Origin of the sequence: Streptomyces sp. NPDC048182 (genome assembly GCF_043202555.1) — a bacterium.
In the GTDB taxonomy this organism is placed as follows: Bacteria; Actinomycetota; Actinomycetes; order Streptomycetales; family Streptomycetaceae; genus Streptomyces.
Map to the genome: position 1 here is coordinate 1 of NZ_JBIDAQ010000003.1, position 223,874 is coordinate 223,874.

Genomic DNA, 223,874 nt, shown 5'->3' on the forward strand with positions numbered 1-223,874 from the left:
GTTGATAGGCCAGATATGGAAGCCTGGTAACGGGTGGAGTTGACTGGTACTAATAGGCCGAGGGCTTGTCCTCAGTTGCTCGCGTCCACTGTGTTGGTTCTGAAACCACGAACAACCGTGCTGAGTGTTGTGCACTCCGGTTGTGTTTCATAGTGTTTCGGTGGTCATAGCGTAGGGGAAACGCCCGGTTACATTCCGAACCCGGAAGCTAAGCCTTACAGCGCCGATGGTACTGCAGGGGGGACCCTGTGGGAGAGTAGGACGCCGCCGAACAATCATTAGGGGAAGGCCCCGCACCGTTTATGGTGCGGGGCCTTTCTGCGTTTAGGGTCGGTTCCATGCGCTACGACCTGGTCATCTTCGACAACGACGGCGTCCTCGTGGACAGTGAGCCGCTCTCCAACCGGCTGCTCGCCGCCTACCTCACCGAGCTGGGGCACCCGACGACCTACGAGGACTCCCTGCGCGACTACATGGGCGCCGCCATGCACCGCGTCCACGACCTGGTGCTGGAGCGGACCGGGCAGCGACTGCCGGCGGACTTCGACGACACCTTCCACCAGCGAGTCTTCGCCGCCTTCCGGCAGGACCTCGTGGCCGTGCCCGGCGCGGTGGGGGTGCTGGAGAAGCTGGCCGCCGATGGGGTGGCGTACTGCGTGGCCTCGTCCGGGAGCCATGAGCGGATCCGGGTCGGGCATCGGAAGACCGGGCTCGACCGGTGGTTCGGGGACGAGCGGATCTTCAGCTCGGAGGACGTGGGGCGGGGGAAGCCGGCGCCGGACCTGTTCCTGTACGCCGCCGAGCGGATGGGTGTCGCGCCCGGGCGGTGCGTGGTCGTGGAGGACTCCCCGCTGGGCGTCCAGGCCGCCGTCGCGGCCGGGATGGACGTGTACGGGTTCACCGCGATGACCCCGGCCGAGCGGCTCACGGGGGTGACCGGACTCTTCGGGGACATGGGGGAGTTGGGCGACCTGCTGGTGTGACCCGGGGGCCGGTGACGGCCTGACAATTGTCATGCGCAGCCCCGGACGGTTGTTCCTACCGGGCGACCGGGCCCGGTCGCGATGCTGTACCCATGACGAAGACAACGGGGAACACGGGGAACACGGCAAGCACGGGCAACGAGCGGGCCGCCTTCCGGACGCTGCTGGTGGATGTGGGGGTGCCGGTCGCGTCGTACTACCTGCTGAAGAGCGCCGCAGGCCTGAGCACCGTCGCGGCGCTCGGGTGGAGCAGCGTCGTGCCGGTGCTGCGGCTGGTGTGGGGCATGCGGCGGCAGCGGGAGGTCAACGCGCTGCCCCTGCTGATCCTGGCGGCCAACCTGCTCGGGGTGCTGGTCGGCTTCGGCACCGGCGACGCCCGGCTGATGCTCGTCAAGGACAGCGCGATCGGTAGCCTCGTCGGCATCGCGATGCTCGGGTCGGTGCTGCTGGGCCGGCCGTTGATGTCGGGGGCCGTCAAGCCCTTCCTGGTGAAGGGGGACCCGGGCCGGGAGGCTGCGTGGGAGCGGCTGCGGCGGGAGTCGGGGGCGTTCAGGCGGGTGGAGCTGCGGTTCTCGGCGGTGTGGGGGTCGGCGTTCGTCGTGGAGTGCGGGCTGCGCATCGTGGGGGCGTACACCGTCCCGGTCGACACGATGGTGTGGCTCGGCACGGTCGTCATGCTGGCCGTCATGGGGATGGCCTTCCTCGTCAGCGGTGCCGTGGGCGCCGTGCCGATGGCCCAGCTGCTGGGTGCTCCTGCTCCGCTTCCCGCGGTCCGCATGGCCGAAGGTGAGCGGGATTCATCTTTGGCGGGATCTACCCACCGGTAAGCCGGGGCCCTACGCTCGCCGCCATGACTGATGTGCTGCGGCGCGGTAGGGCCTCGCTGGCGTTCGCCTTCTTCGCGCAAGGCGTCGCCTTCGCGCTGCTCGTGACGCGTATCCCCGCCATCCAGGACCGGTACGGCATGTCCGACGCCGTGCTCCCCGTCTTCCTGGCCGCCGTGCCCATCCTGGCCGGGGTGGGCAGCGTGGCCACCGAGCGGCTGGTGCGCCGGATACCCGCCGGGCGGGTGCTGCGCTGGTCCCAGCCGGTCGCCCTGCTGACGCTGCTCGGCGTGGGCGCCGGGGACTCGCTGGCGGAACTGGCTGTCGCGCTCGGTGTGTTCGGGGTCGCCGTCGGTGCGCTGGACGCGTCGATGAACATGCTCGGAGTCAGCCTGCAGCGGGCGTACGGGCGCAGCATCATGCTCGGCTTCCACGCGGCGTACAGCCTGGGCGGCATCCTCGGGGCGTCGCTGGCGTGGGTGGGGGCGCACTGGGATCTCGCGCTGTGGGTGTCGTACCTGCCGGTCGTGGCGGTGCTGCTGCCGGCGGTGCTGGTGGGGAGCCGCTGGTACGTCGAGGGGGGCGCGGCGGGCGAGTCCGCGGCCGGGCCGATGGGGCAGGGCCAGGGCGGCCAGGTCGTCTTCCGGGCGCTGCTGCCGCTCTGCCTGGTGATGACCTTCGCGTACATCGGGGACTCGACGGTCTCCAACTGGAGCGCCAAGTACCTCCAGGACGTGCTGGGCGGGTCCGAGCAGCTGTCGACGGTGCCGTACAACGTGTACATGGTGACCACGCTGGTGGGCCGGGCCGTCGGGGACCTCGGGGTGCGGCGGTTCGGGGCGGTGGCCGTGGTGCGGGGCGGTGCGGTCGTGGCGGCGGGCGGGTTCGCGGTGGTGGCGGCGGCGCCGGGGGCGTGGACCGGGATGCTGGGGTTCACGCTGCTGGGGCTCGGGCTGTGCGTCCTGGTGCCGCAGACCTTCGCTGCCGCGGGGCGGATGTTCCCCGGGGACTCCGATGCCGCCGTGGCCCGGCTGAACGTCTTCAACTACGTCGGGTTCCTGGTCGGTTCGCCGCTGGTCGGGGCGCTCGGCGACGCCTGGAGCTATCGCGGGGCGATGCTGGTGCCGATGGTTCTGGTGCTGGTGACGCTGGTGTACGCCCGGTCGTTCGCGGCGCGGCCCGACCGATACGGTGGCGGGCATGAGCGGGCGCGCGCGGTTGATGTGGGACGAGGCGGTGACGGGGTATGACTTCGGGCCCCAGCACCCGATGGATCCGGTCCGGCTCGCCCTGACCCGGAGTCTGGTCGGCGCCCTCGGGGTCGACCGGGAGCTGGAGGTGGTGGCGGCCCGGGCGGCGGGGGAGTCGACGCTGCGGCTGGTGCACCGTGAGGACTACATCGACGCGGTGAAGGCCGCGTCCGCCGACCCGGCGTCGGCGCAGGGGGAGTACGGGCTGGGCACGCTGGACGATCCGGCGTTCGCGGGGATGCACGAGGTGTCGGCGCTGATCGCCGGGCAGTCGGTGGGCGCGGCGGAGGCGGTGTGGCGCGGGGAGGCGCTGCACGCGGTGAACTTCGCGGGCGGCCTGCACCACGCGATGCCGGGCGCGGCCTCCGGGTTCTGCGTGTACAACGACGCGGCGCTGGCGATCGCGCGGCTGCTCGAGCTGGGCGCCGAGCGGGTCGCGTACGTGGACGTGGACGTGCACCACGGGGACGGCGTGCAGGCGGCGTTCTGGGAGGACCCGCGGGTGCTGACGGTCTCCCTGCACGAGCACCCCCGCACCCTGTTCCCGCAGACCGGCTGGCCGGAGGAGACCGGCGCGGACCGCGCGGAGGGGTCGGCGGTGAACGTGGCGCTGCCGGCCGGGACCGGCGACGCGGGCTGGGTGCGGGCCTTCCACGCGGTGGTGCCGGAGCTGCTGGCCGACTTCCGGCCCGAGGTGCTGGTCACCCAGCACGGCGCCGACACCCACTTCGAGGACCCCCTCGCACACCTGGCGGTGTCGCTGGACGCGCAGCGGGCGGTGCAGGTCGCCTGCCACGACCTGGCGCACGAGTACGCCGACGGGCGCTGGGTCGCGCTGGGCGGTGGCGGGTACGCCGTGGTGGACGTGGTGCCCCGGTCGTGGACGCACCTGGTCGCGATCGCGGCGGGGCGTCCGGTGGCGCCGGAGACGGTGATCCCGGAGAGCTGGCGGCAGGAGGTGTACGCCCGGACGCGGCAGCCGGGCCCGCAGCGGATGACCGACGGGCGGTGGCCGGTGTCGTGGGCGGACTGGGAGGCGGGGTACGACCCGGCCGACCGGCTCGACCAGGCGGTGCTCGCGGCCCGGCGGGCGGCGTTCCCGCTGCGCGGGCTGCTCGCCTGACGGGGCGGTCCCGACCGGCCGGTGCGCTCCCCCGACCGTGGGGAGTTCGGGGATTTCCCGTACCGGCGTGCCCCGGGTCGGCCAGCATCACCGGCATGCCGACGCCGACGCCGACGCCGTCCCCGACGCGCGACGCCCTGCGGGCCCACCTGCTCGACGCGCGGCTCGCCGGGGTGGTGGCCACCTCCCGGGAGGCCAGCCTGCGCAGCTACCGGCTGTTCGCCGCCCGCGACCCCCGGGTGCTGCTCGGCCTGGACCCGGTGGGGGAGTGGGGGCCGGGGGAGGTGATGCGGCTGATGGCGGAGCGGTGCGGGGTCTCCGCCGACCCCCGCCGCACCACGGGCCCCGACGTCATCGACCCGGAGCGGACGCTGGCGGCGCTCGACGCCTTCGCCGACCGCGTCGGGGCGGTAGCTCAGCGTGGCGGTCCGGTGCTCCTCGGCACCGGGCATCCGCACCGGCTGCTCGGCTTCTACGCCGCCTTGTCCGACGCGCTGTCGGCGGCGGGATGTGCCGTCCTCACCCCGGCGCAGGGTCGCTGTGTCGACATAGTGACCCGGTTCGGTCTACGCACGCACCGCCTCGACTACGTCCGGGGCGTCGCCCTGGTACGGGAGTGCGGCGGCGCTCGCGCCGGTGGTGAGCCCGGCGCACACACCCACTCGCCGCTGCCGGTGCGGACCGCGCTCGCGGCGGCGGCCGAGGCCGGCGGGCCGCTCCCGGAGCTGGTGATCGGCGATCACGGCTGGGTCTGCGGGGCAGGTCAGCTGGGGTTCGCGGCGATCGGGCCGGCCGACACCGACGATCCGGCGCCCTTCGTGGGCGAGGCGGAGGGCGCGGTGTCCGTCGTCGTGCCGGTCGACGACGCGGTGCCCGCCGCCTGCTACCGGCCGCTCACCCGCTACGTGCTCAATCGGGCATGTCTGTCACGGTAGGGAAGCGATGGGTGCACCTCTTCCCCATTCGCATCACCCGCCCCTAGTCTGGGGAGTGAGCACGCAACGACGAAGAGTCACCGGAAGGGGAAGCCGGTGGCCGTCGAGTGCGGAAGGTTCGGGTGTGTCATGGCTGAAGCTGGCGAAAGGCCTCTGAACGAGGTTCAGTTCCTTACCGTGGCGGAGGTAGCCGCGGTGATGCGCGTCTCCAAGATGACCGTGTACCGGCTGGTGCACAGCGGTCATCTGCCCGCGATCCGGGTCGGTCGGTCCTTCCGCGTCCCGGAGCAAGCGGTGCACGACTATCTCCGCGGCAGTTATGTGGGGGTGGAAACGGCCTGACCTGGGTCCCGGGGGCCCGCCGGCCCCCGGAATCACCTCGATTACGACCTCAGCGCTCGGACGGGTAGGCTAGCCCCTCGTAGGTCGTGTGGGCCCATGGCGCCCAACGCCGAGTAATGAGAAGTGAGCGAGGGTAGTCGTGGGCTCTGTTATCAAGAAGCGGCGCAAGCGGATGGCCAAGAAGAAGCACCGCAAGCTGCTCAAGCGCACGCGCGTTCAGCGTCGCAACAAGAAGTAGGCAGTTGCGACGCTGCGCCGTCAGCGTGTCCTGTGGCCCCCCACCGAGTCCGGTGGGGGGCCACAGCCGTCCCCGGCGGGCTAAGTTGGCCCCGGTACAGGGAAACGGCAGGGTACGAGCAGGCGACCGGACGAGAGGGAAGGCGCGGATCTTGGGCAAGGTCGTGCTGGTGACCGGAGTGGCCCGTCAGCTGGGGGGCCGGTTCGTCCGGCGCGTCCTGCGCGACCCCGACGTGGAGCGTGTCGTCGCCGTGGACTCGGTGGTGCCCGAGCACGACCTGGGCGGCGCCGACTTCGTCCAGGCCGACATCCGGCAGCCGACCATCGGGCGGGTCCTCGCCGAGTCCGGCGCCGACACGGTCGTCCACATGGACGTCACCGGCATGTCCCCGCTGGACGGCTCCAGCCGCACGTCGGTCAAGGAGACCAACGTCATCGGCACCATGCAGCTGCTCGGCGCCTGCCAGAAGTCCCCCACCCTGCGGCGCCTGGTGGTCAAGTCCAGCACCACCGTCTACGGCTCGGCGCCCCGCGACCCGGCCGTGTGCACCGAGACCACCGCCCCCAAGTCCCTGCCCAGCGGCGGCTTCGCCAAGGACGCCGTCGAGGTCGAGGGGTACGTACGGGGCTTCGCGCGCCGGCGCCCCGACGTCGCCGTGTGCGTGCTGCGGTTCGCCAACATCCTGGGCCCGGGCGCCGGGACGCCGCTCGCCTCGTACTTCTCGCTGCCGGTGCTGCCCACCGTGTTCGGCTACGACCCGCGGCTGCAGTTCGTGCACGAGGACGACGTCATCGACGTCCTGCGCATCGCGGCCGACGAGCCGCGGCGCGCCACCCTCAACAGCGGCACCTTCAACATCGCCGGCGACGGTGTCCTGCTGCTCTCGCAGTGCGCGCGCCGGCTCGGCCGGCCCACCGTGCCGCTGCTGCTGCCGGCGCTGGCCTGGGCGGGCTCGCTGGTGCGTACGCTGGGGATGACGGACTTCTCCCCGGAACAGCTCCGGCTGCTCACCCACGGGCGGGTGGTGGACACCACGCAGATGCGCGAGACCCTGGGGTTCCGGCCGCGCCGCTCGACGGCCGAGACGTTCGCGGACTTCGCGGCCGGCCGGGGGCCCGGTCTGCTGCCGCCCGAGGCCCTCGCCGGGGCCGTCGACCGGATCGCGGCGCTGTCCTCGCGGGGCAGCGGCCACGTTCCTTCGCAGAGCGCCAATTGAGGAGCGCAGCAACGATGGCGGACGCCAAGGTCATTCCGTTCGACGACGACCGGTCGCGGGGCGGCGCGGGGAGCGGCGGCGCGGGCCGGCGCCGGGGCTCGGGCGGGCGCCGCAAGGAGGCCGGCGAGGCGGTGCCGGTGCGCGAGGTGCAGCCGCTGCCGGTGCCGGCGGAGGAGCCCGAGCCGGACCCGGCCCCGCGGCCGGCCGACCTCGGTGGCCTGGAGCGGCGGCTCGCCGGCGGCCTGGCCTTCCTGCGCCGCCGCCTCACCGGGGACTACGAGGTCGACGACTTCGGCTACGACGCCGAGCTGACCGACCAGGTGCTGATGTCGCTGCTGCGGCCGGTGTACGAGAAGTACTTCCGCGTCGAGGTGAAGGGCGTGGAGAACATCCCCGCCGAGGGCGGCGCGCTGATCGTCGCCAACCACTCCGGGACGCTGCCGCTCGACGGCCTGATGATGCAGGTCGCCGTGCACGACCACCATCCGGCCGGGCGGCATCTGCGGCTGCTCGCGGCGGACCTGGTCTTCGTGCTGCCGGTCGTCAACGAGCTGGCCCGCAAGCTGGGCCACACCCTGGCCTGCGCGGAGGACGCCGAGCGGCTGCTCGGCGAGGGCGAGCTGGTCGGGGTGATGCCGGAGGGCTTCAAGGGGATCGGCAAGCCGTTCAGCGAGCGGTACAAGCTGCAGCGCTTCGGGCGGGGCGGCTTCGTCTCCACCGCGCTGCGGCAGGGCACGCCGATCGTGCCGTGCTCGATCGTCGGGGCGGAGGAGATCTACCCGATGATCGGCAACTCCAGGACGCTGGCACGGCTGCTGGGCTTCCCGTACTTCCCGCTGACGCCGACCTTCCCGTGGCTCGGCCCGCTGGGCGCGGTACCGCTGCCGACGAAGTGGACGATCCAGTTCGGCGAGCCCATCCCGACGGACGGCTACCCGCCGGAGGCGGCGGAGGATCCGATGCTGATGTTCAACCTGACGGACCAGGTGCGGGAGCAGATCCAGCACACGTTGTACAAGTTGCTGGTGCAGCGGCGGTCGGTGTTCTTCTGAGGGGGCCGCGGTCCCTCGGGACCGCGGCCCCTCGGTCAGTCGTCGTCCTCGCCCTCGATGCCCAGGCCCGGCAGCAGGCCGGGGAGCAGGGGCGGGAGGGTGACGTCCGGCTCGGCGGGTGGGGTGGTGCCGCCGGTGGACGGGGAGGCGCTGCCGGTGCCGCGCGGCGGGTCGAGCAGGCCGCCGGTGTTGCCGCCGAGCAGGCCGTCGTCCTCGCGGGAGTCGGCCGACTCGCTGGGTCGGCCGCTGTGGTCGGTCCGGCCGCGCTCGGGGGTACCGCCCTTGCTGGTGCCGGGGGCGGTGGAGCGGCCGGTGCCGGGGGCCTTGGAGGTGGTCGGGCCGGAGCCGGAGCCGGAGCCGGAGCCGCGGCCGTCGTCCTTCGTGCCGCCCGTGCTGCGGGGCGGCACGGGGAGTCTGGACTTCAGCGGCGCCACGTCGTCCTCTATGGCGTCGAAGACCGAGGTCACCTCGTCGCCGACATCCCCGAGCTGCACCGGGAGGCGGTCGCGCAGGGCGCCCCAGGTCGCGCGGTGGGAGCTGGAGAAGGCGGAGAGGGCCTGCATGGGCGCGAGCGAGTCGGGGTCGCGGGCATAGACCGCGCTGAGCAGGCGGTGGCCCTCGGACGCGTCGTACCGCATGCCGGAGAGGGCGCGGCGGACCTCGCCGAGCGCCTCGTGGTCCAGGCTGCCGCCGCGACCGCGCTCCAGCAGCCGGCGGGCCTCGCCGAGCCGGGTCGACGCCTGGTCGAGATAGGCCCGGCCGCGCTCGTCGTCGCTGTCGGCGAGGCCGAGCCGGAAGTCCTCGATGCCGCGCTTGAGTCCGTAGAGCGAGTCGCCGGGCAGGGCGTCGGAGCTGGCGGCGGCGACCCCGCCGAAGGCCCCGGCGGCCACGCCGACGCTCAGCCCGCCCGCGGTGAGGCCCTTGGCCAGCCGCGAGCGGGGACGGAGCTTGTGCAGCGGGGCCGCCCGGTGGGCGCCGCGGGCCTTGCGCTGCCCGGGCACCGAGCTGCCCGGGGTGCCGTCGCCCGCGGTGCCCTCCTGGAGCATGGCCTCGAACGCGGCCACCAGCTGGGCCCGCTGGACGACCTTGACCTCGGGGTCCAGCTCGGGCTTGGGCAGCCGCTCCAGACCGCCGGCCAGGGCCGTGAGCCGGCCCTGCTCGTCGTCCTGTTCCGCGGCCGCCGCGTCGGGGGCGGACTGCTCCTCAAGAGCCTGGGCGAAGGCGCTGGCCCGCCGGTGTGCCGATACGTTCGCGATCACTGGCGGCACCTCCTCTCGTCATGACGGTCGACTCCAGAGGGAGCCTGCATCCCGCACAACGAGCGGCACGGCACTTGGGTTACGGACGGCGGACGAACGAACCGCGGACTCAACTGGCTCTCACAGACAGTGACTTGAGGGAAGCGGAGGGTGGTGGATGCGCGACGGCCCGAGGGCTAGCGCACGTCGTCGGGCAGCAGTCGGGCCAGGGTGCGCACGGCGCGGTACTGGAGCGTCTTGATCGCGCCCTCGTTCTTCCCCATGACCCGGGCGGTCTCGGCGACCGACAGGCCCTGGAGGAAGCGCAGGGTGACGCACTCCTGCTGCTGCGGGTTGAGCCGCCGTACGGCGTCGAGCAGGGCGGCGTTGGACAGGTGCTCGAGGACGGAGTCCTCCGGGGAGCGCGCCACCTCGTTGGCGTCGAGCATCTCGCCGGTGGTGACCTCCAGGCGGAAGCGGCTGGACTTGAAGTGGTCGGCGACCAGGTTGCGGGCGATCGTCACCAGCCAGGCGCCGAAGTCGCGGCCCTGCCAGGTGAAGGTGCCGATGCGGCGCAGCGCCCGCAGGAAGGTCTCGCTGGTGAGGTCCTCGGCGGTGGCCTTCCCGTTCACCCGGTAGTAGATGTACCGGTAGACGGTGTCGCTGTACTGGTCGTAGAGGCGCCCGAAGGCGTCGGCCTCGCCGGCCTGGGCGCGTTCGACCAGGTCCATCATGCGGGCGTGGTCGCTGTTGGCGGCCGGCCTGCGGTGGGTCGTGGCGCCGGAGGACGACGACGCCGACCGCGCGCGTCTGCCGACGACGGCGCCCGACTCGGCCAGCGCGTAGCAGGGGCCGGCGGGGGCGGTGGCCGCGGCGAGGGCGGGGACGGGGACCAGTCCGCGCAACAGATCTCGTGCTGATTCGACCGTTGCGCGCAGCGTAGCCAGGCCCGAGGCGTCAACCCCGACGTGTGGGTACACGGGACTCCCAGAGGCAGAGCTTGCATCACGTGCAGTACGGAACCGTTCACCGTTCGTGGCGCTGGTGGGGTGCCGGAATGCGTCTGAGGAGAATAACGCTTCGTGCAGGGGCTGCTACGCCCAGTTGCTCAAATCACCGATTAGGTCGCTGGCTTGTCCGGTTCATGCGCGTTCGGGTGCCGCAAGGTGATCGCTCGGTGATCGGAAAGGTTCGGGTTCCTGCTCGCTCCGGGCCGATGGGCGTCAACCCGGGTCGACCCGCGTCAGCGGCGTCGGCGGTGCAGCGCGATGGCCGCCGCGGTGCCGCCCGCCACCGCGCCGACGCCGGCGGCGGCGGGGATGCCGACCTTGGCCGCCTTGCGGCCGGTGCGGTAGTCGCGCAGCCGCCACTCCAGGTGGCGGGCGTGCTTGCGCAGCTTGGAGTCCGGGTTGATGGCGTAGGGGTGGCCGACCAGCGACAGCATCGGGATGTCGTTGTGCGAGTCGCTGTACGCGGCACAGCGGGTGAGGTCCAGGTCCTCCGCCGCCGCCAGAGCCCGCACCGCCTCGGCCTTCGCGGGGCCGTGCAGCGGCTCGCCGACCAGCCGGCCGGTGTAGACGCCCTCCAGCGACTCGGCGACCGTGCCGAGGGCGCCGGTCAGGCCGAGGCGGCGGGCGATGACCTGGGCGATCTCCACCGGCGCCGCCGTCACCAGCCAGACCCGCTGCCCGGCGTCCAGGTGGGCCTGGGCCAGCGCGCGGGTGCCCGGCCAGATCCGCTCGGCCATGTACTCGTCGTAGATCTCCTCGCCGATGATGCGCAGTTCGGAGACGCGGTGGCCCTGGACGATGGAGAGGGCGGAGTCGCGGGCCTCCTGCATGTGCTCGGGGTCCTCGGAGCCGGCGAGGCGGAACCACGCCTGCTGCCAGGCGAACCGGGCGAGGTCGCGGGTCTCGAAGAACTTCCGCTTGTACAGGCCGCGCCCGAAGTGGAAGAGGGCCGCGCCCTGCATGACGGTGTTGTCCAGGTCGAAGAAGGCGGCCGCCCGCTCGTCGCCGTGCACCGGGAAGTCCGGTTCGCCGGACGGGGCCGGGGCGGGGGCCTCCTGCGTGGACTTGCGGGCGGCCTCCGCCGAGGCCTCGCCTGCCAGTACGCTCCGCGCCGTGGCGGAGCGCCTACGGGGGGTGAGCCATCCGAGTACCGCCATGTCCGTGAGCATAGCCAGTCGGCCCGGAGCTTCCGGAGCCGTCGGGTTGGGAGGCTGTGAACACCGGACGACGGCCGTGTGACACGCCTCGCCGCCCCCGGCGGGAGAATGGGCGCCATGAGTCCCCTCTTCCGCCGGAAGGCCGCGCAGCCGTCCCGGACGCCCCGGGCGCCGCAGACCGCGCAGGCTTCGCAGGACCCGCAGGCTCCCCAGGAGCATCTCGTCACCCTCGTCCGCAAACCCGGCTGCCATCTGTGCGATGACGCACAACGCGTCGTCGAGAAGGTGTGCGGGGACCTCGGCGTCCCCTGGGAGGGGAGGGACATCACCGAGGACCGGCACCTCCACGACCAGTACTGGGAGCAGATCCCGGTCGTGCTGGTCGACGGCCGGCAGCACACCTTCTGGCGTGTGAACGAGGAGCGGCTGCGCAGGGCACTGACCGACGAGTCCAAGTAGTCCGGATGGTCGCTTAGGATCGATGGCGACGGGATCTCGGGGGCGTTGATCGTGAGGAGCGTGGGCGGCTTTGCCCCCGAGGAGTGAGGAACGCGGGCGCGTGTGCGCCGGTTCCCGGGGTGTGCGCCGGGGGCGCGTGACCCCGGTCACGTTGGCCGGGCAAATCGGACACCATCTTTGTGCACGCGTTCACAAAGACATAGCCTTCTTTCGACGGGGCGGTCACGTAGGGACGTATGACCGCCTACAGCCCCGCTCTACCCGCAGGAGCACCGTGGCAACTGGCCGAACACACCGACCGGCGACCCGCAGCCGAGGAATTCCCGAGGCCACCGTCGCCAGGCTTCCGCTGTACCTCCGAGCCCTGACCGCGCTGTCGGAGCGCTCGGTGCCCACGGTCTCCTCCGAGGAGCTGGCCGCCGCCGCGGGGGTCAACTCCGCGAAGCTGCGCAAGGACTTCTCCTACCTCGGCTCCTACGGGACCCGGGGCGTGGGCTACGACGTCGAGTACCTCGTCTACCAGATCTCCCGCGAGCTGGGCCTGACCCAGGACTGGCCCGTCGTCATCGTCGGTATCGGCAACCTCGGCGCCGCGCTCGCCAACTACGGGGGGTTCGCCTCCCGCGGGTTCCGGGTCGCCGCGCTGATAGACGCCGACCCGCAGATGGCCGGCAAGCCGGTCGCCGGGATCCCGGTGCAGCACACCGACGAACTGGAGAAGATCGTCCATGACGACGGCGTCTCCATCGGCGTCATCGCCACCCCCGCCGGCGCCGCCCAGCAGGTCTGCGACCGGCTGGTGGCCGCCGGGGTGACCTCCATCCTGAACTTCGCGCCGACCGTGCTGAACGTCCCCGAGGGCGTCGACGTGCGCAAGGTCGACCTCTCCATCGAGCTGCAGATCCTTGCCTTCCACGAGCAGCGCAAGGCCGGCGAGGAGGCCGCCGCCGACGGCGCGCTGCCCCGCCGGGCCGCCCGCAGGACCGCCGCCGCCCCCGACCAGGGACCCGACGGGGACATGCCCGCCGTGATGCCCGCATGAGCCTCCTCGTCGTCGGGCTGAGCCACCGCAGCGCCCCGGTCAGCGTCCTGGAGCGGGCCTCGCTGAACGCGGACGCGCAGGACAAGCTGCTGCAGGACACGGTCGCCGCCGAACCGGCCGCCGAGGCCGCGGTCCTTGCCACCTGCAACCGCATCGAGCTCTACGCCGACGTGGACAAGTTCCACGCCGGGGTCGCCGAGCTGTCCACGCTGCTCGCCCAGCACAGCGGGGTGGGCCTGGAGGAGCTGACGCCCTACCTGTACGTGCACTACGAGGACCGGGCCGTGCACCACCTGTTCTCGGTGGCCTGCGGCCTGGACTCGATGGTGGTCGGCGAGGGCCAGATCCTCGGCCAGATCAAGGACGCGCTGGCCCGCGCGCAGGACCTGCACACCGCGGGCCGGCTGCTCAACGACCTCTTCCAGCAGGCCCTCAGGGTCGGCAAGCGCGCCCACTCCGAGACCGGCATCGACCGGGCCGGGCAGTCCCTGGTCACCTTCGGCCTGGAGCAGCTCGCCGCGGGCGCCGACGTGGGGACCTGGGCGCGCGGGCGCACCGCCCTCGTCATCGGCGCCGGCTCGATGTCCTCCCTCGCCGCCGCGACGCTGGCCCGGGCCGGGGTCGCCGAGGTGGTGGTCGCCAACCGCACCTTCGAGCGCGCCGAGCGCCTCGCGCGGATCCTCGCCGAGGGCGACGACACGGACGTGGTGGCCCGCGCGGTACCGATGGACGCGGTGCCGGCCGAGCTGACACGTGCCGACGTCGCCGTCTCCTGCACCGGCGCGACGGGCCTGGTCCTGACCGCCGACGCGGTGGCCGCGACGGTGGAGACGCGGACCGGGGCGCCCGCCGTGGTCTGGGATGCCGTGGACGTACGGGAGGCGCCCCTCGCCGGTGCCGCCTCCGACGAGAACTGCCCGCTCGACCTCGCCGCCGTGCCCGCCGGCCTGCCCGGGATGGGCGAGGGGGCCGTGGCCGGGATGGACGCCGCCACGCTGGAGCAGCACGCGGCGTGGGTCGCGGGCGGCACCGCCGTGGACCGGCCGCGCGAGAGCGGCCGTGTCGAGACCGACGCCGAGCTGATCACCGCGCTCGCCGCCACCGCCGCGACCGTCGGCCGGATCCCCGAGCGGCGCCGCCCGGCGCCCGTCGTGGAGATTCCGCGGCCCGAGCCGGTGCTCTTCCTGCTCGACCTCGCCATGCCGCGCGACATCGACGCCGCCGCGCACCGGCTCGGCGGGGTCCGCCTGGTGGACATCGAGTCGCTCGCGGAAGCCTCCGCGGACGCGCCGATGGCCGCCGACGTCGACCAGGTGCGCCGGATCGTCGCCGACGAGGTCGCCGCCTTCGGGGCGGCGCAGCGGGCCGCGCACATCACGCCGACCGTGGTGGCGCTGCGCAGCATGGCCGCCGACGTGGTGGCCGGCGAGATCGCCCGCCTGGAGGGCCGGCTGCCGGCGCTGGACGCCAAGCACCGCGCCGAGATCACCCAGACCGTGCGCCGGGTGGTCGACAAGCTGCTGCACGCGCCGACGGTACGGGTCAAGCAACTGGCCGCCGAACCGGGCGGCGCCGGGTACGCGGACGCGCTGCGCACCCTGTTCGACCTCGACCCCGAGACGGTGGCCTCCGTCTCCCGCGCCGAGGACAGCACCGAGAAGAACCGAGGGCCGGCATGACTGAGAAGGCACTGAGGCTCGGGACCAGGCGGAGCAAGCTCGCCATGGCCCAGTCCGGGCAGGTGGCGGACGCCGTGAGCCAGGTGACCGGACGGCCCGTCGAGCTGGTCGAGATCACCACGTACGGCGACGTCTCGCGCGAGCACCTCGCGCAGATCGGCGGCACGGGTGTGTTCGTGGCGGCGCTGCGCGAGGCGCTGCTGCGGGGCGAGGTCGACTTCGCGGTTCACTCGCTGAAGGACCTGCCCACCGCGCAGCCCGACGAGCTGGTCCTGGCGGCCGTACCCCGGCGCGAGGACCCGCGCGACGTGATCGTCGCCCGGGACGCGCTGAAGTTCACCGACCTGCCCCGCGGGGCGCGCATCGGCACCGGCGCCCCGCGGCGCATGGCGCAGCTGAACGCGTACGCCCGCGCGCACGGCCTGGAGATCGAGACGGTCCCGATCCGGGGCAACGTCGACACCCGCATCGGGTACGTCCGCAAGGGCGAGCTCGACGCGGTGGTGCTGGCCGCCGCCGGACTCAACCGGATCGGCCGGACCGACGAGGTGACCGACTTCCTGTCGGTCGACACGGTCCTGCCCGCCCCCGGCCAGGGGGCCCTGGCGATCGAGTGCGCCGCCGACCGGGCGGACCTCATCGCGGCGCTCGGCGCACTCGACGACCCGCACACCCGGGCCGCCGTGACCGCCGAGCGGTCCCTGCTCGCCGCCCTGGAGGCCGGCTGCAGCGCACCCGTGGGCGCGCTGGCCGACCTCCTGGCCGACGGGCGCAATGTCAAGGAGATGCGCCTGCGCGGGATCGTCGGTACCACCGACGGCTCGACGCTGGTGCAGCTGTCCACCACCGGTCCCGTGCCCGAGACGCACGAGCAGGCGCTGGCGCTCGGTCGCGAACTCGCCACCGAGATGCTCGCGCAGGGCGCGGCCGGTCTGATGGGGGAGCGAGCACGATGAGCCCCACCGCCTTTCCCGCCGCTCCGGAACACGGGCACGTCACCTTCCTCGGTGCCGGACCCGGGGATCCGGGACTGCTCACTCTGCGCGCCGTGGAGGCGCTGGCGCACGCGGACGTCCTCGTCGCCGAGCACGAGGTGCTCGACGTCGTGCGCACGCACGCCCGCCAGGGCGTCGCCGAGGTGCACACGGACGACGCGGGCGCGTCGGATCCGGGCACAGGCGCGCCTCAGCTGACGGTAGTTGACGGTGCGTCAACGACCGTGGCGGCCCCCGCCGCGCGGGATGCCGCACATCTTGTCATGGAGGCCGCGCGGGGCGGCAGGCGGGTGGTGCGTGCGGTCACCGGCGACCCCGGCCTGGACGCGAACGCCGCCGAGGAGATGCTGGCCTGCGCCGCCGCCGGGGTGCCCTTCGAGGTGGTCCCCGGCATCGCGACCGCCGTCGGCGTGCCCGCGTACGCCGGTGTGCCGCTGCGCGACGCCGAGGGCGCGGACGTCCGGTTCGTGGACGCCCGCACCGCCTCGGACCGGTGCTGGACCGAGGTCGGCGCCTCGGACGGCACGGTCGTCGTCTCCACCACGCTGGACTCGGTCGCCGCGGCGGCCGGGGAGCTGGTGTCGGCGGGCCGCAAGCCGGACACCCCGCTGACGGTGACCGTGGCCGGCACGACGACGCGGCAGCGGACCTGGACGGCGACGCTCGGCACGGTCGCGCAGACGCTGAAGCAGGCCAAGGTGCTGCCCTCGCCGGAGGGCGGGCGTCCGGTGATAGCCGTGGTCGGGGAGCGTTCCACCGCCGCCCGGCGCGACGAGCTGTCGTGGTTCGAGTCCAAGCCGCTGTTCGGCTGGAAGGTCCTCGTGCCCCGCACCAAGGAGCAGGCGGCCTCCCTCTCCGACCAGCTGACGTCCTACGGGGCGGTGCCGCACGAGGTGCCGACCATCGCCGTCGAGCCGCCGCGCACGCCCCAGCAGATGGAGCGCGCGGTCAAGGGCCTGGTGACGGGCCGGTACGAGTGGATCGCCTTCACGTCCGTCAACGCGGTCAAGGCGGTCCGGGAGAAGTTCGAGGAGTACGGGCTCGACGCGCGGGCCTTCGCCGGGATCAAGGTCGCGGCGGTGGGCGAGCAGACCGCGAAGGCGCTGATCGCCTTTGGCGTGAAGCCGGACCTGGTGCCGAGCGGCGAGCAGTCCGCGGCCGGGCTCCTGGAGGACTGGCCGCCCTACGACCCGGTCTTCGACCCGATCGACCGTGTCTTCCTGCCGCGTGCCGACATCGCCACGGAGACGCTGGTCGCCGGGCTGATCGAGCTGGGCTGGGAGGTCGACGACGTCACCGCCTACCGGACGGTGCGCGCCTCGCCGCCGCCGGCCGAGACGCGGGAGGCGATCAAGGGCGGCGGCTTCGACGCGGTGCTCTTCACCTCGTCGTCCACGGTGCGGAACCTGGTCGGCATCGCCGGCAAGCCGCACAACGTGACGGTGATCGCCTGCATCGGCCCGGCGACGGCCAAGACGGCCGAGGAGCACGGGCTTCGGGTCGACGTGATGGCCCCGGAGCCGTCGGTGCTGAAGCTGGCCGAGGCGCTGGCCGACTTCGGGCTGCGCCGGCGGGCGTCCGCCCTGGAGGCGGGTGACCCGGTGACGCGGCCGAGCGAGCGGCGGCCGGGGGCGCGGCGGAGGCGGTCCTCCACCTGAGGTGTGGCGTGCGGTGCGGGGGCGTTCCCTTCGGGGGACGCCCCCGTTCGCGCGTCCTAGCGGTGGGCGGCGGCCCGCTCCGCGAGGTGGTCCTCGAAGGTGGCCCTGCCCACGGCGTGCGCCTCGGCGAGGTGGCCGCCCTCGCGGAAGGCGCGGAAGGTGCTGCCGGGCAGCCGCAGGGCGACGACCTTGCGGCTGCGGCCCCGCGCCCGGAGGTAGGCGCGGGCCATCTCGGTGGCCTCGCGCACCTCGGGGCCGCCCATGTCGGCCACCCGCCCGGCGGGCGCGGCAACGGCCAGTTCGGCCAGCCGGTCGGCCACCTCGGCGGCCGAGACGGTCTGGTACCGGAAACCGGGCGCGAGCATCAGCGGCAGCTTGGAGGTGCCGTCGAAGAGGGCCCGCACGAAGTCGTGGAACTGCGTGGCCCGCAGGATCGTGTACGGGATCCCGCTCTCCTCGAACAGCTTCTCGGAGGCGGCCTTGCCCTTGAAGTAGCCGAGGGGCACCTGGTCGCAGCCGACGATGGAGATGTACACCAGGTGCTCGGTGCCGGCCTCCCGGGCCGCCGTCAGCAGCTTGCGCAGGGCGGCGAGGTCCTTCTTGCCGTTGCTGGACGTCGCCGCGTGCACGACCGTGCCCGCGTCGCGCAGCGCCGCGCCGATCCCCGCGCCCGACGACAGGTCGCCGACCGCCCACTCACGCCCGGCCGGGGCGGTGCCGGCGGGCTCCGCGCGCCGGCTGAGCACCCGTACCGCGGCCCCCGCCTCGAGCAGCCGGCCGACCACGAGCCGGCCGAGCGTGCCGGTCCCGCCGGTCACCAGAATCGGTGCGTTCATGCGATGTCCCCTCCCCAGTGCCCGGTGATCGCCGAGCACTGGGGAGTCTGACAGGTCATGGGACGGACGTGCGTCGCAGGCCGGCGGCCGACGGCGTCAGGCGGCCGGGCCGCGTAGTGCCGTGCCCAGTCGGTGCAGGCCCTCGGTGATCTCGTCGGGGGTGTGGGTGACGAAGCACAGGCGCAGGGTGGCCGGGTCGGGGGCGGTGGCGTGGAAGGGGGCGCCGGGGACGTAGGCCACGTCGTGCCGGAGCACCTCGGGGAGCAGGGCCGTGGTGTCGTGCCCGTCGGGGAGACGGGCCCACAGGAACATGCCGCCCTCGGGGCGGGTCCAGCGCGAGCCCGCCGGCAGGACGTCCGGGAGGGCGGCCAGCATGGCGTCCCGGCGGGCGCCGTAGGCGGTGGCGACCCGGGCGACGTGGGTGTCCAGGTCGCGGTCGGCGAGGTAGCGGGCGGCGGCGAGCTGGTTGACGGTCGGGGTGTGCAGGTCGGCGGCCTGCTTGGCCACCGCGCAGGCCCGGCGCAGCGCGGCGGGGGCCCGCAGCCAGCCGATCCGGAGGCCGGGCGCCATGACCTTGGAGAAGGAGCCGAGCAGCACGGTGCGGTCCCGGGCCGGCTCGTGGGAGGCGATCCACGGCACCCGGGCGCCCTCGAAGCGCAGCTCGCCGTACGGGTCGTCCTCGACGATCCACACCCCGCGCCGGGCGGCGGCCTCGGCGACGGCGGCGCGGCGGTCGGCGGGCAGGGTGCGGCCGGTGGGGTTCTGGAAGGTGGGCACCGTGTAGAAGAGCTTGGGGCGCTCGCGGGCCACCAGGTCGTCGAGGGCGCCGGGGTCCACACCGTCCTCGTCGCCGGGCACGGCCACGATCCGGGCGCCGGCCAGCGTGAACGCCTGGAGGGCGGCCAGGTAGCAGGGGTTCTCCACCAGGACCGTGTCGCCGGGCTCCAGGAGCGCGGTGGCGAGCAGGGAGAGGGCCTGCTGGGAGCCGGTGGTGACGAGCAGGTCGTCGGGGACGGTGGGCAGGCCGCGCGCGCCGGTGCGGGCGGCGAGCGCGGCGCGCAGGGCGGGCTCGCCCTCGGTGGTGGAGTACTGCAGCGCCCGGTCGGGGGTCTCGGTGAGCACCGCCTGGTACGCGGCGGCCACGCCCTCGGCGTCGAACAGCTCGGGGGCCGGCAGCCCGCCCGCGAAGTTGATCACCTCGGGGCGGGCGGTGACGGCCAGGATGTCCCGCACGACCGACCCGCCGGCCGACCGGACGCGGGCGGCGAGCGGGGGCGGGGCGGCCGGGGCGTGCTCGGTGGCGGTGGCGGTCATGCGGGTCCCCCTCGGGCGGCGGGCGGTCTGGTGCCCGCAGCCTAGGGAGACGCGTGCCTCATACACGAAGCTTTCCGCCATGCGGACGGGTCCGGCCGGGTCAGGACTTGACGCCGAGCCCGCCGTAGATGTTGATGTCCGCGTCCGTCACGTCGTTGATGTCCCGGTAGCGGACCTTCTCGATGTCCTCCAGGCCCGCCAGGTAGGACTCCTCCGGCTGCTCGGGAACCGGCGCCGCGTGGTCCTGGCGCCAGTGGTGGACGGGCACGACGCCCGGCGCGGCGACCGCCAGGCCGTTCTCCGTGAAGAAGCGCTCGACGTCCTTGTGCGAGCGCAGCACGAAGGTGAAGCCCCGCTCGGTGTACGTGCGCTGCACCGCGCGGACGTTCTCCGGGTTCAGGTCGTCGGTGACGTGGCTGAGGACCAGGCGGCTGCCGGCCGGCAGGGCGTCGATCAGCTCGCGCACCACCGGGTATGCCTCCTCGTCCGGCACGAAGTGCAGGATCGCCACCAGGCAGAGGGCGATCGGCCGGTCGAAGTCCAGCGTCCGCGCGGCCTGTTCGAGGATCCGGTCGGCACTGCGCAGGTCCGCGTCGATGTAGTCGGTGCGGCCCTCGGGGCCGCTGGTGAGCAGGGCGCGGGCGTGGGCGAGGACGACCGGGTCGTTGTCGACGTAGACGACGCGGGAGTCCGGGGCGGTGCGCTGGGCGATCTGGTGGACGTTCTCCGCGGTGGGCAGGCCGGTGCCGATGTCGAGGAACTGGCGGATGCCGTCCTCCTCGGCGAGGGCGGTCACCGCGCGGCGCAGGAAGTCGCGGTTGTGCCGGACGTCCAGGTAGCCGCGCGGGTTGGCGGCGAGCCCGGCGGCGGCCGCGTTCCGGTCGGCGGGGTAGTGGTCCTTGCCGCCGAGGAAGACGTCGTAGACGCGGGCCGGGTGCGCCCTGCTGCTGTCGATCCGCCTCCGCAGCTCGGCGGGGTCCTGTCTGAGGGCGTCACCGGACATGGGCGCGTCTCCCTGGGGGGCGTCGAGGTGATGTCGATGTGGTGGGCATCAACCTAGCGCCTCCCAGGGGAGGTTGGTCACCTGATCAGGTCGCGGGCGGCCTCGACGGCCCAGTAGGTGAGGATGTTGCGCGCACCGGCCCGCTTGATGCCGGTCAGCGACTCCAGGATGGCCTGCTCGCGGTTGATCCAGCCCTTCTCCGCGGCGGCCTCGATCATCGCGTACTCGCCGGAGATCTGGTACGCGGCGACCGGCACGTCCGAGGTGTCCGCGACGCGGGCCAGGATGTCCAGGTAGGGCCCGGCCGGCTTGACCATCACCATGTCGGCGCCCTCCGCCAGGTCGAGCGCCAGCTCGCGCAGCGCGTCCCCGACGTTGGCGGCGTCCTGCTGGTAGGTCTTGCGGTCGCCCTTGAGGGAGGAGCCGACGGCCTCGCGGAAGGGGCCGAAGAAGGCGGAGGCGTACTTCACCGTGTAGGCGAGGACCGCGACGTCCTCCCGGCCGATCTGGTCGAGGGCGTCGCGGATGACGCCGACCTGCCCGTCCATCATGCCGCTGGGCCCCACGACGTGGGCGCCGGCGTCGGCCTGGACCTGGGCCATCTCGGCGTACCGCTCCAGGGTGGCGTCGTTGTCGACGCGGCCCTCGGTGTCCAGGACGCCGCAGTGGCCGTGGTCGGTGAACTCGTCCAGGCACAGGTCGGACATGACGAGCAGCTCGTCGCCGACCTCGGCGCGCACGTCGCGCAGGGCGACCTGGAGGATGCCGTCCGGGTCGGTGCCCGCGGTGCCGGCGGCGTCCTTCTTGCCCTCCTCGGGCACGCCGAACAGCATGATCCCGGAGATCCCGGCCTCCACCGCCTCGGCGGCGGCCTTCTTCAGGGTGTCCCGGGTGTGCTGCACCACCCCGGGCATCGCCCCGATCGGCACCGGCTCGGTGATGCCCTCCCGCACGAAGGCGGGGAGGATCAGGTCGGCCGGGTGCAGCCGGGTCTCCGCGACCATCCGCCGCATGACGGGGGTGGTGCGCAGCCGCCGGGGCCGGGTGCCGGGGAAGGATCCGTACGTCGACATGGTCTCCACGCTACGCCCGCCCCGCCGGTGCCTTTGCCGACGGGGAGTCGGGCGCCGCGTCAGAGCCGCTCGGGCGTGCGGATGCCCAGCAGGTCCATGCCCCGGTGCAGGGTGCGGGCGGTGACGTCGCACAGGAAGAGGCGGTTCTCCACCTGCTCCGGCGTCTCGGCCTTCAGCACCGGGCACTTGTCGTAGAAGGTCGTGTACAGGGAGGCCAGCTGGTAGAGGTACGCCGTCAGCTTGTGCGGGGCGTACTCGCGGGCCGCCTCCGTGACCGTCTCCGCGAAGGCGTCCGCGTGCAGGCCGAGGGCCCGCTCGGCGGGGGCCAGCGCCAGCTCCGGGTGGGCGGCGGGGCGGACCTCGCCGGCCTTGCGCAGGATCGACCGGATGCGGGCGTAGGCGTACTGGAGGTAGACGGAGGTGTCGCCGTTGAGCGAGACCATCTGGTCCAGGTCGAACTTGTAGTCCCGGTTCGCCGAGGTCGACAGGTCCGCGTACTTCACCGCGCCGATGCCCACCTGGGTGCCCCGCTCGGCGATCTCCGCCTCGGAGAGGTCCTGCGCCTTCTCCCGGACCACGGCCGACGCCCGGTCGATCGCCTCGTCGAGGAGGTCGACCAGCCGGACCGTCTCGCCCTCGCGGGTCTTGAACGGCTTGCCGTCCTTGCCGAGCACCGTGCCGAAGGCGAGCTGGTGGGCCTTGACGTCCTCGTTGAGCCAGCCGGCCTTGCGGGCCGTCTCGAAGACCATCTTGAAGTGCAGCGACTGCCGGGCGTCCACCACGTACAGCAGGGTGTCCGCCTTCAGGTGGAAGACGCGGTCGCGGATCGCGGACAGGTCGGTGGCCGCGTAGCCGTAGCCGCCGTCCGACTTCTGCACGATCAGCGGCACCGGGTTGCCGTCCGGGCCCTTGATGTCGTCGAAGAAGACGCAGAGCGCGCCCTCGGAGCGGACCGCGACGCCCGACTCCTCCAGGAGCCGGCAGGTCTCGGCGAGCATGTCGTTGTAGCCGGACTCGCCGACGATGTCCGCGTCCCGGACCTCCATGTCCAGCTTCTCGAAGACGGAGAAGAAGTAGATCTTCGACTCGTCGACGAACTTCTGCCACACGGCGAGCGTGTGCGGGTCGCCGGCCTGGAGGTCGACCACCCGGCGCCGGGCCCGCGTCTTGAACTCCTCGTCGGAGTCGAAGAGCTTCCTGGCCGTCTTGTAGAGGCGGTCCAGGTTGGACATCGCCTCCTCGCCGGACGCCTGGGTGTCGGCGGAGTCCTGGGCGTCCTTGTGGTCCAGCTCGTGCGGGTGCTCGTCCAGATACTGGATGAGCATGCCGAACTGGGTGCCCCAGTCGCCGATGTGGTGCCGGCGCACCACGCTCTCGCCGGTGAACTCCAGCATCTGGACCACCGCGTCGCCGATCACCGCGGAGCGCAGGTGGCCGACGTGCATCTCCTTCGCCACGTTCGGCTGGGCGTAGTCGATGACCGTCGTGCCCGGGTGCGCGGCGTGCGGGACGCCGAGCCGGCCGGTGTCGTCCGCGTACCGCGCGGCGAGGTTCTCGGTGATGGCCCGGTCGCTGACCGTGATGTTCAGGAAGCCGGGCCCGGAGACCTCGACGTCCGCGATCAGATCGCCGGTCGTCACCTGGGCGACGACCTCGCCGGCCAGCTCCCGCGGGTTGGCCTTCGCCTTCTTGGCCAGCGCGAGGATGCCGTTGGCCTGGTAGTCCGCCCGGTCGCTGCGTCGCAGCAGCGGGTCCGCGCCGGCGGCCTCCGGCCGGACGGCCGAGAGCGCGGACGCGAGGTGCTGCTGGACGGAGTCGCTGAGGGACGTGACCGAGGCCATGGAGTGGCTGCCGTTCTGCTCGGGTTCGGGAGTACCAGGGAACCGAGTATCCCACGGGGGCAAAAGCGGTTTTCGCGGATGCGGGGCGTGCTGGGAGAATGGAGCGGTCAGCCGTGCGGCCGTGCCGGCTGCCCGAGAGGAAGAAGGACGTGCCGATCGTGGCTCAGAGCACAGAGACCACCGACTGGGTCTCCCGTTTCGCGGACGAGGTCATCGCCGAGTCGGAGCGCCGTGCCCCGGGCAAACCGGTCGTCGTCGCGTCCGGACTGTCCCCGTCGGGCCCCATCCACCTGGGCAACCTCCGCGAGGTCATGACCCCGCACCTGGTCGCCGACGAGGTGCGCCGCCGGGGCCACCAGGTCCGGCACCTGATCTCCTGGGACGACTACGACCGCTACCGCAAGGTGCCGGCCGGCATCGACGGCGTGGACGACACCTGGCACGAGCACATCGGCAAGCCCCTCACCTCCGTGCCCGCCCCCAAGGGCTCCGCGTTCCCGAACTGGGCGGAGCACTTCAAGGCCGCGATGACCGAGGCGCTGGCCGAGCTGGGCGTGGAGTTCGACGGGATCAGCCAGACCGCGCAGTACACCGCCGGCGTCTACCGCGACCAGGTCCTGCACGCCGTGCGGCACCGGGCGGACATCGACGCGATCCTCGGCCAGTACCGCACCAAGAAGCCGGCCGCCGCGGCGAAGAAGTCGCAGAAGCCCCTCGACGAGGCCGAGCTGGAGGCCGCCGAGGGCTCCGGCGCCGCCGCCGAGGACGACGGCAGCTCCGGCACCGTCGGGTACTTCCCGTACAAGCCGTACTGCGGCAACTGCGAGAAGGACCTGACCACCGTCACGGCCTACGACGACGACAGCACCGAGCTGACCTACGCCTGCACCGCCTGCGGCTACTCCGAGACCGTCCGGCTCAGCGAGTTCGACCGGGGCAAGCTGGTCTGGAAGGTCGACTGGCCGATGCGCTGGGCCTACGAGGGCGTGGTCTTCGAGCCGAGCGGCGTCGACCACTCCTCGCCCGGCTCCTCCTTCCAGGTCGGCGGCCAGATCGTCGGCATCTTCGGCGGCGAGCAGCCGATCGGCCCGATGTACGCCTTCGTCGGGATCAGCGGCATGGCCAAGATGTCGTCCTCGCGGGGCGGCGTGCCCACCCCGGCCGACGCGCTGAAGATCATGGAGCCGCAGCTCCTGCGCTGGCTGTACGCCCGCCGCCGCCCCAACCAGTCCTTCAAGATCGCCTTCGACCAGGAGATCCAGCGGCTCTACGACGAGTGGGACCGCCTGGACGCCAAGGTCGCCGACGGCAGCGCGCTGCCCGGCGACCTCGCCGCGCACTCCCGCGCGGTGCGCACCGCCTCCGGCGCGCTGCCGGGCACCCCGCGCCCGCTGCCCTACCGCACGCTGGCCTCGGTCGCCGACATCACCGCCGGGCACGAGGACCAGGCCCTGCGCATCCTCAGCGAGCTGGACCCGGCCGACCCGCTGACCTCGCTCGCCGAGGCCCGGCCGCGGTACGACAAGGCCGAGGCGTGGATCAACACCCAGGTCCCGGCCGACCAGCGCACCATCGTCCGCGCCACTCCCGACGCGGAGCTGCTCGGCTCCCTCGACGAGGAGGGGCGCGCCTCGCTGCGGCTCCTCGCGGACGGGCTGGCCGAGCACTGGTCCCTGGACGGGCTGACCCACCTCGTGTACGGGGTGCCCAAGGTGCGGGCCGGGTTCGCGGCGGACGCGACGCCCAAGGAGCTGCCGCCGGAGATCAAGACCGCCCAGCGGACCTTCTTCGCCCTGCTCTACCACCTGCTCGTCGGCCGCGACACCGGCCCGCGCCTGCCCACGCTGCTGCTCGCGGTGGGGCAGGAGCGGGTGCGGGCCCTGCTCGGGGAGTAGGCCCGGGAAGCCCCCCGCGTCACGCGCGGGGGGCCTCAGGCGATGTGCTCGTCCTGCATCTCCTGGGAGTGCCGCTCGGCGAAGGCCCGCACCAGCCGCTCGGCCTCCCGGGACGCCAGCGTGAGGCCGAAGGTGGCCCGCACGTCCTCCCGGAACTGCGCCCCCGTCGGGTAGCTGCCGTCGATGGACTTGCGGAACACCAGATAGAGGTCGTCCTGCGTCGGCTCCGCCTCCGCCGTGCCGCCGCCCTCGCCCATCTCGCGGGTACGGGACTGACTCACCGGGATCGGGAAGCCGCCCGTCTCCTCCGGCGACGGCTCCTGCGCCGGCGGCTCGTCGGGGAACAGCTGGGCGTACTGCTCCGCCTCCCAGCGGGCGTCGTGCTCGTCCGGGTCGTAGTCGGGGTCGTAGCCGCCCCGGTAGTCGGCCTGCTGGGGCATGCCGCGGAACCAGGGGCTCTCGTCCGGCTCGGCCGGGACGGGGTGCTGCTGCGCCGCCTCCTCGGGGGCCGGGGCGGGGGCTTGCCGCGGCGGGGCGGTGAGTTCCGGGCGCGGCTCGGGCGGGGCCGGCGGCAGCAGCGCCGGTTCGATGCCGGCGGCGGCCAGGCCCGCCGGGGCGGTCTCGGCCAGCGGGACGCCGTAGCGGGCCAGGCGCAGCGGCATCAGGGACTCCACCGGGGCCTTGCGGCGCCAGGAGCGGCCGAAGCGGGAGCGCAGCCGGGCCTGGTAGACCAGGCGCTCCTGCTCCAACTTGATGACCTGGTCGTAGGAGCGCAGCTCCCACAGCTTCATCCGCCGCCACAGCAGGAAGGTCGGCAGCGGGGAGAGCAGCCAGCGGGTGAGGCGGACGCCCTCCATGTGCTTGTCGGCCGTGATGTCGGCGATCCGCCCGATGGCGTGCCGGGCGGCCTCCACGGCGACCACGAACAGCACCGGGATCACCGCGTGCATGCCCGTGCCGAGCGGGTCCGGCCAGGCCGCCGCGCCGTTGAAGGCGATGGTCGCCGCCGTCAGCAGCCACGCCGTCTGGCGCAGCAGCGGGAACGGGATGCGGATCCAGGTCAGCAGCAGGTCCAGCGCGAGCAGCACGCAGATGCCCGCGTCGATGCCGATCGGGAAGACGTACGCGAAGTTCCCGAAGCCCTTCTCCAGGGCCAGTTCGCGCACGGCCGCGTACGACCCGGCGAAGCCGATCCCGGCGATGACCAGGGCGCCGAAGACGACCATGCCGATGAGAACGCGATGCGTCCGGGTCAGCTGTAGTGGCGCGGCCACCCGTACTCCCCTCCCAGTGCGTGTTGTTGCGCGCAACAGGGTGGCACATGTGTGCGGGGAACGGGTGGCCGGTACGGACGGCCGGGGTCGGGAGACCTACGCGGAGGTCTTCGCGGAGGTCTTCGCCGAGGGCGACTTCGCGGACGGGGCCTTGGCGGACGGTGAGCCGCTCGGCGAACCCTTGCCGTCCGCACCGCCGTTGGCGGTCTTCACCGCGGTGATCGCCTCCGTGGCCGCCGTGCGGGCCGCCTTGGCGAGGGCGTCGGCGTCCGGGGCCTTGTCGCCGGCCAGGCCGGCGCCGTTGTAGTCGACGCTGACGACGACGTTCTCCGCGCGGGCGACGACCGTCTGCTGCTTGAAGGCGCCCTCCTTCTTCTTCAGGTCGTAGCGCACCAGCGTCGCCTCGTCGCCGGTGCCGGTGAACGGCTCGGCCTTCAGGGCCTTGGCGCCCTCGGTGGCCTTGGTGTCCGCCACCTGCTTCAGGTACCGCTCGTGCGCCCGCTTGTCGCCGGCGCCGCGCGAGGTGTCGGAGTCGAAGCGCAGCATCGACACGTTCAGCCAGCGGTACTGCGAGCCCTTGACGCCGTTGTCGTCCAGGCTGTCCCAGGAGCAGCTCGCCCGCACCGCGGTGTCGTCGGAGGTGCCCTCCTTGCCCGACTCGCCCCCGGGCACCAGGTCCTTCAGCGTCTTCTTCGGCAGCGTCGCGCACGACTTGGGCAGCGTGCGGTAGGCCGCCGGCTCGACCGTCGGGGTCGGGCTCGCGGAGGTCGGCGCGGAGGTCTCGGCCGCCTTCTTGCCGGCGTCGTCGGAGGAGCCGGAGTCCGAGGAGCAGCCGGCCGCCGCCAGCATCGCGGGGACGGCCGCCGCGCAGACAAGGAGACGGGTCAGTCGCTGCGCTCGCGGGGCTCGCTGGTCACGCTGGGCTCGTCGCTGCATGGTTCCTTCACTCGTGGCTCTCGGGATGGGCACGGGCCACGGTACGCGGTGGCGGACCGGCCGGGTCGGGGCCGCCCCGGCCCGCGAGGGGGGTCCCGGACGGCTCAGCCGCTCAGCGAGTCGTCCAGCCGGGAGGCCAGTTCCCGCGCCCTGTCCTGCATTTCCTCGCTGTCCGGCACGACGCCGAGCGTCGCCGACTGCTCGGCGTACTCGACGGTCACCATCACGTTCGACGTGCGGAACGCCACAGTCACCGTGCGCCCCTGGCCGTTCGATCCGGCGCCGGTCGTCCGGTCGTCCAGGAACGCCTCGTCGCCGAGGTCGTCGAGGAGCCGGGGCTGCAGCTCGGCGGCGGGGTCGGCGGGGTCGGCGGAGTCCGAGGGGGAGCCGGCGGGGGAGGAGGGCGGCGACGAGGGCGCGCCCGGGCCCTTTCCGCCGGACGGCGCGCCGGAGGGGGTGCCGCTCGGGGCGGGTGTGCCGGAGGGGGACGGGGAGCCGGAGCCCGAGTCCGAGCCTGAGTCCGAGCCCGAGTCGGATTCGGTGACCGCCGGTTCCGGCAGGTGGGCCGCGTCGATCCGCTTGCCGAAGAGCTGTTGGGCCTGGTTGTCGTCGCTGACGGCGCCGTCGTAGGAGACGACGCGCTCGAAGTCCACGAAGAGGTGGTCGGTGGCGTCCGGCGCGTCCACCTTCCAACGGCAGCCCACCTTGCGGTCGGTGTCGTAGGTGAGCGTCGGCTCGCCCGCGTACGCCTTCGTGCGCTGCTCCTCGTCGGTGATGTTCTCGATGCCGGGCAGCAGCGCGTCCAGCGTCTTGCGGTCCACCGCGCGGCAGGGCTCGGGGATGGTGCGGTACTTGCCGGGCTGCGCCGCCTGGGCCGTGGTGCCCGGCTCCCCGGGCTTGCCGTCGTCCGGGCCGCCGCCGTCGTCCGAACCGCCGGTGCAGCCGGCGAGGAGCACGGCCAGCAGGGCCGCGGCGCCGGGTACGTAGACCTTCCGCTGCACGGGTGGGCTCCTCTCGGACGATGACCGGGACAGCGTGTTCCAGTGTCCCCGCTGCTTATTCGCTTGCCGCACGGGGGCGCCCCCGGCAGACAATGTGTACCGCACGCGCCGCCGTGAACGCCGGTGGACCGACCGGTTCGACCCGTTGCGGGTCCGTTCGGAGCGCTTCGTAGCCTGTGCGCGTTTATTTGCCATTTCCGGGGGATCGAGGACGTCATGTCGTACGTGGAACTACCGGGCGCGAAGGTGCCGATCCGCATGTGGGCCGATCCGGCGGCGGTCGAGGAGGGCGCGCTCCAGCAGTTGCGCAACGTCGCGACGCTGCCGTGGATCAAGGGCCTCGCGGTCATGCCGGACGTGCACTACGGCAAGGGCGCGACGGTCGGCTCGGTCATCGCGATGCGGGGCGCGGTGTGCCCGGCGGCGGTGGGCGTGGACATCGGCTGCGGCATGTCCGCGGTGCGCACGTCCCTGACGGCGAACGACCTGCCCGGCGACCTCTCTCGCCTGCGCTCCAAGATCGAGCAGGCCATTCCGGTGGGCCGCGGCATGCACGAGGACGCGGTCGACCCGGGTCGGCTGCACGGGTTCGCCACGGCGGGGTGGGACGACTTCTGGGGCCGGTTCGACGGGGTCGCGGAGGCGGTGCGGTTCCGGCAGGGGCGGGCCGGGAAGCAGATGGGGACGCTGGGCAGCGGCAACCACTATATCGAACTTTTGTTCGATGAAGAGGGTGTTGTGTGGCTGACGTTGCATTCCGGGTCCCGCAACATCGGCAAGGAGCTGGCCGAGCACCACATCGGCGTGGCCCAGAAGCTGCCGCACAACCAGGGCCTGGTCGACCGCGACCTCGCGGTGTTCGTCGCGGACACCCCGCAGATGGCGGCGTACCGCAACGACCTGTTCTGGGCGCAGGAGTACGCGAAGTACAACCGCTCGATCATGATGGCGCTCCTGAAGGACGTGGTCCGCAAGGAGTTCAAGAAGGCCAGGCCGCTCTTCGAGGAGGAGATCTCCTGCCACCACAACTACGTGGCGGAGGAGCGGTACGAGGGCATGGACCTGCTGGTCACCCGCAAGGGCGCGATCCGCGCCGGCTCGGGCGACTACGGGATCATCCCCGGTTCCATGGGGACGAGTTCGTACATCGTCAAGGGGCTGGGGAACGAGAAGGCGTTCAACTCCGCCTCGCACGGCGCGGGACGGCGGATGAGCCGCAGCGCGGCCAAGCGGCGGTTCAGCACCAAGGACCTGGAGGACCAGACCCGGGGCGTGGAGTGCCGAAAGGACTCCGGGGTGGTGGACGAGATCCCGGGCGCCTACAAGAACATCGACCAGGTGATGCGACAGCAGCAGGACCTCGTCCAGGTGGTGGCCAAGTTGAAGCAGTTCGTGTGTGTGAAGGGATGAGGGTCGACCGCGCTTGGCTCCGGCGAGACAGGCGCGGTCACGCTCCTCACGTACTGCTCGGCTCCGGGGTTTGACCGCTGCGGAGCCGCCACAGTCGCAGACTGCAACTCTGGACGGTCCTGCCGAGTGCCTCCGAGGCCGCTGCTGGGCTGCCCAGCTTGAGCAGGATGCGGTCCTCGCAGGGAGTCCAGCGGCGCCGGGTGTGCACGGCCCTCATGGTGGCGGGGCGTTTCCAGTCGCCGAGTGAAATGGCGGCCCTCCGCTTGCGTTCGAGAGCGAGGCACCCTCGGTAGTAGAGGTGAGACGCCAGGCTCTGGGCGCCCTCCATCATGTAGAGGACGTTGTAGACGGCGTCGCGGGCATTGCGCTTGGAGCTTCGCTCCAGTCCCGTGACCTCTTGTCCGTACTGGCAGAAGAACGCGGCCAGCTCCGTACTGGCGGTGGTGAGGGACACGAAGGGGTATCCCTTGCTGGTGAGGCCCACGGAGCCGTCGGCGTCGACGACGCCGCGCAGATAGTCGCGAGGCGAGAAACCGCTGCTCGGCGGCGCGATGCCGTCCGACTTGCGTCCGTACGGCAGACCCAGGCCGTTCAGCAAGGTCCTGGCCTCCAGGGAGCACAAGGTCCAGATGGCCGCGAAGTTGGTGGACCGGGATCGTTCGCGAACGCTGCTGTAATACGGCGTCAGTCTCTGGAACTCGCGGAGGAGGTGGACATCGCGGGCGTTGATCTCGACGCTGAGACGGCCCTTCTTGCCCGTTCCTGGTGTCAGGTGTCCGTCCGCCTGCAGGAAGCCGAACATGTAGGAGTACTCGGGGACCGAGAGGTCCATGAACTGACGGCCGCTAGCCTGGCTTTCAGCCACAGGGAAGCTCCACTTCCTTGTCGGTCAGGTCCTCGGCCAGGACCGGCATCCCCGCCGAGGACCGTCAAGTCGAACGCTGTGGCTGGAGCCTAGGTCGCTGATTCGAGTGCCGTTCGGGTGATCGGAACGGTTCACTCCTGTGAGTTACCTGCGCATGGCGACGGGATCACGACTCCCGGTGCACCTTCGTGTTGGACGCCTGGGCGCGGGGGCGGACCACCAGGAGGTCGATGTTGACGTGGGCGGGGCGGGTGACCGCCCAGGTGATGGTGTCGGCGACGTCGTCGGCGGAGAGCGGCTCGGCCACGCCCTGGTAGACCTTGGCGGCCTTCTCCGGGTCGCCGCCGAAGCGGGTGAGGGCGAACTCGTCGGTCTTCACCATGCCCGGCGCGACCTCGATCACCCGGACCGGGCGGCCGACGATCTCCAGGCGCAGCGTCTCGGCGAGGACGTGCTCGCCGTGCTTGGCGGCGACGTAGCCCCCGCCGCCCTCGTAGGTGCCGAAGCCCGCGGTGGAGGAGAGGACGACGACCGTGCCGTCGCCGCTGGCCTCCAGCTTGGGGAGCAGGGCCTGGGTGACGTGGAGGGTGCCGATGACGTTCGTCTCGTACATCCGGCGCCAGTCCTCCGGGTCGCCGGTGGCCACCGGGTCGGCGCCGAGCGCGCCGCCCGCGTTGTTGACGAGCACGCCGACGGTCTTGAACGCGCTCGCGAACTCGTCCACCGCGGCGCGGTCGGTGACGTCCAGCGGGTACGCGGTCGCCGAGTGGCCGGCCGCCGTCAGCTCCTCCGCCAGCGCCTCGATGCGGTCCTTGCGGCGGGCGGTGAGGACGACCCGGTAGCCGGCCTCGGCGAGCTGCCGGGCCGTCGCGGCACCGATGCCGCTGCTCGCGCCGGTGACGACGGCGATGCGGGAGGCGGCGGACGGGGCGGTGCTGCTGGCCATGGGCTGACGCTCCTCGTTCGTACGGCTGCTCGTCGCCCAGGGTAGGCCAGCCCCCGGTCAGGCCCCGCCCCGCGGGGCCCACATGATCAGCGCCATCCCGGCCAGGCAGACCAGCGCGCCCGCCGCGTCCCAGCGGTCGGGGCGGTAGCCGTCGGCGACCACGCCCCACAGGATCGAGCCGGCCACGAAGACGCCGCCGTACCCGGCGAGGACGCGGCCGAAGTGGGCGTCGGGCTGGAAGGTGGCGACGAAGCCGTACGCGCCGAGCGCGAGCACGCCGCCGGCCGCCCACAGCCAGCCGCGCTGCTCGCGCACGCCCTGCCAGACCAGCCAGGCGCCGCCGATCTCGAAGAGGGCGGCGACGAGGAAGAGGGCGGCGGAGCGGACGACGAGCATGCGGGCAGCATCCCACGCGCTGTCACCTGGGGGTGGGCCCGGTGGGGGATACATCGGCCGACTCGGCGGACGCGGGCGGCCAGGGCTTGGGAGGCACGGGTGCTGAGGCCGACCTCGCCTACCACGGTGCCGCGGTCCTGACCGACGTACGCCCATGACCGGGGACGCGTACCACTTCTGAACGCCTCAGGGAGTGCTCCGGGCGTCGTAGCGGCCCCGGGCCTCGTGGACCTCGTCGAAGTGCGTCTCGGCCCAGTCCTTCACCGCGCCGAGCAGCAGGCTCAGGCCGGCGCCGAGCGCGGTCAGCTCGTAGTCGACGCGGACCGGCACGGACGGGGTGAGGGTCCGGGTCAGGATGCCGTCGCGCTCCAGGGCCCGCAGGGTCTGCGTGAGCATCTTCGGGCTGACCCCGGCGATCTTGCAAGACGTACGCCCCGGACGACGCGGCGACGGCGCACGCGCGGCTGGCGGCGGGCGGGGTGCGGGGGCGGCTGGTGCTGGTGCCCTGAGCAGGGTCTTGAGCAGCGCCTTGAGCAGCGCTTCGAGCAGCGCGAAGGCAGGTCGTCTCCTGGCCCCCGGCGGGCGGAATAACGCCGGGGGCCGGACCGTTCGAAGGGTATAGTTGAATGGTCAACAAGATGGAGGTCGATCGGCCATGCAGTTCGGTATCTTCACCGTCGGCGACGTCACCCCGGACCCGACCACGGGCCGGACGCCGACCGAGCGTGAGCGCATCAAGGCCATGGTCGCGATCGCGCTGAAGGCCGAGGAGGTCGGCCTGGACGTCTTCGCGACCGGCGAGCACCACAACCCGCCGTTCGTGCCGTCGTCCCCGACCACGATGCTCGGCTACATAGCCGCCCGCACCGAGCGCCTGGTCCTCTCCACCTCGACCACCCTCATCACCACCAACGACCCGGTGAAGATCGCGGAGGACTTCGCGATGCTCCAGCACCTGGCCGACGGCCGCGTCGACCTGATGCTGGGCCGCGGCAACACCGGCCCGGTCTACCCCTGGTTCGGCAAGGACATCCGCGACGGCATCGATCTCACCGTGGAGAACTACGCCCTGCTGCACCGCCTGTGGCGCGAGGACGTCGTCGACTGGCAGGGCCGCTTCCGCACCCCGCTGCAGGGCTTCACCGCCACGCCGCGCCCGCTGGACGGCGTGCCGCCCTTCGTCTGGCACGGCTCCATCCGCTCCCCGGAGATCGCCGAGCAGGCCGCGTACTACGGCGACGGCTTCTTCCACAACAACATCTTCTGGCCCGCCGAGCACACCAAGCGCATGGTCGAGCTGTACCGCGCCCGGTACGCGCACTACGGGCACGGCACGGCCGAGCAGGCGATCGTCGGCCTCGGCGGCCAGGTGTTCATGCGCCGCAACTCCCAGGACGCGGTGCGCGAGTTCCGCCCGTACTTCGACGACGCGCCGGTCTACGGCCACGGCCCGTCGCTCGAGGAGTTCACCGAGCAGACGCCGCTGACCGTCGGCTCGCCGCAGCAGGTCATCGAGAAGACGCTGGCCTTCCGCGACTACGCCGGCGACTACCAGCGCCAGCTGTTCCTGATGGACCACGCGGGGCTGCCGCTGAAGACCGTCCTGGAGCAGCTCGACCTGCTCGGCGAGGAGGTCGTGCCGGTGCTGCGCGAGGAGTTCGCGAAGCGCCGCCCGGCGGGTGTCCCCGATGCCCCGACGCACGCGTCCCTGCTGGCCACCACCCAGGACGTGAAGGACGTGACGGAGGTGACCGCGCGATGAAGCGCTTCGTCGTGGTGTCGGCGGGGCTGTCCGTCCCGTCCTCCACCCGGCTGCTCGGCGACCGGCTGGCCGCCCGCGCGGCGGAGGCGGCCGGCGCGGGGACCGAGGTCGAGGTGATCGAGCTGCGCGACCTCGCCGTACCGATCGCGCACGCCTTCACCAGCGGCTTCCCCGACCGCGCGCTGTCCGCCGCGTTCGGCGCGGTGACCCGGGCGGACGGCCTGATCGTGGTCACGCCGGTGTTCTCGGCGTCGTACAGCGGGCTGTTCAAGTCCTTCTTCGACGCCCTGAGCGCGAGCGACGCGGAGGCGCTGGCCGGCAAGCCGGTGCTGGTCGCGGCGACGGGCGGCTCGGCCCGGCACTCGCTGGTCCTGGACCACGCGCTGCGCCCGCTCTTCGCGTACCTGAAGGCCGTCGTCGTCCCCACCGGGGTGTACGCCGCCTCGGAGGACTGGGGCGCGCCGGGGCTCGACGCGCGGATCGACCGGGCGGCCGGGGAACTGGCCGCGCTGGCGACGGGCCTGGGCGGGGACCGTCCCGCCGTGCCCGAGGTGGTGCCGTTCGAGCAGCGCCTCGCCGCGCTGCGGCCCGCCGGGTGAGGGAACGCCGGTGGCGGGGCCTTGGCAGACTGGAGGGGTGTCCCGCACCGTGCTGCTCGCCGAAGACGACCGCGCCATCCGGCACGCCCTGGAGCGTGCGCTGACCCTGGAGGGCTACGAGGTCACCGCGGTCGCCGACGGCGTCGAGGCGCTGGCCGAGGCCCGCCGCGCCCGGCCCGACGTCCTGCTCCTCGACGTGATGATGCCGGGCGCCGACGGCCTGGAGGTGTGCCGGACGCTGCGCGCCGAGGGCGACGGCACCCCGATCCTCATGCTCACCGCGCTGGTGGAGACCGCCGACCGCATCGCGGGCCTGGACGCCGGCGCCGACGACTACGTGGTCAAGCCCTTCGACGTCGAGGAGGTCTTCGCCCGCCTGCGCGCGCTGCTGCGCCGCACCGAGCGGGCCGCCGAAGCCGAGGGCGGCCCGTATCTGGAGGCCGCCGGCCTCCGCGTGGACCCGCGGGCCCGCCGCGCCTGGCGGTCCGGACGCGAACTGGAGCTGACCCGAACCGAGTTCGAGCTGCTCGAGCTCCTCGTCCGGCACGCCGGCACCGTCCTCGACCACGCCACCGTCTACGAGCGCATCTGGGGCTACGACTTCGGCCCCGGCTCCAAGAACCTCGCCGTCTACGTCGGCTACCTGCGCCGCAAGCTCGACCAGCCGGGCGCCCCGCAGCCGATCCAGACGGTGCGCGGGGTGGGTTACGTGCTGCGGGAGGACTGAGTGCCCCGTTCCTTGCGAGTGCCCCGTTCCCCGCGAGTGCCCCATTCCCCGAGAGTGCTTCGGCCCGCGCCCCGGCCGGCGCCGCCGCTGCTGTCGCTGCGCACCACGTTCGCGGTGTCCTTCGCGACGCTCACCGCCGTCGTCACCGTGCTGGTCGGCGTGCTCTCCTACAACGCCGCCGCCCGCCTGGTGCGGGTCGACCAGGAGTCGGTCTTCGACCGGGTCGTCGCCGACCTGCGCGCCGAGGTGCGCGAGCGGCGGATGGCGCCGGAGGACTTCTCCTCGACCGCGCCGGGCCACGACATCGTGCGCCCCGCCCGCACCGACGTGCAGGTGCTGGGCCCGGACGGCGCGGTCACCGACCCGGCCGCGCCGCCGCTGCCGGTCACCGCGGCCGACCGGCGCACGGCGTCCGCCGCGGGCGCCGGGCGGCTGGTGCAGCGGGCGGGCGTCGGGGTCGGCGACGACGTCTACCGGGTGGCGACGGTGGCGCTCGGCGGCGGCCGGGGCGCGGTGCAGGTGGCGCAGGAGTTCAGCGGCACCGAGGACCTGCTGCGGGCGCTGCAGCGCCGGACGCTGCTCCTGATGGCCGCCGTGGTCACCGCCGCCGGGCTCTTCGGCTGGTGGCTGGCCCGGCGCATCACCCGCCGCCTGATCGCCCTCACCGCCGCCGCCGAGGACGTGGCCCGCACCCGCCGGCTCGGCATCCAGGTGCCGGTCACCGGCCTGGACGAGGTCGGCCGGCTCGGCCGCGCCTTCGACCGGATGCTGGGGCGCCTCGCGCGCTCGGAGGAGGACCAGCGCCGGCTGGTGCAGGACGCGGGCCACGAGCTGCGCACCCCGCTGACCTCGCTGCGTACCAACATCTCGCTGCTGCGCCGTATCGACGAGCTGCCGCCCGCCGCCCGCGAGGAACTGGTCGCCGACCTCGGCCAGGAGGCCCGGGAGCTGACCGACCTGGTCAACGAGCTGGTCGAGCTGGCGGCCGGCCAGTCCGGCACCGAGCCGCCGCGCCGGGTCGACCTGGCCGGCCTCGCCGAGGAGGTGGCGGTGCTGGCCCGGCGCCGTGCCGGACGGGAGGTCGAGGTGCGGGCGTGCGGCGACACGACGGCGTACGGCCGCCCCGGGCTGCTGACCCGCGCGCTCACCAACCTGGTGGACAACGCGGCCAAGTTCGACCGGGGCGGTACGGCGCCCATCGAGGTCTCCGTGGCCGGTCCGGCCCGCCCCGGTGCCGTCCGGGTCGAGGTCCGCGACCGGGGGCCCGGCATCGCGGACGCCGACCTGGCCCACGTCTTCGACCGCTTCTACCGCGCCGCCGACGCGCGTTCCCGGCCCGGCTCGGGGCTCGGCCTGTCCATCGTGCGGGAGGTGGCGCTGGAGCACGGGGGCGACACGTTCGCCTCGCGGCGGGCGGGGGGCGGGTCGGTGATCGGGTTCACGGTGGGGGCGGGTGGGGTCGAAAGCGCTGGCCTCGATACCCCCTAGGGGTATACAGTGAGCCGTGGCGGCGCCGGGAGTGTGCCGTCGGCACCACCGATGACTTCGGTTCGGGAGGAACGCCATGGATCACGCCACGCACGAGTCGGGCCACGGACACGACCACGGCGCCGGTCACGGACCGGCCTCATGGGGGATGGCCGCACGGGCGACCCTGCACTGCCTCACCGGGTGCGCCGTCGGCGAGATCCTCGGCATGGTGATCGGCACGGCCCTGGCCTGGGGCAACGCGCCGACCATGGTCCTGGCGATCGCGCTGGCGTTCCTGTTCGGCTACTCGTTCACGCTGTACGGCGTGCTCCGCGCCGGCCTGGACCTCAGGTCGGCCGTCAAGGTCGCCCTGGCCGCCGACACGGTCTCCATCGCCGTGATGGAACTGGTCGACAACGGCATCATCGCCCTGGTCCCCGGCGCGATGGACGCCCACCTCTCGGAGACCCTGTTCTGGACCACCCTGGCGGGCAGCCTGGCCGTGGCCTTCGTGCTGACCACGCCGGTGAACAAGTGGATGATCGGCAGGGGGAAGGGACACGCGGTGGTGCACGCCTACCACTGAGCCGTCGGGGCGTTTCAGCGGCGCAGCCTCAGCGCCTCCCGCCCCGCGTACCGCGCCTGCGCGCCCAACTGCTCCTCGATCCGCATCAGTTGGTTGTACTTGGCGGTGCGGTCGGCACGGGAGAGCGAACCGGTCTTGATCTGGCCGCAGCCGGTGGCGACGGCCAGGTCGGCGATGGTGGTGTCCTCGGTCTCGCCGGAGCGGTGGGACATCACGACGGTGTAGCCGGCGCGGTGCGCGGTGGCGACGGTGGTGAGGGTCTCGGTGAGGGTGCCGATCTGGTTGACCTTCACCAGGACGGAGTTGGCGACGCCGTCGCGGATGCCGGCGCGCAGCAGGGTCTCGCTGGTGCAGAAGACGTCGTCGCCGGTGAGCTGGACGCGGTCGCCGAGCCGGGCGGTCAGCTCGCGCCAGCCGGCGTGGTCGTCCTCGCCCATCGGGTCCTCGATGGAGGCGACGGGGTAGCGCTCGACCAGGTCGGCGAGGACCGCGGCACGGCGCCCCCGCGCCCCCGGCACAGAGCGCCGCCGACTTCCTCGACCGCTCCCCGTCGGCCCGGGCGAAGGCCCTGCTGGGCCGCCAGAGCCGGCACCTGCCCGATCCGGCTGAGCGCGAGGCGGCCTTCACCGACGCCATGTCCCGCATCGAGGCGGACCCGACCCTGGTCACTCCCGATCGGACCCTCTACACCCTCACCCCCACGGAGACGGAGTTCTGGCAGGCGACCAGGGACCGCCTGCACCGCCGGGTGCGCTACGAACGTCCTGCGGGGTCGGGCACCTGGGAGCGCCACCTGCTCTGGCCGTAGCCTGAGAAGGTGACCTCGCCCCCGGACGACCCGCAGGCCCTGCTCGCCGAACCCGACCGCGAACAGGCCGTGCGCCGCCTCCAACGGGCCTACGCCGACGAGCACATCTCCCACGAGGAGATGGACGCACGCCTGGAGCGGGCCCTCACCGCCAGGACCCGGGCCGACCTGGCCCCGGTCCTGGCCGCCCTCCCGCCGGAGCCCGCGCCCACGACCTCCACCATCCCGGCGGCGGCCGGCCGCATCCGCCGCCGGGGCCCCTGGCGGGTCCCCCGCACCCTGAAGATCGAGTCCGCGTACGGAAAGCTCCGCCTGGACCTCTCCCGCGCGCTCATCGACCACCCCGTCACCGACATCGAGCTGCAACTCGGCACGGGCGGCGCGAAGATCACGGTCCCGCGCAACGCGACGGTCGACACGGAGGGCGTCTCGACCACCTGGAAGGACCTCCGCTACCGCCCCCGCGCCCGGCCCACCCGGCCCGACGATCCGCATCACCGGCACCCTGGGCTTCGGCCGCCTGAGGATCCGCCACGCCCGGCGTTGAGGTCCCGGGGAGCGTGCCCGTGTCAGAGGGCGGTCCAGGCCAGTCAGCCGGCCCGCGGATCCGCCAGTAGTACTACGCGGTCGGCCGCCGGATCGAACCCCAGAACCGGGTGGGCAGGGTCCGTCTCCGGAGTCAGCGTGACCGGCTTGCCGAGCCGGCGTCCGATCGCCCGCAGCAGACGGCACAGCAGGTCGACGCCGTTCTGGCCCCGCAACTCCCGCAGGTCGACGTCGAAGTCGATCGAGTCGGCCTCGTACGGTCGAAAGATCACTTGGAACCCGGCGACGGGCCAGACCCTCAACAGCGCGTCTGCCTTCTCGGCGCGGGCCAGCATGTCCGCAGCCCGCGGCACCCGAATCGCGGCACCGCCCTCGGAGTACGCGCACGACCACCCCTGCGACCGCACGAGATCGAGCACCGCTTGCCAGTCCTCCACCGAGGTGCGCGCGACACGCACATCCGGCAGCGCCCCCATCAGGTCAGGGTCGAAGAACTCCCAGACGTCGTCCCACAGCAGATCCGGCATCCCGCCATCCTGCACGGTCACGTCACTCGAGTGCGGTCCGCGAGGACGGTCAGTCTCCCTGAAGGCGGGCGTGGAGATGCATGTCGTGCCAGCCGTCGGCGTGGAGCAGCGCCCGACGCCTCACGCCCTCCAGGGCGAAGCCGGTCTTCTCGGCGACACGGCATGATGCGACGTTCGCCGCGGCATGGCCGAGTTCCAGCCGGTTGAACCCGACCTCCTCCAGTGCCCAGCTCGATACGCGGGCCACAGCCCGGGAGCAGACGTCTCTGCCACGGGCCTCCGGGGAAGTCCAGTAGGAGACCTCCGCCTGACCGCCGATCATGATGATGGCCTGGAGGGAGACTCGCCCAAGGACCCTGTCGCCGTCGGCGTCGGCCACGGCCCAGTGGCAGGCGCTCTCGCTCTCCCAGCCGTCGCGCCACTGCCTGATCCACTCTCGGGCCTCGTCCTCGGAGTCCGCCGCGCGCAGGTGCCACTGCTGGATGCCGGGGTCGCGGAAGACCCGCGCGACAGCGGCTGCGTCGGAAGGCAGCCAGGGCCGCAGCATCAAGCCCCCGTCGATCGGCAGCCTGGGTTGGCCGGCGGCGTTGAGGGTGCCTGGAGGCAGGACGGGGGTGACCAGGGCGGGCATGAGCGCCATCATGGCAAGCCGGTCTCCGGCTGCCGCTGTCGGGCCTCGGCGGGCTACTCGGTGGCCGGAAGGGCGCAGGTAAGCCAATCGCCGAGAGCTGTGCGGCGCAGGACATCCGCCGCCCGGCCGTACGCGAACGGGTCGCCGACATGGCGGCCCGCGACCGTCGCCGGGCACTGCCCGAACTGCACCACTTCAGCCGCCAACTCGGCAGGCTGATCACCGCAGCACAGGAACGGCATTGGGAGGTCGGCGTCATCGCCACCCCGCAAGGGCTCGGCTTCCTCGACGCGGAAGCGGTCGAGTCTCAGACCGGTCGCCCCATCCGCTCGGCCTGGCGGTCACCGGGTGAACCGCGCCCGACCCGGCCCGGCGGATGCCATCGCGGTCGCCCCGGCCAGCTTCAACACCGTCAACAACTGGGCCGCCGGAATCTTCGACAATCTCGCCCTGGGCGTCCCGGTCGCAGTGCTGCCGTACCTGAACTCGGCACAGGCCGCCCACCCCGCCTACCACCAGAGTCTGGGACGGCTACGCGAGATGGGCGTCCTGATCGGCTCGTACGAACCGCACCGGCCGAAGGCCGGCGGCGGGGCCGACCGCTATCGCTGGGAGGAAGCCCTGGAGCTTCTCGCGCCCAAGCTGTCCGCACCGACCTGATCAGCGCCGCCGTGTCGGTGCCCCGGGCGGCCTGGGCCCAAGGCCGGGGACGCGGCGCTCGCCGAGGCGGCGGATACGCCAGGTCGGCGCGCGGGCGGCCCGTCCGCCGCTCAGGGGCACATCCACGCCCCAAGCGAAGTCAATCTGTCCCGGCCGCTCTCTGGCACCAAAAGAGCGAGGCCCGAAAACCCCGCCCGCCCCTCACGAAACCCCAGCTCAGGGCCACACCAAGCAGTACGGCTGATGCCCCGCCTCATGCAGCCGGTGGCTGAAGTCCTGCCACTCGTGGAGCAGCTGGTAGACGTTGAACGCGTCCCGCGGCCCGCCCCGGTCCGGGACCGTCGACCAGATGAAGGCCGCCGCGCCTACCGCCTCCTCGCCGATGCCCCGCAAAGGGTCGACGACTGTCATCGGGAGTTTGACGACCGCGTAGTCGGGGTGGAGGACGACCAGTTCGAGTGGGGGGACGCGGTGGAGGGGGACGCCCTCGATGCCGGTGAGGACCATCGCGGCCATCGTCTCCGGCTTGATCTTGGTGAACATGCCGTTCATGCCCAGCTCGTCGCCGCCCAGCTCCTCGGGGCGCATCGAGATGGGGACGCGGGCGGCCGTCGCGCCGTCGGGCGCGCCGAAGTACTTGTACGTCACCCCCACCCGACCACCCTTCCCGCTCCCCGCTCCTGGTCCCGTCCCGGGCCGGTCGGCGCGCCGTCGGCCGAGTCGGTCGGGCTCGCCCTGGGCGCCGTGTGCCTGTCGTGTCCCGGGCGCTTCCTCCGCCTCGCGCCGGTGCCTTCCCCGCCGGGACCGTCGGGGACCCAGGTCGTCGGTCCCCTCGCCCAGTCCGCCACCGCGATGCATATCTCCACCCGACTGCTTTTCTAGGACGCGTGGCCCCCGCCGCGCAACCCGATCATCGTGTCAGTGACCTCCCCCACGGCCGCGCGCCGAAAACGTGCGGTGGAACATGTGTCCGCAGGACGCCGACGGCCCCGGCCCACGCGCCACCCGGGTGAGCTGCGTGGACGGTCTCCCGAAGCTGCCTCCAGTCTGGCAGACGACACCACGTGCGGGAGGGTTGTCTACCCTGGACGAGGTCACCCAGGGCAATCGGAGAAGGTCGGAGACGTCGCACGGCATGAGTGATGGCATGAGTGAGCTGGCATACCCATACGAAGCACCCGCCTCGCAGGCGCTCTTCGACCGCGCCGCGGCCGTCACACCGGGCGGCGTGAACTCCCCGGTGCGCGCCTTCCGCGCGGTCGGCGGCACCCCCCGGTTCATGGTGTCCGGCACCGGTCCGTACCTGACGGACGCCGACGGGCGCGAGTACGTCGACCTGGTCTGCTCCTGGGGGCCGATGATCCTCGGGCACGCCCACCCCGAGGTGGTCGCCGCCGTGCAGGAGGCCGTCGCGCGCGGCACCTCCTTCGGCACGCCCGCCGAGGGCGAGGTCGCGCTCGCCGAGGCGATGGTGGCCCGCGTCGCGCCGCTGGAGCAGGTGCGCCTGGTCAGCAGCGGGACCGAGGCGACCATGTCCGCCATCCGGCTCGCCCGCGGGTTCACGCGGCGGACCAAGGTCGTCAAGTTCGCCGGGTGTTACCACGGTCACGTCGACTCCCTGCTCGCCGCCGCCGGGTCCGGGCTCGCCACCTTCGCGCTGCCCGACACCCCGGGCGTCACCGGCGCGCAGGCGAGTGACACCATCGTCCTGCCCTACAACGACCTCGACGCCGTGCACGCCGCCTTCGCCGCCCACCCCGGCGAGATCGCCTGCGTGATCACCGAGGCGTCCCCGGGCAACATGGGCGTCGTCCCGCCGCTGCCCGGCTTCAACCAGGGCCTCAAGGACGCCTGCGCCGCGAACGGCGCCCTGTTCGTGTCCGACGAGGTCATGACCGGGTTCCGGACGAGTCGCGCCGGGTGGTTCGGGGTCGAGGGCGTCGTCCCGGACCTGATGACCTTCGGGAAGGTGATGGGGGGCGGCTTCCCCGCCGCCGCCTTCGGGGGGCGCGCGGACGTCATGGCGTACCTCGCGCCGGCCGGGCCCGTCTACCAGGCCGGCACCCTCTCCGGAAACCCCGTCGCCACCGCCGCCGGGCTCGCCCAGCTGCGGCTCCTCGACGACGCGGCGTACGAGACCGTCGACGCCGTGTCCGCCCAGGTCCAGGGGCTCGTCACCGAGGCGCTGGCCAAGGAGGGGGTGGCCCATCGGGTCCAGACCGCCTCCAACATGTTCTCCGTGTTCTTCACCGAGAACGAGGTGCGGAACTACGAGGAGGCCAAGGCGCAGGAGTCCTTCCGCTACACCGCCTTCTTCCACGCCCTCCTGGAGCGCGGCGTCTACCTGCCGCCGTCCTCCTTCGAGTCCTGGTTCGTGTCCACCGCGCACGACGACCGTGCCGTCCAGCGCATCGCCGACGCCCTCCCGGCGGCGGCCCGAGCGGCCGCGGAGGCCACCCAGTGAGCCCAGTGAGCAGCGAGAAGGACCTCACCGTCGTCCACGTCATGCGGCACGGCGAGGTCGAGAACCCCACCGGCGTGCTCTACGGCCGCCTGCCCGGCTACCACCTCTCCGAGCTGGGCCGCCGCATGGCCGACCGGGTCGCCGAGCACCTCGCCGACCGCGATGTGACGTACGTCGTCGCCTCCCCGCTGGAGCGGGCCCAGGAGACGGCGACGCCGGTCGCCAAGGCGCACGGCCTCGACCTCGACACCGACGCCCGGCTGCTCGAGGCGGAGAACGTCTTCCAGGGCAAGACCTTCGGCATCGGCGACGGCGCCCTGCGCCGCCCCGCCAACTGGAAGCACGTCGTCAACCCGTTCCGGCCGAGCTGGGGCGAGCCGTACGTCGACCAGGTCGTGCGCATGAAGGGCGCCCTGGACGCGGCGAAGGAGCGGGCCCGCGGGCACGAGGCCGTGGTCGTCAGCCACCAGTTGCCGATCTGGATCCTGCGCTCCTACGTCGAGCGCCGCCGGCTCTGGCACGACCCGCGCAAGCGGCAGTGCACCCTCGCCTCGCTGACCACCTTCACGTACCTGGGCGACCGGATCGTCTCCGTCGGCTACACCGAGCCGGCCCGGGACCTGGTCCCCGCCCACCTGCTGGCCGGCGCCAAGCCGGTGAAGGGCGCGAAGGGTCAGGGCAAGGCCTTCGGGGCCTGACACTCGGACCCCCTCGCGCACGCGACCGTCGTCACGGGTTCCGCACAAACATGCGGAACCCGTACGTATGTCTCGTCACTCTTACCTGGTGACCACCAGAGGACGTGACGAACGAAGGTTGCGATGCGCACTCCCACCCGCACGCTCACCCGCCGGGGCATGCTCGGACTCGGCGCCGGTGCCGCGGCTGCCGCCGGACTGGCGGGCTGCGGCACCGGATCCCACCACGACGACGCCGCCCAGGCCGGCGGTGGCAGCGGCTCCCCGTCGCCGTCGTCCCCCTCCGGCAGCCCCACCCCCACCGCCCGCCCCATCGGCGACGGCTCCACCTCCTACACCGGCAAGCAGCCCCACCAGCCGGACGCCCCCGTGCCGCTGGAGCCGGGTCAGACGCCGCCGCAGTTCGTCGTGTTCTCCTGGGACGGCGCCGGCGAGGTCGGCAACGGGCTCTTCCCGCGCTTCCTCGACCTCGCCAAGGACCACGGCGTCCACATGACCTTCTTCCTCTCCGGGCTCTACCTGCTGCCCGAGGCGAAGAAGCGCCTCTACGACCCGCCGAACAACCCGCGCGGCGCCTCCGACATCGGCTACCTCACCGACGAGCACCTCAAGGCCACCCTCACCAACGTCCGCCGGGCCTGGCTGGAGGGCCACGAGATAGGCACCCACTTCAACGGGCACTTCTGCGGCGGCAGCGGCAGCGTCGGCAACTGGACCCCGCAGCAGTGGCGCAGCGAGATCGACCAGGCGAAGTCGTTCGTGAAGGAGTGGCGGACCAACACCGGCTGGCACGACCTGCCGTCGCTGCCCTTCGACTACGACAAGGAACTCGTCGGCGGCCGCACCCCCTGCCTGCTCGGCCAGGACCGCCTGCTGCCCACCGCCCGCGAGCTGGGCTGGCGCTACGACGCCTCCTCGCCCGGCGGCCGGCAGGTCTGGCCGGCCAAGAAGAACGGCGTCTGGGACCTGCCCCTGCAGCAGATACCGTTCCCCGGCCACTCCTTCGAGGTGCTCTCGATGGACTACAACATGCTGGCCAACCAGTCGGTGAACTCCACCAACGCGCCCGCGCACAACTACCCGCACTGGCGCGAGCAGTCCGCGCAGTCCTACATAGCGGGCTTCAAGCGGGCATACGAGACGAACCGGGCGCCCTTCTTCGTCGGCAACCACTTCGAGCAGTGGAACGGCGGCATCTACATGGACTCCGTCGAGGAGGCCCTCAAGCACATCGCGCAGGAGAAGGAGAAGGGCGGCGACATCCGCCTCGTCTCCTTCCGCCAGTTCACCGACTGGCTGGACGTCCAGCGGCCCGAGGTGCTGGAGAAGCTGCGCACCGTCGAGGTCGGTCAGCGGCCGGCCGGCGGCTGGAAGGCCCTCCTGGCGGACACCCCGTCCGGCACACCCACCGGAAACGCCGCTTGAAATGCGGGTCTTCCGCCCGTGAGGGGGGTGTGCAAGATCCCCGGAACGGACATGCGAAACTTTTCACATGAGTGCCGCCCGCGCGACCCGCACCCCCGCCCGCGCCCGTGCCCGCCGCGCCGCCCTGACCGCGGCCGGCGCCGCCGCGTGCGCGCTGCTCGCCTCCGCGTGCACCTCGGGCGGCACCTCGGGCGGCGGCGGCCAGACCGGGTTCATCACCGGCTCGGACGGCATCGCCACCGCGGAGAAGGGCGACCGCGCCGACGTCCCCGACCTGTCCGGCGAGACCGTCGACGGGGGCAAGGCCGACGTCGCGGCGTACAAGGGCAAGGTCGTCGTCGTCAACGTCTGGGGCTCCTGGTGCCCGCCCTGCCGGGCCGAGGCGAAGAACTTCGAGAAGGTCTTCCAGGACACCAAGGCCCAGGGCGTGCAGTTCGTCGGCATCAACACCCGCGACACCTCCACCGGACCGGCCCGCGCCTTCGAGGAGGCGTACGGCGTCAGCTACCCGAGCCTGTACGACCCGTCCGGCAAGCTGATGCTGCGCTTCAAGAAGGGCACGCTCAACCCGCAGGCCGTCCCGTCCACGCTGGTCATCGACCGGGACGGGAAGATCGCCGCCCGCTCCCTGCAGGCGCTCAGCGAGGAGAAGCTGCGCAAGATGCTCGCCCCGGTCCTGGCGGAGAAGTGACGTGAGCGCCCTGTCCACGCTCGCGGCGGCGGGCGACCCCAACGGCACGGTGCTCAACGGCGCCCTCCTGGTGGCCCTGCCCATCGCCCTGCTCGGCGGCCTCGTCTCCTTCTTCTCGCCCTGCGTGCTGCCCCTCGTCCCCGGCTACCTCTCTTATGTGACCGGCGTCACCGGCGCCGACCTGCAAGAGGCCCGGCGCGGGCGGATGGTGGCCGGCGCCTCGCTGTTCGTGGCCGGCTTCACGGCCGTCTTCGTCTCCAGCGGCGCGCTGTTCGGCTACTTCGGCGCCAACCTCCAGGAGGAGCGCGGCGTCCTGACCAAGGTGCTCGGCGTCCTCATGGTCCTCATGGGCGTCTTCTTCATGGGCCTGATGCCCTGGCTGACGCAGCGCGAGTTCCGCTTCCACCGCAGGCCGGTCAGCGGCCTGGCCGGCGCCCCGCTCCTCGGCGCGCTGTTCGGCATCGGCTGGACGCCCTGCATCGGCCCGACCCTCGCCTCCGTCATCGCGCTCTCCGCCGACCAGGGCACCGCGGGGCGCGGCGCCATACTGACCGTGGCCTACTGCGCCGGCCTCGGCGTCCCCTTCGTGCTCGCCGCGGTCGCCTTCCGCAAGGCGCTCGGCGCCTTCGCCTGGGTCAAGCGGCACTATGTCTGGGTGATGCGGATCGGCGGCGTCATGATGATCGCGACCGGGCTGCTGCTGCTGACCGGCGCGTGGGACAGCATCGTGCAGTCGATGCAGACCTGGTCCAACGGCTTCACCCCGGGAGTCTGACCCGTGCGTAACACCACCTCCCCGACCACCGGTGACGAGCCGAAGACCGGTGACGAGCCGAAGACCGGCGACGACCAGGACCTCGGCGCCGCCGGCTCCCAGCTCTCCACCGCCCCGCGCGAGGACGCCCCGAACCTCCCCGCCCTCGGCGTGCTCGGCTGGGTCCGCTGGTTCTGGCGGCAGCTCACCTCCATGCGGGTCGCGCTGCTGCTGCTCCTGCTGCTCTCCCTCGGCGCCATCCCCGGCTCGCTGATCCCGCAGACCGGCGTCGACGCGATGAAGGTCGCCGAGTTCCGCAAGGAGCACGACGTCCTGTCGCCGCTCTACGACAAGCTGGGCCTCTTCCACGTCTACGGCTCGGTGTGGTTCTCCGCGATCTACATCCTGCTGTTCGTCTCCCTCATCGGCTGCATCGTGCCCCGCACCTGGCAGTTCGTGGGCCAGCTGCGCGGCCGGCCGCCGGGCGCCCCCCGGCGCCTGACCCGGCTGCCCGCCCACACCACCTGGCGCACCGAGGCCGAGCCCGAGCAGGTCCGCGCGCTCGCGCTCGCCCTGCTGAAGAAGCGCCGCTTCCGCGCGCACACCGTCGGGGACGCGGTCGCCGCCGAGAAGGGGTATCTGCGCGAGGCCGGCAACCTCGCCTTCCACATCGCGCTGATCGTGCTGCTGGTCGCCTTCGCCTGGGGCCAGCTGTTCAAGTACGAGGGCAACAAGCTGATCCTGGAGGGCGACGGCTTCGCCAACACCCTCACCCAGTACGACGACTTCAAGTCCGGCAACCTCTTCACCCAGGACGACCTCGCCCCGTTCAGCTTCTCCCTGAAGGACTTCGAGGGGACGTACGAGACGAGCGGCCCCAACAAGGGCACCCCGCGCACCTACCAGGCGAAGATCGTCTACAGCGAGGGCGCCTACGGCAAGGACAGGCCGGCCACCATCAAGGTGAACGAGCCGCTGGACGTGGACGGCTCCAAGGTGTACCTGGTCAGCCACGGCTACGCCCCCGTCCTCACCGTCCGCGACCCGCGCGGCAAGGTCGTCATGGACCACGAGGCGACCCCGCTGCTCCCGCAGGACGGCAACGTCACCTCCTCCGGCGCCGTGACCGTCCGCGACGGCTACCGCGACGCCCAGGGCCGGCGCGACCAGCTCGGCTTCTCCGCGGTCTTCGTGCCGACCTTCGCCGGCGAGGGGCAGGGCACGATGTTCTCCCAGTTCCCCGACCTGGTGAACCCCCGGCTCGCGCTCAACGCCTACCACGGCGACCTGGGCGTCGACGCGGGCATCCCGCAGAGCGTGTACCAGCTCAACACCCGCAAGCTCACCCAGTTCAAGAAGCCGGACGGCGCCCCGTTCGCCCAGCGCCTCGCCATCGGCGAGACCATGACCCTCCCGAACGGCGCCGGCACCGTCACCTTCGACGGCGTCAAGGAGTGGGCCGGCTTCCAGGTCACCCGGCAGCCCGCCGGCGGCTGGGCGCTCACCGGCGCCGTCGTCGCCATCCTCGGCCTCGCCGGGTCGCTGTTCATCCAGCGCCGCCGGGTGTGGGTGCGGGCGGTGCGCGGCGCCGACGGCGTGACGGTGGTGGAGCTGGCCGGCCTCGGCCGCAGCGAGTCCGCGAAGGTCCCGGAGGAGCTGGGTCAGCTGGCGGACGCGCTGTACGCGAAGGCCCCGGGCGCCCCGGAAACCCCCGACCCCGCCGAATCTCCCGAACCCCCCGACTCCCGAGCCGTACCTGCCGAAGGGGCTGAGAAGTGACTCTCGCCGCCGCGACCAACGAGCACCTCGCGAACCTCAGTAACACGCTGATCTACTCCGCGATGGCGGTCTACACCCTGGCCTTCTTCGCCTACATCGCCGAGTGGCTCTTCGGCAGCCGCAGCAAGGTGGGCCGCACGGCCGCCGCGCTGACCTCGGACGGCGCGGCGAAGCAGGCCAAGGGCGCCCCGGCCGTCACCGTCAACACGGCGGGCGGCACGGCGGTCCTGGAGCGCCCGAAGGTCGTCGTCCGCTCCGCCACCGGCTCCCGGGACGTCCCCGACGGCCCCGGCGCGCACGGCGGCACCGTCCAGGGAGACCTGTACGGGCGGATCGCGATCTCCCTCACCGTGCTCGCCTTCGCGATCGAGTTCGGCGGCGTCCTCACCCGCGCCCTCTCGGTGCGGCGGGCGCCGTGGGGCAACATGTACGAGTTCAACCTGACCTTCTCCACGGTCGCCGTCGGCGTGTACCTCGTGCTGCTGGCCCTGAGGAAGAACATCCGCTGGCTCGGCCTGCCCCTGATCACCACGGTCCTGCTCGACCTCGGCCTCGCGGTCACCGTCCTGTACACCGCCAGCGACCAGCTGGTGCCCGCCCTGCACTCGTACTGGCTGTACATCCACGTCTCCACCGCGATCTTCTGCGGCGCGGTCTTCTACGTCGGCGCGGTCACCACGATCCTGTACCTGTTCAAGGACGCCTACGAGAGCAAGCTGGCCGGCGGCGGCACCCCCGGCCGCTTCGCCGACTCCGTCCTGGACCGCCTGCCCTCGGCCGCCTCGCTCGACAAGTTCGCCTACCGGGTCAACGCGGCCGTCTTCCCGCTGTGGACGTTCACGATCATCGCGGGCGCGATCTGGGCGGGCGACGCCTGGGGCCGCTACTGGGGCTGGGACCCCAAGGAGACCTGGTCCTTCATCACCTGGGTCGCCTACGCCTGCTACCTGCACGCCCGCGCCACCGCGGGGTGGAAGGGCCGCAAGGCCGCCTATCTGGCCCTGGGCGCCTTCGCGTGCTGGCTGTTCAACTACTACGGCGTGAACATCTTCGTCTCCGGCAAGCACTCCTACGCCGACGTCGGCCTGGGCGTGCTCCAGTCGGCCGGCTTCTGAGCCGCTACCGGCCCGCCCGCCCGCGGGCGACGCCCGTCACCACGTCGCGCAGCCGCTCCACGTACAGCCGCAGGTTCTTGTGCGCGACGTCGGTGTCCGGGTGCCGGGCGGCGAACCACAGGCCGTCCGGCAGCCGGGTGACCCAGGCGCACACCTGGTCGCCGTAGGAGACCCGCAGCAGCGCGTACGCGCTCAGCCCGGCCCAGTCGGCGGCGCCGGGGACATCGCGGGCGTCGACGTAGGACAGGATCGAGTACAGGTCGGGCGAGGTGGGCCGGAAGTCGGTGCCCAGCAGGCGCAGTACGCGGTCGATGGGCAGCCGGGAGAGCGGCCGGGCGGCGCGCAGCTGGGCCCGGGCGGCGGACAGGGCGGCGTCGAAGCCGGCCGCCCCCTCCACGTCGATCTCGACGGGCGCGCCGCCGACGTACCACCCCACGGAGTCGGACCACCGGGACCGCGACCGGGTGTGGAACGGCACCACCGTCCGGTACACCGGCTGTCCGCCGATCTCGTGGACGGCGAGCGCGGTCGCCGCGAGCACGCCGGTCAGGGTGCCGCCGTACGGGCGGCAGTGCGCCTCGAAGGCGGCGGCGTCGGCGGCGTCCACCAACGGCTCGCGCAGCAGCCGCTGTTCGGGCAGCGGCCCGCCCGGCTCCAGGCCGAGGTCGACGGGGAAGGACGGCAGCCGCCCGTCGCAGCGCCGGATGAACTCCCGCCAGCGCACGACGACTTCGTGCGTGCCGTCGATGCGGTCGGCGTCGGCGCGCTCGGCCTCGCAGAAGTCGACGTAGCTGCCGACGCGTTGGCGGGGCAGGAGCCGCCCGGTGGTCTCGGCGGCGTACAGCTCGTGGATCTCGGCGGGGATGCGGTAGATCGAGTAGGCGTCGACGTTGCTGTGGTCGAAGGCCATGTAGACGCTGACGCCGCCGCCTGGGTGGACGACGGCGGCGTAGACCAGGTTCGGCCAGTGCAGGGCGTCGGCGACGTCGTCGAAGCGGGCCTGGAGGTGCCGGGCCAGCGCGTCCCCGTCGGCGAACTCCCCGCACTCCGCCCGCCGCAGCCGCACGGCCTCGGCGCCGAGCGTGAAGCGGCCCATCCGCTCCCCGCTCCACCGGAAGCCGCTGCGCAGCGTCTCGTGCCGCAGCGTCCACTGGGACAGCGCCCGCTCCAGCGCGTCCAGGTCGACGGGGCCCGGGATGTCGAAGGCCGCGCCGAGCCAGGCGGGCACGCGCAGGCCGTCCTCGCGCAGCGAGCGGGCGGTCCTGAGGTGCGACTCCTGGATGTACGCCGGCGGCCGGGCGTCCTCCGGCAGGGCCGCCGCGGCGGCGACGGTCGCCGGACTGAGCGTCCACTCGACCAGCCGGCCGGGCCGGACCTCGCAGCGCTGGATGTCGGTCATTCGCACGGGGGCGTCTCCGTTCGCAGGGTGCACAGACCCGACCAAGACAATGCCGCCCGCCCCTCCGGGGACCCGGCATGTCGAGGTTCTTCAGCTCAACGGATCACAGGTCGAACGCCGATGCGGTCCTGTTGCCTTGCTGGGCTCAGGAGGCGAGGTCCGCGTAGAGGACGATCTGGAGGCCGAGGACGCAGACGGCCACGGCCTCCAGGACCGTGATGGCGACCAGCATGCCGGTCAGGGGGCCAGAGAGCAGGTAGGCGGTGATCGCTGCGGCCGGGGTCACAGTGAACGCTGTGAGGTCTGCGGCGAGTTGCAGTCTCTTCCGCCACACCCTGCGGGTGTCCGAGCGATGCGCCGTCTCCCAGCCGAAGACCTCTTCCTCGGTCCCGGCCGTCGACGCGAGACGGGGAGCCAGCGTGTTCCGGATGTACTCTCCCATCGCCGATATCTTCTGGTCGTTGACGAGGTAGGTCCAACCGAGGAGGAGTGACACCGGAGGGAGGATCAGCAGGAATCCGGCCTCGAAGCCGGACCGCAGGGCGGCGGCGAGAACTGCCGCTGCGGAGGCCAGCATGGCGTAGATCAGGTTGTCGCGAAACGCGATGCGGCCACGCTGCTCGTCCTTGAGCCGGTCGTACTCGGTGAGAAGGAGGACACCCAAGGTCACTCCCGAACCAGCCGTCATGATCCCCCCGGGCCCTCCGTGTTCCGCCGCGTCAAAGCTCTTCCCCCGCAGCCCGAGGCGCGACACCTCTCCCCTGGGCAAGTGGCTCGCGGTCAAGTACGTTCCCCTGTCCGGGCTTCGGTGCAAGGCTCGATCAAAGGGGGCGCCTATGACCATGCGCGACGCGGGGGCGTGGACGGACGTACTGGTCATCGGTGCCGGACCCGCGGGCATGGCTGTGGCCGCCGGACTGCGGAACACGGGGCTGGACTGTCTCGTCGTCGAGCAGGGCCCGGCGGCTCACGAGCGGGACTCCGAGCAACCGGCCCACCTGGTGACGGGGGTGGGAGGAGCCGGATTGTTCTCGGACGGCAAGTTCTCCTTCTATCCCTCCGCCACCGGACTGTGGGCCCTGCACCCGGCTGACGACTTGCGGTTGGCCTACGACGCCATGGCCAAGCTGCTGGTGCCCTCCGGCATGTCCGTACCGTCGTTCCCCCGGCGATTACCGGCTGCCCCGGGGATCGGGGACTTCCATACGAAGCACTACCCCTCTTTCTACGTGTCCGTGGAGGAGCGGGCCAAGCTGACCGACCGGCTCGCCGACATGGCCGGACCTGACCGGCTGCTCACCGGCACCAGGGCGTTCCGCATAGACGAGGGGCCGCGACGCAGCCTCGCGGTCAGGCTGCGGCCGACCGAGGCCAAGGGGGCCGGCAGGCAGGACACGTTCGTGAGGTGCGGGGCCGTGGTCCTCGCCGGTGGCAGATTCGGGCCACTTTCCTGCGCGGTCCGGTTGAAAGGTGTTCGTCCCACCTTTCGGCGGCTGGAAATAGGTGTGCGACTGGAACAACCTGCGGACGGTTTCTTTCTCCGTGATCAGCGTGCTCTCGACCCGAAGCTGATGTGGGAGGACAAGTCCGGCCGGTACAGTTGGCGTACCTTCTGCTGCTGTCGCGACGGACGTGTCGTGGCTACCGATTTCAACGGTTGGACAACCCTGTCGGGGCGGGCTGATTGCCCGCCCACGGGCAGGTCGAACGTGGGCTTCAACCTGAGGGTGTCCGATGAGAGGGAGGCGGAACTTCTGTGGCGGGGAGCAGCACTGATCGGCGAGGGAACACCGCCCGCGCCGTGGTTACCGCTGGTGGATCTTCTCTCCGGGCGCGTGCCGTCGGCCGAGGGGACACTGCGGCAGCGCTTCGGTGAGCGGGGCACGGCCCTGCTCACCGACGGCCTCAGCCGCCTCGCCGCCAGAATTGGACCCGGCCGACTGGCCGACGCATCGGTCTCCGGCCCCACGCTTGAGGGCGTCGGCAACTACCCCAGCACGGGTACGGGGTTGATGCTCGCCGGGTACCCGGTCTGGGCCGTCGGCGACACGGCCGGGCGGTTCCGCGGTATCACGGCCGCGCTGGTCAGCGGATTCTTCGTTGCTCGACGGATAGATGAATATGTCAGGAGACGATCATGACGCTTACGCAGTCCCTTCCCGTCGTCTATACGGCACAGTCGAAGCACAACTTCTTCTGTCGCGACGTCATCTGTGAATTCGTGCTCCGCCGACAGGCGGTGCCGCTCAACCCGTTCCGGATCTTCGACTACTTCCTCGGTGACCGGGTCGACCGCGACCTGATCCGTCGGGCCAACAACAACTGCGTGCGTGTGGCCGACGAGATCTGGGTATTCGGAGAGATCTCCGACGGAGTTTTCCATGAGATCAGGTATGCGCTCGACCTGGGCAAACCGGTCCGGTACTTCAATCTCTCCACGCGTGTCGAGGGAATCAGCGAGGTCCGTCCACACGAGACCTCTCTGGAGGACGAGGTGGAGAGCAGCGTCGGGTTGTCGGAGGAGCGACTGAGGAAAGTCATCGTGTCCGCGGCACGGTGAACACCCCCAGGGGGTTGCGTGTACGACGAGCAACGACCGGTCTATCTGCACTTCCTGGACCGAGAGCTGGGCGCGTCCGTGGACTTCTCGCTTTCGGCGGTCCTGGCGGAGCGACTGCTCAAGCTGCTGGCACTGACGTCCTCCGCCAGCTTCTACTGCGGCATCTCCGTCATCTGGGAGAACCCGGCACTGGACACGGACGGCCGCAGGTTCCTGGCGTTGCTGAGCGAGACCGACGTGCTGGGAGCGGTGAGCTACAACGGGACCGTGGAGGAGTTCTACGACTCCCGACAGCGGCTGTACGCCCATGACGCCGAGAGGTATCCGCTCTACTTCGTCGCGGGCCCGGACGGGCTGCGTACGATCCGCGCCACTCTGCACAAGAGGCAGGACACGACCAGCGCTCTCCTCGGCGACCTGGCGAACTGGGCTGCCGGGCCACGCCCGCACACCGACGGCGCTGATGCCACCGCGACCGCGTTACGGGTGACCGAGGAGGGCCTGCGGATCAGAGAGAACGAAGCGATCACCTACAGCTTCTTCCGCCCGCTCCTGCTGCGGGCGGGTGGTACCCCGCCCGACGCGGGGGCGATCCGCAGGCAGATATCCCTGGCGTACTCACGGCACTACCTCGACTTCGCCGACGGCGACATCGTCACCGGTGTCAAAGGACTGTCCTACTTCGACGAGCAGCTCTCCAGAGGCTTCCCGCTGTACGACGTGCCGTTGCTGAACCTCCTGCTCGGCTTCGCGGGGCTCGCGCCGCTGGTCGAGCAGCCGTGGCAGCTGCTCCGATCGTTCTGGGACCCGTTCTTGTCCGGGCTCCGGGACGAAGAAGGGTGCGACATCGGCACGACGGTGCGGTCGATTCTCGAGGTCGCCCACGCCAGACTGCCGCCGGCGGTCCTGGGATCGCAGTACGCGACGCGGATGCGGATCGCCGGCCTCATTCGGCAGGCCGGTCACGAAGTCCGAGCGCTGCCTTCCTGGCAACGGCGTAGTGACGACTCGGCGCCACTCGCCGCGGATGCCCTGCTGGCGGCCGCGCGGGTCTCGCTGGAAGCGATGGAGGCCCTGCTGAAGTGCGGGCCGGGCGACGCCCCGCACGGTCCTGGCCGGCACGCGACAAGGGGGGATCAGTCGATGCCCGACCTCTTCGTGCCCGAGGCCGGGCGTCCGCACCGGACGGCACGCGAGCGGCCGCGACTGCTGCTGCTCACCGCCACCCAGGTGGAGACCAGGTGCGTCCTCGACGTCTTCGCGCAGGTCCTCGGCCCGCGGGGAGACACCCTGTTCGGGGATCACACGACCTACTTCAGGCTGGGCGAAGCACGCGGCTGTGACGTCTTTCTCGCCCAGTCGGACGTCGGATCCGGGGGGCCTGGGGGCAGCGCGCTCACTGCCTACGACGCCGTGCACTTCCTGGATCCCGAATTCGTCGTCATGGTGGGGATGGCCTTCGGCACCAAACCGGATGAGCAGCACGTCGGCGACGTCCTCGTGTCGCGGCAGGTAGTGGCTTACGAGAGCCAGCGCGTCGGCGGGCCCGGGACGCCCTACCGTCTGGTCCAGCGCGGAGACCGGGTGAGTGCCTCACCACGGCTGCTGGACCGCTGCCGGACCGTTGACGTCGACTGGAAGCTCTCCACCGTGCACTTCGGCCTGATGCTCTCCGGGGAAAAGCTCATCGACAGTGCCGACTACCGCGGTCAGATGACGGGCCAGTTCGGCCACGAGGCGATCGGTGGCGAGATGGAGGGTGCGGGGCTCTATGCGGCCGCTTACCGGGAACGCAAGGACTGGGTCGTCGTGAAGGCGATCAGCGACTGGGCTGACGGGAAGAAGCACGAGAGCAAAGCGGAACGGCAGAAGCTCGCGGCGACCAGGGCGGCGGAGTTCGCAGCCGCCTTGGTCACCAGTGGTGGCCTGGCACCCGGTAGTGCTCAGACCGGTGCCAGCGGGTGGCGGGACGGCGTGCGGTCGGCCTCGGCGGGGGCTGGCGCGGCCGGTCCCGCCACCGCCGATCCGGACAAGGCCAGCTCGTAGGCATCCCAGAGGTCACGGCCGGTATAGCCGGCCGAGGCGAGAGGCAGCACATGCGCGTCACCGTTGACCGCGATGGACACCGGTGCCATCGCGAACAGGTGGCGGTCGGACAGGGAGTCGCCGTACGCCACGACCTGGCTGCGGTGGATGCCGTACCGCGTGCACATGGCCATGGCGAGCAGGGGCTTGTCGTCCGGTCGGAGAATCGTCGTGACATCGATGTCCGACCGCGCCGAGACGGGAAAGACCGAGCCGTGCACCTCGTCGAAGCCGTACTCCTCGAAGTGGGCGGCGAAGCACAGGGGTGACATGGTGATGACGCAAGAGTGGTGCCCGCGCGCCCGGATGTCCGCGACGACCTCTCGGATGCGATGCATCTTGGGACTCGCGCCGAACGCGGTACGTACCCGGTCGGGATCCATGGGCCCCCAGAGTTCGAAGATCGACCGGGCGAACTGCCGGGTGTCGATGCGCCCGGCAGCGAAATCCCTCTCCAGAGTTTCGATCTCCGACGCGTGCCCGAGGAATGTGGCCATCTCACGTGTCGCGGACGTACCCGGCAGGAGGGTTCCGTCCATGTCGAAAACATGCAGCATGGCCGGATGCTATCGGCCGGCGGGGTGAAGGCTGCGCACGACCGGTCGGCGTCGCTCAGTCCCCCTTGGGGTCCTCGTCCCGGTCCTTGCGCAGGGACTTCAGGAACTCCGGGTTGTCGTCCGGGGCGACCCAGCCGCCCCGGACGCCGGAGGCGGGGGTGCGCTTCTTGCCGGCGATCAGCCACGACAGGGAGCCGACCATCGGGAAGAGCAGGACGAGGATCGCCCACAGCGGCTTCGGCATGTGCCGGATGTCGGTGTCCTTGGTGCTGATGCAGTCGATGAACGCGTAGACGCTCAGTGCCAGCGGCACGAGGAACATCAGCACCCGGAGCATGCGGCCTCTCCAGTGAAAGCGGGGAAAGCGGTGGGCGGTACCGGGCCAGCGTAGCCGCTCGGGGATACTGGACCCCATGGCTTACGACGATCTTCGCTCCCTGCTCAGGGCGCTGGAGCGCGAGGGCGACCTCAAGCGCATCAAGGCCGAGGTGGACCCGTACCTGGAGGTCGGGGAGATCGTCGACCGGGTGAACAAGGCGGGTGGTCCGGCGCTGCTCTTCGAGAACGTCAAGGGGTCCGCGATGCCCCTGGCCATGAACGTCTTCGGGACCGACCGGCGGCTGCTCAAGGCCCTCGGGCTGAAGTCGTACGGCGACATCTCCGAGAAGATCGGCGGGCTGCTGCGCCCCGAGCTGCCGCAGGGCTTCGTCGGGATGCGGGAGGCGTTCGGGAAGCTCGGCGCGATGGCGCACGTGCCGCCGAAGAAGGTCAAGGACGCGCCCGTGCAGGAGGTCGTGCTCCAGGGGGAGGATGTGGACCTCGACCGGCTCCCGGCCCTGTTCACCTGGCCCGACGACGGCGGGTCCTTCTTCAACCTCGGGCTCACCCACACCAAGGACCCGGAGAGCGGGGTCCGCAACCTCGGGCTCTACCGCCTCCAGCGGCATGACAAGCGCACCATCGGCATGCACTGGCAGATCCACAAGGACAGCCGCAACCACTACCAGGTCGCGGCCCGGCGCGGCGAGCGGCTGCCCGTCGCCATCGCCTTCGGGTGCCCGCCCGCCGTCACGTACGCCTCCACCGCGCCGCTGCCCGGCGACATCGACGAGTACCTGTTCGCCGGCTTCGTGCAGGGCAAGCGGATCGAGATGGTCGACTGCAAGACGGTGCCGTTGCAGGTGCCGGCGCAGGCCGAGGTCGTCCTTGAAGGGTGGCTGGAGCCGGGGGAGACGCTGCCCGAGGGGCCGTTCGGCGACCACACCGGCTTCTACACGCCGCAGGAGCCCTTCCCCGCCCTCACCATCGACTGCGTGACGACGCGCAAGCGCCCGCTGCTCCAGTCGATCGTCGTGGGCCGCCCCCCGACGGAGGACGGGCCGCTGGGCCGGGCCACGGAGCGCTTCTTCCTGCCGCTGCTGAAGATCATCATCCCGGACATCGTGGACTACCACCTCCCCGAGGCGGGCGGCTTCCACAACTGCGCGATCGTCTCGATCGACAAGAAGTACCCGAAGCACGCGCAGAAGGTCATGCACGCCATCTGGGGCGCGCACATGATGTCCCTCACCAAGCTGATCGTGGTCGTGGACGCCGACTGCGACGTGCACGACCTGCACGAGGTGGCCTGGCGCGCGCTGGGCAACACGGACTACGGCCGTGACCTGACCGTCGTCGAGGGGCCGGTCGACCATCTCGACCACGCCTCCTACCAGCAGTTCTGGGGCGGCAAGGCGGGCATCGACGCGACGCGGAAGCTGCCGCAGGAGGGGTACACGCGGGACGGGGGGTGGCCGGACATGGTGCTGTCCGACCCGGATACGGCGGCGACGGTCGACCGCCGCTGGAAGGAGTACGGACTGTGACGTCGGCACCCGCGGCCCTGCCGCACCAGCCGGGCCGCACCAGGGCCTTCCTGCGCCTGGTGATGATCGAACACTCGGTCTTCGCGCTCCCCTTCGCCTACATCGCCGCGCTGACCGCGATGTACGAGCGAGACGGCAACATCCACTGGGGCCGGCTGCTCCTGGTCACCGTCTGCATGGTCGGCCTGCGCACCTTCGCGATGGCCGTCAACCGGATCATCGACCGCGAGATCGACGCCCGCAATCCCCGCACCGCCCACCGCGAACTGGTCACCGGCGCGATGTCGGTCCGGCACGCCTGGACCGGCGCGCTCGTCGCGCTCGCCGTCTTCCTCGGCTCGGCGGCCCTGCTCAACCCGCTCTGCCTCGCCCTCGCCCCGGTCGCGGTGGTGCCGATGGTGGTCTACCCCTACGGCAAGCGGTTCACGAACTTCCCCCAGGCCATCCTCGGCCTCGCCCAGGCGATGGGCCCGATCGGCGGCTGGCTGGCGATCAGCGGCACCTGGTCCTGGGACGCGGTGATCCTCGGCCTCGCGGTGGGCGTCTGGATCGGCGGCTTCGACCTCATCTACGCCTGCCAGGACGTGCAGACGGACCGCGAGGTCGGCGTGAAGTCGGTCCCGGCCCGCTTCGGCATCCCCGCCGCGATCTGGGGCGCCCGCGCCTGCCACACCGTCACGACGGCCCTGTTCGCCTGGTACGCCGTCGCCACCGACGCGGGCCCGTTCTTCTGGCTGGGCCTCCTGATCGTCGCGGGCGCCTTCGTCTACGAACACACCATCGTCCGCCCCCACGACCTGACCCGCCTGAACCGGGCGTTCTTCCAGGTCAACGGTTTCATCGGAATCGCCTTGTTCGTATGCGCCCTCCTGGACCTCCTGGTACGGGGCCTGACCGTCTGAGCCCCGTCGCCCCCGGTAGGCTCAAGATGTGAACGCAGGAGAATCGCGGCGCGAGCCTTGGATCGTGGGGGTGTCCGGAGCTTCCGGGACGCCCTACGCGGCTGCCGTGCTGCGGGCGCTGCTCGGGGCCGGGGAGAGCGTCGACCTCGTGGTCAGCCGGGCCTCGCGGCTCACGCTCCTCGACGAGACCGGGATCTCCTTCCGGGACGCCCACTGGCGGGACGACCTGCGGGAGTGGCTGGCCAGGGGGGCCGACGGGAAGCCCGGGGCGTACGCCGTGGAGCAGCTCGACGCCGTGCGGTACTGGAGCGCCGGGGATCTTGCCGCCGGGCCGTCGTCCGGGTCGTATCCCGCCAAGGGGATGCTCATCGTGCCCGCCTCGACCGCCTGCGTGGCCGGGGTCGCGCTGGGCCTGTCGAAGGACCTCCTTCAGCGGGCGGCGAGCGTGACGCTCAAGGAGGGGCGGACGCTGGTCGTGGCCGTGCGGGAGAGCCCGCTCGACGGGCGGACCCTGCGGCACCTGGTCGCCCTCGACGACGCCGGCGCGCACGTCGTGCCCGCCTCGCCCGCCTTCTACGCCGGCGCGACGCACATCCAGGACCTGGTCGACTTCGTCGCCGGACGCGTCCTCGACGCGGCGGGCGTCGGGCACGACCTGTACCGCCGGTGGCGCGGTGAGCTGCGCGGCGGTCACCCCGACGCCTGAGCGGCACCCCCCCCGAAACAGACCGACCTCAACCTCTTCAGTGGAAGGCCCGATCGCATGGACGCGGTGGACAGGCAGCTCATCCAGGCCCTGAGGGAGAACGGCCGGGCCTCCTACGCCGAGCTGGGACGCCTCGTCGGACTCTCGGGGCCCAGCGTCACCGACCGCATCAACCGCCTGGAGGCGGCCGGCGTCATCACCGGCTACCGGGCCACCGTGGACTCGGCCTCCCTCGGCCTCGGCGTCATCGCCCTGATCGGCATCTCGCTCTCCGACGCCGCCGACCACGAGGACGTGGCGCAGCGGCTGAAGGACCTGACCGAGATCGAGGACTGCTGGTTCATCGCCGGCGACGACAGCTACATGCTGAAGGTGCGGGCCACCGACGTGGACGGCCTGGAGCGGATCATCCGCCGGCTCAGCGGCACGCAGGGCGTCTCCCGCACCCGTACCACCATCGTGCTGTCCACCAAGTGGGAGAACCGGGTCGGAGAGCTGCCGGAAGAGATGTAGGGATACCGTGGTCGAGGCTGTCGCAGGGAAAGGTGTTGCCATGGACGTGGGGCTCAAGCGCGAGCTGGAGGAGAAGGTACGGACGGGCGTCCGCCTGACCCGCGAGGACGGCATCGCCCTCTACGCGTCGGACGACCTGGCCTGGCTCGGCGGTCTCGCGCACGAGGTGCGGACGCGCAAGAACGGCGACGTCGTCCACTTCAACGTCAACCGGCACCTCAACATGACCAACGTGTGCACGGCGTCCTGCGCCTACTGCTCCTTCCAGCGCAAGCCGGGCGAGAAGGACGCGTACACGATGCGCATCGAGGAGGCGGTGAGGCTCGCCAAGGAGATGGAGGGCGAGAACCTCACCGAGCTGCACATCGTCAACGGCCTGCACCCGAACCTGCCGTGGCGGTACTACCCGCGCTCCCTGCGGGAGCTGAAGGCCGCCCTGCCGGACGTGTCGTTGAAGGCGTTCACCGCCACCGAGATCCACCACTTCGAGACGATCAGCGGGCTGTCCGCCTCGGAGATCCTCGACGAGCTGATCGACGCGGGCCTGGAGTCCCTCACCGGCGGCGGCGCCGAGATCTTCGACTGGGAGGTCCGCCAGCACATCGTGGACCACCGCACCCACTGGGAGGACTGGTCCCGCATCCACCGCCTGGCGCACGAGAAGGGTCTGAAGACCCCGTGCACCATGCTGTACGGGCACATCGAGGAGCCCCGCCACCGCGTGGACCACGTTCTGCGGCTGCGTGAGCTGCAGGACGAGACGAACGGCTTCCAGGTCTTCATCCCGCTGCGCTACCAGCACGACTTCGTGGACATGAAGGACGGCAAGGTCCGCAACCGCCTCCAGGCCCGCACCCAGATGGCGACGGGCGCCGAGGCGCTGAAGACCTTCGCGGTCTCCCGGCTGCTCTTCGACAACGTCCCGCACGTCAAGGTCTTCTGGGTCATGCACGGCGTGCAGACCGCCCAGCTCGCCCTCCAGCACGGCGCCGACGACATGGACGGCTCGGTGGTCGAGTACAAGATCACCCACGACGCCGACGACTACGGCACCCCGAACAAGCTCACCCGCGACGACCTCCTCGACCTGATCCGCGACGCCGGCTTCCGCCCGGTGGAGCGCAACACGCGCTACGAGATCATCCGCGAGTTCGACGGCCCGGACCCGGCCCGCCGCGAGGCCCCGCAGCCGATGCGGGTGTGAGCCGACTCTCCCCGACTCTCCTCGGACGGCGCGCGGTAATGGTTACTATTGCTGCGTGCCTCTTACCTTCACTCTCGACCCGGCCGTCGGCCCCGACCTGCGCGACGGCATCCTCGACCTCTGGAGCGACGTCTCCAACGCGGGCGGCTCTGTGGGGTTCGTGCCGCCGGTGACCCGGCGGGACGTCCGGCCCGAGCTGGTCCGGCACCTGGTGGCCATGGCCGAGGGGCGCACCCGGCTGCTCGTCGGGCACGACGAGGACGGACGGGTGGCCGCCACCGCGTTCCTCACCCTGAACACCCACCGCCTGATGACCCACTGGCTGTGGCTGTACACGGTGATGGTCCACCCCCGCCACCAGGGCCGGGGCTACGGCCGCGACCTGATGGCCGCCGCCGCGGACGCGGCCCGCACCGTCGAGGGCGTCCAGGCGATCCGGCTGACCTGCCGGGGCGGCGGCGGCCTGGAGCGGTTCTACGAGTCCTGCGGCTACAAGGAGGTCGGCCGGGTGCCCGGCGCGATCCGCGTCGCCCCGGACGACGACCGCGACGACGTCACCCTGCTGCTCCCTTTGTCCTAGTGCCGTGCTTCACTGGATGACGCCCCGCCCCATACGGAAGAGTGGATTGAGATGTTCCGCTACACGCTGATGCGCCTCGGGATCTTCGTGGCCTGCCTCGTGGCCGTCTGGGGTCTGGTCTACGCCGGCGTCTTCCCGCGCGGCCTCGGCGACTCCAACGGCATGTGGATGGTGCTGCTCGCGCTGCTGGTCTCCGCCCCGATCAGCTTCGTCGTGCTGCGCCGCGAGCGCGACCGCGCCTCCGTCCACGTCGTCCAGCGGGTCGACCGCATGAAGGCCAACATCGAGGCGAGCCGCGGCGCGGAGGACCTCGCCGACGACGCCGCCCGCTCGCAGCGCCAGGCGTCGTAGCGCCACAGAACCCCTCGTAAGCCCCGGTTTCCGACCTGTCTCGGATACCGGGGCACTTTGCGTTCTATGGGTCACACATCACATCGGCCTGTCAAAGAAAGGCTTTGGGTATCCCAAAGGGCCGGTGTTACAGTCCCATGTATGAAGCATGCAGTCGCGCACCCCGCCCCGCCGAGCCTCGGGCTCGTCGCGCGCCTGCACGTGGACCACTGCCGGTGCGCGTCCGCGATCTGTCGCCCCTGACGTAACCCCCCTCCACCGCCCTCCACGTCAGCCCCACGCGTCCGTTCCCCGCGTCCCGTCCCCTTACGGAGTCCGTCCGTGTCCACGAACACGAAGTCGCCCTCGAAGTTGCCGAAGGTGCCCTTCTGGGTGCAGATCATCGCCGGTCTCGTCCTGGGCGCCCTGCTCGGCTGGCTCGCCCGCAGCCAGGACGTCTCCTGGCTGGTCACGACGTTGGAGAAGGTCGGCGACATCTTCATCGGCCTGCTGAAGCTGGCCGTCGCGCCGCTCGTCTTCTTCGCCATCCTCATATCGATCACGAACCTGCGGAAGGTCAACAACGCGGCCCGCCTCGCGTCCCGCACCCTCCTCTGGTTCATGATCACCTCGCTGATCGCGGTCGCCATCGGCCTCGTCATCGGCCTGGTCACCAACCCCGGCTCCGGTACCGGGCTCACCCCGCAAGACGGCGCCAAGCCCAAGCACACCGGCTCCTGGATCGACTTCCTGACCGGCATCGTGCCCGAGAACGTGATCACGCCGTTCACCGACCTGAACGTGCTCCAGATCGTCTTCATGGCCGCCGTCGCCGGCATCGCAGCCCTCCAGCTCGGCGAGAAGGCCAAGCCGATCCTCACCCTGAGCGAGGCCGTCCTGGAGCTGCTCCAGAAGGCCCTGTGGTGGGTCATCCGGCTCGCCCCGCTCGGCACCGTCGGCCTGATCGGCTACGCCATCGCCACCTACGGCTGGGACCTGATCGGCAAGTACGCCACCTTCACCGCCGACATCTACGTCGGCTGCGCCATCGTGCTGTTCGGCGTCTACCCGGCGCTGCTCGCCGGCGTCGCCAAGGCGAACCCGGTGCAGTTCTTCAAGGGCGCCTGGCCCGCCATCCAGCTGGCCTTCGTCTCCCGCTCCTCGGTCGGCACCATGCCGGTGACCCAGCGGGTCACCGAGCGCCTCGGCGTGCCGAAGGAGTACGCGTCCTTCGCCGTGCCGTTCGGCGCCACCACCAAGATGGACGGCTGCGCCGCGATCTACCCGGCCATCGCCTCGATCTTCGTCGCCCAGATCTTCGACATCCACCTCGGCGTCGGCGACTACCTGCTGATCGCCTTCGTGTCGGTGGTCGGCTCCGCCGCCACGGCCGGCCTCACCGGCGCGACCGTCATGCTGACGCTGACCCTGTCCACCCTTGGCCTGCCCATGGAGGGTGTCGGCCTGCTCCTCGCGATCGACCCGATCCTGGACATGATGCGCACCGCCACCAACGTGGCCGGCCAGGCGCTGATCCCGGTGATCGTCGCCGCCCGCGAGAACCTGCTGGACCGCACCGCCTACGACTCCGCGCACAGCTCGCCGCTGTACGAGGAGGACGCCGAGCCGGAGCAGGCCGAGGACACCCGCGAGCGGGTGCCCGCCGCCGCCTGACCTCCACCCACGGTGCCCGGGACGCCCGCACGGCGTCCCGGGCACCGTCGTGCGGACCGTACGCTGAAGCGCATGGGTGCCGGGAAGACCACCAAGCGGATGCCGCGTGCGGTCCGCGAGCAGCAGATGCTGGACGCCGCCGTGCGGACCTTCGGGCAGCGCGGGTACATGGCCGCGTCCATGGACGAGATCGCCGAACTCGCGGGCGTCTCCAAGCCGTTGGTCTACCTCTACCTGAACTCCAAGGAAGACCTCTTCACCGCCTGCATCCGCCGCGAGGCCCGCGCCCTGACCGAGGCGGTACGGGCGGGGGTGCGGCCGGAGCTGCCCCCGGACGGCCAACTCTGGTCCGGGCTGCGGGCGTTCTTCGCGCACACCTCCATGAACCCCGACGCCTGGACGGTGCTGCACCTCCAGGCCCGCACCCACGGCGAGCCGTTCGCCGCCGAGGTCGCCGCGATGCGGGCGGAGATCGTGGCCTTCGTCACCCAGCTGATCGCCGCCGCCGCGCGGGACGCCCACCGCGACCCGCACCTGCCCGAGGGCGAGGTCGCCGGGCTCGCCGAGGCCCTGGTCGGCGCCGCCGAGTCGCTGGCCGACTGGGCCAACGCCACCGAGGGCGTCACCGACCGGCAGGCGGCGGCGACGCTGATGAACTTCGCCTGGGCGGGGCTGGGCGAGCTGATGACGGGGCGGGTGTGGACGCCGCCGGGGGAGCCGGCCGCCGTGCCGTCCGTGGCTCAGGCCGGGTAGGGCTCCACCACGCCGGACAGGTGCAGCCGGTCCCGGGCCTCGTCCCGGCCGCCCCGCAGCTCGAAGCGACCGTCGCCGTCGGCCCCGTACGCCACCGTCGCCGGCAGCAGCACCGGCGCCCGGAACGCCGCCCGCACCGCGACCGCGTCCGGCGTGCCGTGCTCGGCGAGGCACCGGGCGACCGTCCACATGCCGTGCGCGATGGCGCGCGGGAAGCCGAAGAGGCGGGCGGTGAGGGGGTGCAGGTGGATGGGGTTGCGGTCGCCGGAGGCGGCGCCGTAGCGGCGTCCGATGTCGCCGCCGAGCCGCCATTCGGCGCGTACGGGGAGGGTTTCCGGTTCTTGACGGGCCGCTGTCCCCGACTCCTCGCCCGGCGTCCCGTGCCGGGCCAGATACGTGCTGCGCGACTCCCACACGACCGCGCCCGACGCGTCCCGCAGCTCCGTCGCCACCGTCGCCTCCGTGCCGCGCCGGTGCGGGGCCAGTCCGGCGACGTGCACGGCGACGTCGTACGCCGCCCCGACCGGCAGGGCGGTGTGCCGGGTCAGCTCGATCGAGGTGTGGACGAGGCCGAGCAGCGGCAGCGGGAAGGCGCGGGCGCTCATCAGCCGCATGGCGAGCGGGAAGCCCAGCAGGTGCGGGTAGGTCACGGGGAGGGTGTCCGCGCCGGTCGAGAAGCCGCAGACCCGCTCGTACGCCGCCAGCCGGGGCAGGTCCGCCCGCGCCCCCGGCAGCAGCAGCCGGGTGCGCGGGAAGCCGGCGTCCGGGTGGGGCCGCTTGGCGGGGGACAGCAGGGCGCCGCGCGCGAGGAGCGGTGGGAGGGCGGGGGCGCGGGTCAGGGTGAGGTCGGTGGGGCCGTTCGTGGAGGGACGCATCGTCACGCCCCCAGCAGGCTCTGGCCGCAGACCCGTACGACCTGGCCGTTGACCGCGCCCGAGGCGGGGTGCGCGAGCCAGGCGGTGGTCTCGGCGACGTCGACCGGGAGGCCGCCCTGGGCCAGGGAGTTCATCCGGCGGCCGGCCTCGCGGACGAGGAGGGGGACCGCCGCCGTCATCCGCGTCTCGATGAACCCGGGCGCCACCGCGTTCACGGTCACGCCGTGCGCGGCCAGCGCGCGCGGGGCGAGGGAGCGGACCAGACCGGCGATCCCGGCCTTGCTGGCGCCGTAGTTGGTCTGCCCGGCGTTGCCGGCGAGCCCGGCGATGGAGGCGGTGGCGACGATCCGGCCGCCGGGGCGCAGCGTGCCGGCCGCGAGCAGGGCGTCCGTGGTGCGCAGTACGCTGGCGAGGTTGACGTCGAGGACCGAACTCCAGCGCTCGGCGGGCATGTTGACCAGCCGCCGGTCCCTGGTGATTCCGGCGTTGTGGACGAGGACGTCGAGCCCGCCCCGCTCGGAGAGCGCTTCGGCGATCCGCTCGCCCGCGTCGGCTGCCGTGATGTCCAGCGCCAGCGCGTCGCCCCCGAGCCGCCCGGCGAGCGCCCGCGCCGCGTCGGCGGCCTGCGGCACGTCGAGGACGACGACCCGCGCGCCCCGTCCGGCCAGCGTCTCGGCGACCGCCGCGCCGATGCCCCGGGCGCCGCCGGTGATCAGCGCGGTGCGCCCGGCGAGCGGCCGGTCCCAGTCGTCCGGCGCGGTGACCTCGCCCGCGCCGACGCCGATCACCTGGCCGCTGACGTAGGCGGAGGCGGGGGAGAGGAGGAAGCGCAGGGTGGACTCGGCGGCGGCCGGGTCGGTGAGGCGGACCAGGTTGACGGTCCTGCCGCGGCCGATCTCCTTGCCGAGCGATCGCGTGAACCCCTCCAACGCCTGCTGCACGGCGGCCTGGTGGTGGTCGTCCGGGTCCGGCGGGGCGCCGAGCACCACCACCCGGCCGCCGGCCGCGACGGCCCCGACGACCGGGCGCAGGGCGGCGTGCACCTCGGCGAGGGCGGTGACGTCGCGCACGCCGGTGGCGTCCAGGAGGACGGCGGCGGCCTCCGGGTCGGGGTCCTTCAGTCCCGTACGGTCCAGCACGGCGGCCAGCCGGAGGGCGTCGAGCGCCGACTCGCCCGCCGTCAGCCGCAGCAGCCCGCCCGGCAGCGTGGCCGGCCCGTCCGCGCTCCTGACCAGCGGCGCGGGCCGGGGCAGCCCGAGGCGCCGGGTCAGGAAGCGGCCGGGCGGAGTGCCGGTGAAACGGAGGTATCGGTCGGCCATGCCCTGTCTCCTCTTGCTTACTCTGAAGTAAGGTTACCGATGGTAAGCCGCCAGTGTCCCCGCTGCCTACGCCACGACGTCCACGCCACGGTGAGGAGCACGCCGAGATGAGCCCCCTGGGCGAGATGAGCCCCCTGGAACCGCCGCGCCCCCGCCGGGTCGCCGTCATCGGCGGCAGCCGCATCCCCTTCGCCCGTTCCGACGGCCCCTACGCCACCGCCTCCAACCAGGAGATGCTCACCGCCGCCCTGGACGCGCTGGCCACCCGCTTCGGGCTCGACGCGCCCGGCGCGGTGGGGGAGTTCGTCGCCGGGGCGGTCCTCAAGCACAGCCGCGACTTCAACCTGGCCCGCGAGACCGTCCTCGGCTCGGTCCTCGACCCGCGCACCCCGGCCTACGACGTCCAACAGGCGTGCGGCACCGGCCTCCAGGCGGTGATCGCCGCCGCCAACAAGATCGCCCTCGGCCAGACCGAGTCGGCGGTCGCGGGCGGCGCGGACACCGCGAGCGACGCGCCGCTCGGTGTGAACGACGCCCTGGGCCGCATCCTGCTGGCGGCCCGCCGCGCCAAGACCCTCGGCGGCCGGGCCCGGGCGCTGGCGAGGCTCCGCCCGGGTCACCTCGTCCCCGACATCCCGCGCAACGCCGAGCCGCGCACCGGCCTGTCGATGGGCGAGCACGCCGCCGTCACCGCCCGCGCCTGGGGCGTGGCACGTGCCGCGCAGGACGAGTTGGCCGCGGCGAGCCACCAGCGTCTCGCGGCGGCCTACGAACGCGGCTTCTTCCAGGACCTGGTGGTCCCCTTCCGCGGCCTGGCCCGCGACCAGAACCTCCGGCCGGGCTCGACACCGGAGCAACTGGCCCGGCTGAAACCGGTCTTCGGCCTCGACCGGCGCGAACCCACCATGACGGCCGGCAACTCCACCCCGCTGACCGACGGCGCGGCGACGGTGCTGCTGGCGAGCGAGGAGTGGGCGGCGGCGCGGGGGCTGACCCCGCTGGCGTACCTGACGGCGTACGAGACGGCGGCGGTGGACTTCGTGGGCGGCGATGTGTCCGGCGGTGAGGACGGGCTGCTGATGGCCCCGGCGTACGCCGTCCCGCGCATGCTGGAGCGGGCCGGGCTCGGCATCGAGGACTTCGACCTGGTCGAGATCCACGAGGCGTTCGCCTCGCAGGTCCTCGCCACCCTGGCGGCCTGGGAGAAGCGGGGCCTGGCCCCCGTCGACCGGGCCCGGCTCAATGTCGCCGGCTCCTCCCTCGCCACCGGCCACCCCTTCGCCGCGACCGGCGCCCGGATCGTGGCGACCCTGGCCGCGCTGCTCGCCGAGCGGGGCGGTCCGGGGCGCGGGCTGGTCTCCGTCTGCGCGGCGGGCGGGCAGGGCGTGACGGCCGTACTGGAGCGAACCTGACCCAGCCAGTACGTACCGGCAGGTAACTCCCAGGGCTGCACAGACCCGGCCCCGGACCACCCCGGAACCCGCACCAACCCCCCACCCCCGCCCCGTACGATCACCGCCCTGACCATGCCCGACCGCCGGTAACACCCCCCTCGTCACCCGGGGCCCGGTCTGCGGGGCCCGTACGTCACGCGTGGCGCCGACGCCGCCGCCGCACGCCCAGGAGCCGCCCGTGTCCACCCCGCTTCCCTCCCACGCCGCCTCCGCCGCGTACGCCGACGCGCCCGGCCCCGTCCTGGTGCCGCCGGAGACGCGGCGCCTGGACGGCGCGGTGCGGGAGGCGTACGTGCCGCCGCTGGCGCCCCCGGTGCACCACGGCTCGCTCGCCGACCTGCCCTTCGAGAACGCCGCCGCGGCCCCGGGCCAGGTGGTGCTCAGCCGCCGGTCGGCCGACGGGGAGTGGAGCGACGTGACGGCGGCCGAGTTCGCCGCGCAGGTGCTCGCGGTGGCCAAGGGGATGATCGCGGAGGGGCTGGTGCCAGGGGACCGCGTCGCGATCATGGCCCGGACGACCTACGAGTGGACGCTGCTGGACTTCGCCGCGTGGGCGGCGGGCCTGGTCACGGTGCCGGTCTACCCGACCTCCTCGCTCTTCCAGACCCGATTCATCCTCCAGGACTCCGGCGCGGTCACCCTGATCACCGAGACCGCCGCGCAGGCCGCCGCCCTCGGGCCCGAGCTGGATCGGCTGCCCGACCTGCGGCACCTGTGGATCCTGGAGAAGGGCCACGTGGAGCGGCTCGCGGAGCTTGGCGCGCGGGTGCCGGACGCCGAGGTGGACGTACGCCGCGGCATGCTCGGCCCCACCACCCTCGCCACCCTCATCCACACCTCCGGCACCACCGGCCGCCCCAAGGGCTGCGCGCTGACCCACGGCAACTTCTTCGCCGAGGTCGACAATGCCATCGAGCTGCTCTACCCGGTCTTCAAGGACAAGTCCGGCGACGACACCTCGGTGCTGCTCTTCCTGCCGATGTCGCACGTCTTCGGCCGGATGGTCGCCGTCGCCTGCGTGCGCGCCCGGGTCCGCCTCGGCCACGCCCCGAGCCTGGCCCCCGCCGAGCTGCTGCCCGACCTGGCCGCCTTCCGGCCGACCTGCCTGCTGACCATCCCGTACATGCTGGAGAAGGTCTTCAACGCCGCCCGCGCCAAGGCCGAGGCGGGCGGCCGGGCGGGCATCTTCGACCGGGCCGTCTCGGTCGCCGAGCGCTACGGCGAGGCCCTGGAGGCCGGCCAGCACGGCACCGGCGGCGGTCCCGGGCGCGCCCTGCGCACCGCCCGCGCCTGCTACGACCCGCTGGTCTACCGCAAGATCCGCAGCGCGATGGGCGGCCGGGTCCGGCACGCCATCTGCGGCGGCTCCCCGCTCGGCCGCCGCCTGGCCGCCTTCTACGCGGGCGCCGGCATCGAGATCTACGAGGGCTACGGCCTGACCGAGACCACCGCGGCGGCCACCGTGACGCCGCCGCTGAAGCCGCGCCTGGGCACCGTGGGCTGGCCGCTGCCCGGCACCCGGGTCCGGATCGCCGCGGACGGCGAGATCCTCCTGGCCGGCGGGCAGATCCTGCACGGCTACTGGGACCCGGGGGCCGGCGGCGTCACCCCCGCCGCACCCGACGGCTGGTTCCCCACCGGCGACCTGGGCTCCCTGGACGACGAGGGCTATCTGACCATCACCGGCCGCAAGAAGGAGCTGCTCATCACGGCCGGCGGCAAGAGCGTGGCCCCGGCCCCGCTGGAGAACTGGCTGCGTTCGCACCCCCTGGTCTCCCAGTGCCTGATCCTCGGCGACCGGCGCCCCTACGTCTCCGCCCTGTTCACCCTCGACCCCGACGGCGTCGGCCACTGGCGCCGCATGCAGGGCAAGCACCCGGTGCCGCCGGAGCTGCTGGTGGACGACGAGGAGGTGCGGGCGGTGTTGCAACGGGCGGTCGACGAGGCCAACAAGCTGGTCTCGCGCCCGGAGTCCATCCGCCGCTTCGCGGTCCTGCCCCGGGACTTCACGGAGGAGGACGGCCATCTGACCCCGTCGATGAAGCTGCGCCGGGAGGCGATCATGCGGGACTTCGCGGGGGCGGTGGCGGGGCTGTACGACGTACGCGGCTGAGAAGGGCAGGAGCCCCGTCGCCGTGGCACGGCGCGGGGCTCCTTGGGTACTGCTGTCGGTCAGACAGGAGTGACGTTCTCCGCCTGCGGACCCTTCGGGCCCTGCGTGACGTCGAAGTTCACCTGCTGGTTCTCCTCGAGGGACCGGAAGCCGGTCGAGTTGATCGCGGAGTAGTGGACGAAGACGTCGGGGCCGCCGCCTTCCTGGGCGATGAAACCAAAGCCCTTTTCGGCGTTGAACCACTTCACGGTTCCGGTAGCCATAAGCCCTCCTTGGGCCCAAAGGGTTGCCCTGCTCCAGAACCAGCAAGTGTGAAGACCGATCCGCACAACTGCATACGTCTGAGAACGACGAGAGCCTGCGGTCACATGCTCCGCAGGCTCTGTACTGCAAGGAAACCAAACTGCAACTTGCCGTGAGCTTAGCACGGGGGCGCCCTCGCGCAACAGGTCCCAAGATCATTCCACCCGGACGAGGGAACGCCCCCGGCGTCCGGCGGACACCGGGGGAGGGCTAGCCTCGCGATGTGGACATTCCTCGCACCCGGCCGCGCGTCGGCCACATCCAGTTCCTGAACTGCCTGCCCCTCTACTGGGGGCTCGCGAGAACGGGCACGCTGCTCGACTTCGAGCTGACGAAGGACACCCCTGAGAAGCTCAGCGAGCGCCTGATCCGGGGCGACCTCGACGTCGCCCCGGTCACCCTGGTCGAATTCCTCCGCCACGCCGACGAACTCGTGGCCCTCCCCGACATCGCGGTCGGCTGCGACGGCCCCGTGATGTCCTGCGTGATCGTCTCCCAGGTCCCCCTGGACCGCCTGGACGGCGCCCGCGTCGCCCTCGGCTCGACCTCCCGCACCTCGGTCCGCCTGGCCCAGCTGCTCCTCGCCGAGCGGTACGGCGTCCGGCCCGACTACTACACCTGCCCGCCCGACCTGAGCCTGATGATGCAGGAGGCCGACGCGGCCGTCCTGATCGGCGACGCCGCGCTGCGCGCCAACATGCTCGACGGCCCGCGCTACGGCCTGGACGTGCACGACCTGGGCGCGATGTGGAAGGAGTGGACGGGCCTGCCCTTCGTCTTCGCCGTCTGGGCGGCCCGCCGCGACTACCTGGCGCGCGAGCCCGTCATCACCCGCAAGGTCCACGAGGCGTTCCTCGCCTCCCGCGACCTGTCCATGGCGGAGGTCGGCAAGGTCGCCGAGCAGGCGGCGCGCTGGGAGGCGTTCGACGAGCAGACGCTGGAGCGGTACTTCACCACCCTCGACTTCCGCTTCGGCGCGCCGCAGCTCGCCGCGGTGGCGGAGTTCGCGCGCCGGGTCGGCCCGACGACGGGATTCCCGGCGGACGTGAAGGTGGAGCTGCTGGCGCCCTGACGGCGCGGGGCCTCTTCGGAGGGGCGGTCGGATTACCCTGCTGGTGGGTGTCCGCGCACGGGGGAGGCGCGCACCCGGAGGGGTGGACCGTGGACGCTGTGCGCCCGCTCGACGCCGACGAGCCCACCGCCGTGGGCCCCTACCGCCTGCTGGGCCGACTGGGCTCCGGCGGCATGGGCCGCGTCTACCTGGGACGCAACGCCGGGGGCCGCACGGTCGCCGTGAAGATCGTGCACCCGCACTTCGCCCTGGACGAGGAGTTCCGCGCCCGCTTCCGCCGCGAGGTGGCCGCGGCGCGCAGGGTGGGCGGTGCCTGGACCGCCCCCGTCCTGGACGCCGACCCCGATGCCCGCGTGCCCTGGGTGGCCACGGCCTACGCGGCGGGCCCGTCCCTGACGGCGGCCGTCACGGAGGGCGGCGGTTCCCTCCCCGAGCACACCGTACGGACGCTGGGCGCGGGCCTCGGCGAGGCGCTGGCGGCGGTGCACGCGCTGGGCCTGGTCCACCGGGACGTCAAGCCCTCGAACGTCCTCCTGACCCTGGACGGCCCCCTCCTCATCGACTTCGGCATCGCCCGCGCCACCGACGGCACCGCGTCCCTGACCTCGACCGGCGTCTCCATCGGCTCGCCCGGCTACATGGCGCCGGAGCAGATCCTCGGCAAGGGCGTCACGGGAGCGGCCGACGTCTTCTCCCTGGGCGCGGTCCTGGCCTACGCGGCGACCGGCACCCCGCCCTTCCCCGGCGACTCCTCGGCGGCCCTGCTCTACAAGGTCGTCCACGAGGAGCCGCGGCTCGACGCGGTGCCCGCCGCCCTGCACGACCTGGTCGCCGCCTGCCTGGCCAAGGACCCGGCCCGCCGCCCGACCCCCGCCGAGCTGGCCGCCCGCCTGGCGCCGTCCGGCGCGGCCCGGCTGGTCGCGGGCGGCTGGCTGCCGGGGGCGCTGGTGGAGCGGGTCAGCCGGGGGGCGGTGCGGCTGCTGAACCTGGAGGGGGAGGCGGCGGCCTCCGGCCCGGTGGCGTTCAGCCGGCCGTCGGTGGGCGCGGCGTGGTCGACGACCGGCTCGGGCAGCCCGACCGACTCGGTCGGCGTGTTCGGTCCGGCACCGGTGATGCCGACGCCCACGCAGCCGAACCGCGCCCCGACCCCGGGCAGGCTCTCCGTCTCCCTCGCGGCCACCTCCGCCCCGGCGGACGGTGGCCGCCGTGGCCGCCGGCTCAGCTGCACGGTCGCCCTGGCGGTGGCCGGGGCGCTGGCGGCGGTGACGGTGGGCACGGTGTTCGTCCTGGACCTGCTCCCCGGGCACGGCGACCAGGGTGACGCGGCCGGCGACCGGGCCCCGTCGGCCACCGCCCCGACCACCCTCCCCGCCCGCTACCTCGGCACCTGGGAGGGCCAGGCCACCGCCGTCGAGGGCAACCTCCCCCTGGGCACCTTCCGCCTGACCGTCGGCAAGGCGGCGGTGGGCCAGCGCCTGGGCACCCTGCGCCACACGGACATCTTCGGCGGCACCTGCGACGACGTCCTCACCGTCCGCCGGATCACCGACCAGCAGGTCGTGACGGAGGCGGCCGGCGTGCCGGGCAACCGGAGCGTCTGCACCACGGACCGGCACACGGTCCGCCTCACCCCGGTCGGCGACGACCTCCAGTACGACTCCGACAGCGAGGACTCGGGCCGGCCGAAGGCGCGGCTGTCGCGGGTGGGGTAGCCGGCGGGGCGGTGGTGGGGTGGCCGGCCGGCGGGGGTGGCCGGCGGCGCTCAGCCCGGGACGACGACCGTGCGCAGCTCCCCGTCCCCGAGGTGCAGCAGGCCCTTGCCCGGCGCGACCGGGCCGCCGACCATCCCGCGCGAGATCCGCAGGCCGATCAGGTCGCCGCTGGAGGACTCCTGCGGGGAGAGCAGGATGCCGCGGCGGGCCTTCTTGGCGTCCACCTGCCAGCCGGAGAAGCCGCTGCACACGTCCTCCTCGTCGCCGGCGATGACGAGGGCGAGACCGCGTTCGGCGCCCCGCGAGACGAGCTTCTTCAACTGCCCCTCGGCGTCGCAGTCCTCCAGGATCTCGCCGTCGTCCACCAGCACCGCGACGGGCTCCTCCGGCGAGGCCCGGTCGATCAGCTCCTCGAACTCGTCCTCGTCGACGTCGTCGCCGGTGAACACCTTCAGCACGCCCTCCGCGCCGTCGAGCCCGCGCAGCGGCGACTGCCGGGGGGCGGCCACGACCAGCCGGGTGCCCCGGGCGAGGAAGGACTGCGCCATGTTCATCAGCACCGTCGAGCGGCCGGACTTCGCCGGCCCGGCGATCACGAACGCCGGTACGCCCTGGGCCAGGTCGGGGCCGAAGCCGACGATCTCGTCGCCGCCGATGCCGGCCAGCGCCCACAGCGGGGAGCCGGAGGTCTCCGGGTCGCGCATCTCCCACGCCTCGGTGAAGGACACCCGGCTGGGCAGGCTGTCGACGCGGAACGGGCGCCGCGCGCGGGGCACCCCCGCGTCCCGGGCCGTCGCGGCCTCGCCGATGGCGGTGAGCGCGGCGGCCTGGCCCTGCCCGGTGGTGTCCTCGGCGAGCAGCGCGAACTGCGTCTCCGTACCGGACTCGTTGCGGAAGGCGCGGCCCGGCGGGATCTCCTCGGGGACCTTGCGGGTCGGGATGCCGAGCGAGGAGAAGTCGCTGCGGTCGGCGAGCCGCAGGCCGTACTTGTCCTCGGTGAGGGTCGCGACCCGGCCGACCAGCAGGGTCCGGTCGCCGGTGAGGACGAGATGGACGCCGACGCTGGCGCCCTCGCGCATCATCGTCTGCAACTCGTCGGTGAGCGAGCCGTGGTCGACCTCGCCGAGGGTGGGCACCCAGCCCTCCCAGCGGTCCAGGAGCACCACGATGTGCGGCAGCCGCTCGTCCTCGGCGACGGCGGCGGCCCGCTGCTCGCCGATGTCCGCGAACCCCTTGTCGGCCAACAGGTCCTGGCGCCGCGAGAGTTCACCCTTGAGCCGGCCGACCAGGCGGACCACCCGCTCGGTCTGGTTGCGCCCCACCACCGCGCCGCAGTGCGGCAGCCGGGTCAGCGCGTTGAGCGCGCCGTTGCCGCAGTCGATGCCGTACAGGTGGACGTCGGCGGTGGAGTGCGTACGGGCCAGCGAGCCGGCGATGGTGCGCAGCACCTGGGAGCGGCCGCTGCGCGGGGCGCCGCCGATCATCAGGTGCCCGAAGGTCGCGAAGTCGACGACGACGGGGCGGCGGGCCTGGTCGGCGGGGAGGTCCTCGACGCCGTACGGGGCGGGCGGCAGCACGCCCGGGGCGGTCGCGGGACGCGCCGGGACCTCGATCTCGTCCAGGAGCAGCGTGTCGGCGAGCGCCGGCAGCCAGGGGCTGTGCTGGGCGGGGATGCCGAGCGCCCGGTTGGCGTCGCGGACGGCGTCGACCAGCACCTTGAGGTCGGTGATCTCGTCGTCCTCGCGGGCCTCGGAGCGGGGCTTGGCGAGCGCCGCCCGGCCCAGGTCCTCCCAGCCGAGCGCGCCGACCCAGGGCGCGAGGGCGGCGGGGTCGGCGGCGCCGGGACGCCGGCCGCCGACCCGCCCCGACTGGAAGGGGACGAGGGAGGCGTGGCCGAGGCGGGCGTAGGCGCGGCCCGGGGTGCTCTTGGCGATCTGGCCGGCCTCGGGCGAGTCGATGACGTCGCTCGACTCACTGGCGTCCGTCACGCGCAGCGCGATGCGCAGGTTGGTGTTGGCGCGGATCTCGGGGGAGACGACGCCGCTGGGCCGCTGGGTGGCGAGCAGCAGGTGGATGCCGAGGGACCGGCCGCGCTGGGCGATGTTGACCAGGCCGGTCACGAAGTCCGGCAGGTCGCGCACCATGGAGGCGAACTCGTCGATGACGATGAGCAGTCGGGGCACCGGCGGGTGCGAGGGGTCGCGGCGCACCAGGTCCTGGTAGTCCTCGATGTCCTTGGCGTCGGCGGCGGCGAGGATGTGCTCGCGCCGCTTCAGCTCGGCGCCCAGCGACTCCAGGGCCCGCTCCACGAGGTGCGCGTCGAGGTCGGTGACCATGCCGACGGTGTGCGGCAGCTTCACGCAGTCCTTGAACGCCGAGCCGCCCTTGTAGTCGACCAGCACGAACGTCATGTTCTCGGGGGTGTTGGCGACGGCCAGCGCGGCGACGATGGTCTGCAGCAGCTCGGACTTGCCGGAACCGGTGGTGCCGGCGATGAGTCCGTGCGGGCCGTCCTTGCGCATGTCGATGCCGAAGGGGCCGTCGTAGGACTCGCCGATGACGGCCAGCGTCGACTGGCCGCCCATCCGCCAGTGCGCGCCGACCGCGTCGGCCGTCGGCGGCTCCAGCTGGAGCACGTCGAGCAGCCGGCTGGCGCCGGGCAGCGCGGAGTCCTCGCTCTCGCCGCTGATGTCCCGCAGCGCCGACAGCGCCCGGGCCAGCCGCAGGCACCAGGCCGGGGTGACGAAGTCCGGCCGTACGTCGGCGATCCGCTCCGCGCCCGCCTCCTCGACCCGCAGCCGCAGCTTCTCGGCCCGGGGACGCCGCTCGCCCTCGGCCGGGGCACCGGCGTGCCAGGCGTGGAACGACGGGAACCCGCCGACGGCCTGCCGGGGCGCCTCGGCCGCCGCTTCCCGGGCCCGCCCGTCGGCCCTGGGCTCGGCGACGACGAACGCCTGGCACTCGCCGGGCAGGAACCGCTCCTCGGCGTCGAGGCAGAGCGCGAAGATGGACACTGCGGGCCCCTCGCGCAGCAGCCGCACCACACCGGGCAGCGAGCGCAGCCGCCGCGAGCCGTCCCACACCACGACGATGTCCGGGTCGCTGAAGGTCGCGCTCGGCCCGCCGCCCCGGTTCTGCTCGGCGGCCTTCTTGCGGGCGTCGAGGATCTGCGTCAGCTCGCCGACGCGGGCGCCGACGGTCTCGGCGTCGGTGCCGATGAGCACGTTGACGTCCTGGCCGCCGGCCGGCCGGGCGTGCGGCAGCCAGCGGGCCCAGTCCCAGTCGGCCTGGGCGGAGTTCTCGCTGAGCAGGTAGAACTGCACGTCCATCGGGCTGTGCAGCGCGGCGCTCTGCGCGACGGCCCACCGCCCCAGCGCCCGCGCCGAGTCGTCGGGCCCGGCGACACCGATCACCCCGAGCGACCGCAACGACAGGGCCACGGGCGCGTCCGCGATCTCCCACGTCACCTGCCGCCGGTGGTCGTCCTTCTCGGGGTCGTCGAGCACCACCTCGGAGGGCAGCCGCCCGGTCCCGAACCGCAGCAGCAGATGGTCGCGGTCCGTCCGCCGCCGCTCCCACAGCCGGGTCCGCGGCCCCGTCCCCACGGACAGCACGGCCGCCGGGTCGGGCACGGCGCGCCGCCGGTCGTCGCGCTCGGCGACCAGCGCGTCCTGGGCGTCCTTCTCGATCCGGGCCTTCTGCTCCTCGTACTCCTTGACCTGCTTGGCGTGCGACTTGCGTCCGTGCTTCTTGTCGTTGAAGTAGTTGGCGAAGAGCAGCAGGGGACTCAGCCCCGCCATGATCAGGTAGTACCAGCGCTGGAAGATCAGCACGGAGACGACGGCGCCGACCAGCGGGGTCAGCGCCATCAGCCAGGGCAGCGGACGGGCCTCGTAGTCACGCGGCGGCGACGGCAGCCGGAAGGTGGTCTGCCGGTCCGCCGGGCGCAGTCGCGGCGGCCGGTTGTAGTCGAGCCCGACGCCGTCCTCGGACCACTTCAGCGCGGCGTCGGGCGGGGTGTAACGGGCCAGCTCCAGCAGGGAGTTGCCCATCCCGACCTGCGCGCCGAGCGGCCAGCCGTCCCCCTCCCGGCCGGCGAGGTCCGCGCCGTCGAGCGTCACACCCGCCTTGTCCCCGTGCACGGCGAACTTGCAGGTGCCGTCGGAGGCGACGGAGAGGGTGAGGGCGCGGGCGTCCAACTCGGGGTCGTCGACGCGGACGTAGGCCGCGGGCCCGCTGCCGACGTCGTACCGCCCGACGCCGAGCCGGTGCACGAACCCGGCGCCGGGCCCGCCGACCACGCGCAGCTCGACCAGCCCGGTCGGCTCGCCGGGCAGGCAGCCGGCGGGATCCTGGAGGCTCACCACCGCGCCCTCGCGCAGCGGCGACCCGACGACGGTGGCGGACGGATCGACGGCGTACCCGTCGACGTAGACGAGCGGCGCGCTCCCGCCCCCGCCCCCGCTCCCGTACGCCCCCTGCCGCTGATGCCCGATGGGAATGACCTGGGCCCCCGAGACCCCGACCTGTTTGGCCAGCTCGGCGGCTATGTCCCCCACGGTGGACTCGGGGTCGGCGTCCAGCACGACGTCGGCGGTGCCGCCGCCGAACGGGTCGACGACGGTCAGAGTCAAACGCACGCTGGTCCTCCCGATGCCCCCGCGGTCCCGCCCGACGATATCCGCTGGGTGCGGGGGCGGGGCAACGGGGCTGAGGGCGGCTTCCCGCCAGCAACGTCCCGCACGCGTCGGGCACGGCACCCGCACCGTGCGTCCACAGACCGTGCCGGGTCGGCCCGGGGGGCCTCGGCGGGGGCTGCGGCACCTGGAGTCACACCCGTAAGCTGCTGCCGCGAGAACGGGCGACGATCACATGGTCGTTCAATACGCAAACAAGGAGCCACGGGGGCTGGCCCTGCGGCGTCGTGAGAGGAAGCGGCTTCATGGCCAAGGACCTTGACATCACATATCAGGACATGCGTGATGCGGCGAAGCACGTCGTGAAGGAGAAGGAGAAGCTCCAGGAGAAGCTCGACGGCCTGCGCAAGTACATCGCCAACCTGGTCGAGTCGGGCTACGTCACGAAGAGCTCCTCCAAGGCCTTCGACGAGAACTTCGACGAGTTCGTCCGCGGCACGAAGGACGCCCTCGACGGCCTCGACGGCATGGGCGACTACCTGACCATGGCGGCGGACAAGTTCGAGCAGATCGACGACGAGCTGGCGAAGGCGGCACGGAGCAAGTGAACGCAGCCTGACCGCGGTTCAGCCGAAGGGCGGCGACACGTCGTCCTTCGGCTCACCTCGTCCCACTCTCTGCCAGGGGAAGCATGTCGGACCAGACTGCCGATATCGGAAGAATCAAGGAGAGCGCCAAGGCGATGTCCAAGATTCACCGTGAGTTCGAAGGCAACGCCAATCCGGCCGAAGGGCTGGACGTGAACACTCTGGGTGACAAGGGGTTGGTCGATGTCTTCGACGACTTCGGCAGCAACTGGAGAATCCATCGTGAACGGCTGACGGACGAATTGGAGAAGCTGGCGCAGTTGCTGTCCACCGTCACGAAGACGTACGAAGACATCGACCATCAGCTCGCCGAAGCCCTGCGCCGTACCGACAACCAGTAGTTGGGCACACGGGAGGTTCGAAGTGACACGTCCACGCGCCGATGAGTGGTCGGCGATCGGCGAGTCGGCCGATCCGGTCCCCGGAGAAGCCGAGGAGGTTGCCAAGCTCGGTCGGGACCTCCGTAAGACTGCCAAGGCCATTCAGAAGCAGGCCGACGAGATCAAGGCGCTGGCCTCCGTGGACGAGTGGAAGAGCAAGACGGCCGCGGAATTTCGCAAGGAGGCGGGCGAAGCCGAGGGCAAGCTCCGAAAGGCGTTGCGGCGCTACGACACGGCCTCGGACGCGCTCGGGGAGAAGGTGGTCGAGGGGGCAAAAGATTACGCTTCCGAACTCCACCGAGCCCAGACGATGGCGGACAAGGCTCTGCGAGAGGCCCAGGACGCGCAGGACGAGCACAAAACAAGTAGTACCGGCATCGACAAACTACCCAAGGGTACGTCCGGGGACGATCCTGCCCGAAAGAAGCTGGAGAAGCGGCAGGAAGCCGCGAACACGGCGTTGGAACGGGCGAAGCGTGACTTGGAGAACGCCAAGGACGTCCGTGACGCGGCGGCCAAGAGGGCCCGTGAGGCCATCAGGCATGCCATCGATCACGATGGGCTGAAAGACGGCACCTGGGACAAGTTCAAGGATTGGGTGCACGATAACGCGGGCTGGATGAAGACCGTCCTGGACTACGCGGGCTGGGTGGCGACGATCTGCGGAACCCTCTCCCTGATGGTCGGATGGATTCCCATTGTCGGTCAAGCGCTAGCCGGCGTACTGGGCACCATCGCGCTTGCCGCCACCCTGGTCTCCCTGGTGGGACATACACTGCTCGCTCTGGCCGGAGAGGGTAGCTGGTTCGACGTGGCGCTGGACGTCGTGGGACTGGCCACCTTGGGTGTGGGCCGTGGAGCCTTGGCCGGCGCCAAGGGTGCCACGCAGGCTGCTCAGAGTGTCGGCCGATCGACCGCGGCCAGAACTCTCCGACAGGGCATCAAGGCGAAGCCCGGTACGGCGGCGTACAACAGAGCGGTCAATAAGGCGTGGAGGAAGGCGAACGCGCTCAGCGGCGGTGCTCCCCGCGGCAGAGCCGGAGCGGAAGCCGTCACCAAGGCACCCAAAGGCTGGTTCCCCGGTTTGCAGCGAGTTTCCGACGCCTTCAACCCGCGCCTGATCTACCAGGAGTCCAAAGACAGCGTCAAGGCTTTGAAGGACTTGCGTCCCAGTAACTTGCAGAGGCTCGGGCAGGCCGACAGTTGGTCGGGGGTGCGGCCGCGGCTGGGCGACACCGGTATCGCCGACCTGGAGAAGAGCCTCGGTCGGATGTCCGAGTCACTCAAGGCCGACAGCGTGGTCCAGGGCACGATGGACGTCTACCGGACCCAGACCCGGATCTGGGCGGGTTCGACCGCCATTGCCTCGTCCACCGACGCACTCGACAAGGGAGACATCACCGGCAGGATCGGTGATGTCGCAGGCATTCCGGGTCTTGGCGACGGAGTCTGGTCAGCGACCGGCATCAAGGATGCCACGACGACGAGCAACGGTTGAGAAGGAGAAATGGAGTGGAGCGGGACGCATGAGTACCGACGGGCGGGAAGAGTGCGGGCCGCTGGACAGAAACGCGGCGGTCATCGTATTGCCGCGAGGCATGTACCCGCGCCGTGCTCACGTTGTCCACCGAGCCCGGATGTACGTCGATGGACCGGACCTGGTCGTGCGCGATCACCGCGCCGCACCGCGCCGTTTCCGGGTCGGTGGCAGTGGTATCCGTGGAGCCCAGTTTCAGCCACCACAGGGTGACTTGTGGGACATCGTGCGGAATCGACCCGCGGACAGATGGGGTGTGTTGACCTTCTGGGGGGCGGACGGGGCGGACGTCTTGCGGGTGCCTCTTGCCGAATGGCTTCCCGAATCGGCTTCCCTGGGAGTTGTCGAACTGTCTCCTGCCGAGTGTCTGGGCCGGACAGGGCTCGACGACTTGGTCAAAGCTCTCGGTCTGCCGCTAGGAAGGCCGCCCGGACGCGATGCCACGCGGGAAGGGCGGAGGAGGCCGCCCGAGGGCCGACCAGCCCGGGTAGTCCAGTCCGACGTTCCTGGCTGGCACAGCCGCGCCCGCGGGCTGGGGATGCTCGTGTGGTTGGCCGCTCTTGTGGCCGTCTTCTTCCTCGACTCCGATGCGGCCATGGTGGTTGCGTCGGGAGCGCTCCTCTTGCTCCCGGCGTCCGACCTGCTGTTGCGCGTTCAGGCGGCCTATCACCGTCGTGAGGACAGCCGGATCCCCGGTGCCGCGGTGATCTCCCCCTGCCCGGCGCCAGACGCACGGACGACGCGCAGATTCCTCCGGACGACGGCGATTCGGGTAATGCGCGACGAGGTCGTCCTGACCGACGCGGCGGGGCGGGTGCGCGGTCTGGCACTGTCCGGTACCCACGGGGTCGGCCAGTTGGCACGTCTCCATGATCCGCGCACCGGACGGGTGCTGGGTATCGAACTCCGTGATCGAGGGGGCCGGGCGCGAGCCCTCCTGCCCCACCGGTACTGGTTCGCCGGATCGGAAGGTCCGTACCGCTGGAACCAACTGGTCGAGGCACTGAACGCCGAGGTCGTGGACGAGAGTCTGCGCTCTGGCGCCGACTCTTGGTGGCAGGGCCACCTCCTGTCAGCGGACGTACGCGCCATGGCACCCATGGAAGCCGGGGACGTCCGCGCAGCGTCCGGCGGCAACCGGTCGGCCGTGGCCGGCGGCGAACTCGCTCTCGTCCCACTCTTCGCCGCTCTCCTGTTGCCGGGCGTCCTGGCATCCGGCGCCGAAGCGTTCACGGCGGGCCTGCTGTCCGCACTCACCATCGTCGCAGTGTGGGGCCCTCTCGTGGGCGACGTACTTGTCAGTCGCCTCCATGCCGATAAGTTCAAGGTGGGCGATGGGGGCTTCAGGCGCCCAGGCCTCGACGCGTCGAACTCTCGGGAGACATCTTGACCTTGTCGGCACACGGTGAGACAGAACCGCCCTCCGACTACCGGCTGCTCCTTCCGAACGGGTGGTTTCGTGTCCGCATCGAACCGGCGAAGCGTGAGCGGTCAGTCGATGCCCTGATCAACCGCGAGTTCGAAGGCAACGACAATGTCCCACACCTGAAACGAAGACTGCGCGACGATCTGCTGGCCCAGGCAGCCGCTGCTTACCGCGAAGGCGGTATCGAGCTGTACCTCAGCTTGCAGCGCGCAGGAGGGCTGACTATCCCTGCGTCCCTACTCATCACCCTGCTCCCCTTTCCTGGGGACAAGGGCCCCCCGAGCGTTCACGACCTGGCCGCGGACATACCGGTGGACCAGAACACCTCCGTGTCAGTGGTGGAACTGGACGCCGGGCCGGCTGTACGCGTTCAGACCCTGACTGGGCAACCAACTCGACCCGCGCCCCAGGGCATGCCGGGAGACGCAGATCAGGCATTGCCGTCCGTCACACTCGCGTACCAGCTTCACGTGCCGGGGACCTCGTCGTGTCTGATGTTGACCTTCTCGACTCCACTCGTGCAGATCGCTGACGCGATGGTCGCGCTTTTCGATGCGATCGCCACTTCGTTCACTTGGATGGATAGGGCAGAAAGCAACGCATGAGTGACATCCGAGCCTGCGGCATTGTCTGTCCGACGGACTGGGTACCGCTCCCGGTGGATCCAGGGGATGACCTGAAGAGCTGGGTGAAGAGAACGGCAGTCGACCTGTGTGAGCGGAGCAAAGCCTCTGGTTACGAATTGGATGGGCAGGCGCTGCGCGAAGATCTGCGGGACCGCGCGAAAGACAGCCGAAGCCGCGATCCGTTCTACGCCTTTGCTCTCTACCCCGATGGCTTCGACAGCTCCCTGGCTGTGATGGAACTGGACTTTATTCATCCCGACGAAACGGTTCCCGAAATCACTTTGGACTGGCTGGCTTCGACGTTTTCCGCGCAAGATTTCGGACCGCCGCGCATCGAGCACATCCACCTGCCTGTCGGCCCGGCAGTTCGCATCCGACAGGACTTTGCCGCTGCGGACGCCGCGTCGACCGCTCCGGAAGTTCCTGGCGTCCTGTTGGAGACGATCACCTACGGGATCCTTCCGGTGGGCGCCGAGGTTGCTGTCATGCTTCTGATGTCCTGGACGGTTCCCGGAGTCGCGGCCGAGATGGAGCAGGCCGCCGACGCTGCCGTGCGGACGGTGACGGTCGACTTCTGAGGAGGCGGTCTGCCGATGCGGCGGCCTCGTTCACCATGGAAATGCGCCAGATCCCTGGAAGGCGATCACGAACCCGATTACCAGGGGCAGCAGGACAAAGAGAATGAACGCGGCGAGGGCCTTCGCCCACACCGCCGACTTGCCCGTGCCTTCCGTTGCCATGACTGCTCCGTATGACCGTCGTGGTGAGAACCGTGGACTCGCGGCCGTGCTGTCACGGGGCTTCTCTGATCACGGTCCCGCTGCCTTGGGGATCTGCCCAAGCGCCGGTCGCCCCGGCCCCGCCGACGCCTCAGGGCGAATCCTCGGTCCCGGCAGGATCGGTGAAGGACAGGGTCTGCAGTATGGCCTCCGTCATCTCGCAGAACTGCTGCCAGTGATCCACGTAGGCCGTGAGCATCGTGAAGACAGCGGTGAACGGAGCGGTCGGGAACGGGACGTGCACCTGGAGTTGCGCGGTCACGACCTCCGTTTCGCTGCCGTCCGCGGTTGCCTCGGGCCTGATGGGGAACTGGCGCCAGCTGATGCACGCCACGGCTGGCCCGCACGGCAGGTCGAGCCATCGGACATCGTTGAGAGAGTCGGTGCGCAGGGCGGCGGCAATGCCCTGGGCCACCACGTCCGTCTCGCCGTGGGGCTGGCCCGTGGGCACGGCCGCAAGCGTGAGGACGCACTGAGCGGCCCCCTCCGAGAGCGCGTGCCGCGCCACCTCCCCTTGCTCGGTGAAATCCTCGTCCGAGGTGGAGAACAGCCCCATCGCCGCGTAAGAGATCCCCGTGTCGGCGAGCAGCTCGGCGATGGCCGCGTAATACGGAGCAGCGGGGCGCCATATGTCCTCGCTGCCCCTGGAGTAGAGCTCACGCACGAAGGCGTCCGCTCGGTGAGCCCGTTCCTGGGGCGATGCGGCCAGAGGCAGGGCGAAGAAGCCCTCGGGTATGAGGAACCACAGGGGCGCGGGTTCGCCCGGTAGTCCGGGAGCCACGGCCGGCGGGTTCGGATCAATCACGGAAGCCATCTCAGAAGTCGTCGGCCAGGTAGTCGGTGCAGGTAGTCGGTGATGACGACCTTCCACCCGTTCGGAATGGCAATCACCAGTCTTCGGTGTGCAACTCCTCGGGCGCAACCTGTTCGCCGTGGGTGTCCATGACCAAACTGCGTTCAGAAGCCCCGAATACAGAAGTCAGTCTCTCCGGAAGGAGGATTTCGACCTTGTAGTGGCCGCACTTATGGCGAACTACGACGGGATGGATGGTTGCGGGAGACGGGACCTCGGACGCGAAGGAGGACACGGTCGCTCTCTGCTCGGGGCTGAGTGCGGTCTCCGCGACCAGGGTCAAATCGGGATCCAGATACCGGAGAAGCCTTGCTCTCCCCTGGCTATAGAGCCTGCACCAAGATCCATCCGAGAAGGCGACGGTGAAGTCCTTGCCGTCCTTGAAGTTCTTTCGGGCAACGTCTCTGACGGCCGTGCGTGGACACTGCCAGAGAACTTCGTCCTCGATCAGCTCCATGTCTTTCTTGTGCAACGGTAGTTGCACGATGACGAGTCTGCGGTCGGTGACAATCAAATGAGTGGAACTGTGCTTGGTGTCTGTTCGGGAAGGGTCCAACTGCCACGGCAGGGTCCGGGCGAGCGCCTCGGGTGCGGCCCACAGGACCGGAAAGTCATCGACTTCGTTGGCCGGATGATCCGGGATGTCGGAGCTTTCCCCGCCGTAGGGGCCCGAACCGCCGCTCACGTTGCCTCCAGCGGCGCCCAGTGCGGCCATGAACGCCACGAATGCGACTTTCACCGTTCCATGAAGTGTCTTGTTCAAGGCCGCTTCACTGTGGGAACGGTGCTCGAATCGGGGCCCCGCGGGCCAGCCGGACAGCTCCTGCAACTCGTGCTGAATTTCGTTGCGTTCGTTGTCGCGGAACCACCGCATTCCCTTGACCGGTGCCGCCGCACCGGTGGCGAAGACCACGGGGGCGCGCGCAAGCAGCAATTCTTCGTCATCCGGCTGCCAGATGTTCATCTTCCCATGCCCTTCGCGTCGACAGTCCCGTTTCCTTGGTCAGTCGCTGGAAAACGCCTGGCCCAAGTGTGTGGCGACCTTCGGGGTGATCTTCAAGCCGCCGTCAATGGCCCTTCCGAGTCCACTGATCGGATCCACACCCCCCTTCGGGAGCAGATTGATGCCCTTGGTGCCCAACCACTGGCCATCGTGATATCCGGCGCTCACCAACCCTCCCATGCGAGACATCAGGCCGCTTGAGGAGTGTGTGACTTCGTAAGTGTGCTCGGATATGCCCCCGATTTTCACCAATCCGGCCTTTCCGAGCCCGCCGGTCAGGCCCCGCGAAGTCTTGCCGAAGGACAAGAGGACGCGTGAACTACCCAGTTCAGTGGCTTGAAAGCCCTTACCCAGTAGGCCTGCTTTGGCCGTTGCCGCCCTGCTTGCCGCCTCAGCGGTCTCGCCGGTCACCTTCACACCCTTGCCGAACATGCCGATTCCGGGCACCAGCCCCAGGGCGTCCGTGCCGAGCGTCATCCAGCCCACGTCGGCTCCCGCGCCCTTGGCGATACCGTGTGCCGCCAGGGCCAACCCGCTGCCGATCAGTGCCGCAGTGCCGAAAATGGCGGCCAGTGGAGGGAAGGGCAGGGTGGCGATGGCCAGCATGCCCAGGACCGCGGTGACGTCACTCAGCACATCGCCGATCGCCTTGATCAGGTCGGCGTGCTCCTTGAGCCAGTCGCCGGTGGCGTCCCAGGCGTCCGCTATGCCTTTGCCGAGCTTGTCCCAGAAGCCGGGCTCGTCGGGGGCGATGTCCGCGGCCTTGTCCAGCTCCTTGCTGACCTTGCGGGCGGCCTCCCGATACCGTTCCTCCAGGTCGTGCACTTTCTGGATGACGCCGTCGACGGCGCTGGACGTCTCCGCGAGGTCCTTGCTGCCCTTGCTCCCCGCCTTGCCCTTCGCCTCTTCGCGGGCGTCCAGTTTCTCGCCGGCTGTCTTCTCCAGCCGGTTCGCCTCTTCCTGGAAACCCTCCAGATCACCGGCCCAGCGGTGGAGAGCGCGTGCGGCCTTGTCGAAGGAATCGTGGCTCTTGCGAATGAGCGGCGCGACGTCCTGGCCGATGTACTCGGAGAAGGCGACCGCGGTCTTGCCCTTCCAGGCACCGCACTCGATGCGCTCGAGTTCCGTGACGGCCGTACCCAGCTCGCTCGCCAGGCTCCCCAGCTTCTTCGCGAGTTCTCTGGTGTCCTGTACGTCCCCCGGCGTCGGGTCCCAACCTATGTGGGGGAAGGCGGGTCGGGTACCGGCCACGTCTACTTGCCCTTCTTCTTGGCCGTCTTGAGTGACTCGGCCAGATCCTGGTCCAGCTTGTCGAACGTGTCGCCGATGGTGTCGATCATCTTGACCGCACCGTGCGTGTGCTTGCCGAGCTGCTTGATGCCGTAGCCCCAGTCGTCGGCGAAGTCCTGGACGTCCTCGATCAGCTTGCTCTCGCCCACCACGGACGCGTCCGTACCGCGCAGACTGCGGCGCGTGTCCTCCATGCGGTCGCTGATGGTGGAGAACGTCTTGCGGAGGTGGGCGAACACGGTGTCGTCGAGGCTCAGGTCACTCACGAGAACTCCGTTTGTTGGGGGCCGGGGAGGGGCCTTGACCGGCGGGTGAACCGCTCGCGCTCTGTTCGAGGGCTCACTGTATCCACCGCTCGGCGGGCGAGCCGACAGAGGCTCTCGGTGTTCACCGCGTGCTTGTCCCGGACACGTCGAGTTCTTCGGCATCGGCATGGAAGGTGGCGGCGAACGGGTACGGGCCGTAGTGCGGGTAGAACTCCGGCAGGTCGGCTCCGTGCTTGGCGGCGGTGTGCGCGATGTGCCGGTAAGCCGCGGCTCGGGCACGCACCTTCTGGCGGGGCCGGTTGCCCCAGTGCCGCGTCAGGGTGATCGCGTAGAGCAGGGCGATAAGGACTAGCGCGGCGCCACAGGCTCCGTAATACAGCGTCTGTGACTTCGTCGACTCCCAGTACTGGACGTTTCCGCCCCAGTAGAGGAAGAGCGCGACGATGATGGACTCCTCAGCGGCGGAAAGCCTTGTCGGAGCGGCTCGATGGCGCCGGATGTGCGCGCAGCAGCGCATAGGCGAAGGCGAGCCGACGGTCGAGCCATGCGGCCCTGATGAGGAACCTACCGTCGCCGCTGGAGGTCATCACGAGTTCCTCTCCCGATCTCCACTCCAGCGTCCGGGATCTGGCCGGTTGGTCGCCGCCCTCCGCGCCCAGGTCGGCGGCGGTCTGGGCGACGCCGCTGAGGAGCTTGCCGATGCCGTGGGTGACGATCGGCGAGGGCCCGTCCTCGGCCCATTCCGCGCTGCTCCTGATCTCCGGTCGGCCCGGTTGTTCGAGCCGCCAGGTCGGGCGCAGCGCGTGCTTGAGGGCGGCGAGGCGGTGGATCGTGCCGAGCGGTCGGCCCTGAGCGTCGAGCACGCCGTACTGCCGTACGCCGCCGCTGCTGCTCGGGTCGCTCACCGAGCACAGGAGCCGTTGTCCCTCCGGGTCCTCGTAGAGGCATTTGGCCGGGGCCTTGGGTGGGAGGTCCCGGGGGAGGAAGGCGCACGGTGCGTTGACGCGCCGGGCGCCCGCGCCGTACGGGACCCTGACGGCGCGGGCGCCGGGCACGGCTCGCCGGCGGCGGTGGGTGACGGGGAGTTCCACGTCGCTGACGGCGAACTCCCACGCGTCGGCCCACGGGACGACGGGCACGGGGGGTTCGTCGACGCGCCTGTCTCTGCCGAACACTGCGCTGACTCCACTTCTCCGGTCGCTGGTCGCCGGCCTCAGCGATCGCCCACGAGCGCGAACGCGAGCCGGCGGTCCAGCCGGCCCGCTCGTACGGTGACCTGCTTGCTGCCCTCCGACGTCATCACCACTTTGTTCTCGGCCCGCCACTCGAGCGCACGCGGCTGGGCGGGCTGGTCGCCGCCCTCCGCCCCCAGGTCGCCGATCGCGGTGAGGACGCCGCCGAGCAGTGATCCGATGGCGCGGCCGGCGATCTCCGTGGCGTCTCCGCTGACCCATTCGTTGCGGCCCACGATGTCCGGACGGCCTGGTTGCTCAAGGCGCCAGGTGTGCCTGAGGAGGCGGTGTCGCGGCGGGACCCGGACGAGAGTCCCGAGGGTCTGCCCCTGCGCGTCGCGCACCACGTGGTGCCGCTCCCCGTCGGCTTCGACGGGAGGCAGCACGTGGCACAGCGGGTGGCGGAGGGCGGCGTCCTCGTACAGCGTGTGCCCGGGGAGGGACGGCAGGCCGGGGGGATGGGTGTCGGCGGTTCCCACGTAGGCGCAGGGTGCCATGACGCGCATGTCCTTCGGGGCGCCACCCGGACCGCGCGCTGTCCGAAGGCGGGGCGCTTGCGTTTGACGGTCGCCGGGCGTTCCACGGAGGAGATGACGAACGTCTGGACCTCCGCCCAGCCGACCGGTACGACCGGGGGCTCCGGCGTCTTGTTCCTTCCGAATGCGATGTCCGCCTCCTCGGGCTCCGCTACGCGCTCGTGCGCGTCAGCCGGACGGCCTGTTCCGTCGTCGCCGACACCCGGCTCAGCGGTTGACGGACTGGATTTCCTGCACGGTGACGGCCTGGGTGGTGCCGAACGTGCCGTCGGGCAGGTCGCCGCCCGCGCCGCCGGTGCCGGTCCAGGCGATGTCCCAGGTGATCGTGGCCCGGAGGGGGTAGGTGCCGGCGCCGGAGGAGCGGAGGTAGGTGATGCCGCAGGGTGGGGTCTGGTCGGCCTTGCCCTTGGCGTACGGCTCGCCGATGGAGTCGTCGGCGTTGATGGTGCAGGCGCCGGAGGCCGGGTGGGTCTGCGCGTCCGGTGTGCCCGGCTCCAGCTTCAATGACGTCGGCTTTGCGGTGGTCGTCGCGGAGAGGGCGAGACCGGGGGCGTTGATGGACGCCGTGGCCTCGACCTCGTCGAAGACGGTTTTGTCGAGCCAGGCCCAGGTCGGCAGGTTGACCTTGGTGGCCTGCTGCGGGGCGAGGGTGACCTCGGTGTCGGGAAGCTGCATGTGCTGGTAGGCGAGGCCGGCGAGGATCTCGGGGCTGATGGCCTGCTCGTACCGGGGCGGCGGGGCCTCGCCGTTGGGGACCCAGAAGGGGAGGTCGGTGCAGGAGCTGCGCTTGAGGACGTCGGGCTCGTCGGGGTTCTCGACGCTGGCCCAGAACATGCCCTCGCCGTCCTTGTCGACGTTGTAGTCCTTGTAGCCGGGGGTGTCCGTCCAGCCGTACTCGTCCTCGTAGTGGCGCTGCGTCTCGTTGATCGCCGCGCCGGCGTGGCCGGTCATGCCCGGGGTGTTCGCGGCGTCGTCCAGGTTCTTCGACATCTCCGCCTTGAAGTCCTTGGCGCCGAGGTAGGGGGCGTACCAGCAGGGCGGGGGAGTCCAGTTGACGTCGGAGGACGTCACGTTGCCGGGGCGGCCCTGGGGGGCTACGGAGCCAGTGTACTGGATGTGGGCGCCGGCGTAGATGCCGGTCTTGTCGGCGCCGCCGGTTTGTTTGGTGCCGACACCCTGGCGGTCCCCGGGCTCCTCCGTCGAGTGCGCTGGCTCCGTCAGGGCGATGAGGCCGCAACCCAGAGTCAGGGTGGCCATGCTGACGCTGAGTGCCCTGCGTAGTGTTGAGTTCACTGGCACTGCTCGGCCTTCGACTCCAGGAACACTTTGGACGCCTGCCAAAGGTCCTTGCTTGTGGGGTACTTGACCATGATGAGTTCGAAGCGTTCGTAATCCGCTTTGCTGGGAGTGCTCTTCAGGACCTTTCCGCTCTTGATCTCCTTCGAGTAGAACTTGCTGGTGTCCACGCAGAAGCTGACCTCTACGGAGTTTCCGTTCGGCGCGGACCGCGTGGTGGCCTGGTAGTGGCGTCTCGTGCCGGTCGCCGTCCAGCCGCCGTCGATCCGGCTTTGGATCTGTGTCGTGGCGTAGTGCAACCCTTCACCGGTGGAGTAGGCGGCGACAGCGGCGTCCTTGGTGGTGCGTTTGTCGACGCCCCGGTAGATGGCCCGGAAGAAGTTCGCGGCGTCGTCCATGGCCGCCGCCTCGTTCTTGTTCTGCGGCTTCTTCCAGTCGAAGACCAGGTTCATGTCCTTCGGCACGGACACGTCCACGCCGTCCGGGTTGTTCGCGGCCGGTGTGCCAGAGGGCTCCGCCGACTTCGTAGGCGTCGGCGTGCCCTGGTCAGCGCCGGCGATCTTGTCGTTCTTGTCGCCGGCCTCGTCGCCCCCACCCCCGCAAGCCGTCAGGAACAGGGTCGCGGCGGCGGCGAATGCGGCTGCGACAGGCATGGAGCGGCGTTTCAAGGTGGGCTCCCAGGTAGTGAGAGGTGTGTCGAGTGCACTGAAGATATCGATGGTGTTCTCGGTGTCGCCAGGGCGAACAGTCTGAGGCAGGGAGGAACGGTGGTTTCCGGCCTGGTTCGGTGACCTGATCGGGTCAGTCCACGGGCGTCTCGTTGGAGGAGAGGAGAAGCCTGTTCAGGGCGTCCGAGACGGCTCCTGAGGGCGTCAACTCCTGCGTGTCGACGCCCTCGAAGACAATGGCGAGTGCCAGGTCGATGCCGTCGGCGTCACCAGTGGCGGTACCGAAGGCGCTCATGCCTTTGCCGTAGGGGCTCTTGCCGTGGGTGATCACGACCTGGACACCCGGGCGGCTGAGCACGGATCCTCTCTCGAACCCCCTGACCACGTACTCGTAGGTCCGCTCGGCGTACTGCAGGTGCAGGGCGCGCGAGGAGCTTCGGAAGGCTCTGCTGTTGAACATCATGCTGACGGGTTCGCCGTCGACAGAGAGGCGGGCGTTCGTCAGGGTGGCGCGACCGGGGCCGATCGTCCTGTACAAGACCTCGGGCACTCGCTCGCCGTGCAGACGCACCTCGTAGTGAGGCCCCGACCTCCGAACCGCTCCTTTCCGGCGCTCAACCGTGTAAGTCACCTCGCCGAATTCGCCCACGATGCCCGTGCGTCCGTGAACCTTCTGCTGCCGATACGCCCCGAGTACGAACTGCATGCGGTCCACCTTCTGCGCCGTTCAGCGGCACTTCGCCGCTTTCTCCTCGACGAACACCTTGGATGCCTGCCACAGGCCCTTCCCAGTGGGGTGCTTGACCATAATGATCTTAAAGTGGTCATAGTCCGCAATACTGGGAGTGCTCTTCAGCAGCTTTCCGGTCTTGGCCTTTCTCCCGTAGAACTTGCTGGAGTCCACGCAGAGGCTGACCTCCACGCAGAGGCTGACCTCCACGGAGTTGCCGTTCGGCGCGGACCGAGTGGTGGCCTGGTGGTGGCGTCTCGTGCCGGTCGCTGTCCAACCGCCGTCGATCCGGCTTTGGATCTGCGTGTCCGCGTAGTGCAAGCCTTCACCGGTGGAGTAGGCGGTGACGGCGGCGTCCTTGGTGGTGCGTTTGGCGACGCCCCGGTAGATGGCCCGGAAGAAGTTCGCGGCGTCGTCCATGGCCGCGGCCTCGTTCTTGTCCTTCGGCGTCTTCCAGTCGAAGACCAGGTTCATGTCCTTGGGCAGGGACACGTCCACGCCGTCCGGGTTGTCCGTGGCCGGTGTGCCGGAGGACTCCGTCGGCTTCGTGGGCGTCGGCGTGCGCTGGTAGGCGCCGGGGACCTTGTCGTTGTCGGCGGATGCGTCGCCTCCGCTCCCGCAGGCGGACAGGGCCAGGATCACTGCTGCGGCGGACACGGCAGCAACTGGCAAAGTGCGGCGCTTCAAAGGGTGTTCCCCGTGAGACGAGAGTCGAGTCAAGCGTTCTGACGATATCGACGGTGATCTCGGTTCACCAGAGCGAACAGTCCGGGGGAGGAGGAAGCGACGACTTCCGGCCTGCCTCGCCGAACTGGGTGGATCGGTCCACGGGCTGCGGATTCGGGTTGCCCGTGCCGGTCCAGGTGATCTTCCAGGTCACCGTGGACTGGAGGCCGTAGGTGCCGCCGCCCGAGGAGCGGAGGTACCTCACGCCGCAGGGCGGAGTCTGCTCGGCCCTGCCCTTCGCGTACGGCTCTCCGATGGAATCGTCGGCGCCGCCGCCGCTCTCGCCGCCGACCTCGGTCTTCTCGCCGTTCGAGCCGTCAGGCGTCCCCACGCGGCGAGAGCGGTGCCGGGAGTCCCGGCGATGAGGCCGATGGTCATGCACGCTGCGAGCCATCGGCGGGGGCGGCCCCGCCGGGCCGCTGTCAGCGCGCGCACTTCTTGCTGCCCCGTTCCGAAGCCAGCTTCGTCGTCTGCCAGACTCCGTCGCTGCTCTTCTCCAGACGCGTGCTGTACAGCACGTAGGACTGTTCGGACGGGGGTGTCCGGTCGACCTTCTGCGTCTTCCGGTTCTTGTTGTAGGCCTTGCTCTCGTCTGCGCAGTACGCGACGCCCGCGGTGCCCTTGTCGAACACGCTGACGTCCGGGGCGAAGTAGCTGACCGTTCCGGAGTACGTGAGGTCGGCGTCCACGATGCCCTTCACCCAGTCCTGGCTCCCTGCGAGAGCCGTGCCGGACTGATAGAACGCGAGGGCCGGCGACTTGGGATCGCCCTGCGCGACGGCGTACGTCACCGCGGTCTGTGCATGGCCGGCATCCGTCAGGACGGCGTCCTTTGCGGCGTCACCGGTCCGCCAGCCCGAGAAGACCTCCTTGACGTCGTCCGGCAGCGTCATGGTGGGTCGCGCGACGGCCGCGGCCGTCCGGCCGGAGGAAGCGGTGGCGGTGGGCCCGGCCGAATCGGCGCCGGCGATCTTGTCGTTGTCGTCCGAGTTCTCGGCTTCGCTGCTACATGCCGTCAGCACAAGAGCCGTCACCGCGGCGAGTGCCAGGGCGGCGGGCAGAGGACGGCGCTTCACAGTGAACTCCCCGTGGTTCGGATGTCCGGTCGAGAGCACGGACAGTATCCACATGGTCGCCAGCCCGCTACGGCGAGATGCGTCACTCGGCCGGAGAAGTCGGCCTGGACGAACCTCTCCTATGTGAGTGAATGGTGCGGGCATCGTGCGCGCCCCGTGACGAGGAGTTCCGTGCTGGCCCTCCCGCACGGTCGCGGGGAATTCGCAACCGCACAGTTGAGTCGATCCGCCGTGCCCTCTTCGTCAAAGGGGCGCCGACGGTGCGACATTGCGGATGCGTAACGGTGTCGGCGTGGCGATGCGTGAGGCCGGTCTCGTCTTGAGGGGCTTATGTGCGGCTGATACGGTGCCATGGCTTGACACTCCCCCCAGCGCTGGCTACCCGGTCCACCCGGGCAGGGCCCGCCGGTGGAGTGTCCGATCGTGCGGTCCACGCCGCGCACTTGCAGGCAATGTCTTGGACGTACGGGGAGCGGTTGCGTGAAGATCCAGGAGCGTACGGGGGCGGGCGCGGGACGTTCCGCGGCTCCGGGTCAGGCGCCGGTCGGTGACCGGCTTCCGAGTCCTCCTCGCGAGCGCAAACCCGCGCTGGCCGCGCTGGCCGTGCTGCTGATCCTGGTGGGCGCGCTCGGGGCGACGATGCTCGTCCTGCGGGTCGGGGACCGGGTGGAGGTCATCCAGCTGACCGGTGACGTCAGGGCCGGTGACTCCATCACCAAGAACAACATCAAGTCCGTCATGGTGAACGACGACTCCGGCGCCTCCTTCGTGCCCTGGTCGCAGCGCGAGGGCCTGATGAAGCTGAAGGCCAGGTCGTCGCTCTACAGCGGCACGGTCCTCGTCGGCCAGATGTTCGCCGGCAAGCAGCAGCTCCCCGCCGGCAAGGCCACCGTCGGCCTCGCCCTCAAGGAGGGCCAGTACTACGCGGACATCAAGGCCGGCGACGCCGTCACCGCCTACCGCGTCGGAACCAACGCCTCCAGCACCCCCGACAAGTCGACCTCCCCCTCCTCCGGCGGAGCCCTGGTCGACAACGCCCGCGTCGAGCGCGTGGCGGAGGACAGCGACGCCACCGTCAGCACCGGCAGCAAGTCCGTCACCCTCCTCGTCGACGAGGCCGCCTCCGCCGCCCTCGCCTCCGCCGCCTCCGCCGGCGAGGTCGCCCTCGTGCGCGTCCCCGGCGAGTAGGCAGCGACCAGCCATGGCCCTCATCGCCCTCGCCGCCGACAAGGGGTCGCCCGGCGTCACCACCGCGGCCGTCGCCCTCGCGGCGGTCTGGCCGCGCCGCGTGCTGCTCGCCGAGGCCGACCCGGCCGGCGGCGACCTGGTGTACCGGTCCGCCGCCGCGCACGGCGGGCCCCTGAACCCCAACACAGGCATGCTCTCGATAGCCGCCACCGCGCGGCGCGGGCTCGTGCCTGATCAACTCTGGGACCACGTGCAGCCGTTGAGCGGTGGGCTCGACGTCCTCGTCGGGCTCGGGATCGCCGAGCAGGCCGCCGGGCTCGCCGGGCTCTGGCCCACCCTCGGCCGGGCCTTCGCCACGCTCGCCGACTCCCCGGACGCCCCCGCCGACGTCATCGCCGACTGCGGACGGATCAGCGGCGACACCCCCGCCGTGGAGCTGTTCCCGCACGCCTCCCTCGTCCTGCTGGTCTCCCGCACCGAACCCGAGGCCATCGCCCGCGTCCGCGACCGCGCCGCCGCCCTCACCAACCGCCTGCACGGCGGCCCCCGCGGAGCCGCGAGCCTCGGCACGCCGCTGATCGGCGTCGTCCTCGTCGCCGAGTCCGGCAGCGCGGCCAAGCTCGCCGGCCAGGTCAACGACATGCTGGTGCACGCCCAGACCGGCGCCCGCGTGGTCGGCACCCTCGCCGACGACCCGGCCGGCGCCGAGCAGTTGGCGGGACGCCGCCGCGGCCGGCTGGAGAAGTCGCTGCTCATCCGCTCGGCCCGCAAGGTCGCCTCCGACCTGCACCAGCAGTTCGGCGCCGCCTGGACGGCACCCCCGCAGGCCCACGGGCACGCCGCCGGAGCCGGGCGATGACCGCAGTCGACCACCAGTTGGTCAAGCGGTTCCGGCAGGAGGCCGGCGACCGCATCGCCGAGCAGCGGCGCCAGGACCAGGTCAGCGGCGTCACCCCGATGTCGACGGAGGACGAGCGGCAGTACGCCCGCGCCGTCATCGCGCAGATCCTCGAGGAGTACGCCCGCGCCGACATCAACGCCGGCCGTACCCCGCTGGACGCGGAGACGGAGGAGCAGTACGCCGCCGCCGTGCACGCCGCGCTCTTCGGCGTGGGGCGGCTGCAACCGCTGCTGGACGACCCCGAGGTCGAGAACATCGACATCAACGGATGCGACCAGGTCTTCGTCGGGTACGCCGACGGACGCGAGACGCGCGCCGAGCCGGTCGCCGAGACCGACGAGGAGCTCATCGAGCTGATCCAGATCCTCGGCGCCTACTCGGGCCTGTCCTCCCGCCCCTTCGACTCCGCCAACCCCCAGCTCGACCTGCGCCTGCCCGACGGCTCCCGCCTCTCCGCGGTCATGGACGTCACCAGACGCCCCGCGCTCTCCATCCGCCGCGCCCGCATGGGCAAGGTCTTCATCTCCGACCTGGTCGGCAACGGCACCCTCACCCCGGAACTCGGCCACTTCCTGGCCTGCGCGGTCCGCGCCCGCAAGAACGTCATGATCGCCGGCGCCACCAACGCCGGCAAGACCACCCTGCTGCGGGCCCTCGCCAACGAGATACCCCCGCACGAACGCCTCATCACCGTCGAACGCGCCCTCGAGCTCGGCCTCGACACCTTCGCCGAACTCCACCCGAACGTCGTCGCGTTCGAGGAGCGGCTGCCCAACTCCGAGGGCCAGGGCACCATCAGCATGGCGGAACTGGTCCGCCGCTCGCTGCGCATGAACCCCTCGCGCGTCATCGTCGGCGAGGTGCTCGGCGACGAGATCGTGACGATGCTCAACGCGATGTCCCAGGGCAACGACGGCTCGCTTTCCACGATCCACGCCAACAGCTCGCACGAGGTCTTCAACCGCATCTCCACCTACGCCCTCCAGGCCGCCGAGCGCCTCCCCATCGAGGCCAGCCAGATGCTGGTGGCCGGCGCCGTCAACTTCGTCGTCTTCATCCAGCGGCGCAACGCCTTCCAGAGCGGCGGCCGGCTCCAGCGCTCGGTCACCTCGGTCCGCGAGGTCAACGGCGTCGACGGACGGGTGCTGTCCAGCGAGGTGTTCGCCGAGACCCCCGACGGCCGGATCGTCCCGCACGCCCCCATCGCCTGCCTGGAGGAACTGATCGCGCACGGCTACCGTCCCAATGGAACGTGGGGGTGACCCGGTGAAGAACCCAAGCCGGCACGCGCAGCTCGCCGCGCTCGACTCGCTCGGCTCCATGGGCGGCCTCTTCTCCACCACCGTCCTCTACTCCATCGCCTGCGGCATCGCCGTGGGCGGTGGCCTCGCGCTGCTCCTCGTCGCCGTACGCGGCCTGCCCGCCAAGCCGGACCACGAGAAGCAGAAGGCCGGCGAGCGGGCGAACGAGCTGATCCGCTTCGTCGGCCGGCGCGGCTCGCTCGCCGCCCTGGTCGGCCTCGCCGTGCTCCTCCTCACCCGCTGGGCGGTCCTCGGCATCGCGGCCGGCATCCTCGTCTTCTTCTGGGACCGCCTCTTCGGCGGCGCCGCCGAGGAACGCGCCGCCATGCGCCGCGTGGAGGCCCTCGCCTCCTGGACGGAGTCGCTGCGGGACACCATCGCCGGCGCGGTCGGCCTGGAGCAGGCCATCCCGGCCTCGGCCCGCGCCGCCGCGCCCGTGCTCCGCCCCCACCTGGACGCCCTCGTCGACCGGCTGCGCTCGCGCACGCCGCTGCCCGACGGGCTCCAGCACCTCGCCGACGAGATCGACGACGCGTCAGCGGACATCATCGTCGCGGCGCTCATCCTCAACGCCCGCCTGCGCGGCCCGGGTTTGCGCCAAGTCCTCGGCGCGCTCGCCAAGTCGGCGCGCGAGGAGGTCGACATGCGCCAACGCGTGATGGCGCAGCGCGCATCGACCCGGCGCTCGGTGCAGATCGTCGTCGCCGTCTCGGTGCTCTTCGTCCTCGGACTCTCCGTCTTCAACCGGGACTTCGTGGAGCCGTACGGCTCACCCGTCGGCCAGCTCGTCCTGGCCCTGGTGTGCGGCCTGTTCGCGCTGGGCTTCTGGTGGCTGCGCAAGCTCTCCACCATCGAGACGCCCGAGCGCTTCCTCGTACGGGACGGCTCCGACGTCCAGTTCGTCCGCCCCCGCACCCCCGGTCAGCCCGGTCAGCAGGGGGCACAGCACCAGCCCCAGGAGGAGGGAGTACGCCGATGAGCCTGACGATGCCCGTCCTGGTCGGCGCGGTCCTCGGCCTGGGCGTCTACGCCCTGATCCGCGCCCTCATGCCCAGCAGGCGCAGCGCGCTCCAGCAGGTCGCGCGGATCGACGCGATGCGGGCGCGCGGGACGGCGTACGAGTCGCCCGGCGCCGCCAAGGACTCCGGCCGCCTCGGCTCGCTGCGCGCCCAGGTCGGCGCCCGCGTCGCCGACGTCTACCTCCAGCAGGGCTGGGAGCAGCGCTCGCTGCGCGCGGACCTGGCGGTGCTCGGCCGCAGTTGGGAGAGCTTCCTCGCGACCAAGGTGCTCCTTGGCGCGGCCGGGCTGTTCTTCGGCCCGTTCCTCTTCGCCATCGTCCTCGCCCTCGGGTTCAACCGCAGCCCGCTCATCCCGGTCTGGCTGGCCCTGGCCTGCGCGCTCGTCTTCTTCTTCCTGCCCGACCTGGAGGTCCGCCGGGACGCCGCCGACAAGCGGCGCGACCTGCGGCGCGTGATCGGGGCGTACCTGGACCTGGTCTCCATGAGCCTGGCCGGCGGGCGCGGCCTGCCCGAGGCGCTGATGGCGGCGGCCGAGGTCTCCGACGGCTGGGCGACGCAGCGCATCCGCAGCGCCCTCGCCGACGCGCGCATCACCGGCGTCAGCCAGTGGCAGGCCCTGGGCCAGCTCGGTGAGGACCTGGGCGTGGAGGAGCTGAAGGACCTGTCGGCCTCGCTCGCGCTGGTCGCGGACGACGGGGCGAAGGTCCGCGAGTCCCTCGCGTCCCGCGCGGAGACCATGCGGCACCGCGAGCTGTCCGAGATCGAGGGCAGCGCGGGCGAGAAGTCCCAGTCGATGCTCGTCGCGCAGCTGCTGCTGTGCGCGGGGTTCCTGGTGTTCCTGATCTATCCGGCGGCGATGCGGGTGTTCCAGGTGTGACTCAGCCGATACGAACGCCCAGTACCGACACGAAAGGACAACTCACCATGAACGAGCGCAACTTCACCACCGGCATTCCGGCCGTCGACTTCCTGGTCACCTTCCTCCAGGGGCGTGTCGCGCGCGCCCGCTCCGGTGAACTGGACCGCGGCGCCTCGGCCGTCGAGTGGGTCATCATCTCGGCGGTCGTCGTGGCGATCGTCGGCGTGGTCGCCGCCATCATCAACGCCGCCCTCAAGGGCGGCGCCACCAAGGTCGGCGACTGCATCGAGGGCGCGGACGCGGACGGCACCTGCTGACCGGTCGGATACGTACGGGGGTGTCAGTGGTGCGCGCACTGCGGGAGTGGACGCGCCGTCGGCTGGAAGCGGCCGCCACGCGCGGCGACTCCGGCATGACCGCGATCGAGTTCGTCCTGCTCACCCCGGTCCTGTTCTTCATGATCTTCGCAACGGTGCAGTTCGGCCTCTACTTCTTCGCCGACCACGTCGCCCAGGCGGCGGCCCAGGCCGGCGCCCGCAAGGCCCGTGCGACGGCGCACGACCAGCCGGGCGGCTGGCGGGGCGAGGCACGCGACGTGGTGGACAGCTACATCAGCCAGCTCGGCCCCCAACTCGTCCTGTCTCCCGACGTGAAGACGCTCCAGCCGGAGCCGGACACGGTCGGCGTGGAGATCACGGCGCGCATCCCGACGGTCTTCCCGGGCCTGGACCTCACCGTGCACGCGCAGTCGATGGGCCCGGTGGAACGCTTCGTGCAGGAGGCCGGCAACTAGATGCGCGCCCCCCTGCTGCCTCCGCGGGACGACCGCGGCCTGTCCACCGTCGAGGTGGTCATCCTGGCCCCGGTGATGATCCTCTTCATCCTGGTCCTGGTCGCCTTCGGCCAACTGGTCGACGGACACGGCGCGTTGGACGGCGCCGCCCGGGACGCGGCCCGCGCGGGCTCCATCCAGAAGGACCACGACACGGCCGTCGCCGAGGCGAAGCGGGCCGCGTCGGCCGACCTGGCGGACGTCTGCTCCGGCCCGGTCTCGGTGGTCCAGAAGAGCGCCGGCTTCGAGCCTGACACGCTGTTCACGGTCGAGGTCAGCTGCGAGGTCCGGGGCCTGTCGATGATCGGCCTGAACATCCCGACGACCCTCTCGTCCACCTTCAGCAGCCCCCTGGACCCGTACCGGAGGACCGTGTGAGGCCCTCCGTACGCGCCTGGCTCGCCGACCGGCGCACCCGCCTGGACGACCGCGGCTCGGGCGCCGGCGCGGTCATCGTCTTCGCGCTGGTCTTCCTCGCCCTCTCCGCCTTCGTCATCGACGGCGGCATGTCGGTCTCCAAGCGCGAACGCGCCGCCGACATCGCCGAACAGGCGGCCCGCTACGCCGCCCAGGACATCGACCGCGAGGCCCTCTACGACGACGTCGGCGGCCCCGCCCCCATCAACTACGAGAACTGCGACGCGAGGGTCAAGGCCTTCGCCGCCGAGATGCACATGGCCGGCCCCGACATCGCCGCGACGCACTGCGTGGCGGCGGACGCGGGCCGGGTCCAGGTGGAGGTCCAGCTCACGTACGCGCCGGTGTTCACGGGGGCGTTCTACGGGGGCGACGTGGTGGTGCGGGGCAGAGCGGTGGCGGAGAACGAGGTCGGCTGACGCGCCGCTGCCCCCACGCACAGTTCCCATCCCCCCACCACGGAGGTACCACACCCATGCGCACCCGCACGACCACGGCCGCCGCCCTGCTGACCACGGCCACCCTGTTCCTGTCCGCCTGCGGCGGCTCCTCCGACGGCTCGTCGGACAAGGATGTGATCGAGGGGGCCGACACTTCCACGACACCGTCGGCCTCGCCGACCCCCACGGCCCCGGCGGACGGGATCGACCGGCCGAGGGTGAAGCTCCCGGCGGGCGACATCATGGTCTTCGACCCGGAGACGACGGGTGACTCCCGGACGAATGCCGTGCTGAGGGACAACGCCGAGTATCTGCGTGCCATCGACGAGGCCATCGACGACCAGAACCCCAAGTCCGAGGCATTGTCGTTCTACAGCAAGGACGCTTCATACCTGGCGTCCGTCGAGTGGGTCGGCGGCTTCGTCAAGGATGGCAACACGGTGACAGGCACCGTGCGTTACTTCGATCGCAAGGTGGCCTTCAGCAAGGACGGCTCGGCCGGCCTGACCTACTGCGCCGACGAGTCCAAGGGCTTCACCAAGGACATCAAGACGGGGAAGGTCGACGTGACGCCGGTGAGCAAGAACTCGTACGTCTTCTACAACGAACGGCTGAGGAAGAACAAGGCGGGCGTCTGGCAGACCACCATGAGTTCCTCCGAGCGCGGCAGCGAGGTGTGCCAGCCGTGAACCGGGCCACTGGAGCGGCGGCTCTGACCGCGGCCACCACAGCACTGCTCACCCTCCAGAGCCCACCATGCGCCTGGGCGGACAAAGGCTCCTCCGCCGGACCGAGCAGGGCGGCGGACGCCGGCCGCCAGGGCCGCACGATGTACGTGCAGACCAAGGTCCGAACCACAGTCAACGGCAGCGGCAGCGGCGGCGGCACGGCCAAGACCGGCAGCCTCTCCTCCGCGGACGGCAACTGGACGCCGCCCGCCTGCTGGTACGAGCCCGCCTTCTCGCCGAAGGAGATCCAGTCCACGGTCAAGACGTGGCGCGGCATCGGCGACCTGCCGCTGATCGGCGGGATCGGCGACCTCGTCGGCGACATGCTGGACGCCCGCTACAAGGACGGGAAGCCCTACAAGGACTACAACCTCGACAAGCAGGGCGAGGGCATGTTCTGGGCAGCCGCCGTCAACCCGAACCGCAAGGACGACCCGGAAGCGTCGTCCTGCGACAAGCCCCCCTTCTGGGTGAACAACGGCCAGACCCCCGACGAACCCCTGGCCGTCTCACCGAAGGTCCTCGCCGAGTACGCCTACGACGAACTCCCCATCCCCGGCACCGAGGTCACCACCGCCCCCGCAGGCGAGACGAAGGTGAACCTCCCCACCTGGGTCTGGCTGGACAAGGCCAGGTTCAAGAAGGTCTCCGTCACCGCCTCCCTCCCCGGCACGGGCCTCTCCGCCACCACGACCGCCGAGCCGAAGTCCCTCCACCTCGACCCCGGCACCCCGGACGCCCGGACCACCCCCGCCTCCGGCGACTGCCCGATCAACGCGGACGGCGGCATCGGCGCCCCGTACCAGCTGGGCCGCGCGAACGACACCCCGCCCTGCGGCGTGACGTACCTGCGCTCCGGCGCGTACCCCCTGCGGGCCACCGTCACCTGGCAGATCTCGTGGACCAGCACGACAGGCGAGGGCGGCACCCTCCCCGACGGCACGTTCGGCGCGAGCCAGGACGTGACGGTCCAGGAGATCCAGTCGGTCAACCGCTGACGCCGAGGCTCCCGAGCCCGAGGTCCCGCTCCCAGATCTCCGCGCATCTGCGGAACGGGACGTCGGGCGGCCGGTGATCGAGGCGCCGCACGTGCGCCAGGAACTCGGCGGGCAGCGCCACGTGATACCTCCCGACGTAGTACGTCAGGTCATCCCGCCAGAGCCACGTCCCGTCCGTGCAGAGCGACCCGGCGCCGACCAACACCGGCGCCTCCGGATCCAGTACGTCGTCCGCGGCGCCCATCTCGGACCAGAGCCTGGTCGCGCCCCGCAGATACCCGAGCAACAGCTCCTCGTCCCGCTCCCCGAGCTCCCGCACAGCGGACCCGATCGAACCGGACCGGGGCAGCCGCCCCCACCCCGGATTCAACTCGGTGAAGAAGCCGACGGGACGCACGCAGCCGGCTGTCACGCCTCCCCGCCGGCCTTCTTGCCGCCCCGCTTGTCCTCGGTCCTCACCGCGTCGTTGACCTTCTTCGTCAGGTCGTCGTCCAGCTTCTTGAACTCCCGGACCACCGCGTCCGACATGTCCCCCAGCGCGTCGAGCTGCTGCGTGATGTCCTCGCGGCCGTCCTCCCAGTTGGACTCGAAGTCGCCGAGGGCGTCGTTGACACTGCCGTCGCCGATGTCGTCCTGGTAGGACTCGAAGAGCTTCTTGGTGTGGTTGAGCCGGGTCTTCAACGACCGCAGCCGGCGCCCGTAGCTCTCGAGTTCGGTCAGCGGCAGCGAGAGGTCGCTCTTGCCGTTGCCCATGGTCCTAGGTCCCCCCGGCGTCAGACATCAATCACTTTCGCTCCTCCGCGGACGGTACCTTCAAGCCCCAGGACACGTCACCGGGGGAGGGACATCCATGGGCGATTCCGACCTGACGGTCGACTCCGGAAGTGATCGCGGCGGTGATGGACCCACTGGACGACTTCGCCCGCACAGTCCGGCTCCCCGCAGCGGCACTTTGACCCACGCTCGGCGACTACTCGGTCGGCATCGGGATTCCCTCCGCCTCGGCGAGTGCCATGGCGCGCTCGACGTCGATCTCCGGAGCCCTGAAGTCCAGGGAGGCGATGTGGGCGACGAAGTCGGCGGGTGGCGATACGCGGTGATACCGGACGTAGTCCGACCAGGCGAGCGGCCAGACCCACTGCCCGTCCGTCATGACACCGATCCGCACCCGCATCCCGGGCGACCGGGAGAACGGATCCGGAACGGTGCCCGGCGAGAGCTTGGCCATGGGGTCGGCTCCTTCGGCTCGGGTATGGACCGGCGCTTCGACCTTGTCGGTGCCAGTCCATAGGATCTCGGTAGGCTCAGCACACCCCCCGGACGCCCCTTCACACACGACCCAGGACACCCGCCATGCCGCGACGCCCACGTTCCAGCTCGTCCAGCTCGACGGCTCCGAGGAACCGGACCCCGCAGCCGGTGCGGGTGCGGCGGCGGACGTTCGGGGACGTCGTCAAGGCGTTCCTCGCCTTCGTGGTGCTGGCGGGGCTGGTCGTCGGGGTGCCGCTCGCGCTGGCCAGCCAGGCGGGGTGGCCGTTGCCCGGTGGGGCGCCGAGTCTCGACTGGCTGCAGCGTGAGATCGACGTCCACACCTTCCTGAACATCCTCACCGTCATCGTCTGGTTCGCCTGGGCCCAGTTCACCGCCTGCGTCCTCGTCGAGGTCAAGGCCGCCGTGTCCGGCGTCGGCGTGCCGGGACACGTCCCCGGGGCCGGGGCCAGTCAGGTGCTGGCCCGCCAACTCGTCGCCGCCCTGCTGCTCGTCGGCGCCACGGCCGCGAGCCTCACCCCGGGCCTCTCGCAGCTCGGGCAGAACCTCGAGGGCAACCAGAAGCCGGCCGTCGCCGCCGCCCAGCAGACCCCCGGCCTCTTCGCCCCGCAGCAGGAGCAGGCGACCGCCGTCGCCGCGAACGCCCTCGCCGCACAGGCCTCCCAGGCCGCCGCCCACGCCCCCCACGCCGACGGCGCCGCCGCCACCCGCGAGGGCGCGACGAAGTACTACCGCATCCAGCCGCCCGAGGGCCGCCACCACGACTCCCTGTGGGAGATAGCGGACCGGCACCTCGGCGACGGACGCCGGTACAAGGAGATCTACGAGCTGAACAAGGACCGCGTGCAGCCCGACGGCTCCCGGCTCTCCGAGGCCAGCCTCATCCGGCCCGGCTGGATCATGGAGATGCCCGGCGACGCGCGCGGCGGCGACCTGGTCGAGATGCCCGACGCGACGCCGAACGTGTCGGAGCGGGTGCAGGGGCAGATCCAGGACTACGCGAAGTCCGGGAGCGGGGCGCACGCCCACGAGCGGCACGCCGCCGACCGAGAAGCCCAGGGCGGCGGCCACACCGCCGACGTCTCCGTCCCCCACCAGCGCCCCGCCCCCACCCCAGCCCCCGCCGCCACACCGCAGGCCCACGACACCGCCACCCCCGCCGCCTCGGACTCCGCCTTCGGCCTCCCCGAAGCCCTCCTCACCGCCCCCCTCCTCGCCGCCGGCCTCCTCGGCGCCCTCGGCCGGCGCCGCCGCCAGGCCCTGTGGCAGTCGGCCCTCGCCGGCGTCGGCGGCCGGCGCGGCATGGAGCCGGCCACGCCCGAGGGCGACGCCCAGGATGCCCAGGACGCGCTGCTCGTCGGCGCCGACCCCGACGGCGTACGCCGCCTCGACCGCTCCCTGCGCGCCCTCGCCGCCGCCCTGGCCGGCGAGTCCCGCGCGCTGCCCGTCGTCTACGCGGCCTGGCTGAGCGGCAACGGCGACCTGCACCTCCAGCTCGCCCAGCCCGCCGGCAAGCCCCCCGCCCCCTGGCAGCTCGGCCAGGACCAGACCTTCTGGATGCTGGCCCGCGCCGACGCCGACTCGGTCGAGGACACCGACACGGCCGCCCCCTACCCGGGCCTGGTCAGCCTCGGCACCATGGACGACTCCCGGCTGCTGCTCAACCTGGAGTCGGTGCCCGGCATCGTCTCCCTGGCCGGAGCCACGGAGGACCGGGCCGCGGTCTTCGCCTCCGTCGCCGCCGAACTGGCCACCAACGGCTGGTCGGACCGCATGACCATCACCCTCGTCGGCTTCGGCGACGACCTCACGCCCCTGGCGCCCAACCGCCTCCGCCACCTCAACGGCGTCGAGGACCTCTTCGAGACGATGGAGGCCGAGACCCGGCAGCGCCGCGGCGCGCTCGGCGCGGCCGGCCACGACTCCGTCCTCACCGGCCGCACCGGCCCCGCCCGGCACACCCGGTGGGCCCCGCACCTCGTCCTCCTCGCCGCCCAGCCCTCCGACGAGGAGGCCCTGCGCCTCGCCGAACTCGCCGCTGACGCAAGCCGCCTCGGCATCGGCTACCTGGTCGGCACCGAGGGCTCCGAACTCCCCGGCGCGGCCTGGGAGATGGAGATCACCGACGAAGGCCGCCTCCTCGCCCCGCTGCTGGGCCTGGAGCTGGACGCGCAGACCCTCCCCGCCGCCCAACGGCAGTCCGTGGTCGACCTGTTCACCGCCGCCGACCCCCACAGCGGGCCTGACGGCACGCCACCCCACACCCCGCCCTTCCTGGTCGACGTCACCGAGCAGGGCCGCCCCGCGGTCTACGCCCGCCTCGTCGGCTCCTACGAGATCATCGGCCTGGACGCCCCGGAGGACGACCGCAGCGAGCAGCTGCACGAGGCCCTCGCCCTGCTCCTCCTCCACCGGGAGGGCGTCCACCCCCGTGTCCTCGCCTCCGCGCTCTGGCCCCGAGGCGTCACCGAGGACGTACGCGACGCCCTGATCGAGCGCCTACGGGCCTGGCTCGGCGCCGACCCGGACGGCACCCCCCGCCTCGGCACCGACGCCACCGGCCGCCTCACCCTCGCCCGCACCGTCGTCTCCGACCTCGACGTGCTGCGCTCCCTCTATCACGAGGCCACGCAGGGCCGCGGCGTCGACAACCGCGCGGTACGCGGACGGCTCCTCACCGACGCCCTGGTCCTGGTACGCGGCCCGCTGCTCGCCGACCGCCCCGAGGGCCGCTACCGCTGGCTCACCCACGAGATCGTGGACGCCCAGCTCCCGCTCCTCGTCTCCGACACCGGCCTCGCGCTCTCGGAGTTCCACCTGGAGAAGGGCCGCGCCGAGAAGGCCATCGAGGCCCTGAACGCGGCCCTGCGCACCGCCCCCACCGACGAACGCCTCTGGCACGAGCTGCTCCGCGCCACCCACGCCACCGAGGACGAGGCGAGGCTCCGCGCCCTCGCCGCCGACCTCACCACCCGCAGCGGCGCCCGCGGCCTGCCGCCCCGCACCGAGGCACTCCTCGACGAGCTGCTGCCGACCTGGCGCGGGGGCGCCGCGGCGGGATGAGCATCGAGAGCGCGCTCATCGTCATCGCCGCCGTCTGGGGCGCGGCGACCGGCGCCCTGCTGCCCCGCGCCGCGTACCGCTTCGCCGCCCCGGCGGGGGAGGAGTGGCGCACCACCTGCCCAAAAGGCCACCCGATCTCCGGCTGGCTCGGCCGCGCGTACTGCCCCGACTGCGGCACGCGCTACGGCCCCGCCGCCGCCCCCCTCGCGGCGGCCACCGCCCTGGTCTGCGCCGCCCTGGCCGCCGCCACCGGCACCCACCCCGAACTGGCCGCCTGGCTGCTGATCGCACCCCCCGCCGTCCTCCTGGCCACCGTCGACCTGCGCGTACGCCGCCTCCCCGACCCCCTGACCCTCCCCCTGGCCGCCGCCACCCTCACCCTCCTCGGGGTGGCCGCCCTCCTCCCCGAACCCGCCGGCTCCTGGACCACCGCCCTCCTCGGCGCCCTAGCCCTCGCCGCCGGCTACTTCGTCCTCTTCCTCATCAACCCCTCCGGCATGGGCTTCGGCGACGTGAAGCTGGCCCTCACCGCGGGCGCCGCCCTCGCCTGGTACGGCTGGCCCACCCTCCTCCTCGGCACCTTCGCGGGCTTCCTGCTCGGCGCGTTGTACGGCGGCGTCCTGGTCGTCGCCCGCCGCGCGACCCGCGAGACGGCCATCCCGTTCGGCCCGTTCCTGATCGCCGGCGCCTTCCTTGGCCTGCTGGTGGGGGCGTACGCGGCCTGAGATCAGCCGCGCCGACCCCCTGGCGTACGCTGGTCACGTCCGTCCACAACCCTTACGAACCTTGCGAAAGGGACGCCGGTGACCGAGAAGGCCGACCTTCAGCCCATCCTCGACCGCGCCGCCGCCGGTGGTCGGATCACCCCCGAAGAGGCGCTCGACCTCTACCGGGACGCCCCGCTGCACGCGCTGGGCGCCGCCGCCGACGCGATCCGGCGCCGCCGGTACGCCGGGACCGAGCACATCGCGACGTACATCATCGAGCGCAACATCAACTACACGAACGTCTGCGTCACGGCCTGCCGCTTCTGCGCGTTCTACGCCGCGCCGAAGGACACCGACAAGGGCTGGACCCGCGACCTCGACGACATCCTGCGCCGCTGCGCGGAGACGGTCGAGCTGGGCGGCACGCAGATCATGTTCCAGGGCGGCCACCACCCGGACTACGGCGTGGAGTACTACGAGAAGCACTTCTCGGCCATCAAGCAGGCGTTCCCGCAGCTCGTCATCCACAGCCTGGGGGCGAGCGAGGTCGAGCACATGGCCCGGATCTCGAAGGTGTCGGTCGAGGAGGCCATCACCCGCATCCACCAGGCCGGTCTCGACTCCTTCGCGGGCGCGGGCGCCGAGCTGCTGCCCGAGCGGCCCCGCAAGGCCATCGCGCCGCTGAAGGAGTCCGGCGAGCGCTGGCTGGAGATCATGGAGACGGCGCACGGGCTCGGCGTCGAGTCCACCTCCACCATGCTCATGGGCACCGGCGAGACCAACGCCGAGCGCATCGAGCACCTGCGCATGATCCGCGACGTCCAGGACCGCACGGGCGGCTTCCGCGCCTTCATCCCGTACACGTACCAGCCCGAGAACAACCACCTCAAGGGCCGTACCCAGGCCACCCTCTTCGAGTACCTGCGCATGATCGCCATCGCGCGCGTGTTCCTCGACAACGTCGCCCACATCCAGGGCTCCTGGCTCACCACCGGCAAGGAGGTCGGCCAGCTCTCCCTCCACTACGGCGCGGACGACCTCGGCTCGATCATGCTGGAGGAGAACGTCGTCTCCTCGGCCGGTGCCAAGCACCGCTCCAACCGCCAGGAGATCATCGACCTCATCCGCTCGGCGGACCGCGTCCCGGCGCAGCGCGCCACGACGTACGAGCACCTCGTCGTGCACGACGACCCGGCGAACGACCCCGTCGACGAGCGCGTGATGTCCCACATCTCCTCCACCGCGATCACGGGTGGCACGGCCCACCCCGAGCTGAAGCTCCTGGCGTCCAACTGACGGGGGCCGCTGTGCTGACGCTGCACCGCCCGCTCGCGAACGACGCGGCCTCTGTCGTGGTCGACGGGGGCCACGTCCTCGCGCTCGGGCCGTACGAGGAGCTGCGCGCGGAGCACGGGGAACGGGCCCGGGTACGGGAGTGGGACGGGGCGCTGGTCACGGGGCGGTTCGAGCCGGATGCCGTGCGGCTCCTGGAGACCCTGTACTGGCCCGACCCGCGCGAGGCCGACGAGCTGGGGCTCGATCCCCTGGACGCCGGGTCCGTCCCGATGACCGACGCCCGGTGGGGGGCCAGTGCCCGGCGAGGGCTTCAGCGGATGCTCGGGCGCGGGGTGACGTCCGTGGCGGGGCCGTTCACGCGGGTGCCGGTCGAGCGCGCGGTGCGGCGGTCGGGGGTGCTGGTCGCGGACGGGCCGCCGATACTCATACCGGGGGCGCGGGCGGACTTCACGGTGCTCGCGGGGGACGGGAGCTGTGTGGTGACGGTGGTGGAGGGGCGGCTCGTGTATCGGCGGGCGTAAGTACGACTTTCGGTGACGGGGTGGTACGCGCTGGCGTGGAGTGCCTACTCTCAGCTATGGCGAACCTCAAGCAACTCGACCCCAGCGCCTCGCCCTTGGACTACTACGGGGCGGAACTGCGCCGGTTACGGGAGGCCGCGGGCCTCACCCTGGCCGACCTCGGGAAGATCCTGTTCTGTACGGGGTCGTTGATCGGGCAGGTGGAAACGACCCTCAAGGTCCCGACCAGGGATTTCTCGGCGCGGGTGGACGCGGCGCTGGGGACCGACGGGATGTTCACGCGGTTGGGGGGCCTGGTTCTGCGGAGCCAGTTGCCCACGTGGTTCCAGCCGTATGCGGAGATGGAAGCGAAGGCGACGTACATCTCCTCGTTCCAGGCGCAGCTGGTCGACGGACTGCTCCAGACACCGGACTACGCCCGCGCCGTGCTCGGGGTCCGGAACGGGGGCAACCTGGACGCATTGGTCGAGGCGCGCATCGAACGTCAGCGTGCTCTCGGTCGGGACAACCCGCCGCTGGCTTGGGTCGTCCTCACCGAGACAGTGCTGCACCAGCGAATCGGCGGCGACAAGGTCATGCGGGACCAACTGGCCCACCTGTTGAAGGTGACGCAGGCCCACGAGTGGGTGAAGCTGCAAGTGCTGCCCTTCGAAGCGGGTGCGCACGCCGGACTGCCGGGCTCCTTCAACCTCCTACGCTTCGACAACGACCCCGACGTCGTCTACACCGAGGACTTCGTCCAGGGACACATGACGGCCAACCCGCAAGCCGTCAAGGAAGGTTCACTCCGTTACGATCACCTGCAAGCCGCCGCTCTCTCACTGCACGACTCGGCGGCGCTGATCGCCAGCGTGATGGAGGAGCGTTATGGGCACCAAGCTGATCCCGGCAGACGTCCAGTGGCGTAAGTCGTCGTACAGCGGGGACACCGGAGGGCAGTGCATCGAGTGCGCCCCCCTGAACGGCGTGGCCTGGCGCAAGTCCTCCTACAGCAGCGACACCGGGGGTCAGTGCCTCGAATACGCGCCGCTCTCCTCCCGCATCGCCGTCCGCGACACCAAGCACCCCACCCTCGGCCACCTCACCCTCACCCCCGCCACCTTCACCCGCTTCGTCGGGGCCGCAGCGCGGGGCGAGCTGTAGGCGCCGTACCCGCTGCTGCAACAATGGGCCCGTGACCCGCGCCTCCCTGAACAAGCAGCCGCACGAAGTCGCCTCGATGTTCGACCACGTCGCGGAACGGTACGACCTGACCAACGACGTGCTGTCGCTCGGCCAGGACCGGGTGTGGCGCAAGGAGGTCGCCAGAGCCGTGGACGCCCGCCCGGCGCAGAAGGTCCTGGACCTGGCGGCCGGCACGGCGACCTCCTCGCTGCCCTTCGCCCGCAGCGGCGCGTACGTCGTCCCGTGCGACTTCTCGCTGGGCATGCTGCGGGTCGGCAAGAGGAAGACGCCGTGGCTGCCGATGACGGCCGGGGACGCGACGCGGCTGCCGTTCAAGGACGACACCTTCGACGCCGTCACGATCAGCTTCGGCCTGCGCAACGTGCAGGACACGGACGCGGCGCTGAGGGAGATGCACCGCGTGACCCGCCCCGGCGGCCGCGTCGTGATCTGCGAGTTCTCGCACCCCACGTGGACCCCGTTCCGCACCGTCTACACCGAGTACCTGATGCGCGCCCTGCCCCCCGTGGCCCGCGCGGTCTCCTCCAACCCCGACGCGTACGTCTACCTCGCGGAGTCGATCCGCGCCTGGCCCGACCAGCCCGCCCTCGCGGAGCGCCTCCGCGACGCCGGCTGGCAGAAGGTCGCGTGGCGGAACCTCACCGGCGGCGTCGTCGCCCTGCACCGGGGCTTCAAGAAGAACTGACCCGCGCCGCGAGCCCCGTCACGAGCAGGGCGAGGCCGAACTCGAAGTGGGGCGCGTAGTCCGGCTCGGCAAGCGTGGGCAGGGCGGCCGTGAGGTGGGGGTACCCGCCGGAGGTGACCGCCTCGCGCAGCACCTCCGGGTCGGCCGGGAAGCCGCCGTCCGGCCGTAGCGCGGCCTGCTCCTCCAGGGTGTGCCCGACGGTGAAGTGCACCACCGCCATCATGGCCCGCGCCGCGTCCGCGTCACCGAATCCCGCGTCGCGCAGGACGCCGACGCATGCCTCCGCGAAGCCCAGGGTGCCCGGGCCGGTGGAGTGCGTCCCGGCGAAGACGCGGGCGCCGTCGCGGTGGGCCAGCAGGGCCTGCCGCAGGGCCCTGGCCAGGCCGGAGAGCCGATCGTTCCAGTCCGCGGCGGCCCCGGGGACCCGGACATCGGCCATCATCCGCTCGGCCATCGCGGCCAGCAGGTCGTCCTTGGTCCGGAAGTACCGGTAGAGCGCCCCGGCCTGCACACCCATCGCGTCCGCCAGCCGCCGCATGGTCAGCGCGTCGAGGCCGGAGTCGTCCAGCAGCGCCAGCGCGGTGTCGATGGTGCGTGCCTGGTCGAGGCGGGGCGGACGACCACGGGCCGGACGGGGAGAGGTTGACGCGTCGCTCATGCCGGTGATTATAGTGAACAGCGTTCACGTGAACGCTGTTCACTAATGCGGAGGCAGACATGACAGGCATGGCCACCGATGTGATCGTCGTCGGCGCGGGCCCGACCGGCCTCATGCTCGCCTGCGAGCTGGCGCTGGCGGGCGTCCGGCCGCTGGTCGTCGAGCGCCGCCCGGAACCGCAGCGCGACTCCCGGGCGTTGACGCTCCATCCCCGCAGCGTCGAGCTGCTGGACATGCGGGGCCTCGCCCCCCGCTTCCTCGCGGCCGGCACCACCGTGCCGGGCTGGCACTTCGCGGGGCTCAGGACCCGGCTCGACTTCGCCGCCCTCGACAGCCGCCACGCCTACACGCTCTTCATCGCCCAGGCCCGCACCGAGGCCCTGCTGGCGGAACGGGCCGGCGAACTGGGCGTGGAGATCCTGCGCGGGCACGAGACCGTCGACGTCCGCCAGGACTCCGACGGCGTCGAGGTGGACGTACGCGGCCCCGGCGGGCGGCGCACCCTCCGGGCGGCCTACGCGGTGGGGTGCGACGGCGGGCGCAGCCTCGTGCGCACCGCCGCGGGGATCGGCTTCCCGGGGACGGACGAGACGCTGACCGGCGTCCTCGGCGACTTCGCGACCGTGGACCGGGACGACCCGGGCCTCAAGCGCGCGCAGGCCAAAGGCGTGCTGGTCGCGCCGCTGGAGGACGGGTTCACCCGGCTCGTCTACCTCGATCCCGCGCGGATGCGCGTCCCCTCCGGCGAGCCCGTGACCCTGGAGGAGTTCCGGACCTCGCTGACCGGCCTCTGCGGCTCCGACTGCGGTGTCGGCGGACCGCGCTGGCTGTCCCGCTTCGGCAACGCCAGCCGCCTCGCCGAGCGCTACCGCGCGGGCCGGATCCTCCTGGCGGGCGACGCCGCCCACATCCACTTCCCCGCGGCCGGACAGGGCCTCAACACCGGCTTGCAGGACGCCGCCAACCTGGGCTGGAGGCTGGCGGCCGAGATCAACGGCTGGGCGCCGCCCGGGCTGCTGGACGGCTACGACGCCGAGCGCCGGCCGGTGGGCGCGGCGGTCGTCGAGAACACCGAGGTCCAGACCCTGCTGGCGGAACTGACCCTCGTCCCGCAGTACGAGCGGCCCGCCGCCGCGCTGCGCGCGATGCTCGACGAATTCCTGGGTATGGCCGAGGTCAACCGGAACCTGGCCGCGCGGGTCTCCGCCCTCGGCACCGCCTACCCCGCCCGCCGCCCGGACGCCGACCCGCTGGAGGGGCGACGCATGCCGGACATCGGCCTGACCGTCGCGGGGTCGTCCGCGACGCGGGTCTACGAGCTGACCGGCCGCGGCCGTTTCGTGCTGCTGAAGCTCACCGAAGGGGACGAGGCGCTCCCGCCCGCCGTCGAGGCCGGCTGGGGCGGACGCGTCGAAGCCGTGACGGTCACCGGATGGGACCACCACCCCGAACTGGCGGGCGTGAGCGAGGTGCTGGTGCGCCCCGACGGCCACGTCGCCTGGACGAGCCGGACCGGCGAGGCGGCCGAACGCACACGCGCGCTCACCGCCTGGGCGGGCACCCCTGGCGCAGCGGCCCGAGACTAGAGCGCCAGCCGATAGCAGTGCCCCTGCCGCTGCGACGTCGGCACGGCGAACACCTCCGCCAGCCGCATCCCCAGCCGCTCCGTGACGGCGATGGAGCGGGCGTTGCGCGCGTCCACCATCGCCACCACCCCCGCGACGCCCGCGGCACGCACCCGCGCCAGCGTCTCCCGGGCGGCAGCGGTGACGTACCCGCGCCCCCAGTGGGCCCGCCCCAGCCGCCAGCCGATCTCGATCTCCCCGCGCGGCCCCCACTCCTGCGGCCACGGCTGCGCGCCGGTGAAGCCGATCACCCGGTCCGCCTCGTCCGTGACCGTCCAGAGGCAGAAGCCGTGCCGGGCGTCGTGCAGGCGCTGCCGGGCGGTCAGCTCCTCGTAGACGGACAGCTCGGCGGAGCGGCCGCCGTGGAACTCCATGACGTCGGGGTGGTCGAAGGCGCGGTGCCAGGCGACGGCGTCCTCGTCGGTGGGGACGCGCAGCCGTACGACGGGGAGGACTCGGTCCATGGGGCAGCCCTTCAGCCGGGTGGTCGGTGCCGCTGAATAGACTGCCCATGTCCCGTGCCCGTCAGCACCCGCAATTCCCGAACATTCCGAACTGGGGAGAACCCGTCGTGACCGAGCCCCTCTCCGACCACTCCGCCGATGTGATCGTCGTGGGCGCGGGGCCAGCCGGCTCCACGACCGCGTACTACCTGGCCAAGGCAGGGCTCGACGTCCTCCTGCTGGAGAAGACCGCCTTCCCGAGGGAGAAGGTCTGCGGCGACGGCCTCACCCCGCGCGCGACCAAGCAGCTCGTGTCCATGGGCATCGACATCTCCGAAGAGGCCGGCTGGCTGCGCAACAAGGGCCTGCGCATCATCGGCGGCGGCTCCCGCCTCCAGCTGGACTGGCCCGACCTCGCCTCGTACCCGGACTACGGCCTCGTCCGCAAGCGCGACGACTTCGACGAGCAGCTCGCCCGGCAGGCCCAGAAGGCCGGCGCCCGCCTGCACGAGCGCTGCAACGTCGGCGCCCCCGTCATCGACGAGCGCACCGGCCGCATCACCGGCGTCCACGCCAAGCTGGGCGAGGACAAGCGCGAGGTCACCTTCCACGCGCCGCTGGTCGTGGCCGCCGACGGCAACTCCACCCGCCTCTCCCTGGCCATGGGCCTGCACCGCCGCGAGGACCGCCCGATGGGCGTCGCGGTGCGCACGTACTTCACCAGCCCGCGCCACGACGACGACTACCTGGAATCGTGGCTGGAGCTGTGGGACCGGCGCGGCCCCCAGGACCGGCTCCTCCCGGGCTACGGCTGGATCTTCGGCATGGGCGACGGCACCAGCAACGTCGGCCTCGGCGTCCTCAACACCTCCGACTCCTTCAAGGAGCTGGACTGGCGCGAGGTGCTCAAGGCGTGGTGCGCCTCCATGCCCGAGGACTGGGGCTACACCCCCGAGAACATGACGGGGCCGATCCGCGGCGCCGCCCTCCCCATGGCCTTCAACCGCCAGCCGCACTACACCAAGGGCCTGCTCCTGGTCGGCGACGCGGGCGGCCTCGTCAACCCGTTCAACGGCGAGGGCATCGCCTACGCGATGGAATCCGGGCAGATCGCCGCCGACGTCATCGTCCAGGCGCACGCGCGGGCCACGCCGGCCCAGCGCGAGATCGCGCTCCAGCGCTACCCGCGCGTGCTCAAGGACACCTACGGCGGCTACTACACGCTCGGCCGCGCCTTCGTGAAGCTCATCGGCAACCCGAAGGTCATGCAGATCGCGACCCAGCGCGGCCTCACCCACCCCGTCCTGATGAAGTTCACCCTGAAGATGCTCGCCAACCTCACCGACCCCACGGGCGGCGACGCGATGGACCGCATCATCAACGGCCTGAGCAAGGTGGCCCCGAAGGCCTGATCAAGCCCCCTCCATCGCCCTGGCCCGGGCGGCCCGCCGCGCGAACACCTCCTCGCGCCGGGCCGCCGACTGCCGCAGCGCCGCCTTCCGGTCCCGCGCGGAGAGCCGGTCCAGGTAGACGTGCCCATTCACGTGGTCGGTCTCGTGCGCGAGGCAGCGCGCGAAGTACCCGGTGCCCTCGATGCGGAGCGGGGCGCTCTCCCGGTCCAGGCCGCGTACGACGGCCCGGTCGGGGCGCGGTACGTCCATGACGGCGCCGGGCACCGAGAGGCACCCCTCGCCCTCCTCCAGGAGCCGGCGCCCGGCCGGGCCGAGGTCCTCCAGGACGGGGTTGACGACGTGCCCGACATGTCGGACACCGCCGTCGTCGAGGCAGTCGTACACGAACACCCGCAGATCGACGCCGACCTGATTGGCCGCCAGGCCCGCCCCCTCCGCGACGTACATCGTGCGGAACAGGTCGTCGATGAGCGCGGCGAGGTCGGGGCCGAACTCGGTGACGTCCCGGCACGGCTTGTGCAGGACGCTCTCCCCGGCCTCGGTGACCCGCCGCAGCCGGCCGCGCAGGGCCTCGGGCGCGAGCGGGGGGTGGGCGGCGACGGGCCGCCCCTGGACGAAGACGCTGGGCATGACGGGCTCTCCTTCGGCTCGTGACACGGGCCGGCGGATCCACCGGCCCGCGCCGAGCCTGTCAGGAGAACGCGAAGGGCCGCAGCCCCTTGAAGGCTGCGGCCCTGCGCGAATGATGCTCGGCGTGCCCTACAGCACCCGCACCGCACCGCTCGGCGGGTCGTACGACAGGGGCTTCTCCACGACGCCCGTGGAGGAGTTCTGCGCGCCGACGAACATGCCGTCGCCGACGTAGACGCCCACGTGGTACGCGCTGCCCGCGCCGCCCCAGTACAGGATGTCGCCCGGCTGGAGGCTGTCCAGGCCGACCTGGGTGCCCGCGGTCGACTGGTCCTGCGAGACGCGGGGCAGGTCGACGCCGATCTGCTTGAAGGCGGCCTGCACCAGACCGGAGCAGTCCCACGAGCTCGGACCGGTGCCGCCGGAGACGTACGCGTCGCCGATCTGCGCCCGCACGAAGGAGACGACCGCGGCGGCGGAGCCGGTGGCCGTGGACGAGCTGGAGGTGCTGGAGCCGGCGCTGCTGCTGTCGCTGCCCGTGCTCGCGGAGGAGCCGGTGTCCGAGGAGGAGGTGGAGGTGGAAGCGGACGTGAGGGTGGCGCGCGCGGTGCTGCGCGAGGCGCGCTCGGCGGCCTCCTGCTTGCGCGCGGCCTCCTCGGCGGCCTTCTTCTTCTTGGCCTCCTCGGCCTTCTTCTTGGCGTGCGCGAGGTCGGCCTTGGCCTCCTTGGCCGCGTGGGCGGCGGCCGCGTCGCGCTCGGCCTGGAGCTGGTAGGTGGCGGCCGCCTGCTGGGTGGCGTCGGCGGACTGGGCGACCTGGCTGGCCAGATCGGCCGTCAGGGTGGGCAGTTCGAGGGTCTGCGTCACCGGCTCGGCCGCGTTGGCCGAACCCGACGCCCCGGCCACTGCCAGGGTGCTGAGGACGCCACCGGCCACTCCGGCCCGCATCGCGATGGTCGACGCGCTGCGGCGGGGCTTCCGGTGGCTGCGTATGTGAGCGGTGTGGGACATGGGTACAAGCGGTACCAGGAGGTCCTCCATACCTTCAAGAAACGTGGGGTCCGCCACAGTTGTTCAAACGGGCCACGAAATCGCGGTCGCACGCCGCCCATTGACGCCGTAACGGACAATCAGGGCGGCCCGTCATGGGGCTGTGATCACGGTCTTTGATCATTACGCCCGAATTGCCCCGCGCCTACCATCGGTTGCCACAGTTGGCCAAGCCCGGTTGTTCCGGGACCGTTACCGATGTGGCGCAGGTCACGGAACGGCCACCGCCGCGCTCGCGTCCCGCGCTCGTGAACGCGTGCACGTGTCCATCGCGTGCCCCGGCCTCCCCCTGACGTGTGACCCGGACCCTCTATCAAGATCACTCGTCCATCGCCAATTTGCATGCACGAGAAGCATCTTGATATGGAGACGACCCTCGTGCACCGCCTCTGGCCAGCGGCGACTCAGCGGAATGTCACTTCTGGTGATCAACTGAACGCTTCTTGTGTGAAGATCACCGGTCCTCCGTGTTCATGATCCTTCGTCAGGTGGTGGAGATCACAAAGCTTGTGGAATACCCCGTGTCGCAGATCACAGAGCGGCAGGCATAGGATGCGAGGCAGTTGGGCTTGTGACCTGCTTCACATGTTCGCGATCTTCGCCGGAACCACCGGGACCAGCGGGGCTCGTGGGACTGGCGGGGCCGGTGGTGAGCCTGATGCACACCGCCAGCAGTCAGTGCCGACTGAGAGGAGCGAGGAGCGGTGAACGCCTATGCGCCCATCCTCGTACTGGGAGCCCTCGGGGCAGGCTTTGCGATCTTCTCCGTGGTCATGGCCACGCTGATCGGTCCGAAGCGGTACAACCGCGCCAAGCTCGAGGCATACGAGTGCGGCATCGAGCCGACCCCCACGCCGGCCGGCGGCGGGCGCTTCCCCATCAAGTACTACCTGACGGCGATGCTCTTCATCGTCTTCGACATCGAGATCGTCTTCCTCTACCCCTGGGCCGTCACCTTCGACGCCCTGGGGATCTTCGGGCTCGTGGAGATGCTGCTCTTCGTGCTCACCGTCTTCGTCGCGTACGCGTACGTGTGGCGGCGCGGCGGGCTGGAATGGGACTGAGGGGCTCTTAGACATGGGACTCGAAGAAAAGCTGCCGAGCGGCTTCCTGCTGACCACCGTGGAGCAGGCCGCGGGCTGGGTGCGCAAGTCGTCCGTCTTCCCGGCCACCTTCGGCCTGGCGTGCTGCGCCATCGAGATGATGACCACCGGCGCAGGCCGCTACGACCTGGCGCGTTTCGGCATGGAGGTCTTCCGCGGCTCCCCGCGGCAGGCGGACCTGATGATCGTGGCCGGCCGGGTGAGCCAGAAGATGGCGCCGGTGCTGCGGCAGGTCTACGACCAGATGCCGAACCCGAAGTGGGTGATCTCCATGGGGGTCTGCGCCTCCTCGGGCGGCATGTTCAACAACTACGCGATCGTCCAGGGCGTCGACCACATCGTCCCGGTCGACATCTACCTGCCCGGCTGCCCGCCCCGCCCCGAGATGCTGATGGACGCCATTCTCAAGCTGCACCACAAGATCCAGAACTCCAAGCTCGGCGTGAACGCCGAGGAGGCGGCCCGCGAGGCGGAGGAGGCGGCGCTCAAGGCCCTGCCCACCATCGAGATGAAGGGGCTGCTGCGATGAGCGACGCGAACGGCAAGGGCGACGCCGCCGGCAAGGGCGACGCCGCCGGCCACGGGGACGCCGGCGGGAACGGGGTGAACCCCGAGAAGGACCTCTCCGCCGAGAACCTCCCCGGCCAGCGCGGCCAGGGCGGCGAGCAGATCCGCGTCCAGCGCGGCATGTTCGGCGCCAACAACGGCGGCGACACCTCCGGCTACGGCGGCCTGGTCCGCTCCGTCCGCCTGCCGGGCCCCGCCGCCCGGCCCTACGGCGGCTGGTTCGACGAGGTCGCCGACGAGCTGGAGGGCGCCCTGGAGGAGCAGGACCTGCTGCCGGCCAACGCCATCGAGAAGACGGTCGTCGACCGCGGCGAGCTGACCTTCCACATCGAGCGCGAGCACCTGGTCCGCGTCGCCCGCACCCTGCGCGACGACCCGGCGCTCCGCTTCGAGCTGTGCACCGGCGTCAGCGGCGTGCACTACCCGAACGACAAGGGCCGCGAGCTGCACGCCGTCTACCACCTGCGCTCGATCACCCACAACCGGCTGATCCGCCTGGAGGTCAGCGCCCCCGACGCCGACCCGCACATCCCGTCGCTCTTCCAGGTCTACCCGACCAACGACTGGCACGAGCGCGAGACGTACGACTTCTACGGCATCGTCTTCGACGGCCACCCCGCCCTGACCCGGATCATGATGCCGGACGACTGGCAGGGCCACCCGCAGCGCAAGGACTACCCCCTCGGCGGCATCCCCGTCGAGTACAAGGGCGCCCAGATCCCGGCTCCGGACCAGCGGAGGTCGTACTCGTGAGCACCTCGCACGCATCCTCCCGCGAGACCACCGAAGGCACCGTCTACACGGTCACCGGCGGCGACTGGGACGAGGTCGTCCAGTCCGCGGCCCGCGCCGACGACGAGCGCATCGTCGTCAACATGGGCCCCCAGCACCCCTCCACGCACGGGGTGCTCCGCCTGATCCTGGAGATCGACGGCGAGACGGTCACCGAGGCCCGCTGCGGCATCGGCTACCTGCACACCGGCATCGAGAAGAACCTCGAGTACCGGAACTGGACGCAGGGCACCACCTTCGTGACGCGCATGGACTACCTGACCTCGTTCTTCAACGAGACGGCGTACTGCCTGGGCGTCGAGAAGCTCCTCGGCATCGAGGACCAGGTGCCGGACCGGGCGACGATCATCCGGGTGCTCCTGATGGAGCTGAACCGGCTCTCCTCCCACCTGGTGTGCATCGCCACCGGCGGCATGGAGCTGGGCGCCACCACGATCATGATCTACGGCTTCCGGGACCGCGAGCTGATCCTGGACATCTACGAGCTGATCACCGGCCTGCGGATGAACCACGCCTACATCCGCCCCGGCGGCCTCGCCCAGGACCTGCCGCCCGGCGCGGTGGACCACATCCGGGCCTTCGTGAAGAAGATGCAGGGGAACCTGTCGGAGTACGACAAGCTCGCCACCGGCAACCCCATCTTCAAGGCCCGCATGCAGAACGTCGGCTACCTCGACCTGGCCGGCTGCATGGCGCTCGGCGCCACCGGTCCGATCCTGCGCTCCACCGGCCTCCCGCACGACCTGCGCAAGTCCCAGCCGTACTGCGGCTACGAGACGTACGACTTCGAGGTGCCCACCGCCGACACCTGCGACTCCTACGGCCGCTTCCTCATCCGCCTGGAGGAGATGCGCCAGTCGCTGCACATCGTCGAGCAGTGCCTGGACCGGCTGGCGCCGGGACCGGTGATGGTCGCCGACAAGAAGATCGCCTGGCCCGCCCAGCTCGCGCTGGGACCCGACGGGCTCGGCAACTCCCTCGACCACATCAAGAAGATCATGGGCACCTCCATGGAGGCCCTGATCCACCACTTCAAGCTGGTCACCGAGGGCTTCCGCGTGCCGCCGGGACAGGCGTACGCGGCGGTCGAGTCGCCCAAGGGCGAGCTGGGCGCGCACGTCGTCTCCGACGGCGGCACCCGCCCCTACCGGGTCCACTTCCGCGACCCGTCCTTCACCAACCTGCAGGCCATGGCGGCGATGTGCGAGGGCGGCCAGGTCGCCGACGTCATCGTCGCGGTGGCGTCCATCGACCCCGTGATGGGAGGCGTCGACCGGTGACCACGAACCCCACGGACCGGGGCGTCGGCCTGGGCATGCCGGAGCTGCCGGCCCCCGCCTACCCGGACGACGTCCGCGTCCGCCTTGAGGCCGACGCGCGCGAGGTCGTCGCCCGCTACCCGGACTCCCGCTCCGCCCTGCTGCCGCTGCTGCACCTCGTGCAGTCCGAGGAGGGCCACGTCACGCGCACGGGCATGCGGTTCTGCGCCGACGTGCTCGGCCTGACCACCGCCGAGGTCACCGCGGTGGCGACCTTCTACTCCATGTACCGGCGCCGGCCCAGCGGGGACTACCAGGTCGGCGTGTGCACCAACACGCTGTGCGCGGTGATGGGCGGCGACGCGATCTTCGAGTCGCTCCAGGAGCACCTCGGCGTCGGCAACGGCGAGACGACCGGGGACGGCAAGGTCACCCTGGAGCACATCGAGTGCAACGCGGCCTGCGACTTCGCCCCGGTCGTGATGGTCAACTGGGAGTTCTTCGACAACCAGACCCCGGACAGCGCCCGGCACCTGGTGGACGACCTGGTCGCGGGCCGGCCGGTCACGCCGACCCGCGGGGCGCCGCTGTGCACCTTCAAGGAGACCGCCCGGATCCTGGCGGGCTTCCCGGACGAGCGGGACGGCGCCGTCGCGGCCGGCGGCAGCGCGGGTCCCGCCTCCCTGGCCGGGCTGAAGCTGGCCAAGGGGGAAGTGGCCGCCGCGCGCGTGGTGCACCCGCGGGACGGCGGGCCGCACGACGGTGGCGGCGGTGCGCACGACGCGCCCCGGGACCAGGGCGCGCCCCAGCAGGGCGCCGAGCACGACCCGGCGCCGCCCAAGCACCTCAGTTCGCACGACGAGCCGGAGCAGACCTCGGCCTCCGACCCGTCCCACCCCGCGGGGCCGACCGCCGAGGAGGGGGAGTGATGACCTTGGCAGCCGAGATCAAGGACGACACCGGCCCGGAGAAGCTGCTCGCACCCGTGCTGTCGGCCTTCTGGGACGAGGACGCGTCGTGGACGCTGGACGTCTACCGGAGGCACGAGGGGTACGAGGGGCTGCGCAAGGCGCTGGCCATGTCGCCGGACGACCTGATCGCGTACGTCAAGGACTCCGGTCTGCGCGGACGCGGCGGCGCGGGGTTCCCCACCGGGATGAAGTGGCAGTTCATCCCGCAGGGGGACGGCAAGCCTCACTATCTTGTTGTCAACGCCGACGAGTCGGAGCCGGGAACCTGTAAAGACATCCCGCTCCTCTTCGCGAACCCGCACAGCCTCATCGAGGGCATCGTGATCGCGTGCTACGCGATCCGTTCGTCGCATGCGTTCATCTACCTGCGGGGTGAAGTCGTCCCCGTCCTGCGGCGGTTGCACGAGGCCGTGCGCGAGGCCCATGCCGCTGGATTCCTGGGCGAGGACATCCTGGGCAGCGGGGTGAACCTGGAACTCACCGTGCACGCGGGCGCGGGCGCGTACATCTGCGGTGAGGAGACCGCGCTGCTCGATTCGCTCGAAGGCCGCCGCGGCCAGCCGCGGCTCCGTCCTCCCTTCCCTGCTGTGGCAGGGCTCTATGCCTGCCCGACTGTAGTGAACAACGTCGAGTCCATCGCCTCGGTTCCCGCCATCCTGAACAGGGGCAAGGACTGGTTCAGGTCGATGGGCAGCGAGAAGTCCCCGGGCTTCACGCTCTACTCGCTCAGCGGCCACGTCGCGAGCCCCGGCCAGTACGAGGGGCCGCTCGGCATCACGCTGCGCCAGCTCCTCGACATGAGCGGGGGCATGCGCCCCGGCCACCGGCTGAAGTTCTGGACGCCGGGCGGCTCCTCGACACCGATGTTCACCGACGAGCACCTCGACGTCCCCCTTGACTACGAAGGAGTGGGTGCCGCGGGTTCCATGCTCGGCACGAAAGCACTCCAGTGCTTCGACGAGACGACCTGCGTGGTCCGCGCCGTCACCCGCTGGACCGAGTTCTACGCCCACGAGTCCTGCGGCAAGTGCACCCCGTGCCGCGAGGGCACCTACTGGCTGGTGCAGCTGCTGCGCGACATCGAGGCCGGCAAGGGCGCCATGAGCGACCTCGACAAGCTGAACGACATCGCCGACAACATCAACGGCAAGTCCTTCTGCGCCCTCGGCGACGGCGCCGCCGCGCCGATCTTCTCCTCGCTGAAGTACTTCCGCGAGGAGTACGAGCAGCACATCACGGGCCGCGGCTGCCCCTTCGACCCGGCCAAGTCCACGGCCTGGGCCGACCGCACGGAGGTGAACGCATGACGGTGACCACGAACGCCCCCTCCGGCGGGGGCGAGGCGGCGGTGCCGCCCGAGGACCTGGTCTCGCTGACCATCGACGGCATCGAGATCAGCGTGCCCAAGGGCACCCTGGTCATCCGGGCCGCCGAGCGGCTCGGCATCGAGATCCCCCGGTTCTGCGACCACCCGCTCCTCGACCCGGCCGGCGCCTGCCGGCAGTGCATCGTCGAGGTCGAGGGCCAGCGCAAGCCGATGGCGTCCTGCACCATCACCTGCACCGACGGGATGGTGGTCAAGACCCAGCTCACCTCGCCGGCCGCCGAGAAGGCGCAGCACGGCGTGATGGAGCTGCTGCTCATCAACCACCCGCTGGACTGCCCGGTCTGCGACAAGGGCGGCGAGTGCCCGCTGCAGAACCAGGCCATGTCGCACGGCCAGGCCGACTCCCGCTTCGAGGGCAGGAAGCGGACCTACGAGAAGCCCGTGCCGATCTCCACGCAGGTGCTGCTCGACCGCGAGCGGTGCGTGCTGTGCGCCCGCTGCACCCGGTTCTCCAACCAGGTCGCGGGCGACCCGATGATCGAGCTGATCGAGCGCGGCGCGCTCCAGCAGGTCGGCACCGGCGAGGGCGACCCCTTCGAGTCGTACTTCTCCGGCAACACCATCCAGATCTGCCCGGTCGGCGCGCTCACCTCGGCCGCCTACCGGTTCCGCTCCCGCCCCTTCGACCTGATCTCCTCCCCGTCGGTGTGCGAGCACTGCTCCGGCGGTTGCGCGACCCGTACCGACCACCGGCGCGGCAAGGTGATGCGCCGGCTCGCGGCGGAGGACCCCGAGGTCAACGAGGAGTGGATCTGCGACAAGGGCCGCTTCGGCTTCCGCTACGCGCAGACCAAGGAGCGGCTGACCACGCCGCTGGTGCGCAGCGCGGAGGGCGAACTGGAGCCGGCGTCCTGGCCGGAGGCCCTCCAGATCGCCGCCCAGGGGCTGCTCGCCTCGCGCGGCCGGACCGGCGTGCTGACCGGCGGCCGGCTCACCGTGGAGGACGCCTACGCGTACAGCAAGTTCGCGCGCGTGGCGCTCGATACGAACGACATCGACTTCCGCGCGCGCGTGCACAGCGTCGAGGAGGCCGACTTCCTCGCCGCCCGCGTCGCCGGCCACGGCCGCGACCTGGACGGCACCGGCGTCACGTACACCCTCCTGGAGAAGGCGCCCGCCGTGCTCCTGGTGGGCTTCGAGGCCGAGGAGGAGGCGCCCGGCGTCTTCCTGCGGCTGCGCAAGGCGTGGCGCAGGCACGGCCAGCAGGTGTACTCCCTGGCCACCCACGCCACCCGGGGCCTGGCCAAGGCGGGCGGCACGCTGCTGCCGGCCGCGCCCGGCACCGAGACCGAGTGGCTGGACGCGCTGGCCGGCGGGGTCGGCCTGGAGGAGTCCGGCACCGGCGCCGCCGAGGCGCTGCGCGCGGAGGGCGCCGTCATCGTCGTAGGGGAGCGGCTGGCGTCCGTCGCGGGCGGGCTGACCGCCGCGGTGCGCACGGCCGCCGCGACCGGGGCCGGGCTGGTGTGGATCCCGCGCCGGGCGGGGGAGCGCGGTGCCGTAGAAGTGGGCGCGCTGCCGTCCCTGCTGCCCGGGGGCCGCCCGGCCACCGACCCGCGCGCGCGGGAGGAGGTCGCCGCCGTCTGGGGCCTGGCCGACCTGCCGCACCGCTACGGCCGCGACACCGGCGAGATCGTCGACGCCGCCGTCCGCGGCGAACTGCAGGCGCTGCTCGTCGCGGGCGTGGAGGTCGCCGACCTGCCCGACCCGGCACGCGCGCGTGCGGCGCTCGCGGAGGCCGGGTTCGTGGTCTCCCTGGAGCAGCGGCCCAGCGAGGTCACCGACCACGCCGACGTGGTGCTGCCGGTCGCGGCGGTCGCCGAGAAGGCCGGCACCTTCCTCAACTGGGAGGGCCGGGTCCGCTTCTTCGAGGCCGCGCTCAAGCCCGACCAGATGACCCGCCGCCTGGCGCCCACCGACGCGCGCGTGCTCCAGATGCTCGCCGACGCCATGGACGTCCACCTCGGCCTGCCGGACCTGCGCACCACGCGCGCGGAGATCGACCGGCTCGGCCCCTGGGACGGCCCCCGGGCCGGCGAGCCGGCCGTCACCGCGGGCGCGCTGCCCCGCCCGGCCGCCGGGGAGGCCGTCCTCGCCGGGCACCGCCTCCTCCTCGACCAGGGCCTGCTCCAGCAGGGCGACGAGGCGCTGGCCGGCACCCGGCACGCCGCATGCGCGCGCGTGTCGGCCGCCACGGCCGCCGAGGCGGGCGTCGAGAACGGCGAGCTGCTCACCGTGACCGGCCCCGCGGGCTCGGTCGCGCTGCCCCTGGAGATCAGCGAGATGCCCGACCGGGTGGTCTGGCTGCCGCTGAACTCCGCCGGCACCGGTGTCTCCAGCGAGGCGGGCGTCCTGCCCGGGTCCCTCGTCCGTATCGGTCCGGCGGTGTCCGCCGGCGAGGCCACCGAGGAGGTGGACGCATGAGCCCGCTCCTCGCCGCCGAAGACCTCTCCATGTTCGGCAGCGACCCCTGGTGGCTGGTGGTCGTCAAAGCGGTGTTCTGCTTCGCCTTCCTGATGGTGACCGTGCTGTTCTCCATCGTCTGGGAGCGCAAGGTCGTCGCCTGGATGCAGCTGCGCATCGGGCCCAACCGGCACGGCCCCTGGGGCATGCTCCAGTCGCTGGCCGACGGCATCAAGCTGATGCTCAAGGAAGACGTCATCGTCAAGCGCGCGGACAAGGCGGTCTACGTCCTCGCGCCGGTCGTGGCGGCGATCCCCGCCTTCATGGCGATCGCGGTGATCCCCTTCGGCCCGGCCGGCAACGAGGTCTCGATCTTCGGCCACCGCACCGCCATGCAGCTGACCGACCTGCCGATCGCCATGCTGTTCATCCTGGCGGTCGCCTCGGTGGGCATCTACGGCATCGTCCTGGCCGGCTGGAGCTCGGGATCGACGTACCCGCTCCTCGGCGGACTGCGCTCCTGCGCGCAGATGATCTCCTACGAGATCGCCATGGGTGCCGCGTTCGCCTCGGTGTTCCTCTACTCGGGGTCCATGTCGACCTCGACCATCGTGGAGTCCCAGTCGGACCGCTGGTACATCGTGCTGCTGCCGGTCTCCTTCATCCTCTACATCGTCACGATGATCGGCGAGACCAACCGCGCCCCCTTCGACATGCCCGAGTCCGAGGGCGACCTGGTGGGCGGCTTCAACACCGAGTACTCGTCCATCAAGTTCGCGATGTTCATGCTCGCCGAGTACGTCAACATGGTGACCGTCTCGGCCGTCGCCACCACCCTCTTCCTCGGCGGCTGGCGCGCCCCCTGGCCGGTCAGCACCTTCTGGGAGGGCGCCAACCACGGCTGGTGGCCGCTGCTCTGGTTCACCGTCAAGGTCCAGCTGCTGCTGTTCTTCTTCATCTGGCTGCGCGGCACCCTGCCCCGCGTCCGCTACGACCAGCTGATGAAGCTCGGCTGGAAGGTCCTCATCCCGGTCTCCCTGGTGTGGCTGATGCTGGTCGCCACCATCCGGGCGCTGCGCAACGAGGACTACGACTTCACCGACATCGCGCTCTACGTCGGCGGCGGCGTGCTCGCCCTGCTGCTGCTCTCCTTCGTCGCGGACGCCTTCCGCACCAAGGGCCGCGGGGACGAGGAGGCCGCCGGGGAGCCGGTCGGCTTCGACCCGATGGCCGGCGGATTCCCCGTGCCGCCACTGCCGGGACAGGAGTTGCCGCCGGTACCGCGGCGCCGCCCGCAGCGGGAGCGGGAGCTGATTGTCAGTGGTGGCCCCGATACTCAGAGTGATGAATCTTCCGGCCGATCCACCGAGGGAAAGGAGGCGTCCGATGGCTGAGGAGCCCAAGGAGACCAAGCCCGGTTTCCAGAACCCCGTGGCCGGCTTCGGCGTGACCTTCAAGGCCATGTTCAAGAAGCGGCTGACCGAGCAGTATCCGGAGCAGCCCAAGACCACCGCGCCCCGCTTCCACGGACGGCACCAGCTCAACCGCCATCCGGACGGCCTGGAGAAGTGCGTCGGCTGCGAGCTGTGCGCCTGGGCGTGCCCCGCCGACGCGATCTATGTGGAGGGCGCGGACAACACCGACGAGGAGCGCTACTCCCCGGGCGAGCGGTACGGGCGGGTGTACCAGATCAACTACGCCCGCTGCATCCTGTGCGGCCTGTGCATCGAGGCGTGCCCCACGCGCGCGCTGACGATGACCAACGAGTTCGAGCTGGCCGACTCCAGCCGCGCCGACCTCATCTACACCAAGGAGCAGCTCCTCGCCGGCCTGGAGGAGGGCATGGTCGACTCGCCGCACGCCATCTACCCGGGCACCGACGAGCAGGACTACTACCGCGGCCTGGTCACCGAGGCCGCGCCCGGCACCGAGCAGCAGGTCGCGCACTCCAAGGGCGAGGTCGTCCAGGAGTCGGCCTCCACCTTCGGCCCGGAGGAGCCGGCGTCGGAGGAGGTGATCCGCCGATGAGCGCGCAGCTCGCCGCCGCCTACTCCACGTCTACGGGAGAGGCCGTCCAGTTCTGGATCCTCGGCACGGTCGCGGTGATCGGCGCCCTGTGCACCGTCTTCATGAAGAAGGCCGTGCACAGCGCGCTCTGCCTGGCCGGCACCATGATCGTCCTGGCGGTCTTCTACCTGGCCAACGGCGCCTACTTCCTCGGCATCGTGCAGATCGTCGTCTACACGGGCGCGGTCATGATGCTCTTCCTGTTCGTGGTGATGCTGGTCGGCGTCACCGCGGCGGACTCCCTGAAGGAGACCATCAAGGGCCAGCGCTGGCTGGCCCTGGTCAGCGGCCTCGGCTTCGGCGTCCTGCTGATCGCCGGCATCGCCAACGCCTCGCTCACGGAGTTCAGCGGCGTCGGCAAGGCGAACGCGAACGGCAATGTGGAGGGCCTCGCCGCCCTGCTGTTCACCAAGTACGTCTTCGCCTTCGAGATCACCGGCGCCCTGCTCATCACGGCCGCCGTCGGCGCCATGGTGCTCACCCACCGCGAGCGCACCGAACGCTCCGCCACGCAGCGCGAGATGGCCGAGAAGCGGGTCCGCGACGGCCGCCAACTGCCGCCGCTGCCGGCCCCTGGCGTCTACGCCCGGCACAACGCGGTCGACATCGCGGGCCTGCTCCCCGACGGCACGCCGTCCGAGCTGACCGTCAGCAAGACGCTGCGCGAGCGCGGCCAGGTCCGGGACGTCTCCATGGAGGCGTTGAACGACCTGAAGGCCATGGAGCAGCGCGCCGAGGAGCGCCTGGAGCGCCGGGCCGTCGACCCGGTGCGGGGCAAGCGGGCCGAGGAGGCGTCCAAGTGAATCCGGTCAACTACCTGTATCTCGCCGCCCTGCTGTTCACCATCGGCGCCACGGGCGTGCTGATCCGGCGCAACGCGATCGTGGTGTTCATGTGCGTGGAGCTGATGCTCAACGCCTGCAACCTCGCGTTCGTCGCCTTCTCCCGGCTGCACGGCAATCTGGACGGTCAGATCATGGCCTTCTTCACGATGGTCGTCGCCGCCGCCGAGGTCGTGGTGGGGCTGGCGATCATCGTGTCGCTGTTCCGTTCCCGCCACTCGGCCTCGGTCGACGACGCCAGCCTGATGAAGCTCTGAGGGGTCGGAAGACATCGTGGACAATCTCCTTGCGCTGCTGGTGGCGGCGCCCCTGCTCGGAGCGGCGGTGCTGCTCTGCGGCGGCCGCCGCCTCGACGCCGTAGGCCACTGGCTCGGCACGCTGCTCGCCGCCGCGTCCTTCGTGATCGGCGTCGTCCTCTTCTCCGACCTGCTCGGCCGGGGCTCCGAGGACCGCACCCTGACGCAGCACCTGTTCAGCTGGGTCCCGGTGGAGGGCTTCCAGGCGGACATCGCCTTCCGGCTCGACCAGCTGTCGATGACGTTCGTGCTGCTGATCACCGGCGTCGGCTCGCTCATCCACCTGTACTCGGTGAGCTACATGGAGCACGACGAGCGCCGCCGCCGCTTCTTCGGCTACCTGAACCTGTTCCTCGCGGCGATGCTGATCCTGGTCCTCGCCGACAACTACCTGCTGCTGTACGTCGGCTGGGAGGGCGTCGGCCTCGCCTCGTACCTGCTGATCGGCTTCTGGCAGCACAAGCCCAGCGCCGCCACCGCCGCGAAGAAGGCCTTCCTGGTCAACCGCGTCGGCGACATGGGCCTGTCGATCGCCATCATGCTGATGTTCCTCTGGTTCGGCACCTTCGCCTTCGGGCCGGTGCTCGGCAGCGTGGACGACCCCGGCATCGCCGGGCAGGCCGGCGAGGGCAAGCTGACCGCGATCGCCCTGATGCTGCTGCTCGCCGCCTGCGGCAAGTCCGCCCAGGTGCCCCTTCAGTCCTGGCTCGGCGACGCGATGGAGGGCCCGACCCCGGTCTCGGCCCTCATCCACGCGGCGACGATGGTGACGGCGGGCGTGTACCTGATCGTCCGCTCGGCGACCATCTTCAACGGCGCGCCGGACGCGCAGCTCGTGGTCACGGTGGTCGGCGCGGTCACGCTGATGTTCGGTGCGATCGTCGGTTGCGCGAAGGACGACATCAAGAAGGCGCTGGCCGGCTCGACCATGTCGCAGATCGGCTACATGGTGCTCGCCGCCGGCCTCGGCCCCATCGGCTACGTCTTCGCCATCATGCACCTGGTCACCCACGGCTTCTTCAAGGCCGGCCTGTTCCTCGGCGCCGGCTCGGTGATGCACGGCATGAACGACGAGGTGGACATGCGCCGCTACGGCGGCCTGCGCAAGTACATGCCGGTCACCTTCGTCACCTTCGGCCTCGGCTACCTGGCGATCATCGGCTTCCCCGGCCTGTCCGGCTTCTTCTCCAAGGACAAGATCATCGAGTCGGCGTTCGCCAAGGGCGGCACCGAGGGCTGGATCCTCGGCGGCGTCGCCCTCCTGGGCGCCGCGATCACCGCGTACTACATGACGCGCGTGATGCTCATGACCTTCTTCGGCGAGGAGCGCTGGCGCACGGCACCGGCCCCGGCTTCGGCCAGTCCCGACGTGGAGCCGGCCGCCGAGGAGCACGGCGACCACGCGGTCCCGCACCCGCACGAGTCGCCGAAGCTCATGACCATCCCGATGATCGTGCTGGCCGTCGGCTCGGTCGCGGGCGGCGCCTTCTTCAGCATCGGCGACCGCTTCCTGCACTGGCTGGAGCCGGTCACCGGCCACGACCACGGCGACGCGCCGATCGGCGCGACGACGGTGACGGCCGCCACGGTGACCGTCATGGTCGTCGGCGTCGTCCTCGCCTGGGCTCAGTACGGGCGCCGCCCGGTCCCGGCCGTCGCCCCGCGCGGGTCGCTGCTCACCCGGGCCGCCCGGCGCGACCTGCTCCAGGACGACTTCAACCACGTCGTCCTGGTCCGCGGCGGCGAGCACCTGACGCGCTCGCTGGTCTACGTCGACCACACCCTGGTCGACGGGGTGGTCAACGGCACCGCGGCCTCGGTCGGCGGCCTGTCCGGGCGGCTGCGCAAGCTCCAGAACGGGTTCGCGCGCTCCTACGCGGTCTCGATGTTCGGCGGCGCGGCGGTCCTCGTCGCCGCGACCCTGCTGATGAGGGCGGTCTGATACCGATGTCCTTTCCCCTGCTGACAGCGACGGCGGTGCTCCCGGCCGTCGGGGCGATCGCCACGGCGGCGGTGCCGGCGGCGAAGCGCACCGCGGCCAAGTGGCTCGCGCTGCTCTTCTCGCTGGCCACCCTCGCCCTCGCGATCGCGGTCCTGGTCCGCTTCGACCCGGACGGCGACCGTTACCAGCTCACCGAGTCGCACGCCTGGATCGCCGACTTCGGCGTCCGCTACGAACTGGGCGTGGACGGCATCGCGGTGGCGCTGATCGCCCTGACCGCCGTCCTCATGCCGTTCATCGTCCTGGCGAGCTGGCACGACGCCGACCCGATGGAGACCGGCAGCAGCCGGTGGCGGCCGACGCAGGGCTTCTTCGCCCTGCTCCTCGGCGTCGAGGCGATGGTGATCATCTCGTTCGAGGCCACCGACGTCTTCCTCTTCTACATCTTCTTCGAAGCCATGCTCATCCCGATGTACTTCCTCATCGGCGGCTTCGGGGACCGGGCCCACCAGCACGGCGAGCAGGTGGCGGCCACCCAGCGGTCGTACGCCGCGGTGAAGTTCCTCCTCTACAACCTGGCCGGCGGCCTGATCATGCTGGCCGCGGTGATCGGCCTCTACGTGGTCGCGGGGAACTTCTCGCTCGCCGAGATCGCCGAGGCCCGCGCCAACGGCTCCCTCGACATGGCGACCAACACCGAGCGGTGGCTGTTCCTCGGCTTCTTCTTCGCCTTCGCGGTGAAGGCGCCGCTGTGGCCGCTGCACACCTGGCTGCCCAACGCCATGGGGGAGGCCACCGCCCCGGTCGCCGTGCTCATCACGGCGGTCGTGGACAAGGTGGGCACCTTCGCGATGCTCCGCTTCTGCCTCCAGCTCTTCCCCGAGGCCAGCAAGTGGGCGACGCCGGTCATCCTGGTCCTCGCGCTGATCAGCATCATCTACGGGGCGCTGCTCGCGGTCGGCCAGCGGGACATCAAGCGGCTGGTGGCGTACGCGTCGATCTCGCACTTCGGCTTCATCGTGATGGGCATCTTCGCGATGACCAGCCAGGGCCAGTCCGGCGCGACCCTGTACATGGTCAACCACGGCATCTCGACGGCCGCGCTGATGCTGGTCGCGGGCTTCCTGATCTCGCGCCGCGGCTCTCGGCTCATCGCCGACTACGGCGGCGTGCAGAAGGTCGCGCCGGTGCTGGCCGGCACCTTCCTGATCGGCGGCCTGGCCACGCTCTCCCTGCCGGGGCTCGCCCCGTTCGTGAGCGAGTTCCTGGTCCTGGTCGGCACGTTCACCCGCTATCCGGTGGTCGGCATCATCGCCACCTTCGGCATCGTGCTCGCCGCCCTCTACACCCTCGTCCTCTACCAGCGGACGATGACGGGCCCGGTGAAGCCCGAGGTGGCGGCGCTGCCCGACCTGCGGGCGCGCGAACTGCTGGTGGTGGCGCCCCTGGTGGTGCTGCTGATCTTCCTGGGCGTCTATCCCAAGCCCGTCGCGGACATCGTCAACCCGGCGGTCAAGCAGACCCTCTCCGACGTACACAAGAAGGACCCCCGGCCCGAGGTGGAGGCGGCCAAGTGAGCGCAACAGCCGTCCACAGCCTGTGGACAACGGCGGCGGCAGCCGACCCGATCGCCAAGATCGACGCACCGAAGATCGAGTACGGGCAGTTGTCGCCCACCTTGATCATCCTCGGCGCCGCGATCGTCGGGATCCTGGTGGAGGCCTTCGTGCCGCGCCGGTCCCGCTACTACGCCCAGATGTTCGTCTCCACGGTGGCGATCGTCGCCGCCTTCGCCGCGGTCGTCGCGCTCGCGGCGAAGGGGTACGGCACCACGAAGGCGGGCATCGCCGCGATGGGCGCCATCGCGGTCGACGGGCCCGCCCTGTTCCTCCAGGGCACCATCCTGCTGGCCGCCCTGGTCGGCCTCTTCACCTTCGCCGAGCGCCGCCTCGACCCCGAGGCGCACGGCAACCGCGTCGACTCCTTCGCCGCGCAGGCGGCGGCGGTGCCCGGCAGCGAGGCCGAGCAGAAGGCGGTGAAGGCGGGCTTCACCACCACGGAGGTCTTCCCCCTCCTCCTCTTCGCCGTCGCCGGCATGCTGGTCTTCCCCGCCGCCAACGATCTCCTGACGCTCTTCGTCGCCCTGGAGGTCTTCTCCCTCCCGCTCTACCTGCTGTGCGCGCTGGCCCGCCGCAAGCGGCTGGTGTCGCAGGAGGCGGCGGTCAAGTACTTCCTCCTCGGCGCCTTCGCCTCCGCCTTCACCCTGTTCGGCATCGCCCTGCTGTACGGCTACTCGGGCTCCATGGCGTACGGCACGATCGGGCGGGTCGTCGACGGCACCCTGAAGAACGTCACCCCGGCGCTCGCCGACACCATGGGCAACGACGCGCTGCTGCTGGTCGGCTCCGCGCTCATCGTGATGGGCCTGCTGTTCAAGGTCGGCGCGGTGCCGTTCCACATGTGGACGCCGGACGTCTACCAGGGCGCCCCGACGCCGGTCACCGGCTTCATGGCGGCGGCCACCAAGGTCGCGGCCTTCGGCGCGCTGCTGCGCCTGCTGTACGTCGTCCTTCCCGGCCTGCGCTGGGACTGGCGGCCGGTGATGTGGGCGGTGGCGATCGTCACCATGCTGGGCGGCGCGATCGTCGCGATCACCCAGACCGACATCAAGCGGCTGCTGGCCTACTCGTCGATCGCCCACGCGGGCTTCATCCTCGCGGGCGTCATCGCCACCACCCCCGACGGCGTCTCCTCCGTCCTCTTCTACCTGGCCGCGTACTCCTTCGTGACGATCGGCGCCTTCGCGGTCGTCACCCTGGTCCGCGACGCGGGCGGCGAGGCGACGCACCTGTCGAAGTGGGCGGGCCTCGGCCGCCGCTCGCCGCTGGTCGCGGCGGTCTTCGCGGTCTTCCTGCTCGCCTTCGCCGGCATCCCGCTGACCAGCGGCTTCGCGGGCAAGTTCGCCGTCTTCAAGGCGGCGGCGGAGGGCGGCGCGGCCCCACTGGTGGTCGTCGGCGTGATCTCGTCGGCCGTCGCGGCGTTCTTCTACATCCGCGTGATCGTCCTGATGTTCTTCAGCGAGCCCCGCCCCGAGGGCCCGACGGTCGCGGTGCCGTCACCGCTGACGATGACGGCGATCGGCGTGGGCGTCGCGGTCACGGTGGTCCTGGGCGTGGCACCCCAGTACTTCCTGGACCTGGCGGGCCAGGCGGGGGTGTTCGTCCGCTGACCCCGGCTCCACGGACACGGCTGCGGCCCGGCGCCCTCGGGGGGTGCCGGGCCGTCGCCGTGCTCCCGGTCAGACGCCGCCGCGACGCATCTTGATGCCGGTCAGATCCAGGTCCAGAGGGAAGGGCGCGGCCACCTTCATCCGCTCACGGAAGATCCCCACGCTGACGTAGGCGCCAGTGGTGGGCTCCAGCTCGAAGGCGTGCACCACGGCCATGCCCTTCTCGTTCTCCACGCGCCAGTAGTGGGCGATGCCGGCGCGCGCGTACTTCAGCGGCTTGGTCTCGCGGTCGCGGGAGACCGACTCGGCGGAGACGACCTCGACGGCCAGGGTGACGGCCGCCGCCGGGTAACGAGTCTGCTCCGGGTCGTCGACCACGTCCCCCCTGACCACGATCACGTCCGGTTCAGGCCGATTCTGCTGGTCGATGTCGATCGTGAACTCGCGCACGACATCGAACTCCGTCGGTGCCAGCGACTGGAGCTGCCACTCGAAGAAGCTCACGGTGCGTGAGTGGAAGAGGGTCTGCGGACTCACGAAGACGAGACTCCCGTCGATCAGTTCCGTATGCGGAGGCAGATTCGGAAGCCGGTCCAGGTCGTCGGCGGTCCAACCGCCCTCGGGCGGGACAGGCCAGTCCGGCGTTGACGCCTTCGGTGCGACGCTCATCAGTGCTCCCATGCGACGGAGTCTCGCGGGTGCAATCAGACTATCGACCGGAAACGGACGAGTCTCCCGCGAACGTGTGAACGACGGTCGTGTCCTTGACGGCCCCGTCGCCACAGCCTGTGGATAACTCCGAGCATGTCGGCGCGGACCCCTATCGTGGAGGCAGTGGTCGGGACAGGACGGACAGGGCAGGACGTACGGGGGTCGGAGCGATGGGCGGGACGGGCGTGATCGAGGGCATGGCAGGGACGGCGGACACCGGGGTGACGGAGACCGGGGCGACGGACAGTGCGGCGCTGGCCGCGCTGCACCGGGTCTTCGGGTTCGACGCCTTCCGGGGCGAGCAGGCGGCGATCGTCGAGCATGTGATCGCCGGCGGCGACGCCGTCGTGCTCATGCCGACCGGCGGCGGCAAGTCGCTGTGCTACCAGATCCCGGCCCTGGTCCGCCCGGGCACCGGCATCGTGGTCTCGCCGCTCATCGCCCTCATGCAGGACCAGGTGGACGCGCTGCGGGCGCTCGGCGTGCGGGCCGGGTTCATGAACTCCACGCAGGACTTCGACGAGCGCCGGATGACCGAGGCCGAGTTCCTCGCCGGCGAGCTGGACCTGCTCTACCTCGCGCCCGAGCGGCTGCGCCTGGACAGCACGCTCGACCTGCTCTCCCGCGGCAAGATCTCCGTCTTCGCGATCGACGAGGCGCACTGCGTCGCCCAGTGGGGCCACGACTTCCGCCCCGACTACCTCTCCCTGTCCCTGCTGGGCGAGCGCTGGCCGGACGTGCCCCGCATCGCCCTCACCGCGACGGCCACCCGCGCCACGCACAAGGAGATCACCGAGCGCCTGGGCATGCCGTCGGCGCGGCACTTCGAGGCCAGCTTCGACCGGCCCAACATCCAGTACCGGATCGTGCCGAAGACGGAGCCCAAGAAGCAGCTGCTGGCCTTCCTGCGCGAGGAGCACGCCGGGGACGCCGGAATCGTGTACTGCCTCTCGCGCAACTCCGTGGAGAAGACCGCCGAGTTCCTCTCCCGCAACGGCGTGGAGGCGGTGCCGTACCACGCAGGACTGGACGCGGGCACCCGCGCCGCCCACCAGTCCCGCTTCCTCCGCGAGGAGGGCCTGGTCGTGGTCGCGACCATCGCCTTCGGCATGGGCATCGACAAGCCGGACGTCCGCTTCGTCGCCCACCTGGACCTGCCCAAGTCGGTCGAGGGCTACTACCAGGAGACCGGCCGCGCGGGCCGCGACCGCCTGCCGTCCACGGCCTGGATGACGTATGGGCTGAACGACGTCATACAGCAGCGCAAGCTGATCCAGTCCGGCGAGGGCGACGAGGCGTTCCGCCGGCGGGCCCAGGGCCACCTCGACTCGATGCTCGCGCTGTGCGAGACGGCCCGCTGCCGCCGCGGCCAGCTCCTCGCCTACTTCGGCCAGGAACCCGACCCGGCCGGCTGCGGCAATTGCGACACCTGCCTGGTCCCGCCGGAGACCTGGGACGGCACGGTCGCGGCGCAGAAGATGCTCTCCACCGTGGTCCGCCTCAAGCGGGAGAGGGGGCAGAAGTTCGGCGCCGGGCAGATCATCGACATCCTGCTGGGCAAGCGCACCGCGAAGGTGATCCAGTTCGACCACGACCAGCTGTCCGTCTTCGGCATCGGCGAGGAGCTGGGCGAGGGCGAATGGCGTGGCGTCGCCCGGCAGTTGCTCGCCCAGGGTCTGCTCGCCGTCGAGGGGGAGTACGGCACGCTGGTGCTGACCGAGGCCAGCGGGGCGGTGCTGCGGCGCGAGCAGGAGGTGCCGCTGCGCAAGGAGCCCGAGCGTCCGGCCGCCGCGAAGGGCACGGGCACCCGGGGCGAGCGCAAGGCGAAGGCCGCCGCGGCCGAGCTGCCCGAGGAGCTGCTCCCCGCCTTCGAGGCGCTGCGCGCCTGGCGGGCGGAGCAGGCCCGCGAGCAGGGCGTCCCGGCGTACGTGATCTTCCACGACGCCACACTCCGCGAGATCGCCACGGTGTGGCCGACCTCCGTCGGACAGCTCGGCGGGATCAGCGGCGTGGGCGAGAAGAAGCTGGCGACGTACGGGGAGGGCGTGCTGGCGGTGCTGGCCGGCCTGAGCGGCGGGGCGGCGCCCGAGGCGCAGGACACCGCGCCCGCGTCCGGTGAGGACGCCTGGCCCACGGACGAGCCCGAGCCCGACGACTGGATATGAGCCCGCGCAGCGTCTAAGCGAGCGCCGTCAGCCCCGGCGCGAAAGTGATCAGCAGGGGCAGCAGCGGCACCAGCGCCGCGATCGCCGTCGCGAGGGCGCGGCGGCGGGGCGCCAGCCTGGGCAGGGGCTCGAGCAGTCGGTCGACCCGCTCGCCGAGGAGGCGGTGGCTGGAGGCGCAGGACAGCACGCCGCGGTGCTGGTTCAACTCGATCAGGGCCAGCGCCGTCGTCAGGTTGCCGCAGCGGCGGGAGGCCGTGTCGTCGGCGGCGAGTTCGACCAGCCGGTGCGTCTGGTCGCAGAAGTGCGCGAAGAGCGGGATGCGGGGGAATCCGGTGGCCAGTGCGGTGGACAGGTGCAGCAGCCAGTCGTGGTGGGCGCGGGCGTGGCCGCGCTCGTGGGTGAGGACGGCGTCGAGCTGGTGGTCGGTGAGGCGGTGCAGGGCGCCGGTGGTGACGATGAGCTGGGGCGGGCTGCCCGGCATCCACCAGGCGTCCGGGTACTCGTCCTCCAGGACCAGCAGCGGACCGCGTCCGGCGGCGAGCCCGGCGGGCAGCTCGGGGGCGCGTTCGTCCAGCTGGGCGCGGGAGCGCGAGCGGCGCCGGCGGGCCTCGACGAGTTCGCGGGCCAGCATGGCGGTCGTCCAGGCCGCGCCGCCGGCGAGCAGCAGGGTCAGTACGGCCGCCCAGACCGGGCCGGCGGAGAGGTCGTACGCGGCGGTCACCGCCGGCGGCGCCGGGGCGAAGAGCTGGGCGCGGACGGTGCCGAAGACGGCCGCGGCACCGAGCGCCAGGGCGGTCAGGCAGCACAGCAGCACCGTGGCGACCAGGCACTGCCAGACCCACAGCGCCACCACGGGGTCCCGCTCCGGCCAGGCCGACCGGGTCAGCGCGCGCGGCGCCGGCACGGCGGCGGTCGCGGCGACGGCGAACAGCAGGAGCAGGCAGACGGTCATGCCACGGGCTCCGGATCCTGGTCGGGAGGTCGGCTCTGGCTCTGGTGCGGTGGGACTGCTGCGCGGGTGGCGCGGACGGGCGGAACGGGGCCGGGTCGGAGCCGGCCGGACCGTCTCGCGCACACCGCCCGACGCCAGTATGACGGTGCCGGGCGGTGCGAGTCAGGTGCCGGACGCGATCGGATCGCGGCGCGGAGGGTCACCCGAGGTCTGGGCCCCGGTCCGCGCCCCCGTCCGGGCGCCCGGTCACGCGTCCGGTCACCTCGCCGAGGCCCACCCGGGCGCCGTCCGGCCCCGGGGCCCAGGCCGTCAGGGTCACCTCGTCGCCGTCCTCCAGGAAGGTCCGCTTGCCGTCGGGAAGTTCCAGCGGGTCGCGGCCGTTCCAGGTCAGTTCGAGGAGGGAGCCGCGCTGCCCGGCGTCGGGCCCGCTCACCGTGCCCGAGCCGTAGAGGTCGCCGGTGCGCAGGGAGGCCCCGTTGACCGTCATGTGGGCGAGCTGCTGGGCGGCCGTCCAGTACATGGTGGAGAAGGGCGGTTCGGAGACGACGTGGCCGTTGACGGCGACGGTGATGCGGAGGTCGTAGCCGCCGGGCTCGACCTGCACGGGGTCGGTGTCGTCCAGGTAGGGCAGCAGTTCGTGGGTGCGCGCGGGCGGGGCCACCCGGGCCTCGTCCAGGGCGTCGAGCGGGGTGATCCAGGCCGACACCGAGGTGGCGAAGGACTTGCCGAGGAACGGGCCGAGGGGCACGTACTCCCAGGCCTGGACGTCCCGGGCCGACCAGTCGTTGAGCAGACACAGGCCGAAGACGTGCTCGCGGAAGTCGCCGAGGGCCACCGGACGCCCCCGCTCGGAGGGCGTGCCCACCACGAAGCCGACCTCGGCCTCGATGTCGAGGCGGACGGAGGGGCCGAAGACCGGGGCGGCGTCGGCGGGTGCCTTGCGCTGGCCCGACGGGCGGACGACGTCGGTGCCCGAGACGACGACCGTGCCGGAGCGGCCGTGGTAGCCGATGGGGAGGTGCTTCCAGTTGGGGGTGAGGGAGTCCTCGGCGTCGGGGCGGAAGATCTGGCCGACGTTGCGGGCGTGGTTCTCGGAGGCGTAGAAGTCGACGTAGTCGGCGACCTCGAAGGGCAGGTGCAGCTCCACCGAGGACAGCGGGTGGAAGAGCGGCTCGATGGCCTCGCGGTGGGCGGGCACCGTCACCCAGGCGGTCAGCGCGCGCCGCACGTCCGACCAGGTGGTGCGGCCGGCCGCGAGGAGCGGGTTGAGGGTGGGCCGGGCGAGCAGGGTGACGTAGGGCGAGCCGAGCGCGTGGGCGGCGGCGCCGGCGTCCAGGACGTGGTCGCCGAGCCGGACACCGACCGTCCGCTCCGGCGAGCCGGGCAGGGAGAACACGCCGTACGGAAGGTTGTGCGGGCCGAAGGGGTCGCCCTCGGGGACGTCGAAGGGGGGCATCGGGTGCTGCCTCTCTCTCGTGCTCGCCGTGCGCCACGTGATCCGTGGCCGCGCCACACGTTACGGGTGGGACGACGGTCTTGGGCAGTGCCCGAGGAGGTGACGCACCCGGCGGGAGAGGGCGGACGCCGGTCCGGCGCACCGGCCGCCGGGCACCGTCGCCGGCGGCGTGCCGGCCTCGGCGCGCAAGCGGCCAGGAGCGCGCAGGAGCGGGCATGATCGTGCGGGCCAGGACCCGGCTCGTACGGCCGCCCGGACGTCCGCGTACTTCCGTGTGCGGAAGCGGTCGCGGCCCGTTCCGGCGGGGGCGGTGTCCGTATTCTCTGATCATGGACCGCACCCCTCCGTACTCCCTCGTCGCCACCGACCTCGACGGCACCCTGCTGCGCGGCGACGACACCGTCTCCGAACGGTCGCTGGCCGCGCTCGGGAGGGTGGCCGAGGCGGGCGGGCTGCACCTGGTGGTGACCGGGCGTCCGGCGCCCCGGGTCCGGCCCCTGCTCGACCGGCTCGGCTGCACGGGGCTCGCGGTGTGCGGACAGGGCGCGCAGGTGTACGACGCCGGCGCGCACCGGCTGCTGTGGTCGGCCGTGCTCGACCGGGAACTGGCCGAGACCGCGCTCGGCAAGATCGAGGCCGAGGTGGGCCAGGTGTACGCCGCGGTCGACCAGGACGGCGTCCACGGGCTGACGCTCGTCGAGCCCGGCTACCGGATGCCCCACCCGACGCTGCCCGCGGTGCGGGTCGGCCGGCGCGACGATCTGTGGTCCGCCCCCATCAGCAAGGTGCTGCTGCGCCACCCCTGCCTGCCGGACGACGAGTTGGCGGCGACCGCCAGGTCGGTGGTCGGCTCGCTCGCGACGGTCACCATGTCCGGCCCCGGCACCGTGGAGCTTCAGCCGTGCGGCGTCACCAAGGCCACCGGCCTGGCGCTGGCCGCCGAGCGGCTGGGCGTGGACCGGCGGCGGACGATCGCCTTCGGCGACATGCCCAACGACGTGCCCATGTTCCAGTGGGCGGCCCACGGCGTCGCCATGGCCGCCGCCCACCCGGAGCTGAAGGCGGTCGCCGACGAGGTCACCACGACGAACGAGGACGACGGCGTGGCCGTCGTCCTCGAGCGGGTCTTCAGTGAGCGTCTGCTCAGTAGGCGCTGAAGACGTTGTCGATGGAGCCGTAGCGGTGGGCCGCGTAGTTGCAGGCGGCGGTGATGTTGGCGACCGGGTCGTAGGAGTTCCAGGACGTGCCGGCGACGTGGTACGTCTGGAAGGTCGGGTCGATCACCTGGAGCAGGCCCTTGGACGGGGTGCCGTTGATGGCGTTGATGTCCCAGTTGTTGATGGCCAGCGGGTTGCCGGACGACTCGCGGATGACGTTGCGGTGGATGCCGTCGTAGGTGCCGGGGATGCCGTGCTGGGCCATCACGGCGAGCGACTCGCGGATCCAGCCGTCGAGGTTGTTCGGGTAGGCCACCGACGCGGTGGTGGCCGTCTTGGCGGCCGGGGTGGCGGCGGAGGCGGTGGCGGCTCCGACGATCGGCATGGCGAGCACGGCGACGCCGGTGCCGGCCAGGGCGAGCTTGCGGGCAAGGCGGGTCCGACGGTTCTGACCGTTGGCAGACATGGTGTGTCCCTCTCCTTACGCCTGCGAGGTGAGCTGTCGGGTTCGGGCGGGGAGGTGCCCGGCCGGGCCCTGACGGGCACGGCTTCACCCCGAGCCGCTCCGGCGATGACCGGGCGCGGCGACTTACCTGGGTCCCCCGCTCCTGCCGGCGAGTGTCGAGTGGATGTGAGTGCGTCGGGCGGTGGCAGGATTCGGCGTCCGCCTGACAGGCCGGGAACGTATGCGAGAGCACATGTCCGAAACAAGTGCAGGAATCACCCAAAGGCCCTGTTGACCTTGAACTGGGGTATTTGGTGGACTTGATCCTTTGCGTACGCCAAGGGTCAACTCGCTTACGGGTCAAGGCCGGGCGCGGCGGAGGGGCGGCTGGCCGCCCGGTCCGGCCGAGTGAGCCAACTCACGGGCGGTCACGAGAGCCGCAAAACAGGCATACATCCCAACTAGTCGCCAATCGGCCGGAGGTGGCGGACATCCGCTCGGTGGCGGGATCTCGACCCCCGGGGATGTCGGTCGATGTCTGCTCATATGCCTTGATCAAAAACATACCGCGCATGATCCGATACCGACCGGCCTGTAACGGTGGGCGCTGGCGGTGATCGAAACGTGACCGGATACGCTGACTTGAGTGGTGGCAGCGACCTATCGACAAGCCGGGTAATCGCCAGAAGACACCAGCAGACAGGAGACCCCTCGTGACCGTCGTCGGGCCGTTCGGGCTGAGCGTGCGGGACCAGGCTCTGGAGGCCGATGTCCAGGCCGGGTTGGTGGCTGTCGAGGAAGGGTTGCTCGAGGCAACCAAAAGCGAGGTCCCCTTCATCACCGAGGCCGCCCAGCACCTGGTGCGCGCCGGCGGCAAGCGGTTCCGCCCCCTGCTGGTGATGCTCGCGGCCCAGTTCGGCGACCCCTACGCGCCCGGCGTGGTGCCCTCCGCCGTGGTCGTGGAGCTGACCCACCTCGCGACGCTGTACCACGACGACGTGATGGACGAGGCCGCCGTGCGGCGCGGCGTGGCCAGCGCGAACACCCGCTGGGGCAACTCCGTCGCGGTGCTCACCGGAGACTTCCTCTTCGCCCGCGCCTCGCAGATCCTCGCCGACCTCGGGCCCGAGGCGGTCCGGGTGCAGGCCGTGGCGTTCGAGCGGCTGGTCACCGGCCAGATCCTGGAGACCGCGGGGCCGCAGGACGGCCGTGACCCGGTCGACCACTACCTGGACGTGCTCGGCGGCAAGACCGGCTCACTGGTCGCCGTCTCCTGCCGGTTCGGCGCGATGATGTCGGGCGCGGACGAGACGGTCGTGGACGTGCTCACCCAGTACGGCGAGCGGCTCGGCGTCGCCTTCCAGCTCGCGGACGACGTCCTGGACATCGCCTCCGACTCCGACGAGTCCGGCAAGACGCCCGGCACCGACCTGCGCGAGGGCATCCCGACCCTGCCGGTGCTGCGGCTGCGCGAGCGGGCCGAGCGGCTCGGTCTCGCCGAGGACCGCGCGCTGTGCGAGCTGCTGGACTCCGACCTCACCGACGACGCCCGGCACGCCGAGGCGCTGCGCCTGCTGCGCGCGCACCCCGCCCTGGAGCAGGCCCGGCGGGACACCGTCCGCTACGCCAGCGACGCCCGCTCCGCGCTGGCCCCGCTGCGGGACTGCGACGCCAAGACCGCGCTGGTGGAGCTGTGCGACGCGGTGGTCCACCGGGCCGGCTGAGCCCTTCGCTTTCCTGCCCCGCGCGCCGTCCCCTACCTCCCGCCGGGTAGGTGACGGCGCGTCGCGTCATACCCCAGGAGTACGCGGAGCCCGCGCAGTTGGCTCCGCGGGGTGACGCATCCTCGGCGCCGATTTGGTCAGATGGACACCACGGAAAAACACCACTCCTCACCGATTCGGGTGAGAATGGCGGCTCACGGGTGGACCCGTGCGCGTTCGCGGAACAGCCGCCGCCGACGACGGAGGTAGGGCAGACATGGCACCGTTCGATTCCCACGACGACCACGACCACAGCACGGGCGCGAGCGACGAGGACCGAGGCGCGCGGCGGCGCAAGGCCACGCGGTACGTGGTGCCGGTCGCGGTGCTGGGGGTGGCGGCCGCCACGATCGGCCTGGTCCCCGCGCTCGCCGACTCCGGTGACCCCGACCTCCCCGAGGTCACCGCGCAGCAGCTCATCGAGAAGATCGCCGCCTCCGACGTGCAGCAGCTGTCGGGCACCGTGCGCATCAGCACCGACCTCGGCCTGCCGGACCTCGGTGGCCTCGCCGACGGCATGCTCTCCGGCGGCCCCTCCGCGGGCGGCGCCGGCTCGGCGGCCGACCCCTCGGCCAAGCTCACCGAGCTGGTGTCGGGCACCCACACCCTGCGCGTCGCGGCCGACGGCCCCGACCGGCAGAAGCTCTCCCTGCTGGAGAACGCCGCCGAGTACAGCCTGATCCACGACGGCAAGGACGTCTGGGGCTACGACAGCGCGTCCAACGAGGTCTTCCACTCCACCGCTCCTGACCAGAAGGGCGCCGCCCGCCCGGAGAAGGAGGCACCGGCCACGCCGAAGGACCTCACCGAGCAGGCCCTCAAGGCCGTCGACGGCACCACCTCCGTCAAGGTCGACGGCACGGCGCAGGTGGCGGGGCGCGACGCCTACCGGCTGGTGATCAAGCCCGAGCAGAAGGGCTCCACGGTCGGCGCCATCAGCGTGGCCGTGGACGCGAAGACCGGGCTGCCCCTGAAGTTCACGCTGACCCCGGCGAGCGGCGGCGCCGCCGTCGTGGACGCCGGTTTCACCAAGGTCAGCTTCGACCGTCCGGCGGCCTCGACGTTCGACTTCACCCCGCCGAAGGGCGCGAAGGTGACCGAGGCCGACGAGGCACCGGCCAAGGGCCCCGGGGCTCCCAAGCTCCCCGAGGCACCCAAGCTCCCCGAGCACCACGCGCCGACCCCGGGCGCCCCCGGCGGTGACCTGGACGGGCTGAAGGTCATAGGCAAGGGATGGAACGCGATCGCCACCGCCGACACCGGCGGCCAGGGTCTCCCCGGCGCCGGCGCCGGCGCGGGCGGCGACCTCGGCGGCTTCCTGGGCTCCCTCGGCGACCAGGTCAAGGGCGACTTCGGCTCGGGCACGGTGTTCAAGACCCGCCTGGTCAACGCCCTGATCACGGACGACGGCAAGCTCTATGCAGGCATGGTCACCAAGGAGGCCCTGATCAAGGCGGCCGACGCCGCGCAGTAGCCGTCCCGCGGGCCGCGCGGGAGGCCGTGGGCAGGACCAGAGAAGGGGACCCGATGGACGGACCGTCCGCCACGGACGCCGGACACCCGCGTGCCGGACACCCGGGCGTCGCGGACACGGGCGGCGGGGACCCGGGCGAGGCCGTCATCGCCACCAGCGCCCTCACCAAGCGCTACCGCGGTGGGCAGCTCGCCGTCGACGGCCTCGACCTCACGGTCCCGGCGGGCAGCGTCTTCGGCTTCCTCGGCCCCAATGGCTCCGGCAAGACCACCACCATCCGCATGCTGATGGGCCTGATCGAGCCGACCTCGGGCACGGCCCGGGTCCTCGGCAGGCCGATGCCGCGCGCCGCCCGCACCGTCCTGCCCCAGGTCGGCGCGCTGATCGAGGGCCCGGCGCTGTACGGCTTCCTGTCCGGCCGCGACAACCTCCTGCGCTACGACGCCGCCGATCCGACCGCCGACCCCCGCACCCGGCGCGCCCGCGTCGGAGCGGCCCTGGACCGGGTGGGCCTCACGGCCGCGGCCGGCAAGAAGGCCAAGGCGTACTCGCTCGGGATGAAGCAGCGGCTCGGTCTGGCGGCGGCCCTGCTCCAGCCGCGCCGCCTGCTCGTGCTGGACGAGCCGACCAACGGTCTCGACCCGCAGGGCATGCGGGAGATCCGGGCCTTGGTGCGCGAGTTGGCCTCCGACGGGACGACCGTCTTCCTCTCCTCCCACCTGCTGGACGAGATCGAACAGGTCTGCACGCACGCCGCGGTGATGGCCCGAGGCCGGCTGCTCGCCCAGGGGTCGGTGGCGGACCTGGCGGCCGGGGCGCGCGGCCGGCTGGTGGTGACCACCCCGGACACGGGGGAGGCGGCCCGGATCCTGAAGGAGCGGGGTGCCGTCGATGTGACGCCCTCCGAGGGCCGGGTCACCGCCGAGCCCCCGGAGGGGGACCTCGCCGAGGTGACCGCGGCGCTGGTCGGGGCCGGGGTCCGGGTCCGGGGCCTCGGGGTGGAACGGGTCTCGCTGGAGGACGCGTTCGTGGCGCTGACGGGGGAGGGCTTCGATGTCGCGGGCTGAGACGCGGGCCGGTACGGAGGCGCCGGGGGCCGCGGCGGAGTCCACGGCGGCCGACGCGGTCGCCGCCGGGCCGGCCGCGGCGAAGGGTGCCGGCGCGGTGGCCGGTGCCGGGCGGCCGGTGAGCCCGCTGTGGTCGCTCGGGCTGCTGCGCAGCGAGTTGCTGATCACCTTCCGGCGCTGGCGCACCCTGGCCCTGCTGGCGGTGCTGGCCGCCGTGCCGGTCCTGATCGGGATCGCGGTGCGGATCGAGACCGGCGACGGCTCGACCGTCGGCGGCGGCGACCGGGCCGGCGGGCAGGGCGGCGGGGGGCCGGCGTTCCTCGCGCAGATCAGCAACAACGGCCTGTTCCTGGTCTTCAGCGCGCTCGCCGCGACGCTGCCGGTGTTCCTGCCGATGGCCGTCGGCGTCGTGGCGGGCGACGCGGTGGCCGGCGAGTCGAGCGGGGGCACCCTGCGCTATCTGCTGGTCGCCCCGGCCGGCCGCACCCGCCTGCTGCTGACCAAGTTCGCGACGGTGCTCTCCTTCTGCCTGGCCGCCACGTTGGTGGTGGCGGCCTCGGCACTGGCGGTCGGTGCGCTGCTGTTCCCGCTGGGCGACCTGACGACCATCTCCGGCACGCGGATCAGCTACGCCGACGGGCTCGGGCGGGCCCTGCTGATCGCCCTGGTGGTGGCCGCCTCACTGGTCGGGATGGCGGCGCTCGGGCTGTTCGTCTCCACCCTGACCGGCAGCGGCATCGCGGCGATGGCGACCACGGTCGGCCTGCTGATCACCGTCCAGATCCTCGACCAGATCCCCCAGCTCGACGCGCTCGGGCCGTACTTCTTCTCGCACTACTGGCTGTCCTTCGCGGACCTGATGCGCGAGCCGGTCTACTGGGACGACCTGATACGCAACCTCGGCCTCCAGGCCCTGTACGCGGCGGTCTTCGGCTCCGCCGCGTGGGCCCGCTTCACCACCAAGGACGTCACCGCCTAGGCGGCGGCCGGCTGCTGATAGGGGAAGCGGGCGAGCGGGGCCTGTTGTGCGAAGAAGGTCTTGGCGCCTGCCAGTGCGGCGGTGTCGCGCAGTACGTCGCCGGGCTTGCTGCCGTTGCCGAGCAGCACTCCGCCGAAGCGCATGCCCAGGTAGGCGGCCGAGTGGTTGAGCGTGCCGATCAGCGGCTCGGCGACCTCCGGCTCCTCGTGGGCGAGCGCGGTGACGCCCCACAGGGTGCGGCCGGCCATGGTCGCCTTGAAGTCGACGCCGGGCGTGCGCAGCCAGCCGGACCAGTGGTCGAGGTAGCGCTTGGTCAGGGTGGAGACCGAGTACCAGTACAGGGGCGAGGCGATGACGACGTCCGTCGCGGCGAGGGTGGCGTCGAGGACCAGGCCGAGGTTGCCCTCCTCGGGGCGCCGGTGGTCGCTGTCGTGCCGCAGGTCCGCGAACTCGGGCAGCGGGTGCGTGGCCAGGTCGATCCACTGCTGCTCGACGTCGGAGGGCAGCTGTTCGGCGGCACGGCGGGCCAGCAGTTCGGTGTTGCCGTCGGCGCGGCTGCTGCCCAGCACGAAGAGGAATCGGCGGGTCATGGGGCCTCCCAGGTCGGACGGCGGGCGGGCGGTGAGCGCGCCCTGCCGCCCGGTAAGTATATGCACATGCATTTACGTGTCCAGGGGAGGTTCCGAGAGCCCTGCCCTCGTCACCAGGGCACGACCCCGCTGTCGTCGAAGAGGCGGCCGGTGGGGCCGTCGTCCGGCAGTGTCGCCAGCCGGACGGCGATCGCCGCGCCCTCGGCTGGGGTGCGGGTGCCGTTGAAGCCGTTCAGGCCGGTGGCGACGTAGCCGGGGCAGGCGCTGTTGATCAGGACGGGGGTGTCGTTCAGTTGCTTGGCGTACTGGATGGTGACGGCGTTGAGGTAGGTCTTCGTCGGTGTGTACGCGCCGTTGACGCCGCCGAGTTCGACCCCGGGTGTGGTCTGGAGGGTCAGGGAGGCGACGTGGCTGGACTGGTTGACGATGCGGGGGTGCGCCGAGCGCCGCAGCAGCGGCAGCATCGCGTTGGTGACGCGGATGACGCCGAGGACGTTGGTGTCGACCAGCCGCCGGACGTTCTCCACGTCGAGGGCGGTCGGGTCCTCGGGTCCGCCGCCCGCGACGGCCGCGTTGTTGACCAGCACGTCGAGGCGTCCGGCGCGCTCCTCGACCAGCCGCGCCGCGGCGGCCACGCTCTCGTCGTCGGTGACGTCCAGGGGCACGGCGAAGGCGTCGGCGCCGGCCGCGCGCAGCTTCGCCACGGCCTCCGCCCCGCGCCGCTCGTCCCGGGCGCCGATGCCGACGCGCCAGTCCAGCGCGGCGAGGCCGGCCGCGATCTCGTACCCGATTCCCTTGTTCGCGCCGGTGACCAGCGCGACGGTCTGCTCGCTCATGCCCCCGAGCATGGCCGCGCCGGGGGCCGGCACCAACACCCTCCCGGTCCCGCTGCGATGCCCGAACGGCATCGATCGGCCGCCCGGCGTGGCTACCGTGGACGCATGGAGATGCGCGAGCTGCGGTACTTCGTGGCCGTCGCCGAGGAGCTGCACTTCGGCCGGGCGGCCGAGCGGCTGGAGATCGCCCAGCCGCCGCTGTCCCGCGCCCTCGCCCGGCTCGAACGGGAACTCGGCGTGATCCTGTTGGAGCGCACCAGCCGGAGGGTCGCGCTCACCCCGGCCGGCGCGGTGCTGCTGGCCGAGGGCCGGGCGATCCTCGGCGCGGTGGCCGCGGCCGAGCGGCGCACCCGGGAGGCCGCGCGGGAACGCCCCTTGATCGTCCTCGCCGTGAAGTCCGGCACCGCCGGGGAGCTGCTGGCCAAGCTGCTGGACGCCTACCGCGCCGAGCCCGGCGCCGCGACCGTCGACCTCATGCTCTGCGAGGCGCACCAGCACCAGCGTGCGCTGCGGGACGGGCGGGCCGACGTGGCGCTGCTGCACCTGCCGTTCGACGCGACGGACGGGCTCGACTACGAGGTGCTGCACACCGAGCGGCAGGTGGCGATCCTGCCCGGTTCCCACCCGCTCGCCGGCCGCGCGGCGCTGCGCCTGGCCGAGGTCAGCGCCTTGCCGGAGCTGCCGATGGCCCGCTGGCCCGGTCCCGACGGCAGCCTCCCGGAGGGGCCGGGGGTGGAGGTGCGGAACCTGACCCAGCTGTTCCAGCTGATCGCGCTGGGCCGCGCCACGGTGACGGTCCCCGAGTCGGCCGGCGCGGATCTGCGCCGGGACCTCGTCGCCGTACCGGTCCTGGACGCGCCGCCCGTGACGACGGTGGTCGCCTGGCCCGCGCAGAGCCGGCTGCGCGCGGTCGCGGACCTGGTCCGGGTGGCGGGGCGGCTGTGAGGGGCGGGGCCCATGGCCTCTGGAACGAGCCTGTGACAGCGCGGTGACCCCGGCAGCGTGCGGAGGCGGCGAGACTCGGGAGCAGATGAACACGAACGGGGGCGCGATGTCTCGACTCAGCCGCGACAAGGAGCGGACCGGTGGGCCGGCCGGGCTGTCGGCCGCCGCCGACGAGGCGCCCCTCGTCGTCCGCGTGTCCGGGGCGACCGGGGCGGCCGGGGCCGGTGCGCCCGGCGCGACCGTCGACGGCTCGCCGCTCGTCACCGCCCCCGGCGAGGAGATCCAGCACGCGGTCCTCGACCACCTGCACCGCCTCGCCCTCGCCGCCGGGCGTCCCGTGCTGGCCACGATCCACGACGAGCGCGTCGGCTACGCCGTCCCGCTGCGGGTCGACCCGGACGGTGCGAGTCACCTGGCGGGGGAGCCGGTGCCGTCACCGGCCGCGCGCGCGTTGCGGGTCGTCCCGGCGCCCGGCACGGTGGGCGCGCCGGAGGGGGCGTTCGGCCCGCCGCCGCGGATGGCGGAGATACCGGGGCCGGGTCCTCGGGCGGTGCGTGGCCCCTACGACGCCGTGCGCGGATCGGCCCGGGCGGCCGATGCGGTGGCGGTTCCTGCGGTGGCTCCGGCGGCGGTTCCGGCGAAGGCGGAGTCCGGAGCGTGGCCCGCGCCCACGGCGCCCGTGCCTGCCGACGCCACGATCATGCTCGGGCCGTCCGCGGTCTCGGGAGCGGCGCCCGCATCCGCCCCGGCGGCTGCGCCCGAAGTCAGTCCCGTGCCCGAACCCGCGTCCGCGCCGACACCCGCCGAGGAACCGCCCCCGGAGGGGGAGGAGCCGCGTCCGGCGGAGACACCGGCTCCCGCCGAGGAAGCAGCCCGTGCCGAGGAACCCGCCCCCGCCCAGGACCCCGACCTCATGACCGCGTTCGGCCCCATGTCCCTCATCGAGGCGGCCGCCGGTCCCGGCCCCCGGGCCACTCCCACCCCCGCCCGCGGGTTCGACGCCGTCGCCGAGGCCGTGCTCGGGGACGGGCCGATCACCGCGCACGCGCTTCTCGCGGGGCCCACCGCGCGGATCGGCGAGGCGGTCAGGGAGGGCCGCACGGAGGAGGCGGCGCGGCTGGCGGAGGCGACGGTGGCCGACGCCGCGCGCTCGCTCGGCCCCGAGCACCCGGAGGTGTGCCGGCTGCGCGAGCTGAGCGCGTACATCGCCTACCTCTCCGGCGACCCGCGGCGCGCCTTCCGCCTCTCCCTGGACCTGGCCGCCGTGCACCACCGCGCCGGCGACGCCGAGGCGGCGTACGGCAACGTGCGGAGCGCGGCCACCGCCTGGCGCGCGGTGCGCGAACCGGCCCTGGGGCTGGAGCTGGGGCGTGAGCTGGTCGCCCTGTGGGAGGAACTGGCGGCCGGAGGGGGCCCGGCCGCCGAGGACCCCGAGCCGCTGGAGTCCGCCCGCACCCGCATGGGCCGCCTCACCGAAAGGGCCCGCGCCGCCCGGGCGGAGTGACGGGCGGCGCGGGCGTTCTCGAGGGGCCGCGGGGCGGCTCGGCTCAGGCCGACAGCCCCCACACCGCGTAGGCGATGGCGTCCGCGTTGCGGTTCAGGGCCGTGTCGTTGATGTTGGCCGAGGTGTCGCACGAGGCGTGGTAGCAGCGGTCGAAGGGCTGGCCCACCGTGCCGCCCCACTTGGCCGCCTGCGCCGACGTCTTGCGGTAGTCGGCGCCGCTGAAGAGGCCGCCGACGGGGACGCCGGCGTTCTTGAAGGGCGCGTGGTCGGAGCGGCCGTCGCCCTCGGTCTCGATCTCGGTGGAGATGCCGAGGCCGGCGAAGTAGTCCTTGAACGTCTTCTCGATGACGGGGTCGTCGTCGTAGACGAAGTAGCCGGGGTTGGGGGAGCCGATCATGTCGAAGTTCAGGTAGTCCTTGATCTTCGCGCGGTTGGCCGAGCTGAGGCTGTTGACGTAGTACTTGGAGCCGACCAGGCCCAGCTCCTCGGCGCCCCACCAGGCGAAGCGCAGGTGCTTGGCGGGGTGGTAGCCGGCGCGGGACACGGCGAGGGCGGTCTCCAGGACGGCCGCGGAGCCGGAGCCGTTGTCGTTGATGCCGGGGCCCGCGGTCACGCTGTCCAGGTGTGAGCCAGACATGACAACCTGGTTCGGATCGCCGCCCGGCCAGTCCGCGACGAGGTTGTACCCGGTGCGCCCGGAGGCGGTGAACTGCTGGACGGTGGTGGTGAATCCGGCCGCGTCCAGCTTGCCCTTCACATAGGTGAGGGAGGCCTGGTAGCCGGCGCGGCCGTGGGCGCGGTTGCCGCCGTTCGCCGTGGCGATCGACTGGAGCTGGGCGAGGTGCGCCTTGACGTTGGCTATCGGTATGTCGGGGGCGGCCGCGACGGCGGTCCCGGCGGAGTCGGCGGCGGCCACGGTACCGCCGGTGACCAGCGTGACGACGGCGACGGCACCGGCCGCCGCCGTGCGTCCGGAGAAGGAGACGGGGAGCTTCATGTGTGGGGGGGCTCCGGATTCCTAGGGCTTCCCTGGGGTGGGTAGGCCACAGTGAATGGGGTGCCTGGATGGTGTGGCCGGGACTGACCCCCCGTCAAGACCGCTATCCGGTCAGCTGGTCGTCGATAAACGGTCAGTGCACGCAGAACTCGTTCCCCTCCGGGTCCCGCATCAGCACCCACTCCGCGCCGAACTCGCTCACCTCCCGCACGACGCTCGCGCCGAGCCCTTCCAGGCGGGCGACCTCCGCCGCGCGCCGGTCCGTTCCGGGGTGCAGGTCGAGGTGGATCCGGTTCTTGACGGTCTTGGGCTCGGGGACGCGCTGGAACAGCAGCCGTCGGCCCAGGCCGGTGCCGGTGTCCTCCTGGTACGGGTCCTCCGGGTGCCGCACGGCGATCAGGTCCCGCCAGGCGCGGCGCCCGTGGGACTCGACGGTCAGCTCGGCCGGTGCGGCGCCCGCGGCCAGCAGTCGGTCGATGAAGGCGCCGTTGTCCTCCACCTCGTAGTGCAGGGCGGCGGCCCAGAAGTCGGCCTGCGCGTGCGGGTCGGCGGCGTCGACCACGATCTTGAAGTGGACGGGCTGCGCGGCGGCGGCGGGTGAGCCGGGTGTCTCGGTCATGCCGTCATCCAAGCGGCTCGCGGCCCGCGAGGGCGGCCGATTCGCCGAGCGTCGCTACGACCGCCCGCCCGCAGCGCCCGTCGCCTCCGCATCCGCCTCCCCGGAAGCCCGCGCCGACGCCACAGCCTCCACGGACGCGACCGCCTCTACGGACGCGACCGCCTCCACGGACGTAACCGCCTCCACCGACGCCACCGCCGGAGACGCCTCCGGCGCCGCCGCCGACGAGGCCGCCGCCCGCGCCGACGAGGCCGCCACCCCCGCCCGCGCCTCCCGCAGGGCCCGCGCCGTCCGGCGGGCGGTGCGCAGCGCGTCCCAGGTCAGCAGCGTGAGCGCCAGCCAGACCAGGACGAACCCGGCCCACCGCTCGGGCGGCATCTCCTCGCCGAAGTAGAAGACGCCGAGCAGGAACTGGAAGACCGGCGCCAGGTACTGCAGCAGCCCCAGCGTGGACAGCGGCACCCGGATCGCCGCCGCGCCGAAGCAGACCAGCGGCAGCGCGGTGACCAGACCGGTCGCGGCGAGCAGCACGGAGTGCCCGGCGCCCTCGGTGGTGAAGGTGGAGTCGCCGTGCGCCCCCAGCCAGAGCAGGTAGGCCAGCGCGGGCAGGAACTGGATCGCGGTCTCGGCGGCCAGCGACTCCACGCCGCCGAGGTTGACCTTCTTCTTCACCAGGCCGTACGTGGCGAAGGAGAAGGCGAGGCAGAGCGAGATCCACGGGGGGTGCCCGGACCCGACGGCCAGGACGATCACGGACGCGAGGCCCGTGCCGACCGCCACCCACTGCACCGGCCGCAGCCGCTCCTTCAGCAGCAGCACGCCCATCGCGATGGTGACGAGCGGGTTGATGAAGTACCCGAGGGACGCCTCCACGACGTGGCCGCTGTTCACGGCCCAGATGTAGACGCCCCAGTTGACGGTGATGACCGCGGTGGCCACCACGACGAGCGCCAGCTTGCGCGGTTGGCGCAGCAGCTCCCCGGCCCAGGCCCAGCGCCGGACGAAGAGCAGGGCGACGCCGACGAAGGCGAGCGACCACACCATCCGGTGGGCGAGGATCTCACCGGCCCCGGCCGGCTTCAGCAGCGGCCAGAAGACGGGGACCAGGCCCCACATCCCGTACGCGGCGAAACCGTTGAGCAGGCCCACGCGCTGCTCGCTCCCCGTGCCCGTCTCGGCCCGTTCCGACGACCCGGCCATGGCCATCTCCTCCTCGCCCGCGGCGCGCCCGCCCGGCATGGAGGCGCGCCGCCCAGAAGGTAGCGCCGCACCGCCCCGCCTGTCATGCCTGTATCGCCATACGGTCATGACAAGCGGGGCGGCGCGGGGAAGGCCACAGCCTCACGAGGGCCGCGAGGCGCCGTCAGCCCTTGAGCGCGGCGGCGACCGCGTCCGCCAGCGGGGTGGTCGGGCGGCCGGTCAGGCGGGACAGGTCGCCGCTGGTCACCTCCAGCTGGCCCGCCTCGATCGCCGTCTCCACGCCGGCCAGAATCTCGACGAGCGGCGCGGGCAGCCCGGCGCCCGTCAGGACGGCGGCGTACTCCTCGACGGAGACCGGCCGGTAGACGATCTCCTTGCCGGTCTGCCGGCTCAGCTCGGCGGCGTACTCGGCGAAGCCCCAGGCCACGTCGCCGCCCAGCTCGTACGCCTGGTTCTCGTGGCCCTCGCCGGTCAGCACGGCGACGGCGGCGGCCGCGTAGTCGGCGCGCGAGGCGGAGGAGACCCGGCCCTCGCCGGCCGCCTGGAGGACCGCGCCGTGCTCCAGGACCGGGGCGAGCTGCTCGGTGTAGTTCTCGTGGTACCAGCCGTTGCGCAGCAGCACGTAGGGCACTCCGGCGCCGACCAGCACCTTCTCGGTGGCCTTGTGGTCGTCGGCGAGCGCGGCGGTCAGGCTGTCCGGGGCGCTGGTGTAGGCGAGCAGGGCGACGCCGGCCGCGGCGGCGCGGTCGATCACCACCTTGTGCTGCTGGACGCGGTCCTCGGTGACCTGGTTGCCGGAGATCAGCAGCACCCGGTCGCCGGCCGCGAACAGGCCGTCGAAGGTCTCGGGGGTGTTGTAGTCGGCGACCGCGATCCGTACGCCGCGCGCGGCGAGGTCCTCGGCCTTGGCGCCGTCGCGGACCACCGCGGTGACCTGGTCGGCCGGCACCTTCTCCAGCAGCTGCGCGACGACGTGGCGGCCGAGCTGTCCGGTGGCTCCGGTGACGATGATGCTCATGACTTGCTTGCTCCTGGGGTGGGGTGCGTGTCGATCGGTCTGTGTCACTCACCCTAGGAGCTGCACTAACCAAACGAAAGTACCCACTTTGAAGTAAGGTACGGGCATGACCGTAACCATCCCCGCAGGCGCCGGCGAGGCGATGTGCCCCCACCGCCTCGTCCTGGAGCACGTCACCAGCCGCTGGGGCACTCTCGTCCTGATCGCCCTCCTCGACCGCTCCTACCGCTTCAGCGAGCTGCGCCGGGCCGTCGGCTGGGTGGGGCGCTCGGTCAGCGAGAAGATGCTCACCCAGACCCTCCAGACCCTGGAGCGCGACGGCTTCGTCCACCGCGACGCCAAGCCGGTCATCCCGCCCCGCGTCGACTACTCCCTGACCGACCTCGGCCGCGAGGCGGCGGAGCAGGTGCGCACCCTGGCCGGCTGGACCGACGAGCGGCTGCCGCAGGTGGAGCAGGCCCGCCGGGCATACGACGAGGCCCGGGCGGAGAGGACCGCCCGGGCCTGACGAACCCGCTCCGCCGCCGGCCGCTCAGCCGACCACCGTCCAGGTGTCCCCGCCCGCGAGCAGCGCCGCCAGGTCGCCCTTGCCGTCGCGGTCCACCGCCGCGTCGAGCTGGTCGGCCATCAGCGTGTCGTAGACCGGCCGCCGCACCGAGCGCAGCACCCCGATCGGGGTGTGGTGCAGGGTGTCGGGGTCGGCGAGGCGGGACAGCGCGAAGGCGGTGGTCGGCGAGGTGGCGTGGGCGTCGTGGACCAGGACGTCGGCCTCGTTGCCGTCGGTGACCTCGACGACGCGGAGATCGCCGGTGGCCCGGTCGCGGACCACGCCCTTCGCCCCGTCGGCGCCGAAGCGGATCGGCTGCCCGTGCTCCAGGCGGATCACCGCCTCCTCGGCGCGCTGCCGGTCCTTGAGGGCGTCGAAGGCGCCGTCGTTGTAGATGTTGCAGTTCTGGTAGATCTCCACCAGTGCCGTGCCGGGGTGGTCGGCGGCCTGGCGCAGCACCTCGGTGAGGTGTTTGCGGTCGGAGTCGACGGTCCTGGCGACGAACGAGGCTTCCGCGCCGATCGCCAGCGAGACCGGGTTGAAGGGCGCGTCCAGCGAGCCCATCGGCGTCGACTTGGTGATCTTGCCCAGCTCGGAGGTGGGGGAGTACTGGCCCTTGGTCAGCCCGTAGATCCGGTTGTTGAAGAGGAGGATCTTGAGGTTGACGTTGCGGCGCAGGGCGTGGATCAGGTGGTTGCCGCCGATGGAGAGGGCGTCGCCGTCGCCGGTGACGACCCAGACGGACAGGTCGCGGCGGGAGGCGGCGAGGCCGGTGGCGATGGCGGGGGCGCGGCCGTGGATGGAGTGCATCCCGTAGGTGTTCATGTAGTACGGGAAGCGGGAGGAGCAGCCGATGCCGGAGACGAAGACGATGTTCTCCTTCGCCAGGCCCAGCTCCGGCATGAAGCCCTGCACGGCGGCCAGGATCGCGTAGTCCCCGCAGCCGGGGCACCAGCGCACCTCCTGATCGGACTTGAAGTCCTTCACCGACTGCTTGGCCTCGGCCTTGGGGACCAGCTGGAGCAGCGTGCCGGGGTCAGTCATCGATGGCCTCCTTCAGCGCCGTGGCGAGCTGCTCCGCCTTGAACGGCATCCCGTTGACCTGGTTGTAGGAGTGGGCGTCGACCAGGTACCGCGCCCGGATCAGGGTGGCGAGCTGGCCGAGGTTCATCTCGGGCACCACCACGCGCTCGTAGCCGGCGAGGATCTCGCCCAGATTGCCCGGGAAGGGGTTGAGGTGACGCAGGTGGGCCTGGGCGATGTGCCCGCCCTCCTTGCGCACCCGCCGCACGGCGGCCGTGATCGGGCCGTAGGTGGAGCCCCAGCCCAGGACCAGGGTGCGGGCGCCGTCCGGGTCGTCGACCGCGATGTCGGGGACCTCGATGCCGTCGATCTTGGCCTGGCGGGTGCGGACCATGAGGTCGTGGTTGGCCGGGTCGTAGGAGATGTTGCCGGTGCCGTCCTGCTTCTCGATGCCGCCGATGCGGTGCTCCAGGCCCGGCGTGCCCGGCACCGCCCAGGGGCGGGCCAGGGTGTGCGGGTCGCGCTTGTACGGCCAGAAGACCTCGGTGCCGTCCGCCAGGGTGTGGTTGGGCGCCTGCGCGAACCGCACCGGGATGTCCGGCAGTTCCTCGACCTCGGGAACCCGCCACGGCTCGCTGCCGTTGGCCAGGTAGCCGTCGGAGAGCAGGAAGACCGGGGTGCGGTAGGCCAGGGCGATGCGGGCCGCCTCCAGGGCGGCGTCGAAGCAGTCGGCCGGCGTGCGCGGGGCCACGACCGGGACCGGCGCCTCGCCGTTGCGGCCGTACATGGCCTGGAGGAGGTCCGCCTGCTCGGTCTTGGTCGGCAGGCCGGTGGAGGGGCCGCCGCGCTGGATGTCCACGACCAGCAGCGGCAGCTCCAGGGAGACCGCCAGCCCGATCGTCTCGGACTTCAGCGCCACCCCCGGCCCCGAGGTGGTCGTCACCGCGAGCGAGCCGCCGAAGGCCGCGCCGAGCGCCGCGCCGATGCCGGCGATCTCGTCCTCCGCCTGGAAGGTGCGCACGCCGAAGTTCTTGTGCTTGGACAGCTCGTGCAGGATGTCGGAGGCGGGGGTGATCGGGTAGGAGCCGAGGAAGAGCGGCAGGTCCGCCTGGCGCGAGGCGGCGATCAGGCCGTAGGCGAGGGCCAGGTTGCCGGAGATGTTGCGGTAGACGCCGGGCGGGAAGGCCCGGGCGGCCGGCGCGACCTCGTAGGAGACGGCGAAGTCCTCGGTCGTCTCGCCGAAGTTCCAGCCCGCCCGGTAGGCGGCGATGTTGGCCGCGGCGATGTGCGGCTTCTTGGCGAACTTGGTGGTCAGGAACTTCTCGGTGCCCTCGGTCGGCCGGTGGTACATCCAGCTCAGCAGCCCGAGCGCGAACATGTTCTTGCTGCGCTCGGCCTCCTTGCGGGTGAGGTCGAAGTCCTTGAGCGCCTCCACGGTCAGCGTGGTCAGCGGCACCGGGTGCAGGCGGTAGCCGTCGAGCGAGCCGTCCTCCAGGGGCGAGACCTCGTACCCGACCTTCTGCATCGCCCGCCGGGTGAACTCGTCGGTGTTGACGATGATCTCCGCCCCGCGCGGCAGGTCGGCGACGTTCGCCTTCAGCGCCGCCGGGTTCATCGCGACCAGCACGTCCGGGGCGTCGCCGGGGGTGAGGATGTCGTGGTCGGCGAAGTGCAGCTGGAACGACGAGACGCCCGGCAGGGTGCCGGCGGGCGCCCGGATCTCGGCGGGAAAGTTGGGCAGGGTGGACAGGTCGTTGCCGAAGGACGCGGTCTCCGAGGTGAAACGGTCGCCGGTGAGCTGCATACCGTCACCGGAGTCCCCGGCGAACCTGATGATGACCCGGTCCAGCCGGCGGACGTCCTTCGCGCCCACCGGTTCGCGCTGCGCTCCCACGACGGGCTCTTCCGCTCCGTCGGCCTGCTCCGCTGGGCTGCTGACCTGGCTGGTCACTGAACTGGCCCTCCCTTAGAGGCGGCTGTCCGGGACACGGTCTCCCTCGACCGTCCCTCATCAACCCTACGTCCGGGAGGGTTGACTTTCTGTGGACATTCGCTGGACGCCGAGGTCGGCGTCGGCGCGCTCAGGAGTTCAGGTACGTGAGCACGGCGAGCACCCGCCGGTGGTCGCCGTCGCTGGGCGACAGCCCCAGCTTCAGGAAGATGTTGCTGACGTGCTTCTCCACCGCCCCGTCGCTGACCACCAGCTGCCGGGCGACGGCCGAGTTGGTCCGGCCCTCCGCCATCAGCCCGAGCACCTCGCGCTCGCGCGGCGTCAGCCCGGCCAGCACGTCCTGCTTGCGGCTGCGGCCGAGCAGCTGCGCGACCACCTCGGGGTCGAGGGCCGTGCCGCCCCGCGCCACCCGCACCACCGCGTCCACGAACTCGCGCACCTCGGCGACCCGGTCCTTGAGCAGATAGCCGACGCCCCGGCTGGAACCGGCCAGCAGCTCGGTGGCGTACCGCTCCTCCACGTACTGCGACAGCACCAGCACGCCGAGGCCCGGGTGGGCCTTGCGCAGCGCGATCGAGGCCCGTACGCCCTCGTCGGTGTGGGTCGGCGGCATCCGTACGTCCGCCACGACCACGTCCGGCAGCTCGCCCCGCCCGTCCAGCTCGGCGATCGTCTCCACCAGGGCGTCGCCGTCGCCGACGCCGGCCACGACGTCGTGCCCGCGGTCGGTCAGCAACCGCGTCAGCCCCTCCCTGAGCAGCACCGAGTCCTCGGCGATGACCACCCGCACCCTGTCCTCCACGACCACGATCCTCGGCCCCCCTGGCGCTGACGCGACGCTGCCCGCCCATGCGGGCCGGCCGGTCAAGCATCCCAGCAATTCCCGCCGGGGGTGGGCGGGGCGTGCGGAGCGGGGCCCCGGGGGGAGTGGGGCCCCGCTGCTGGTGGGGGTCGGGTCAGCGGGTCGCGCCGGCCCGCCAGGGCAGTTCCGCGGTGATCCGGGTGGGCCCGCCGGCCGGCGAGTCCACCACGAGGACGCCGTCCACCGCGTCCAGCCGTTCCGCGAGGCCGGCCAGTCCCGAACCGGCCGTGGTGTCCGCGCCGCCGACCCCGTCGTCCACGACCTGGAGCAGCAGCCGGTCCGCCGACCGCCACACGTCGACCGTCGCCGACGAGGCCCGGGCGTGCTTGCTGACGTTCTGCAGCAGCTCCGAGACGGTGAAGTAGGCGATGCCCTCGATGGCCGAGGCCGGCCGCTCGACGAGGTCCACCTCCACCCGCACCGGCACGGCGCAGCGCGAGGCGACCGAGGAGAGCGCGGCGTCCAGACCGCGGTCGGTCAGTACGGCGGGGTGGATGCCGCGGGCCAGGTCGCGCAGCTCCTGCAGGGCCGTCTTCACCTCGCCGTGCGCCTCGTCCACCATGCGGGCCGCCGCCTCGGGGTCCTCCAGGAGCTTCTCCTTGGCCAGCCCGAGGTCCATGGCCAGGTTGACCAGCCGGGCCTGCGCCCCGTCGTGCAGGTCGCGCTCGATGCGGCGCAGGTCGGCCGCGGCGGTGTCGACCACGACCCCGCGGTCCGACTCCAGCTCCACCACCCGGGTCGCCAGCCGCGACGGGCCGAGCAGCCCGTGCACCATCAGCCGGTCCACCGTCGTCAGCGCCCGCACGATCCACGGCGTCACCAGGGTGATCAGCAGCCCGATCAGCGCGGTCAGGGTGATCTCGAAGGGGTTGTCCAGGTAGACGTGGTGCGTCTCGTCGCCGTAGAGCTGGATGCCGTCCTGGCCGGCGTAGGCCGGGAAGACCCAGAACCACAGCGGGTACGTCAGCATCGACCAGCCGGTGGTGAAGAAGGTGAGCCCGACGACGAAGGAGAACACCGACCAGGGGAACTGCACCACGGCGTACAGCAGCGCCCGCCAGGACGCGCCGCTCTTCAGCACGGCGCCGATCCAGCCCATCGCGCCCGCCTTGCGGGCCCGCAGCGGCTCCGGGGCGGCCACGTCGAGGCCCAGCAGGGCGCGGGCGCGGGTCCGCTCCACCGCCCCGACCGCCCGGCAGCCGGCCAGCGCGCCGGCCAGGACGGGGACGCCGAGGAAGGTCACCAGGAGGCCCGCGCCGAGGGACACCATCGTGACCGCGTACGTGAAGAGGGCGATGCCGACGGGGAGGCCGAGCAGGACGTACGTCAGCTCGCGCCAGGCGCGGCCCTCGAAGGGGGCCCGCAGGGCGGCGGGGAGCCGGTGCGGGCGGGCGTCGGTGTCGCCGCCGAACCCGTAGCTCTGTCCGTAATTCGTGGCCATCGCTGCCGTCCCTCTTCCTCTGGTCGCTTCGGTGACTTCAGCCTCCCCGAACGGGGGTGCGCGGGCCATGGAGCCCATCGGCGTCTCGGGCGGGGGGTTTACCCCACCCCCACCCCCGAGTCCGCGGCTAAGCGGGCCGCCCGGCGTCCGTCATGGCATCGCGGTCGCGCCACGGCAGTTCCGCCGTGACCGTCGTCGGCCCGCCCTCGGGGGAGTCCACGACGAACAACCCGTCCACGGCGCTCAGCCGGTCGGCGAGCCCCCGCATGCCCGAGCCCCCGTCCAGCCGGGCGCCCCCGCGACCGTCGTCCCCGACCTGGATGAGCAGCCGGTCGTCCGACCGCCACACCTCCACCGACGCCGACCGCGCCGCGCTGTGCTTGCTGACGTTCTGGAGCAGCTCCGAGACGGTGAAGTAGGCGATGCCCTCGATGGCCGCGGCCGGCCGCGCCACCAGGTCGACCGTCACCTTCACCGGCACGGTGCAGCGCGAGGCGACCGAGGAGAGCGCGGCGTCCAGGCCGCGGTCGGTCAGCACGGCCGGATGGATCCCGCGGGCCAGGTCGCGCAGCTCCTGGAGCGCCAGCTTCACCTCGCCGTGCGCCTCGTCCACCATCGCCGCCGCCGCGTCCGGGTCCTCGAGCAGCTTCTCCTTGGCCAGGCCGAGCCCCATCGCCAGGTTGACCAGCCGGGCCTGCGCCCCGTCGTGCAGGTCGCGCTCGATGCGCCGCAGGTCGGCCGCGGCGGTGTCGACCACGACCCCGCGGTCCGACTCCAGTTCGGCGATCCGCCGCTCCAGCTCGTCCGAGGGGCACAGCAGCCCGCGCACCAGCGCCCGGTCGACGTTGGTCAGCCCGCGCGCGACGAACGGCAGCACCGGCCACAGCACGAACAGCCCCGCCAGCGTGACGGTGAAGGTGGCGATCCCCCAGGGCAGCCGGATCAGGTCGTAGAGGACCGCGCGCCACCCCACCGGGTCCTTCAGCGCCGTCCACATCCACTTCAGGAACCCGTCGCCCTCGCGCAGCGGCAGCCGGCTCGGCTCGTCCACCCGCACCCCGAGCAGCGCCCGGGCCCGCGCCCGCTCGAACCGGCCGAGCAGCCGCGACCCGGCGAGACCGCCCGCCAGCAGCGGCAGTCCGACCACCGTGACGGTCAGCCCGGCACCGGCGCAGATCATCGTGACCGCGTAGGCGAAGCCGACCACGGCCACCGGGAGGTTCGCCAGCAGGTGGGCGATCTCCTTCCAGGTGTGCCGGTCGTAGGCGAACCGCGGCGCCGGCGGGCGGTCGTCGTCGCCGTCCGGGGTGCCGGTGGCCGAGGTGGAGAGGGGTCGTGTCATAGGGGTCAGCGTGCCGCGCGGCGCGGCGCGGCGCCATGAGGTGGGCCGCCGGAACGGAACTGAGGAAAACCCCACCCCGTGATGACCCTGCGCCGGTGGCCGTCCGAAGGGCGACGGGCTGCTTACCGGTCCTTTATGAGGCCCTAGACTCGCGTGCGTACGAATGTGGTGTACGGAAGCGTCGAACAGGACAAGGAATGAGGTGACCGTGGACCTCGCGGCGGACTACTTCCCGTCCTACTCGGTCGTCGGCCTGCTCGCCGTGGTCGGCGTGCTCTTCGTCGCCGTCGCCTTCGGCGCGGGACGCCTGCTGCGGCCCGTCGTCCCCACGCCCGAGAAGCTCCTGACCTACGAATGCGGCGTCGACCCCGTCGGCGAGGGCTGGGCGCACACCCAGGTCCGCTACTACGTCTACGCCTTCCTCTACGTCGTCTTCGCCGTCGACTCGGTCTTCCTCTTCCCCTGGGCCACGGTCTACGCCGACCCCGGCTACGGCGCCACGACGCTGGTGGAGATGTTCGTCTTCCTCGGCTTCCTGGCCGTCGGCCTGCTGTACGCATACAAGAAGGGCGTCCTGTCATGGACGTGAACCCCGAGTCCGTGCCCGTGCCCGTGTCCGAGCCGGTGCCGCTGCCGGAGCCGAAGCGGCTGGGCGCGCTCGCCCGCCTCGCCCCCGAGCCGATGAAGGTCGTCCTCAACTGGGGCCGCCGCTACTCGCTCTGGGTCTTCAACTTCGGCCTCGCCTGCTGCGCGATCGAGTTCATCGCCGCGTCGATGGCCCGCCACGACTTCATCCGGCTCGGCGTCATCCCGTTCGCGCCGGGCCCCCGCCAGGCCGACCTGATGGTGGTGTCCGGCACGGTCACCGACAAGATGGCGCCGGCCGTGCGGCGGCTGTACGAGCAGATGCCCGAGCCGAAGTACGTCATCTCCTTCGGCGCCTGCTCCAACTGCGGCGGCCCCTACTGGGACTCCTACTCCGTCACCAAGGGCGTCGACCAGATCATCCCCGTCGACGTCTACGTGCCGGGTTGCCCGCCGCGCCCCGAGGCGCTGCTCCAGGGCATCCTCAAGCTCCAGGAGAAGATCGCGCACGAGTCGCTGGGCGAGCGGTACGGGGAGCCGGCCCGCCCGTCGGCGGCGGCGCTGCAGAGCGGCCTCGTACGCCCGCCGGCCGGTCCGGTGTCCGGGGACGCGCGATGACCGCCGCCGGCTGGCTGCCCGCCGACCCCGAGGACCTGTTCGGCGCCGGGGCCACGGCCGAGGAGGCGTACGACCTCCTCACCGTGGACGTCCCCCCGGCCGCCTGGCTCGCCGCCCTGGAGGCGGCCCGCGACCGGCTGGGCTGCGCCTACTTCGACTGGCTGAGCGCGGTGGACGAGCCGGGCACCGGCTTCCGCGTCGCCGCGCACGTCGCCGCCCTCGCGCCGGTACGCCGGCTGCTGCTGCGCACGACCGTGCCGCACGAGGCCCCGGCCCTGCCCAGCGCCGTCGGCGTGTACGCGGGGGCGGCCTGGCACGAGCGCGAGACGCACGAGATGTTCGGCGTCGACTTCACCGACCACCCCGGCCTCGACCACCTGCTCCTGCCCGAGTCCTTCGAGGGGCACCCCCTGCGCAAGGACTTCGTCCTCGCCGCCCGGGTCGCCAAGGCGTGGCCCGGCGCCAAGGAACCGGGCGAGTCGGAGCACGGCGGCCCCCGACGCCGCCAGATGCTGCCCCCCGGCGTCCCCGACCCCAACGAGTGGGGCCCCCTCAAGGGCCAGCTTCCTCCCGCCCCGGCCCGCCCGACCCGCACGGCGGGCGAACGCCCGGCCCGCCGCACGCGTACGGCAGCGGAGGGCTCCGCCGGCCAGCCGACCCCGGCCTCTCCGGAAACCCCGGCTTCTCCGTCTCCGCGCCGGTCGCGCACGGCGTCACAGGGCTCGGCCAGCCAGACGCCCCCGACGGCCCCGGCAACTCCGGAGTCCTCGCAGGCCCCGGCCTCCCCGGCCCCCCGTCGGGCGCGCGCGGCGTCACAGGGCTCGGCCAGCCAGACGCCCCCGCCGGCCGCCGTACCCCCGTCGGCCTCGGAGCCCCCGGCCTCCCCGGCTCCGCGCCGGGCGCGCAGCGCGAGTGACGGCTCCGCCTCGCAGCAGGAGGGCTCCTCGCCGCCCCGCCCTTCCCGCACCGCCGGCGAGGGCCCCGCCTCTCAGCGCCCGGCTCCCTCGCCGTCCCGCCGTTCGCGCACCGCGAGCCAGGGCTCGGCCTCGCAGCGTCCGGCCGCAGCCGACACCCCCGACGGCGACGAGACGCCCCCGCCTGCCGCGTCCTCGGCGGAGCCGCCCGCGCCCCCGGCGGAGCCGCCCGCGCCCCCGCGCAGCCCGGACGCTCCGTGGCACCACGCCCGCCCGGCCTTCGAGGAAGAGACGCCGGCGGAGCCGAAGCCCGCCCCGCGGCGCGAACCGGCCCCCGACGACACGGGCACGCCGCCCGACGACACCGGCACGCCACCCGCCGACCCCGACGAGATCGACCCCACCCCCGGACAGGGAGGCCTGCGGTGAACGACGCGCTCGACGTCACCCTGCGCCTCCTGGCCGTCTTCGTCGCCTTCCTCGTCCTCCCCCTGCTCGTCGGCCAGACCGAGCACAAGGTCATGGCCCACATGCAGGGCCGCCTCGGCCCGATGTACGCCGGCGGCTTCCACGGCTGGGCCCAACTCGTCGCGGACGGCGTGAAGTTCGCGCAGAAGGAGGACGTGGTCCCGGCCGACGCCGACCGCCGCGTCTTCCAGCTGGCCCCCGCCGTCGCCCTCCTGCCCTACCTCCTCGTCCTGCTCGCCATCCCGATCGGCCCCGGCGAGGGCGCGGTCGGGCAGGCCGTCGACGCGGGCGTCTTCTTCGTCCTCGCCGTGATGGGCGTCGGCGTACTCGGGTCGCTGATGGCCGGCTGGGCCTCCGCCAACAAGTTCTCCCTCCTCGGCGGCCTGCGCACCGCCGCCCAGCTCCTCGCCTACGAACTCCCGATGCTGCTCACCGCCGCCTCCGTCGCCATGGCGGCCGGCACGGTGTCCCTGACCGGTATCCTCGGCGCGTTCCACTGGTGGTGGCTGCCCTGGCAGCTCGTCGGCGCGGTCGTCTTCTTCGTCGCCGGGCTCGCCGAACTCCAGCGGCCCCCCTTCGACATGCCGGTCGCCGACTCCGAGATCATCTTCGGCGCGTACACCGAGTACACCGGCCTCCGCTTCGCCCTGTTCCTGCTCGCCGAGTACGCCGGCATCGTCGTCCTGTGCGGCCTCACCACCGTCCTCTTCCTCGGCGGCTGGCACGGCCCCTGGGGCGCCGACGGCCTCGGCTGGCTCTGGACCCTGCTGAAGACCGCCCTCCTCGCCTTCCTCGTGATCTGGCTGCGCGTGACCTACCCGCGGCTGCGCGAGGACCAGCTCCAGAAGCTGTCCTGGACGCTCCTCGTCCCCCTCTCCCTGGCCCAGATCGCCCTCACCGGCGTCGTCAAGGTGGTGACCGCGTAACCATGGCCCCCCTCCCCGGCAGCGGCCTGGCCAAGGGCCTGGCCGTCACCCTGCGCACGATGACGAGGAAGACCGTCACCGAGCAGTACCCCGACACCCAGCCCGACCTCCCGCCCCGCACCCGCGGCGTGATCGGCCTGTTCGAGGAGAACTGCACGGTCTGCATGCTCTGCGCCCGCGAATGCCCCGACTGGTGCATCTACATCGACTCCCACAAGGAGACGGTCCCGGCTGCCGCCCCCGGTGGCCGCGAGCGCAGCCGCAACGTCCTCGACCGCTTCGCCATCGACTTCTCCCTCTGCATGTACTGCGGCATCTGCATCGAGGTCTGCCCCTTCGACGCGCTGTTCTGGTCCCCGGAGTTCGAGTACGCCGAGACCGACATCCGCGACCTCACCCACGAGCGCGACAAGCTCCGCGACTGGATGTGGACGGTCCCGGCCCCGCCCGCCCTCGACCCCGCCGCAGAGGAGCCCAAGGAACTCGCCGCCGCCCGCAAGACCGCCGACAAGCTGGCCGCCCAGCAGCAGGCCGAGCACGAGGGGGACGCCCCCGCATGACCCTCGCAGCAGCAGCGACCGCCGCGACCCACGGCCGGGGCTTCCTCTCCCCGTCCGGCGTCGAGATCGCCTTCCTCCTGGTCGGCCTGGTCACCCTCGCCGCGGCCGTCGTCACCGTCACCACCCGCCAGCTGGTGCACGCCGCCCTGTGGCTGGTCGTCGCCCTCGGCGGCCTCGCCGTCGAGTACCTCCTGCTCACCGCCGAGTTCATCGCCTGGGTGCAGGTCCTCATCTACGTCGGTGCCGTCGTCGTCCTCCTCCTGTTCGGCCTGATGCTCACCAGGGCCCCCATCGGCCGCTCCCCGGACGCCGACTCCGGCAACCGCTGGGCCGCCCTCGCCGTGGCCGTGGCCGCCGCGGCGACCCTGGTGTGGGTGGTCACCGACGCCTTCCGCACCACCTGGATCGACCTGGACGGCCCCGCCGCCGGCTCCACCCGCGCCACCGGCGAGAGCCTCTTCCGGCACTGGGTCCTCCCCTTCGAGGCCCTCTCCGTCCTCCTCCTGGCCGCCCTGGTCGGCGCGATCGTCCTCTCCCGCAAGCACAAGGCCGCATCCGACGGTGCCGAGGCCGACAGGGCCCAGGCCCGGGCCGACAAGGCCGGTGTCCGCTGATGCACCTCGCCTATCCCGCCGTCCTCGCCGCCCTCCTCTTCTGCACCGGCCTCTACGGCGTCCTCGCCCGCCGCAACGCGATCCTGGTCCTGATGTCGGTCGAGCTGATGCTCAACGCCGTCAACCTCAACCTCGTCGCCTTCGACACCTGGCTGAGCCGCGCGGCCGAGGACACCCTGCACTCGGGGCAGGCCCTCACCCTGTTCACCATCGCCATCGCCGCCGCCGAGATCGGCATCGGCCTGGCCATCGTGCTCGCCGTCCACCGCACCCACGGCACCGCCGACATCGACCGCCTCCGCGCCACGGCCGAGCGCCCCGAGCCGGACCCGGCGGACGAGAAGAACGAGGCCACCGCGTGACCACGACCACCCTCGCCGCCCTCGTCCCCCTCCTCCCGTTCCTCGGCGCCGCCGCCGGCCTGCTGCTCGGCCGCGCGGCCCCCGGCTTCGTCCGCCCGCTGGCCGTCCTGCCCACGCTGGCCGCCCTCGCGCTCGCCGCGCTGGTCGCGGCCCGGCAGGGCGGCGGCCGGGCCGTCGACGCCGCCACCGAACTGACCCCCACCGGGTCCGTCCCCGTCGAACTGGCCCTGCACATCGACGGCTTCGCCGCCCTCGTCGCCGTCCTGGTCGGCTGCGTCGCCGCCTGCGTGCAGATCTACTCCATCGGCTACCTGCGCGACGACCCGCGCTACCCCTCCTACGCCGCCCTCGTCTCCCTCTTCACCTCCGCGATGCTGCTCGTCGTCTACTCCGGCGACCTGATGGTGCTGCTGGTCGGCTGGGAGGTCATGGGCATCTGCTCGTACTTCCTGGTCGGCCACTACTGGGAGACCCCCGAGGCGCGCGCCGCCTCGCTGAAGGCGTTCCTGGTGACCAAGCTCGGCGACGTCCCCTTCCTGATCGGCCTGTTCGCGCTCGCCACCGACGCCGGCTCCTTCCGGATCACGCGGATCCTCGGCGCCGTCGCGAGCGGCTCCCTCGACCACCCCACGGTGATCGCCCTGCTGCTCCTGGCCGGCGTGGCGGGCAAGTCGGCGCAGTTCCCGCTGCACACCTGGCTGCCCGACGCGATGGCGGGCCCCACGCCCGTCTCCGCGCTGATCCACGCCGCGACGATGGTCGCCGCCGGCGTCTACTTCGTCGCCCGCCTCCTCCCGCTCTTCGAGGCGTCCCGGGCCGCGATGACCGTCCTCGCCGTCATGGCCGCGATCACCATGACCGGCTCGGCGCTCGCCGCGCTCGCCCAGGACGACATCAAACGCGTCCTCGCCTACTCGACCATCGGCCAGCTCGGCTACATGACCGGCGCCCTGGCCGCCGGCGACCGCGGCGCCGCCGTCTTCCACCTCCTCACCCACGGCGCCTTCAAGGCGCTGCTGTTCCTCGCCGCCGGCGCGGTCATCCACGCCGCCGGCACCAACTCGCTGGCCGCCATGTCCCGCCTGCGCGACCTGCGCGCCCGCGTGCCGGACGCCTACTGGACGATGACCGTGGCGCTGCTCGCGCTCGCCGCGATCCCGCCCTTCAGCGGCTTCTTCTCCAAGGAGTCCGTCCTCGGCGCCGCCGAGCACGTGGCCACCGGGCACACCGCGCACGCCCCCGCCGCCGCGGGCTGGACCGTGCTGGTCGCCGGCCTGGTCACGGCCCTGCTGACCGCCGCGTACGCGACGCGGCTGTGGCTGCTCGCCTTCCGGGGCCGGGGCACCGAGGCCCCCGACCACGGCCGGCAGCCGCTCTCCATGACCCTGGTGCTCTGGGTGCTCGCCCTCCCCTCGCTCGCCCTCGGCGGACTCGCCTTCCGCGTGCTGCCCGACTGGTTCGACGGCCAGGACCTCACTCCGGCCCTCACCACCTCCGTACTCGGCACCGGCGTGGCGCTGACCGGCGGCATCGTCGCCTACGCGGCCTGGCGGCACACCACCGCGCTCGCCGCCCGCGTCCCGCTGGGCGCGGTCGCCGCCCACCCGGACGCCGACGCCGGCCAGGTGGAGGCCGAGGCCATCGCCACCCACGCCCCCGCCTACGGCAACGTGGCCTACGCCCCCGACCCCGCCGATCCCGGCCGGCTCCTGCTCGGCCCGCTGCACCGGCACGCCGCGGTCGGCTTCCACCTGGACGCGGTGTACACGGCCCTGTTCGTCCGGCCGGTGCAGGCCGGCGCGCGTCTCGTCCGGTTCCTGGACCGCGAGGTCGTCGACACCTACGTGCGCGGGGCGGGCGCCCTGCCCCGGTGGCTCGGGGCGGCCGTGCGCCGCGCGCAGACCGGCAATGTGCAGACCTATGTGAGCGCGCTGCTCGCCGGCACCGTCGTCCTCGCGGTGGCCGCCGTCCTCGTCGCCACGGGAGCGTGAGCAGGCGTGATCGATATCAACGAGTCCGTGATGCAGGTCCTTCTGGCGTTCGTCGTCGTCGGCCCGCTCCTCGGCGCCGCCGCCGCGCTGCTGCCGGCCCCGCCCGGGCTGAAGGGGAAGTCACCCGGGCAGGCCGTGCTCCGGCACGGCGTCACCGTGACCGGCGCGGTCCTCCTGGCGGCCCTGGTCCTGGCCCTGGGCTTCGACCACGACCACCCGTCGAAGATGCAGGCCAGCACGGACATCAGCTGGATCCCCGCACTCCACGTGCGCATCCACCTCGGCATCGACGGCATCTCCCTTCCGCTCCTCGTCCTGACCGCGCTGCTGACCTTCCTCTGCGCGCTCTACTCGTACGCCAAGCCGCCCGCGGGCCCGTCCCCGAAGGGCTTCGTCGCGCTGCTGCTCGTCCTGGAGTCCGGCACCCTCGCGACCTTCGCCGTCCTCGACCTGATCCTGTTCTTCCTCGCCTTCGAGACCGTCCTCATCCCGATGTACTTCCTCATCGCCCGCTGGGGCGGTGCCGACCGGGCCCGGGCGGCGTGGAAGTTCATCCTGTACACGCTGCTCGGCTCGGTCGTCATGCTGCTCGGCCTGCTCCTGATCGGACTCAGGGCCGGCACCTTCGACATGGTGGCACTCGCCACTGACAACGGCCGGTCGCTGAGCACATCCGTGCAGGTCATCGCCGTATTGGCGATCGGGATCGGGCTCGCGGTCAAGACGCCGATGTGGCCGCTGCACAGCTGGCTGCCCGACGCCCACACCGCCGCGCCGACCGTCGGCTCGGTGCTGCTCGCGGGCGTGCTGCTGAAGATGGGCACGTACGGTTTCGTCCGGATCCTGCTGCCGGTGGCCCCGGACGGCCTGCGCACCTTCGCGCCGTACCTCGCCGCCTTCGCGGTCGTCGGGATCGTCTACGGCTCGCTGGCCTGCCTGGCCCTGGCCAGGCGCGGCGCCAAGGGCGACCTGAAGCGGCTCATCGCCTACTCCTCCGTCGGCCACATGGGCTTCGTCCTGCTCGGCATCGCCACCATGACCCCGACCGGCGTGAACGGCGCCCTGTTCGCCAACGTCGCCCACGGCCTCATCACCGGCCTGCTCTTCTTCCTGGTCGGCGCCCTGAAGGAGCGCACCGGCAGCACCGACCTCGACACCCTCGCCGAGGAGACCGGGGCCGCGCTGTACGGCCGGGCGCCGCGGCTCGGCGGACTCCTTGCCTTCGCCGCGGTGGCCTCGCTGGGGCTGCCGGGCCTGGCCGGGTTCTGGGGCGAGATGCTGGCGATGTTCGGCGCGTTCGACCCCGGCGCGGGCCTCAGCCGCCCCGCCTTCCTCACCTTCATGGCCATCGCCGGCCTCGGCACGCTGCTGACCGCCGCGTACCTGCTCGTCGTGGTCCGCCGGGTCTGCATGGGCGCCACCCCGCAGGACGCGCCCCGGCTGCCCGACGTGCACCGCGTCGAGTTCGCCGCGTGGACGCCGCTCGTCGCCCTCACCGTCCTGGCCGGGCTGTGGCCCAAGGTCCTCCTCGGGCTGACCGACCCGGCCGTGCAGCAGCTCCTCTCCGGAGGCACCCGATGAGCCCCCTGGCCCAGCAGGCAGCCGCGAGCCTCGTCCAGTCCGTCGACTGGCTCGCCGTCGCCCCGCCCACCCTCACGGCGCTCGTCGCGCTGGCCGTCCTCGTCGCCGACCTGTTCCTGCCCGAGGCCCGCAAGCCGCTGCTCGGCCGGCTCTCGGTCGCCGGACTCGCCGCCGCCGCGCTCCTCCTGCTGCCCCTCCTGGGCGACGACCGCTCGACCTTCTGCCGGCAGGGCACCACGCGCGCGTGCAGCTACACCGCGGACACCTTCACCCTCACCGTGCAGCTGCTCGTCCTGGGCGGCGCCCTGCTCGCCGCCCTGCTGTCGGTCACCGCCCTGAAGGACGCCGACAAGAGGCTCCCCGAGGGCGAGTACTGGTTCCTGCTGCTCTCCTCCGCGGCCGGCGCCGCCCTGCTGCCCGCCTCCCGCGACCTCGCCACCCTCGTCGTCGCCCTGGAGGTCGCCTCGCTGCCCGCGTTCGCCCTGGTGGGCCTCCGCCACGGCGACCGGCGCTCCGCCGAGGCGGCCCTGAAGTTCTTCCTCTCCTCGGTCACCGCCACCGCGGTCACCCTGATGGGCGTCAGCTTCGTCTACGCCGCCACCGGCTCCCTGTACCTCACCGAGATCGCCGACCGCGTCCAGCACGTCGACGGGCAGCTCACCACCCTCACCCAGACCGGCGTCGTCCTCACCCTGGTCGGCTTCGCCTTCAAGACGGCCGCCGTGCCCTTCCACTTCTGGGTGCCGGACACCTACGTCGGCGCGCCGCTGCCCATCGCCGCGTACCTGTCCGTCGTCGGCAAGGCGGTCGGCTTCTCCGGCCTGATCCTCGTCACCGTCGTCGCGCTGCCCTCGTACGCCGACGTCTGGGGCCCGGCACTCGCGGCGCTGGCCGCGCTCACCATGACCGCCGGCAATGTCGGCGCCCTGCGGCAGCGCGCCACGCGCGCGTACAGCGCGGTACGGCTGCTCGCCTGGTCCTCCGTCGGCCAGGCCGGCTACCTCCTGGTGCCGATCGCGTCGGCCGCGTACGCCGACGACCCCGGGGCCTCCGTCGGCGCCACCCTGGCCTACGCCCTGATGTACGCCGCCGTGAACCTGGGCGCCTTCGCGGTGGCCGCCCTGGTGGGCCGCGCCCACGCCCGCAACCGGATCGCGGACTACCGCGGCCTCCACGCCGCGAACCCGCTGCTCGCGCTGCTCCTGGCGTTCTTCCTGCTCTGCCTCGCCGGCCTGCCGCCGGGCGTCATCGGCCTGTTCGCCAAGGTCACGGTGTTCTCCGCGGCGGTCGACGCCGGGCTCGGCTGGCTGGCCGTGGTCATGGCCGTCAATGTGGTCATCGCGCTGTACTACTACCTCCGCTGGACGGCGCTGCTCTTCCGCGCCCCGGACGCCCCCGACGGAGTGCGGGCCCGGCACCGCGTCCCGGCCCCCCTCACCCTCGCCCTCACCGCGACCGCCGTCCTCGCCGTCGCCCTGTCCGGCGCCCCCCAGCTGATCCTGCGCCTCGCGGACACCGCGCTGTTCTGAGCGGCCCGCTCACCCGGACGGCCGATGCGTGCGGCCGGTCACGCCGGGGAACCCGGAACCTCCGCCTGGCGTTGACCAGTACGGAAGGGTCCACTGGACTCGACACAGCAGGACACACACGAGGGGTTCCCTGCGGCACCACTGGGAGGGCGCACCGTGCACCGCCGGCACAACGGACTCAAGACGGCAGTCCTCCTCGGAGGGCTGTCCGCGCTCATCATCGTCATCGGCAGCCTCTTCGGCCGAGCGGGTCTCGTCGTCGCCGTCCTCGTCGCCCTGGGCACGAACGCGTACGCGTACTGGAACAGCGACAAGCTCGCCCTGCGGGCGATGCGTGCCCGCCCGGTCAGCGAGTTCGAGGCCCCGGCGCTCTATCGCATGGTCCGGGACCTCTCCACCCAGGCCCGCCAGCCCATGCCCCGCCTCTACATCTCCCCGACGGAGGCGCCGAACGCCTTCGCGACCGGCCGCAATCCGCGCAACGCGGCGGTGTGCTGCACCGAGGGCATCCTGCGCCTGCTCGACGAGCGCGAGCTGCGCGGCGTCATCGGCCATGAGCTGAGCCATGTCTACAACCGCGACATCCTCATCTCCTCGGTGGCCGGCGCCCTCGCCTCCGTGATCATGTTCCTGGTCAACTTCGCGTGGCTGATCCCCATCGGCAGGTCGGACGACGACGACGGCCCCGGCCTGGTCGGCATGGTGATGATCATGCTCCTGGGCCCGCTCGCCGCCACGGTCATCCAGCTGGCGATCAGCCGCTCCCGGGAGTACGAGGCGGACGCCTCCGGCGCCCAGCTCACCGGCGACCCGATCGCGCTGGCCGGTGCCCTGCGCAAGCTCGACGCCGGCACCAAGCAGCTGCCGCTGCCGCCCGAGCCCCGGATCGAGACGGCCAGCCACATGATGATCGCGAACCCGTTCCGTCCCGGTCAGGGCCTGTCGAAGATGTTCTCCACCCACCCGCCGATGGCGGAGCGAATCGCCCGGCTCGAAGAGATGGCAGGTCGACAGCAGTGAAGACCATCCTGAACCTGATCTGGCTCGTCCTGAGCGGCTTCTGGCTGTTCCTCGCCTACCTTGCCGCCGGCGCGCTGCTGTGCATCACGATCATCGGCATCCCGTTCGGCATCGCCGCGTTCCGGATAGCCGTCTACGCCCTGTGGCCCTTCGGGTACACCACCGTCGAGCGCCGGGGCGCGGGCGCGCCCTCCTGCGTCGGCAACGTGCTGTGGCTGGTGCTGGCCGGCTGGTGGCTCGCGCTCGGCCACATCGTCACCGGCATCGCGCTGTGCGTCACGATCATCGGCATCCCGCTGGGCATCGCCAACTTCAAGCTGATCCCCGTCTCGCTGCTCCCGCTGGGCCGCGAGATCGTCCGCTCGGACGAACCCTTCACGGCGACGGGCCCCACGGCCCAGCCGCGCTGGTAGGGCCCGGGACCGCGCCGCCCCGGGCCACCGCCCTCCCGGCTCAGCGGTAGTTGACGAACTGCAGCGCGAACTCGAAGTCCTGCCCCTTGAGCAGCGAGATCACGGCCTGGAGGTCGTCCCGGCTCTTGGAGCTGACCCGCAGCTCGTCGCCCTGCACCTGCGCCTTCACGCCCTTCGGGCCCTCGTCGCGGATGAGCTTGGCGACCTTCTTCGCGTTGTCCTGGGAGATGCCCTCCTCGATCGACGCGAAGATCTTGTACTCCTTGCCGGACAGCTGCGGCTCACCGGCGTCCAGCGCCTTCAGGGAGATGCCGCGCTTGATCAGCTTGGACTGGAAGACGTCGAGGACGGCGGTCACCCGGTCCTCGGAGTCGGCCTGCATGAGGATCTTCTCCCCGGACCACGCGATCGAGGCGCCCACGCCCTTGAAGTCGTAGCGCTGGGAGATCTCCTTGGCGGCCTGGTTGAGGGCGTTGTCGACCTCCTGCCGCTCGACCTTCGAGACGATGTCGAAACTGGAGTCGGCCATGTCCTGTGGCTCCTTGCGTGTAGAGGCGTGTCGGCGCCCCAGCCTAGCCACCCCGCCGACCCCGGACCCGCGATCAATCCGGTGGCGGAGCACCCCTCGGCATCAGGTATTGTTTACGTCGTTGCCAGGGAGCACCACCGCAAGACGGCGCCCCCGACCAACACCCCCCGGCGGTGTGCCCGAGCGGCCAAAGGGAGCAGACTGTAAATCTGCCGGCTCAGCCTTCCCAGGTTCGAATCCTGGCGCCGCCACACGGGAACAAAGGGCCTGTGACCTGCTGCAACAGCAGGTCACAGGCCCTTTGTCATGGGCCTCGGTGGCACTGGGTGGGGGGCCGCGTTCATCCGGCGCATGCAGGCAGGGCGCGGCGACGGCTGATCCGTGGTGCCGGGCGTCCCCTTCCGGCGTTCTCCTCACCCCTCCCGGCCGTTCGCGAGATCATGGCACCTGGTCCACATGACCATCATCCGGCGGAGTTGGGGGTCGACGGTGCCCGACACCAGGCAGCGGTTCTTCATCAGCTACGCGGGCCCGGACGGGGTCTGGGCGGAGTGGGTGGGCTGGCAGCTCAAGCAGGCCGGCCATCAGGTCGAGCTCGACCGGTGGGACTGGCGCACGGGGGACGACTTCGTCCAGAAGATGAGCCAGGCCCTCGCCCGGGCCGACGGGGTGCTGGCCCTGTTCTCCGAGAACTACTTCGCCGCCGGGCGATGGACGCAGGAGGAGTGGTCGGCCGTCGTGGCCACGCGGGGACGGCTCGTCCCGATCGTGATCGAGCCGCTGGCCGACGACGACGTCCCGGACCTCCTGGCCGGCAGGCTTCGCGCCGAAATGCACGGGCTGGACGAGACGGCCGCCGTCGCCCGACTGCTGGAGGCCGTCCACGGGCCGGTTCCCCCCACGGGCCCGGTCGCCTTCCCCGGTGCCGCCCCGGCCGACGCGGACACGGAAGCGGATCCGCAACGTCCCCGACTGCCCGACGGTGCGACCCTGCCCCAGGTCTGGAACGTCCGACGCCGTAACCCGGACTTCTCCGGCCGCGAGACGGAGCTGGCCCGGCTGCGCAGCGGCCTGCTCCGCGGGCACCAGGCCGTGGTGCAGGCGCTGCACGGCATGGGCGGCATTGGGAAGACCCAGATCGCGCTGGAGTACGCCCACCGCTTCGCGAGCCAGTACGACGTCGTCTGGTGGGTCGACGCCGAGCAGGCCGACCGATTGCCTGTCAGCTACGCCGGACTCGCCGAGCACCTGGGCATCGCCAAGGCCGACGCCGGAACCGAGGCCAACGCCCGCGCCCTGCTCCAGGCCCTACTCGCGCGGCATCGTTGGCTGCTGATCCTGGACAACGCCGAACAACCCGATCATATCGAGCCATGGCTTCCCGACGGGCCCGGACACGTGCTCATCACCTCGCGCGACCCCGACTGGCGCGGGATCGCCCACCGCAGCGGTCTGGACGTGTTCACCCGGGCCGACTCGCTGGCGTACCTCCAGACCCGCAGCCCGGGTATCACGGCCGAGCAGGCCGACCTCCTCGCGCAGGATCTCGGCGACCTGCCCCTCGCACTGGCCCAGGCCGCCGGAGTCCTCAGCGGCGGAATGAGCCTCGACCACTACCGCCGGCTCCTGACCACCAACACCGCACGCCTCCTGCGGGAGAGCGACGTGCGTGACTACCCCGTGTCGCTAGCCGCCACGGTCGACATCGCCGTGACGCGCCTCTTGGACGACGGCCACCGCGACGCCACCGCGCTGCTCCGCCTCGGGGCGTTCCTCGGCCCCGAACCCATACCCACCGCCTGGCTGGAGGCGTCCCGCCCCCACCTGGCCGGCATCCCGGGCGACCCCGACGACCCGATGTGGCTCCGCAGCGCCCTGCAGCCCCTGAGCCGCTTCGGACTGGCTCGCACGGACGTCAACGTCTTCCAGATCCACCGTCTGACCCAGGCGGTCCTACGGGCCCAGACAGGTCCGGACGCGGTCGAGTCGATCCGCGACGACGTGACCGCCGTACTCGCGGCTGTCAGCCCCGGAGACCCGCAGTCACCGGCCGACTGGCCGGCGTGGGCCACGCTCACCGCCCACTTGACCGCCCCTCACGTCATCACCGGGGTCACAGGCCGCTCCGCACTCCGCCCGACGCTTTCCGAGACGGTCCACTTCCTGATCCGGAGGGGACTGCCGGGCGCCGCCCACAGCCTCGGCACAACGTTGTACGAGACGTGGACCGCCGATCTGGGGCCCGATCACCCCGACACCCTCACCTGCGCGCAGTTTCTGGGGCACGCCAGCATCGATCGCGGCGACCACGTCGCGGCGCGCCCTCTGGTCGAAGACACCTACGCTCGTCGCCGCCGCATCCTCGGCGAGGACCACCTCGACACCCTCTCCTCCGCGCACGACGTCGCCACCACGCTGTCCTACCTCGGGAGGTACGAGGAGGCTCGCCGCAGGGGGGAGGACGTCCTCGCCAGACGCCAACGGGTACTCGGCGAGGGCCATCCGGAGACGTTGCGCTCCGCCGGCAACTTCGCCGGCTACCTGCGCGATGCGGGGGAGTACGCGGAGGCCCGCCGGAGGGGGACGGACGTTCTCGCCCGGCGACGCCAGATCCTGGGCGAGGATCATCCCGACACCCTCGAGTCAGCCAGTGACCTCATCAACACCATGCTTGTCGCGGGGGAGCACACGGGTCTCCGCCCGATGGCCGAGGACCTCCTCGCCCGTCGTCTGCGCATTCTGGGTGAGGAACACCCCGACACGATCTCCGCCTCCAGCAGTCTTGCCGGTGCCTTGTACGCCCTGGAGGAGTACGAGGAGGCGCTGAGCATGGAGAAGGAGAATGTCCGTCGATGCCGGCGCGTTCTGGGCGAGAACCACCCCAACACCCTCACCGCCGTGGGCAACCTCTCCCAGACGCTGTACCGTCTGGGGGAGACGGCAGAGGCGCGTCGGATGGCGGAGGACAGTCTCGCTCGGCGCAAGTGGCTCATGGGCGAAAATCACCCCGACACGCTCAGCTCTGCCCACGGCCTGGCCAACATCCTGCATTCCCAGGGTGAGGAAGCGGAGGCTTGCCGCCTGCAGAAGGAGGTCCTCGCCAAGCGCCGACTGATTCTGGGCGGCGACCATCCGCTCACACTCAACTCCGCCGCCCTCCTCACCTCCATCCTCTATGCGCGCCATGAGTACTTGGAGGCGGTCGAGGTGCTCGGCGATCTTCGGGCCCGCCGCATCCGCGTCCTGGGCAGGACGCACCCGGAGACCGTGGAAGCGACGAGGAGTCTCGCGACCCTGCTGGCCGCCATGGGCAAGACGCACGAGGCCCAGAAACTGACGAGCCGCAAGCCGAACAAGAGCAAGCGCCGGTCCGGCAAGAAGCGGCGGTGAGACACCGAGCGGCGGGGTGCCGAGGCCCCGTGTCAGTCCGCACGGGCAGACTTGACCCATGTCCTCAACCTCCCGCCGCCGTCTCTGTCCCGAGTGCCGTCGTGAGATCGCCGTCGTCGCCGGGCGGTTCGCGCGGCATGATCCGGCCGGGGCGCGGGGGAGCGGGGAGTTGGTGTCGTGCCCCGGGTCGCGGCGGGCGGCGCCGGTCGGGGCGGCGGTGCAGCCCGGGCTGGACGGCTATGTCGTGCCCGAGTTCCCCGGGCAACTGCCGCTGTTCTGAACGCGCCGCCCCGCAGGCTCAGTTGCCCGCGACCGACTTCACCGCCACCGGCACCGGGGTCGAGCCGCCGATCAGTTCCAGGGTGAGGCCCGCCGTCGCCGGGGTGTCGAGGAGGTCGGCGAGGACGGCGGCGACGTCGTCGCGGGGAATCGGGCCCCGGCCCGTGCGGGCCTCCAGGCGGACCTGGCCCGTGCCCGCGTCGTCCGTCAACTGGCCCGGGCGCAGGATCGTCCAGTCCAGGCCCCGCTGGGAGCGCACGTACGCGTCCGCCTCGCCCTTGGCGCGCAGGTAGACGTCGAAGATCTCGTCCCCCGGGTGCTCCGGGTCGGCCGCCATGGACGACACGATGACGAAGCGCCGTACACCCGCCCGCACCGCCGCGTCGGCGAAGAGCACCGCCGCCGCCTTGTCCACGGTGTCCTTGCGGGCCACGCCGCTGCCGGGCCCCGCGCCCGCCGCGAAGACCGCCGCGTCCGCGCCCCGCAGCCGCTCCGCGACCTCCTCGACCGACGCCGACTCCAGGTCGAGCACGACCGGTTCCGCGCCGGCCTCCCGCAGGTCGTCGGCCTGCTCGGGCTTGCGGATGAGACCCGCCACCTCGTCCCCGCGCCCGGCGAGCAGCCGCTCGAGCCGCAGCGCGATCTGACCATGTTCACCAGCGATGACAATGCGCATGTCTCCGACCGTACGCCCCGGCAGAGGCACGCGCCCCGCGACTTCGGCCCGGGGCGCGGGGGTCGGTACGGTCTTCGTGCGTCCGCGCCGCCCGGCACGGACTCCGCCGCACGGTGGACGAACCGTGACCCGGGGCATGGCACCGAAAAGCCCCCGGTCAGGGCAGGCGCTCCCCGCCCTCCCCCCGCCCCTGCCGCGGCAGCCCCAGGTCGGGGGCGCCGATCGCGTCGCCGTACTCCCGTACCGCGCTGGTCCGCGCCACCACCCGGCCGCGGTGGACCACGATCCGGCTGTACGCCAGGGACAGCGCGCCGGCGAGGCGGTCGCCGCGCACCGCGAGGAGTTCGGCCGGGAAGCCCGCCTCCACCCGCACCTCGGGCAGGCCGAGCGCCGCCCGCGCCGCCGCGCTCACCGCGTCGTAGGCGTCCTCCGGGCGCAGCCCGTGCCGCGCGGCGAGCTGGTACGCCGCCTCCAGCGGGTCGCCGCGCCCGACCGGCCGCGCGACGTCCCGGAGCGCGCCGCTCCCGGCCGCCACCCGCACCCCGGCCGCCCGCAGCAGCCGGACCGGGGCCATGCCCTCGTCGGGGCCCTCGCAGCCGCCCTGCGGCAGGCACACCACGACCACCCCGGCCGCCGCGAGCCGCTCCGCGAGCCGGGAGGCCGCCTCGGCCGGCAGCCGGCCCAGGCCGTCGCAGGGCCCCAGCGTCACCCCGGGGCGCAGCCCGGCCGCCATCGCCGCGAGGCGGGTCAGCCGGGCCGGGTCGGCGGCGTCCGTGTGCAGGTCTACGGGGCAGCCGTGCTCGGCGGCGACCTCCAGGACCGCCTCCGCGTACCCGGCCGGGTCGGGGTCGAGGTCGGGGCAGCCGCCCACCACGTCCGCGCCCATCTTCACCGCCTCCCGCAGCACCGCGAGCCCGTCCGCCCCCGCCACCCCGGTGAGCATCCGCGGCATCGCCACGGCCGTCAGCTCGACGAGCCCGCGCAGCGACCGCCGCGCCCGCAGTACGGCCCGCAGCGCGTCGAGGCCCGCCACGTCGCCCACCCGCACATGGGCCCGCACCGCGGTCGCCCCGTGCCCGAGCTGGAGCAGGGCGGCCTCGGTGATCCGGCGCTGGACGTCCGCCGACGCGTAGGAGACCGGGCCCGTCAGGTCGGCGGTGAGGGCCGTGTCGCCGTGGACGTGCGGTTCGGCCGGGGCGGGCAGTAGGAGGTGGCCGGTGAGGTCGAGCAGGTCGACGCGGCCGGCCGGCGGGGTCAGGCTGCCGGCCGTGCCGACCGCCTCGATGCGCCCGCCGTGCAGCCGTACGTCCACGGTCCGGCCGTCGGTGAGCCGCGCCCCGGACAGCAGCAGGGCGCCGGATCCGGCCGCGCCCGACGGGGTGGGGGAGTGGGGCGGCTGCGGCTGGCTGTCGGGCATCGCACTCCTCCGGGCTCGGGACTGCGCAGGGGGGACGCAAGATCACGCAGAGTGAGTCGAGCCTAGGGCGGTGACGGGTCCATGGCGTGCAGGAGCGCAATAGTCGTACCGGGCGCGGCCCGCCGGGCAAGGGCGGCGAATCGGATTTGGGCGTTGGGCGGGCGACCGTGTAATGTCTTCCTCGCTCGCCCCAATAGCTCAGTCGGTAGAGCGTCTCCATGGTAAGGAGAAGGTCAACGGTTCGATTCCGTTTTGGGGCTCTGGTGTGTGAGGTCCCCGCCGCGAGGCGGGTCCCGATCACATCTCAGCGGTGTAGCTCAGTCGGTAGAGCAAGCGGCTCATAATCGCTGTGTCACCGGTTCAAGTCCGGTCACCGCTACAGACAGTAGCCGATTGCGGGGTCGGTCCTTCAATCGGCTACTCTGTTGTGCGTTGAATCAGTCAATCCGTTCGTCTTAGGAGCACTCACGTGGCTGCCACCGACGTCCGCCCGAAGATCACGCTGGCCTGCGTGGAGTGCAAGGAGCGGAACTACATCACCAAGAAGAACCGGCGTAACAACCCGGATCGCCTGGAGATGAAGAAGCACTGCCCGCGTTGCAACGCGCACACCGCGCACCGCGAAACGCGATAGCAGAAACAGGCTCGTACGCGAGGCCGTCCCCGTAGGTTGGGGGCGGCCTCGCGTCGTTGCGTCACGAGGATCCGAGGAACAGCAGCAGGAGGTTGCGAGGCCATGGCGCTCGACCAGTCGTTCGTCGGGCGGACCTATCCGCCCACCGCCCCCTACGAGGTGGGCCGCGAGAAGATCCGCGAGTTCGCCGAGGCCGTGGGGGACGCCAACCCCGCGTACACGGACACCGAGGCCGCGAAGGCGCTGGGGCACCCGGACGTCGTCGCGCCGCCGACCTTCGTCTTCTCCATCACCTTCCGGGCGGCCGGCCAGGTCGTCGAGGACCCGCAGCTCGGCCTCGACTACAGCCGGGTGGTCCACGGCGACCAGCGCTTCCGCTACGTCCGCCCCGTGCACGCCGGCGACCGGCTGACGGTCACCTCGACCATCGAGTCGATCAAGTCGATGGCCGGCAACGACATCCTGGACATCCGCGGCGAGGTCCACGACGAGAGCGGCGAGCACGTCGTGACCGCCTGGACCAAGCTCGTGGCCCGCGCGGCCGAGGAGGCGTGAGCACCATGACTGACCCCGTGACGGCGAAGATCGCGTACCGCGACGTCGAGGTCGGCACCGAGCTGCCCGCGCAGACGTTCCCGGTCACCCGCGACACGCTCGTGCGCTACGCGGGCGCCTCCGGCGACTTCAACCCGATCCACTGGAACGAGCGGTTCGCCAAGGAGGTCGGGCTGCCGGACGTCATCGCGCACGGCATGTTCACCATGGCCGAGGCGATCCGCGTGGTCACCGACTGGACCGGCGACCCCGGCGCGGTCGTGGAGTACGGCGTCCGCTTCACCCGGCCCGTGGTGGTCCCGGACGACGACCAGGGGGCCGTGATCGAGGTCGCCGGCAAGGTGGCGGCCAAGCTGGACGACAACACCGTCCGCGTCGACCTCACCGCCACCAGCGGCGGCCAGAAGGTCCTGGGCATGTCCCGGGCCGTGGTCCGGCTGGGCTGACGCCCCTCCCGGGGCCCTCGTCGGGGGCCCCGACGGCGGCCGCTTGACCAAGTTAGTGATTGAGTACTAACTTAGCCGCATGGTCAGGATGAGCGCGGAGGAGCGACGCGAGAGCGTCATCCGGGCGGCGATGGGCGAGTTCGCCCAGGGGGGCTTCTACGGCACCTCCACGGAAACCATCGCCAAGCGGGTGGGCGTCTCGCAGCCGTACCTCTTCCGGCTCTTCCCGAGCAAGAAGGCGATCTTCCTGGCGGTGGCGGAGCGCTGCCTGACGGACATGCGCCGGTTGTTCGCCGAGGCGTCCGAGGGCCTGCGCGGCGAGGAGGCGGGGCGCGCGATGGCGAGCGCCTACACGCTGCTGATCTCCGAGCACCCCGAGCGGCTCCAGATGCAGATGCAGGTGTACGTCACGGTCGCGGCGGCCGAGGCCGCGGGCGACCACGAGTTCGGCGAGATGGTGCGCAAGGGCTGGATGGAGCTGTGGGACACCGTGCACGTGGCGCTCGGCGGGGACGTCGAGGAGACGACGGCCTTCATGGCGCACGGCATGTTGATCAACACCCTCGCCGGCATGGGGTTCCCGACGGGCCACCGGGTCTGGCAGGGGCTCCACACCATCCCGACGCTGAGGAAGGATCGTCGCAGCTGAGCGGCGGGGCGGGGCCCGCTCCGGGCCCGGCGTCGCCGTCCCGGACGTATGACCAGCAAAGTTAGTCATGGATTACTAACCGCAGTGCACACCCTCTGGGGGAGAGATGTCACAGCAAGAGTCAGCACGTCGCGGGGGCGCCGCCTGGGCCCTCGTCATCACCAGCGTCGCCGGATTCATGGCGGCCCTCGACAACCTGGTCGTCACCACCGCCCTGCCCTCGATCCGCGAGGACCTCGGCGGGGCGCTGGACGACCTGGAGTGGACCGTCAGCGCCTACACGCTCACCTTCGCGGTGCTGCTGATGTTCGGCGCCGCCCTCGGCGACCGGTTCGGCCGCCGCCGGCTCTTCCTCGCCGGCCTCTCCGTCTTCACCCTCGCCTCGGCCGCCGCGGCCATGGCGCCCGGCATCGACTCCCTCATCGCCGCCCGCGCCGTGCAGGGCGTCGGGGCCGCGGTGATGATGCCGCTGACCCTGACGCTGCTGACGGCGGCCGTGCCGGCCGAGCGGCGCGGGATGGCGTACGGGATCTGGGGCGCGGTCAACGGGCTCGCCGTGGCCTCCGGGCCGCTGATCGGCGGCAGCCTCACCGAGCACGTCTCCTGGCAGTGGATCTTCTGGCTGAACGTCCCGCTGGGCGTGGCGCTGCTGCCGCTGGCCCGCTTCCGCCTCGCCGAGTCGCACGGCTCGGGTGCGCCGCTCGACGTGCCCGGCACGCTGCTCGCCAGCGGTGGGCTCTTCGGCATCGTGTACGGGCTGGTGCGCGGGCCCGTCGTCGGGTGGTCCGGGGCCGTGGTGCTGACCTCGCTCTTCGCGGGGGCCGCGCTGCTGGTCGGGTTCGTGCTGTACAGCTCGCGGGCCGCCAACCCGATGCTGCCGATGCGGCTGTTCCGCTCGCGGGCCTTCGCCGGCATCAACGCGGCCAGCCTGCTGATGTTCCTCGGGATGTTCGGCTCGATCTTCCTGCTCAGCCAGTACATGCAGGGGGTGCTCGGCTACTCGCCGACCGAGGCGGGGCTGCGCATGCTGCCCTGGACCGGCATGCCGATGCTGGTCGCGCCGGTCGCGGGGATCCTCTCCGACCGGATCGGCGGTCGGCCGGTCGTCGCGGCGGGCCTCTTCTTCCAGGCGGCCGGCCTCGCGTACCTCTCCTGGGTGATCACGGCGGACGCCACCTACGGGGTCCAGCTGCCCGGCCTGATCCTCAGCGGCATCGGCATGGCCCTGTACTTCGCCCCGGCCTCGGCCCTGGTGATGGCCAGTGTCCGGCCCACGGAGCAGGGCATCGCCTCCGGCGCCAACAACGCGCTCCGCGAGGTGGGCGGGGCGCTCGGCATCGCGGTCATGGGCTCGATCTTCTCGGCGCAGGGCGGCTACGAGTCGGCGCAGATCTTCGTCGACGGGCTGAAGCCGGCGGTGGCGGTGGGCGCCGGGGTCGTCGCCCTGGCGGGCGTCGCGGCCCTGCTGATCCCGGGCCGGGGGCGGACCGGCGGGCCGGTGGAGCCCCTGACCGCGGCTCCGGCCGCGACGGCGACGGCGTCGGTGCCGGTGCCGGTGCCGCAGAAGACGGCTCGCTGACCCGGCGAACGACAGCGCGCGGCACTCCAGCGGAGGGGACCGCCCCGACCGACCCGGCCGGGGCGGCCTGGCCCGCAACTCTGCTCGACTCGCCGGTCCACCGACCGGGGCGGCACCGCAGCGGGCGGCCCACTGCCCGCGGGGGGCGGGGTCCCGCGCCGCTCCTACGGCGACAACGCACCCCGTCTCGCCTGAGGCCGCAGAGGCCGGGCAGGTCCTCGTCCCGTACCCGCGCTGCGGCGCGGCGGGTCGGCGCCGCCGGGCCTGACGGGCAGAGGCCCGCCCCCCCCTCCAGGGGGTGCGGAGGTCCGGGTCCCGGCACGCCTTCCGCGCGTCCGGCCCTGGCCACCGTCGGCCGCGTACGGCCCCGACCCCGCACCACAGCACGGTCCAGCGCGCCCGCACTACGGCCCGGCGCACCCGCACCATCGGCCGGCGCGTCCCCACTACGGCCCGGCAGCCCCGCCCCACCATCGGCCCCGCACCCGCCCCGCGGCACAGCGCAGCCGTCCCACCACGGGCCGCGCGTCCGCCCCATGGCACAGCGCACGCGCCCCACGACGGGCCGCGCACTCGCCCAACCACGGGCCGCGCACTCGCCCAACCACGGGCCGCGCACTCGCCCAACCACGGGCCGCGCGCCCGCCCGACGGCACAGCGCATCCGCCCAACCACGGGCCCCGCACCCGCCCCACGGCACAGCGCACCCGCCCAACCACGGCCCCCGCACCCGCCCCACCGTCGGCCCCGCACCCGCCGCCGACGGCCCACCGCAACCCGGCCCGCCGAAGGAGCCCCCGATGCCGACCCTCCCCTGGACCGTGCCCAATCCGCCCCCGCACGACGGTGACGTGCACGTCTTCGCGTCCCGTTTCGAGACTCGCACCCTGTGGGGCGCGTTGGCCTTCCTCGTCCGTACCCCCGCCGTCTGGCGGCAGGTGAGCCGGGCGCCCGGGGCCTACGGGGCCACCCTCAAGGCCGAGCCCTTCCGGCGGACGTTCTGGACGTTGTCCGCCTGGGAGTCGCCCGAGGCGCTCCGGGCCTTCGCCCGTTCCGGCCCGCACGGGCCGGCCTCCGGGGGGCTGGCCGCGCGGATGCGGGACGCGGGCTACGCCTCCTGGACGGTGTCCGCCCGCGAGCTGCCGGTGGGCTGGGACGAGGCGCGGCGGCGGCTGACGGCGTAGGGCGGTGTCGGTGGGGTCTCGTAGGGTGGGCGCGTGCAGGAACTCTACGACGCCCCCCTCGCCCCGCTGACCACCTTCCGGCTGGGCGGCCCTGCGACCCGTCTGGTCACCGCCGACACCGACGCCGAGGTGATCGCCGCCGTCCGCGAGGCCGACGACGCCGGTACGCCGCTGCTGCTGATCGGCGGTGGATCGAACCTGGTCATCGGCGACAAGGGCTTCGCCGGCACCGCCCTGCGCATCGCCACCCGCGGCTTCGACCTGGACGGCACCGCCCTTGAGCTGGCGGCCGGCGAGGTGTGGAGCGACGCCGTCGCCCGCACCGTCGAGGCCGGGCTCGCCGGCGTCGAGTGCCTGGCCGGCATCCCCGGCTCGGCGGGCGCGACCCCCATCCAGAACGTGGGGGCGTACGGCCAGGAGGTCTCCGCCACCGTCACCGAGGTCGTCGCCTACGACCGCCGCAGCCGCGAGACGGTCACCCTCACCAACGCCGACTGCGCGTTCTCCTACCGGCACAGCCGGTTCAAGGCCGAGCCCGAGCGGTTCGTCGTGCTGCGCGTCCGCTTCGCGCTCGAGGACGCCGGCGGGCTCTCCGCGCCCCTGAAGTACGCCGAGACCGCCCGTGCCCTCGGCGTCGAGGCCGGCGGGCGGGTGCCGCTGGCCACCGCCCGCGAGACCGTGCTGCGGCTGCGGGCCGGCAAGGGCATGGTGCTGGACGCGGAGGACCACGACACCTGGTCGGCCGGTTCCTTCTTCACCAATCCGGTCCTCACCGACGAGGAGTTCGCCGCCTTCCGCGCCCGCGTCGACGAGCGGCTCGGCGCCGACGTGGAGCCGCCCGCCTTCCCGGCCGGCGAGGGCCCGGAAGGGGAGGGGCGGATCAAGACCTCCGCGGCCTGGCTGATCGACAAGGCGGGCTTCACCAAGGGCTACGGCACCGGCCCGGCCCGCATCTCCACCAAGCACACCCTCGCCCTCACCAACCGCGGTGGCGCCACCACCGAGGACCTGCTGGCCCTGGCCCGCGAGGTGGTCGCCGGTGTGTACGAGGCATTCGGCGTGACGCTGGTCAACGAGCCGGTGACGGTGGGCGTGGAGCTCTAGACACCTCACCAGGGCCTCAGTACGCCACCCCCACCCCCTGCTTCACCGTCGCCCCGTCGTCGATCATCGACAGCATCGCGTGCGCCACGTCGGCGCGGGCGATGAAGCGGCCCGCGCGCGGGAAGCCGCCGACGACCGTGCGGTAGCGCCCGGTGAGCGGCTTGTCCTGGAGGCGCGGCGGCCGTACCGAGGTCCAGTCGGTGGAGCTGCGGGCCAGCTCGGCCTCCATCGCGCGCAGGTCGGCGTAGACGTCCCGCAGCACGGCCGAGACCACCCGCAGCATCGCCCGGTCCAGCGCCCCCTCGCCCTCCGCCGCCGGCCCGACGGGCGCGGCGCTGACCACCAGCAGCCGGCGCACGCCCTCCGCCTCCATCGCGCCGAGCACCGTACGGGTCAGCCGGGAGGCGACCCCGGCGTCCTTGCGGGCGCGCGCGCCCAGGCCGGACAGTACGGCGTCCCGGCCCGCGACCGCCGCGCGCAGCGGCTCCGGGTCGGTCAGGTCGGCGCGGACCACCTCCAGCGCGCCGCCCGTCACCTCGAGGCGGGCGGGATCGCGCACGACGGCGGTGACCCGGTGGCCCGCGTCGAGGGCCTGGCGGACGAGCCGGCGGCCGATCCCGCCGGTGGCGCCGAAAACGGTGAGGTTCATGACTGCTCCCCTGGGTCCGATGGACGGATCGGTGGGTGAGTGCTCACCCACCCCTCTGCCGCCTATGGTGGGTAAGCGCCGGGTCCGCCCGGACGCGGACACCTTCGCCGCAGCGTCCCTCCTCCTCGGCGCCTGCGCCCAGCGCGCCTTCGCCTACGACGCCACGGAGACCGGCGAACGCCCGCCCGTCGACACCTTCGCCGCCCGCCTTGTCACCACCCTGCTGGGCGGAATCGCCGTCGCGTGAAAGCGCACTCAGGCGGCCGGGCGGGTCAGCCAGTCGTCCACGCCCGCCAGCAGCTTCTCCTTGACCGGCTGCGGGGCCGCCGAGCCGCGCACCGACTGGCGGGCCAGCTCGGCCAGTTCCGCGTCGGTGAAGCCGTGGTGCTCGCGCGCGATCTCGTACTGCGCCGCGAGGCGGGAGCCGAAGAGGAGCGGGTCGTCGGCGCCGAGGGCCAGCGGGACGCCGGCCTCGAAGAGGGTGCGCAGCGGGACGTCCTCGGGCTTCTCGTAGACGCCGAGCGCGACATTGGACGCCGGGCACACCTCGCAGGTGATCTGCCGGTCGGCAAGGCGCTTCAGCAGCCGGGGGTCCTCCGCCGCCCGCACGCCGTGCCCGATGCGGTCGGCGTCCAGGTCGTCCAGGCAGTCCCGGACCGAGGCCGGGCCGGTCAGCTCGCCGCCGTGCGGCGCGGAGAGCAGGCCGCCCTCCCGCGCGATGGCGAAGGCCCGGTCGAAGTCGCGGGCCATGCCCCGCCGTTCGTCGTTGGAGAGGCCGAAGCCGACCACGCCCCGGTCCGCGTACCTGACCGCGAGGCGGGCCAGGGTGCGGGCGTCCAGCGGGTGCTTCATGCGGTTGGCGGCCACCAGCAGCCGCATCCCGATCCCGGTGTCCCGCACGGTCGTCTCCACCGCGTCCAGGATGATCTCCAGGGCCGGGATCAGCCCGCCGAGCCGGGGCGCGTACGAGGTGGGGTCCACCTGGATCTCCAGCCACCCCGAGCCGTCCCGCAGGTCCTCCTCCGCCGCCTCGCGCACCAGCCGCTGGATGTCCTCCGGCGTCCTGAGGCACGAGCGGGCCGCGTCGTACAGCCGCTGGAAGCGGAACCAGCCCCGCTCGTCCGTGGCCCGCAGGCGCGGGGGTTCCCCGCTGGTCAGCGCCTCGGTCAGGGCGTCGGGCAGCCGGACGCCGTGCCGGTCGGCCAGCTCCAGCAGGGTGGCGGGGCGCATCGACCCCGTGAAGTGCAGGTGCAGGTGGGCCTTCGGCAGTTCAGAGAGATCACGTACACGCTCCATCCGGTGATCCTGCCGTACGCCGCGCCCGACCCGGTAGCCGTTTCCCCTTACGGGGGCTTGCCCGCACAAAGGAACGGCCGGACCGCCTCCGAAAATCCGTAGGCGGTCCGGCCGTACCGGCGGGGGGACGGTCAGTCCTTCGCCTCCGCCAGCAGCTTCTGGATCCGGCTCACGCCCTCCACCAGGTCCTCGTCGCCGAGCGCGTAGGACAGCCGCAGGTAGCCGGGGGTGCCGAACGCCTCGCCGGGCACCACCGCGACCTCGGCCTCCTCCAGGATCAGGGTGGCCAGCTCGGCGGTGTCCTGCGGGCGCTTGCCGCGGATCTCCTTGCCGAGCAGCAGCTTCACCGACGGGTACGCGTAGAAGGCGCCCTCCGGCTCCGGGCAGACCACGCCGTCGATCTCGTTCAGCATCCGCACGATGGTGCGGCGGCGCCGGTCGAACGCCTCGCGCATCTTCGCGACCGCGTCCAGGTCGCCGGAGACCGCGGCGATCGCCGCCGCCTGGGCGACGTTGGAGACGTTGGAGGTGGCGTGCGACTGGAGGTTGGTCGCGGCCTTGACCACGTCCTTCGGGCCGATGACCCAGCCGACCCGCCAGCCGGTCATCGCGTACGTCTTCGCCACGCCGTTCACCACGACGCACTTCTCGCGCAGCTCGGGCAGGAGCGCCGGCAGCGAGACGGAGACGGCGTCGCCGTAGACCAGGTGCTCGTAGATCTCGTCGGTCAGCACCCACAGGCCGTGCTCGACGGCCCACTCGCCGATGGCCTCGGTCTCGGCCTCGGTGTACACCGCGCCGGTCGGGTTGGAGGGGGAGACGAAGAGGACGACCTTCGTCTTCTCCGTGCGCGCCGCCTCCAGCTGCTCCACGCTCACCCGGTAACCGGTCGTCTCGTCGGCGACCACCTCGACCGGCACGCCGCCGGCCAGCCGGATCGACTCCGGGTACGTCGTCCAGTACGGCGCGGGGACGATGACCTCGTCGCCCGGGTCGAGGATCGCGGCGAACGCCTCGTAGATGGCCTGCTTGCCGCCGTTGGTCACCAGGATCTGGGACGGGTCGACCTCGTAGCCGGAGTCGCGCAGCGTCTTCGCGGCGATCGCGGCCTTCAGCTCGGGCAGGCCGCCGGCCGGGGTGTAGCGGTGGTACTTGGGGTTCCGGCAGGCCGCGACGGCGGCCTCGACGATGTAGTCCGGGGTGGGGAAGTCGGGCTCACCGGCGCCGAAGCCGATCACCGGACGCCCGGCGGCCTTGAGGGCCTTGGCCTTGGCGTCCACGGCGAGGGTGGCGGATTCGGAGATCGCGCCGACTCGGGCGGAGACCCGGCGCTCGGTGGGAGGGGTTGCAGCGCTCATGCGGTCCATCGTTCCAGACCGGAAACCTCACCGGCACACGGGTTTCACGGAGTGGGCAGTTCCGTGGAACCGGCGGAACACCAGTCCGTATCCGCCGTGCTGGCGCTTGTCGTTCGACGCCCGGCCCCTGAGCACGTACACTCACACCTCGTTGGTCCTCAGCGGCCCGCGCGCATCCGGTGCACACCGAGCATCCGGGGGCATGCGGTACGTTGGGTGGCACACAAAGGGTCGTAGCTCAATTGGTAGAGCACTGGTCTCCAAAACCAGCGGTTGGGGGTTCAAGTCCCTCCGGCCCTGCTACACACTCCTTCGCCAGGATGTGTGCGCATGTACGTACAGCAATGCACCGCCGTGCGGCTCAGACCGGGCGCGGCACGGCCACGACCCGGAATCAGGTGAGGACGAGTGACGGACGCCGTGGGCTCCATCGACATGCCTGATGCCCAGGACGAGGCGCCGGACTCCAAGAAGCCCCGCAAGGGCGGCAAGCGCGCCAAGAAGGGCCCGCTGAAGCGCCTCGCGCTCTTCTACCGCCAGATCGTCGCGGAGCTGCGCAAGGTCGTCTGGCCGACCCGCAACCAGCTGTCCACGTACACCGCCGTCGTGATCATGTTCGTGATCGTCATGATCGGCCTGGTGACACTGATCGACTATGGCTTCAGCCACGCCGCCAAGTACGTCTTCGGCTGAGCGAAGAGCGAAGGGCGCCGAGGGATCCGGCGCCCCTTTCGCATGTTCCACCCCTCTGTATCCAGGAAGAAGCAGCCACCGTGTCTGACCCGAACGTGAACGACGCCGCTGAGCCTCGCGGGGAGGGTGCCGAGCCCGTCGAGGACGAGTTCGGCACCGTCGAGGGTGCGGACCACGAGGAGGCCGCGGCCTTCGCCGAGGCCGAGGCTGCCGACACCGACATCAACACCGACGCCGAGGTCGACACCGATGCCGGCCTCGACACGGACGTCGTCGCGGAGGAGACCGACGAGGCCGCCGAGGACGAGCCGGCCGCCGAGCCCGAGCCCGAGCTGGACCCGATCGAGGCCCTGCGCCAGGAACTGCGCGTCCTGCCCGGCGAGTGGTACGTGATCCACACCTACGCCGGCTACGAGAACCGCGTGAAGACCAACCTGGAGCAGCGCGCCGTCTCGCTGAACGTCGAGGACTACATCTTCCAGGCCGAGGTGCCGCAGGAAGAGGTCGTCCAGATCAAGAACGGCGACCGCAAGACGATCCGTCAGAACAAGCTCCCCGGCTACGTGCTGGTCCGCATGGACCTCACCAACGAGTCCTGGGGCGTCGTCCGCAACACCCCCGGCGTCACCGGCTTCGTGGGCAACGCCTACGACCCGTACCCGCTGACGCTGGACGAGATCGTCAAGATGCTCGCCCCCGAGGCCGAGGAGAAGGCCGCCCGCGAGGCCGCCGAGGCCGAGGGCAAGCCGGCCCCGCAGCGCAAGGTCGAGGTCCAGGTCCTGGACTTCGAGGTCGGCGACTCGGTCACCGTCACCGACGGCCCGTTCGCCACGCTCCAGGCGACCATCAACGAGATCAACGCCGACTCCAAGAAGGTCAAGGGCCTGGTGGAGATCTTCGGCCGCGAGACGCCGGTCGAGCTGAGCTTCGACCAGATCCAGAAGAACTAGTTCTGACTGGACGGAACGCTTCCGGGCAGGTCAGGCGAAAGCTCGCCTGACCTGCCCGGTTTTTGGCCGCGCATCCATACCCGTTATCGTTGTGCGGCATGCCTGTGTCCGGGTCCGTCCCGGAGGCGGGCAGGACCCGAACCGAAAGGACCCGGAGAGCTATGCCTCCCAAGAAGAAGAAGGTCACGGGGCTCATCAAGCTCCAGATCCAGGCCGGTGCCGCGAACCCGGCCCCGCCGGTCGGCCCCGCGCTGGGTCAGCACGGCGTCAACATCATGGAGTTCTGCAAGGCCTACAACGCCGCGACCGAGTCGCAGCGTGGCTGGGTGATCCCGGTGGAGATCACGGTCTACGAGGACCGCTCCTTCACCTTCATCACCAAGACGCCGCCGGCCGCGAAGATGATCCTCAAGGCCGCGGGCATCGAGAAGGGCTCCGGCGAGCCGCACAAGACCAAGGTCGCGAAGATCACCCGCGACCAGGTCCGCGAGATCGCCACCACCAAGCTGCCCGACCTCAACGCCAACGACCTGGACGCCGCCGAGAAGATCATCGCCGGCACCGCGCGTTCCATGGGCGTCACGGTCGAGGGCTGACCACCACCTTCCAGCAGTAGAAGTGGTGGGGCCTGCTCGGCCCGTACCACGACTCCTAAGAAGCAACAGGAGCAGTAGTGAGCAAGCGCAGCAAGTCTCTCCGCGCTGCGGACGCCAAGATCGACCGGGAGAAGCTCTACGCCCCGCTCGAGGCCGTCCGTCTCGCCAAGGAGACCTCCACGACCAAGTTCGACGGCACCGTCGAGGTCGCCTTCCGCCTGGGTGTCGACCCGCGCAAGGCCGACCAGATGGTCCGTGGCACCGTGAACCTCCCGCACGGCACCGGTAAGACCGCCCGGGTCCTGGTCTTCGCGACCGGTGACCGTGCCGAGGCCGCGCGTGCCGCGGGCGCCGACATCGTCGGCGCCGACGAGCTGATCGACGAGGTGTCGAAGGGCCGTCTGGACTTCGACGCCGTCGTCGCCACCCCGGACCTCATGGGCAAGGTCGGCCGCCTCGGCCGCGTGCTCGGTCCGCGTGGTCTGATGCCGAACCCGAAGACCGGCACCGTGACCCCGGACGTCGCCAAGGCTGTCACCGACATCAAGGGCGGCAAGATCGAGTTCCGCGTCGACAAGCACTCGAACCTGCACTTCATCATCGGCAAGACGTCGTTCGACGACAGCAAGCTGGTGGAGAACTACGGCGCGGCCCTGGAGGAGATCCTCCGGCTGAAGCCGTCCGCCGCCAAGGGCCGGTACATCAAGAAGGCCGCCGTGAGCACCACCATGGGCCCCGGCATCCAGCTCGACCCGAACCGCACCCGCAACCTCCTCGTCGAGGAGGACCCGGCCGCGGTCTGAGCCTCGCGCTCGTCCTGACCGGACACGGGCCCCGCACCTGCGAAGGTGCGGGGCCCGTTCCCTTTCCGCGGTGCCCGCCGTCCGGTTACCGTGCGGACAGCACACGCACCCGGGGGGCACCGATGACGCGCACGACGACGGGCCGGAGCCTGCTCACGCTCCTCGCCCTGGCCCTCGCACTGGGCTGCACGCCCCCGCGCGAGGAGGCCGGCACCGAGGCGGCGGAGCCCCTGCGCGCCGTGCAGCGGGCCACCGCGAAGGCCGGTTCCGCCCGGATCGAGTCCACCACCGTCGTCGGCCGCGAACTGTCCCTCGACGCGACCGGCACCCTCGGCTGGCGGGACGGCCTCACCGGCACCCTGACCCTGACCTACACCGGCGGCACGACCGCCGAGACCCTGAAGAAGCTGGGCACCACCTCCATGGAGGCCCGCTACCTGCCCGACGCCTACTACGCGCGGATGGGCGACGCCTTCGCTGGCCAGGTCGGCGGCCGGCACTGGATCCGCTACGCCTACGACGACCTGGCCGACCTCGGCGGCGACGCCGGCGCCGGGCTGGCCGAGCAGCTGCGCGGCAGCTCCCCCGACCAGGCGGTGAAGCTGCTGCTCGCCTCCGACGACGTACGCGAGGTCGGCGCCGAGACCACCCGCGGCCGGCGCACCACGCACTGGACCGGCACGGTGGACGGCACCGCGGACGGGCAGACCGTCGACATCTGGGTGGACGAGCACGACCTGCTGGTCAAGAAGACCGAGCGGGGCCGGACGGTGACCGGGCAGCTGTCCCAGACCGCCTACTACACCGACTACGGCACACCGGCCCCGGCCGAGCGTCCCCCGGCCGCCGACACCGCCGACTTCGGGGAGCTACTGGCAAAGAATGCGCAAGGGGGTTCGAACCTTCTGGGCTAAGCTCGCGTCCCTGCTGTATGAGAGCCATCAGCATGCCGTGTTCCTGTGGGGGGAATCCATGAAGACCGACCTGCGCGTGTCCGTGGGCGCCGGACTGACCGCACTCGTCCTGGCCGCGGGGGCGGTGGGCTGTGCCAAGGGCGACGACGAGTCGCCCGAGCTGAGCCCGGCGGCGGCCGTCGCCAAGGCGGCGAAGAACACCGAGGACATCACCTCGCTCAGCTACCGCATGAAGGGCCAGTTCCCCGGTCAGGGCAGCATCACGGCCGAGGCCCAGATGCAGCTCAAGCCGGAGATGGCGATGAGCATGAAGATGTCGATGCCCAAGCTGGCCCAGGGCAGCTACGACGCCCGGCTGGTCGGCAAGGCCATGTACCTGGGCGGCGGCCAGGAGATGGCGAAGGAGCTGGACGGCAAGCACTGGATCAAGTTCGACCTGTCCGCCCTGGGCGCCGGCGACCTCGAGAAGCAGCTGGGCGGCGGCGCCTCCCAGGTCGACAAGAACCCGGCCGCTGAGTCCACCTTCCTCACCGGCGCCGACGACCTGGAGAAGGTCGGCACCGAGAAAGTCGACGGCGTGGAGACCACCCACTACAAGGGCACGGTCACCCTCGACCAGCTGCGCGAGTCCCTCGCCAAGGCCAAGGGGAACGCCGCGACGCGGAAGACGCAGGAAAAGGGCCTGGAGCAGTACGAGAAGATGGGCATCAAGACGCTCAAGATGGACGGCTGGATCGACGGGGACGAGCACACCAAGCAGTTCCGGATGCGCGGCGACTCCACCCAGGGCCCGATGGACGTCACCATCACCTTCGTCGACATCAACAAGCCGGTGAAGGTCACGGCCCCGGCGGCGGCCGACACCGCCGACCTGGCCGAGATGATGAAGGAAGCCCAGCAGGAGCAGAAGCAGGGCTAGCAGCAGCGCCGAACGGGCGGATTTGCTCGCGGCCGCCCCGTTCCCGTACGCTCTCCCAGAAGCCAAAGACCGCTGGTCGTTGCCGTGCGCTCGTGAGAGGGCGCGGTGGCCGAAGGATCCGCTGAACTGCGGACGACCCGCGCAGGTGACACTGGAGAGGCTCCCGTGAGTCCCGCCCCCGTGGCCGGTGACGAATGGTCGAGCAACGCCCCGTGCGCCCGCGCCGGGGCGTTTCGTTTGCCCCAGTCCTCCTTCGGGTCCGCGCGGTCCGAATCACCCGGAAGGAGGCCGAGGCTCTATGGCGAGGCCCGACAAGGCTGCCGCGGTTGCCGAGCTGACGGACAAGTTCCGCAGCTCCAACGCCGCCGTGCTGACCGAGTACCGCGGTCTCACCGTGGCGCAGCTCAAGACGCTGCGCCGGTCGCTCGGTGAGAACGCCCAGTACGCCGTGGTGAAGAACACGCTGACCAAGATTGCGGCCAACGAGGCCGGGATCACGCTGGAGGACCAGCTCTTCGCTGGCCCGACGGCCGTCGCCTTCGTCACCGGTGACCCGGTGGAGTCGGCGAAGGGTCTGCGCGACTTCGCCAAGGACAACCCGAATCTCGTCATCAAGGGCGGTGTCCTTGACGGCAAGGCGATGACCGCCGACGAGATCAAGAAGCTTGCGGACCTCGAGTCCCGCGAGGTTCTGCTCTCCAAGCTGGCGGGCGCGTTCAAGGGCAAGCAGACGCAGACTGCGCAGCTCTTCCAGGCGCTCCCCTCGAAGCTCGTCCGCACCGTGGACGCGCTCCGTGCCAAGCAGGACGAGCAGGGCGGTGCCGAGTAACTCGGCTCGCTTTCTGATCCGGGCCGCCTGAGCGCGGCACGGGTCGCAGCGGGCCCGACGTACGCCCGCCTCACCCCGTACATCCGGCACCCGCCGAATCAGTGGAAGGACGCCATCATGGCGAAGCTCAGCCAGGAAGACCTGCTCGCCCAGTTCGAGGAGATGACCCTCATCGAGCTCTCCGAGTTCGTGAAGGCCTTCGAGGACAAGTTCGACGTCACCGCCGCCGCGGCCGTCGCCGCCGCCCCGGCCGGCCCGGCCGCCGTTGCCGACGCCCCGGAGGAGAAGGACGAGTTCGACGTCATCCTCACCGGTGCCGGCGACAAGAAGATCCAGGTCATCAAGGTCGTGCGTGAGCTGACCTCCCTGGGTCTGAAGGAGGCCAAGGACCTCGTGGACGGCGCCCCGAAGCCCGTCCTCGAGAAGGTCGCCAAGGACGCCGCCGAGAAGGCCGCCGAGTCCCTCAAGGGCGCCGGCGCCTCCGTCGAGGTCAAGTAACACCCCGCGGGCCGTCGAGGCCCGCAGCGAGGGCGTGTAACGCCCGCGCACCGAGGAGCGATCATCCATCCGGGTGGTCGCTCCTCCGCGTTCCGCGGGGGCCGGGCGGCGGCTGCCTTGCACGAGGCGTGGCGCAGAGTATGGTGATCTTCGCCGTTGCCGGGGGGCCTTGACGAACCGCACGCAGCGCGCAATTCTCAGGACGCGTCGTCACAAGGATCCGAATCCGAGGCATGGATCGGCGACGAAGAGGGCAGTATCACCGTGCGTTGAGGGCGAGACCTTGCCGCAGGTGGTGAGTACGACGAGGAGCGAAGACGGTCATCGAGAACCGGACTGGACATCAGTGAGCCATGTGGCTACACTGTCCCTTTGCGCTGCCTGTTAGCTGCCCCCTGCCCGTCACCAGGGGTCTGCCCTCGCCCGAATAGCCCGGAAGAGGGGCCGGCACGCGCGTAGTGAGTCCGAGCCCTCGGAAGGACCCCCTCTTGGCCGCCTCGCGCAACGCCTCGACCGCGAATACGAACAACGCTGCCAGCACCGCCCCGCTGCGCATCTCCTTTGCAAAGATCAAGGAGCCCCTCGAGGTTCCGAACCTGCTCGCGCTTCAGACCGAGAGCTTCGACTGGCTGCTCGGCAACGACGCGTGGAAGGCTCGCGTCGAGTCGGCTCTGGAGTCGGGTCAGGACGTCCCCACCAAGTCCGGTCTGGAGGAGATCTTCGAGGAGATCTCCCCGATCGAGGACTTCTCCGGGTCGATGTCGCTGACCTTCCGCGACCACCGCTTCGAGCCCCCGAAGAACTCGATCGACGAGTGCAAGGACCGCGACTTCACCTACGCGGCCCCGCTCTTCGTCACCGCCGAGTTCACGAACAACGAGACCGGCGAGATCAAGTCCCAGACGGTCTTCATGGGCGACTTCCCGCTCATGACCAACAAGGGCACCTTCGTCATCAACGGCACCGAGCGTGTCGTCGTGTCCCAGCTGGTGCGTTCCCCCGGCGTCTACTTCGACTCCTCCATCGACAAGACCTCCGACAAGGACGTCTTCTCCGCCAAGATCATCCCGTCCCGGGGTGCCTGGCTGGAGATGGAGATCGACAAGCGCGACATGGTCGGTGTCCGCATCGACCGCAAGCGCAAGCAGTCCGTGACCGTCCTCCTCAAGGCCCTCGGCTGGACCACCGAGCAGATCCTCGAGGAGTTCGGCCAGTACGAGTCCATGCGCGCCACCCTGGAGAAGGACCACACCCAGGGCCAGGACGACGCGCTGCTCGACATCTACCGCAAGCTGCGTCCGGGCGAGCCCCCCACCCGGGAGGCCGCGCAGACGCTGCTCGAGAACCTCTACTTCAACCCCAAGCGCTACGACCTGGCCAAGGTCGGCCGCTACAAGGTCAACAAGAAGCTCGGCGCGGACGAGCCGCTGGACGCCGGCGTGCTCACCACCGACGACGTCATCGCCACCATCAAGTACCTGGTGAAGCTGCACGCCGGCGAGACCGAGACGGTCGGCGAGTCGGGCCGGGAGATCGTCGTCGAGACCGACGACATCGACCACTTCGGCAACCGCCGCATCCGCAACGTCGGCGAGCTGATCCAGAACCAGGTCCGCACGGGTCTCGCCCGTATGGAGCGCGTCGTGCGCGAGCGCATGACCACCCAGGACGTCGAGGCGATCACGCCGCAGACCCTGATCAACATCCGGCCGGTCGTCGCCTCCATCAAGGAGTTCTTCGGCACCAGCCAGCTGTCCCAGTTCATGGACCAGAACAACCCGCTGTCGGGGCTGACGCACAAGCGTCGTCTGAACGCCCTCGGCCCGGGTGGTCTCTCCCGTGAGCGGGCCGGCTTCGAGGTCCGCGACGTGCACCCGTCGCACTACGGCCGCATGTGCCCGATCGAGACGCCCGAAGGCCCGAACATCGGCCTGATCGGCTCGCTCGCCTCGTACGGCCGGATCAACCCGTTCGGCTTCATCGAGACGCCCTACCGCAAGGTCGTCGAGGGCCGGGTCGGCGACGAGGTCGACTACCTGACCGCCGACGAGGAGGACCGCTTCGTCATCGCGCAGGCCAACGCGCCGCTGACCGACGAGATGCACTTCGCCGAGTCCCGCGTGCTGGTCCGCCGCCGCGGCGGCGAGGTCGACTACGTCCCCGGTGACGACGTCGACTACATGGACGTCTCGCCGCGCCAGATGGTGTCCGTCGCGACCGCGATGATCCCCTTCCTGGAGCACGACGACGCCAACCGCGCCCTGATGGGCGCGAACATGATGCGCCAGGCCGTGCCGCTCATCAAGAGCGAGGCCCCGCTGGTCGGCACCGGCATGGAGTACCGCTCCGCCGCCGACGCCGGCGACGTGGTCAAGGCCGAGAAGGCGGGTGTGGTCCAGGAGGTCTCCGCCGACTACATCACCACCACCAACGACGACGGCACGTACATCACGTACCGGCTGGCCAAGTTCTCCCGGTCCAACCAGGGCACCTCGGTCAACCAGAAGGTCATCGTCGCCGAGGGCGACCGCGTCATCGAGGGCCAGGTGCTCGCCGACGGCCCGGCCACCGAGAACGGTGAGATGGCGCTCGGCAAGAACCTGCTGGTCGCGTTCATGCCGTGGGAGGGCCACAACTACGAGGACGCGATCATCCTGTCGCAGCGCCTCGTGCAGGACGACGTCCTCTCCTCGATCCACATCGAGGAGCACGAGGTCGACGCCCGTGACACAAAGCTCGGCCCCGAGGAGATCACCCGGGACATCCCGAACGTCTCCGAGGAGGTCCTCGCCGACCTCGACGAGCGCGGCATCATCCGCATCGGTGCCGAGGTCGTCGCCGGCGACATCCTGGTCGGCAAGGTCACGCCCAAGGGCGAGACCGAGCTGACCCCGGAGGAGCGGCTGCTGCGCGCGATCTTCGGCGAGAAGGCCCGCGAGGTCCGCGACACCTCCCTGAAGGTGCCGCACGGCGAGATCGGCAAGGTCATCGGCGTCCGCGTCTTCGACCGCGAGGAGGGCGACGAGCTGCCCCCGGGCGTCAACCAGCTCGTCCGCGTCTACGTCGCGCAGAAGCGCAAGATCACCGACGGTGACAAGCTCGCCGGCAGGCACGGCAACAAGGGCGTCATCTCCAAGATCAACCCGATCGAGGACATGCCGTTCCTGGAGGACGGCACGCCGGTCGACATCATCCTCAACCCGCTGGGTGTCCCGTCCCGCATGAACCCGGGGCAGGTCCTGGAGATCCACCTCGGCTGGCTCGCCAGCCGCGGCTGGGACGTCTCCGGGCTCGCGGAGGAGTGGGCCGAGCGCCTCCAGGCGATCGGCGCCGACCAGGTCGCCCCCGGCACCAACGTCGCCACCCCGGTGTTCGACGGCGCCCGCGAGGACGAGCTGGCCGGTCTGCTCCAGCACACCATCCCGAACCGGGACGGCGAGCGCATGGTGCTCCCGACCGGCAAGGCGCGGCTGTTCGACGGCCGCAGCGGTGAGCCGTTCCCGGAGCCGATCTCCGTCGGCTACATGTACATCCTCAAGCTGCACCACCTGGTCGACGACAAGCTGCACGCCCGCTCGACCGGCCCGTACTCGATGATCACCCAGCAGCCGCTGGGTGGTAAGGCCCAGTTCGGTGGCCAGCGGTTCGGCGAGATGGAGGTGTGGGCGCTGGAGGCTTACGGCGCCGCCTACGCCCTCCAGGAGCTGCTGACCATCAAGTCCGACGACGTGACCGGCCGCGTGAAGGTCTACGAGGCCATCGTCAAGGGCGAGAACATCCCTGAGCCCGGCATCCCCGAGTCCTTCAAGGTGCTCATCAAGGAGATGCAGTCCCTGTGCCTCAACGTGGAGGTGCTGTCCTCGGACGGCATGTCCATCGAGATGCGCGACACCGACGAGGACGTCTTCCGCGCGGCGGAGGAGCTCGGCATCGACCTGTCCCGGCGCGAGCCGAGCAGCGTCGAAGAGGTCTGACGGGAGTCCGGCGGGCCTCGCCCAGAGCGAGGCCCGCCGGCCCCAGGACCCCCGTATCAGACCCAAGACTCACAACCCTGAGAGGGATTGACGCATAGTGCTCGACGTCAACTTCTTCGACGAGCTCCGGATCGGCCTGGCCACCGCTGACGACATCCGCCAGTGGAGCCACGGCGAGGTCAAGAAGCCCGAGACCATCAACTACCGCACCCTCAAGCCCGAGAAGGACGGACTCTTCTGCGAGAAGATCTTCGGCCCGACCCGGGACTGGGAGTGCTACTGCGGCAAGTACAAGCGCGTCCGCTTCAAGGGCATCATCTGTGAGCGCTGCGGCGTCGAGGTGACCCGCGCCAAGGTGCGCCGTGAGCGGATGGGCCACATCGAGCTCGCCGCCCCCGTCACCCACATCTGGTACTTCAAGGGCGTCCCGTCGCGCCTGGGCTACCTGCTCGACCTCGCGCCGAAGGACCTCGAGAAGGTCATCTACTTCGCCGCGTACATGATCACCTTCGTGGACGAGGAGCGCCGCACGCGCGACCTGCCCTCCCTGGAGGCGCACGTCTCCGTGGAGCGCCAGCAGGTCGAGCAGCGCCGCGACGCCGACCTGGAGACCCGCGCCAAGAAGCTCGAGACGGACCTCGCCGAGCTGGAGGCCGAGGGCGCCAAGGCCGACGTGCGCCGCAAGGTGCGCGAGGGCGCCGAGCGCGAGATGAAGCAGCTGCGCGACCGCGCGCAGCGCGAGATCGACCGCCTCGACGAGGTGTGGAACCGGTTCAAGAACCTCAAGGTCCAGGACCTGGAGGGCGACGAGCTGCTCTACCGCGAGCTGCGCGACCGCTTCGGCACCTACTTCGACGGCTCGATGGGCGCCGCCGCGCTGCAGAAGCGCCTGGAGTCCTTCGACCTCGACGAGGAGGCCGAGCGCCTCCGCGAGATCATCCGCACCGGCAAGGGCCAGAAGAAGACCCGCGCGCTCAAGCGCCTCAAGGTCGTCTCCGCGTTCCTGCAGACCTCCAACAGCCCGCGCGGCATGGTCCTGGACTGCGTCCCGGTCATCCCGCCGGACCTGCGTCCGATGGTGCAGCTGGACGGTGGCCGCTTCGCGACCTCCGACCTGAACGACCTGTACCGCCGCGTCATCAACCGCAACAACCGCCTGAAGCGGCTTCTCGACCTCGGCGCGCCCGAGATCATCGTGAACAACGAGAAGCGCATGCTCCAGGAGGCCGTGGACGCGCTGTTCGACAACGGTCGTCGCGGTCGCCCGGTCACCGGTCCCGGCAACCGCCCCCTGAAGTCCCTCAGCGACATGCTGAAGGGCAAGCAGGGCCGCTTCCGCCAGAACCTGCTCGGCAAGCGAGTCGACTACTCGGCGCGTTCCGTCATCGTCGTCGGCCCGCAGCTCAAGCTGCACCAGTGCGGTCTGCCCAAGGCGATGGCCCTTGAGCTGTTCAAGCCGTTCGTGATGAAGCGCCTGGTCGACCTGAACCACGCGCAGAACATCAAGAGCGCCAAGCGCATGGTGGAGCGCGGCCGCACCGTCGTGTACGACGTCCTCGAAGAGGTCATCGCCGAGCACCCGGTGCTGCTCAACCGTGCCCCCACCCTGCACCGCCTGGGCATCCAGGCCTTCGAGCCGCAGCTGGTCGAGGGCAAGGCCATCCAGATCCACCCGCTCGTCTGCACCGCGTTCAACGCGGACTTCGACGGCGACCAGATGGCCGTGCACCTGCCGCTCTCCGCGGAGGCGCAGGCCGAGGCCCGCATCCTGATGCTGTCCTCGAACAACATCCTGAAGCCGGCCGACGGCCGTCCGGTGACGATGCCGACCCAGGACATGGTCCTCGGTCTGTTCTTCCTCACCACCGACGGCGAGGGCCGCGACCTCAAGGGCGAGGGCCGCGCGTTCGGCTCGGCGGCCGAGGCGATCATGGCGTTCGACGCGGGCGACCTGTCGCTCCAGTCGAAGGTCGACATCCGCTTCCCGGTCGGCACCATCCCGCCCCGCGGCTGGGAGCCCCCGGCCCGCGAGGAGGGTGAGCCGGAGTGGCAGCAGGGCGACACCTTCACCCTGAAGACCACCCTGGGCCGCGCGCTCTTCAACGAGCTGCTGCCCGAGGACTACCCCTTCGTCGACTACGAGGTCGGCAAGAAGCAGCTCTCCGAGATCGTCAACGACCTCGCCGAGCGCTACCCGAAGGTCATCGTGGCGGCGACGCTCGACAACCTGAAGGCGGCCGGCTTCTTCTGGGCGACCCGCTCCGGCGTCACGGTCGCGATCTCCGACGTCGTCGTCCCCGAGGCGAAGAAGGAGATCGTCCGCGGCTACGAGGCGCAGGACGAGAAGGTCCAGAAGCAGTACGAGCGCGGTCTGATCACCAAGGACGAGCGCACGCAGGAACTGATCAACATCTGGACCAAGGCGACCAACGAGGTCGCCGAGGCGATGAACGAGAACTTCCCCAAGACCAACCCGATCTTCATGATGGTGAACTCGGGCGCGCGCGGCAACATGATGCAGATGCGTCAGATCGCCGGTATGCGTGGTCTGGTGTCGAACGCCAAGAACGAGACGATCCCGCGTCCGATCAAGGCCTCGTTCCGTGAGGGCCTGTCCGTGCTGGAGTACTTCATCTCGACGCACGGTGCCCGTAAGGGTCTGGCGGACACCGCGCTGCGGACCGCCGACTCCGGTTACCTCACCCGTCGTCTGGTCGACGTCTCCCAGGACGTCATCATCCGCGAGGAGGACTGCGGCACCGAGCGCGGTCTGAAGCTGCGGATCGCCGAGCGCGGCGAGGACGGCGTGCTGCGCAAGGCCGAGGACGTCGAGACCAGCGTGTACGCCCGCATGCTCGCCGAGGACGTCGTCATCGACGGCAAGGTGATCGCGCCGGCCAACGTCGACCTCGGTGACGTGCTCATCGACCAGCTGGTGCACCACGGCGTCGAGGAGGTCAAGACCCGCTCGATCCTCACCTGCGAGTCCCTCGTCGGCACCTGCGCCTTCTGCTACGGCCGCTCGCTGGCCACCGGCAAGCTGGTCGACATCGGTGAGGCGGTCGGCATCATCGCCGCCCAGTCCATCGGTGAGCCCGGCACCCAGCTGACGATGCGCACCTTCCACACCGGTGGTGTGGCCGGTGACGACATCACGCAGGGTCTGCCGCGTGTCGTCGAGCTCTTCGAGGCCCGTACCCCGAAGGGTGTCGCCCCGATCTCCGAGGCCGACGGCCGGGTGCGGATCGAGGAGACCGAGAAGACCAAGAAGATCGTCATCACGCCGGACGACGGCAGCGACGAGACGGCGTTCCCGATCTCCAAGCGCGCCCGTCTGCTGGTCGGCGAGGGCGACCACGTCGCGGTGGGCCAGAAGCTCACCGTGGGTGCCACCAACCCGCACGACGTGCTGCGCATCCTCGGTCAGCGGGCCGTCCAGGTCCACTTGGTCGGCGAGGTGCAGAAGGTCTACAACTCGCAGGGTGTGTCGATCCACGACAAGCACATCGAGATCATCATCCGGCAGATGCTGCGCCGCGTGACGATCATCGAGTCCGGCGACGCCGAGCTGCTGCCCGGCGAGCTGGTCGAGCGCTCGAAGTTCGAGACCGAGAACCGTCGCGTGGTCCAGGAGGGCGGTCACCCGGCCTCCGGCCGTCCGCAGCTGATGGGTATCACCAAGGCCTCGCTGGCGACCGAGTCGTGGCTGTCGGCGGCGTCCTTCCAGGAGACGACGAGGGTTCTGACGGACGCGGCGATCAATGCCAAGTCCGACTCCCTCATCGGCCTCAAGGAGAACGTCATCATCGGTAAGCTCATCCCGGCCGGCACGGGCCTGTCCCGCTACCGGAACATCCGGGTCGAGCCGACCGAGGAGGCCAAGGCCGCGATGTACTCGGCCGTCGGCTACGACGACATCGACTACTCGCCGTTCGGCACCGGTTCCGGCCAGGCCGTCCCGCTGGAGGACTACGACTACGGTCCGTACAACCAGTAGGGCAAGGCGTGTACCGAAGGGCGGTCTCCCCACCGGGGAGGCCGCCCTTCGGCCTGCCGCGGGCCCGCTGCCGCCCGGGTCACACCCATTTGTTTTGACCGCAGCGAATGCGATAGGTACGCTCAGACCTTGTGCCTGGGGTGTGCCCTGGCCCTCGTGCGTGCCTTTACACCGCACCCAGGGGTCATGACACGGCCACCGCGATCCGCGCCGCTTCCCGTCTCGCGACGGAGGGCCGCGGAATCCGACACACCCGACCGCGTGGGTCGGCGATGTTCCAGGTTAGCTTCACCATCGGCACACAGAAACCGGAGAAGTAGTGCCTACGATCCAGCAGCTGGTCCGCAAGGGCCGGCAGGACAAGGTCGAGAAGAACAAGACGCCGGCACTCGAGGGTTCCCCTCAGCGCCGGGGCGTCTGCACGCGTGTGTTCACGACCACCCCGAAGAAGCCGAACTCGGCCCTGCGTAAGGTCGCGCGTGTGCGTCTGACCAGCGGGATCGAGGTCACCGCTTACATTCCGGGTGAGGGGCACAACCTGCAGGAGCACTCCATCGTGCTCGTGCGCGGCGGCCGTGTGAAGGACCTGCCCGGTGTTCGCTACAAGATCATCCGCGGTTCCCTCGACACCCAGGGTGTCAAGAACCGCAAGCAGGCCCGCAGCCGCTACGGCGCCAAGAAGGAGAAGTAGAAATGCCTCGTAAGGGCCCCGCCCCGAAGCGCCCGGTCATCATCGACCCGGTCTACGGTTCTCCCCTGGTGACCTCCCTCATCAACAAGGTGCTGCTGAACGGCAAGCGCTCCACCGCCGAGCGCATCGTGTACGGCGCCATGGAGGGCCTGCGCGAGAAGACCAGCAACGACCCGGTCATCACGCTCAAGCGCGCGCTCGAGAACATCAAGCCGACCCTCGAGGTCAAGTCCCGCCGCGTCGGCGGTGCGACGTACCAGGTGCCGATCGAGGTCAAGCCCGGTCGCGCCAACACGCTCGCGCTGCGCTGGCTCGTCGGCTACTCCCGCGCCCGTCGCGAGAAGACCATGACCGAGCGTCTGCTCAACGAGCTTCTCGACGCTTCGAACGGCCTCGGTGCGGCCGTCAAGAAGCGCGAGGACACGCACAAGATGGCCGAGTCCAACAAGGCCTTCGCGCACTACCGCTGGTAGTCGCTACCCACATCGAGACCGAGAGAAGACTGAAGCCTTATGGCTACCACTTCACTTGACCTGGCCAGGGTCCGCAACATCGGGATCATGGCCCACATCGACGCGGGCAAGACGACCACCACCGAGCGGATCCTGTTCTACACCGGTGTGTCGTACAAGATCGGTGAGGTCCACGACGGCGCCGCCACGATGGACTGGATGGAGCAGGAGCAGGAGCGTGGCATCACGATCACGTCCGCTGCCACCACCTGTCACTGGCCGCTCGAGGACAACGACTACACGATCAACATCATCGACACCCCCGGGCACGTCGACTTCACCGTTGAGGTGGAGCGCTCCCTGCGCGTGCTCGACGGTGCCGTGACCGTGTTCGACGGTGTCGCCGGTGTCGAGCCGCAGTCCGAGACGGTGTGGCGTCAGGCCGACCGCTACGGCGTGCCCCGCATCTGCTTCGTGAACAAGCTGGACCGCACCGGCGCCGAGTTCCACCGCTGCGTGGAGATGATCTCGGACCGCCTGGGCGCCCAGCCGCTGGTCATGCAGCTCCCGATCGGTGCCGAGGCCGACTTCAAGGGCGTCGTGGACCTGGTCCGCATGAAGGCGCTCGTGTGGTCCGCCGAGGCCGCCAAGGGCGAGATGTACGACACCGTCGACATCCCGGCCACGCACACCGAGGCCGCCGAGGAGTGGCGCGGCAAGCTGGTCGAGGCCGTCGCGGAGAACGACGAAGAGATCATGGAGCTGTTCCTGGAGGGCGAGGAGCCCACCGAGGAGCAGCTGTACGCCGCGATCCGTCGCATCACCATCGCGTCCGGCAAGTCCAACGACACCACGGTCACCCCGGTGTTCTGCGGCACCGCGTTCAAGAACAAGGGCGTCCAGCCCCTGCTCGACGCGGTCGTGCGCTACCTCCCGACGCCGCTCGACGTCGAGGCCATCGAGGGCCACGACGTCAAGGACGCCGAGCAGGTCGTCACCCGCAAGCCGTCGGACGAGGAGCCCCTCGCCGCGCTCGCGTTCAAGATCATGAGCGACCCGCACCTGGGCAAGCTCACCTTCGTCCGGGTCTACTCGGGCCGCCTGGAGTCCGGCACCGCGGTGCTGAACTCCGTCAAGGGCAAGAAGGAGCGCATCGGCAAGATCTACCGCATGCACGCCAACAAGCGTGAGGAGATCGACTCGGTGGGCGCCGGCGACATCGTCGCCGTCATGGGCCTGAAGCAGACCACCACCGGTGAGACGCTGTCCGACGACAAGAACCCGGTCATCCTGGAGTCCATGGACTTCCCGGCGCCGGTCATCCAGGTCGCCATCGAGCCCAAGTCGAAGGGCGACCAGGAGAAGCTCGGCGTCGCGATCCAGCGCCTGGCCGAGGAGGACCCCTCCTTCCAGGTCCACTCGGACGAGGAGACCGGCCAGACCATCATCGGCGGCATGGGCGAACTGCACCTCGAGGTGCTGGTCGACCGCATGCGCCGGGAGTTCCGGGTCGAGGCCAACGTCGGCAAGCCCCAGGTCGCGTACCGCGAGACGATCCGCAAGGCCGTCGAGCGCGTGGACTACACCCACAAGAAGCAGACCGGTGGTACCGGTCAGTTCGCCAAGGTGCAGATCGCGATCGAGCCGATCGAGGGCGGCGACGCCTCGTACGAGTTCGTCAACAAGGTCACCGGTGGCCGCATCCCCAAGGAGTACATCCCCTCGGTGGACGCGGGCGCGCAGGAGGCCATGCAGTTCGGCATCCTGGCCGGCTACGAGATGACGGGCGTCCGCGTCACGCTCATCGACGGTGGCTACCACGAGGTCGACTCCTCCGAACTGGCCTTCAAGATCGCCGGTTCGCAGGCCTTCAAGGAGGCCGCGCGCAAGGCTTCGCCTGTGCTCCTGGAGCCGATGATGGCCGTCGAGGTCACCACGCCCGAGGACTACATGGGTGAGGTCATCGGCGACATCAACTCCCGCCGTGGCCAGATCCAGGCCATGGAGGAGCGGGCCGGTGCCCGCGTCGTCAAGGGCCTCGTGCCCCTGTCGGAGATGTTCGGCTACGTCGGAGACCTCCGCAGCAAGACGTCGGGTCGCGCGAGCTACTCGATGCAGTTCGACTCCTACGCCGAGGTTCCCCGGAACGTCGCCGAGGAGATCATCGCGAAGGCCAAGGGCGAGTAACGGACTCCGTTCACACGCTTTAGGCTTGACTCCGGAGCCAGTACGGGCATTCCGCCGCCAAAGCGGCGGAATGCCCCCCGGTCCCGGCTATCCAGCAAAGATCACCCTGGCGCCGATGAGTAAGGCGTACAGAACCACTCCACAGGAGGACCCCAGTGGCGAAGGCGAAGTTCGAGCGGACTAAGCCGCACGTCAACATCGGCACCATCGGTCACATCGACCACGGTAAGACGACCCTCACGGCCGCCATTACCAAGGTGCTGCACGACGCGTACCCGGACCTGAACGAGGCCTCGGCCTTCGACCAGATCGACAAGGCTCCTGAGGAGCGCCAGCGCGGTATCACCATCTCCATCGCGCACGTCGAGTACCAGACCGAGACGCGTCACTACGCCCACGTCGACTGCCCCGGTCACGCGGACTACATCAAGAACATGATCACGGGTGCGGCGCAGATGGACGGCGCCATCCTCGTGGTCGCCGCCACCGACGGCCCGATGCCGCAGACCAAGGAGCACGTGCTCCTGGCCCGCCAGGTCGGCGTCCCGTACATCGTCGTCGCCCTGAACAAGGCCGACATGGTGGACGACGAGGAGATCCTGGAGCTCGTCGAGCTCGAGGTCCGCGAGCTGCTCTCCGAGTACGAGTTCCCGGGCGACGACCTGCCGGTCGTCAAGGTCTCCGCGCTCAAGGCCCTCGAGGGCGACAAGGAGTGGGGCAACTCCGTCCTCGAGCTCATGAAGGCCGTGGACGAGAACATCCCGCAGCCCGAGCGTGACGTCGACAAGCCGTTCCTCATGCCGATCGAGGACGTCTTCACGATCACCGGTCGCGGTACGGTCGTCACCGGCCGTATCGAGCGCGGTGTCCTGAAGGTCAACGAGACCGTCGACATCGTGGGCATCAAGCAGGAGAAGACCACCACCACGGTCACCGGCATCGAGATGTTCCGCAAGCTGCTCGACGAGGGCCAGGCCGGTGAGAACGTCGGTCTGCTGCTCCGCGGCATCAAGCGCGAGGACGTCGAGCGCGGCCAGGTCATCATCAAGCCGGGCTCGGTCACCCCGCACACCGAGTTCGAGGCGCAGGCCTACATCCTGTCCAAGGACGAGGGTGGCCGCCACACGCCGTTCTTCAACAACTACCGCCCGCAGTTCTACTTCCGCACGACGGACGTGACCGGCGTGGTGACCCTCCCCGAGGGCACCGAGATGGTCATGCCGGGTGACAACACCGAGATGAAGGTGGAGCTCATCCAGCCCGTCGCCATGGAGGAGGGCCTGAAGTTCGCCATCCGTGAGGGTGGTCGCACCGTGGGCGCCGGCCAGGTCACCAAGATCAACAAGTAAGCTCCGCTTGCCTGAGGGTCATTGACCTCGGAGGGCCCGTACGACTTCGGTCGTGCGGGCCCTCCGTCGTGTCCGGGAGTTGTCCGACGGCGCGGTCAGCGCATCGCCAGGCGGGCCGGGATCACGGCCGCCGGCATCGCGAGCAGGGCGCAGGCCCCGGCGACCGTGCCCAGCTCCCCCCAGGGCAGGGCGAGCCCGGCGGGCGCGTGCAGGAGGCCGAGGGCGCCTTGGAGGCCGGCCAGGTTGAGGAGGGTGACCAGCAGGCCGAGCAGCGCGCCGACCCCGACGACGAACAGCGCCTCGGCGCCAACCAGCGCGAGCACCTGGCGCCGGGTGGCCCCGGTCAACCGCAGGACGGTCAGGTCGCGCACCCGGTCGGAGGTCGCCATCAGCAGGGTGTTGACGAGGGAGAGCCCGGTGTAGGCGAGGGCGATGCCGAGGACGAGCAGGAAGCCGAGGCGGGTGGTGCGGTCGGTGCCGGGGGCCTCGAGCCACTGCTCGGTGGTGGTGACCTGCCCGCCGGCGGCGCGCAGTCCGGCGGTGACCGCGTCCCGGTCGGCGCCCTGCTCCAGGGCCACGTCGACGCGGTCCACTGGTGCGCCGGGGGCGTTGGCGGGGGTGACGTAGACGCCGTTGCCGCCGGTGCCGGCGGCCATGACGGCGGCGATGCGCAGGGTGCGGGGTGCGCCGTCGCCGAGCCACACGCGTACGCGGTCGCCCACCGTGTGGTGGGCCCACTCCTCGTTGACGATGATCGAGTCGTCGTCGAGGTCTGCGGCGCGGCCCGCGGTGAGGGGGAGGCGGGTGGTGCCGGCGGGGTCGAGGGTGTGGGCCTCGGAACGGATCAGGGCGACGCCGTCCTCCAGGACGTAGACGCTGCCGGTCGCGCTGGGGGAGACGACGGCTCCGGGCACCTCGCGCAGCCGGTCCAGGGTGGCCCGGTCGAAGCCGGCGCCGTCGGGCGGGGTGACGACTAGGTCGGCGGTGGTGCGCTGCCGGGCCTCGGCGGCCTCGGCGCCGTGCAGGGTGGCGGTGGCGCCGAACAGGGAGCCGGCGAGGGCGACGGTGACCAGTACGGGTGCGGCGAGGGCGGCGGTACGGCGCACCCCGGCCGCCGCGTTCTCGCGGACCAGCATGCCGACGGCGCCGGGCAGCGGGGGGAGCAGCCGGATCGCCGGGCGCAGCAGGACGGGTGCGAGCAGGGCGGTCGCCGTGATGAGCAGCATCGGGCGGCTGACGTAGGACTTGCGGTGCAGTAGTTCGCCGGGGTCGCCGGTGAGGGCGAGGCCGAGGGTGACGGTGGCGGTCGCGAGGAGCGCCGTACCGGCGATCCAGCGGCCCGGCGTCATCGCCCGGGCGTCGACGGAGACCTCGCGCAGGGCCTGCGTCGGGGCGGTGCGGCCGGCCCGCCAGGAGGCCGCGGTGGCGCCGGCGAGGGCGACGAGGAGGCCGGTCCAGAAGGCGAGGTGGTACGGCCAGGTGTGGCCGCCGCCGAGGGTGAACCAGGCGGGGGCCAGGTCGTTGCGGACGGTCCAGGCGACGAGGTGCGGGGCGCCCCAGCCGCCCAGCGCGCAGCCGGTCGCGGAGGCCAGGACGCCGACGCCGAGCGCCTCGGCGAGCACGGCCCGGCGCACCCGGCCCGGGGTGGCCCCGGCGGTGCGCAGCAGCCCGAACTCGCGGCGCCGCTGGGCGACGGCGAAGGCGAAGGTGGACGCCACGACGAAGACGGACACGAAGGCGGCGACCCCGCCGGCAGTGCCGAACAGGGCGTTCAGCGCGGTGAGGGCCTCGCGGTCACGGTCGGGGTCGGGGTCGGCGCGGTGGCGGTCGTCGCCGGTGAGCACCTGGACGCCGGGGGTGTCGGGGAGTGCTTTCCGTACGGCGGTGGGGTGGGCGTCCACGACGAGTTGTCGTACGGCGGGGGAGAGGCGGGCGACGCGGGCGTCGGTGAGGAAGACGGCCTTCTCGGCGGGGCGGCCGTGCAGGACGGCGACGACGCGGAGGGTGCCGTGCGGGGTGCGGAGGCGGTCGCCGGAGTGGTACCGGTCGCCGGTGACGGCGGCCTCGTCGTCGGCGCGGGGCGGGCGGCCGGCGGTGATCCCGTACGGGGCGAAGGCGGCGGTGGACCAGGGGTGGGCGACGAGGCCGCCGGGGAGCGGGACGGTGCGGTCCGCTGTCACGTGGCCGAGGGTCTTGAGCCGCGTGATGACGGGGGCGGGGATGGCGTGGGGCTGGGCGAGGGGCTGTGTGCGGACGCCGATCCGGGTCGGTACGCGCAGGGTGTCCTCGCCCCGCACGACGACCGGCGCGGTGGCGAACCGTTCCGGGGTGCGGTGGGGCGCGTCCAGGGTGGCGGCCAGGGCGAGGCCGGTCATGGTGAGGAGGCCGGTGCCGAGGGCTAGGGCGAGGAAGGTGCCGAGGAATGCGGTCCAGCGGGTGCGGAGGGTGCGGAGGGTGAGGGTCAGCATGGGGTGGCCTCCGGCCGGGTGCTCGGGGGTCGGGTGGCCGGGGTCAGCACGGGGTGGCCTCCGGTCGGGTGCGGAGGGTGCGCAGGCTCGGGGTCAGGGTCAGCATGGGACCGTCTCCAGCCGGGTCAGGTGGGTGGCGATGGTGTCGGTGTCCATGCCGGTCAGCTCGCCGTGCACGCGGCCGTCGACCAGGTAGACGACGCGGTCGGCGCGGGCGGCGGCCACCGGGTCGTGGGTGACCATGAGGACCGTCTGGCCCTCCCGGTCGACCAGGCCGCGCAGCAGGTCGAGGACCTCGCGCCCGGTGCGGGTGTCCAGGGCGCCGGTCGGTTCGTCGCCGAAGAGCACGTCGGGGCGGGTGATCAGGGCGCGGGCGAGCGCGACGCGCTGCTGCTGACCGCCGGACAGCTCGGTGGGCCGGTGCCGGGCGCGGTCGGCGAGCCCGACCTGCCGCAGGGCCTCGCGCACGTCGCTCCGGGAGGGCCGGCGGCCCGCGAGGCGCAGGGGGAGGGCGACGTTCTGCTCGGCGGTCAGCGAGGGGAGCAGGTTGAACGCCTGGAAGACGAAGCCGACCCGCTCGCGGCGCAGCAGGGTCAGCCGGCGCTCGCTGAGCCCGGTCAGCTCGGTGCCGCCGACGCGGACCGACCCGGAGGTGGGCCGGTCGAGGCCGGCCGCGCACTGGAGGAGCGTCGACTTGCCGGACCCGGAGGGGCCCATGACGGCGGTGAAGGAGCCGCGGGGGAAGGCGAGGGAGACGTCGTCCAGGGCGGTGACGGCGTGGTCGCCGGTGCCGTACTGCTTGCTGAGGGCGTGCAGGCGGATGGCGTCGGTGGCCGTCGTGGGAGCTGCTGGGGTGCGGGTCATGGGATCACTGAACCGCTGGGCGCCGGGCCGGCGCAGTGCGGCAGGGGCGAGAGTCGGGGTAGGGCCAGGCATACCCCGCGCAGGCCCGCTGGACGGATGGTGCGGGGGACCGGGGCGGATCTACGGTGACCGGCATGCGTCGTCCCCCTCGTACCGCCTGGCAGTCCCTGTCCCGCCCCGGTCACCTGCTGTCGGCGTGGCCGTGGCGGGCGGCGGCGTACCTGCTGAGCGGGGCGGTGACCGGTGCGGTGCTGCTGGTGGGGCTGGTGTCGGCGCTCGCCGCGGGGCTGGCGCTGGCCGTCGTCCTGGTCGGTCTGCCGCTGCTGTTGCTCACCGCGCTGGCGGGGCTGCCGGTGGCCCGCTGGGAGCGGTGGCGGCTGCGGCTGGTGGACCGCGCGCCGGCCGCCGACTCGCACCGGCCGCCCCGTGCCTCGGGCCTGCGACCCTGGCTGCTGACCCGGCTGCGAGAGCGGGCGACGTGGCGCGAGCTGGGCCACGCCGTGCTGCTCGCCACGGTGCTGTGGCCCCTCGACGCCCTCGCGGTGACGGCCGCGCTGGGCTGCCCGCTGGCGGTGGTGGCGACGCCGTTGCTGCTGGCGTGGGGCGGCGGGGAGGCGAAGGTCCTCAAGCTGTGGACGATCACCGGCTGGCCGGCGGCGAGCGGGGTGGCACTCCTCGGCCTGCTGCTCCTCGCGCTGGGCGGCTACGCGCTGGGGGTCGCGGCCGGCGCCCGAGCCGCACTGGCCCGCCTCCTCCTCGGGGACGGACCGACCGACCAGGTCGTCGAACTCACCCGCTCCCGCGCCCGGTTGGTGGCCGCCTTCGAGGCGGAGCGCCGCCGCATCGAGCGCGACCTGCACGACGGGGCGCAGCAGCGCCTGGTCGCCCTGACGATGACCCTTGGCCTGGCCCGCCTGGACGCCCCGCCGGACGGCCCGCTCGCCGCGCAGCTGGCGAAGGCGCACGAGGAGGCGGGCCTGGTCCTGGCCGAGCTGCGGGAGTTGATCCACGGCATCCACCCGAGGGTGCTGGCCGACTACGGCCTCCCGGCGGCGGTGGGCGACGCGGCGGACCGCTCGGCGGTGCCGGTGGACGTGCGGCTGTCCCTGCCCGGCCGGCTTCCCCCGTCCGTCGAGACGGCGGCGTACTTCGTCGTCTGCGAGGCGCTGGCCAATGTCGGCAAGCACAGCGGGGCGGCCCGCGCGGAGGTGACCGGCGGCCACGGCGACGGACGCCTGGTCCTGGAGGTCAGCGACGACGGGGTGGGCGGCGCCGAGCCGGGGTCGGGCAGCGGGCTCACCGGCCTCGCGGACCGCGTCTCCGTCCTGGATGGCAGACTCACCCTGTCCAGTCCGCGCGGCGGACCGACCCTGTTGCGCGTGGAGATCCCTTGCGAGCCGACGGCACACTCCGGGTAGTCCTGGCCGAGGACGGCGTCCTGCTCCGGGACGGCCTGGTCGCCCTCCTCACTCGCTTCGGCCACGAGGTCGCGGCGGCGGTGGGCGACGCGGAGGCCCTGCTCGCGGCGGTCGCGGAGCACGAGCCGGACATCGTCGTCACGGACGTCCGCATGCCGCCGGGCTTCCAGGACGAGGGCCTGCACGCCGCGATCCGCCTGCGCGCGACCCGCCCCGCGCTCCCCGTCCTGGTCCTCAGCCAGTACGTCCAACGGACCTACGCCGCCGACCTCCTGGACTCCGGCGACGGCACGGGCGTCGGCTACCTGCTCAAGGACCGGGTCGGCCAGGTCGAGGAGTTCGTGGCGGCGCTGGCCGAGGTGGCCTCGGGCGGCACGGTGGTCGACCCCGAGGTCGTCCGCCAGCTCCTGCGCCGCCGCCGCGACCCCCTCTCCAGCCTCTCCCCGCGCGAACGCGAGGTCCTCGCCCTGATCGCCGAGGGCCGCTCGAACGCGGCCGTGGCCCGCGCGCTGGTCGTCTCGGAGGCGGCGGTGGGCAAGCACATCGGCAGCATCCTGACGAAGCTGGACCTGCCCCCGGCGACGGAGACGCATCGGCGGGTGCTGGCGGTGCTGGCGTATTTGCGGGGGTGAGGGTGCCGGGGGTGAGGGGGCGTCAGGAGGTTCAGCGGCCCAGCACTGCCTTCGTCGCCTCGTCCAGAACGGCGCTCAGCTCTTCCAGGGCTTCTCGTCCGAGGGCCGGGTCCTGATGTTCCAGGTTGCCCTTGGCATGGTCGTGGCGGGCGGCGAGGTCGGGGCGGCGGGCGACTTCGATGTCCCGCGCCCAGACCAGCACCCAGCTGCGCACAGGGCTGAGCGACTGCCACTCCACGGCCTTGGCGAACGCCTCGTCCTTGGACCGCTGCATCTCCGGCAGCCGCCCCGGATCCACGGCGGCGAGTGCGGTGCGTAGCGCGTCCGGGGTGTGCTCGGGGCGGGGGATCAGCTCGTGTCCGTGGTCGGTCCGCGTGCTCATCCCCTACGGCAGTCGCGGCAGTGGGGTTCGGGCTCCGGGGCGCGGAAGGCGCGGTCGCAGGTGTCGCAGGTGCGAAGGGGGTGGCGGACGGGGGGTGGGGTGGTCGGGGTGCGGAGTGGGGGTGGGGGAGGGAGCTGGGCCGTCAGGCGGTGGGCCAGGAAGGCGGCGGGGCGGCGGAGCGGGGTGTCGGGGAGGTCGGTGGTGAGGGCGTGGCGTACGGCGGTGGGGGTGACCTCGTGTTGCAGCCAGGCGGCGACGCCCGGGGCGAGGTGGGCGGTGTCGCAGGCGGAGAGCAGGAGGCGCGGGTCGTGGCGGCGCAGGGTGCTCAAGAGGTCGGTCGCCTGCTGGAGGAGCGCCGGTGAGGGCTGGACCAGCGGTTTCGGCACCGGCGGGAGGGCGCGGGGCCGCTTCGGGGGCGCCGGCCGTTCGGCGGGCGTCGGCCGGTGTGGCTGCGCGTGGCGCACGGGCTGGTTGCAGGAGTACGTGCGGGTGACGATGCGGCCCGAGGGCGTGCGGACGCGTTCGCGGCGCAGGTAGCCGTGGGCCTCCAGCTCGCGCAGGGCGGCGGCGATGCGGGTCGGGCCCTCCTGGAAGCGGGCGGTGAGCGACTTGATGTCGACGTTCGTGCCGCCGGGCACCGACTGGATGTGGCAGCCGAGGCCGATCGCCAGCAGCGACAGCTCCTCGTGCTGGGTGAGGTGGTTGCCGATCACCGCGAAGCGGGTGGTGTGGCGGGTGTTCTCGTGGATGACACCGCCGCCGCCGCTGCCGTGCCGGGCGTGACGCGATCGGGTCGGATTGCCGTCGGCTACTGACTGGGCGCGCGGGGGCGCGCTAGGGTTTTGGGTACCCATCGGGAAGTCCGTTCTTCCTTGGTGGTCAGGCCCTCGCCCAGGGATTTGGTGTCCCGGCGGGGGCCGATGTCTTTGCGGTTGTTTGCGCTGAGCGTAGGGCAGTTGGGGGTCCGGAAATCCAGCCCAGCCGGTGATGTTCACCCGCCCGAGTGACGGCGGCCCGCGGGCGGGAGGGGTGGGGCTTGGTGGGGTGCTTTCTCCCCGAGTTCTTGTCCTGGTAGGAGCCGACGGCACCGGAGCCTCAGGGGGTGGGTTCCGGTGGTGCGCAGCTCAGTTCGGCCCACACGGTCTTGCGCGGGAAGCGGCCGTCGGCTACTCCCCAGCGGTCCGCCAGCGCCGCCACGATCAGCAGGCCACGGCCCGAGTCGGCCTCGTAGGACGGGGATTGCGGTGCGGGGAGCCGGTCGCCCCGGGTGTCCGTGACCTCGATGCGGAGGGTGTCCCCGACGACGTACAGCAGCAGCCGGAAGTCGCGCCCCGGCACGCGGCCGTGCGTCGCCGCGTTGGCGGCCAGTTCGGCGACGATCTGACGGGCCGGGTCCAGCGGCAGGCCCCACGACCGCAGTTGCTCCGTCGCCAGCAGGCGAGCGAGGCGGGCGCCGCGCAGGGTGGAGGACAGCTGCACGTTGAAGTGACATACGGGGTCGGTGACTTCGGCTGTTTTCCGATTCATGTGACCGAGCGTGACCCGCCGTGCCTATCGTGAGAAGTGACTTGGCGCGTACGTACGGTGACTGTCCGAACGTTGTCCAGAGGTGTCGGGGCTGTCGGAACGGGGTGCGCGGGTAGGGCGCTGCTGAACTGTTCGGTACGTCGGAAGGGCAGGGGATGTCGAACGAGACAGAGGTCGACGAGTCGGGCTGGGAGGTCGACCCCGACGACGAGTGGGGCGTCGCGGTCATCGCCACGGTCGGGCGCCAGCTGAAGCTGCGGCGCGAGGCGGCGGGGTTGCGGGCGGCGGAGTTCGCCACGGCGGTGGGGTACGGGGAGGACCTCGTCTACAAGGTCGAGGGCGGCAAGCGGATCCCGCGCCAGGAGTACCTGGACAGGTCGGACGAGGCGCTGCGGGCGGACGGGCTCGTCTCGGCGATGTGGGAGGACGTGAAGAAGGTCCGGTACCCGAAGAAGGTTCGGGAGCTGGGGAAGATGGAGGGCAAGGCGGTCGAGATCGCCGTGTACGAGTCCAACAGCATCAACGGCCTGTTGCAGACTCCTGACCACGCCCGAGTAGTGATCGGCGCTGCGCAGCCGCCGTACTCGCCGGACGATGTCGAGCGAATGGTGGCTGCTCGTCTGGCTCGGCAGACGGTGTTCGACCGGACGCCCGCTCCCGCCCTGAGCTTCGTCCTGGAGGAGGGGGCGCTACGCCGTCCCATCGGAGGCACAATGGTCTGGCGTCAGCAACTCGAACGCCTGCTGGAGGTAGGGCGGTTGCACAACGTCATGCTTCAGGTGATGCCGATGGACTGCGACACCCACTCCGGTATGGACGGCAGGATCGAGCTGCTGAAGTTCGCCGACGGAACGGCCGTGGGCCGTGCCGACGGCGCGTTCAGCGGTCGGCCGACTCACGAACCCAAACAGCTGCGCATCCTTGAGCTGCGGTATGGCACGATCCGGGCTCAGGCGCTCCCGCCGCGGGAGTCGCTGGCCTTCATCGAACAACTGCTGGGAGAAACATGATCAGCGAGACCATCGCCGGGAACACTTCCGAGCTGGCGTGGTTCAAGAGCAGCTACAGCAGCGGCAACGACGGCAACTCGTGCGTCGAGTGCGCCGTCGCCCCCGGCACCGTGCACGTCCGGGACTCCAAGTACGGCCCGGCCACCCCCGGCCCCCGGCTGGCGCTGGCGTCGGAGGCGTGGGCGGAGTTCGTCTCTTACGTCCGATAGGGAGAGCCATGAGTTCCGAGCTGGTGTGGTTCAAGAGCAGCTACAGCGGCGGCACGGACGGCGAGTCCTGCGTGGAGTGCGCCGTCGCCCCCGGCACCGTGCACGTCCGGGACTCCAAGTACGGCCCGGCCACCCCCGGCCCCCGTTTGGCGCTCGCCACGGGGGCCTGGGCGGCGTTCGTGTCGCACGTGCGGTAGGGCCCCGCCCGCTCAGGCGGGCAGGGTCGCCAGCCATTCGGTCAGAAGGGCGTTGACCTCCTCGGGGCGTTCCTGCTGGAGCCAGTGGCCGGTGTCCGGGAGGACGTGGGAGGCGTGCAGGGCGGGCAGGGTGACCGGGTAGGCGTCGATCGCCTCGGACATCCAGGTGGTGGACGCGTCGCGGGCGCCGCCGATGAAGAGGGAGGGCTGGGGGATCGGGGCGCCGTCGTGGGCGGCGAGGTCCTCCCAGTCGCGGTCCATGTTCCGGTAGCGGTTGAGGGCGCCGGTCAGGCCCGTCCGCTCGAACTCCCCCGCGTAGAGGTCCAGGTCGGCCTCCGACAGCCAGCCCGGCAGGCGGTCGGTCGGGAAGCGGTCGCGCATCCTTCCCCCGGCCCTGCTGACGAAGTGCGGGTCGGGGGCGTCCCGGCCCGGCATCGTGTCGGCGGACAGCGCCGCGTACACGCCCGCGAGCCAGCCCCGTACGTCGGGCTCGATCTCGGCCTCGGCGCGGCCCGGTTCCTGGAAGTACGAGACGTAGAACTCGTCGTCCGGCCCGCCCACCCGGGAGAAGACCTCGCTGGGCCGCGGGCCGCCGCGCGGCGCGTAGGGCACGCTCAGCAGGCCCACCGCGCGGAAGACCTCCGGTCGCAGCAGCGCGGAGTTCGCGGCTATGGGCGAGCCCCAGTCGTGGCCGACGACCACCGCCGACTCCTCGCCCAGCGCGCGCACCACCGCGACGTTGTCCTCGACCAGCTCCCGCATGCGGTAGGCGTCGGGTGCGGCCGGCTTGGAGGAGCGGCCGTAGCCGCGTACTTCGATCGCGACCGCCCGGTAGCCGGCCGCCGCGAGGGCGGGGAGCTGGTGCCGCCAGGAGTACCAGGACTCCGGGAAGCCGTGCACGAGCAGCACGAGGGGGCCGCTGCCCAGCTCGGCGAGGTGGGTGCGGCCCGCAGGGGAGGGGACGGTGCGGTGGCGGATGCCGGTGGGGTGCTCGGGCGTCATGGCATTCTCCCTCTGGGGCGCGGTGTACCAGGCTGTGTACTGGGTCTCACGACCTTACGGAACCAAGGAGAAGAGGCCATGGCCGGCACTGCCCCGACGGCATTCGTCTCCCTCGCCGACGACGAGGGGAACAGCGTCACGGTCGACGTCCTGGGCATCGAGCCCCGGTCGCCGTCCGTGCTCAAGGCCGAGATCGTCGTCGAGACGCCCTTCGTGTCCGGCCGCTGCTGCCTGTGGTTGACCGTCCGCGTGTTGGACAGGTGGTCCGACGCTCTCGACCGGCTCGACGCCGGGGAGGACGTCACCTGGGTGGAGGACAGGGGCGCGTCCCTCGCCGTCCAGCTCACCGGCGAGCGCGACTGCCCCGAGGTGGTCGTGGAGGACGAGTCGGGATCCATGGTCACCGTGCGCGTACCGATCGTCCTGCCGGACGACTGGATCGCCGACCACCGGCGCCGGCTGCGCGAGGTGCGGGAGCACTGGACCCCGTTGCTGTCGGCGGCGCCCTGATCCCCGATGGGAGAATGGCCGCACACATGACCGACCGAGCGGGGGAGGCCGGGCGACCGATGGCCCGTTACACCGAGGCGCTGACCGTCGAACGCGGCGGGTTCCGGATCAAGGTGCCGGAATCGTGGTGGGAGTTCGACGTGCGGCCGGAGTCGCGGGACGACTCGATCCGGCGGATGGTCGACGAGCGCGTGCGGCTCCACCCGGAGCTGGAGCAGTACCGCGACGCGTACGTCGCCTTCCTCCGCAAGGCCGCCGCCGACGCCTGGAAGTCGGGCGCGCTGTACTGCGGCTGCATGGCGGAGAGCTTCGGCGGGGAGACGCCGATCACCGGCTCCGTGACGGTGTCGCTGGTCGGCGGCCGTACGAAGGCGGGGGACCCCCTCTCCAACGACCCCGCCGCCATCGCCGCCCAGCTCGCGGTCAAGGAGGCCCGCAGGCCGGGAGACTCCTGGCGCGAGGTGACGACCGTCGACATCCCCGGCGTCGGCCCGGCGGCCCGGACGCGGGGCGTCGAGGACGTACCGGTGCCCGACGACGCGCTGAACCGGACCGTGCGGGCGGTGCTGATGCAGACGTACATCCCGGTGCCGGGGCAGGAGGGCAAGGTCGCGCTGGTGGCGGGCAGCAGCCAGGTGCTCGACCTCGCGGACTCCTTCTTCGACATCTTCGACGCGATCACGTCGACGTTCCGGTTCGTCAGCTGACGTCGTACGCCTCGCCCCCCGCCACCGCCCCCAGCTTGTCCGGGTTGGCCACGTTGTGGATCGCCGCGATCCGGCCGTCCTCGTCGAAGTCGAAGGTGACCGTGGCGATGACCCGCCCGGCGCCGCCGAACAGCAGCCCCAGGCCACCGTTGATGCCGATCAGCTCCGCCGTGATCTCCTCCGCCGCGACTCCCGCGTAGGAGCGGCCCGCCATGGCCGCGAACCAGCCGGCCACCCTCTCCGCGCCGATCACCGGCAGCAGCGCCTGACGGACCTTGCCGCCGCCGTCGGTCCACAGGGTGACGTCGGGGGAGAGCAGCTCCAGCAGGGCGTTGAGGTCGCCGCCGGTGGTGGCGGCGAAGAAGCGCTCGGTGGCCTGGCGCTGCCGGGCCCGGTCGGCCGGAAACCGGGGTCGGCGGGCCCGCACGTGCTCGCGCGCCCGGTGCGCGGCCTGCCGTACGGCCGTCTCGGAGCGCTCCACCGCCTCGCCGATCTCGGCGTGGCTGAAGCCGAAGACCTCCTTGAGCACGAACACGGCGCGCTCCAGCGGGCTCAGCGTCTCCAGGACCACCAGCAGCGCCATCGACACCGACTCCGCGTCCGTCACCGCCTCGGCGGCGTCGCCTCCGGTGAGGATGGGCTCCGGCAGCCAGGGGCCGACGTAGGTCTCCCGCTGGTGGCGCGTCGAACGCAGCCGCTCCAGGGCCAGGTTGGTGACGATCCGGCTCAGGTACGCCTTCGGTTCGGCGACCTGCGACCGGTCCGCCGCCGCCCACTTGAGCCAGGCGTCCTGCACCGCGTCCTCGGCGTCGGCGGCGCTGCCGAGGAGGCGGTAGGCGATGGAGAAGAGCAGCCGGCGGTACTGCTCGAACACCTCCTGGCCTCCCGCGATCACCGGGCGCCCCGGACACGGGTGAAACGGCCCCCGCGCGGCCAGAACGCACCGGACGCGGGCATCTTCTTCATACGGCCGTACGTCGGCCAGGGCGAGGCGGTCACCGTCTCCTTGTACCTGACGGCCGTGCGCCCGGTCAGGCAGATCCGGCGCGGGCTGTCGTCGGGCCGCGTGAACTGCACCACGGCGTCGCCCCGGCCGAGGCTGACGGGCGTGTGGTAGTAGCCGAAGCGGAAGGGCTTGGGCTCCTTGCCCCTGATGACCCGCAGGATCGACAGCGCGGCGTGCACCCCGGTCGGCATGCCGCTCTGGCAGGTGCCGTGCAGGACGCCGTAGCCCTGGCGGACCGCGGCGGCGTCGCCGACGGCGTACACCTCGGGGTGGGAGACCGAGCGCAGCGCCGGGTCGGTGAGGATGCGCCCGCGCGCGTCCACGTCCAGCCCGGCGGCGGCCGCCAGCTTCGACACCCGGGTACCGGCCGTCCACAGCACGGCGTCGGCAGGCACGCCCTCCCCGCCCGCCGGCATCACCTCACCCGGCAGCACCTTGGCCACCTCCACCCCGGCCCGCACCCGGACGCCCAGCCGGTCCAGGGCGGCCCGCAGATGCGCCCCCGCCTTCGCGTTCATCGCCGCCCCCGGCTGCTCCCGGCCCAGCAGCACGACGTCCAGCGCCGGATACCGCTCGGCGATCTCCGCCGCCGCCTCGACGCCGGTCAGGCCGGTGCCGACGACCGCGACGGTGCCGGTGCCGAGGCGGGCCAGCCGGTCGGCGAGCGCCTCGGCGTCCTGGGCGCCGCCGAGGGTGTAGGCGTGCTCCTCGGCGCCGGGCACCGCCGACACGTCGGGCACGCCGCCGAGCGCGTAGACGAGGCTGTCGTACGGCAGCTCCTGCGTGTCATCGACCCGCACGGTGCGGGCACCGGCGTCCACGGCGGTGACCCACCCCCGCACGAAACGCGCCCCCGTCCCTTCCAGCAGCTCCGGCACGCTCAGCTCGGCAAGGGGCTGCCCCGTGGCCGCCATGTGCAGCCGCATCCGCTCGGTGAACCGCTCCTGCGCGTCGACGACGGTCACCTCGACCCCGCCGTCCTTCCGCGTCCGTGCGGCCAGCTGCGTCGCGGCGGCGAGACCGGCGTAGCCGGCGCCGAGGACGAGGATGCGGTGGGGGGTGTGCGGCGTTGCGTTCATGGTTCCGTCTCCTTGGCGGGCGGTTGATGCCCAGGGGATGGAGGGTGGGGGCCGTTCGTGACATGGGCCCGCTGTGACGTGCGCCACAGCACCTCGGCGCGGGCTCGGTCCCGGGCACGATGTGATCGCACAGCCACGCCGCCCGTCGCCGCTGGAGAGGAGCATCCGTGGAGCCCACCGTTCACGCATCCGACTTCGTCATCGACGCCTCGTTCCCCGACGTCATGGCCCGCTTCGTCCGGCGAGCCCGGTGACGCCGGCCGACTTCCTCGCCGGTGAGGAGGGCTCCTGAAGCCATGGCTGATGACGGAGGCTGGGACTGGGACTGGGTGAGCGGCGACGGGCTGCTCCGGCTGGACGACCCCGAGGAGTGGGACGCGGCATGGGAGCGCGGTGCGGATCATCTCGGTACGGGGGTGATCGGCCTGGCGCTCAACTGCTCGCTGAGCGACGCGTCGCCGCGCATCCTCAGGGCGATGCAGCTGCCCGACGCGGCTCAGCGAGGCCTCGCGTTCACGGCGGCGGGGCACGCGGCCCGGCTGCACGGTGATCTGACACCGGCGCTCTTCGCGGCGCTGCGCGCCGAGGGGCCCGGCGGCGTCGCCGAGCACCCGATCAGGGACACGCTGACCTTCGTCCCGTTCCGGCGCCTGCCGCCGTGGTTCAAGTGGCGGGCGGTTGTCACAGGGGTGCGGAACAAGCTGGAAGGCTGGTGGCTGCGCTCCGAGGACGCCGTGGGGGACGCCTGGCGTGCCGTGCGCCGTCGCCGGTCGTAGGGGCGGCGAACGTGGACGTCAGCGCCGTGGTCGGTGTCGCCCCCGAGGTGCACCGTTTCTACCGTGTGGAGAAGCCGGGGCTGACGGAGCACGTTCGGCTGATGTCTCCCGCCTACGCCTGCGAGTTCTCGGGCCAGGAGACCCTGGAGGAGGCTGTCACGCGCTACCGCGCGCTGGGCCTGACCGACCTCGACCGGGATCCGCTGCCCGTCGTCAAGATGCGCTTCGCCAACACCCGTACACGCGGTCGCAGCACCGACCAGGGCCGCGCCCGCGCCGATCCGCGCCGTCTGTTCACCGAGCTGCGCTCCATCGAAGGCGACCCCGGCAGTTTCGTGGAATTCGAGAACCGTCATGGCTCTGTCTGGCGTGTCGAATGGCATGGCACCTACCTCCTGGCGGAGTGGAACGAGCCGGGCGGCCCGCCCCGAATCATCGAGTTGGAGAACCTTGTCGAATTCGCCAAGACCCGCCTGCGTGTATCGCTGGAAGAACTGGGGGGCAGCGCTGGCCCGACCCGCCGCAGAATGCGACGCCCCTGGTCGAGGCGCTCCACGGACTGCGGCGTCGTCCGGTCGGTGACCTCCGGCCCGACGAGCTGGCCCGGCTGATCACGCAGGACGTCGGGCTGCCCTGGTTGCTTCCCCTCGCGGTGCGGATCCTGCGGGATGCGGCCCCGGCTGATCCCGCTAGCTCCGCCTTTCCTTCGAACGGCCGTGCCTTGTAAGTTCACGTGTGCACATAGCTGTTGACGATGCGCATGCGCTGACGGGGGTTGCGACATGGCGGGCCACAGGCCGAGTGACTGGCATGTCCTGGATCTGGACAGGGACCCGACCCCCGGTGATCCGCAGCGCGTCCGCACGCTCGCGAAGACCCTGCACGACTTCGCCGACGACGTCTCCGACGCGCTGCGTCTGGTCAAGGGCATGGCGGGCGAGGGCACGCTGGCGGAGTGGGCCGGCAAGTCGGCCACCGTCTTCAAGGACGAGTTCTCCGGCGTCCCCAAGAACCTGAAGAAGCTGGAGAAGTCCTACGCGATGTGCGGCGACGCGCTCGCGGACTTCTGGCCGAAGCTGGAGCGCGCCCAGGCGTTGGCCGACAAGGCACTGGTCAAGGCGCGGGCGGCCCGCGAGGACCTGAGCGCGGCGCAGACCAAGCTGACCTCGGCGGACTCCTGGGTGACGCGGGCGTCGAAGGAGGCCGACAAGTACAAGGACGACCCGACCGGCAGCAAGTCCGACGCCGACAAGCCGGATGAGGCGAAGGTCCGCGCCGCGACGAGGGACGCCCAGCACGCCAAGACGGCTCAGACGAACGCCCAGTCGGACGTCGACGCCGCCCAGGGCGCACTGGACGCCGCGAAGAAGATGGCTGAGGACGCGCGCAAGATGCGCGAGGACGCCGCCCGCGAGGCGAAGAACAAGATCGACGAGGCGTCCGACGCCGGCATCCAGAACCGCTCCTGGTGGGAGGACGTCGGCGACTGGTTCTCCGACAACTGGGACACGATCGTCGCCGTCTGCAAGGTCGTCGTCACCGTACTCGGCATCGTCGCCATGATCATCGGCGGCCCGATCCTGGGCGCGATCGTGCTGATCGCGGCCCTGGTCGTGCTCGCCGACACGCTCTACAAATACAGCAAGGGTCAGGCGTCCCTATGGGACGTGGGTTTCGCCGCCCTTGACTGCATACCCGGCATGAAGGGCCTGACCACACTGGGCGGGCTCGCCAAGGGCGCGAAGGTGCTGGGCAAAGCCGGCCTCAAGGGCATGGCCAAGGGACTCGGCAAGGGCCTGCGGAGAGAAGCCGACGACGCCGTGGCGAAGGCCAAACCGGGCAAGGGCCGGTGTCTGAACGGCGACCCCATCGACATGGTCTCGGGCGAGATGTACATGACCGAGACCGACATCGAACTACCGGGCCTCATTCCACTGGCGCTGCGGCGCACGCACCTGTCGACGTACCGGTCGGGGCGCTCCTTCGGCCCGTCGTGGGCGTCCACGCTCGACGAGCGTCTCGTGCTGGACGACGAAGGCGTCGTCTTCGCCGTCGAGGACGGCATGATCCTCCTCTACCCGGTACCCGCACCCGGCACCTCCGTGATGCCGGCCGAAGGACCTTGCCTCCCCCTCGACTGGGACGGCGCCCCCGACACCCCTCTCCGGATCACCGACCCCCTCACCGGTCTCACCCGCCACTTCGCGCCCCCGCACCGGCCTCCCGTGGACGCGGAGGCGTTCACCCTCTTCCTCGTGGCTCTGACCGACCGCAACGGCTATCGGATCGACATCGACCGCGACGCCGACGGGACCCCGAGGGCCGTACGCGACAGCGGTGGCCGGTACATCCACGTCGACACCGAGGAGGGACGTGTCACCGCGCTACGCCTGCGCGATCCGGCGACCGGCGGCATACCGCTCAGGGAGTTCGCGTACAGCGCTGAAGGTGACCTCACCGAGATCCGTGACTTCAGCGGCCTGCCTCTCGTACTCGCCTATGACGATCGTTCGCGTATCACGTCGTGGACCGATCGCAACGGCAACTGGTACCGCTTCGTCTACGACGATCACGACCGGTGCGTGGGCGGCGAGGGCACTGACGGCCTTCTGCGATGCACCATCGCGTACGACACCGCAGGACGTACCACGCGCTACACGGACGCGCTCGGTGACACAACGACCTATCACTGGAACGACCTGTACCAGCTCGTAGCTCAGACCGATCCCGGCGGTCACCGCACCTCGTACGAGTGGGATCGTCACGATCGACTTGTGTCCAGGACGGACGCGGGCGGCCGCACCAGTCGGTACATCTACGACGAAATGGGCGCGCCGATTGCGGTGGTCCGCTCCGACGGCCGCCGGGAGACTGCCGAGAACAATCGGTGGGGGCAACCCCTCGAGGTGGTCCAGGCCGACGGTCATGCCTGGCGGATGGAGTATGACGGCCACGGAAACCTGGTCGCCGAGACCGATCCCACAGGGGCACGTGTCGCCTACCGCTACGGACTCCACGGCGCGCTCGTGTCGATCACCGACGCGGTCGGCAGTACCGCCCTCGTGGAGGCCGACGCTGCGGGCCTGCCTCTCACCGCCACGGGTGCGGAGGGAGACACCACAAGCCTGGTGCGGGACGTGTTCGGCAGAGTCGTCCAACAGACAGGACCTGATGGAACCGTCACTCGACTGAGCCGGGACCCGGAGGGCCGACTGCTCCGCCTCGACCTGCCCGACGGCACCACGGAGCACCGTAGGTATGACGGCGAGGGTAACCTGATCGAACACGTCGACGGCATGGGCCGGGCGACCCGCTTCGAGTACGGCGCCTTCAATCTGCTCCGTGCGCGGACGGATCCCGATGGCTCGCGCTTGGAGTTCGCGCACGACGGCCAACTGCGCGTCACCTCGGTGACCAACCAGCAGGGTGCCGTGTGGGAGTACTTCTACGACGAGTCCGGGCGGATCGTCCGCGAACGGGACTTCCTGGGACGTGTTCAGACCTACCTGCACGACGCGGCCGGCCGCCTGACAGGGCGGACGAACGGGGCGGGTCAGTCGATCGGTTTCGTACGCGATGACTTCGGCAACATCACCGAGCAGCGGTCTCCGGAAGGTGTCACCTCCTACGAGTACGACGCTGTCGGCCAGGTCAACCGTGTGGTCGGGCCCGGCGCCGAGCTGAGCTACGAGCGAGATGCCCGTGGTCGCGTACTGGCCGAGACCTGCAACGGCTCGACCGTACGTTCGACCTACGACGCCCTGGGCAGGCGCCTGACGCGCGTGACCTCGTCCAAGGCCGAGAGTTTCTGGGAGTACGACGGACGCGATCGCCCGACACTGCTGCGCACGGCCGACAGAACGGTCACG

Annotated in this window: 214 protein-coding genes, 4 tRNA genes, 1 rRNA gene, 6 pseudogenes and 1 riboswitch (1 of these 226 running past the window's edge); of the genes and pseudogenes, 148 read left to right on the top strand and 77 right to left on the bottom strand. The window is 71.7% G+C overall.

Features of this window, described 5'->3' with window-relative positions; all coding sequences use genetic code 11:
* The first annotated feature begins 156 nt into the window (after nt 1-156).
* The 10 genes from rrf to ACGFZL_RS05985 all read left to right on the top strand — a co-directional run bounded on the left by rrf (nt 157) and on the right by ACGFZL_RS05985 (nt 7,963).
* Nucleotides 157-273: ribosomal RNA gene (gene rrf / locus ACGFZL_RS05940) — 5S ribosomal RNA — on the top strand.
* Nucleotides 274-338: 65 nt separating this feature from the next.
* Nucleotides 339-983 (top strand): HAD family hydrolase, encoded by a 645-nt coding sequence (locus ACGFZL_RS05945; RefSeq protein WP_393689640.1) that lies wholly within the window; start codon nt 339-341, stop codon nt 981-983.
* A 92-nt stretch (nt 984-1,075) separates the two neighbouring features.
* The gene (locus ACGFZL_RS05950; RefSeq protein ID WP_393689642.1) at nt 1,076-1,810 is read left to right on the top strand and encodes a VC0807 family protein; all 735 of its coding nucleotides are present in this window, start codon (nt 1,076-1,078) and stop codon (nt 1,808-1,810) included.
* 23 nt (nt 1,811-1,833) lie between these two features.
* A complete protein-coding gene (locus ACGFZL_RS05955; protein WP_393689644.1) occupies nt 1,834-3,057 on the top strand; it encodes an MFS transporter in 1,224 nt (407 codons plus the stop codon).
* Nucleotides 3,008-4,180 carry an acetoin utilization protein AcuC gene (locus ACGFZL_RS05960; RefSeq protein ID WP_393689646.1) on the top strand — a complete coding sequence of 391 codons (1,173 nt, stop codon included), beginning with the start codon at nt 3,008-3,010 and terminating at the stop codon, nt 4,178-4,180. Before ACGFZL_RS05955 ends, ACGFZL_RS05960 begins: the two co-directional genes overlap by 50 nt.
* Nucleotides 4,181-4,275: 95 nt before the next feature.
* Entirely contained in the window at nt 4,276-5,115 is an 840-nt protein-coding gene (locus tag ACGFZL_RS05965) for a phosphatase (protein WP_393689648.1), read from the top strand.
* Between the two features lie 129 nt (nt 5,116-5,244).
* Entirely contained in the window at nt 5,245-5,457 is a 213-nt protein-coding gene (locus ACGFZL_RS05970; protein WP_355167220.1) for a helix-turn-helix domain-containing protein, read from the top strand.
* A gap of 139 nt (nt 5,458-5,596) precedes the next feature.
* Complete coding sequence (locus ACGFZL_RS05975; RefSeq protein ID WP_003948845.1) at nt 5,597-5,695, top strand: 30S ribosomal protein bS22; 99 nt, start codon at nt 5,597-5,599, stop codon at nt 5,693-5,695.
* 151 nt (nt 5,696-5,846) lie between these two features.
* Nucleotides 5,847-6,911, top strand: a complete 1,065-nt coding sequence (locus tag ACGFZL_RS05980) for an NAD-dependent epimerase/dehydratase family protein (protein ID WP_393689651.1) — start codon at nt 5,847-5,849, stop codon at nt 6,909-6,911.
* Nucleotides 6,912-6,925: 14 nt separating this feature from the next.
* The gene (locus tag ACGFZL_RS05985) at nt 6,926-7,963 is read left to right on the top strand and encodes a lysophospholipid acyltransferase family protein (RefSeq protein WP_393689653.1); all 1,038 of its coding nucleotides are present in this window, start codon (nt 6,926-6,928) and stop codon (nt 7,961-7,963) included.
* A 35-nt stretch (nt 7,964-7,998) separates the two neighbouring features.
* On the opposite strand, the gene ACGFZL_RS05990 is transcribed toward ACGFZL_RS05985, so the two are convergent.
* From ACGFZL_RS05990 to ACGFZL_RS06000, 3 genes are all read right to left on the bottom strand, one after another.
* Nucleotides 7,999-9,222 carry a DUF5667 domain-containing protein gene (locus tag ACGFZL_RS05990; RefSeq protein ID WP_393689655.1) on the bottom strand — a complete coding sequence of 408 codons (1,224 nt, stop codon included), beginning with the start codon at nt 9,220-9,222 and terminating at the stop codon, nt 7,999-8,001.
* Between the two features lie 176 nt (nt 9,223-9,398).
* Entirely contained in the window at nt 9,399-10,181 is a 783-nt protein-coding gene (locus ACGFZL_RS05995) for an ECF subfamily RNA polymerase sigma factor, BldN family (protein WP_393689657.1), read from the bottom strand.
* Nucleotides 10,182-10,444: 263 nt separating this feature from the next.
* On the bottom strand, nt 10,445-11,368 hold the full coding sequence (locus ACGFZL_RS06000) for an HAD family hydrolase (protein WP_393689659.1): 924 nt from the start codon (nt 11,366-11,368) through the stop codon (nt 10,445-10,447).
* Between the two features lie 117 nt (nt 11,369-11,485).
* Here ACGFZL_RS06000 and ACGFZL_RS06005 point away from each other — a divergent pair, with 117 nt between their 5' ends.
* From ACGFZL_RS06005 to ACGFZL_RS06025, 5 genes are all read left to right on the top strand, one after another.
* Nucleotides 11,486-11,827 carry a glutaredoxin family protein gene (locus ACGFZL_RS06005; protein WP_393689661.1) on the top strand — a complete coding sequence of 114 codons (342 nt, stop codon included), beginning with the start codon at nt 11,486-11,488 and terminating at the stop codon, nt 11,825-11,827.
* Between the two features lie 274 nt (nt 11,828-12,101).
* Nucleotides 12,102-12,869, top strand: a complete 768-nt coding sequence (locus ACGFZL_RS06010) for a redox-sensing transcriptional repressor Rex (RefSeq protein ID WP_355167234.1) — start codon at nt 12,102-12,104, stop codon at nt 12,867-12,869.
* On the top strand, nt 12,866-14,548 hold the full coding sequence (locus ACGFZL_RS06015) for a glutamyl-tRNA reductase (protein WP_393689664.1): 1,683 nt from the start codon (nt 12,866-12,868) through the stop codon (nt 14,546-14,548). Before ACGFZL_RS06010 ends, ACGFZL_RS06015 begins: the two co-directional genes overlap by 4 nt.
* Nucleotides 14,545-15,504: a hydroxymethylbilane synthase gene (gene hemC, locus ACGFZL_RS06020; RefSeq protein ID WP_393689666.1), complete on the top strand. Its 960-nt coding sequence runs from the start codon at nt 14,545-14,547 to the stop codon at nt 15,502-15,504. Before ACGFZL_RS06015 ends, hemC begins: the two co-directional genes overlap by 4 nt.
* Nucleotides 15,501-17,201, top strand: coding sequence for a bifunctional uroporphyrinogen-III C-methyltransferase/uroporphyrinogen-III synthase (locus ACGFZL_RS06025; RefSeq protein WP_355167240.1), 1,701 nt, complete (start codon nt 15,501-15,503; stop codon nt 17,199-17,201). The genes hemC and ACGFZL_RS06025 overlap by 4 nt, the downstream gene beginning before the upstream one ends.
* Before the next feature lie 56 nt (nt 17,202-17,257).
* On the opposite strand, the gene ACGFZL_RS06030 is transcribed toward ACGFZL_RS06025, so the two are convergent.
* From ACGFZL_RS06030 to argS, 5 genes are all read right to left on the bottom strand, one after another.
* Complete coding sequence (locus tag ACGFZL_RS06030) at nt 17,258-18,037, bottom strand: SDR family oxidoreductase (RefSeq protein ID WP_393689669.1); 780 nt, start codon at nt 18,035-18,037, stop codon at nt 17,258-17,260.
* A gap of 96 nt (nt 18,038-18,133) precedes the next feature.
* Nucleotides 18,134-19,351: a PLP-dependent aminotransferase family protein gene (locus ACGFZL_RS06035; RefSeq protein WP_393689671.1), complete on the bottom strand. Its 1,218-nt coding sequence runs from the start codon at nt 19,349-19,351 to the stop codon at nt 18,134-18,136.
* Between the two features lie 100 nt (nt 19,352-19,451).
* Nucleotides 19,452-20,354: an SAM-dependent methyltransferase gene (locus tag ACGFZL_RS06040; RefSeq protein ID WP_393689673.1), complete on the bottom strand. Its 903-nt coding sequence runs from the start codon at nt 20,352-20,354 to the stop codon at nt 19,452-19,454.
* A gap of 77 nt (nt 20,355-20,431) precedes the next feature.
* Complete coding sequence (gene hemB / locus ACGFZL_RS06045; protein ID WP_393689675.1) at nt 20,432-21,427, bottom strand: porphobilinogen synthase; 996 nt, start codon at nt 21,425-21,427, stop codon at nt 20,432-20,434.
* Between the two features lie 59 nt (nt 21,428-21,486).
* Nucleotides 21,487-23,268, bottom strand: coding sequence for an arginine--tRNA ligase (argS, locus tag ACGFZL_RS06050; RefSeq protein WP_393689677.1), 1,782 nt, complete (start codon nt 23,266-23,268; stop codon nt 21,487-21,489).
* A 149-nt stretch (nt 23,269-23,417) separates the two neighbouring features.
* On the opposite strand from argS, the gene lysS reads away from it, so the two are divergent.
* Nucleotides 23,418-25,163 (top strand): lysine--tRNA ligase, encoded by a 1,746-nt coding sequence (gene lysS, locus ACGFZL_RS06055; protein WP_393689679.1) that lies wholly within the window; start codon nt 23,418-23,420, stop codon nt 25,161-25,163.
* Nucleotides 25,164-25,198: 35 nt separating this feature from the next.
* Here lysS and ACGFZL_RS06060 read toward each other — a convergent pair whose 3' ends face one another.
* From ACGFZL_RS06060 to ACGFZL_RS06070, 3 genes are all read right to left on the bottom strand, one after another.
* Complete coding sequence (locus ACGFZL_RS06060) at nt 25,199-26,437, bottom strand: DUF2637 domain-containing protein (protein WP_393689681.1); 1,239 nt, start codon at nt 26,435-26,437, stop codon at nt 25,199-25,201.
* 96 nt (nt 26,438-26,533) lie between these two features.
* Nucleotides 26,534-27,373 carry a DUF3558 family protein gene (locus tag ACGFZL_RS06065; protein ID WP_393689683.1) on the bottom strand — a complete coding sequence of 280 codons (840 nt, stop codon included), beginning with the start codon at nt 27,371-27,373 and terminating at the stop codon, nt 26,534-26,536.
* A 104-nt stretch (nt 27,374-27,477) separates the two neighbouring features.
* Complete coding sequence (locus ACGFZL_RS06070) at nt 27,478-28,374, bottom strand: DUF3558 domain-containing protein (RefSeq protein ID WP_393689685.1); 897 nt, start codon at nt 28,372-28,374, stop codon at nt 27,478-27,480.
* 216 nt (nt 28,375-28,590) lie between these two features.
* On the opposite strand from ACGFZL_RS06070, the gene ACGFZL_RS06075 reads away from it, so the two are divergent.
* Complete coding sequence (locus ACGFZL_RS06075) at nt 28,591-29,784, top strand: RtcB family protein (protein WP_393689687.1); 1,194 nt, start codon at nt 28,591-28,593, stop codon at nt 29,782-29,784.
* 46 nt (nt 29,785-29,830) lie between these two features.
* On the opposite strand, the gene ACGFZL_RS06080 is transcribed toward ACGFZL_RS06075, so the two are convergent.
* The 4 genes and pseudogenes from ACGFZL_RS06080 to ACGFZL_RS06095 form a co-directional block, all read right to left on the bottom strand.
* Entirely contained in the window at nt 29,831-30,649 is an 819-nt protein-coding gene (locus ACGFZL_RS06080) for an LAGLIDADG family homing endonuclease (protein WP_393689689.1), read from the bottom strand.
* A 166-nt stretch (nt 30,650-30,815) separates the two neighbouring features.
* Nucleotides 30,816-31,595, bottom strand: a complete 780-nt coding sequence (locus ACGFZL_RS06085) for an SDR family NAD(P)-dependent oxidoreductase (RefSeq protein WP_393689691.1) — start codon at nt 31,593-31,595, stop codon at nt 30,816-30,818.
* A gap of 57 nt (nt 31,596-31,652) precedes the next feature.
* Nucleotides 31,653-31,991 (bottom strand): YnfA family protein, encoded by a 339-nt coding sequence (locus ACGFZL_RS06090; protein ID WP_393689693.1) that lies wholly within the window; start codon nt 31,989-31,991, stop codon nt 31,653-31,655.
* A 186-nt stretch (nt 31,992-32,177) separates the two neighbouring features.
* Nucleotides 32,178-32,417: pseudogene (locus ACGFZL_RS06095) on the bottom strand (winged helix-turn-helix transcriptional regulator); the annotation flags it as partial.
* A gap of 229 nt (nt 32,418-32,646) precedes the next feature.
* Between ACGFZL_RS06095 and ACGFZL_RS06100 the strand changes: the two are divergent.
* The 5 genes from ACGFZL_RS06100 to ACGFZL_RS06120 all read left to right on the top strand — a co-directional run bounded on the left by ACGFZL_RS06100 (nt 32,647) and on the right by ACGFZL_RS06120 (nt 37,135).
* Nucleotides 32,647-33,753 carry an LLM class flavin-dependent oxidoreductase gene (locus tag ACGFZL_RS06100; RefSeq protein WP_393689695.1) on the top strand — a complete coding sequence of 369 codons (1,107 nt, stop codon included), beginning with the start codon at nt 32,647-32,649 and terminating at the stop codon, nt 33,751-33,753.
* Nucleotides 33,750-34,352, top strand: a complete 603-nt coding sequence (locus ACGFZL_RS06105; protein ID WP_393689697.1) for a CE1759 family FMN reductase — start codon at nt 33,750-33,752, stop codon at nt 34,350-34,352. Before ACGFZL_RS06100 ends, ACGFZL_RS06105 begins: the two co-directional genes overlap by 4 nt.
* 37 nt (nt 34,353-34,389) lie before the next feature.
* A complete protein-coding gene (locus ACGFZL_RS06110) occupies nt 34,390-35,079 on the top strand; it encodes a response regulator transcription factor (RefSeq protein ID WP_393689700.1) in 690 nt (229 codons plus the stop codon).
* Nucleotides 35,080-35,133: 54 nt separating this feature from the next.
* Entirely contained in the window at nt 35,134-36,567 is a 1,434-nt protein-coding gene (locus ACGFZL_RS06115) for an ATP-binding protein (RefSeq protein WP_393689702.1), read from the top strand.
* Between the two features lie 76 nt (nt 36,568-36,643).
* Nucleotides 36,644-37,135: a DUF4396 domain-containing protein gene (locus ACGFZL_RS06120; RefSeq protein ID WP_355167278.1), complete on the top strand. Its 492-nt coding sequence runs from the start codon at nt 36,644-36,646 to the stop codon at nt 37,133-37,135.
* Nucleotides 37,136-37,149: 14 nt separating this feature from the next.
* On the opposite strand, the pseudogene ACGFZL_RS06125 reads toward ACGFZL_RS06120, so the two are convergent.
* Nucleotides 37,150-37,680 (bottom strand): annotated as a pseudogene (locus tag ACGFZL_RS06125) (enolase C-terminal domain-like protein); the annotation flags it as partial.
* An 89-nt stretch (nt 37,681-37,769) separates the two neighbouring features.
* On the opposite strand from ACGFZL_RS06125, the gene ACGFZL_RS06130 reads away from it, so the two are divergent.
* Together ACGFZL_RS06130 and ACGFZL_RS06135 are read left to right on the top strand one after the other, a co-directional pair.
* Nucleotides 37,770-37,943, top strand: a complete 174-nt coding sequence (locus ACGFZL_RS06130) for a pyridoxine 5'-phosphate oxidase C-terminal domain-containing protein (RefSeq protein WP_355167280.1) — start codon at nt 37,770-37,772, stop codon at nt 37,941-37,943.
* Between the two features lie 9 nt (nt 37,944-37,952).
* Nucleotides 37,953-38,490 (top strand): annotated as a pseudogene (locus ACGFZL_RS06135) (DUF1707 domain-containing protein).
* A gap of 43 nt (nt 38,491-38,533) precedes the next feature.
* On the opposite strand, the gene ACGFZL_RS06140 reads toward ACGFZL_RS06135, so the two are convergent.
* Complete coding sequence (locus ACGFZL_RS06140) at nt 38,534-39,016, bottom strand: hypothetical protein (RefSeq protein ID WP_393689706.1); 483 nt, start codon at nt 39,014-39,016, stop codon at nt 38,534-38,536.
* A gap of 49 nt (nt 39,017-39,065) precedes the next feature.
* On the bottom strand, nt 39,066-39,656 hold the full coding sequence (locus ACGFZL_RS06145; RefSeq protein ID WP_393690179.1) for a GNAT family N-acetyltransferase: 591 nt from the start codon (nt 39,654-39,656) through the stop codon (nt 39,066-39,068).
* Nucleotides 39,657-39,796: 140 nt separating this feature from the next.
* Between ACGFZL_RS06145 and ACGFZL_RS06150 the strand changes: the two are divergent.
* Nucleotides 39,797-40,307, top strand: a pseudogene (locus ACGFZL_RS06150) (flavoprotein).
* Between the two features lie 216 nt (nt 40,308-40,523).
* On the opposite strand, the gene ACGFZL_RS06155 reads toward ACGFZL_RS06150, so the two are convergent.
* On the bottom strand, nt 40,524-41,165 hold the full coding sequence (locus tag ACGFZL_RS06155) for a hypothetical protein (protein ID WP_355167288.1): 642 nt from the start codon (nt 41,163-41,165) through the stop codon (nt 40,524-40,526).
* A gap of 289 nt (nt 41,166-41,454) precedes the next feature.
* Between ACGFZL_RS06155 and hemL the strand changes: the two genes are divergently transcribed.
* From hemL to ccsB, 7 genes are all read left to right on the top strand, one after another.
* Nucleotides 41,455-42,771: a glutamate-1-semialdehyde 2,1-aminomutase gene (hemL, locus tag ACGFZL_RS06160; RefSeq protein ID WP_393689709.1), complete on the top strand. Its 1,317-nt coding sequence runs from the start codon at nt 41,455-41,457 to the stop codon at nt 42,769-42,771.
* 41 nt (nt 42,772-42,812) lie between these two features.
* A complete protein-coding gene (locus tag ACGFZL_RS06165) occupies nt 42,813-43,469 on the top strand; it encodes a histidine phosphatase family protein (protein WP_355167937.1) in 657 nt (218 codons plus the stop codon).
* A 123-nt stretch (nt 43,470-43,592) separates the two neighbouring features.
* Nucleotides 43,593-44,894, top strand: a complete 1,302-nt coding sequence (locus ACGFZL_RS06170; RefSeq protein WP_393689711.1) for a hypothetical protein — start codon at nt 43,593-43,595, stop codon at nt 44,892-44,894.
* A 67-nt stretch (nt 44,895-44,961) separates the two neighbouring features.
* A complete protein-coding gene (locus ACGFZL_RS06175; protein WP_355167294.1) occupies nt 44,962-45,585 on the top strand; it encodes a TlpA disulfide reductase family protein in 624 nt (207 codons plus the stop codon).
* 1 nt (nt 45,586) lies between these two features.
* Complete coding sequence (locus ACGFZL_RS06180; RefSeq protein ID WP_355167296.1) at nt 45,587-46,360, top strand: cytochrome c biogenesis protein CcdA; 774 nt, start codon at nt 45,587-45,589, stop codon at nt 46,358-46,360.
* A gap of 3 nt (nt 46,361-46,363) precedes the next feature.
* Nucleotides 46,364-48,118 (top strand): cytochrome c biogenesis protein ResB, encoded by a 1,755-nt coding sequence (locus ACGFZL_RS06185; protein WP_393689714.1) that lies wholly within the window; start codon nt 46,364-46,366, stop codon nt 48,116-48,118.
* On the top strand, nt 48,115-49,233 hold the full coding sequence (ccsB, locus tag ACGFZL_RS06190) for a c-type cytochrome biogenesis protein CcsB (protein WP_393689716.1): 1,119 nt from the start codon (nt 48,115-48,117) through the stop codon (nt 49,231-49,233). The genes ACGFZL_RS06185 and ccsB overlap by 4 nt, the downstream gene beginning before the upstream one ends.
* Before the next feature lie 4 nt (nt 49,234-49,237).
* Here ccsB and ACGFZL_RS06195 read toward each other — a convergent pair whose 3' ends face one another.
* Nucleotides 49,238-50,638: a condensation domain-containing protein gene (locus tag ACGFZL_RS06195; RefSeq protein ID WP_393689718.1), complete on the bottom strand. Its 1,401-nt coding sequence runs from the start codon at nt 50,636-50,638 to the stop codon at nt 49,238-49,240.
* A 139-nt stretch (nt 50,639-50,777) separates the two neighbouring features.
* Nucleotides 50,778-51,416 carry a hypothetical protein gene (locus tag ACGFZL_RS06200; protein WP_393689720.1) on the bottom strand — a complete coding sequence of 213 codons (639 nt, stop codon included), beginning with the start codon at nt 51,414-51,416 and terminating at the stop codon, nt 50,778-50,780.
* 52 nt (nt 51,417-51,468) lie between these two features.
* Here ACGFZL_RS06200 and ACGFZL_RS06205 point away from each other — a divergent pair, with 52 nt between their 5' ends.
* From ACGFZL_RS06205 to ACGFZL_RS06215, 3 genes are read left to right on the top strand one after another with little or no spacing between them, the layout of a single operon-like run.
* Nucleotides 51,469-52,773, top strand: a complete 1,305-nt coding sequence (locus ACGFZL_RS06205; protein WP_393689722.1) for an FAD-binding protein — start codon at nt 51,469-51,471, stop codon at nt 52,771-52,773.
* Entirely contained in the window at nt 52,770-53,192 is a 423-nt protein-coding gene (locus ACGFZL_RS06210) for a hypothetical protein (protein WP_393689724.1), read from the top strand. The genes ACGFZL_RS06205 and ACGFZL_RS06210 overlap by 4 nt, the downstream gene beginning before the upstream one ends.
* A gap of 18 nt (nt 53,193-53,210) precedes the next feature.
* A complete protein-coding gene (locus ACGFZL_RS06215; protein ID WP_393689726.1) occupies nt 53,211-55,238 on the top strand; it encodes a hypothetical protein in 2,028 nt (675 codons plus the stop codon).
* Here ACGFZL_RS06215 and ACGFZL_RS06220 read toward each other — a convergent pair.
* Together ACGFZL_RS06220 and ACGFZL_RS06225 are read right to left on the bottom strand one after the other, a co-directional pair.
* The gene (locus ACGFZL_RS06220; protein ID WP_393689728.1) at nt 55,136-55,834 is read right to left on the bottom strand and encodes an HAD family hydrolase; all 699 of its coding nucleotides are present in this window, start codon (nt 55,832-55,834) and stop codon (nt 55,136-55,138) included. The two genes, ACGFZL_RS06215 and ACGFZL_RS06220, sit on opposite strands and share 103 nt — an antisense overlap.
* A 55-nt stretch (nt 55,835-55,889) precedes the next feature.
* On the bottom strand, nt 55,890-56,171 hold the full coding sequence (locus ACGFZL_RS06225) for a PLD nuclease N-terminal domain-containing protein (RefSeq protein ID WP_393689730.1): 282 nt from the start codon (nt 56,169-56,171) through the stop codon (nt 55,890-55,892).
* Between the two features lie 76 nt (nt 56,172-56,247).
* Between ACGFZL_RS06225 and ACGFZL_RS06230 the strand changes: the two genes are divergently transcribed.
* The 9 genes from ACGFZL_RS06230 (at nt 56,248) to ACGFZL_RS06270 (ending at nt 64,361) form a co-directional block, all read left to right on the top strand.
* Nucleotides 56,248-57,699 (top strand): menaquinone biosynthesis decarboxylase, encoded by a 1,452-nt coding sequence (locus tag ACGFZL_RS06230; RefSeq protein ID WP_393689732.1) that lies wholly within the window; start codon nt 56,248-56,250, stop codon nt 57,697-57,699.
* A complete protein-coding gene (gene mqnP / locus ACGFZL_RS06235; RefSeq protein ID WP_393689734.1) occupies nt 57,696-58,601 on the top strand; it encodes a menaquinone biosynthesis prenyltransferase MqnP in 906 nt (301 codons plus the stop codon). The genes ACGFZL_RS06230 and mqnP overlap by 4 nt, the downstream gene beginning before the upstream one ends.
* 28 nt (nt 58,602-58,629) lie before the next feature.
* The gene (locus ACGFZL_RS06240) at nt 58,630-59,307 is read left to right on the top strand and encodes a UbiX family flavin prenyltransferase (protein WP_393689736.1); all 678 of its coding nucleotides are present in this window, start codon (nt 58,630-58,632) and stop codon (nt 59,305-59,307) included.
* Nucleotides 59,308-59,364: 57 nt separating this feature from the next.
* Nucleotides 59,365-59,820 (top strand): Lrp/AsnC family transcriptional regulator, encoded by a 456-nt coding sequence (locus ACGFZL_RS06245; RefSeq protein ID WP_393689738.1) that lies wholly within the window; start codon nt 59,365-59,367, stop codon nt 59,818-59,820.
* A 40-nt stretch (nt 59,821-59,860) separates the two neighbouring features.
* Complete coding sequence (gene mqnE, locus ACGFZL_RS06250) at nt 59,861-61,024, top strand: aminofutalosine synthase MqnE (protein WP_393689740.1); 1,164 nt, start codon at nt 59,861-59,863, stop codon at nt 61,022-61,024.
* Nucleotides 61,025-61,079: 55 nt separating this feature from the next.
* A complete protein-coding gene (locus tag ACGFZL_RS06255; RefSeq protein ID WP_393689742.1) occupies nt 61,080-61,604 on the top strand; it encodes a GNAT family N-acetyltransferase in 525 nt (174 codons plus the stop codon).
* Nucleotides 61,605-61,655: 51 nt separating this feature from the next.
* Nucleotides 61,656-61,955 (top strand): DUF4229 domain-containing protein, encoded by a 300-nt coding sequence (locus ACGFZL_RS06260; RefSeq protein ID WP_355167318.1) that lies wholly within the window; start codon nt 61,656-61,658, stop codon nt 61,953-61,955.
* Nucleotides 61,956-62,276: 321 nt separating this feature from the next.
* Complete coding sequence (locus ACGFZL_RS06265; protein WP_393689745.1) at nt 62,277-63,608, top strand: dicarboxylate/amino acid:cation symporter; 1,332 nt, start codon at nt 62,277-62,279, stop codon at nt 63,606-63,608.
* Between the two features lie 72 nt (nt 63,609-63,680).
* Nucleotides 63,681-64,361, top strand: coding sequence for a TetR/AcrR family transcriptional regulator (locus tag ACGFZL_RS06270; protein ID WP_355167330.1), 681 nt, complete (start codon nt 63,681-63,683; stop codon nt 64,359-64,361).
* Here the strand turns inward: ACGFZL_RS06270 and ACGFZL_RS06275 are convergent.
* Nucleotides 64,349-65,236 (bottom strand): MaoC/PaaZ C-terminal domain-containing protein, encoded by an 888-nt coding sequence (locus tag ACGFZL_RS06275; RefSeq protein ID WP_393690180.1) that lies wholly within the window; start codon nt 65,234-65,236, stop codon nt 64,349-64,351. The two genes, ACGFZL_RS06270 and ACGFZL_RS06275, sit on opposite strands and share 13 nt — an antisense overlap.
* A 2-nt stretch (nt 65,237-65,238) precedes the next feature.
* Nucleotides 65,239-66,555, bottom strand: a complete 1,317-nt coding sequence (locus ACGFZL_RS06280; RefSeq protein WP_393689748.1) for a 3-oxoacyl-ACP reductase — start codon at nt 66,553-66,555, stop codon at nt 65,239-65,241.
* A 125-nt stretch (nt 66,556-66,680) separates the two neighbouring features.
* Here ACGFZL_RS06280 and ACGFZL_RS06285 point away from each other — a divergent pair, with 125 nt between their 5' ends.
* Both ACGFZL_RS06285 and ACGFZL_RS06290 read left to right on the top strand, forming a co-directional pair.
* Entirely contained in the window at nt 66,681-67,967 is a 1,287-nt protein-coding gene (locus ACGFZL_RS06285) for an acetyl-CoA C-acetyltransferase (RefSeq protein WP_393690181.1), read from the top strand.
* A 220-nt stretch (nt 67,968-68,187) separates the two neighbouring features.
* Complete coding sequence (locus tag ACGFZL_RS06290) at nt 68,188-70,122, top strand: AMP-dependent synthetase/ligase (RefSeq protein ID WP_393689750.1); 1,935 nt, start codon at nt 68,188-68,190, stop codon at nt 70,120-70,122.
* A gap of 59 nt (nt 70,123-70,181) precedes the next feature.
* On the opposite strand, the gene ACGFZL_RS06295 is transcribed toward ACGFZL_RS06290, so the two are convergent.
* Nucleotides 70,182-70,385: a cold-shock protein gene (locus ACGFZL_RS06295; protein WP_393689752.1), complete on the bottom strand. Its 204-nt coding sequence runs from the start codon at nt 70,383-70,385 to the stop codon at nt 70,182-70,184.
* Between the two features lie 263 nt (nt 70,386-70,648).
* Between ACGFZL_RS06295 and ACGFZL_RS06300 the strand changes: the two genes are divergently transcribed.
* Together ACGFZL_RS06300 and ACGFZL_RS06305 are read left to right on the top strand one after the other, a co-directional pair.
* The gene (locus ACGFZL_RS06300; protein ID WP_393689754.1) at nt 70,649-71,497 is read left to right on the top strand and encodes a menaquinone biosynthetic enzyme MqnA/MqnD family protein; all 849 of its coding nucleotides are present in this window, start codon (nt 70,649-70,651) and stop codon (nt 71,495-71,497) included.
* 98 nt (nt 71,498-71,595) lie between these two features.
* Nucleotides 71,596-73,209 carry a protein kinase domain-containing protein gene (locus tag ACGFZL_RS06305; protein WP_393690182.1) on the top strand — a complete coding sequence of 538 codons (1,614 nt, stop codon included), beginning with the start codon at nt 71,596-71,598 and terminating at the stop codon, nt 73,207-73,209.
* Between the two features lie 50 nt (nt 73,210-73,259).
* Here the strand turns inward: ACGFZL_RS06305 and ACGFZL_RS06310 are convergent, their stop codons facing one another.
* Complete coding sequence (locus tag ACGFZL_RS06310) at nt 73,260-77,849, bottom strand: FtsK/SpoIIIE domain-containing protein (protein WP_393689756.1); 4,590 nt, start codon at nt 77,847-77,849, stop codon at nt 73,260-73,262.
* A gap of 302 nt (nt 77,850-78,151) precedes the next feature.
* On the opposite strand from ACGFZL_RS06310, the gene ACGFZL_RS06315 reads away from it, so the two are divergent.
* From ACGFZL_RS06315 to ACGFZL_RS06340, 6 genes are all read left to right on the top strand, one after another.
* The gene (locus tag ACGFZL_RS06315; protein WP_393689758.1) at nt 78,152-78,454 is read left to right on the top strand and encodes a WXG100 family type VII secretion target; all 303 of its coding nucleotides are present in this window, start codon (nt 78,152-78,154) and stop codon (nt 78,452-78,454) included.
* A gap of 83 nt (nt 78,455-78,537) precedes the next feature.
* Nucleotides 78,538-78,834 (top strand): hypothetical protein, encoded by a 297-nt coding sequence (locus ACGFZL_RS06320; RefSeq protein ID WP_393689760.1) that lies wholly within the window; start codon nt 78,538-78,540, stop codon nt 78,832-78,834.
* A gap of 22 nt (nt 78,835-78,856) precedes the next feature.
* Nucleotides 78,857-80,371 (top strand): putative T7SS-secreted protein, encoded by a 1,515-nt coding sequence (locus ACGFZL_RS06325; protein ID WP_393689762.1) that lies wholly within the window; start codon nt 78,857-78,859, stop codon nt 80,369-80,371.
* 589 nt (nt 80,372-80,960) lie between these two features.
* Nucleotides 80,961-81,800 (top strand): hypothetical protein, encoded by an 840-nt coding sequence (locus ACGFZL_RS06330; RefSeq protein ID WP_393689764.1) that lies wholly within the window; start codon nt 80,961-80,963, stop codon nt 81,798-81,800.
* On the top strand, nt 81,797-82,441 hold the full coding sequence (locus ACGFZL_RS06335) for a hypothetical protein (RefSeq protein ID WP_393689766.1): 645 nt from the start codon (nt 81,797-81,799) through the stop codon (nt 82,439-82,441). Before ACGFZL_RS06330 ends, ACGFZL_RS06335 begins: the two co-directional genes overlap by 4 nt.
* Complete coding sequence (locus ACGFZL_RS06340) at nt 82,438-83,040, top strand: hypothetical protein (RefSeq protein ID WP_393689768.1); 603 nt, start codon at nt 82,438-82,440, stop codon at nt 83,038-83,040. The genes ACGFZL_RS06335 and ACGFZL_RS06340 overlap by 4 nt, the downstream gene beginning before the upstream one ends.
* A 30-nt stretch (nt 83,041-83,070) precedes the next feature.
* Here the strand turns inward: ACGFZL_RS06340 and ACGFZL_RS06345 are convergent, their stop codons facing one another.
* From ACGFZL_RS06345 to ACGFZL_RS06410, 14 genes and pseudogenes are all read right to left on the bottom strand, one after another.
* On the bottom strand, nt 83,071-83,202 hold the full coding sequence (locus ACGFZL_RS06345) for a hypothetical protein (RefSeq protein WP_393689770.1): 132 nt from the start codon (nt 83,200-83,202) through the stop codon (nt 83,071-83,073).
* Nucleotides 83,203-83,332: 130 nt separating this feature from the next.
* The gene (locus ACGFZL_RS06350) at nt 83,333-84,055 is read right to left on the bottom strand and encodes a hypothetical protein (protein ID WP_393689772.1); all 723 of its coding nucleotides are present in this window, start codon (nt 84,053-84,055) and stop codon (nt 83,333-83,335) included.
* A 73-nt stretch (nt 84,056-84,128) separates the two neighbouring features.
* Complete coding sequence (locus tag ACGFZL_RS06355) at nt 84,129-85,058, bottom strand: hypothetical protein (protein ID WP_393689774.1); 930 nt, start codon at nt 85,056-85,058, stop codon at nt 84,129-84,131.
* A gap of 39 nt (nt 85,059-85,097) precedes the next feature.
* Complete coding sequence (locus ACGFZL_RS06360) at nt 85,098-86,348, bottom strand: enoyl-CoA hydratase/isomerase family protein (protein ID WP_393689776.1); 1,251 nt, start codon at nt 86,346-86,348, stop codon at nt 85,098-85,100.
* A gap of 2 nt (nt 86,349-86,350) precedes the next feature.
* Nucleotides 86,351-86,653, bottom strand: coding sequence for a hypothetical protein (locus ACGFZL_RS06365; protein ID WP_393689778.1), 303 nt, complete (start codon nt 86,651-86,653; stop codon nt 86,351-86,353).
* A gap of 121 nt (nt 86,654-86,774) precedes the next feature.
* A complete protein-coding gene (locus ACGFZL_RS06370; RefSeq protein WP_393689780.1) occupies nt 86,775-87,170 on the bottom strand; it encodes a hypothetical protein in 396 nt (131 codons plus the stop codon).
* On the bottom strand, nt 87,109-87,792 hold the full coding sequence (locus ACGFZL_RS06375; protein WP_393689782.1) for a hypothetical protein: 684 nt from the start codon (nt 87,790-87,792) through the stop codon (nt 87,109-87,111). The genes ACGFZL_RS06370 and ACGFZL_RS06375 overlap by 62 nt, the downstream gene beginning before the upstream one ends.
* 74 nt (nt 87,793-87,866) lie before the next feature.
* The gene (locus ACGFZL_RS06380) at nt 87,867-88,382 is read right to left on the bottom strand and encodes a hypothetical protein (RefSeq protein ID WP_393689784.1); all 516 of its coding nucleotides are present in this window, start codon (nt 88,380-88,382) and stop codon (nt 87,867-87,869) included.
* A 246-nt stretch (nt 88,383-88,628) separates the two neighbouring features.
* Nucleotides 88,629-89,678, bottom strand: coding sequence for a hypothetical protein (locus ACGFZL_RS06385; RefSeq protein WP_393689786.1), 1,050 nt, complete (start codon nt 89,676-89,678; stop codon nt 88,629-88,631).
* 32 nt (nt 89,679-89,710) lie between these two features.
* The gene (locus ACGFZL_RS06390) at nt 89,711-90,370 is read right to left on the bottom strand and encodes a hypothetical protein (RefSeq protein WP_393689788.1); all 660 of its coding nucleotides are present in this window, start codon (nt 90,368-90,370) and stop codon (nt 89,711-89,713) included.
* Nucleotides 90,371-90,518: 148 nt separating this feature from the next.
* A complete protein-coding gene (locus ACGFZL_RS06395) occupies nt 90,519-91,091 on the bottom strand; it encodes a hypothetical protein (RefSeq protein WP_393689790.1) in 573 nt (190 codons plus the stop codon).
* A 21-nt stretch (nt 91,092-91,112) separates the two neighbouring features.
* Complete coding sequence (locus ACGFZL_RS06400; RefSeq protein WP_393689792.1) at nt 91,113-91,802, bottom strand: hypothetical protein; 690 nt, start codon at nt 91,800-91,802, stop codon at nt 91,113-91,115.
* Between the two features lie 64 nt (nt 91,803-91,866).
* Nucleotides 91,867-92,109 (bottom strand): annotated as a pseudogene (locus ACGFZL_RS06405) (hypothetical protein); the annotation flags it as partial.
* A 154-nt stretch (nt 92,110-92,263) separates the two neighbouring features.
* Nucleotides 92,264-92,956, bottom strand: coding sequence for a hypothetical protein (locus ACGFZL_RS06410; RefSeq protein WP_393689794.1), 693 nt, complete (start codon nt 92,954-92,956; stop codon nt 92,264-92,266).
* A gap of 441 nt (nt 92,957-93,397) precedes the next feature.
* Here ACGFZL_RS06410 and ACGFZL_RS06415 point away from each other — a divergent pair, with 441 nt between their 5' ends.
* The 11 genes from ACGFZL_RS06415 to ACGFZL_RS06465 all read left to right on the top strand — a co-directional run bounded on the left by ACGFZL_RS06415 (nt 93,398) and on the right by ACGFZL_RS06465 (nt 101,600).
* Entirely contained in the window at nt 93,398-94,105 is a 708-nt protein-coding gene (locus ACGFZL_RS06415; RefSeq protein ID WP_393689796.1) for a hypothetical protein, read from the top strand.
* 13 nt (nt 94,106-94,118) lie between these two features.
* The gene (locus ACGFZL_RS06420) at nt 94,119-94,964 is read left to right on the top strand and encodes a hypothetical protein (protein WP_355167383.1); all 846 of its coding nucleotides are present in this window, start codon (nt 94,119-94,121) and stop codon (nt 94,962-94,964) included.
* The gene (locus ACGFZL_RS06425) at nt 94,961-96,268 is read left to right on the top strand and encodes a CpaF family protein (RefSeq protein WP_393689799.1); all 1,308 of its coding nucleotides are present in this window, start codon (nt 94,961-94,963) and stop codon (nt 96,266-96,268) included. Before ACGFZL_RS06420 ends, ACGFZL_RS06425 begins: the two co-directional genes overlap by 4 nt.
* Before the next feature lie 58 nt (nt 96,269-96,326).
* Nucleotides 96,327-97,286: a type II secretion system F family protein gene (locus ACGFZL_RS06430; protein WP_393690183.1), complete on the top strand. Its 960-nt coding sequence runs from the start codon at nt 96,327-96,329 to the stop codon at nt 97,284-97,286.
* Nucleotides 97,283-98,203 carry a type II secretion system F family protein gene (locus ACGFZL_RS06435; protein WP_393689801.1) on the top strand — a complete coding sequence of 307 codons (921 nt, stop codon included), beginning with the start codon at nt 97,283-97,285 and terminating at the stop codon, nt 98,201-98,203. Before ACGFZL_RS06430 ends, ACGFZL_RS06435 begins: the two co-directional genes overlap by 4 nt.
* A 47-nt stretch (nt 98,204-98,250) precedes the next feature.
* Nucleotides 98,251-98,502, top strand: a complete 252-nt coding sequence (locus ACGFZL_RS06440; RefSeq protein WP_355167389.1) for a hypothetical protein — start codon at nt 98,251-98,253, stop codon at nt 98,500-98,502.
* 95 nt (nt 98,503-98,597) lie between these two features.
* Nucleotides 98,598-98,978: a TadE family protein gene (locus tag ACGFZL_RS06445; RefSeq protein WP_393690184.1), complete on the top strand. Its 381-nt coding sequence runs from the start codon at nt 98,598-98,600 to the stop codon at nt 98,976-98,978.
* On the top strand, nt 98,979-99,395 hold the full coding sequence (locus ACGFZL_RS06450; RefSeq protein ID WP_393689803.1) for a TadE/TadG family type IV pilus assembly protein: 417 nt from the start codon (nt 98,979-98,981) through the stop codon (nt 99,393-99,395).
* Nucleotides 99,392-99,853, top strand: coding sequence for a pilus assembly protein TadG-related protein (locus tag ACGFZL_RS06455; RefSeq protein ID WP_393689805.1), 462 nt, complete (start codon nt 99,392-99,394; stop codon nt 99,851-99,853). The genes ACGFZL_RS06450 and ACGFZL_RS06455 overlap by 4 nt, the downstream gene beginning before the upstream one ends.
* Nucleotides 99,854-99,909: 56 nt before the next feature.
* Nucleotides 99,910-100,563: a hypothetical protein gene (locus ACGFZL_RS06460; protein WP_393689807.1), complete on the top strand. Its 654-nt coding sequence runs from the start codon at nt 99,910-99,912 to the stop codon at nt 100,561-100,563.
* Nucleotides 100,560-101,600, top strand: a complete 1,041-nt coding sequence (locus ACGFZL_RS06465; RefSeq protein WP_393689809.1) for a hypothetical protein — start codon at nt 100,560-100,562, stop codon at nt 101,598-101,600. The genes ACGFZL_RS06460 and ACGFZL_RS06465 overlap by 4 nt, the downstream gene beginning before the upstream one ends.
* Here ACGFZL_RS06465 and ACGFZL_RS06470 read toward each other — a convergent pair.
* The 3 genes from ACGFZL_RS06470 to ACGFZL_RS06480 all read right to left on the bottom strand — a co-directional run bounded on the left by ACGFZL_RS06470 (nt 101,590) and on the right by ACGFZL_RS06480 (nt 102,828).
* Nucleotides 101,590-101,919: a hypothetical protein gene (locus ACGFZL_RS06470; RefSeq protein ID WP_393689811.1), complete on the bottom strand. Its 330-nt coding sequence runs from the start codon at nt 101,917-101,919 to the stop codon at nt 101,590-101,592. The genes ACGFZL_RS06465 and ACGFZL_RS06470 overlap by 11 nt on opposite strands.
* Before the next feature lie 89 nt (nt 101,920-102,008).
* Nucleotides 102,009-102,353 carry a hypothetical protein gene (locus ACGFZL_RS06475; RefSeq protein ID WP_393689813.1) on the bottom strand — a complete coding sequence of 115 codons (345 nt, stop codon included), beginning with the start codon at nt 102,351-102,353 and terminating at the stop codon, nt 102,009-102,011.
* 217 nt (nt 102,354-102,570) lie between these two features.
* The gene (locus ACGFZL_RS06480) at nt 102,571-102,828 is read right to left on the bottom strand and encodes a hypothetical protein (RefSeq protein WP_393689815.1); all 258 of its coding nucleotides are present in this window, start codon (nt 102,826-102,828) and stop codon (nt 102,571-102,573) included.
* A gap of 125 nt (nt 102,829-102,953) precedes the next feature.
* Here ACGFZL_RS06480 and ACGFZL_RS06485 point away from each other — a divergent pair, with 125 nt between their 5' ends.
* From ACGFZL_RS06485 to ACGFZL_RS06515, 7 genes are all read left to right on the top strand, one after another.
* A complete protein-coding gene (locus ACGFZL_RS06485) occupies nt 102,954-105,932 on the top strand; it encodes a BTAD domain-containing putative transcriptional regulator (protein ID WP_393689817.1) in 2,979 nt (992 codons plus the stop codon).
* Nucleotides 105,929-106,657, top strand: a complete 729-nt coding sequence (locus ACGFZL_RS06490) for a prepilin peptidase (protein ID WP_393689819.1) — start codon at nt 105,929-105,931, stop codon at nt 106,655-106,657. Before ACGFZL_RS06485 ends, ACGFZL_RS06490 begins: the two co-directional genes overlap by 4 nt.
* A gap of 78 nt (nt 106,658-106,735) precedes the next feature.
* On the top strand, nt 106,736-107,935 hold the full coding sequence (gene mqnC, locus ACGFZL_RS06495) for a cyclic dehypoxanthinyl futalosine synthase (RefSeq protein WP_355167405.1): 1,200 nt from the start codon (nt 106,736-106,738) through the stop codon (nt 107,933-107,935).
* Between the two features lie 11 nt (nt 107,936-107,946).
* Nucleotides 107,947-108,456 carry an imidazolonepropionase-like domain-containing protein gene (locus ACGFZL_RS06500; RefSeq protein ID WP_393689821.1) on the top strand — a complete coding sequence of 170 codons (510 nt, stop codon included), beginning with the start codon at nt 107,947-107,949 and terminating at the stop codon, nt 108,454-108,456.
* Between the two features lie 56 nt (nt 108,457-108,512).
* Complete coding sequence (locus tag ACGFZL_RS06505) at nt 108,513-109,364, top strand: helix-turn-helix domain-containing protein (protein WP_393689823.1); 852 nt, start codon at nt 108,513-108,515, stop codon at nt 109,362-109,364.
* On the top strand, nt 109,324-109,599 hold the full coding sequence (locus ACGFZL_RS06510) for a DUF397 domain-containing protein (protein ID WP_393689825.1): 276 nt from the start codon (nt 109,324-109,326) through the stop codon (nt 109,597-109,599). The genes ACGFZL_RS06505 and ACGFZL_RS06510 overlap by 41 nt, the downstream gene beginning before the upstream one ends.
* A gap of 31 nt (nt 109,600-109,630) precedes the next feature.
* The gene (locus ACGFZL_RS06515; RefSeq protein WP_393689827.1) at nt 109,631-110,326 is read left to right on the top strand and encodes a demethylmenaquinone methyltransferase; all 696 of its coding nucleotides are present in this window, start codon (nt 109,631-109,633) and stop codon (nt 110,324-110,326) included.
* On the opposite strand, the gene ACGFZL_RS06520 is transcribed toward ACGFZL_RS06515, so the two are convergent.
* Entirely contained in the window at nt 110,313-110,984 is a 672-nt protein-coding gene (locus ACGFZL_RS06520) for a TetR/AcrR family transcriptional regulator (protein ID WP_393689829.1), read from the bottom strand. The genes ACGFZL_RS06515 and ACGFZL_RS06520 overlap by 14 nt on opposite strands.
* 68 nt (nt 110,985-111,052) lie before the next feature.
* Between ACGFZL_RS06520 and ACGFZL_RS06525 the strand changes: the two genes are divergently transcribed.
* Nucleotides 111,053-112,570 carry a monooxygenase gene (locus ACGFZL_RS06525; protein ID WP_393690185.1) on the top strand — a complete coding sequence of 506 codons (1,518 nt, stop codon included), beginning with the start codon at nt 111,053-111,055 and terminating at the stop codon, nt 112,568-112,570.
* Here the strand turns inward: ACGFZL_RS06525 and ACGFZL_RS06530 are convergent.
* Nucleotides 112,567-113,073, bottom strand: coding sequence for a GNAT family N-acetyltransferase (locus tag ACGFZL_RS06530; RefSeq protein ID WP_355167417.1), 507 nt, complete (start codon nt 113,071-113,073; stop codon nt 112,567-112,569). The two genes, ACGFZL_RS06525 and ACGFZL_RS06530, sit on opposite strands and share 4 nt — an antisense overlap.
* A 107-nt stretch (nt 113,074-113,180) precedes the next feature.
* Between ACGFZL_RS06530 and ACGFZL_RS06535 the strand changes: the two genes are divergently transcribed.
* Nucleotides 113,181-114,464 (top strand): geranylgeranyl reductase family protein, encoded by a 1,284-nt coding sequence (locus ACGFZL_RS06535; protein ID WP_355167419.1) that lies wholly within the window; start codon nt 113,181-113,183, stop codon nt 114,462-114,464.
* On the opposite strand, the gene def is transcribed toward ACGFZL_RS06535, so the two are convergent.
* Both def and ACGFZL_RS06545 read right to left on the bottom strand, forming a co-directional pair.
* Nucleotides 114,465-115,094: a peptide deformylase gene (gene def, locus ACGFZL_RS06540; RefSeq protein ID WP_393689832.1), complete on the bottom strand. Its 630-nt coding sequence runs from the start codon at nt 115,092-115,094 to the stop codon at nt 114,465-114,467.
* Nucleotides 115,095-115,223: 129 nt separating this feature from the next.
* Nucleotides 115,224-116,102 carry a C40 family peptidase gene (locus ACGFZL_RS06545; protein WP_393689834.1) on the bottom strand — a complete coding sequence of 293 codons (879 nt, stop codon included), beginning with the start codon at nt 116,100-116,102 and terminating at the stop codon, nt 115,224-115,226.
* Between the two features lie 743 nt (nt 116,103-116,845).
* Between ACGFZL_RS06545 and ACGFZL_RS06550 the strand changes: the two genes are divergently transcribed.
* Genes ACGFZL_RS06550 through nuoN form a run of 14 tightly spaced genes read left to right on the top strand, consistent with a single transcriptional unit; the run spans nt 116,846 to nt 132,996 of the window.
* Nucleotides 116,846-117,205: an NADH-quinone oxidoreductase subunit A gene (locus ACGFZL_RS06550; RefSeq protein WP_003992243.1), complete on the top strand. Its 360-nt coding sequence runs from the start codon at nt 116,846-116,848 to the stop codon at nt 117,203-117,205.
* 13 nt (nt 117,206-117,218) lie between these two features.
* On the top strand, nt 117,219-117,773 hold the full coding sequence (locus tag ACGFZL_RS06555; RefSeq protein WP_029381065.1) for an NADH-quinone oxidoreductase subunit B family protein: 555 nt from the start codon (nt 117,219-117,221) through the stop codon (nt 117,771-117,773).
* Nucleotides 117,770-118,564, top strand: a complete 795-nt coding sequence (locus ACGFZL_RS06560) for an NADH-quinone oxidoreductase subunit C (RefSeq protein WP_393689836.1) — start codon at nt 117,770-117,772, stop codon at nt 118,562-118,564. Before ACGFZL_RS06555 ends, ACGFZL_RS06560 begins: the two co-directional genes overlap by 4 nt.
* On the top strand, nt 118,561-119,883 hold the full coding sequence (locus ACGFZL_RS06565) for an NADH-quinone oxidoreductase subunit D (RefSeq protein WP_393689838.1): 1,323 nt from the start codon (nt 118,561-118,563) through the stop codon (nt 119,881-119,883). Before ACGFZL_RS06560 ends, ACGFZL_RS06565 begins: the two co-directional genes overlap by 4 nt.
* Before the next feature lie 35 nt (nt 119,884-119,918).
* Nucleotides 119,919-120,791: an NADH-quinone oxidoreductase subunit NuoE gene (gene nuoE, locus ACGFZL_RS06570; RefSeq protein WP_393690186.1), complete on the top strand. Its 873-nt coding sequence runs from the start codon at nt 119,919-119,921 to the stop codon at nt 120,789-120,791.
* Nucleotides 120,788-122,140 (top strand): NADH-quinone oxidoreductase subunit NuoF, encoded by a 1,353-nt coding sequence (nuoF, locus tag ACGFZL_RS06575; protein ID WP_355167431.1) that lies wholly within the window; start codon nt 120,788-120,790, stop codon nt 122,138-122,140. The genes nuoE and nuoF overlap by 4 nt, the downstream gene beginning before the upstream one ends.
* Complete coding sequence (locus ACGFZL_RS06580; RefSeq protein WP_393689841.1) at nt 122,137-124,641, top strand: NADH-quinone oxidoreductase subunit G; 2,505 nt, start codon at nt 122,137-122,139, stop codon at nt 124,639-124,641. Before nuoF ends, ACGFZL_RS06580 begins: the two co-directional genes overlap by 4 nt.
* Nucleotides 124,638-126,014 carry an NADH-quinone oxidoreductase subunit NuoH gene (nuoH, locus tag ACGFZL_RS06585; RefSeq protein ID WP_393689843.1) on the top strand — a complete coding sequence of 459 codons (1,377 nt, stop codon included), beginning with the start codon at nt 124,638-124,640 and terminating at the stop codon, nt 126,012-126,014. The genes ACGFZL_RS06580 and nuoH overlap by 4 nt, the downstream gene beginning before the upstream one ends.
* Nucleotides 126,007-126,648: an NADH-quinone oxidoreductase subunit NuoI gene (gene nuoI, locus ACGFZL_RS06590; RefSeq protein WP_393689845.1), complete on the top strand. Its 642-nt coding sequence runs from the start codon at nt 126,007-126,009 to the stop codon at nt 126,646-126,648. The genes nuoH and nuoI overlap by 8 nt, the downstream gene beginning before the upstream one ends.
* The gene (locus ACGFZL_RS06595) at nt 126,645-127,490 is read left to right on the top strand and encodes an NADH-quinone oxidoreductase subunit J (RefSeq protein ID WP_393689847.1); all 846 of its coding nucleotides are present in this window, start codon (nt 126,645-126,647) and stop codon (nt 127,488-127,490) included. Before nuoI ends, ACGFZL_RS06595 begins: the two co-directional genes overlap by 4 nt.
* Nucleotides 127,487-127,786 (top strand): NADH-quinone oxidoreductase subunit NuoK, encoded by a 300-nt coding sequence (nuoK, locus tag ACGFZL_RS06600; RefSeq protein ID WP_355167441.1) that lies wholly within the window; start codon nt 127,487-127,489, stop codon nt 127,784-127,786. The genes ACGFZL_RS06595 and nuoK (ACGFZL_RS06600) overlap by 4 nt, the downstream gene beginning before the upstream one ends.
* A 16-nt stretch (nt 127,787-127,802) precedes the next feature.
* Entirely contained in the window at nt 127,803-129,767 is a 1,965-nt protein-coding gene (nuoL, locus tag ACGFZL_RS06605) for an NADH-quinone oxidoreductase subunit L (protein WP_393689850.1), read from the top strand.
* 5 nt (nt 129,768-129,772) lie between these two features.
* Complete coding sequence (locus tag ACGFZL_RS06610; RefSeq protein WP_393689852.1) at nt 129,773-131,344, top strand: NADH-quinone oxidoreductase subunit M; 1,572 nt, start codon at nt 129,773-129,775, stop codon at nt 131,342-131,344.
* Nucleotides 131,341-132,996: an NADH-quinone oxidoreductase subunit NuoN gene (gene nuoN / locus ACGFZL_RS06615; protein ID WP_393689854.1), complete on the top strand. Its 1,656-nt coding sequence runs from the start codon at nt 131,341-131,343 to the stop codon at nt 132,994-132,996. The genes ACGFZL_RS06610 and nuoN overlap by 4 nt, the downstream gene beginning before the upstream one ends.
* A gap of 69 nt (nt 132,997-133,065) precedes the next feature.
* Here nuoN and ACGFZL_RS06620 read toward each other — a convergent pair whose 3' ends face one another.
* Nucleotides 133,066-133,665 carry a Uma2 family endonuclease gene (locus ACGFZL_RS06620; protein WP_393689856.1) on the bottom strand — a complete coding sequence of 200 codons (600 nt, stop codon included), beginning with the start codon at nt 133,663-133,665 and terminating at the stop codon, nt 133,066-133,068.
* Nucleotides 133,666-133,877: 212 nt separating this feature from the next.
* Here ACGFZL_RS06620 and recQ point away from each other — a divergent pair, with 212 nt between their 5' ends.
* On the top strand, nt 133,878-135,872 hold the full coding sequence (recQ, locus tag ACGFZL_RS06625; protein ID WP_393689858.1) for a DNA helicase RecQ: 1,995 nt from the start codon (nt 133,878-133,880) through the stop codon (nt 135,870-135,872).
* A gap of 13 nt (nt 135,873-135,885) precedes the next feature.
* On the opposite strand, the gene ACGFZL_RS06630 is transcribed toward recQ, so the two are convergent.
* Both ACGFZL_RS06630 and fahA read right to left on the bottom strand, forming a co-directional pair.
* On the bottom strand, nt 135,886-136,824 hold the full coding sequence (locus ACGFZL_RS06630; RefSeq protein ID WP_355167449.1) for a M56 family metallopeptidase: 939 nt from the start codon (nt 136,822-136,824) through the stop codon (nt 135,886-135,888).
* Nucleotides 136,825-137,023: 199 nt separating this feature from the next.
* The gene (gene fahA / locus ACGFZL_RS06635; RefSeq protein WP_393689860.1) at nt 137,024-138,280 is read right to left on the bottom strand and encodes a fumarylacetoacetase; all 1,257 of its coding nucleotides are present in this window, start codon (nt 138,278-138,280) and stop codon (nt 137,024-137,026) included.
* Between the two features lie 329 nt (nt 138,281-138,609).
* Between fahA and ACGFZL_RS06640 the strand changes: the two genes are divergently transcribed.
* On the top strand, nt 138,610-139,437 hold the full coding sequence (locus ACGFZL_RS06640) for an HAD family hydrolase (protein ID WP_393689862.1): 828 nt from the start codon (nt 138,610-138,612) through the stop codon (nt 139,435-139,437).
* Here the strand turns inward: ACGFZL_RS06640 and ACGFZL_RS06645 are convergent.
* Complete coding sequence (locus tag ACGFZL_RS06645) at nt 139,424-139,903, bottom strand: transglycosylase SLT domain-containing protein (RefSeq protein WP_355167455.1); 480 nt, start codon at nt 139,901-139,903, stop codon at nt 139,424-139,426. The genes ACGFZL_RS06640 and ACGFZL_RS06645 overlap by 14 nt on opposite strands.
* Nucleotides 139,904-139,907: 4 nt before the next feature.
* Nucleotides 139,908-140,064, bottom strand: a riboswitch (cyclic di-AMP (ydaO/yuaA leader).
* A 531-nt stretch (nt 140,065-140,595) separates the two neighbouring features.
* Here ACGFZL_RS06645 and ACGFZL_RS06650 point away from each other — a divergent pair.
* From ACGFZL_RS06650 to ACGFZL_RS06665, 4 genes are all read left to right on the top strand, one after another.
* Nucleotides 140,596-141,606 carry a polyprenyl synthetase family protein gene (locus ACGFZL_RS06650; RefSeq protein ID WP_393689865.1) on the top strand — a complete coding sequence of 337 codons (1,011 nt, stop codon included), beginning with the start codon at nt 140,596-140,598 and terminating at the stop codon, nt 141,604-141,606.
* Nucleotides 141,607-141,862: 256 nt separating this feature from the next.
* Complete coding sequence (locus tag ACGFZL_RS06655; RefSeq protein ID WP_393689867.1) at nt 141,863-143,119, top strand: outer membrane lipoprotein carrier protein LolA; 1,257 nt, start codon at nt 141,863-141,865, stop codon at nt 143,117-143,119.
* A gap of 53 nt (nt 143,120-143,172) precedes the next feature.
* Nucleotides 143,173-144,186 carry an ABC transporter ATP-binding protein gene (locus tag ACGFZL_RS06660; RefSeq protein WP_393689869.1) on the top strand — a complete coding sequence of 338 codons (1,014 nt, stop codon included), beginning with the start codon at nt 143,173-143,175 and terminating at the stop codon, nt 144,184-144,186.
* Nucleotides 144,173-145,165: an ABC transporter permease gene (locus tag ACGFZL_RS06665; RefSeq protein WP_393689871.1), complete on the top strand. Its 993-nt coding sequence runs from the start codon at nt 144,173-144,175 to the stop codon at nt 145,163-145,165. Before ACGFZL_RS06660 ends, ACGFZL_RS06665 begins: the two co-directional genes overlap by 14 nt.
* Here ACGFZL_RS06665 and ACGFZL_RS06670 read toward each other — a convergent pair.
* Entirely contained in the window at nt 145,162-145,755 is a 594-nt protein-coding gene (locus tag ACGFZL_RS06670) for an NAD(P)H-dependent oxidoreductase (RefSeq protein ID WP_355167465.1), read from the bottom strand. The two genes, ACGFZL_RS06665 and ACGFZL_RS06670, sit on opposite strands and share 4 nt — an antisense overlap.
* A gap of 110 nt (nt 145,756-145,865) precedes the next feature.
* Complete coding sequence (locus ACGFZL_RS06675) at nt 145,866-146,603, bottom strand: SDR family oxidoreductase (RefSeq protein ID WP_393690187.1); 738 nt, start codon at nt 146,601-146,603, stop codon at nt 145,866-145,868.
* Between the two features lie 93 nt (nt 146,604-146,696).
* Between ACGFZL_RS06675 and ACGFZL_RS06680 the strand changes: the two genes are divergently transcribed.
* On the top strand, nt 146,697-147,536 hold the full coding sequence (locus tag ACGFZL_RS06680) for a LysR family transcriptional regulator (protein WP_393689874.1): 840 nt from the start codon (nt 146,697-146,699) through the stop codon (nt 147,534-147,536).
* Between the two features lie 106 nt (nt 147,537-147,642).
* Complete coding sequence (locus ACGFZL_RS06685; RefSeq protein WP_393689876.1) at nt 147,643-149,040, top strand: tetratricopeptide repeat protein; 1,398 nt, start codon at nt 147,643-147,645, stop codon at nt 149,038-149,040.
* 43 nt (nt 149,041-149,083) lie between these two features.
* Here the strand turns inward: ACGFZL_RS06685 and ACGFZL_RS06690 are convergent, their stop codons facing one another.
* The 4 genes from ACGFZL_RS06690 to ACGFZL_RS06705 form a co-directional block, all read right to left on the bottom strand.
* The gene (locus tag ACGFZL_RS06690) at nt 149,084-150,037 is read right to left on the bottom strand and encodes a M28 family metallopeptidase (protein WP_355167472.1); all 954 of its coding nucleotides are present in this window, start codon (nt 150,035-150,037) and stop codon (nt 149,084-149,086) included.
* Nucleotides 150,038-150,170: 133 nt separating this feature from the next.
* Nucleotides 150,171-150,656: a VOC family protein gene (locus ACGFZL_RS06695; RefSeq protein ID WP_393689878.1), complete on the bottom strand. Its 486-nt coding sequence runs from the start codon at nt 150,654-150,656 to the stop codon at nt 150,171-150,173.
* Nucleotides 150,657-150,710: 54 nt separating this feature from the next.
* Nucleotides 150,711-151,856 (bottom strand): EamA family transporter RarD, encoded by a 1,146-nt coding sequence (gene rarD, locus ACGFZL_RS06700; RefSeq protein WP_393689880.1) that lies wholly within the window; start codon nt 151,854-151,856, stop codon nt 150,711-150,713.
* Nucleotides 151,857-152,019: 163 nt separating this feature from the next.
* Nucleotides 152,020-152,874, bottom strand: a complete 855-nt coding sequence (locus ACGFZL_RS06705) for an SDR family oxidoreductase (protein WP_393689883.1) — start codon at nt 152,872-152,874, stop codon at nt 152,020-152,022.
* A 106-nt stretch (nt 152,875-152,980) separates the two neighbouring features.
* On the opposite strand from ACGFZL_RS06705, the gene ACGFZL_RS06710 reads away from it, so the two are divergent.
* The gene (locus ACGFZL_RS06710) at nt 152,981-153,382 is read left to right on the top strand and encodes a winged helix-turn-helix transcriptional regulator (protein WP_393689885.1); all 402 of its coding nucleotides are present in this window, start codon (nt 152,981-152,983) and stop codon (nt 153,380-153,382) included.
* Between the two features lie 24 nt (nt 153,383-153,406).
* Here ACGFZL_RS06710 and ACGFZL_RS06715 read toward each other — a convergent pair whose 3' ends face one another.
* The 5 genes from ACGFZL_RS06715 to ACGFZL_RS06735 all read right to left on the bottom strand — a co-directional run bounded on the left by ACGFZL_RS06715 (nt 153,407) and on the right by ACGFZL_RS06735 (nt 160,040).
* Nucleotides 153,407-154,465: a 2-oxoacid:ferredoxin oxidoreductase subunit beta gene (locus tag ACGFZL_RS06715; RefSeq protein ID WP_393689887.1), complete on the bottom strand. Its 1,059-nt coding sequence runs from the start codon at nt 154,463-154,465 to the stop codon at nt 153,407-153,409.
* Entirely contained in the window at nt 154,458-156,395 is a 1,938-nt protein-coding gene (locus ACGFZL_RS06720; RefSeq protein ID WP_393689889.1) for a 2-oxoacid:acceptor oxidoreductase subunit alpha, read from the bottom strand. The genes ACGFZL_RS06715 and ACGFZL_RS06720 overlap by 8 nt, the downstream gene beginning before the upstream one ends.
* A gap of 130 nt (nt 156,396-156,525) precedes the next feature.
* On the bottom strand, nt 156,526-157,185 hold the full coding sequence (locus ACGFZL_RS06725; protein ID WP_393690188.1) for a LuxR C-terminal-related transcriptional regulator: 660 nt from the start codon (nt 157,183-157,185) through the stop codon (nt 156,526-156,528).
* Between the two features lie 166 nt (nt 157,186-157,351).
* Nucleotides 157,352-158,698: a sensor histidine kinase gene (locus tag ACGFZL_RS06730; protein WP_393689891.1), complete on the bottom strand. Its 1,347-nt coding sequence runs from the start codon at nt 158,696-158,698 to the stop codon at nt 157,352-157,354.
* 127 nt (nt 158,699-158,825) lie between these two features.
* Nucleotides 158,826-160,040 (bottom strand): sensor domain-containing protein, encoded by a 1,215-nt coding sequence (locus ACGFZL_RS06735; protein WP_355167487.1) that lies wholly within the window; start codon nt 160,038-160,040, stop codon nt 158,826-158,828.
* Nucleotides 160,041-160,242: 202 nt separating this feature from the next.
* On the opposite strand from ACGFZL_RS06735, the gene ACGFZL_RS06740 reads away from it, so the two are divergent.
* From ACGFZL_RS06740 to ACGFZL_RS06795, 12 genes are all read left to right on the top strand, one after another.
* On the top strand, nt 160,243-160,629 hold the full coding sequence (locus tag ACGFZL_RS06740; RefSeq protein ID WP_355167489.1) for an NADH-quinone oxidoreductase subunit A: 387 nt from the start codon (nt 160,243-160,245) through the stop codon (nt 160,627-160,629).
* Entirely contained in the window at nt 160,620-161,243 is a 624-nt protein-coding gene (locus ACGFZL_RS06745) for an NADH-quinone oxidoreductase subunit B (protein WP_393689894.1), read from the top strand. Before ACGFZL_RS06740 ends, ACGFZL_RS06745 begins: the two co-directional genes overlap by 10 nt.
* On the top strand, nt 161,240-162,586 hold the full coding sequence (locus tag ACGFZL_RS06750) for an NADH-quinone oxidoreductase subunit C (protein ID WP_393689896.1): 1,347 nt from the start codon (nt 161,240-161,242) through the stop codon (nt 162,584-162,586). The genes ACGFZL_RS06745 and ACGFZL_RS06750 overlap by 4 nt, the downstream gene beginning before the upstream one ends.
* Nucleotides 162,583-163,551 (top strand): NADH-quinone oxidoreductase subunit H, encoded by a 969-nt coding sequence (locus ACGFZL_RS06755; RefSeq protein WP_393689898.1) that lies wholly within the window; start codon nt 162,583-162,585, stop codon nt 163,549-163,551. The genes ACGFZL_RS06750 and ACGFZL_RS06755 overlap by 4 nt, the downstream gene beginning before the upstream one ends.
* A gap of 2 nt (nt 163,552-163,553) precedes the next feature.
* Nucleotides 163,554-164,111: a NuoI/complex I 23 kDa subunit family protein gene (locus tag ACGFZL_RS06760; RefSeq protein ID WP_393689901.1), complete on the top strand. Its 558-nt coding sequence runs from the start codon at nt 163,554-163,556 to the stop codon at nt 164,109-164,111.
* Nucleotides 164,108-164,725: an NADH-quinone oxidoreductase subunit J gene (locus ACGFZL_RS06765; RefSeq protein WP_393689903.1), complete on the top strand. Its 618-nt coding sequence runs from the start codon at nt 164,108-164,110 to the stop codon at nt 164,723-164,725. The genes ACGFZL_RS06760 and ACGFZL_RS06765 overlap by 4 nt, the downstream gene beginning before the upstream one ends.
* Nucleotides 164,725-165,087 carry an NADH-quinone oxidoreductase subunit NuoK gene (gene nuoK, locus ACGFZL_RS06770; protein ID WP_355167501.1) on the top strand — a complete coding sequence of 121 codons (363 nt, stop codon included), beginning with the start codon at nt 164,725-164,727 and terminating at the stop codon, nt 165,085-165,087. The genes ACGFZL_RS06765 and nuoK (ACGFZL_RS06770) overlap by 1 nt, the downstream gene beginning before the upstream one ends.
* Nucleotides 165,084-167,078, top strand: coding sequence for an NADH-quinone oxidoreductase subunit L (locus ACGFZL_RS06775; protein ID WP_393689906.1), 1,995 nt, complete (start codon nt 165,084-165,086; stop codon nt 167,076-167,078). Before nuoK (ACGFZL_RS06770) ends, ACGFZL_RS06775 begins: the two co-directional genes overlap by 4 nt.
* A gap of 6 nt (nt 167,079-167,084) precedes the next feature.
* Nucleotides 167,085-168,659: a NuoM family protein gene (locus ACGFZL_RS06780; protein WP_393689908.1), complete on the top strand. Its 1,575-nt coding sequence runs from the start codon at nt 167,085-167,087 to the stop codon at nt 168,657-168,659.
* Nucleotides 168,656-170,188, top strand: coding sequence for an NADH-quinone oxidoreductase subunit N (locus tag ACGFZL_RS06785; protein ID WP_393689910.1), 1,533 nt, complete (start codon nt 168,656-168,658; stop codon nt 170,186-170,188). The genes ACGFZL_RS06780 and ACGFZL_RS06785 overlap by 4 nt, the downstream gene beginning before the upstream one ends.
* A gap of 156 nt (nt 170,189-170,344) precedes the next feature.
* Entirely contained in the window at nt 170,345-171,208 is an 864-nt protein-coding gene (gene htpX / locus ACGFZL_RS06790; RefSeq protein ID WP_355167509.1) for a zinc metalloprotease HtpX, read from the top strand.
* The gene (locus ACGFZL_RS06795; protein WP_393689913.1) at nt 171,205-171,621 is read left to right on the top strand and encodes a YccF domain-containing protein; all 417 of its coding nucleotides are present in this window, start codon (nt 171,205-171,207) and stop codon (nt 171,619-171,621) included. The genes htpX and ACGFZL_RS06795 overlap by 4 nt, the downstream gene beginning before the upstream one ends.
* Before the next feature lie 40 nt (nt 171,622-171,661).
* Here the strand turns inward: ACGFZL_RS06795 and ACGFZL_RS06800 are convergent, their stop codons facing one another.
* Entirely contained in the window at nt 171,662-172,150 is a 489-nt protein-coding gene (locus ACGFZL_RS06800; RefSeq protein WP_355167513.1) for a YajQ family cyclic di-GMP-binding protein, read from the bottom strand.
* 169 nt (nt 172,151-172,319) lie between these two features.
* Here ACGFZL_RS06800 and ACGFZL_RS06805 point away from each other — a divergent pair.
* The 3 genes from ACGFZL_RS06805 to ACGFZL_RS06815 all read left to right on the top strand — a co-directional run bounded on the left by ACGFZL_RS06805 (nt 172,320) and on the right by ACGFZL_RS06815 (nt 175,820).
* A tRNA-Tyr gene (locus tag ACGFZL_RS06805) sits at nt 172,320-172,401 on the top strand.
* Nucleotides 172,402-172,606: 205 nt separating this feature from the next.
* Entirely contained in the window at nt 172,607-175,540 is a 2,934-nt protein-coding gene (fxsT, locus tag ACGFZL_RS06810) for an FxSxx-COOH system tetratricopeptide repeat protein (protein WP_407078447.1), read from the top strand.
* A gap of 58 nt (nt 175,541-175,598) precedes the next feature.
* Nucleotides 175,599-175,820: a hypothetical protein gene (locus ACGFZL_RS06815; RefSeq protein WP_355167529.1), complete on the top strand. Its 222-nt coding sequence runs from the start codon at nt 175,599-175,601 to the stop codon at nt 175,818-175,820.
* An 18-nt stretch (nt 175,821-175,838) separates the two neighbouring features.
* On the opposite strand, the gene ACGFZL_RS06820 is transcribed toward ACGFZL_RS06815, so the two are convergent.
* A complete protein-coding gene (locus ACGFZL_RS06820; RefSeq protein ID WP_393689916.1) occupies nt 175,839-176,495 on the bottom strand; it encodes an SDR family oxidoreductase in 657 nt (218 codons plus the stop codon).
* Nucleotides 176,496-176,652: 157 nt separating this feature from the next.
* Nucleotides 176,653-177,912, bottom strand: a complete 1,260-nt coding sequence (locus tag ACGFZL_RS06825) for a hydrolase (protein ID WP_393689918.1) — start codon at nt 177,910-177,912, stop codon at nt 176,653-176,655.
* 187 nt (nt 177,913-178,099) lie between these two features.
* On the opposite strand from ACGFZL_RS06825, the gene ACGFZL_RS06830 reads away from it, so the two are divergent.
* The 9 genes from ACGFZL_RS06830 to ACGFZL_RS06870 all read left to right on the top strand — a co-directional run bounded on the left by ACGFZL_RS06830 (nt 178,100) and on the right by ACGFZL_RS06870 (nt 184,063).
* Nucleotides 178,100-178,172 (top strand) — tRNA-Thr (locus tag ACGFZL_RS06830).
* A 46-nt stretch (nt 178,173-178,218) separates the two neighbouring features.
* A tRNA-Met gene (locus ACGFZL_RS06835) sits at nt 178,219-178,291 on the top strand.
* 90 nt (nt 178,292-178,381) lie between these two features.
* On the top strand, nt 178,382-178,546 hold the full coding sequence (rpmG, locus tag ACGFZL_RS06840) for a 50S ribosomal protein L33 (protein ID WP_003948671.1): 165 nt from the start codon (nt 178,382-178,384) through the stop codon (nt 178,544-178,546).
* A 102-nt stretch (nt 178,547-178,648) separates the two neighbouring features.
* Nucleotides 178,649-179,101 carry a MaoC family dehydratase N-terminal domain-containing protein gene (locus ACGFZL_RS06845; protein WP_355167535.1) on the top strand — a complete coding sequence of 151 codons (453 nt, stop codon included), beginning with the start codon at nt 178,649-178,651 and terminating at the stop codon, nt 179,099-179,101.
* Nucleotides 179,102-179,118: 17 nt separating this feature from the next.
* Complete coding sequence (locus ACGFZL_RS06850) at nt 179,119-179,547, top strand: MaoC family dehydratase (RefSeq protein WP_393690190.1); 429 nt, start codon at nt 179,119-179,121, stop codon at nt 179,545-179,547.
* Between the two features lie 79 nt (nt 179,548-179,626).
* The gene (locus tag ACGFZL_RS06855) at nt 179,627-180,196 is read left to right on the top strand and encodes a TetR/AcrR family transcriptional regulator (RefSeq protein WP_393689920.1); all 570 of its coding nucleotides are present in this window, start codon (nt 179,627-179,629) and stop codon (nt 180,194-180,196) included.
* Between the two features lie 106 nt (nt 180,197-180,302).
* Nucleotides 180,303-181,775, top strand: a complete 1,473-nt coding sequence (locus ACGFZL_RS06860) for a DHA2 family efflux MFS transporter permease subunit (RefSeq protein WP_393689922.1) — start codon at nt 180,303-180,305, stop codon at nt 181,773-181,775.
* Between the two features lie 800 nt (nt 181,776-182,575).
* The gene (locus tag ACGFZL_RS06865; protein WP_355167541.1) at nt 182,576-182,959 is read left to right on the top strand and encodes a DUF3291 domain-containing protein; all 384 of its coding nucleotides are present in this window, start codon (nt 182,576-182,578) and stop codon (nt 182,957-182,959) included.
* Between the two features lie 33 nt (nt 182,960-182,992).
* On the top strand, nt 182,993-184,063 hold the full coding sequence (locus ACGFZL_RS06870) for a UDP-N-acetylmuramate dehydrogenase (protein WP_393689925.1): 1,071 nt from the start codon (nt 182,993-182,995) through the stop codon (nt 184,061-184,063).
* A gap of 16 nt (nt 184,064-184,079) precedes the next feature.
* Here ACGFZL_RS06870 and ACGFZL_RS06875 read toward each other — a convergent pair whose 3' ends face one another.
* A complete protein-coding gene (locus ACGFZL_RS06875; RefSeq protein ID WP_393689927.1) occupies nt 184,080-184,712 on the bottom strand; it encodes an NAD(P)-dependent oxidoreductase in 633 nt (210 codons plus the stop codon).
* Nucleotides 184,713-184,791: 79 nt separating this feature from the next.
* On the opposite strand from ACGFZL_RS06875, the pseudogene ACGFZL_RS06880 reads away from it, so the two are divergent.
* A pseudogene (locus ACGFZL_RS06880) lies at nt 184,792-184,959 on the top strand (TetR/AcrR family transcriptional regulator); the annotation flags it as partial.
* A gap of 8 nt (nt 184,960-184,967) precedes the next feature.
* On the opposite strand, the gene ACGFZL_RS06885 reads toward ACGFZL_RS06880, so the two are convergent.
* Nucleotides 184,968-186,008 (bottom strand): adenosine deaminase, encoded by a 1,041-nt coding sequence (locus tag ACGFZL_RS06885; protein WP_355167549.1) that lies wholly within the window; start codon nt 186,006-186,008, stop codon nt 184,968-184,970.
* 131 nt (nt 186,009-186,139) lie between these two features.
* Complete coding sequence (locus tag ACGFZL_RS06890) at nt 186,140-187,366, bottom strand: pyridoxal phosphate-dependent aminotransferase (RefSeq protein WP_393689929.1); 1,227 nt, start codon at nt 187,364-187,366, stop codon at nt 186,140-186,142.
* A 227-nt stretch (nt 187,367-187,593) separates the two neighbouring features.
* Between ACGFZL_RS06890 and ACGFZL_RS06895 the strand changes: the two genes are divergently transcribed.
* From ACGFZL_RS06895 to tuf, 15 genes are all read left to right on the top strand, one after another.
* Nucleotides 187,594-187,666: transfer RNA gene (locus ACGFZL_RS06895), tRNA-Trp, on the top strand.
* 108 nt (nt 187,667-187,774) lie between these two features.
* Nucleotides 187,775-188,059, top strand: a complete 285-nt coding sequence (secE, locus tag ACGFZL_RS06900; RefSeq protein WP_355167553.1) for a preprotein translocase subunit SecE — start codon at nt 187,775-187,777, stop codon at nt 188,057-188,059.
* An 80-nt stretch (nt 188,060-188,139) separates the two neighbouring features.
* The gene (gene nusG / locus ACGFZL_RS06905) at nt 188,140-189,009 is read left to right on the top strand and encodes a transcription termination/antitermination protein NusG (protein WP_393689931.1); all 870 of its coding nucleotides are present in this window, start codon (nt 188,140-188,142) and stop codon (nt 189,007-189,009) included.
* 161 nt (nt 189,010-189,170) lie between these two features.
* A complete protein-coding gene (gene rplK / locus ACGFZL_RS06910) occupies nt 189,171-189,605 on the top strand; it encodes a 50S ribosomal protein L11 (RefSeq protein ID WP_355167557.1) in 435 nt (144 codons plus the stop codon).
* A gap of 77 nt (nt 189,606-189,682) precedes the next feature.
* Nucleotides 189,683-190,408: a 50S ribosomal protein L1 gene (rplA, locus tag ACGFZL_RS06915; RefSeq protein ID WP_355167559.1), complete on the top strand. Its 726-nt coding sequence runs from the start codon at nt 189,683-189,685 to the stop codon at nt 190,406-190,408.
* Between the two features lie 122 nt (nt 190,409-190,530).
* Complete coding sequence (locus tag ACGFZL_RS06920) at nt 190,531-191,322, top strand: hypothetical protein (protein WP_393689932.1); 792 nt, start codon at nt 190,531-190,533, stop codon at nt 191,320-191,322.
* Nucleotides 191,323-191,380: 58 nt separating this feature from the next.
* A complete protein-coding gene (locus tag ACGFZL_RS06925; protein WP_393689933.1) occupies nt 191,381-192,241 on the top strand; it encodes a DUF1396 domain-containing protein in 861 nt (286 codons plus the stop codon).
* Nucleotides 192,242-192,539: 298 nt separating this feature from the next.
* Nucleotides 192,540-193,070 carry a 50S ribosomal protein L10 gene (rplJ, locus tag ACGFZL_RS06930; RefSeq protein ID WP_355167565.1) on the top strand — a complete coding sequence of 177 codons (531 nt, stop codon included), beginning with the start codon at nt 192,540-192,542 and terminating at the stop codon, nt 193,068-193,070.
* Between the two features lie 117 nt (nt 193,071-193,187).
* On the top strand, nt 193,188-193,568 hold the full coding sequence (rplL, locus tag ACGFZL_RS06935; protein ID WP_355167567.1) for a 50S ribosomal protein L7/L12: 381 nt from the start codon (nt 193,188-193,190) through the stop codon (nt 193,566-193,568).
* Nucleotides 193,569-194,056: 488 nt separating this feature from the next.
* The gene (gene rpoB, locus ACGFZL_RS06940; RefSeq protein WP_355167570.1) at nt 194,057-197,542 is read left to right on the top strand and encodes a DNA-directed RNA polymerase subunit beta; all 3,486 of its coding nucleotides are present in this window, start codon (nt 194,057-194,059) and stop codon (nt 197,540-197,542) included.
* Between the two features lie 97 nt (nt 197,543-197,639).
* Entirely contained in the window at nt 197,640-201,539 is a 3,900-nt protein-coding gene (locus ACGFZL_RS06945; RefSeq protein ID WP_393689934.1) for a DNA-directed RNA polymerase subunit beta', read from the top strand.
* Nucleotides 201,540-201,858: 319 nt separating this feature from the next.
* On the top strand, nt 201,859-202,230 hold the full coding sequence (rpsL, locus tag ACGFZL_RS06950) for a 30S ribosomal protein S12 (protein WP_003948652.1): 372 nt from the start codon (nt 201,859-201,861) through the stop codon (nt 202,228-202,230).
* Nucleotides 202,231-202,232: 2 nt separating this feature from the next.
* A complete protein-coding gene (rpsG, locus tag ACGFZL_RS06955; RefSeq protein ID WP_005481264.1) occupies nt 202,233-202,703 on the top strand; it encodes a 30S ribosomal protein S7 in 471 nt (156 codons plus the stop codon).
* Nucleotides 202,704-202,742: 39 nt separating this feature from the next.
* Complete coding sequence (gene fusA, locus ACGFZL_RS06960) at nt 202,743-204,869, top strand: elongation factor G (protein ID WP_355167574.1); 2,127 nt, start codon at nt 202,743-202,745, stop codon at nt 204,867-204,869.
* A gap of 155 nt (nt 204,870-205,024) precedes the next feature.
* Entirely contained in the window at nt 205,025-206,218 is a 1,194-nt protein-coding gene (gene tuf, locus ACGFZL_RS06965; protein ID WP_030839706.1) for an elongation factor Tu, read from the top strand.
* 95 nt (nt 206,219-206,313) lie between these two features.
* Here the strand turns inward: tuf and ACGFZL_RS06970 are convergent, their stop codons facing one another.
* Together ACGFZL_RS06970 and ACGFZL_RS06975 are read right to left on the bottom strand one after the other, a co-directional pair.
* Entirely contained in the window at nt 206,314-208,686 is a 2,373-nt protein-coding gene (locus tag ACGFZL_RS06970; protein WP_393689935.1) for an FtsX-like permease family protein, read from the bottom strand.
* A gap of 99 nt (nt 208,687-208,785) precedes the next feature.
* The gene (locus ACGFZL_RS06975) at nt 208,786-209,550 is read right to left on the bottom strand and encodes an ABC transporter ATP-binding protein (RefSeq protein WP_393689936.1); all 765 of its coding nucleotides are present in this window, start codon (nt 209,548-209,550) and stop codon (nt 208,786-208,788) included.
* A 134-nt stretch (nt 209,551-209,684) separates the two neighbouring features.
* On the opposite strand from ACGFZL_RS06975, the gene ACGFZL_RS06980 reads away from it, so the two are divergent.
* Nucleotides 209,685-210,968 carry a sensor histidine kinase gene (locus ACGFZL_RS06980; protein WP_393689937.1) on the top strand — a complete coding sequence of 428 codons (1,284 nt, stop codon included), beginning with the start codon at nt 209,685-209,687 and terminating at the stop codon, nt 210,966-210,968.
* Nucleotides 210,941-211,600, top strand: a complete 660-nt coding sequence (locus ACGFZL_RS06985; RefSeq protein ID WP_393689938.1) for a response regulator — start codon at nt 210,941-210,943, stop codon at nt 211,598-211,600. The genes ACGFZL_RS06980 and ACGFZL_RS06985 overlap by 28 nt, the downstream gene beginning before the upstream one ends.
* Before the next feature lie 31 nt (nt 211,601-211,631).
* Here ACGFZL_RS06985 and ACGFZL_RS06990 read toward each other — a convergent pair whose 3' ends face one another.
* The 3 genes from ACGFZL_RS06990 to ACGFZL_RS07000 form a co-directional block, all read right to left on the bottom strand.
* Nucleotides 211,632-211,982, bottom strand: coding sequence for a hypothetical protein (locus ACGFZL_RS06990; protein WP_393689939.1), 351 nt, complete (start codon nt 211,980-211,982; stop codon nt 211,632-211,634).
* Entirely contained in the window at nt 211,979-212,836 is an 858-nt protein-coding gene (locus tag ACGFZL_RS06995) for a helix-turn-helix domain-containing protein (protein ID WP_393689940.1), read from the bottom strand. The genes ACGFZL_RS06990 and ACGFZL_RS06995 overlap by 4 nt, the downstream gene beginning before the upstream one ends.
* A 241-nt stretch (nt 212,837-213,077) precedes the next feature.
* On the bottom strand, nt 213,078-213,509 hold the full coding sequence (locus ACGFZL_RS07000; RefSeq protein ID WP_393689941.1) for an ATP-binding protein: 432 nt from the start codon (nt 213,507-213,509) through the stop codon (nt 213,078-213,080).
* 155 nt (nt 213,510-213,664) lie between these two features.
* Between ACGFZL_RS07000 and ACGFZL_RS07005 the strand changes: the two genes are divergently transcribed.
* Genes ACGFZL_RS07005 through ACGFZL_RS07015 form a run of 3 tightly spaced genes read left to right on the top strand, consistent with a single transcriptional unit; the run spans nt 213,665 to nt 214,925 of the window.
* Nucleotides 213,665-214,519 (top strand): helix-turn-helix domain-containing protein, encoded by an 855-nt coding sequence (locus ACGFZL_RS07005; RefSeq protein WP_393689942.1) that lies wholly within the window; start codon nt 213,665-213,667, stop codon nt 214,517-214,519.
* Entirely contained in the window at nt 214,516-214,728 is a 213-nt protein-coding gene (locus ACGFZL_RS07010) for a DUF397 domain-containing protein (RefSeq protein WP_393689943.1), read from the top strand. The genes ACGFZL_RS07005 and ACGFZL_RS07010 overlap by 4 nt, the downstream gene beginning before the upstream one ends.
* Nucleotides 214,729-214,736: 8 nt before the next feature.
* Nucleotides 214,737-214,925 carry a DUF397 domain-containing protein gene (locus tag ACGFZL_RS07015; RefSeq protein ID WP_393689944.1) on the top strand — a complete coding sequence of 63 codons (189 nt, stop codon included), beginning with the start codon at nt 214,737-214,739 and terminating at the stop codon, nt 214,923-214,925.
* Nucleotides 214,926-214,937: 12 nt separating this feature from the next.
* Here the strand turns inward: ACGFZL_RS07015 and ACGFZL_RS07020 are convergent, their stop codons facing one another.
* Nucleotides 214,938-215,927, bottom strand: a complete 990-nt coding sequence (locus tag ACGFZL_RS07020) for an alpha/beta fold hydrolase (protein ID WP_393689945.1) — start codon at nt 215,925-215,927, stop codon at nt 214,938-214,940.
* Between the two features lie 78 nt (nt 215,928-216,005).
* Here ACGFZL_RS07020 and ACGFZL_RS07025 point away from each other — a divergent pair, with 78 nt between their 5' ends.
* Nucleotides 216,006-216,437 (top strand): DUF5959 family protein, encoded by a 432-nt coding sequence (locus ACGFZL_RS07025; protein WP_393689946.1) that lies wholly within the window; start codon nt 216,006-216,008, stop codon nt 216,435-216,437.
* A gap of 59 nt (nt 216,438-216,496) precedes the next feature.
* On the top strand, nt 216,497-217,144 hold the full coding sequence (locus ACGFZL_RS07030; protein WP_393690191.1) for a hypothetical protein: 648 nt from the start codon (nt 216,497-216,499) through the stop codon (nt 217,142-217,144).
* Here ACGFZL_RS07030 and ACGFZL_RS07035 read toward each other — a convergent pair.
* Nucleotides 217,137-218,018, bottom strand: coding sequence for an RNA polymerase sigma-70 factor (locus tag ACGFZL_RS07035; RefSeq protein ID WP_393689947.1), 882 nt, complete (start codon nt 218,016-218,018; stop codon nt 217,137-217,139). The two genes, ACGFZL_RS07030 and ACGFZL_RS07035, sit on opposite strands and share 8 nt — an antisense overlap.
* Before the next feature lie 17 nt (nt 218,019-218,035).
* Nucleotides 218,036-219,229 (bottom strand): NAD(P)/FAD-dependent oxidoreductase, encoded by a 1,194-nt coding sequence (locus ACGFZL_RS07040; protein WP_393689948.1) that lies wholly within the window; start codon nt 219,227-219,229, stop codon nt 218,036-218,038.
* A gap of 296 nt (nt 219,230-219,525) precedes the next feature.
* Between ACGFZL_RS07040 and ACGFZL_RS07045 the strand changes: the two genes are divergently transcribed.
* The 4 genes in view from ACGFZL_RS07045 to ACGFZL_RS07060 are tightly spaced (at most 55 nt apart) and all read left to right on the top strand, a layout consistent with a single transcriptional unit that may run on beyond the window.
* Entirely contained in the window at nt 219,526-220,005 is a 480-nt protein-coding gene (locus ACGFZL_RS07045) for a hypothetical protein (RefSeq protein ID WP_393689949.1), read from the top strand.
* A gap of 11 nt (nt 220,006-220,016) precedes the next feature.
* Nucleotides 220,017-220,616: a hypothetical protein gene (locus tag ACGFZL_RS07050; protein WP_393690211.1), complete on the top strand. Its 600-nt coding sequence runs from the start codon at nt 220,017-220,019 to the stop codon at nt 220,614-220,616.
* On the top strand, nt 220,565-220,732 hold the full coding sequence (locus ACGFZL_RS07055) for a hypothetical protein (protein ID WP_393690192.1): 168 nt from the start codon (nt 220,565-220,567) through the stop codon (nt 220,730-220,732). Before ACGFZL_RS07050 ends, ACGFZL_RS07055 begins: the two co-directional genes overlap by 52 nt.
* A 55-nt stretch (nt 220,733-220,787) precedes the next feature.
* Nucleotides 220,788-223,874, top strand: the 5' portion of a protein-coding gene (locus ACGFZL_RS07060) for a DUF6531 domain-containing protein (RefSeq protein ID WP_393689950.1). 1,512 nt of this gene lie beyond the right edge of the window; 3,087 of the gene's 4,599 nt are visible here — the first part of the coding sequence; its start codon is at nt 220,788-220,790; the stop codon falls past the right edge of the window.

Coding starts and splice junctions, on each gene's coding strand:
- ACGFZL_RS05945 (WP_393689640.1), top strand. CDS start 339: ATGCGCTACGACCTGGTCATCTTCGACAACGACGGCGTCCTCGTGGAC.
- ACGFZL_RS05950 (WP_393689642.1), top strand. CDS start 1,076: ATGACGAAGACAACGGGGAACACGGGGAACACGGCAAGCACGGGCAAC.
- ACGFZL_RS05955 (WP_393689644.1), top strand. CDS start 1,834: ATGACTGATGTGCTGCGGCGCGGTAGGGCCTCGCTGGCGTTCGCCTTC.
- ACGFZL_RS05960 (WP_393689646.1), top strand. CDS start 3,008: ATGAGCGGGCGCGCGCGGTTGATGTGGGACGAGGCGGTGACGGGGTAT.
- ACGFZL_RS05965 (WP_393689648.1), top strand. CDS start 4,276: ATGCCGACGCCGACGCCGACGCCGTCCCCGACGCGCGACGCCCTGCGG.
- ACGFZL_RS05970 (WP_355167220.1), top strand. CDS start 5,245: ATGGCTGAAGCTGGCGAAAGGCCTCTGAACGAGGTTCAGTTCCTTACC.
- ACGFZL_RS05985 (WP_393689653.1), top strand. CDS start 6,926: ATGGCGGACGCCAAGGTCATTCCGTTCGACGACGACCGGTCGCGGGGC.
- ACGFZL_RS06000 (WP_393689659.1), bottom strand. CDS start 11,368: ATGGCGGTACTCGGATGGCTCACCCCCCGTAGGCGCTCCGCCACGGCG.
- ACGFZL_RS06005 (WP_393689661.1), top strand. CDS start 11,486: ATGAGTCCCCTCTTCCGCCGGAAGGCCGCGCAGCCGTCCCGGACGCCC.
- ACGFZL_RS06015 (WP_393689664.1), top strand. CDS start 12,866: ATGAGCCTCCTCGTCGTCGGGCTGAGCCACCGCAGCGCCCCGGTCAGC.
- hemC (WP_393689666.1), top strand. CDS start 14,545: ATGACTGAGAAGGCACTGAGGCTCGGGACCAGGCGGAGCAAGCTCGCC.
- ACGFZL_RS06025 (WP_355167240.1), top strand. CDS start 15,501: ATGAGCCCCACCGCCTTTCCCGCCGCTCCGGAACACGGGCACGTCACC.
- ACGFZL_RS06030 (WP_393689669.1), bottom strand. CDS start 18,037: ATGAACGCACCGATTCTGGTGACCGGCGGGACCGGCACGCTCGGCCGG.
- ACGFZL_RS06035 (WP_393689671.1), bottom strand. CDS start 19,351: ATGACCGCCACCGCCACCGAGCACGCCCCGGCCGCCCCGCCCCCGCTC.
- ACGFZL_RS06040 (WP_393689673.1), bottom strand. CDS start 20,354: ATGTCCGGTGACGCCCTCAGACAGGACCCCGCCGAGCTGCGGAGGCGG.
- hemB (WP_393689675.1), bottom strand. CDS start 21,427: ATGTCGACGTACGGATCCTTCCCCGGCACCCGGCCCCGGCGGCTGCGC.
- argS (WP_393689677.1), bottom strand. CDS start 23,268: ATGGCCTCGGTCACGTCCCTCAGCGACTCCGTCCAGCAGCACCTCGCG.
- ACGFZL_RS06065 (WP_393689683.1), bottom strand. CDS start 27,373: ATGCAGCGACGAGCCCAGCGTGACCAGCGAGCCCCGCGAGCGCAGCGA.
- ACGFZL_RS06075 (WP_393689687.1), top strand. CDS start 28,591: ATGTCGTACGTGGAACTACCGGGCGCGAAGGTGCCGATCCGCATGTGG.
- ACGFZL_RS06085 (WP_393689691.1), bottom strand. CDS start 31,595: ATGGCCAGCAGCACCGCCCCGTCCGCCGCCTCCCGCATCGCCGTCGTC.
- ACGFZL_RS06090 (WP_393689693.1), bottom strand. CDS start 31,991: ATGCTCGTCGTCCGCTCCGCCGCCCTCTTCCTCGTCGCCGCCCTCTTC.
- ACGFZL_RS06100 (WP_393689695.1), top strand. CDS start 32,647: ATGCAGTTCGGTATCTTCACCGTCGGCGACGTCACCCCGGACCCGACC.
- ACGFZL_RS06105 (WP_393689697.1), top strand. CDS start 33,750: ATGAAGCGCTTCGTCGTGGTGTCGGCGGGGCTGTCCGTCCCGTCCTCC.
- ACGFZL_RS06120 (WP_355167278.1), top strand. CDS start 36,644: ATGGATCACGCCACGCACGAGTCGGGCCACGGACACGACCACGGCGCC.
- ACGFZL_RS06130 (WP_355167280.1), top strand. CDS start 37,770: ATGTCCCGCATCGAGGCGGACCCGACCCTGGTCACTCCCGATCGGACC.
- ACGFZL_RS06140 (WP_393689706.1), bottom strand. CDS start 39,016: ATGCCGGATCTGCTGTGGGACGACGTCTGGGAGTTCTTCGACCCTGAC.
- ACGFZL_RS06145 (WP_393690179.1), bottom strand. CDS start 39,656: ATGGCGCTCATGCCCGCCCTGGTCACCCCCGTCCTGCCTCCAGGCACC.
- ACGFZL_RS06155 (WP_355167288.1), bottom strand. CDS start 41,165: ATGCATCGCGGTGGCGGACTGGGCGAGGGGACCGACGACCTGGGTCCC.
- hemL (WP_393689709.1), top strand. CDS start 41,455: ATGAGTGAGCTGGCATACCCATACGAAGCACCCGCCTCGCAGGCGCTC.
- ACGFZL_RS06165 (WP_355167937.1), top strand. CDS start 42,813: ATGCGGCACGGCGAGGTCGAGAACCCCACCGGCGTGCTCTACGGCCGC.
- ACGFZL_RS06170 (WP_393689711.1), top strand. CDS start 43,593: ATGCGCACTCCCACCCGCACGCTCACCCGCCGGGGCATGCTCGGACTC.
- ACGFZL_RS06175 (WP_355167294.1), top strand. CDS start 44,962: ATGAGTGCCGCCCGCGCGACCCGCACCCCCGCCCGCGCCCGTGCCCGC.
- ACGFZL_RS06205 (WP_393689722.1), top strand. CDS start 51,469: ATGACCATGCGCGACGCGGGGGCGTGGACGGACGTACTGGTCATCGGT.
- ACGFZL_RS06210 (WP_393689724.1), top strand. CDS start 52,770: ATGACGCTTACGCAGTCCCTTCCCGTCGTCTATACGGCACAGTCGAAG.
- ACGFZL_RS06220 (WP_393689728.1), bottom strand. CDS start 55,834: ATGCTGCATGTTTTCGACATGGACGGAACCCTCCTGCCGGGTACGTCC.
- ACGFZL_RS06225 (WP_393689730.1), bottom strand. CDS start 56,171: ATGCTCCGGGTGCTGATGTTCCTCGTGCCGCTGGCACTGAGCGTCTAC.
- ACGFZL_RS06230 (WP_393689732.1), top strand. CDS start 56,248: ATGGCTTACGACGATCTTCGCTCCCTGCTCAGGGCGCTGGAGCGCGAG.
- ACGFZL_RS06245 (WP_393689738.1), top strand. CDS start 59,365: ATGGACGCGGTGGACAGGCAGCTCATCCAGGCCCTGAGGGAGAACGGC.
- mqnE (WP_393689740.1), top strand. CDS start 59,861: ATGGACGTGGGGCTCAAGCGCGAGCTGGAGGAGAAGGTACGGACGGGC.
- ACGFZL_RS06260 (WP_355167318.1), top strand. CDS start 61,656: ATGTTCCGCTACACGCTGATGCGCCTCGGGATCTTCGTGGCCTGCCTC.
- ACGFZL_RS06270 (WP_355167330.1), top strand. CDS start 63,681: ATGGGTGCCGGGAAGACCACCAAGCGGATGCCGCGTGCGGTCCGCGAG.
- ACGFZL_RS06275 (WP_393690180.1), bottom strand. CDS start 65,236: ATGCGTCCCTCCACGAACGGCCCCACCGACCTCACCCTGACCCGCGCC.
- ACGFZL_RS06280 (WP_393689748.1), bottom strand. CDS start 66,555: ATGGCCGACCGATACCTCCGTTTCACCGGCACTCCGCCCGGCCGCTTC.
- ACGFZL_RS06285 (WP_393690181.1), top strand. CDS start 66,681: ATGAGCCCCCTGGAACCGCCGCGCCCCCGCCGGGTCGCCGTCATCGGC.
- ACGFZL_RS06295 (WP_393689752.1), bottom strand. CDS start 70,385: ATGGCTACCGGAACCGTGAAGTGGTTCAACGCCGAAAAGGGCTTTGGT.
- ACGFZL_RS06315 (WP_393689758.1), top strand. CDS start 78,152: ATGGCCAAGGACCTTGACATCACATATCAGGACATGCGTGATGCGGCG.
- ACGFZL_RS06320 (WP_393689760.1), top strand. CDS start 78,538: ATGTCGGACCAGACTGCCGATATCGGAAGAATCAAGGAGAGCGCCAAG.
- ACGFZL_RS06340 (WP_393689768.1), top strand. CDS start 82,438: ATGAGTGACATCCGAGCCTGCGGCATTGTCTGTCCGACGGACTGGGTA.
- ACGFZL_RS06345 (WP_393689770.1), bottom strand. CDS start 83,202: ATGGCAACGGAAGGCACGGGCAAGTCGGCGGTGTGGGCGAAGGCCCTC.
- ACGFZL_RS06350 (WP_393689772.1), bottom strand. CDS start 84,055: ATGGCTTCCGTGATTGATCCGAACCCGCCGGCCGTGGCTCCCGGACTA.
- ACGFZL_RS06355 (WP_393689774.1), bottom strand. CDS start 85,058: ATGAACATCTGGCAGCCGGATGACGAAGAATTGCTGCTTGCGCGCGCC.
- ACGFZL_RS06370 (WP_393689780.1), bottom strand. CDS start 87,170: ATGCGCTGCTGCGCGCACATCCGGCGCCATCGAGCCGCTCCGACAAGG.
- ACGFZL_RS06380 (WP_393689784.1), bottom strand. CDS start 88,382: ATGGCACCCTGCGCCTACGTGGGAACCGCCGACACCCATCCCCCCGGC.
- ACGFZL_RS06385 (WP_393689786.1), bottom strand. CDS start 89,678: ATGGCCACCCTGACTCTGGGTTGCGGCCTCATCGCCCTGACGGAGCCA.
- ACGFZL_RS06390 (WP_393689788.1), bottom strand. CDS start 90,370: ATGCCTGTCGCAGCCGCATTCGCCGCCGCCGCGACCCTGTTCCTGACG.
- ACGFZL_RS06395 (WP_393689790.1), bottom strand. CDS start 91,091: ATGCAGTTCGTACTCGGGGCGTATCGGCAGCAGAAGGTTCACGGACGC.
- ACGFZL_RS06420 (WP_355167383.1), top strand. CDS start 94,119: ATGGCCCTCATCGCCCTCGCCGCCGACAAGGGGTCGCCCGGCGTCACC.
- ACGFZL_RS06425 (WP_393689799.1), top strand. CDS start 94,961: ATGACCGCAGTCGACCACCAGTTGGTCAAGCGGTTCCGGCAGGAGGCC.
- ACGFZL_RS06430 (WP_393690183.1), top strand. CDS start 96,327: ATGGGCGGCCTCTTCTCCACCACCGTCCTCTACTCCATCGCCTGCGGC.
- ACGFZL_RS06435 (WP_393689801.1), top strand. CDS start 97,283: ATGAGCCTGACGATGCCCGTCCTGGTCGGCGCGGTCCTCGGCCTGGGC.
- ACGFZL_RS06440 (WP_355167389.1), top strand. CDS start 98,251: ATGAACGAGCGCAACTTCACCACCGGCATTCCGGCCGTCGACTTCCTG.
- ACGFZL_RS06445 (WP_393690184.1), top strand. CDS start 98,598: ATGACCGCGATCGAGTTCGTCCTGCTCACCCCGGTCCTGTTCTTCATG.
- ACGFZL_RS06450 (WP_393689803.1), top strand. CDS start 98,979: ATGCGCGCCCCCCTGCTGCCTCCGCGGGACGACCGCGGCCTGTCCACC.
- ACGFZL_RS06460 (WP_393689807.1), top strand. CDS start 99,910: ATGCGCACCCGCACGACCACGGCCGCCGCCCTGCTGACCACGGCCACC.
- ACGFZL_RS06475 (WP_393689813.1), bottom strand. CDS start 102,353: ATGGGCAACGGCAAGAGCGACCTCTCGCTGCCGCTGACCGAACTCGAG.
- ACGFZL_RS06480 (WP_393689815.1), bottom strand. CDS start 102,828: ATGGCCAAGCTCTCGCCGGGCACCGTTCCGGATCCGTTCTCCCGGTCG.
- ACGFZL_RS06485 (WP_393689817.1), top strand. CDS start 102,954: ATGCCGCGACGCCCACGTTCCAGCTCGTCCAGCTCGACGGCTCCGAGG.
- ACGFZL_RS06490 (WP_393689819.1), top strand. CDS start 105,929: ATGAGCATCGAGAGCGCGCTCATCGTCATCGCCGCCGTCTGGGGCGCG.
- ACGFZL_RS06505 (WP_393689823.1), top strand. CDS start 108,513: ATGGCGAACCTCAAGCAACTCGACCCCAGCGCCTCGCCCTTGGACTAC.
- ACGFZL_RS06510 (WP_393689825.1), top strand. CDS start 109,324: ATGGGCACCAAGCTGATCCCGGCAGACGTCCAGTGGCGTAAGTCGTCG.
- ACGFZL_RS06520 (WP_393689829.1), bottom strand. CDS start 110,984: ATGAGCGACGCGTCAACCTCTCCCCGTCCGGCCCGTGGTCGTCCGCCC.
- ACGFZL_RS06525 (WP_393690185.1), top strand. CDS start 111,053: ATGGCCACCGATGTGATCGTCGTCGGCGCGGGCCCGACCGGCCTCATG.
- ACGFZL_RS06530 (WP_355167417.1), bottom strand. CDS start 113,073: ATGGACCGAGTCCTCCCCGTCGTACGGCTGCGCGTCCCCACCGACGAG.
- def (WP_393689832.1), bottom strand. CDS start 115,094: ATGCCCAGCGTCTTCGTCCAGGGGCGGCCCGTCGCCGCCCACCCCCCG.
- ACGFZL_RS06545 (WP_393689834.1), bottom strand. CDS start 116,102: ATGTCCCACACCGCTCACATACGCAGCCACCGGAAGCCCCGCCGCAGC.
- ACGFZL_RS06555 (WP_029381065.1), top strand. CDS start 117,219: ATGGGACTCGAAGAAAAGCTGCCGAGCGGCTTCCTGCTGACCACCGTG.
- ACGFZL_RS06560 (WP_393689836.1), top strand. CDS start 117,770: ATGAGCGACGCGAACGGCAAGGGCGACGCCGCCGGCAAGGGCGACGCC.
- nuoE (WP_393690186.1), top strand. CDS start 119,919: ATGCCGGAGCTGCCGGCCCCCGCCTACCCGGACGACGTCCGCGTCCGC.
- ACGFZL_RS06580 (WP_393689841.1), top strand. CDS start 122,137: ATGACGGTGACCACGAACGCCCCCTCCGGCGGGGGCGAGGCGGCGGTG.
- nuoH (WP_393689843.1), top strand. CDS start 124,638: ATGAGCCCGCTCCTCGCCGCCGAAGACCTCTCCATGTTCGGCAGCGAC.
- nuoI (WP_393689845.1), top strand. CDS start 126,007: ATGGCTGAGGAGCCCAAGGAGACCAAGCCCGGTTTCCAGAACCCCGTG.
- ACGFZL_RS06595 (WP_393689847.1), top strand. CDS start 126,645: ATGAGCGCGCAGCTCGCCGCCGCCTACTCCACGTCTACGGGAGAGGCC.
- ACGFZL_RS06610 (WP_393689852.1), top strand. CDS start 129,773: ATGTCCTTTCCCCTGCTGACAGCGACGGCGGTGCTCCCGGCCGTCGGG.
- ACGFZL_RS06620 (WP_393689856.1), bottom strand. CDS start 133,665: ATGAGCGTCGCACCGAAGGCGTCAACGCCGGACTGGCCTGTCCCGCCC.
- recQ (WP_393689858.1), top strand. CDS start 133,878: ATGGGCGGGACGGGCGTGATCGAGGGCATGGCAGGGACGGCGGACACC.
- ACGFZL_RS06630 (WP_355167449.1), bottom strand. CDS start 136,824: ATGACCGTCTGCCTGCTCCTGCTGTTCGCCGTCGCCGCGACCGCCGCC.
- fahA (WP_393689860.1), bottom strand. CDS start 138,280: ATGCCCCCCTTCGACGTCCCCGAGGGCGACCCCTTCGGCCCGCACAAC.
- ACGFZL_RS06640 (WP_393689862.1), top strand. CDS start 138,610: ATGGACCGCACCCCTCCGTACTCCCTCGTCGCCACCGACCTCGACGGC.
- ACGFZL_RS06645 (WP_355167455.1), bottom strand. CDS start 139,903: ATGTCTGCCAACGGTCAGAACCGTCGGACCCGCCTTGCCCGCAAGCTC.
- ACGFZL_RS06655 (WP_393689867.1), top strand. CDS start 141,863: ATGGCACCGTTCGATTCCCACGACGACCACGACCACAGCACGGGCGCG.
- ACGFZL_RS06660 (WP_393689869.1), top strand. CDS start 143,173: ATGGACGGACCGTCCGCCACGGACGCCGGACACCCGCGTGCCGGACAC.
- ACGFZL_RS06665 (WP_393689871.1), top strand. CDS start 144,173: ATGTCGCGGGCTGAGACGCGGGCCGGTACGGAGGCGCCGGGGGCCGCG.
- ACGFZL_RS06670 (WP_355167465.1), bottom strand. CDS start 145,755: ATGACCCGCCGATTCCTCTTCGTGCTGGGCAGCAGCCGCGCCGACGGC.
- ACGFZL_RS06675 (WP_393690187.1), bottom strand. CDS start 146,603: ATGCTCGGGGGCATGAGCGAGCAGACCGTCGCGCTGGTCACCGGCGCG.
- ACGFZL_RS06680 (WP_393689874.1), top strand. CDS start 146,697: ATGGAGATGCGCGAGCTGCGGTACTTCGTGGCCGTCGCCGAGGAGCTG.
- ACGFZL_RS06685 (WP_393689876.1), top strand. CDS start 147,643: ATGTCTCGACTCAGCCGCGACAAGGAGCGGACCGGTGGGCCGGCCGGG.
- ACGFZL_RS06690 (WP_355167472.1), bottom strand. CDS start 150,037: ATGAAGCTCCCCGTCTCCTTCTCCGGACGCACGGCGGCGGCCGGTGCC.
- ACGFZL_RS06695 (WP_393689878.1), bottom strand. CDS start 150,656: ATGACCGAGACACCCGGCTCACCCGCCGCCGCCGCGCAGCCCGTCCAC.
- rarD (WP_393689880.1), bottom strand. CDS start 151,856: ATGGCCGGGTCGTCGGAACGGGCCGAGACGGGCACGGGGAGCGAGCAG.
- ACGFZL_RS06705 (WP_393689883.1), bottom strand. CDS start 152,874: ATGAGCATCATCGTCACCGGAGCCACCGGACAGCTCGGCCGCCACGTC.
- ACGFZL_RS06710 (WP_393689885.1), top strand. CDS start 152,981: ATGACCGTAACCATCCCCGCAGGCGCCGGCGAGGCGATGTGCCCCCAC.
- ACGFZL_RS06715 (WP_393689887.1), bottom strand. CDS start 154,465: ATGACTGACCCCGGCACGCTGCTCCAGCTGGTCCCCAAGGCCGAGGCC.
- ACGFZL_RS06730 (WP_393689891.1), bottom strand. CDS start 158,698: ATGGCCACGAATTACGGACAGAGCTACGGGTTCGGCGGCGACACCGAC.
- ACGFZL_RS06735 (WP_355167487.1), bottom strand. CDS start 160,040: ATGACACGACCCCTCTCCACCTCGGCCACCGGCACCCCGGACGGCGAC.
- ACGFZL_RS06745 (WP_393689894.1), top strand. CDS start 160,620: ATGGACGTGAACCCCGAGTCCGTGCCCGTGCCCGTGTCCGAGCCGGTG.
- ACGFZL_RS06750 (WP_393689896.1), top strand. CDS start 161,240: ATGACCGCCGCCGGCTGGCTGCCCGCCGACCCCGAGGACCTGTTCGGC.
- ACGFZL_RS06760 (WP_393689901.1), top strand. CDS start 163,554: ATGGCCCCCCTCCCCGGCAGCGGCCTGGCCAAGGGCCTGGCCGTCACC.
- ACGFZL_RS06765 (WP_393689903.1), top strand. CDS start 164,108: ATGACCCTCGCAGCAGCAGCGACCGCCGCGACCCACGGCCGGGGCTTC.
- nuoK (WP_355167501.1), top strand. CDS start 164,725: ATGCACCTCGCCTATCCCGCCGTCCTCGCCGCCCTCCTCTTCTGCACC.
- ACGFZL_RS06785 (WP_393689910.1), top strand. CDS start 168,656: ATGAGCCCCCTGGCCCAGCAGGCAGCCGCGAGCCTCGTCCAGTCCGTC.
- ACGFZL_RS06800 (WP_355167513.1), bottom strand. CDS start 172,150: ATGGCCGACTCCAGTTTCGACATCGTCTCGAAGGTCGAGCGGCAGGAG.
- fxsT (WP_407078447.1), top strand. CDS start 172,607: ATGACCATCATCCGGCGGAGTTGGGGGTCGACGGTGCCCGACACCAGG.
- ACGFZL_RS06815 (WP_355167529.1), top strand. CDS start 175,599: ATGTCCTCAACCTCCCGCCGCCGTCTCTGTCCCGAGTGCCGTCGTGAG.
- ACGFZL_RS06820 (WP_393689916.1), bottom strand. CDS start 176,495: ATGCGCATTGTCATCGCTGGTGAACATGGTCAGATCGCGCTGCGGCTC.
- ACGFZL_RS06825 (WP_393689918.1), bottom strand. CDS start 177,912: ATGCCCGACAGCCAGCCGCAGCCGCCCCACTCCCCCACCCCGTCGGGC.
- ACGFZL_RS06845 (WP_355167535.1), top strand. CDS start 178,649: ATGGCGCTCGACCAGTCGTTCGTCGGGCGGACCTATCCGCCCACCGCC.
- ACGFZL_RS06855 (WP_393689920.1), top strand. CDS start 179,627: ATGGTCAGGATGAGCGCGGAGGAGCGACGCGAGAGCGTCATCCGGGCG.
- ACGFZL_RS06860 (WP_393689922.1), top strand. CDS start 180,303: ATGTCACAGCAAGAGTCAGCACGTCGCGGGGGCGCCGCCTGGGCCCTC.
- ACGFZL_RS06865 (WP_355167541.1), top strand. CDS start 182,576: ATGCCGACCCTCCCCTGGACCGTGCCCAATCCGCCCCCGCACGACGGT.
- ACGFZL_RS06875 (WP_393689927.1), bottom strand. CDS start 184,712: ATGAACCTCACCGTTTTCGGCGCCACCGGCGGGATCGGCCGCCGGCTC.
- ACGFZL_RS06885 (WP_355167549.1), bottom strand. CDS start 186,008: ATGGAGCGTGTACGTGATCTCTCTGAACTGCCGAAGGCCCACCTGCAC.
- ACGFZL_RS06890 (WP_393689929.1), bottom strand. CDS start 187,366: ATGAGCGCTGCAACCCCTCCCACCGAGCGCCGGGTCTCCGCCCGAGTC.
- rplK (WP_355167557.1), top strand. CDS start 189,171: ATGCCTCCCAAGAAGAAGAAGGTCACGGGGCTCATCAAGCTCCAGATC.
- ACGFZL_RS06920 (WP_393689932.1), top strand. CDS start 190,531: ATGACGCGCACGACGACGGGCCGGAGCCTGCTCACGCTCCTCGCCCTG.
- ACGFZL_RS06925 (WP_393689933.1), top strand. CDS start 191,381: ATGAAGACCGACCTGCGCGTGTCCGTGGGCGCCGGACTGACCGCACTC.
- rplJ (WP_355167565.1), top strand. CDS start 192,540: ATGGCGAGGCCCGACAAGGCTGCCGCGGTTGCCGAGCTGACGGACAAG.
- rplL (WP_355167567.1), top strand. CDS start 193,188: ATGGCGAAGCTCAGCCAGGAAGACCTGCTCGCCCAGTTCGAGGAGATG.
- rpsG (WP_005481264.1), top strand. CDS start 202,233: ATGCCTCGTAAGGGCCCCGCCCCGAAGCGCCCGGTCATCATCGACCCG.
- fusA (WP_355167574.1), top strand. CDS start 202,743: ATGGCTACCACTTCACTTGACCTGGCCAGGGTCCGCAACATCGGGATC.
- ACGFZL_RS06970 (WP_393689935.1), bottom strand. CDS start 208,686: ATGCTGACCCTCACCCTCCGCACCCTCCGCACCCGCTGGACCGCATTC.
- ACGFZL_RS06975 (WP_393689936.1), bottom strand. CDS start 209,550: ATGACCCGCACCCCAGCAGCTCCCACGACGGCCACCGACGCCATCCGC.
- ACGFZL_RS06980 (WP_393689937.1), top strand. CDS start 209,685: ATGCGTCGTCCCCCTCGTACCGCCTGGCAGTCCCTGTCCCGCCCCGGT.
- ACGFZL_RS06990 (WP_393689939.1), bottom strand. CDS start 211,982: ATGAGCACGCGGACCGACCACGGACACGAGCTGATCCCCCGCCCCGAG.
- ACGFZL_RS06995 (WP_393689940.1), bottom strand. CDS start 212,836: ATGGGTACCCAAAACCCTAGCGCGCCCCCGCGCGCCCAGTCAGTAGCC.
- ACGFZL_RS07000 (WP_393689941.1), bottom strand. CDS start 213,509: ATGAATCGGAAAACAGCCGAAGTCACCGACCCCGTATGTCACTTCAAC.
- ACGFZL_RS07005 (WP_393689942.1), top strand. CDS start 213,665: ATGTCGAACGAGACAGAGGTCGACGAGTCGGGCTGGGAGGTCGACCCC.
- ACGFZL_RS07010 (WP_393689943.1), top strand. CDS start 214,516: ATGATCAGCGAGACCATCGCCGGGAACACTTCCGAGCTGGCGTGGTTC.
- ACGFZL_RS07015 (WP_393689944.1), top strand. CDS start 214,737: ATGAGTTCCGAGCTGGTGTGGTTCAAGAGCAGCTACAGCGGCGGCACG.
- ACGFZL_RS07020 (WP_393689945.1), bottom strand. CDS start 215,927: ATGACGCCCGAGCACCCCACCGGCATCCGCCACCGCACCGTCCCCTCC.
- ACGFZL_RS07025 (WP_393689946.1), top strand. CDS start 216,006: ATGGCCGGCACTGCCCCGACGGCATTCGTCTCCCTCGCCGACGACGAG.
- ACGFZL_RS07030 (WP_393690191.1), top strand. CDS start 216,497: ATGGCCCGTTACACCGAGGCGCTGACCGTCGAACGCGGCGGGTTCCGG.
- ACGFZL_RS07040 (WP_393689948.1), bottom strand. CDS start 219,229: ATGAACGCAACGCCGCACACCCCCCACCGCATCCTCGTCCTCGGCGCC.
- ACGFZL_RS07045 (WP_393689949.1), top strand. CDS start 219,526: ATGGCTGATGACGGAGGCTGGGACTGGGACTGGGTGAGCGGCGACGGG.